The organism is Vibrio sp. 10N.261.55.A10 (assembly GCF_041470825.1).
Lineage (GTDB): Bacteria > Pseudomonadota > Gammaproteobacteria > Enterobacterales > Vibrionaceae > Vibrio > Vibrio crassostreae_C.
Genome location: NZ_JBFRNC010000011.1, coordinates 1 through 226038, shown reverse-complemented (window position 1 = coordinate 226038; position 226038 = coordinate 1). Strand labels below are relative to the sequence as shown.

Genomic DNA, 226038 nt, shown 5'->3' with positions numbered 1-226038 from the left:
AAGATCAACACGCCCTAGCATCTGCTGCATTAAAAGCAGCCAAGCTTAGATATTTCAAATGCACTAATTCACTTTGGGTTAGTGCATTTTTTATAACCTGTTTTAAGCGGTTCAAGCCTTCTTCCCCACTCCTGCTCTTAACTCTCTTCATCCCTTATTTCTACTCTTGTCCCCCTTCGAATCGCGGTAGCCGTATCCGCTCTTAAATCTCTTCGCATCCCGCCACTCGAATCCCATATCTGCTCTTAATCTCTTGAACCAAATAGCAGACAAAAAAATAGGCGCTCAATGAGCGCCTATTTCGTTTAGATTCGATAACTTGAATTAGATGTCAGCTACATCAAATTCAACAGCTGGGTTAACGTCAGCTTCGTAATCAACACCTTCAACACCGAAACCAAATAGCTTCAAGAACTCTTCTTTGTACTCTACGTAGTCAGTCAGTTCTTTTAGGTTCTCAGTTGTGATTTGAGGCCATAGGTTACGACAGTGATCTTGAATGTCTTCGCGAAGCTCAAGGTCATCTAGACGTAGACGGTTCACTTCATCCACTTCTGGCGCGCTGCCGTCTTCTTTGTATAGACGTTGGCTGAACATACGGAAGATCTGTTCCATACAACCTTCGTGAATACCTTCTTCACGCATCTTCTTGAACACCATAGCGATGTAAAGAGGCATTACAGGGATTGCAGAACTTGCTTGAGTCACTACAGACTTAAGAACAGCAACGTTTGCAGTACCGCCAGTTTGGCCTAGCTTCTCGTTCAGCGCTGTCGCTGCACGGTCTAGATCCATCTTAGCTTTACCTAGTGCGCCATCCCAGTAGATTGGCCACGTTAGTTCAGTACCGATGTAGCTGTAAGCAACCGTCTTACAACCGTCCGCTAGAACACCAGCTTCAGAAAGAGCATTGATCCAAAGTTCCCAATCTTCACCGCCCATTACAGTAACAGTGTCTTTGATCTCTTCTTCAGTTGCAGGCTCTACGCTTGCTTCGATGATTGTGTCTTTGTTCGTATCAACCGCAGTTGACGTGTACGTTTCACCGATAGGCTTTAGAGATGAACGAATTACTTCGCCAGTCTCTGGCATTTTACGCACTGGAGACGCCAGTGAGTATACAACCATATCGATTTGGCCTAGATCTTCTTTGATCAGGTCAATTGTTTTCTGTTTAGCCTCGTTAGAGAAAGCATCGCCGTTCAGGCTTTTTGAATATAGGCCTTCTTCTTTAGCAAACTTGTCGAACGCTGCTGAGTTGTAGAAACCAGCTGTGCCAGGCTTTTTCTCAGTACCGGCTTTCTCAAAGAAAACACCGATAGTTGAAGCGCCGCCACCAAATGCAGCCGCAATACGTGAAGACAAGCCGTAGCCACTTGAAGAGCCAACAACTAGTACACGTTTAGGTGCGTTTGCGATTGGGCCTTGAGCTTTTGTGTAAGCAATTTGTTCTTTTACATTAGCTTCACAACCGACTGGATGTGTTGTAGTACAGATGAATCCGCGAATTCGAGGTTTGATGATCATATTCAACTTCCTTAAAAAATCAGGTTAAGGATAAAAGTTTCGTACGCAAATGGCATCTAATTTCTGTAAAAATGTGGCGAAAATGCAAGTGGTTGGAGCACTCAGTGAATATTTGCTGACAAAGTCACCATTTGTTAACGCCTCTATTGCAACTTCTACGACAAAAACAAAAAAAGGCACCTAATAAGGTGCCTTTTGTCATTTATTTATCTAAGCAACGCTATTTAGCTTAGGTTTTAACTCTTTTCGCGTCAAAGTTTCACTGTAATCATGACTGAAGTGGTCAACTTGAATCGCTGCGTAGCGAAGTTTGTCTGCTGCAATGATTTGGTCAACTTCGTCTTGAGTAAGAACATCTGCCGCCAGTGCTTGAGCAAGTTTATCTTGCAATAGACCTTTACGAGCCACTTTGCCCTCTTTCACTGCTTTGAAGATCTTACGTTCGAGAGGCTTGATGCTGTACATCGCATTGAACGCATTCTCCATTAGGCCAACACTATCCTCTTCTTCCTTACCGATGTAGCAAAGGTGAGTCAGACGTTCACGGTGTGCGCCCGGAGTCATCAAGCTTTCTGCTAGTTGCACTGTTAGGTTGTCACTTGGTTTTTCGAAGTGGTTACCGACAGGGAAAACTAGACCTTTAAGTACTTTACCTACCATCTTGTTCGGGAAGTTTCTGTACGCTTCTTGTAGCGATTTAGCCGCGTTATGGAAACAGTGTTGAACCGCGTAGTGTACGTAGTCTAGGTCAGCTTGTTGACGACCTTCATCTTCATACTTCTTAAGCGCTGCAGACGCCATGTATAGGTAACTTAGACCATCACCTAGACGTGCAGAGATAAGCTCTTTACGTTTCAGTTCGCCACCTAGTGTAAGCATTGCGAAATCCGCACTCACTGCAAGCGCACGGCTCAAGCGAGTTAAGTCTTGGTAGTAAGGCTTCGTTGGACCGCTCATATCCGCTTTAATGAACTTAGAGCCTGTCAATGCCGCACCGAACGCACCAAACGTGTTCTTAGTTGCGTGAGAGATGTGCTTGAACAACAAGCTATCAAAGTCTTTTGCACCTTGCTTCTCGTCTGGGTTCGCTGCCGCTTCCATTTCGCTCAATACGTATGGGTGACAACGTGTCGCACCTTGACCGAAGATCATCAGGTTACGAGTTAGGATGTTCGCACCTTCTACTGTGATAGCAACTGGAATACCTAGGTAAGGCGCAGCTAAGTAGTTCATTGGACCATCTTGAATTGCACGACCAGAGTGGATATCCATTGAATCATTCAGGATAGTACGCGCCATTTCTGTCATGTGATATTTCGCGATAGCCGTAACGATACCCGGCTTCTCTTTCATATCGAGTGAAGTAGTTGTTAGTGTACGAGTCGCTTCTAGTAGATACGTTAAGCCACCAATACGACCTAAACTCTCTGCAACTCCTTCAAACTTACCAATCGACATACCGAACTGCTTACGAACATAAGCGTATGCGCCGGTCGTTTTCGCCGTTAGGTGGCCCATCGCCGTGCCAAGTGCGGGTAATGAGATACCACGACCTGCAGACAGACATTCCACCAGCATACGCCAGCCTTTACCTGCGTAATCGGCACCACCGATTAACCATTCCATAGGAATAAATACATCGTGACCGCGTGTTGGACCATTCATAAACGCAAGACCAAGTGGGTCATGACGCTCACCAATCACAACACCTTCGTGGTCAGCCGGGATTAGCGCACAAGTGATGCCAATGTCTTCTTTGTCACCCAGTAGCTTTTCTGGATCGTGCAGTTTGAAAGCCAGACCAAGTACCGTCGCCACTGGTGCTAGTGTAATGTAGCGTTTGTTCCAGTTAAGCTTGATACCTAGCGTCTCTTTACCTTCGTGCATGCCCATGCACACAGTACCGACATCAGGGATACCACCCGCATCAGAACCCGCTTCTGGGCCTGTTAGTGCGAAACATGGGATATCTGTACCGTCAGCAAGACGAGGTAGCCAGTAGTCTTTTTGGTCTTGAGTGCCGTAGTGAGACAGCAGCTCACCAGGACCAAGAGAGTTTGGAACCATTACTGAAACCGCAGTACTGATACTGCGAGTCGCAATCTTAGTTACGATAGTTGAGTTAGCGTGTGCTGAGAATTCACGACCGCCATACTCTTTCGCAATAATTAGCGAAAAGAAACGCTCTTTGCGTAAGAAGTTCCACACCTCTTCAGGAAGGTCTCGATCTTCTTTTACAATTTGGTGGTCATCAAGCATAGCGAGCAAGGTTTCAAGCTCATTATCCATGAACGATTGCTCTTCTGCTGTCAGCTGAGGTTTTGGGTATTGGTGCAGCTTAGTGAAATCTGGTTTACCAGAAAACAGCTCTCCGTCCCACCACACGCTACCCGCTTCCATCGCTTCTTTCTCGGTGCTAGATAGTGGTGGTAGTACTTTTTTAAAGAGTTTAAAAGCTGGGTCACTTACCCATTTTTGTCTTAGAGAGCTCATAGTTCAGATCCTTTTGTTCACTATATTGGTTGTGAATGTTTCGCTTTTTATTGTTTTATTCTTCTGCTGACATGCCAGCGGCTAAATATGGAATAAGAATATCGACCACTGCCTTAGCATCTATCTTTCTGTCATAGTCATTCTCTGCAATTTCTACCAGAGCCTGACTTGATGCCATGGTGAATACACAAGTCCCTAGGGTGAAGTGTAATCGCCAAAATAACTGTTCTTGAGTGAGGTTCGGATTCGCCTTCATTACAGATGTCGTAAACAAAGAAAGTACTTCGCTGTAGCGAGTAGTAATGAACCAACGCAAGTGTCCTTGCACATCCGTATAGCCTCTGCCGATAAGTAACATGAATCGGCTTGTACCATTTGGCCTAACATCATTAAGTGCTCTTAGTGGCTGTCTCAACGACTCAAACACGTCACTCATAGAATACGTTTCGTTCAAGTTTAAGTTCACTAATGCATCTTGCAGTGCTGGCATAAATGCTTCTAAGTAACGATTGAGTACCGCACGAACCAGAGTCTTCTTATCGCCAAAGTGATAGTTCACTGAAGCTAAGTTGACATTCGCTTTACTCGTAATCGTACGTAAAGAGGTGTCATTAAAACCGTGCTCAGCAAATAAGCCTTCAGCCACATCTAAGATTTTGTCTTTGGTTGTACTTCTTGGTGCCATTTCAATCACTCGTATTAAACAACTGTTTGAAATATACGCTTTGTACATTTATTTAACAAGCAAGCAACATCACATTTTCACAAATTGGTCGTACCAGTTAATGAAACTCAGCACTAACCGATTGAATCGCTGTGTGTTTATAAAAAAAGAAAAAAATAATGAATTTTCTTGGAACTGAAATGGAAATGGAGAGTCCTAAATTAGGTAGAAAACAGCGTATTTAGAAGTTTAACAGGCCGTCAAACTTGTTCTTCTCACTGCTTTCTTAATTACTGCATTTTCCTTATTAACTCCTATACTTGTATCCGCCCAAACCACGTTGGTTTGGGCTTTTTTTTTGTTTGTTGTTTGGGACGAGAGTGAGCCTTACTTACCCCTCTTCACAGCTACTAACTACAACCTGAACAGCGCGACCGCCTCTTTATATGCTGTCATTTCTTCCTAAGAGTCGAACTACCATGCTTGGCACATTGTTATCACTGGAACTCGTATTTCAAACAACCTACTAGCCAACGTTTACCTATCTGAGTCCAAACCTAATACTACGTTTCCTCTATTTACGGTGCATCCATTCGAAGCTTGCCACTTGCTACTATTGGTAAATTAATCAATAAGGATAGAGACTTACATTCGAAATAAAGCCAACAAACTTAGCAATTTCTTGCAGATGTCCTAAGCTTCGTTTAATACCCTTTTCAATTAAGTAGTTAAACGCTTGTTGGGAAGCGGCGGGAGCTTTTAAAAGTAGAAGGAGACCTACTTTGAGACTGTTGAAATTACCTATTATGTGTTGCTTAGTTATTGCAGCTCCACTCTCTGCTCAAACTTTAGAACAGGCCGTAGCCATTACCTTGGCTACAAACCCTGAGATAAAGAGTATCTTTAATGAGTTTGTGAGTGTACGGAAACGAAATGACGCCGCAGGTGGTGCTTATAGACCTAGTATCGACCTGGATGCTGGTATTGGTTACGAAGGCATAAACCCTGCACCAAATAACGGCCCCGATACCGATCTCACAAGAAAGGAAGCGACGATTTCCCTCACTCAGTTGCTGTGGGATGGTTCATCGACTCTCAATGATATTGATCGTACTGCCGCAGAAGCAGAATCGGTTCGTTTGCAATTGCTCGCGGATGCCGAAGACAAAGCGCTAGAGGTCACACAGATCTACTTAGACGCAGTCAAAGCAACTGAAGTTTTAGCCCTTTCGGAAAGTAACCTCGCTATCCACAAGAAAATCTATAAAGACATCAAAAAGCGTGCAGTCTCAGGCATAGGCTCAACCGCAGATGTATCTCAGGTAGAAGCAAGGATTGCAAAAGCTCACGGCAACTTATTAGCCGCACAGAACAACCTAATTGATACCCACACCCAATTTAGAAGAATAGTGGGTCAAGAACCGCTTGGCTTAGTCTACCCAAGAGCCGATATTTCTATGATTCCTCTGTCATTATCAGACGCGCTTGTTGATGCTCTGGACCAACACCCAGTCATCAAAGTCGCGACTGCAGATGTCGATTCAGCGCACTTCCAGTACAAACAATCAAAAGGGGTTGACTACCCGACGTTCTCTATCGAGGCATCTCAATCATGGCGAGATGATGCTGGAGGCGATGAAGGTTCGAGCCAAGAGACTTTGGCAATGTTGAGAATGCGATACAACCTCTACAACGGTGGTACCGATAGTGCTAATTCAGAAGCTGCAGCTTACCAACTCAATAAAGCAAAAGATCTAAGAGATCGTGCTTATCGACAAGTTGAAGAAGGCCTTCGCCTCTCTTGGAGTGCATTGGATCTGACGTTACAACAAAAGAACTTCTTGTCTGATCACGTGGATTCGGCGTCAGAAACCGTTATCGCTTATGAGAAACAATATCGAATCGGCAAACGTACGCTACTTGATCTGCTTAACACTGAAAACGAATTGTTTGAAGCCCGCAAAGATTACTTAGATGCGCATTACTCTGAACAGTACGCTAAATACCGTGTAATGAACGCGACAGGCTCTCTATTGAACGCTCTACTGGTCGACATTCCAGACGAGTGGACAACGGCAGTGGAGTATTAATGATGAAGAGACCTTATTTATTACTTTCCGCATTAACGATAACGCTATGTGCATGCTCTAGCCAAAATGAAGAGCCCTACATAGAAACGCCAGAAGCGGAGCAAATTTCTGACCTGCAAGACGATGATAACGATGGTGTGGTCAATGCACGAGATACCTGTCCTGGCACACCAGAGTCGTCTCTGGTAGACAACGAAGGCTGTGGAGAGACGGTTAGCTCGCAAGAAGTCAGACGGCTGAACATCCTTTTCGCCAATGACTCCTATGAAGTTAACCCTATCTTCTCAGATCAAATCACTACCATGGCTGAGTTCTTAGAAACCTACCAAAGTGCATCGATAGAAATTCAAGGTTACGCCAGTAAAGTCGGCGCGAGTGAATACAACTTAGAGTTATCAAAGAAGCGCGCTCACCACGTTGAAGATGAATTATTGTCGAATGGTATAGACCCGAGCCGAGTAAGAGTTGTCGGTTACGGTGAAAACCGCTTAGAGAGCGATGGCAACGATGCTACTTCTCATGCACTGAACCGTCGAGTAACAGCAACGGTTGTCGGGCTGAATGAGCAGATCGTCGAGGAGTGGACCATATTTACCACGCTAGAAAAATAACATGACACTGTCACTCTGGTCATCCAAAACGATCCGCAATTCATGCCGATCAAAATAATGAGTTGAATCTAGGAGTTTTAGATCATCAATAACTAACCAAACTAAAAATACTAGCAGTTAGGATCAATAAAGCCGAGATAGGAAACCCTATCACGGCTTTTTTGTTCTTTGCTGTCACATGAATCGGGGAGGATGATTCTGTGACTCGTCTTGCTACTCAGAAGTTAGCTTGTTAATCAGTGAATAGGCTCGCCGTTAAACGAGCCTACCGCTGATTATAGTTTTACTTCTTGTTGCTTTGCTGTTTTCGGTAAAGAAACGCTTAGCAGGAAGTAACCTAGAATTGCAGCTGTTGTAGATCCCATCAGGATGCCTAGTCGAGCTAGTGTGTCAAACTCTACATTCGTTGGGCCAAATGCTAGTGATGAAATAAAGATAGACATTGTAAAACCAATACCACACAGGACAGATACTGCGAAGATGTTCATAAAGTTCACACCTTCAGGGAGCTTAGCAACACCCAATTTCACCGCACCCCAGCTGAATGCAAAGATACCAAGAGGCTTACCAATCAATAGACCCATAGCGATACCAAGCGGTAGCATACCTGTTAGGCTTGAGATTGAGATACCTTCCAATGAAATACCTGCGTTTGCAAAAGCAAAGACTGGCAAGATTGCAAAAGCGACGTATGGGTGCAGAGCATGTTCTAGATGCTTCAGCGGAGAATGTTCACCTTTATTGCCTTTCAGTGGGATAGCAAAACCAATCACTACACCAGCCAGCGTTGCATGAACACCAGACTTCAATACTGCAAACCACAGAATTGCACCAACAATGAGATACACACTCAGCTTAGTTACATGCTTGTTGTTTAGCATGAACAGCACACCAGTTGCGATGAAACCAACCGTTAACGCAAGCGTTGATAGGTCGCCTGAGTAGAACAGTGCAATGATAACAACAACGCCAAGGTCATCGATAATTGCTAAAGCCAATAGGAACACCTTCAAGCTAACCGGTACACGGTTACCAAGAAGCGCCATGATACCTAATGCGAATGCAATATCAGTTGCCGCTGGGATAGCCCAACCTTGAAGCGCTTCTGGGTTACTTGAGTTAAATAGCACGTAAATAAGTGCCGGAGCTAGCATACCGCCAACGGCTGCGATAGCTGGGAAGATTGCTGTCTCTTTAGACTTTAATGCGCCTTCTAAAAGTTCGCGCTTAACTTCTAAGCCGATTAGAAGGAAGAAGACAGCCATTAAGCCATCGTTAATCCAGTGAGACACAGACATACCAAGAACGTAACTATGCAATACGCCTTGGTACATTTCGTTCAGTGGTGAGTTTGCTACAAACATTGCGATCGCCGCAGCGATGACTAGTATGATGCCGCCAGCAGATTCCATTTTAAAGAAGTCACGGATGACGTCGGTCATGATTTCGCCCTTATATTTATTATTTAAATAAACGAATAACAAAGAATAACCATGAGTTTATATCCAAGCGTAATCGATAGATAATCACTTCTTCGGATGTTTAACTTCGGTTTTTCCTACAAATACTAAACAATACGTCGTATATTCCATAATGTTGTTATGCACCATGAATTAAGTATAGATGAGATCATCGAACCTGTATGCACAATTCATTGGGGGACGCTAAAAGGCGCAGGCATAAAAAAAGGCTATCAAATTATAGCCTTAGGTGTTTTTTAGTAGCCAGTTAACTGCATAAAGCCTGTCGCTTCATGACTCCCGCTCGCCTTAATCGGCCCTTCCCAATATGGTATGACAAATGGAAGCCACATATCCCTGCGTATAATACGCGTTGTGAGGTTGATATCATGCTTAGGGACGTTAATGATCCACTGCAAAGGCATCCGTCTTCCATTCATCAACGTTGTATTTTGCAATGGTTGAATGGAAATGTCGGATTCCGTTAATTGGTAAACTTTGCCTGAGCGCGTTGCTAATGTCCCGAATATGTAAGGCAACTGTTGGTTATGACGATAGCGGTTAATGCTCAGCGCTGTGCCGTCAGCGAGGTTAAATACAAACCAATCCCAACCTTGTTGGCCCACTCCAAGTAAGCCACTGCCCCACTCTTTATGTACCCACGCAGTTCCTTCCACTTCCTTGGTAACGCCGTCTAGGTTCAACACACCACTCAACGATAAAAATGGAGCGCTGAAGTTATAAGACGCGACAGGTAATAAGTCGTGCTTTTTCTGATAACCGTTATCGCCGTTGAGCACATAGGGCCCTTTTGCAATGGTGTCGAGTTCAAGTCCAAACGTGTCTGTTTGCACTTGAAGGCGTCCTGGGAATGGGGTATTGCCGAGTGCACGCCAGTTCCAGTTATCAATCCAAAGTCTGAATGGACGATTAGTCATTCCCGCTTGGCCAATACCGCCACGAGCCATGCGCTGTTCTTTCCATACTTTGGACTTAGAAGAGACCACCACATTTGAGATATAGACTTGAGGGCTTTGCCACCCCGGTGTTTCACGTTCGTCCGTTGCGATACGAAAAAAACTCCACTGAACCGAATAGTCTTTACCATCATCACCTTTCAAAGACGCGAAGTAATGCCACCACTCGTGCTGAAACTCTGGGTGGAACTTAAAATCTTGTGGTAGCGAAACATTACGGTCTGGCAAAACAGGTTCGAACACATTGAAGTGTTCATTAACCAATATTGAGTTAACTTCATTCACGCCCTTTTCACCAGGATCGATGAAATAGGAGTAATAACCCCAAACACTTAAAAAGATGCCGAAGAAACTGATTAATAGCAGAGAAGACAGAATTCGTTGTCTTAACTTAGTTGAAGTATTCCGTAAAAACATACTAAAGCGCATCCCTCAGTGACTTCATCGGAGTGTTCCGAATCATTCTCATCACTGGTAAAGCACCAGCTAGCATCAATGCTGCCATGGCCCATGCAAATGTCTGCAAATAGTCCCAAGGAATCACTTGTAACTCAAGTGACCACCCAAAAGACTGCTTTATCACGATATCAACAATTAGGCTCGCTAGCGCTAATCCGAGCGGAATCGCAATTAAGGAGGAAATAAGCCCAAACACAAACAACTGCAAACTACCTGTCAGGATCAGTTCTTTCGCCGAGACACCCAAACAGCGCTGCAAGGAAATATGCCTTTGGCGAGACACTTCTCCCGCAACCGTCGCAAAGAAAATACCGAAGACGGCGATAACCAAGGTGATGTTACCTAATGTATCTGCAATCGCGAACGTCCTATCGAACACCCGCATCGCTTGACTGTGGATGTTGTTGTTATCGAAAACGCGCTCGGAGCCAAGCCTGAATACGCTTTCTAATCGGCTGCGAAGCCCTAATGAATTCACATCGTCTTTGAGTATTACCCCAAGGCCGACATTACCCCGCCCTGCAAAGCCATACAGCCAGTTTCGATGCGACATCATGACTTGATGGTAAGGATTACCGTAATCGTAATAAACACCGACAACCTGCCAACCAGAGCCGAGACTATCATAGAGGTCGATGTAGTCGCCAGGGCGAATCCCCAGCTTGAGAGACATCGATTCACTGATCAACACGCCTTTAGAGTGATGTAAGTGATACCAGTAATTCGGAATACCTAATTTGATCGTCAGCGCTTCTAGCTCACCTTCAGAAGGCCCCGTACTGACCACCTGAATACTACCGACTGGAGACGCCACATCTTTCTCCCAACGCCACCAAACCGAATCCACTTCAGGTTGGTCAGATAACCAATTACTCATACGAGCAGCGGCATTGTTGGTTGGGTAAATATACAGATCGGCAGCCAAACGCTGTGTTAGCCATTTATCAGTGGTATCTCTAAAGCTACCGACCATGGTTTCTACACCAATATTGGCTGTTAAGGCTAACATAAACGCCATCGTCGCCACGCCACGGTAGCTCATACTGGAAGCTGCATCAGCAAAGAACCAGCGAGCACGAACCCAGCGCAACGAATAAGAGAGGCTGTTAAATAACTTCCACATCAAAAACGGGGTAAATAGCGCCACACTGATCAGCATTAGCGCGATAATCGCAAAACCCGTTTCTTGAGTCTGAGGGGCTTGATACACAGCAACAGCAGCAACCAAGAAGCCACAGCCAATCAACGCTTGCCAAGTGAACTCGGTACCCGCAAAACGCATCAAAGACAAACGAGAAGACAGACGAATCGGTTGAGACTTAAGTAAACGAACCAATGGCCAAGCGCACGCTAAAAACGCACCAAGTAACGCCATCAATAAGCTGTAGCCGCTCCATCGCCAATTCCAGTCGATCGTTAAGCCAACGTTGGCGTCGTATAAGTCGCCTAAGCTTGAAGATACCGCTGGTAACAATTGGTTGGCTAACATGACACCGAATACATTACCGCAGATCCAGCTCAGTACGACCAATATCAACAATTCTAAGCAAAGCGCTTTAGCCAATTGCCAGCCCGATACACCTGTTTGTCTTAAGATTCCGACTAACGGTTGGCGCTGAATAAATGACAACGACATCGCTTGATAGAAAATAAATAAACCAACCACAAACGACAGCATACCCATCGCTTTTAGGTTTAAGTGGAACGCACTGGTCAGCGACTCAAGCTCTGCCTTAGAGCTACGAGAGATCGTCAAACCATTAGGTAACATATTTTTAAGACGTTCAAACTTCTCAGTGGGCATGTCTGAACAAGCAATCACTGAAAGCCCAGCACTGCGTTTAAGCATTCGGAGCAAGGAGATATCCGCAATCAACCTTGTACCATTAATCATATTATTTTGATCAACAACCACAGGACCAAGTTCAGAACCATCCATCAAAGGGATGTAATCACCGTTGTGCCATTCCATGTGTTCAGCAAGATCATCACTGACAAGGATTGGATATGGTGGCTTCATGAGGTTCAAAGCGGTGAGATCTTTTAACGCTATACCAGGTTGTAGCTGAAGCATAGAAACAGGATCTATACCGACAACCATGAAGTTTGCGCCATTTTCATCAGTGATACGATGGTGATCAAGAGGAGAACACTGTTGAAAACCTTCACGGCGAAGTTGGATATAAAAGCCTTGCGGGATTTTATTAGCGTTGTGTTTTGGTCGAATACGATAAGGAAGAGGATTCGAAAAGAGTTTTTCGCCATGCGCATAGCTTTGCTTGGCGTGTTGGTTGATAGCAGTAACACCAACCAAAAGTGATACGCCGAGGGTTAAACCAAGCCATACCAAAATAATCTGCAGTGGGTAACGTCGATAGTGACCGAGTAGTGCCTTAACTACGGGCCATAACATGCAGTTGCCCTCCTTGCAGACGGATCCTACCATCCATATGCAGAGCTACTTTTTCACTGTGTGTTACCAACAGCAACGTACATTCTAATTGACGAGCCAAAGAGGTCAGCAAACGCATTACCGCTTCTGCATTACGCTCATCTAAACTACCGGTCGGCTCATCGGCCAGCAATATTTTTGGTTCCATATACAGCGCACGCGCAATGGCCGCACGTTGTTGTTGGCCACCAGACGCTTCTTCAGGGTAACGGCCAAGTAAAGGCATAAGATCTAAAGCAGAGAGAATCTGTCTCCAGAGACCTTTGTCTTCAGGTAAGCCTTTTAACTGGCGGCAAAAACGGATGTTATCGGCAATATTTAACGTTGGCAGTAAGTTGAATTGCTGAAAAATATGGCCAATGTTGTTTCTGCGATAAGCGGTGCGGTCACGCTCGGTTGAGTCGTGCATATTGAAGTGAGGAAAAGCGATTTCACCTGAGTCCGCTAGGTCTAAGCCCGCGATAAGATTCAGTAAAGTACTTTTACCTGAACCGCTTTCTCCCATTAATGCCAGCTGGTCACCTTGGTTTAATGTTAATTCAGCACCTTGCAAAACAGGGTGAAACTCCCCCCCATCGACATAGCCTTTACATAGGTCTGACAGCTTTAACATTAAACAGCTCGCATTAGTTAGAATTTGGAAGGAGAATCTACACTAATTCCCTGTTAGGAGGAAGTATTTTGAAAGATAGATCACACGCCAACGATAAAGTGATACGATTGGTGCGCCCTACTTCAACTTCCTATCAAGTTTTTAATCCATTTTCTTGTTTTCATGCGATAGAGCGACCCGCCCCACTTGAGGACTTCTTCCGTTAAGAAAAGCAGATATACCCACTCAGGTGGAAACTTAAAATAGATAGCCGCGATGGCTGCCAATGGGATACCGATCACCCACTGAGCAATCAAATCTTGATAGAGGCAGAACTTCACATCACCACCCGCTCTCAACACCCCAACGATCACAGTCAATGGCACCGAGCGAATGACAATACCCACACAGAGGATCAGAATGAACTTCTCTGAGAGGGCTCTGGTTTCTTCCGTCAGTGCGCTAAAGGCATTAAGTATTGGCGTTTGAACGAAATAGAGAAAAACGGCTACAACAATACTAGTTAAGAAACACAAAATTGTTAAGCCAAGCGCTTGATAGTAAACCGCTTCATTGTTTTTCGCACCAAGTTGATTACCCACCAAAACAGCTGCCGCATTCGAAAGGCCAATCAATAAACTCAATGAGATAGATTCAACCGGCGTCATGACCGATAGCGCAGCCAGACCTTGAACGCCCGATTGCCCCATGATCGCGTGGTAAGCAAACAAACCACCCGCCCATGCTAAGAAGTTAAACGTGGTCGGCAGAGACAGCTTCAAGAAGCGAACCACCTTATCAATCGAAGCTGCCGCTTTAATATCGCAAAACTTAAATGCTAATAAATGCTTAGAGAAATAGAGATAACCAAACAAAGTCGCGACTTCAATCGCGCCACTCAGTACCGTCGCAATCGCCGCACCTTTGATTCCAAGCGCAGGAAAGCCTAAGTTACCGAAGATCAGCACCCAGTTTAAGAACACGTTAGACAGGATGCCGATACCGCTGAAAAATGTACTTAGCCCGGGTTTGTGCATCGCTCTCAAACCCACAGCCATACTGCTGACACACGATACCGCTAGCATGCTAAATGACGTAATTACGATGTATTCAACGCCTAAGTTGATGACCTCTTGAGAGTCGGTCGTCACGCCCATGATTTGTGCAGGAAATGAAACGAAAAACGCGATAGTCAGTAAAGCAAACAGTGTCGACACCAGCCACGTCAGCGCAGTGCTTTCTCTCACACCTTGTCTGTTACCCGCGCCCCAATATTGAGCAGTAAGAAGAGCACCGCCCGTGGTAACACCCACCAGCATAATGGTCGTCACGAACATCGCTCGGCTCGCCACCCCCACAGCTGCGATGTCTGCTTCGCCAAGTTGGCCCAACATCAATACATCCACCAAGCCTCGGCTTGAAAACATAATGCTCTGCAAGGTGATGGGCAGTGCAATCGCAATAAGCCTGCGAACAAAATCACCTCGTGTGTGATGAATAATTGAAGAGAGCAACATAGAGAGATACCTAAACGGAACGTATTGATGAATAAAGATAAATATCGCGCTATTATATCAATGTTCGGTTTTTAACCACAGATATAAATGGAGTAACAATGAAGAAAGTACTGGTTTTAGGCGCTTCTGGATATGTTGGTTCGCAACTCCTCCCTCTCCTGCTTGAGCAAGGCTATCAAGTCACGGCAGCAGCAAGGCATATCGACTATTTAAAGGCACGGACCGAGCCTCACGAAAGCTTATCGCTTGAGTATCTTGATCTGGCCGATCAAGCTGCGACACAAGCCTTAGTCCCCGACTTTGATCTTATCTTCTTTCTCGTCCATGGCATGGCGGAAGGCCACGACTTTATCGATTATGAGCTGAACTTAGCCCGTAACTTTGTTTCTGCTCTTGGGCCAAAGAATCAACACGTCATATACCTGAGTTCTTTACAGCCTCAGACTGGTGATTCAGAGCACCTTCAAGCGAGAAAGAAAACCGGCGAATTGCTTCGTAAAGGGCCTGTACCCGTTACCGAACTTCAAGCTGGCGTGATCATTGGCCCAGGATCTGCGGCATTCGAGATCATGCGAGATTTCGTGTACAACTTGCCGATTATGATTGCGCCAAAATGGGTTGACTCTAAAGCCAACCCGATTGCTTTGCAGAACCTGAACCACTATTTACTAAAACTCGCACAAGACACGCCTAGCGAAAGCCAAACCTTTGAGGTTGGCGGGCCGGATATTGTCTCTTACCGAAACCAATTTGCTCATATTGCTAAAACCGCCGATCGTCCACTCAAACTATGGGCGACATCGCTACTGACACCAAAGATTGCTTCATATTGGTTAGGTGTGGTGACTTCTGTACCGTCTAACATAGGTAGAGCACTACTTGCAGGCTTAAAGCACGACTTCATCGCCAGTTCGACCATCATTAGAGAAAAGTACCCTCAGAAGCTTATCTCGTTCGAAAATATGGTTGAACAAGCCATTCACGCTGAAGGAAACTTTGTCAAAAGCAATGTATGGGGCTTTGATAAAACCGCATTCAAACGCTGGCAAGCTGGGTATGGCTATTACCCGAAGAAAACAGGCGCAAGTATCACCTCAAGCGCTTCATTGGAATCGCTTTGGCATGTTGCTCAGCAAATCGGAAGCCCGAAGCAAGGTTACTTCTTTGCTAACACTTTATGGCGCACACGCGAATGGTTGGATGTTCTTTTCGGTGGCGGTGTACCGGTTCGACAAATGCCAGAAGGGCCCAACCTAAAAGTCGGTGACAAAATCGATTCATGGAAGGTCATTCGCTGTGAAGAGAATCAGTTTTTATCCCTGCTTTTCGGTATGAAAGGCCCCGGTTTAGGGCGACTCGAGATTACCGTCTCTGACCACGGTGACTCTCGCGAGCTGAACATTTCAGCGTGGTGGCACCCTAAAGGCTTTCTAGGGTTACTGTATTGGTTTGCTATGATGCCAGCCCACCTGTTTATTTTTAAAGGCATGGTGAAGGCAATTGAGAAGCAGGCTAAAGAACAGGATTAAAAGCAGATGCGAGATTCGGGTAACGGGATGCGAAAAGACTTAACAGCAAATTAGCGACACGCGCTATGAGAGACAAAAAAGAGCGGATAATTCCGCTCTTCGTATCTCTCATCTCGAATCCGCTATTAGCCGATAACGCTAATTGGGATCTCAGCCAGTTGGTTGCCTTGGTTAGCAGGGTAAACGATGTATTCACCGTGATACTTCACCGCAGACTTATAGTCCGTTACTTTGTGAAGCATGAAGCCCGCTTCCATCGCCGCTTGGATGAACTCAGCATGGTTGCCACGAACAAACCAGTTCATTGGCTTAACCATCAACTCCCCGTCGAAAGAGTCGTCACACTGTTTACCGCATAAAGCAAAAGAGTGCTCGCCATCGGTGAAGAATTGAATCTTGCCGCCAGTCGTTAGCTCGTCTTCACTCGATACGCTCCAACCCATCTCGTACATTTTGTCCATGAACGCTTCAACATCACTGTCTTTTAGCGTTTTAGGCTCTTCGCCTTCAGGGAAAAAACGTCCGTAAAACGCAGAAATACGTTTAAAGGTAAAAGTTAAATCAGAGTTGTTGCCTTTTGAGCGACCCTGTTTCTGCCAGCGAACTAAGTCAGGCACAATCACGCGATCATAAGCTTGAGATTTAATCGCTTTTGTTACCCAACGAACAAGATAAAGGTTGTTCGCGATAGGCGCGTCGATCGCTTTACCAGACTTATGCAGAGCATACAGCTCGCCCAGCGCATCGTTCACTAACTTCTGAATTTCAATATAGTATTTTGACATTATGCCTTCTTTCCTAATGTCCAATATAGTAATGCTGACAGTATTGCACATGCTGCCATCATCATAGCCATTGGCCCTGCAGTGTCACTTGGTAGCATAGCAACAATTGCCCCCACTACAGAACCAGTACCAAATCTTAATGTGCCTGCAAGCGAAGAAGCTGTGCCGGCCATATTCGGGTATCCGCTTAAAAGCAGTGCCATTGAGTTACTACCAATGGTAGACAGTGTGCCGATAAACAGCATCACGAATGGCACAATACCCCACAAACCGATATCTAACATCCAACCGACTAACAGACCTAAGCCTGCAAACAGTTGAATGGTTAAGCCGACTCTGAGCATAGCGTGAGAGCCCACTTTCTTAACGATTCGACCGTTGATGCTCGTCATCAAGATCATAGCAACAATATTCAAGCCGAACAGGTAGCCAAACAGATCAGGGCGAACGCCATAGATATCGATGTAAACGAATGAACCTGCCGTTAAGAACGCAAACATCCCTGAAAATGAGAATGCACCAGAGAAAATCAGGCCCATCGCCGTTGGGTTCTTACACAGTCGAGCATAGTTACGAATCGTTGTTTTAAAGCGCAATGGTTGTCGGTTTTCTGCAGGAAGCGTTTCTGGGATCTTCATCGATACCGCCAGAATCACGATCACCGCAAAAATAGCCAGAACCCAGAAAATTGAACGCCAACCGAACCACAACGCTAAGTAACCGCCAATCATCGGAGCAACCAATGGCGCAACTGTCATCACCAAAGTAACGAAAGACATGGTTCTTGCGAAATCTTCACGATCGAACATATCTCTTACCACCGCTTGGATGATAACGGCCGCCGCAGCACCAGCAAAACCTTGAGCGGTACGGATGTAAGTCAGCGCTTCAATGCCATGAGTTGTCGCACTCACCATAGAAGCGATAGCAAACAAGAACACACCAATAAGCAGTACAGGCTTGCGACCATAGCTATCCGCCAACGGGCCATGCAGCAACTGCCCCAGCGCGAAACCTGCGGTATAGGCTGTTAGCGTGATTTGTACCTCACCCGCCGTCACACCAAGATCTTTAGCAATGGTCGGCATCGCTGGCAGATACATATCAATGGCTAGCGGAGTAAGTGCACCAATCGCACCTAGAATCAAAAACAGCACTAAGCCTAATTGAGGTGTTTCTAGTTGGGAGCTTTGGCTCTGTGAGATCGATGTTTGCATGGTTCTCCGAATGTTCAACTGATAGAGCTAGGGACTAGCGTGAGTACGCGAGTCAAAGATTGGCTGAGACTTTCCTAGTACCAGTCAACATCATCAGCCGACGCTATCCATGGTCGGCTTTACAACGAAAGGGCTATTTCCAGCAAAAGTGGTCTCTTGTTAAGAACAATTTCTTGTTAAGAGCAACTTCTAGCTAAGGACTACTTCCAGATTGAATCGACTTCTTCTTGCGTTAGGTAACGGTATTCACCTAACTCTAAAGATTCGTCCATCTCAATTTCGCCAATACGTTCACGGTGTAGTGCTTCTACCTTGTTACCAAGAGCAGCAAACATACGTTTAACTTGGTGGTATTTGCCTTCGTGAATCGTTAGCAATACTTCACGCTCTGCACGAACTTCTAGGTGTGCAGGAAGTGTTAGGCCATCTTCGCTCTTAAGCTGGATGCCCTCTTTGAATTTTTCAACGTAATCGTCTTCAACAGGTTCAACCAACCAAACACGGTACGTCTTCTCGCACTTGTGCTTTGGCGAAGTGATACGGTGAGACCACTTACCATCGTCGGTAATCAATACAAGACCTGTTGTATCAATATCTAGACGGCCAGCAAAGTGCAGCTTGTCCATTTTGATTTCATCAAGTAATTCAAACGCGATACGATTTGCGCCATCTTCATGCGAACAAACAAAGCCTTCAGGCTTATAAAGCATGATGTAACGTGGGCCGTGAACATTCAGTTCATTGCCTTGCCATTCGACAACGCACTCTTCAGTTACCTTGAGTGAACCGCTTTTTTGAATGACATCATTTACTGTCACTGCCTTGGATTTTAATAAGTGTGTTGCTTCTCTTCGAGTGACGCCTAATGCATCGCACAGAAATTTATCTAAACGCATGAATACCTCAACTAATCTAAGTCGGGTATTATAGTCACCTTTGCTCAATTAGTTGAGCTATTTCACACTATTTGTTTTCCTTCTTACAAGACGCGATATGTATACACTCCGCCCGTACCAAGCTGATTCTGTAAAATCAGTGATTCATTACTTCAGAAAACACCAAACTCCGGCAGTGCTCGTGCTTCCGACAGGTGCAGGAAAAAGCCTTGTGATTGCAGAGTTAGCAAGGCTTGCGAAAGGTCGAGTGTTGGTGCTTGCTCACGTAAAAGAGTTGGTTGAACAGAACCATGAAAAGTATGAAGGTTACGGGCTGAAAGGCTCGATTTTCTCTGCGGGTTTAGGACGCAAAGAGACCGACCAACAAGTCGTGTTTGCTTCCGTGCAATCTGTGGTGCGAAATCTCGATTCATTCTCTAACCAATTTTCACTGTTGGTTATCGACGAATGCCACCGTGTTCCCGATGAAAAGACCAGTAGTTATCAGAAAGTCATCACTCACTTGCGCGAGAATAATTCTGGTATCAAGGTACTTGGATTAACGGCTACCCCATATCGTCTTGGGATGGGTTGGATTTATCAATACCATACTCGCGGTCAAGTGCGTTCAGATGAGCCTCGCTTCTTCCGCGACTGTATTTTTGAGCTGCCGATTCGTTACCTGCTCGACGAAGGCTTTCTCACACCAGCACGTATGATTGATGCACCCGTGTTGAGCTACGACTTCTCCCAGTTAAAGCCCGCGAGCACTGGTCGCTACAAAGAAGCAGAACTCGACATGGTGATCGAGCAATCGAAACGCGCGACCCCGCAGATTGTCGATCAGATTATTCACCTAGCCCAAGACAAGCTAGGTATCATGGTGTTCGCTGCGACCGTTCGACACGCACAAGAGATCCTCGGCTTATTGCCAGAAGGTGAAGCTTCAATTGTGATTGGTGATACACCAACTCTCGAACGTGACCAAATAATCAGCGACTTCAAAGAACGTAAAATCAAGTTCTTGGTTAACGTATCGGTATTAACCACAGGTTTTGATGCGCCACACGTCGATTTAATCGCGATTTTGCGCCCGACAGAATCCATCAGTTTGTATCAACAAATCGTTGGCCGTGGCTTACGCCTATCTCCGGGTAAAAAAGAGTGTTTGGTGCTCGACTATGCGGGCAACAGTTACGACCTTTACCAACCTGAGGTCGGCGACCCTAAACCCGATTCAGACAGTGAAATCATCACCATTCCTTGCCCGGCGTGCGGCTTCAATAACAACTTTTGGGGCAAGCTAGACAGCAATGGCTTCTTGCTGGAGCACTTTGGTCGTAAATGCCAAGGCTACTTTACCGATGAAGACACGGGCGAACGCGAACACTGCAACTATCGTTTCCGAGCGAAATATTGCGGTGAATGTGGTGCGGACAACGACATTGCCGCGCGCATTTGCCATGAGTGTGATGCAACCTTAGTCGACCCAGACAAAAAACTGAAAGAAGCACTGAATCTAAAAGATGCCTTGGTATTTGAATGTTTAGAAATGGACCTCAACGTGCTTAAAGACGAGAAAGGTAAATCACAACTTAAGGTCACCTATCGCGGTGAAAACCAAGCGCAAGTGCATGAGTTTTGGTCATTAACCACCAAAAAGCAGAAGCAGAACTTCAAAGACCAATTTGTTCGCCCTCACCTTGCAGACAGACATCGCCCTTTTGAAGAAGCCTCACCGACGAAAGTGGTTGCTCACCAACATAGATTCCGCCCACCTCAATTCGTGATTGCACGTAAAGTCGGACGCTTTTGGAAAATGAGAGACAAGATATTCGAAGACGAACTACAGCAGCGTTAAAGTTAAGAATAAAGGTAAGTCTTACGTTCTTAACACTCGGTAATTAATCTTATGTATTAAAGCCTGCGCCATTTAAGCGTTAAGTTTTTCGGTATCAAATTCTCATTATTAATCAGGTTCACTTTCTGTTCAGAATTACTTTTTTATACTGAACGCTATCAACCTTCTCTAGGATTCGCTATGTTTAGTAAAACTATGATTTCTTTGTTTTCTATAAGCTTAGGCTTATTTGTTTCTGCTGGTGCATGGGCTGACTCACACCATAACGGTCATGAATTAGTACAGGACGTTCACAAAGCAGGAACCAGCATCGAATTTGAAGAAGATCAAGACGAAGTCTACGAAGCCGTACGAGAAGGCTACATTCGCCCTTTCTCAGAAATGTATGCAGCGGTTGAAAACGATCTTCATGGCAGAATCATTAAAGTCGAACTAGAAGAAGATGACGACATTTGGGTGTATGAACTAAAAATCAATTACCAAAACAACATCATCAAAGTCGAATACAACGCTGAGACGTTAGAAATGCTTATGATTAAAGGCCGCAACTTTAAAGACGCAATTAAACACGGCGACTAGTTACGTACGACGAAGAGCTAAGCACGACGAACAGTCATTACAAGAATTAAGAAGAACAATTATGAAAATTTTAGTCGTTGAAGATGAGCCTCGTTTGGGCCAACAAATTATTGAAACACTTGAGGGGGCCGACTGGGTTCCAGAGCTCTCTCAAGATGGTATCGACGCACTCTACCGTGCAACGTCAGAAGAATGGGACGCGATTGTCCTCGATTTAGGTTTACCTAAGCTTGACGGCCTAACGGTATTAAAAGGCATTCGAGACGAAAACATCAACACGCCAGTGATTATCTTAAGTGCTCGTGACACGCTAACTCAACGTGTTGAGGGCTTGAACGCCGGTGCTGATGACTACCTAACTAAGCCATTTGAGATGGTCGAGCTGATTGCCCGTATCCGAGCTCAACTGCGCCGAGCATCAGGCAGTGCTGCTCCGATACTTCAAATCGGTGATCTAAGCCTAGACACACGCAGTTCTAAAGTGTTGTGGCAAGGTCAAGCAGTTAGCCTCACGGCGCTGGAATATAAAGTTGTCGCGTACTTCATGCATAACCAAAACAAGGTTATCTCGCGCACTGAGTTGGTTGAGCATATCTACAAGCAAGACTTCGACCGAGACTCAAACACGGTTGAAGTGTTCATCGGTCGTATTCGTAAGAAAATCGCACCAAAGATCATCAAAACCGTTCGTGGCCTTGGCTACCAACTGAATGCTGAATAGCTCAGTCGTCAATCACGCCAAGAGCAACTATTAATTAAGTGGACAGCCTGTTCTGATCATCGCAATACGATAAGTTACGATGAGCAAAGGCAGGTTGGAAATGCATGAATCTAAAGAAACGAACACTTAAAAACATCAGTTTAAAAAGCCGCTTGCTCCTTGCTGCGGCTTTTTGGCTAGGTGCGATGATATTAGCGGCTGGTGTCGGGATTCCGAAACTGGTTAACGACTACCTCGTCGATGACATGAAGCAGCAGCTTGGCTTAACCATGGATGAGTTAACCGCCAATATCGAAACCAATGACAGTGGTAACCTGATCATGGCAGAGCGTCTGTCTGATCCTAGGTTCAACCAGCCCTACAGTGGTATTTATTGGCGCGCCGCTACCCAAGAGCAGATCATTCGATCTCGCTCGCTATGGGATAAAGACCTCACCATCAAGCGTTTACCGATTCACACATCAGTCAAAGGGCCAGAGAAAGAAAAGCTGATTTACATCGAGCAAGATATCTACCTGCCTGAACTGAACGACCCTGTCACGATCACCATTGGTATTGATGAAGATCCATTAGAATCCACACTGACAGAGCTTACTGGTCAAGTCTGGTTGATCCTAATGTTGCTGTTTGTTGGCGTGCTGATGTTGATCGGTATTCAAGTCAGTTGGTCGTTATTACCGCTCAGCAAGATGCAACGCGAACTGGTAATGCTAAGAAACGGCGAGCAACAAGGGTTAAGCGATAACTACCCGAAAGAGGTTTCTCCATTAGTCTCTGACCTCAATGCCCTGCTCTTTCACTATCAAGAGTTATTAGAACGAGCTCGTAACCACGCGGGTAACTTATCTCATGCGTTGAAAACACCGCTTTCAGTTCTAAAAAATGAGATAGAGCGACTTCCAGAGGATGACAAGGCACTGCTGCAACAGCCCATTCATCAGATTCAAAGCCAAATTGATTATCACCTTGGCCGCGCTCGTATGGCAGGTGCAATGAACATTCTTTCGGTGAAGTCTTCACCTTGTGAGCGTGTTGAAGCTATCTCAATGGCGTTTGATAAAGTCTACGCAGCCAACGAAGTCACCATAATTAACGAGCTAGACTCTGAGATTGAAGTGGCGGTAGAAAAAACCGACCTTGATGAAATGGTCGGCAACCTACTCGAGAACAGTTACAAGTGGGCTGGCAGCATTATTCGCGTCCATGCAAATGAACTCGACGATGGCAACATAGAGTTGGTGATTGAAGATGATGGCCAAGGCATTCCTGAAGAGAAGCTTGAGCAAGTGACCAAACGTGGCGTCCGACTTGATGAAACCACACCAGGAACAGGCTTAGGGCTTAATATCGTAAATGAAATGGCACACAGTTACCGAGGCAGCCTAACGCTCAGCAAGAGCTCAATGGGCGGCTTAAAAGCTTCTCTGGTGCTTAAAGTAAGTAAAGGCTGAACAAGCTAAGTAAAAGTTAAACACAATAAGCCCTAACGTAATGCTAGGGCTTAATTCTATCGACCTTATATACAACTCTATATATCGTTCACAGCAACATCCAAAGTTTGTGAATTATCACTAAGGGTCGTTGCTCCAATCGTTAATACCCGGCCATCAGTGTAATAGTCATGATCGTCATTGATCACTTCCACCGTTGCTAATGGGTACTTGTCTAACTCGATGTCTGGTAGTAACGTTCGTATCTGATTAGCAAGCCGATCTCGCTCTTCATCAACATTAGGGTCAATGTTATGAAGCACGGTCACAATGCCTGAGTAAGGCGTGACTTTAAGGCCATCATCATAGCTAATTGCGCCTAACCACTGAGGCTGGTTAGTTTTAATATCAACACCTGCACGCCACCAACGAATATGGCTGCGCTTCATCAGGTTACCCGGCAATTGAAAAGCCATATCTTGCGGCTTGTCTCGCCAATATAAATCAGACACTGGCGGCGTTTTTTCTCTAAGCAATGCGAGATAACCAACCCATTCAATCTCATTTCGAGAGAAGGTTTGATTCTCTATCCAGCCTAATTGCTTCATTAAGTCTCTTGGGGTTGCTCCAACATAAATTACGTTGATCGCTTGCGCCGAGTAGAACGAAGATTTACCGGGGAACGCTTTATAGGTAACCGAGTTCCAGTCGACTTTGTTTATTTGAGCCGTCTCTGGTTGATTCTGAAAGTCATCCGCTTTCCAGAAAAAGTGAGCGTAGTTCGCAAACAATACCCACGCCAACAACAGCGCACTAGACTTAAGTACTAAGCATCGCCACTTCATTCGGTAACCGATAATGGTGAAGACTAATACCGCGAACACACCAACGATCAAGCTATTATGCTCCGAGATAAATATCTTAAGGCTATTAAGCCACGGGAAGTTTTCAACGCCGTGCGCCAGTAACATGCCCCAAGCAATGAACTGCCCTCCACCAAGGGCCAAACCGATAAACGCCAACACACTAAAATTACGCCACGGTACACGATGCGAGCCAGCTATAAATGGCACAACCCAAGCGATAGGCCCTAATAAACGAGCAAAAAGAATGATGTATGTGCCTTTGCGAGCAACCAGATAGCGGCAGCGCGCAATTAATCTTTTGGTTTTAGGGCGAAACTTAATGAGCCTTCGTTGCACCTTAACACCGTATTTATAACCAATGAAATAACTGAGTTGATCACCAAGCAAACCACCTAGCATCACCAAAACCAACGCCATCCATGCACCTGAATACAGTTGAAAGCCCGCTGCGATAAAGAACGGCTCTCCCGGTACAAATAGGTTTGGGCCAATGAGAGCATCACCCAATGCTCCCAGAAACAACCCTAGTCCATCAAACATAACAACCTCAACGCTTACTGTTCTTTGTAGTGACCAAACTTGTAGTTCATCTCGTTATTACGCATTTCTCCTTTAAAGAAGCGTCTTACATTGGCTTTAAGATAAGTAGAGCCTGTCTTCACAACGCCATCTTGGTCTAAGCGACGTGGGTCAAAACCAAAAGTCATATTTAGGAATCTAAATCGCCATGTTTTGCTCGCACGTTTTACGTAGTCACAATCTTCACACAGGACGATCTCTTCATCAAAACCGCCGATCTCATCATGCGCCCGTTTAGTCGAGAAAATACATGCGCCAATCGCCGTCGGGAAAAAGAACTGAGTAGTAAACAAGCCTGCGTTAAAAAGCCCGTAACCAAACTTGTGTACAAGCGGCAAACCTTTCGAGCTCATGTACACACCCGCCACTTCAAGCTTCTTCTCTTCTAGTTCATAAAGCGCTTTCGCAAGGAAGTTTCGAGGCAAGCTCACGTCAGCATCTAAGAAAAGGATTCGGTTGTATTGCGCCAAAGCAGCCCCGGTGTTTCGACCAAGGCTAACACCGCGTTCTTGCATATGGTGGACTGTCAGTTTTGGCAATGCACTTTCATAGGCTTGTGCGACTTCTCGGGTGTTATCTTCACTGTTCGAGTCGACAACAATCACTTCAAACTCTTGGTGGGTTTGCACGCTCAACTCTTCCATTAAGCGGCTAATGCGTTTCTCTTCGTTTAGCGTAATTACGACAATGCTTACCGGTTCCATATTTTCACCTATTCATTCTGCTGTTTAATTGACACTAAGATTAACGAACTAAGACTTAACCAAGTCTTAGGCAAACATTCATTTTCCGTTCATTAACTTGATGATTTAGCAGTGATATAAATAGATAAGGATTGCGATGTAAAAGGGAGTAAAATGCGCTAAACAAGCGTTAGCGAACGTTTTATCTCCAAACGAACCCATTATCGAAGGAAATTCACTTTGAGATGGGCTTCTGACTTGCTCATATTGGAATGTGATGTTAGTATCCGCGCTCGCTTAAGCATGAACTTTTATGTTTAAGCATTACCACACACTCAAGGTCGCATTGAGGTGTGAAGTTAATTTTTACTAATTTGAGAGTAAAACTATGAAATTTGAAGCAGTAGTACGTACTGAACTAGGTAAAGGTGCGAGCCGCCGCCTACGTCACGCTGGTAAATTCCCAGCTGTAATCTACGGTGGCGAAGCTGAAGCTGTAGCTATCGAACTTGTTCACGCTGAAGTGATCAACCAAATGGATAAGCCTGAATTCTACGAAGCAATCACTCTACTGATTGACGGCGCAGAAGTTAAGGTTAAGCCACAAGACGTTCAACGTCACGCGTTCAAGCCAAAAGTTGAGCACATGGACTTCATCCGTATCTAATTCCCTACCAAGGAATAAGATTGGATTAATCCAGCCTTCTGCATAGAAAAGATAATCGATCTTACCAGTCGAGAAATCTAGAAATTCGAAACCCCGATGCTACCAACATCGGGGTTTCACCGTTTTTGAGCCCTCAAAAACGTCGAAAACATGTTATCGAATCCAAACTAAAGATACCTACCCACGCGCTCTACTTCTTTCAAAGCAATACCATCGGCTGCTATACCAACAGGAGCTGAACCTAGTGAATACCACTTAACATCATCAGCCTCTTGAGCGGTGATATCTCCTTCCCAGTCACTCACGATAAAATAATGAATCAACTGAAGTTCCTTCGTAGGATGGTAAAGCGAACACAAGTATTGGTAATCAATCGGAACAACATTAAGCTCTTCATCGATCTCACGAAAGAGTGTCTGAACCTGGTTTTCACCGTGTTCAATATGGCCGCTAGGTATAGTGATTAAGCCGGGATCGGTCTCCTTAGACTCACTACGCTTTTCTAGTAATACCTGCGATTCCTTCAGCATGATAAAAGAAACACACTCGTGGACATCCATCTAATTTTCCTAAAGCCGTTACAAAGGTAGTTAAGTTTGTTGTTCTAGCTTGTGTTAATGCTTAATTTACAACAAGCTTTTTACTCAGCCTTTCATACAATTCAAAAGCTTCTGTTTTAGATATCAAATTTCCGAGAGCGTATTGATGAGCTAGCTCAATATCGTCGCTTTGATTGGAGTAATAGCGCTTGGCGACTGCAGCACACTGGCTCAGGTTGGTGTACCAGCTGCCGTCTTGCTCAGCCACAAAGTAATACGCAACTCGAACCAACTTCTTTCCAATCACCTTAGCGACATCCGCATCAGTCATTGTTTTGAAACTCGAGGGCATTTGCTCAAGAAAAGTAGACAAGTCACCATTGAGAGCTTGAGCGATTTCAATGCTTGGTTTGTATAGTGGGAACTCATTAGATAAATCATTCCCCCAAACACAACAGCAGCAATGCTTGATCCAAAAGTGCCAGTGATACTTTTCCGTGGGTTGCAGAACATCCCGCAGGAAGCCAGGATCGATATCAAGCTTGGTCACTTGCGGATAGGTTTGGGGTATGGTGTCGGAAAGTAGGTTAAATACTTCCTTTTCTCTCTGACCAACAGGCGTAGCAAGTACGATAGAAACATCCAAATCAGAGCGACCAACAATGGCTGTTCCTCTAGGCACGCTTCCATACAAGTAGATACCATCAACTTGACCTGGAAGTTCTCTTAGCAGCGAATCAACGACTGCTGACACCACTTCTTGAAATTCAGGCGCAATGTTCTTTGGCGAATAAAGATTTTGAATGAACCCTTCTCTATCGAGCCCTCTATCTAGCTTCTGCATACCACTTTCCATCACTAAGCCTTTTTCCAATCAGAACGTAGAACCGCCAACACAACTGTATCCCACCATTGACCTTTGAAGAATCGATGATCTTTAAAACACGCTTCTTGTTTCATTCCTAGTGACTTACATAATTTAATGGCAGCCAAGTTCTTGCTGATGGTTTCGGCGTAGATGCGGTGTATGCCTAACTCTGAGAAACCAAAATCAGCGAGGGCTTCAGAAGCTTCTATAGAAAGCCCTTTTCCCTGAGTTTCCCTCGATAAAGCACAGCCCATTGAAGCTTGTTTATCGCGTTCAAGACGTAAACAAACAGTTCCAATAAACTTCCCCGAGTCTTTGCTTTCAACCGCTAATTGAAAAGACTGGCGTGGGACTTCCAAAGCCTGCGCAACAAACAACTGAGTTAGCTCTCGATATTTGTTAGGTTCGCAATCACTTTCATCATAGAAACGCTGATACTTAGCGTCTTGAGACATCGCAACAAAGGCACACTCGTCTTCGAGACTCATATCTCGAAGAATCAACCTGTCAGTTTCCAGCTTAAACATCAAAATTCCTTTTTATCTTATAGCCTTGAAGGGAAAAGTCGCGGAGGTGTTTACTCGTATACTTTCCCGTTATGCTTCAACCAACCATGAGTGTGATGATTACGAGGGTCTTTGTGCGTCCAGTGCATTACGCCACCTTTATTGTTCCATTCATATTCACCATAAAATTCAACTCGATCGCCCTTTGCCAGTCCCTGAACACGAGGCGCTAAGTCAATATTATGTGCGACTAACAAGGTTTGTCCGCTATCGAGTCGCAAAATGAATTTCTGATGTCGAGAGCCTTTATTATCATCAGGAAGTACTCGATACACCGTACCCGATCCGCGCACCTGAACGTCGCTTTGGTGATCTTCGTAAGCTTGCTTAAGTCGCGTATCATTCGCTTGAACATGACTGATGCCGAAGCTAAGCAGCACCAAAAGTAGAGCGCAAAATTGTTTCATTCCTTTCATTTCCCATATCTGTGTGTTGATTTGGGATACTTGCTGGGCATCCCCTCTTTTAACGATGCTTGTACTGAGTCGGACAATAACCTCTCGAAACGTCCGAACTGCGCAGTTTTACATGCTTGGTCGAGCGCCCAGAAACACGTGAGCGCCACAGCTTAAAACTGCCAAGCTTGAGATGGCTACGCATAAAACGAATCACTTGCGATTCATTCAAACCAAATTGCTGTTCTATTGCTTCAAACGGCGTTCTGTCTTCCCACGCCATTTCAATAATTCTTGATTCATTCTCTTTGGATAACATCATACATACTCTTCCTTAATAAACTGGGAGAAATACGCTCGTTCCAAATTTAAAGATCACAGGACAAACACTTTGAATTGAACGCGTTATAACGTTCGATAAAACAACAGGCTACCAACTAGGCAATCATGGGATTAAATAAGCTTGTGCGAACTCTCTAAGCACTCTCGCATTATTGTGGTATTTGCTATCCCCGCACTTTGTGCCATCTACTCTGATGTCCGGGCTGGAATATGCAGGTATAACATCTCGCTCATAAGACATCACTGTGCCTCTGTCAGCACAAATTGTACCGAAGGAATATTGAGGAGCTCTTGGATACGTTCCAGAAATGTAACTTTCTATACTATCAAAATCTTTCAATAACGTTTTATAGTCATGATTAGCACCACTTAAATGGCCAATTTCATGCTCCATTAAGTAATCAGGGCAGTTTATCGCTAAAGAAAAAAAGTAGGATACCGAAGAAGACATACCACAATAATCAGACTCAAAGCTAAAATTATAATTAGAAAATACTATCCCAGTAAAAATGGGGACGCCGTCTTCTGTTGTTTCTGGAATCGGTTCTTCCATCGAGAGTTTTAATAACCTCTCTGCTGCGCCCAAATCTTGAAACCAAAGGCTGTCGATTTCAGACGTATAAGTCACCTTAGTGACTTTTCTCGTCATAGGGACGCAGGAGTTTTTTAACACCAGATTCGAATAGCTTTCCCATGTCGCTATTTTAGAGGCTATAAATGCTTTGGAATATTCATCTAACACCGATTCATCAACATAAAGGTGGACTTCTGTATTCAAAACCTCGCTCTGTACACAAGTAGGAAACTCGATGCTTTGAGCATTGGAGAGTCGACTATTGCTCAACACTATAATCAAAACACAACCAACTAACTGGATGAGCCTTTTAAAAGAACTCTCACTGACTCGTGTATTCATTTCCACCCTCTCCCTATATTCAAAACCACAAAGAGCATCAAAAACGCCGTGACTTAAGATTCATATCAACCCCCATTACACATATAAGCATTGGCCTCTCAAAGTAACCTGCACTACCTGTGTTTTTCAGAAAATAAAAAGCTCGCCATACAATGACGAGCCTTGTTGATTATGGGAGCTTAACGCTTATAAGACCTTAACCTTAACAGATCTAGCCACTAAGACAGCTGATCGCGTAAAGCCAATTCAACGTTTTTCAATACTTTGAACTCTTCTCGAGTACAACCGCGCGCCACGGAAACCCAATGGTCGCCAGTTTCATCGGCCCCTTTAAACTCTGCACGCAACTCATATCGTCGCCATGTAACAAACGCCAAAATAAAGGTCAGTGCAAGCATTGGTAAACCGAACTGAGGAACAAATGCCCAAGTCGCCGCCGAGAGGACTAAAGCCAACGAAACGATATTGATTGCGTTTTCTTTAAGACCCAATTGACGAATTTCTAACTGTTTGATTTTACGTAAGCTATACACATCTTTTTTAACTCGGAGTTCATCAGAACCCACCAGAAAGTCTGATGCTTTGTATGACCTACGAAGTCGCACTAAATTCGCTAACTTGTTGCGTGTTTGATTCTTTTTCATCGCCTTTCTCCATGTCATTAAAGGTTAGTAAAAACTAATACAATCATGAAGTTAATGAACGAACGCTTATTTTATAAATCAAACCAATATTAAAATCAAGCCTATGCAATTAATAACAATTATAACAACATCACTTAGCATACAAAATTTAGATAAAAGAAGGTTTATTGAGGAGTCGACTCATTGTAAATCGATGTACTTTAGTTAAGTTAGATATAGGCCGATAGTGATTCCGATAATCGACCGAACATACTAAACAGCGGGCATGGTTCACCCTGCTTTGTAACTACTTATTTCAACGAGATTTTTGCAATGAATCTCACGCTCTAGGAATGCTGAACCACGGTCACATAACACCCCATCTTCCATAATCAGAACATTCACCCTCCCTCTTGATTATCGATTTTTTGAATACCAAAATCATTCAATTGAACATATCAACATAGCTTATCGATTAAGCAATTGATCTCATAACAAAGAGACTGTACGCTTACATTATGCACACGGTTACCTAATGGAGATCACGATGAATGAACTACTGACATGCGCTATGGAACAGAAACAACGAACAACAGTGACGAGTTTATTCGCAAGAAATGGATTCAAGATCGCGGCTACTGACTTTGATGATGTGACTTTCGAACGAGAGAGTGTGTTGGTCAATGTTCGTTTTGATGCGTCTTCAAACGTTGAATCGATTTCAATTCTAAACAACTAACGAGCTCACAAGCAGGTCGCTAAAATAATTGAATGGCCAACATTCGAGTCATTTTAGCGTATCTTGCAACCTGCCATTTTCTACTTCATCCCCATCCTCTTCTTTTCAAAAGCCACCGAGTGACAATTAAATCAATAACTCGCAATTCCATGAGCTTGGCTTATATTTATTAATACCCTTTGAACAAAAATCCGAAATGATGCCTATGTTCCTAACTCGGTTAATTTATGTCAGTACGCTTTCCGAATGTTGTGATTCCAAAGCATTGGAGGAGATACTCGCTATCTCGCGAGATCATAATCGGCAAAGCCATTTAACGGGGCTTCTCAGCCATAATCAAAAGTACTTTCTTCAATGTATTGAAGGGTCTAGAGAGGCCGTTAACCACACATACAATCATATTCTTAACGACGAGAGACACAATCACGTCGCAATACTTTATTTTAAAGAGGTTGATAGCAGAGAATTTGGAGACTGGTCGATGGGAGACATTCCGCAGTCCAATTTAACCGAGCTGTTGAACTTACAGTTTTCAACATCTGATCAATTTAACCCGTACGAAATGTCTGGCGAAAGTGCTTATCGAATGCTTTTAGAGTTAAAGCAAAATTTGCCATCTGAATAGATCTTCGACCCGACTTAATCCGTAGAGCGAGCAACAAAAAGCCCCAACGTATGGGGCTTTTTGCGTTTTATTGTAAAGGCAACTATTCGTTATTCTTCGGTGAACTCTAATCGCTCTCGCTGCTCACCGCTTCTTGTTCACTGCCAGCAAGAGCTTGCTGTTCGGCGGTAATATCAGATTCTTTGAACACAATGAACGCGCGGCGGTTTAATGCATCGGCTTTTTCAGAGCGTTCATTAATCGCAGGCTGCAACTTACCAAATGACTTCACTTCCCAGATAAACTGCTTAGGATCGAGTTTGGTTTTGAGGTATTCAACCACCGTTTCTGCGCGGCGCTCTGCCAGCTTTTCATTGTAAGAAAGTGAACCCGATTGGTCGGTGTGCCCTGCCACCATTATGCTGCCTTGCAGGCCGCTCAACTTCGTTGTGAAGTCATCTAACTGAGTTAGATCTTCTTGCTTGAGTACTGACTTATCGAAATCGAAGTGTGGCGTCATTGCCATATAAACTTTACGTTCTGGTTTTGGTGGCTCACAGAAAGGCATCTCTTCGTACTTCTGAGCTTCTTCAAACACAATAAATGCACGGCGGTTCTCCGCTCGGTCTTTATCTGTCTTACCAAACAGAAGAGGTTGAGTCTCACCAAGATGTTTCACTTCCCAGTCATATTGCGTTGGGTCTAGTTGCCCTTTCAAATAATCTGCGACCGATTTAGCACGGCGCTGTGAAAGACGTTCGTTGTATTCCAGAGAACCTTTGTAATCAGTATGGCCGACAATCGTGATACGCCCTTCGAGGCCTCTGATCTCTTTAACAAAGGTATCCAAGTTGATCTTATCGAGGTCGCGTAATTGGTATTTATCAAACGCAAAATGCTCTGCGATGGCGATGTGCACCTCACGCTCTGGCGCCAAACACTCGCTGATTAAAAACTTAGACACATCGATGCCTGCGAACTTGTCTCGGTTCTCCTGGCTCACATAGGTGTCGGTTGCACAGCCGGACAGCAGCAAAGTACTCATCACTGCGCTTATTAGGAAAATAATTGTTTTCATCTTACTCTTTACTGTCACTTTGAATTCTCAACTCTTAACTTTCAACCCACTTTGGGGCATGCTTAGATCTTACCGACTAAGTTAATAAACACGCCGGATGCGTCGTAGTCGTCATCATTGGTTAAGTCACTATCAAACGCAGAGAAGTTATAACCAATCCCCATTTTGAAGTTCTCGCCGATGTGCTTGTTCACCGAAACTAACGCACCGTGTTCTAGCTCATCGTTGAGTGTGTCTGTTTTCCAGTGGTATTCACCCGTCACATCCCACTCTTTCATCACACGGTAAGAAGCGCTTAATCCGTATAGGTCGATATCGCTTTTAACCAGCTCATTCGAACCAGATGCTCGTTCAAAAGCTTGCTGTTTGTCTTTATGGGCGTACTTAGTACCGACATCCCAGTGTTGGTCAATCGAATAGATCGCCTCAACTTCAATGATCTGACTGGTTTCGTCTTGATAATCCACATCGCGATCCAGTTGATCGAAATCTGCAATATACGTGTAGCGGCTCAGTAAGTTGAGTCGATCGTTGTAGATCGGACGATACGCGAGGCCGCCAGTGGCTTCGGTAAATTGCGCCATGGTTTCGCCCGTGGTTTCGCTTTCGGTGATGGAGTAGTTGTACTTACCAAATAGCGTGTACTCTTCCGTTAAGTGATGCGTGTAACGGTTGGTCGTCACGATTTGTTGCAGTTCTCGCTGAGCGATGTCAGGGTCGTCTTCACTCTTATCCACTCGGTATTCAAATTTGTGGCTAAGGGTTATGTCATCTAGGTCAATTGAGGCATTGAAGCTGATAGATTCACGCTCTGTGGTAATGTTCTGGTCATCTTCAATTTCACCAAGCTGATAACCAATCCCCATCTCGACATCTTCCGTCACATCGTAGCCAAAGCCGTATGAGTCGATACGGCCATGACCATCATTTTCATCAACAAACTGGTTCTCTTGGTAAAAATCGACACTGCTGGTGAGATCTGCACGCTGACCAACAATCACGTTGCTTTGGCCTTCGTAGTTATCATCTACATAAGTTACGTAGGTTGAATGGTCATCGGATACATCGTAAGTCACAGTCGCTTCTGCTACTTGGCCTCGGTCGCCATCGGTGTATTCGCCACCAAGAGACAAGTCTTCCAACACTTGGAATTCAGCACCAATCGACGCGCTGTCGTTTTCATCATAGTCATCCGACTGGTCGACGGTCTTTTGCCCTTTGACGTAAACGCTGTTCTCACTGTCCCACATGTATTCCAAACGCACACCCGCTAAGGTGGCATCACTGTGCTCGTCGTTTTGGTTAAGCTCTTCAGTTTGTTGCCCTGCCGCCGAAACCTTAATGTGCTCGGTGATTTTAACTTGAGTCTCAATCTCAATCGTTTCAGTATCTGTTTCTAGATTACCATCGACATCGCGCTCTTCATTGGTCGAGAAGCGAGAGAGAACCGCCAAGCGATCGGTAGCTTGCAAACGAAGTTCAGCACCGTATGCCTCTTGCTCTAAATCATCGCTGCTGCTTGCGTAGCTGTATCCCGCGTCTTTGTCTCGATACCAAAGCTTCAGGTCATTACCAACAGCACCAAAAATGGTTGGAGCAAGATCATAAAGGCTGGTGACAGCTGTGATTTGGACACTATCACCCTCGCGGTCTTCCAACGTGTCGCCAATGGGCGTAAAGGTTAAACCACCATCAGTAGAGACGAAATTCGACTCGGTTTGCCTACCTTCACTATGCGCAAACTCAGCCTTAATGTAAGTCCCTTCAGTGGCACGTAGCGTTAAGTCCGTACCGTAAGACTCGTAGTCTTGGTTGTCCTTTTCTTGAGTCGCATACGTCACGCCAACACCAACGTAATCGTTGATCCAACCTTTAGCACGACCACCGTAAGACATCGCATCTAATGAATCTGAACCTTGTGGAACATACTCATAATCGACAACCAGAAAGTTTTCGTAATCATCGCCGTTTTCAATCACGCTACCAAAGCTATCGGATAGGATGTTGTCGAGCGGCTTAGTCAGAATGATTCGACCTTGGTACGGGTCAAAGTCATAGTCGACGCCAGGCTCAAGTGGGATTTCATTCTGCACTAGGCCAGATTCATCTTTTACTTTGACGTAAACTTTGTCACTTCCCGGTACCGCTTCACCATGACGAAGGAAGTACAGAGAACCACCTGTGCCCAAGAACTCATCGTGTGCATACAACGAATCTGCTTCTGCGGTAAAACCGACCACGTTCAAGCGATCTTCACCATATTGTGTAGTATCGCGAGTACGATAATCAGCTTTGAAACCATAGAGGCTACGGTTGTAATCGTTGTTCTCGGTGCCTGTTAAACCCGTGTTGTAGTTACCCCACAAGTATTGAGACTTATCGTATTCCACATTGAGGTAAACCTTGCCCTTGGTGTTGACCACTTTTTCGATGTTTGAGCTATCGCCATAGTTGCCGTAATAAAGCTCATCGTCGTCTTCGAGGATATCAAACACATCCGAATCGTCCGAGGCGAAGGGATGTTTGAACATGTCTTTGATTTCACTTTCTCGCGTATCAAAGTGAGTCGTTACACGAAGTTTGTCGCCAAATTTACCCTGACCAAAGTACGCTAAACGACCTTGGTTATAGATGTCATCTTGGTACTGGTCATCCACACTTAATGCATCGCTATTACCAGACACATTGTTCTTACCAACATAAAGATCAGCCAAACCGGTTTGTGCGTAGTACGTATCTGGAATACGAACGTAAAGCTTGTAACGACGTTCATCACCGTTATCAAACACAACCTTGGTAGGGAAAATGTAGGAGTCTGTAGGTAAGTACTGCTCTGCGTATAAGTTGCCGTCTTCGACATCAAATTCATCTTCACCGATGATAACTTTATCAACGCCTTTCAAACCGGTACCAATGAACTTGGCTAAACCCGCATTGGTCGGGATGTTATGACGCATCAACTTAGCTTGGCCGTAGCTTTTATCTTTACTCTCTTCATCGTCGTTATCGTTTCGATCGATCTCGACTTTAGAGTCCGGCTTGACTAAGTCAGTCACACCAACGGTGGTCACATCCATGTTGCCATCTTTGTCCCACGCTTTTAGGCGGAACATCAGCTGCTCACCGACCTCAAACTGATAATCAACATCAATTTGACCATCCCAATTGATGTCAGAGTCGTTCGCCAGTTTGTCGCCTTCAAGCACAGCGATTGGCTCAGACAAGCCAAAGTCACCCACTCGGTACACTTCCAACTGGTACCTTTTGATGTAGTAACCATAGTTAGTCGTGATGGTGAAACCGACACTGTCTCGCAGTGCGCCCTGCTCGACTTCCAACTCATCGCTGACACTGACATCTAATACTGGGTCAAAGCGAGTGATGTCACGGCTTGCCCAAATAGCGCCTTGTTCTAGGTAAATACGCGAACTATCTTGATCTTGGTTCGGCTTAGTGATTTCAATGCCAGTCGTCTCAGAACCGAGTTTTTCAAGCTTACCTGTGTCTTTCGCTACCGCCATCACAGGAATGGCCGTTAACACACACGTCGCTAAACGAGACTTACTAAATACTTTCATACAATTTCCAGATACGGTTCCAATGGCTTACTTCTGTTCACTTTGTTGGTCTTTACGATGAACGCTAAAGTTGAACTTGGTGAGCTTGTTCGGGGTAATTCGCAACACTTTCGGGTTTTCGCTTACTACTTCCATGGAGGTGGAGAGCGAATCAGTGTCCAACTTCACTAGGAAGTTCTTACCTTTCTTATTGAGTACCCATTGGTCGGGCACGTGGTAACGACCGTACTGGTCTGTGTAAATAACGATTCCCTCAACCGTCATCAACTTAACGCCCGGAATACCATCTTCGTAGATACCTTTGTTCTCGATAACGATTTCCCACAGGTAATCCTCGCCATCGCGATATAGGTTTCTGGTTACATTGAGGTTTTCCGCACTCAGTCCCTTTTTCTTGTCCGATTCATGCTTAAACTGAATCTGACCTTGTGCGTCGAACTCGATGCGAGAGCCCGCATCGGTCGTGACGTAGAAATCAAAGCTCTGCTGTGTGCGAGTTTTAAATTGAATAACCACTTTGCTGGTTTCTGGCAGCGTTCGGTTCACTGAATGTCCCCAAAGATCACCAAGATCCAAGCCTTGCTCAAGTGCAGTGGTTATCGCACCATCTTGAATAGCAACGTCTTGACCATCACGAATGATGTGCGTCGAATCAGCGATGTAGCCTTGCGTTGCTAAGTTCGCAGTTAGCTCAACATCAAACGCGGTTGCATCGGCTTGGAATCCATCTTTGTTGTGATCTTCAAAAACTTTACCGATGATCGATGAGGTATCGAACACCTTGTCCGGCTCTACGGTTACTTTGGCGGTGTCTTCATTAGAAACAGCCGTGCCATCAACCTTTGCTACTGCGGTGTTGATGTAATCACCAAACGTTGCTCCTACCGAGACACGCAATAAGTAACGAATACGCAGCTTCTCGCCCGGATCAAAGTTCAACGATGTGAACATTAACTTGCCCGTGTCTGATGGCTCTTGAGAGATAACCTGATCGTCTTCTGTACCAAACTCACCATCAATGCCGCTTAGCACAACTTCTGATGTATCCACGATGTATTTCAGACCACCTGGGTAACGGTCTTCCACCGTCACGTTCTTAAAGTAAGATTCATTGTTGTTCTCAACGATGATCTCGTACTCAACCGCATCGCCAACTTGCGCGGTATCTTGCAGCGCAGACTTGGTCAGCTCCAACTCCCCAGAGTTATCAGGAATCTTCTTGATGTGAGTAGTTACACTGTCGCTGGTTTCAGTACCGTCAGATTCAGTCGCCGTGAAGGTATTGGTAATGTCATCATCCAAGCCCTTACCTAGCGTGCCCACCACTTCAAACGCGTAAGCATTTCGTTTGTTGGATTTCAGGTTAACGGTGGTGTCTAAGTCTTTATTCGACGGGAAAGAATTACGCTGAATAACCGCGCCCGAGTCGTCGACTTCCACACCTTCAATTGTCCAATCGATAAAGACTTTATTACCTGTGCTGTTTTGTAGCTCACTGATCTCATCGGTTAGACGAACATTGGCCGCGTTACCTTGACCATTGTTAGTCACGGCTAAGTAATAAGTGACACTGTCGTCATCTTCGGTGTATTCAGGTTTATCTGAACGTTTTTCAACAACCAGATCAGCACCCACTGGCGGTAAATCCAAAGCCGATACTTGGTCTGCCACTGCCTGCATCGAGGTTTCAGACGCCAACATGCCCTTAGAACGAGCGCGCATCGCTGGGCTGCCAGTTAAGTCGAGGTAGTAACCAAGCACATCGATGTTAGTCAGCATGTCTTCATTGACCGTCAATGTGAACGTGTAATCAATCTTGCCGCCCGGCGCGATGTCGACCAAGGTGAACAGGTCTTTGTCGTCATCAAAGGTGCCAGGTTGAGTTTCAGCCCCTTCTGATGTTGCCGTTAGTGTCCATTCATCAAACGCATTACTAAAATTACCATCAATATGATCACCCATGGATTCAGAGAACTGGGTGTAAAGCGCGACATCTTTGGCTATACCTCGGCCTATGTTTTGCACCACTAAGTGATACTCAACCTGCTCTCCCGGCACGTAATACGGGGCATCGGTAAACAGCTCAGCTTGAACCACAGCCGCAACTGTTTGAACTGGAGGACTGATAACATCGCCGCCATCTACTTGCGCAGTATTAATGATGTGTCCGGTCGCGGTATCGACTACGGTGCCTTTTGAGCGGAACACAACTGTGCCGTGCGGTGCAATATCCACACTGTACTCAATCGGGCTAATTTGCTCCGTCGTCGTTCCTACCGTGGTTGACTCAACAACCAAAGAAGTGGTTCCAGCAACAAAAGCAGGCCCAGTGGTACCATCGTAATAGCCCACCTCTATCGTGCTCATGTCATCAACAACACTTAAGTCACTGATGTAGTTGTTCGAGGTGTTTTCTATGGTGATCAAGAACTCCAGCTCACCACCCGGTTCATACTCTGTTTGGACATTGGTTTTGGTCGCAACAAACTCAGAGTCTTTCGGTGTAATCGTAACGGTAGAGTCTTGTGGGGCACCGTTGTAAGTGATGGTTGCCGTATTGCTGATATCACCAATCGCTGTCGTGCGAATTAACGCCTTAACATGGAAAGTCACAGTGCTCTGTGGCGCAACATCCATACTCACATCGATGTCTTCACTCAAGTCGAACGTCTTGGGAGTGACAACAGAGCGATCATCCGAGGCGTCAAAGCTCACTTCCCATAGTAGGAATGCCGACTCTTGTTTATCCGCGGTCGTGTCGACTTGAATGTCACTGATGATGTCTTGAAGTTGAACACCAGATGCAAACGCATCAGAGCTGTTGGTTACGGTGATGTCGTAGTTAATCAGCTTGGTTACTTCATACGATGGCGTATCAACCGTCTTCTTGACCGAAACCGTCGCCAACACTGGTGTACTGGTAGCACTGTCATCAAATGTTGTGCCGTCAAAGGTCGCTGATGCGATGTTAGTAATATCGCCTGTCGCCAACGGATTAGTCGAAACTTGAATAGTGAAAACAATACTGTCTTGAGGCGCAATATCGAGCGTCTCATGAAGGTCTTCACCACGGGTTGCATCCGGTACTGGGGTTTCACCGGTTGTCGATACCGCCGATATTTGGATTGAAGCAGGGTCAAAAGCTTGTTCAGTCGTACCACCTGCAATCGTGGTTTCAACCGACTTCAGCGCATCTTCAATAGCAACATCTTCAGCCCAACCTAAGCCGTTATTCTTAACGGTCACGGTGTACTGAAGTGTTTCTCCCGGAAGGTACTCTGCTTTATCGACATCTTTAGTGATCTCAACTTGCGCATCTTCTGGAATGTAGGTCGCGTCTGCAGAGTGCTCACCGTCGTCGCTATCAACTTTAACGACGTTAGTGATCTCGCCTTTGGCCTTATCATTAACAGTGTTGGTCACGACAAATGAATAACTGTCACCCGGGTGAATGCTGTAAGTCGCACTATAACCCTGTGCGTTATTAACCACATCTTTGCGAGCGTTCAGGGCTGGATCGCCACTGCCATCAAGCTGTTCGTCGCTAATGATCCAATTACCTGTCAACGCTTGCTCTTGATCTGGGCTGTTAGCCACCTCTGTCATGATGGTATCGATGCGATCCGTCAGGACTTGATCGACAAGGTAACCTTCACCTGTGTTAGCCACGGTGATCTTGTATGAGATAGGTTGACCCGGTTGATACTTAGCATCAGGTTCTGCAATTGGCGTCGTTTCTTTGGTTAGAACCAATTGACCCGACTTCGGAGTGATAAAGCCTTCTCGTAAGCGAGCGATCTTCGAATCGTCCAAACCATGTCGTAGATAAGCCGTATTGGTAAAGCGCCCAATCGCATCATCACGAACCTTACCTTGAACGTGAATACGGACAGCTGTGTACTTATCACCACCACCCGTACCAGCATCGTCACGCCCAGCCATCTTGATCGATTCAACAGGTAAATCGATGTCTGGACTGTTTTGACCAACTAGCTTATCTAACTCTGAAAAATCATTAGCGTCAGGGTCTGATGGCGCCGAGTTATAAAGCACATTGTAATCGACGCTCCACTCCGTGAGTGCGGTTTGCATCGAACCATCGACAGTTTCGACTTCGAAGCCACTGATGATGTCGCGGATTGAAAACAGGCCAGAATCCACATCATCGTTGGTAATATCGATGTAGTAATTCACCGTTCCACCAGGTACGTACATAGGTGTATCTGTCCACTTATCAACTAGAATGTTCGAGCGGCCAGGGTTGAGGACAATATCGTTGGTGTTATCGCCATTCACTTGTGCTGTATTGGTGATGGTACCTGTCGCTGACGTAGAAACTCTGCCTTTCACGTCAAATACAATGTGCTCACCTGGGCGAAGGTCGACAGTTGCATTCAATGGTACACTGCCGTTGTAGTTACCTCGTACGTCATAAGAACCAACAGGTTCCACAGCAATCGCGGTGGTCCATTCAGAGAACGCATCATCACCATCTTCGGTTTTGATGGTATGAATAGCATCGATAACACTCACGTCATTCGCGATGCTATCACCCGTATTCTCTAGCGTAACTTGATACTCAACATCCCCGCGAGGTGCGTAGGTACAGCTACTGCCATCGTTTGAAGGAACTGAACAACCAACCGATTCACCATCGGTGTAAACCAAGGTTTTGAAATAGTCGAGCTCAGCTTCTTGAGGTGGGATAGTTTCTGACGTCGCAGACTCATTTTCTGCCGTCACTCGGTTGGCTTCGATAGTTCCCAAAGCGTCATCACGGATAACACCCGTTAAGTTAAACGTCAGTATTTCACCTGCGGCAATATCGGTTTCAATATCAAGGTTGCCGCTGGTGTTGTAGCTTGGTACATAAGTATCAGCGTTGGCATCAATACCATTGCTGACTTCATGGGTGATATCGCCAGAAACAAAAGCGGATTCCGTTTTACCGCCAATCACTTCGACTTGAATGTCTGTGATTGTGTCTTTGATCTGAACATCATTCGCCCAACCGTTTTCAGGGTTTGTGACTACAAATTCATACTCAACTTCGTCACCCGGAAGATAGGTATCACCATCACTGAACGGGTTGCCGTTGATCGACACCACACGTTTTTCAACACTGGTATTATTTTCAAGCGGCATTAAATTCGCTGTTCGAGCACTACCGTCGTACGTCGCTTTATTTTGAATGTCACCCAATGCATCTTCACGAATTTGAGCATGAATAGTGAACGTTAAGCTTTCTTGAGGCGCGATAACGATCTCGTTATCAATATCGATGTTATTGCCCGGTACAAAGTCAATCGCGTCGGTAATAGAGCCTGTCGCAGCCGTTTTATCTAGGCTAACTTCCCAGCCAGCCAGGAACGGTTGTCCAACAGGATCACCACCTGTTGTGGTGCTGTCTTCTGCAATACGAGTTTGAATTTCCGAAATCGCATCTTCTAGGCGAGAACCATATTCAATACCATCCCCCGTATTCTTAATCTCAACGCGGTAGTAAACCTCACTCTCGCCAAAAGCTTGAGAATATTCAGTTTTTTGCGAAGAGAAGCCTGCATCATAAAACGCTTTTTTAGAGAACGTGACTTCAGGATCCGCCATCGTTGATGGTGGCGATACCGCGATCAACTCATTGCCATTGTCTTCGTCGATGAAAGCTTTGTTGGTAAAAGAACCAACCGCTTTCGGACTGATCTTGGCTTTTATGACATAGCGGACAAACGCTGACGATGCAGCTCGGCCAAAGTTGTCTGCCGAGATATCGAAGTGAGTATCAATCGGCTTATTGTCTTGGATTGAGTTATCAACATCTGGGTTGGAAATACCTGAGCTATCAGTGAATGTTTCAATCGTCCAGCTATCAAAGGCAGGGCCACGCGTTCCATCAAAGTATTGAGTGTTAATTTGGTCGATGTCATCACGCAAGCTCATATCATCAACGTGGGCGCTCGCAATGTTCTCAATTAAAATTTCATACTCAACATAACCACCTGGCATGTAGTTAGTTGCGCCAACCAGTTCGTTTTCATCCGTGTCGTAATACGCCAGAATGTTCTTTTCAAAATCAACTTTTCGAGCTTCTTGACGAATATCATGAGATATCGTGTCACCATCAACGGTTAGAACGTTAACAACATCACCATTGGCTTTGTCATTGATGGTCGCGACAACTTGGTACTCAAGCTTAGCGCCCATCGGAATATCGGCTTCAACATTTAGGTTACTGTTGGTTGATGTGTAAACATTGCCAGCACCTGCGCCCGCATCCACATACTCAGAATCAGTTCCAGTTGCGATCGATGTGATGGTCCAATCTGAATACGCTGGTCCTGTATTACCATCCACTAAGCTGACCGTAATATCTTCGAGGTTATCGACGATTGGAATATCGTGAGCGTTACCTTTGCCGTCATTCTCAATCACTAAGTGATAGGTCACGGTTTGAGCGGGCTCGTACACCGCTTCATCAGTCGTTTTATCAAAATCTAAATGGTAGCCATCGGGAATCACGACGGTATCTCGATAATGAATATCACCGACCGCATCCGGTCTTACGGTACCTGTTACTGTGTAAGTCACGTCTTCGCCAGCATCGATATCAATCGAGGTTACGATGTCAGTGTCGTTCGCAACATCACCGTCTTTGGTACCATCTGTTGTACCCGCGTTCGCAGGATCGCTCTTAGCAACCGCCACCGTAAACTTGTTTGAACCTACCGAATCATCGAAAAATGGATTACCTGAATTGCCATCTTGTAGCTCCACTGATATGTCATTAATCAGTTCGTTAACGTCTACGTTGTTTCGATAACCATGTCCATCTTGAGAGTTGTACCTAATGGTATAAGTCAACTCATCTCCCGGAGAGTAGCGGTTAATGTTAGTAGTGCGAACAACGCCGCCGTTATTATGTACCTGATGGTTTTCAGCCACGGCACGTTTGGCATACTCACAATCGTCAGTACAACCGGCATTATCATCATGAATCAGCACGGCTTCGTTGCGGATTATGCCGCCGTCTCTGTCCGCTACACCGTTAGATACCGCATTGTCTTTGACATGCGCCTTAATACGCACCGTGACAAAGTCTTTGGCCGGAATTGAAACTGGGAACTCCACATCTTCAGTCGTTTGAGGGCCAAAACCAGAGCCAGTATCAACAGACCAATAGTCAAACGGGTTTTGATTAAGAACATCTTCTACTTCACCATCTTTATCATTCGCTAGCGTAGTAGTGATCTCACTCAGGCGATCCATGAAGATAAGATCAGTCTCATCAGTGTCGCTGTTATTGCCAATAACGATGGTATAGGTGAGATCTTCACCCGGTGTGTAACGGACAACATCGGTCGTTTTAGCTAGTGAAACATTGATGTCATAGGTACTGTGTGAGTTATCTATTTGAGCGGAAGAGCTGTGGTCACGGTCTGTAATAGGATCGTAAACATCAACACGGTTCGATACTTGTTCTTCTTCATAGTCAGACTTAACAATGCCGCTCACCTCATAGTGAACCCACCCTCCGGGAGTGATATCAACGTCGGTATCGATGTCAGTGTCGTTAGCAATGTCACCGTAACGAGAACCCGGTTTATCTGTGTTGGTCGAACCTACAATTGTCCAACTATTAAAGAAGTTAAGCGCTGAAATACTATCTTGTACCGTTGCGTCATTTGCATAGCCAACACCGCGGTTATAGATATAAATATCGAACGTAGCGCGCTCACCTACAACAAAGTCGGTATTTTGAGCGGTCTTAGCGACTACAAGATTCGGCTCGCTAGGATAGGTACGTACCGTATCCGATAGATTAGTATCTGGTCCTGTCACTGTTGCGGTATTGGTGAATGCTCCCCAAAGAATCTCACTGTCGACACTGCGATCGAGTGTCCCAACAATGGTATAAGTAATCGTCGCACCTGGCGGGATCTGAGCGGTGGCATCCAGATCATTGTTATCCGAGAACGATCCAGGGTCAGTCACAGCTTTCACCCACGGAGAGTCTGCCTCTCTTTCTGCACTGATCGTCCACGATGAGAACACGGGCTTGGTTTCACCCGGCTCGTGAAGGAGCTCAGCTTCTATGGTGCTGATTTCATCTTTGACATTGATGTTAGAGGCGAAACCGTTCCCTGCTGGGTTGGTAATGCTGATCGTATAAGTGACAGTATTGGTGGTGTCGGTATACGCGTTTTGTTCGTTATGACCATCAACACGCTTATCCAATACTAAGTAGTAATCTCGTGGGTATGAGCCTCTGTCGGAATAAAGCACGCTGTCGACCGTCACTTCATTACGGATTTCATCATCGGCAATGGGGTTTACGATCGCTGCAATGCTATAAACGATCTTATCGTGTGGGGCCAGCTTAGCCTTCTCGTCCAGGATAAGTTTATTGCTTTGATTACCTTCAATTTGACCAGTAAAGCCGGGATCACTGTTTGTCGAAATTGAGCCGTCAGAGGCATAAGATTTCGCAGTAATAATCCAGCTCAAATACGCTTTAGTCGGTGTATCATTAATAGACTGAGTCATGACAGAGACTAAATCATCATAAACCGGTATATCAATCGCGTAGCCGTCACCGTTATTCTCTACCGTGATGTCGTAGTTCAGGGTGCCGCCAGCTGAGTAGTAACGAGAATCAACTCCCTTTTGGACTTTTAGTTTCGAGTTTGGCATTTGAACGCCAGAGCCCGACTCGCCTAAGTTATCCCCTAAGCACAAGCCGGCATCGGTACCATCATCAACAATCTGACCCACACTGGTGTCTGCCACTTTTGCGGTCAGCTTATAATGAACGTAGCCCTCAGGTGCGAGGTCGACTTTCAAATTGATGTCGTTTGTTGTCCAAGTATTGTAATTAAATGAGCCATAGTTCGATCCGTCACCACTTCTATCGGCGACTTCAAGCTTCCACTCGGAAAATGCTGAAGCGTTAGAGCCATCCGCTTGCTCTGTCACGATACAAGCAAATTTATCGACAACTTCAATATCGTTGGCAAAAAACTCTGTGTCCTTGTTAGAAATAACAATGTCATAGACCACTTCGTTATCACCGGCTATCCCCGGAACATAAGTAGTATCTGTGGTGTTCTTATTACGTGTAATTTGACTTGATGACGTCGTCAGAACGCCTTTCGAATCAAGAATATTAGCCAAAGCATCGCCAGAATCTGCGAGGCCATCAGCATCAACTACTCGGGCAACAACTTGGGGGATTTGACCAATAGACACAGGGCTAACGTCCACCACAACGGAATAAACAATCTGCTCACCGGGATAGATAGACACTTTGTCTTCTAGTGACTTGTTGGACTCCTTTCCAGATGCATTGAGTTCTGAAAGGCTATTAGAACCGATTGAGCTCACTTCATTAGTCCAAAAATCGTAAGGGTTACCAACCGTGTCAGTTGCGTTCTTTTCGTTGCTGACATCGTTACCTAGATCGGTTTCAAGATCTGCAAGAAACTGCTGAACCGAATAATGGTAAGCAATACCGGAGTTTGCTTGGTTGGCAACCGTGACCGTATAGGAAAACTCATCGTCGACTAGGTAGTTATCCGATTGGTTCAAGGTATGTGTCAGGGTGATACTAGGCTCAGTGGGTGGAGTGATAACCTCATCAACTGTAACCAAGTCATCGCGTGTTTCAGCAGTTATGTCGTCATTAACAATGTCGCCGACTAAATTGTCGGCAACAGTTGCTTGAATTTCGTAAGTCACAGACCCGCCAATATCAATCGACGCAGCACTTACTGATAAGTCCCCTGATTCGGCGAAGGTGCCTGGATCGCTTTTGCTGCCTTCAACCTTGCTAACTGAATTAACGTTGTCAGTAAAGGCTTGTTGCAAAGCCCCTTCAATATTGAGTGCCTTTATATCTGAAAGGACATCTTGAACGTCGAGCGCCTGAATAAACGTATCGCCAGTGTTCGAAACCTTAATCTTATAGGTGAGCTTGTTATTGAGTTGATAGTTCGTCTTATCGACCGAAACAACAACATCATGTTGGTACACACCACGCTGAATGGATTCTGTATTTGATTCAACAGCATCCAACAGTCCAGTGCTCGCACTTGCGACGTTATCAATCGTACCGGCTGCGTCACCAGAAACGGTGGCGACCATGGTGTAGGTCACCGACCCACCAGCCGCAATACGCACACCTGATGCATCTAAGTTTCCGAAGCGACTGTAATCACCTGGAGATGAAAGGAAGGAGGATTGCGCTTGAGTCGAGACTTGCGAGAACGCGCTGACATTATTCCCTTGGTCATCTGTCGTTAAGATATTTAACAGCTCATCCTTAACGTCCAACTCAGCAATAGCTTTATCCGACTCATTCGTTAAAACAAGCGTATAAGCCACCTCTTGGTCGTTGTCGTAAGACGCGCTGTCAACAGACAGATCCATAACAAGACCCGTTGTGTCCGCATAGGAGGCAAATGGAATCAATAAAATAGATAAGAAAAAGGCAAGGTTGTATCTGAACATTAACGCGCACTTCACAGTAGATTGACAAGTGTCTAGGCAAAAAGCCATAGATTTGACGTCACTAATTTGGCACTTAGCCTATTAGGGACATGCGCAACATACAGTTCAAATAATCCGAACAATTAACATCTGTAAAAAACAAATTACTGAAGATGTTAAATAGAGAATCTGATGTCTAAATTAGAATCAAGACATTGAGTTAATTATCAGAAGGTTAATGTTTTAATGAGTGAGTTTTCACAGTTGTTACGTAACTTCAGAAAGGAACTTCAATTTACACAAACAGAGTTTGCAACCTACTTAAATCAGCTGGACGACGAGTTTAATGCGGTTGACGTCGTAACGATAAATCGTTGGGAAAACAGTAAGGTAAAGCCTAGTACATACAAAGCACTCAAGATATTACAGTACCTTGGCGGAGATTTGTTTGAGACAATAAGGAGCTTTAATTCCGAACAAAAAGACACGTTAATCGAACTGTTTTTAAACGAATCCTATGGCTCATTTCAAAGTAGAATTTCAGCTCTATCAGGCCTGAATCAACAACAAGGCAAACGCAACTTTAAGTCACTGCCTTTAATGTCAGAGCCGTGTGACACTGGCGTTATCGACAGAATCAAACTACTTTCTAAATTCACAAAAGTCGATATTTCGCCATTGGACCAAATTGATTTATATCTCTACTACTGTGAGAAAAAAGCACATGGTCACAAACTGATCAATGTAGATGGTGACATTGTGAGTCACAACGTAGGCTTTTTCTTTGAAGACCATCAATTTGAAACATTAAAAACTCAAGAGCTAGATCTAAGAATGGCCTGCTCTTTAAATTCAAGCAAAAGCATAAATTATTTTAATATAAGCTCACACTCAGAGACAAGAGATCATGTTATTGAGCATATAGTTTCAGATATACAGTTACTTTCTCAGAACAAAAACATTAAAAAATATTCTGTTTTAGTAAAAGACCCCAATATGATGAGACTCTTGAAGAGTGTGGGGTTTGAAGTATTTAAATTTTCAGAACCTTCTGCTAAAAAATGTAATATTACATTCAAAAATAAATATTATAGCTACTGTATATTAACGATTGATAAAATAGACTATCTGACTAATCGGAACGTAATGTCACTAATCAAAAATGAATATTCTACCATGATGAAATTTCCGCAATTACTGCGCGAAGCGCGCAAAAAATTGAAGTTAACGCAAAAGGATTTTGCGGCATACATTAATCACTTAGATGATGAATTCAGCTCTGTAGATGTCGTAACGATAAATCGATGGGAAAATAGCAAAGTAAAACCAAGTAATTACAAAGCCCTAAAGCTATTGGACTGCCTTGGTCTGGACTTGTATACAACGTTGAAATCCTTTGATTCAGAAGATAACGAAGACAGTGCATTACTTGAAGACTTCCTTCGTGAGAGGTTCTTTTCGTTTCAAAGCCGAATATCGTCTATCTCTAAAGGGGAAATAGAAGAAGGCTGCGACTGTCAGATCATGCCACTAATGACAGATCAGAATGACAAAGCAGTAATAGATAGAATAAAGCTGATTTCACAATATACAAAGATGGATCCTTCAGCCCTTGATACCATAGATCTGTTTCTCTATTGCAGTGAAAAAAAGGCGCATGGCAGAAAAATGGTCGATGTTAATGGCGATATTGTTAGTCATAGCCTAGGTTTTTTCTTCAACGAAGAGGTGTTCGAGCAATACCAAAATAAGCATCTACATATTAAGCAAGCTTGCTCTTTAGATTCTAACCAGAACTTAAATTACATTGTGGTTAGCGGTCACTCTGAGAAGCGCGAACAATCTATTGCGAACCTGATTTCCGATATGAAGCTTCTTGCAAGCAATACTAAGATCAAGAAATTCTCTATGATGATCAAAAACCCAAATGCATTGGAGCTGATGAAAAACCTTGGATTTGAAATATGGAAGTTTTCAGAACCAACAGAACAAAAGTCGAACATCACCTTCAAAAACAAAAACTACCGCTATTGCGTACTGACTATCGACAAGATCGAATTACTGAGTAATAAACATGTTATTTCTTTTATTAGTAAATATGGTTAAGCACCGGATTTTACCAACGATAGAAAGCTTATACTAAATTCTGCTTAAGCTTTTCTTCCAACGCTTGGATACACAGCTTAATGGCGATAGGCGTATTTGAAGCGAATGGATTTAGCGCATAAACCGTGTTGGTGGGTAATTCAAAGCTTGGCAGCACGTCGACAACATCACCAAATAACTGAGGAATGCAGAAATCTGGAATCACACCGATACCAACACCTGATTTAATCAGAGCAAGGCAACTGTGGAACGAATTGGTGACGCAACTAGCTTGCTGTTGGTAGACAAAGTCCTGCTCAGTTTGAGAACTAAAATGATGAGTCACCTGCTTTCCCTGCCATGAGTTAGCAATATAAGGAATTGATTCAAGTTCACGCTCTCGCATGCTTTCTACGCCGCACAACACGTCTTTAAACTCGCCTAACCGTTTCTGCTTAAGATTACTGTCGCGCGAGCTACCCACTCGTACCGCGAGATCAATATCGTGATCCATGAAATCCAAGTGTTGATCATCACTGATCAGCTCAGGCTTTAGTTTCGGGTATTGCTTCATTAAATCCGCAATAACAGGCGCAACCAACAAGTCCATCAGTGCATTTGGAGCAGTAATACGAATCCGACCTTGGGGTTCTTCCAACTCAGCTTTCGCCATATCCCATGCCGATTCGGCGATTACATTAATATCCTTACAGCTTAGATAGAAACGTTCCCCCATACTGGTCAAGGTTTGTCTTCGCGTTGTTCGTTTAAGAAGCGAAGCACCGAGCTCTTGCTCTAAAATTTTTAGATGCTGACTGACAACAGATTTAGACAACTCTAGTTTTTCAGCCGCGGCCGATACTGAGCCTTGTTCCACGATATGAGCGAAAATCGACATCTGCTTTAGCTTACTCATTTTATTGTTCTCTTTTTACAAACAGTATTTTCTATTATCTCTGTTTTTCAAGTTAATTACCAAAGCTAAACTGTATTCAACTTATCGAGATAACCCAATCAAAAACACAGTGTTTCAAAGAAGACTGTTATGGAGAAAACAATGTCAAACAATCAAGTATTAGAAGCGTGTAAGCAAGGCATTAACGCATGGCAAAAAGCATTCAACAGCCAAGACGCGAAAGGTTGTGCAGACCAATATACAGAGAACTGCGTAATGGAAGCGCGTCCATTTGGTACTTTTGAAGGTCATGAAGCGATTCAAGCATTTTGGCAAAACATCATCGACCAAGGTTTCAAAGACGTTGATTACACCGATGTAAAATGGGAAGAGCACCCAGACGGCGGTTACATTCTTACCGCGAGTTGGACAATGAACAAAGCGTTTGGCGTTGTACATCATGAACACTGGGCACTTGAAGCCGATGGCTGCGCTCGCTTAGTCAGCGACAACTTCGAAGTTCAAGGCGAACGCTAGAGCTGTAATTAACAGCTAGAAGCTCAAAAATAGAAACAGAAAACAAAAAGCCAGCAATCCAAATGGACTGCTGGCTTTATAATGTTCACTCTTGTCGCCCTTTCACTTGGTTTGAAGGTGATTGAGTGACTCTACACAATCACTCAACACGCTCATCATTTCAAATCAAAGTGTCTGGTAAGACAGAACAAATACAAGTCAAAGTTACAGTGCTGCTTTCTTCGCTTCTGTAATCCAACCATCGAACGTGCTTTGGTTCGCTTTGATCCAACCGTTTACGTGCGCTTCGATATCCGCAGAGCTGTTCTTACCTTTACTCATCATCATGTTCTGAGCGCTTACATCATTGATGTTAAGTTTGATGATTTCAAAAAGCTTCGCTGCTGATGGGTTGTTCTTAGCAAACTCTTTATTCGCAATAATGCGCATTGAGTTCATTTCGAAGCCGTAGTTTTTGCCGTTAGATAGCGTCGTATCCACGTTCGAACGCTCGCCAGGAAGTGCTGAGAAAGGAACTTCTAACCAAACTACATCTTCGTTAGGCACCAATACGCCACTTACCCAGTAAGGTGTCCACGTGTAGTAAAGGATTGATTCACCCTTTTGGTAACGAGAAATTGTATCTGCAATGATTGCAGCGTAGTTACCTTGGTTGTGAGTTACCGTATCGTCCAGTTTGAACGCTGAAAGTTGGTGTTCAATCACCATCTCACAACCCCAACCTGGGTTACAGCCTGTTAGGTCTGCTTTGCCATCACCGTCCGCATCAAACAGCTTCGCGATTTTTGGATCAGTTAATTGACCAATGTTGGTGATGTTGTACTTTTCAGCCGTTTTCTTATCAATTAGGTAACCTTGAGCAGCGCCGCTTACATATTGGCCTTCACGGTAGAATTTCTCATCACCACCTGCCATTGTGTATTTATCAGCATGAAGCGGGAACCAACCTACCGTTAGGAACGTTGCGTCACCCTTTGCAATCGAGGTGTAGCCTACGTTGTAGTCCACTTCTTGAGTTGATTTCACGTCATAACCCAGTTCTTCTAGAGCACGGTTAACGATCAATGTTTGGAATGTCTCTTCCGCTACAGACGATTGAACAGGCTGAACTGATACGCCATCACCCGGTAGGCTTGCTGCCCACACGTTAGTCGATACCGCTAATGTAGAAACGATGCTTACTGCGAGTTTACTCTTCCATGAATTATTCATTGGTGTTTTTCCTTAATTGAAGTTCTGATTTGTTACCGCGATTAAGTACATTCAGTACAAGGGAAACAGGTCCCATGCGATACCAGCGTAATTTTGTATTACCAGCATTGACACCCAGTACTTGGGTGATTCTGTCTAATAAGATGGCTAAGATAACGATGCCTAAACCACCAACAGCGGCCAGTCCCATATCCAAACGGCCAATACCTCTCAGTACCATTTGACCTAAACCACCTACCGCAATCATTGATGCGATAACCACCATCGATAACGACAACATCAGTGTTTGGTTCACGCCCGCCATGATAGTTGGTAATGCAAGTGGCAGTTGAATTCGGTAAAGCATCTGCTTTTTGCTTGCACCGAATGAGTGACCCGCTTCGATCAATTCTTCCGGAACTTGCTGAATACCCAAGATGGTCAAACGAACAACAGGAGGAAGTGCGAATATGATGGTCACCACGACACCCGGAACGTTACCGATACCAAACAACATGACGATCGGTACTAAATAAACGAAGGCTGGTGTGGTTTGCATAGCATCCAAAATTGGGCGCACGAATTTAGCCGCCGTGTTACTTCGAGCGAGCCATATCCCCATGGGTAAGCCAATCAATAGGCAGAAGAATACGGATGTCATGACCAGTGACAATGTGGTCATTGCTTCAGACCAAGCGCCAATCAAGCCAATGAAAGTCAAAGATACGGCCGTTGCAACGCCAAGCTTCAAGTTTGAAAACTGCCATGCCACTAGAAACAAGATGATCAACATGAATGGTGCTGGCGTAGACACCAACGCCGTTTCAAATGAACTTAGGATAAAATCGATAGGCACACGGATTGCCTGGAATAGTGGGCGTCCGTGCTCAACTAACCAATTCAGTCCAGACTCAACCCAAGTGTCAACAGGCAGCACAGCCTCTGCAAAAGGGTCAAGTGGATCAAAAGGTGTCGTTTCAACGGTTTCGCTGCTTAACCAATCCGCTGACGGTGAGGTATCAGCGGATTGACCCCAAGGATCACTTGCAGGTTGAGCTGGAGGAGCCGATTGAGACCATGGGTCATTATTTGTTTGTTCAGACGACATGATCTACCCCTTATCCAATGTTTGTAACAGTCGTGACTTAGTCACCACGCCAAAGTAATTACCTTGCTCATCCACAACAGGCACTGAGTAAGGCACACCACCAACTAGGCCAAGCACATCATTGATTGGTAAATCAGGGTTCAGCGTTAGTCCATCATCGAGCTGTGCGCTGATGAGTGATTTGTTCTCTTTGTGGGCTTTACGAAGCGAGTCGATAGAGACAATGCCGGAGTAACGGCTGCTCTTCTCAACTACGATGCCGTACTTGCGGTCGTTATCCATCAAAATTTGTAGAGCGGACGCTGGGCCATCGTGTTCTGATTTTTTAAATACCGCAGCTGGCTTCTTACGCGCAATGTCTTTCACAGTAAGTACGCTTGCTACGTTCACACCACGGAAGAAAGCTTCGACATAATCATTCGCTGGGTTACTAAGAATATCGTCTGGAGTACCGACTTGAACCACTTCGCCATTTTGCATAATCGCAATTCGGTCACCGATACGCATCGCTTCATCCAAATCATGCGAGATAAAAACAATGGTTCGTTTATCGTCATTTTGAAGGCGAATAAGCTCATCTTGCATTTCAGTACGAATCAAAGGATCGAGCGCCGAGAACGCTTCGTCCATCAACAAGATATCTGGGTCACATGCTAGTGCACGAGCCAAACCAACACGCTGCTTCATACCACCAGACAACTCATCTGGGTAAGATTCTGAATATGAGCCAAGGCCAACACGCTCAAGTGCTTCAAGTGCTGATTGCTTTCGTTGTTCAACTTCAACACCCGCAAGCTCTAGACCAAACGCGGCATTCTCGATAACCGTCATATGCGGCATCAAAGCGAAATTTTGGAAAACCATGGAGATGTTGTTGCGGCGAACTTCGCGGAGTTCATCTTCTGAGATGTGGGCAATGTCTTTGCCTCGAAGAAGCACATTGCCTTTGGTAGGTTCGATCAAGCGGTTAAGAAGGCGTACTAGGGTTGATTTGCCAGATCCTGACAGTCCCATTATGACGAAAATCTCGCCTTCTTGAATACTAAGAGAAACATCGTTAACGCCGATCGTTAGCCCTGTTTCTTCGAAAACTTTATCTTTATTTGCGCCTTCATTAATCATTGTAAAAGCACGGTCGGTGTCTTCACCAAACACCTTGTACAGTCCCTTAACTTCCAGTATGGGATCCATGTAATCTAATCCTTTATCAGTTATTTAAACTTAAATTGGTTATTTAAACCCGAAAAGCAATTAGTACTCTAAGTAATTGACACATGTAAATCAAGGTTCTTCGTTCGGTAAAACAAGGCAACAGACTGAAACCAGACCAGCAACAACAAGACCAAAAATAAGCAAAAACAAAGCAAGCTACTGATAATAAAAGGGATAAATTAGATAAGCGTACGGCCAATATTATGTATTACGTAGTCGTAGATTATTGAATATTAATTTTACATTAGAGTGATTAATAGGCTGAATGAACCAACAAAAGCCATAATTAGTTCGTGCACAAATAATTCGAGTACGAACTATTTATTAAGCTTTCATGATGTTTCCGAGGCGAAAGTTCGCTCGGTAAAAAATATAAGATCAACTCTCAATCTCTACCTAAAAACCAAAGGTCAACCGGCTAAAGTCAGCGAGTTGAAATCAACCTTTTCAACCAAGAATTTTAATACGTCACACCAACTGTGATACTTGCTGCAAACTGTCAATTGGTGATTATCTAAGCTGAACTTCAACTTGTAGAGTGCTCATTGCTGAGCCATTCTTTATAAAAGAAATAAGCATTTTCCCGTGACGAAATAGAGAAAAAGACAAGGAATTCGAATGATAAAAATGTTGGTGTGTGACTTTGACGGTACGCTTGATGGAGGCTCATCTCACGGTGTTAACCAGCTATTTGATTACCTCACAGAACAACCTGATATTCGCTTTATCATCGCGACAGGAAGAACATTACCTTCGATTCGAATGGGTTTAGAATCGGATAACTACCCGAAGCCACACAGTATTATTAGCGATGTGGGCACCAAAATTCATCATGTTCATTCCCAAAAACCAGACCATGTTTGGCATAACCAACTGGAAGCTTCTTGGAACAAATCAAGGGTAGAGACGGCTCTCGCCCCCCTTGATTTTATGGGTGAACGCATAGAAAACCATCAAGGCGATTACAAGATCACCTTTGAAGGAAAGCTTTCAGAGCCTCAACACGAACTGATTGAATCTAGCTTGGAGATGCACGGATTAGATGTTCACCTGACTTACTCTCATGATTGGTACTTAGATATCACACCAAAAGGCGTAAACAAGGCGACTGCGATTCACCACCTACTCGAACAACACGATTTGAGCGTTGCAGAAGTGTGCGTCGCAGGTGACTCAGCTAACGACACCTCAATGCTCACCATTGAAGGCGTAAACTCGATACTGGTTGCTCACCTATCGGATAGAGACAACGTATACACGAGTAGAGCAACACATGCTGAGGGTGTCTTAGAAGGCCTTAAATACTGGCAAGGGCGTGCAGCAGCGGGTAATTAGAAATAAGTAGAGGTGACCGACTGCTCCCTACTTGCTATCCTTATTTCCAACCGGGAAGCCAATGATCCTTGTCGGTGAGATCCCGCCAGTTGATGTCTTCCTCTCGTTTGGTCATCACCGCTTCTATTAAACAACGAATGACCTCCCCTTCTTCAAACTCGACCTCTGTGACCATGAAGTGTTTTTCTTTCTTTATTGGGCTAACGGCCGTCCATTTACTGCGAAGTAGTTTCTTTGGATTGATTCGATTCATGAGCTTACTTCTCGCTTAGATGTCATTGATTATTATGGGATGTCTAGCCGACATTGAGTAATAGTCTTCATCGCAAGAAAAGGATCAAAAAAAGCCAGCGATTAGGCTGGCTTCATTCAGTTAGCTATTACTTGTTAAAGATTAGCCGTTTTTAGGTGGATCAAATGCCGTGAGTTCTAATACTGGACCTGTGTATTTTTCAATCTTCACAAGCGCAGAGTTTGCAGCACAGCCATTCGCCAAACGAGAAGTCGGGATATCTAACGTAAGCACGTTACAGCCACCGTTTTTACATAGGCCTGTCTCTTTATCTAAATCAGGCCAACCGCCTTCATGGATACATACAGAGCCTTGTTTGATGCCGTCCGTCACTAATGCACCCACCAATACTTGTCCACGACCATTATGTGCACGAACCAAGTCACCCGTTTTAATGCCTCGAGCTTTCGCATCTTCAGGGTGAATTGAAATCGGTTCACGGTCTGCAATCGCATACTCTTCGCGGATCTTCGCGTAGTTGAACTGGCTATGCAGACGGTGCGCGGCGTGCGCTGTCATCAGTTGCAGTTCGCCATCTTTAGCGTTGCCTGTGTACTCTGTTGGTTCTAACCAAGTTGGGTGTGCAGGGCAATCATCTAGTTGGTAACCTTCAATGGTTCTTGAGAATATCTCGAACTTGCCACTTGGTGTACCTAGTGGGTTCATGATTGGGTTCTCACGAAAATCAGCGTAACGAACAAACTGTGCGTTCTTCTCGTTCCACTTCATCTCGATCAACTGATTATCTTCCCAGAACTTGCTGAAGTTAGGCATTACGATACGCTGACCACGACCACCTTGCTGTGCGGTTTTGTAGAAACCATACAGCCATTCCATCTCGGTCTTGCCTTCGGTGTACACATCACGACCACCCGGAGCAAGTAACTCAGACATGTCCGCAAATACATCGAAATCGTTACGAGCTTCACCTTGTGGCTCAACCACTTTCTTCATTGGCACTAAGTGTTGGTTACTGTAGTCACCCGTCATCGTCATATCATTACGTTCAAACGATGTAGTAATTGGCAGAACAATATCCGCGTGCTTAGCTGCTGCTGTCCAGTAAGGTTCTGAGATAACAATCAGCTCAGGCTTTTGCCAAGCTTTGATCAAGCGGTTGGTATCTTGGTGGTGAGTAAAGTTCGCACCGCCTGCCCACCAGATCATTTTGATCTCTGGGAACGTTAGGTTGTGACCATTGTGATGGTAGCTTGAACCCGGGTTTTCTAGCGCTTCAACAATACGCGCTACAGGGAATGCGTTCACAGATCCTGAAACAGCCCAATCGTTACCCGCCGAAGAACCACCGCCAAGTGACGCTGAAATCGCAGGAAGTACGCCTGCATCACGAGCAGGGTTACCACCGTTTGAGTAGTGGTAAGAAAGACCGAAACCACCACCAGGCAAGCCAACTTGACCTAGCATTGTCGCTAGCGTAACCAACATCCAGTGACGTTGTTCACCGTATTGTTGACGCTGCATACCCCAGCCAGACATCAGCATAGTACGGTTCTTACTGAAGATATCCGCAAGTAGCTCAAGCTGCTTCACTGGCACACCACAGATCTCAGACGCCCACTCAGCAGATTTTTCTACGCCGTCTTCCTTACCCATCAAGTAAGCTTCGAATACGTCGTAACCTGTTGTGTATTTACCCAAGAATTCTTTATCGTGCTTGCCCTGTTTCACTAACGTGTGTGCGATACCCATCATCATGGCTACGTCAGTCATTGGGTGAGGAGCAATCCACTCTGCGTTGTCACCAAAAAACTCGATAGTCTCAGAGCGCATTGGGTCAATCGCAATCACTGTCTTGCCCGACTTCTTCAACTGGTGGAAGAACTCAAGACCTGCACAGTCGGTTGAGCTCCAAGCGATCTTCAAGGTGTTAATTGGGTTTAGGCCCCAAAGTACCACCACATCACTGTGCTCAAGGATAACTGGGTAAGTCGTCTGCTGTTCATACACCTCAATCGAACCCACAACGTGCGGCATGATAACTTGCGCAGCACCTGTTGAGTAATCACCTAAGTGACCAGAGTAACCACCAGCCATGCTCATGTAACGTTGTAGAAGCGTTTGCGCTTTGTGCAGAACACCACTTGAACGCCAGCCATAAGAGCCTGCGAATACAGATTCCGCACCGTGCTCTTGACGAATACGTGAGTGTTGTTGGTGAATCAATTTGTACACTTCATCCCAAGAGATACGAACAAATTCATCACTACCACGTACGCCTTCAGGTGCAGATGGGTTAGCCAAGTAGCCTTTACGAACCATAGGGTACTTAACACGCGCTTTGGTGTGTACTTGATCAGGGCCTGTGGTCTGCAGGCTATTTGGAACCGTTTGTGCCAGTGCATTCGTCGTCGACACTAACTTGCCATCTTTCACTTCACACAGCATTGGTCCCATACGACCTGATGTTAGAACACCAGAACCACGTTTGTCCGAAGCAATTGCGCTCATCGGCGTCAAAGATGTGAATGCCAACGCACCAGCTGTAATACCTGTGCCTTTCATAAATCCACGACGTGTCATATTAGTCATAATTTTATCCTTCTAATTCTCTTTAGTGACCAACAACGTCTTTCGCGTGGTTTTGGAAGTACTTAGTCAGCAGCTCAAGGTTTTGCTCAGAAATGTCTGTACGGTCGCCCATACTTTTCGCAACAGGCCCCCAAGCATTCACAGTGAAGTGGTTTGAAGGAATTTTCGCGTGACACGTTGCACAGTAAACGTTGTCCAACTCTTCTGCGTAAGACCAGATTGGGTCTAGTTTATCGACAACTGGAGAAGTGATATCACCAGTTAGCGCAACTGAACGCCACTCGTTACCATAAGCATCTGCTTTATAGTCACCAGTAGTCAGTGCTTCTTGACCTTTGTCTGTCAATGTCGCAACGATTGCACGTTGGCCTTCACCGAAGTAAAGCACTTGCTCTGCACCTTTCATTTGGAATGCATTCAAAGTCACAGTACGGTTGTCGCCTTCAGCCTTAACCACTTGCAGTTCTGCTGTTGGGTTTACACTGCCGAAGTCACCCATTGCGATATCGGTTACTGGGTAAACCACTTTCGCATCTGCTGGCGTGTTTTTCGTAAATGCGATCAGGGTATCGAACGCTTTGCTATCTAGCTGAGCTTCAGGAGCAAAATGTGCAACGCCTTTGTGACAATCGATACACGTTTGGTTATTTTCACGACCATAAGCATGCATTTTTGCTGCATCACGAGATTGCTCGAACTCTTCCATTGCATCGAATTCGTGACAAGAGCGACAAGTCGCTGAGTCATTCTCGCGGAATTGAGCCCAAACTGTCTCAGCCATCTCTTCACGGTGTGCTTCATATTTCTCAGGCGTGTCTATCTTACCTGAAATAAATTCGTGGTAGATGTCTTTGGACGCTCTTACTTTGGTGATCACGTAGTCAATCGGATCAGTTGGAATGTGGCAATCGGCACATTCAGCTCGAATGCCTTTTGCGTTACTGAAGTGTACAGAACCTTGGTATTCTTTGTGGGGTGCTTCCATTGTGTGGCAAGAAACACAAAACTCAGTGCTCGATGTATAGTGCATAACGGCTGCAGTTCCCCCTAAGGTTAACCAGCCAATACCTATACCAACCGCCGCTATTAGTGCGATATAACGTTTTTTTATTGTCATAATTCTTAATCATCTTCAACAATTGGTTACAATTAAGATCAGAATAGTACTTTAGGGGTAGATCAGTTTGATTTGGATCATAAATCGCATTCTGAGGAACAAAAATTGAACCTTTATGAGAACCCAAGGTCACTTCACGAAATTATTCCCCACCAGATACAATCACCCACCAAATAAGAGGCAGCGGTTAAATATTCATTATTGATTAATCCAACATCAACGAGACAAAACGGCTTTCTAAGTCAAAGAAGTAAATTGTAAATCTATTACAATATTGGCTATCTATTTTTCATAAACTCCTCACTCAATGAGCCAAACAGAATTCCAACAAAAAATAGCGAGTTTCACTGCCATCGAACAAGCGCTTGATTACTTCGAAATTGGGTTTGATAGCAAGTTCATCAACCAAAATAGAGTCGAGCTTATGAAACGCTTTAATGGTTATCTGATCCTGTCAAAACCCGATGATTGGTTCTCAGGAAGAAGAGCGCTGAAAAACGCTTATTGTAAGGTTCAACGCAGCAAGTTAGATCGCCACACACGTTCAGCCTGTCGTGGGTGTACAACTTGTCAGCGTCGATAGATAGGAAGTACTGCTCAAAGTAGAGAACTAAAAAGTAGATAGTTGAAATAACATCTCATTACGATTTAGTTAGTGGTTTGCTCGAAAAAAAGTGTGCTAGTCTTACGGCAACTCAACTACGAGATAAAAACTACAATGAAAATTTTCAGCAATTTCGAAAGCGGCAACATTCACGTCGTTTCTGCAGATTCACCACAAAACATTCAACTGACGATCCCAGCAGACTACCAAACTGAAATCTCTCAGTGGTTTCACTTCCGCTTAGAAAGTGAAGCTCAACAATCTCACCACTTTGAAATCGGTCAATTGGCAACATCTGCCTACCCTGAAGGCTGGAAAGATTACGATGTAGTTGCATCGTATGACCGTGAAGAGTGGTTCCGTATCCCATCTCAGTTCGATGGCGATACATTAAGCTTCGATATCATCCCTGAACACGATTCAATGTACTTCGCGTACTTCGCGCCGTACTCATACGATCGTCACCAAGATCTTCTGCACAATGCTCAAACGCACCCTGCTTGTAAGCTTGAAACTCTAGGTCAGACGCTAGACAACAACGACATCACTTTGCTAACCATCGGCGAGCCAAGTGAAGAGAAGAAAAACATCTGGGTTATTGGTCGCCAACACCCTGGCGAGACGATGGCTGAATGGCTGATCGAAGGCCTGCTACAACGCCTACTTGATGAAACAGATACGGTTGGTCGCTCTCTTCTAGACAGCGTTGTGTTCAGAGTTGTACCAAACATGAATCCAGATGGCAGCATCCGCGGTCACCTGCGTACTAACGCGATTGGCGTAAACCTGAACCGCGAATGGCAATCACCTTCTATGGAACGCAGCCCAGAGGTATTCCTTGTTCGCGAGCGTATGCTGGAAACGGGCGTTGACCTGTGTCTAGATATTCACGGCGACGAAGCGATTCCATATAACTTTGTAGCAGGTAGCGAAGGCACACCTTCTTACAACGAGCGCATCGCGAAGCTAGAGAGCCACTTCAAGCAAGCACTGCTCACTATCACGCCAGAGTTCCAAGATGAATTTGGTTACGATAAAGACGAACCAGGCAAAGCAAACATGACAGTTGGCACAAACTGGATTGGTGAGCAATTCAAGTGTTTGGCTTACACCGTCGAGATGCCATTTAAAGATCACATCAGTCACGCTGACGAACTTTACGGCTGGTCTCCAGAACGAAGTGTCGCGTTTGGTCACGATATGCTAGCCGCAGTTTGGGCTACAGTAGACGAGCTATAAGGCGAACTAAGCTCATTAGCTTTACCTGTATCGCCTTTGGTTTATAAGAATCTGGGCTATAGATAGAACAAAGCCCAGCACTTGTGAAAGTGCTGGGCTTTTTAATATCGGCTTGGATGAGTGAATCTAACTTTAAAAGCTTTCTATGCCACTCTGAGGCTAGCAAAAAACACTGGGTATCTTTGCCTAATGTGGCGTTGTTCAGACACCATATCTTTGAAGCTCGGACCTTGTGATAACTGAACGATCACTTCGTCACCTTCTTGTCGCAATACAGCACCGCTAATATCGATACTGTTGTTGTCATGCAACCTCAAGGTGCCGGCCATTGAAAAGCCACGATAAACCGGAATGATGTTACGCATCATCAGGCGTACACCCTTTTCAGAAACTTCGCTGACATGAAAAAGCTCATCCTTAATTCGCATCACCGGACGAGCCTTTTGAGGGTACTTTAAGCGGTAATATTTGCGTTTCTGGGTGAATGAATCTTCACGCATTGGTGACTCCCTGTCTCTGTTATTTCGGTCAAGCAATAGGCTGTAGCTTCAATTGGTCTCAAATAAACACATTCACCAAATTGATAGCTAATAATTATATCGACTTCCCGAGCTAATGCTTTAGAGATTTATACAGAGAAACACTGATTGCTTAGCATTCAGTAAAAAATGAAAACTAAGATGGAAACGAGAACTAAGCCGGAAATGAACTGAACCAATAGCTAAAAACCCAATTCTTCGCATCGCACCCTAAAGCTGAAACAATGCCAACTGAATGCTGAAGCCCACGAATAGAATCCCACACACAATGTTCATCATTTGCGAGGTGCGCTTTTGAACTAACAAGCGCTTAAAGGTATCCGCCATTAAGATCACAACTAAGAACCACATCGACACCACTGACGCTTGAATTGCACCAAGTATCAAACTGTCTGTCACAATCGCATCTGTTGAAACAAATTGAGGGAATATAGAAAGATAAAACAGGACAATTTTAGGATTCAGTAGATTAGTGAGAAGCCCTTTGAAAAATTGCTTATAAAGCTTACTTCCCGATGCACTGACCACAGAGAGCACGCCCTCTTGAGCGCGCAGCGCCGCACGAAAATGGTTATACCCAAGCCAGACAAGATACAAAACCCCAGCCCACTTTAGCCCTTCAAAGGCCATGGGAGTGTTCGACAGTAATAAGCTTATGCCGTTAGCCGAGATAAAGGCATGAAAAAAGAAACCACATGACACGCCCAACACGTTCACAAATGCGAACAGCTTCCTTTGAGTTAAGGCTGTGCTTAATACCAACAGCGCATTTGGGCCCGGGATAATGGCAATAAAAAACACGATAACGATAAACAGCCAGATACTGTCCCAACTCATTTCGATCTCATTTCATGAACATTTTTAGGGCGGACATTGTACGTCCATTCAGTGCCATTACAATATGATAAACGCTTAATTATCGCGTATAGCTAACAGACATAATTCGCGCGTATAATGAATGTGTTTATCGTCTAACATACAAAACTGATTCTCTAACATTTGTAGCCCTGATAGACTCCACCTCCTTTTTGATACTTGGTTCATTTATGTCATTTGATAGCCTAACCCTTAACGCAAAAACCGTCTCCGCGCTCTCATCTCAATTCAATAAGCCGACAGAGATACAGCAAGCGGTAATTCCTACCATTATTGCGGGGAAAGACGTACTCGCATTGGCTCAAACGGGCAGCGGTAAAACATTGGCGTTCGGCTTACCTTTATTGAATAACATCAACCAAGATGTGAATGAACTGCAAGCACTGATCATTGTTCCAACCCGTGAGCTTGCATCTCAAGTGACCAAATCTTTAGAACCGATCGCGACAACGCTCAATATCAAATTGGTAACGCTAACGGGCGGCGTAAATACTGATGATCAACAGCAACAATTATCGACTAAACCACAATTAGCCATCGCCACACCGGGCCGCCTACTTGCTTTAATCAAAAGTGATGAACTGGATATAGCTCGGTGTTCATCATTGGTTCTTGATGAAGCCGACCGCCTGATCGACATGGGATTTTGGCCAGATATTCAAGCGATTACTGCAGCACTACCAAGTAAACGTCAGTCACTGTTGTTCTCTGCGACACTTCCGCCCGAATTAGTAGGGCAAGCTGAAGAGCTTCTTTTAAATCCAGTTAAAGTCACGACACATCAAGAAAACAGCGTGGTCGCGACTATTGAAGAAACCCTGTATTTAGTGAACAAAGGCAGTAAAGCTCAAGCGCTCATCGCACTACTCAATCAACACACATGGCCGCAAGTATTGGTATTTATTGGCGCAAAAGACAATGCCGATGCATTAACCAAACGATTGAATAAAGCCAAAATCAGTGTGAGTGCGTTACATGGAAATAAGAGCCAAGAAGAACGAGAGCAAGCATTAGAAAGTTTCAAAAATGGCGAGACTCGTGTGCTTATCGCGACAGACGTGATGGCTAGAGGCATTCATATTGATCAATTACCTGTCGTAATTAACTTCGAATTACCTTCTCACTCAGCAACTTACGTACACCGCGTTGGTCGTACAGCAAGAGCAGGAAGTACTGGCTGCGCGGTCTCTCTGGTTAGCCACAGCGAAACTGACTACCTCAATGCGATTCGCACCTTGACCAATAAGCCGTTAGTGCTGCAACCATTAGAGGGTTTCCCGGTTACCGACAAACCTGCATCTGAAACGACCGCTCGCAAGCGTCCACCTAAAGATAAAATGGCCAATCGAAGAACAGCTAAAAAGAAAAGCATTAAGCAATTTAAAAGCAAACCAAATAGCTCTAAGTAACCAGAAATAACTCTAAGTAACCAGAAATAGAATGGTCAGCTCAGTTTGTACTGGGCTTTTTTATATGCAACAAAATACAAATTCACACCCAAAAACTTCCCTAAAGTTGCCAACTTAAATGACACTTTTGTGAATTATGATGCCAACGTATTGATTCTTGGTTGCTCAAAAAAAATACTCTTAAATCACGTTGACGCCCCTATATCTAGCAACTAGATTTTTCTATTAGTGTCTACAACAGGAGGTCATTGAAATGAAACGTGCTAGCTCTACATATCGATTACAACTGATTAAGGAAGTGGCAACTCGCCGAGATCGTCAACGTTCCAATGACCCGATGGCAAACTACATACAAACCCTAATAGATAATAAAGATGATTGTGATACTTCGGTTGAACGCAACCAGAGGTTCAGTGGCAGTCATTTTGATGAGCACATAGGTGGTTGGGTAAGTGACCACTGGGGTAACAAGTAGGACAAAGAGAGTAATCCAACCAGCATAATCGCTGTAGAATTCGTCTCCGAATTAACCTATCATCTGCAACAATTCCCTATCCTAGAGTAAGCAGAAAGTGTCTGAGTTAAAAAGAGAAAAAGAAGTGATGGTTGCCTTCCAAGTGATACCTCGCGTTAAAGAAGGCAACAACTTCGAAGTGGTTGATAAAGCCATTGAAGTTGTGAAAGCTGCCGATGTGCCTTTCCAAGTCGGTGCGATGGAAACTACGATGAAAGGTGAACTCAACCAATTACTCGATATCGTTAAAAAAGCAGAACAAGCTTGCTACGATGCAGGGGCGGTAGAAGTGATCACAAACATTAAGATTCACAGTAAAACCACCGAGGCCGATGATACATTTTGCACGTACCATCGTGGTGTAACGAAAGCGAATCACATGTTTGTTTAATCACATTTTTGTTTCTGAAAACTGAGCTTTAAGAAAGGCTCTGAAGAACCAGTGGTGTTATTGGAAAGGCATGTCTGAGAGGTGAGAAAGGATTTCCATTCGTTCTTCTTCTGACATCGAATGCCAATCACGCGGAGTCTCTTCAGGGTCATCTTTTGCCCCGATCGGTTTTCGGTCAAGTGCTTTGACTGGCTCTTTTTTGATTTTTACGTTCTTTTTATTCATACCGACACCACTCCTTCAGGTACAAAGGTACCTACTTTAATATTACACCCCAACCATTATGTAAAGTAATAGTTACTTCGGAGTTAAATAAAATCTAAATACTTCCTCTTTAGCCAAAAAGATCTCTTTGGGGACTGGTATTTCCCTCTTCATCGACCTGCTTACCAATCAAGTTTTTTTGATTCATTATTTTTCTTCTATAGCGCTGACGACACAGCTTTATCACGTGCAATTGTTCTGACGGTGTCATCGACATCCAATTAAAGCGCTCTTCTCTCTTGCGCATACAACCGTTGCAATAGCCTTTGTCATCGCTTGAACAACCCCCAACGCAAGGGCTTGGAACTTGGAAAAACTCTAACTGCTCCACCATGCCTCCTTACACATTCAAAATTACGCTTACTCTCTCAAAAATAAGCGATTAATTTGTCGCCTGGCTCGTGAAATCCATACTAAACTATGACCTTATACTGACACATATAGTGTTTTGTAAACTATACTTTGAACCCATCAAGTTACACTTATCCGGTAACTTCGTTCTTTCCTTTGGAGCCTTATAATATGAAGTTTAGTTCAAAAAAATTACTAGCAGTAGCCGCTTTACCTATGATGCTAGCAGCATGCACAACAACAGGTGACAACGCGATGCAAGTAACACCAACCGATCTACAGCACCATAATTGGGAACTTGCGCAAATTGATGGCAAGGACATTGTGAAAAGCGAAGACCAAGCAGCTCCTCGTCTAGAGATCGGCGAAAAGATGACTGCAAACGGCATGGCTGGTTGTAACAACTTCTTCGGTCAAGGCGAGCTGAAAGACGGTCAATTCCGTATCAAGCAAATGGGCATGACAATGAAAATGTGTCACGGCTCTGCGATGGAAATCGAACAATCGGTTTCTGCTACTCTAAGCGAGTGGAGCGACGTAACGCTAACAAACGATACGCTAGTACTGAAAAACGATGTACACACGCTAACGTACACAATTCGTGACTGGGTAAACTAATCCGTCATCGAAACCAAATACTGATTAAAGGAGCCTGATGGCTCCTTTTTTATTGTCAGCTTGCCCTCACTACTTCTTCAAAATTGACGCTCATCGCCGACTTTTCGTACCAGCCTCCAATAAACCTCAAAAATCTCTCATTTAGATGCAATAAATTCAACGGTTCAGCGGTCTGTTGCTAGGATGGCAAAAGCCTAGAGTCTGTCGAGTTTTCGAGATGATTACGTATCGAACAAAACTCGACCGCGAACTCCCTGCTTATTCTCAAGTAATTGATTGAATTTACTGTTGAATTAGAATTTATTTCAGAAACAGATAGAATAACTATTAGGGCATGTTGATCTTTCGTTAACCACGAAGGGTCAATACGCACTAGGGAGTTCGAAAATACAATGCTCTTGCCCGTTCACTACCAAATGGAAAAGTTTATGAACAAGATAGTAAGTACGTTAGGAATCATGGCAACCGTTGCATACAGCGCAACCATTTATGCTGATGAAGCAACATCCACCGACAGCTGGAACCAAATAGAACAGCAGGCAGAGGGAGAAACTGTCTACTTTCACGCTTGGGGCGGAAGCCAAGAGATCAATCGTTACCTACAGTGGGCAGGCAAGAAATTACAAAGTGACTACGGTGTCACGTTAAAGCATGTGAAAGTGACCGATATTGCGGAAACCACCACTCGACTGCTTGCTGAAAAAGCAGCAGGAAAGAACAGTGAAGGCAGCGTCGATATCGTCTGGATTAATGGCGAGAACTTCCGCTCGATGAAAGACAACGCGCTATTGTTTGGGCCATTTACAGAGTCACTTCCAAATTGGCAGTATGTCGATAAGTCTCTGCCGATTGATGTTGATTTCTCAGAGCCGACAGAAGGCTTGGAAGCACCGTGGGGCGTGGGACAACTTGTGTTCATTCACGATCAAGAGACACTACACAACCCGCCACAATCGTTTTCAGAGATGTTGAGCTACGCTCAAGCTTTCCCAAATCGCTTAAGCTACCCTCGCCCACCAGAATTTCATGGCACGAGCTTCATTAAGTCTCTATTGATTGAACTAACAAACAATAACCCTGCACTGGCTCAGCCGGTTTCAGAAGACAACTTCCAAGAAGTGACGGCACCACTGTGGGCTTACTTAGATAAATTCCATAAAGTGGCGTGGCGCGGTGGCAAACAATTCCCAGCAGGCACATCGGAAAGCATCCAGCTTCTGGATGACGGACAGATCGACCTCGCGATTACGTTTAATCCAAACTCTGTATATTCAGCACAATCAAGTGGCCGCCTAGCGGAAACTACCAAGGCTTATGCGTTAGAAAGCGGCGCTCTGTCTAACATTCACTTCCTTGCGATTCCTTGGAATGCCAATGCAACCGCGGGTGCTCAAGTGACCATCAACTTCTTGTTGAGCCCAGAAGCACAATCTCGCAAGGGTGACCTCAATGTTTGGGGCGATCCTTCGGTTCTGAGCAGCAAATACCTGACTGGCAGCGCTAAAAACACCCAGCAATTTAAATCGGTTGATGAACCACACCCTAGCTGGCAAAACGCGCTCGAGAAAGAGTGGCTTAAGCGATACGGTAACTAGTCTTCATGCTACGCGCTCTATATTTTGTTGTTATAGCTGTATGCATTATCCCGACCATTCCTGGGGTAGCGGGAGTCGTGGCTTCGTCACTGAGTTTCATCCCGCCCCTTGGTTTAGAGGAGCCGACACTCAACGGTTTTAGCCAAGTCTTTCAATGGGAAGGGGCTTGGCACTCTATTGGCTTAAGCCTAGGTTCAGCAATTGCAAGCAGCTATATAGCCTGCTTCCTGACCTTTTGTATTCTTCAAGCCTCTTGGGGAAACAAGTTTTGGAGAAAGATTGAGTTTACGCTATCGCCAATGCTTGCCATTCCACATGTAGCTTTCGCTATCGGCTTTGCTTTTCTGTTTAGTCCAACGGGGCTTGGCGCAAGAGCGGTACATCACTTGCTCGGCGAATCGGCTACCAGCTCTGAATTGGCGTTATTGGTGAAAGACCCATACGCGTTCGGCTTAATTATTATGCTCGCACTCAAAGAAGTCCCCTTCTTATTGCTGATGAGCATTTCGATACTTCAGCAAATTGATGTAGAGCGTATCACCAAGGTCAGTGCATCGCTCGGTTACAGCCGCGCTCAGATCTGGTGGAAATGTATTTTCCCACAATGGTTTACCAAGCTTCGTTTCCCAATGCTGGCGGTACTCGCTTACAGTGTCTCGGTTGTCGATATTGCTTTGATCATAGGCCCAACCAACCCGCCGACCTTTGCCGTTTTGGTATGGCAATGGTTCAACGATCCGGATCTTAACCTACTTCCGCGAGCTGCTGCTGGTGCCATCGTTTTGTTTGGTTTAGCTTCGTTGATCATCGCCTTGGCGCGTTTAGTTGAATGGGCGGTTCTTAAGTACTTTCGAACTTGGCAGTATTCCGGAAGAACAGGGGCAAACCTTCCGGGGAAAACGGTATTCACTGTCCTTGCTAGCCTTTCACTGCTGATCATTCCTTTAATGGTAATTTGGAGCGTTGCTCAGCGTTGGCGCTTCCCTAATTTACTGCCGAGCCGCTACAGCATGCGCTTCTGGGAGTTCGAGTGGGATGCCATCATGAGTACTGTGGGTCAAAGCTTATGGATTGGTCTGATTGCCGCTTCAGTCGCTTTGTTGCTTGCGCTGGTGGCTCACGAATACAGAATCAAATACAAGTGGCAAGTTCCGGGCTTCATTATCGCTATTCCAATGCTAATACCACAGCTTTCAGTGTTGTTTGGTATGCAAGTCACGACCCTCTACATCGGCAGTAGTGCCTATGAGTTCTGGGTGATTTGGGCGCATGTTTTCTTTGCTTTCCCGTTCGTGTATCTGTCTTTGGATGGCCCGTGGAAAAGCTTCAATGATGGGTTGATTAAAGCCTCGCTGAGCCTAGGTAAATCGCCATTTCAGAGTTGGTATTCGATCAAACTACCAATCTTGCTTCCTGCGATTGCCTTTGCTTGGGCGGTCGGGATCAGCGTGAGTTTGGCCCAATACCTTCCAACATTAATGCTCGGCGCGGGCCGTATTAGCACGATCACCACAGAAGCCGTTGCACTTACCAGTGGTTTCGACCGCAGGGTGACAGCAATCTATGCCATTTGGCAGGCCCTATTGCCTCTGTTCTTTTTCTCTTTAGCGATATTAGTCAGCCGACTTCAACTGAGATATCGCCGTCTTACTTTTAAAGGTTTCCTAAGTAATGAGTCTGTACCTCAACGACCTCGCCATCCGTAAAACCGATGGAGATTCGCTGTTCTCAGCGCTAAACGTCACATTAGAATCTGGCCAAATACTGGCTTTGATGGGGCCGAGTGGCTGCGGAAAGTCGACCTTACTGGATGCGATTGCTGGTCACTTAAGTGAAGAGTTTTCGTACTCTGGCACCGTTGTGTTGAACAATATTCAGCTCGACGAGCTTCCATCACATCAGCGTGAAGTCGGTATTTTGTTTCAAGATGACTTGTTGTTTCCGCACCTCAAAGTATGGGAAAACTTGGCCTTTTCGTTACCGAACTCTGTTAAAGGTTCCGCTCGCCAAAAACAAGCAATGGCTGCACTAAAAGACATAGAGCTAACTCACTTAGCTGAATCTTTCCCGGATCAAATATCCGGCGGTCAACGCGCAAGAATAAGCTTGACTCGTATGTTGTTAGCCAAGCCTAAACTCGCCCTGCTTGACGAACCGTTCAGTAAGTTAGACCAAGAGCTCAGAGCACAATTTCGCGATTGGGTCTTCGAACAGCTGACCAAAGCGAATATCCCTACATTAATGGTCACGCACGACGAAGCCGATGTACCTCAAGGGGCAGAAGTACTGTCTTGGCCATGGAGAAGTAACCATGCTGGATAAGTACTCCATTAAGGTCATTAAGTGGCCATTAAATCAGTCTGCTAAGTTACTAAACCAATTGGGTATCACGGCCAATCAAACCACGTTATTCGGATTTCTGATTGGGTGTTTAGCGTTTCCAGCGTTGGCATTTCAACAATATGAGTGGGCGTTAGGCTTCATTGTGTTTAATAGAGTATGTGATGGGCTTGATGGAGCCTTGGCTCGAATCCAAGGCATTAGTGATGCGGGCGGTTTCCTCGACATCAGCCTAGATTTCCTATTCTACTCGCTGATCCCTTTTGGATTTGTCATTGCCAACCCAGAACACAACGCCATTGTCGGTGCATTTTTGATCTTCTCTTTTATCGGCACAGGCAGCAGCTTTTTAGCGTTTGCGGTTATGGCAGGCAAGCGAGGCATTGAAAACCCAGTCTATAAGCATAAGTCTCTGTACTACATGTCAGGGCTAACCGAAGGCACTGAAACCATCGCTTGTTTCATCGCGTTTTGTATTTGGCCTCAACACTTTGCGGTTATCGCTTACACCTTTGGTGCAGCTTGTTGGCTAACCACGTTCATGCGTATTTATTTTGGTTTTCAGACACTAAAAAACCAAGCTAGTTAATAAATGAGTTAGTTTCTTGCACCTATAAAAACGCCGCTCATTGTGAGCGGCGTTTTCTATATTAGTATGGATAATGCCCGCTAAATCATGACATCAAGCTTCAGCTGAAGCCGTGATTTTAAACCTCAATACCTTTAGGCTTGAATCAAGGTCGACATCGACAAACTCAGGCGGGTTGTCCAGACGCTCAATGAACTCAACGCTTGGTGCTTCTTCTGCCATCGTCTCAATCAGGAAGTTTGGTGATACTGCTGGTGAGTTCACACACGCAATCACTTCACCGCCTTCAGTTAGAAGTTCAGGCAAACGACGTAAGATTTTTTTGTAATCTTTGGTTAGAGCAAAGCTGCCTTTTTGGAACGAAGGTGGATCGATGATAACGAGCTCGTAAGAACCGCCCTTCTTGATTTTCCCCCACGACTTAAAGATATCGTAGCCAAGGAAGTTAACCGAGCGCATATCGTGTTCATTCAGACGGTGGTTATCGCGACCTTTGTTTAGCGAGCCACGTGACATGTCCACGTTCATGCATTGACGAGCGCCACCAGCGATAGCCGCGACAGAGAAACCACAAGTGTATGCAAACAGGTTAAGAACGTTCTTATCCTTGGCATTATCTTGTACCCACTGACGACCATTACGCATGTCTAGGAACAAACCGAAGTTCTGATTACGGCCAATGTCTAATTGGTACTTAAGGCCATGCTCAACCACAACCGGAGAGTCATTCAACTCACCCCATAGAACCTCTGAAGGCGCACCATCGGCATAACGGTGTTGCAGAACAATGCTTGTGCCCTGCTTTGATTGCCAGATATCTTTGTTGGTGAGTTGAACCAATCCAGCTTTAAGAGATGACAAGAATTCGTCGTCTACTTCTTTGAACACGTTAACCAGTAGCTGTCCATCAACCCAATCACATGTCAGTTGTTCCAGACCAGGCCAAAACTTACCGCGACCGTGGAAAATACGGCGTAGTTCGTTTGGTACTTCATTAAGTTGCTGTTCAATATGACTAAAAAACAGAGGTAAAGCTGATGCTTCCATTATTTCACTCACTTAGTGTTTAGCTTTGGCCAAGTTAATGACCAAGGTTCAAGCCAACTGTCCAAACCGTTCGACACGGTTTCTTGATGCCACTTCTCACCCAAAGAGTTTAAGCTCCTTGGGTCGCAGACATATTCGTAGGCTTGTGATTGATAGGCAAATCGAATCGCGAAGGCATGTAGATAACCTCTGTCAGCCTCACTCGATGGATTATAAATAGGGTCACCAACAATGGCTGAGCCGATCGACTTCATCGCGACACGGATCTGGTGAGTTCGCCCTGTATAGGGTTTGCATAACAGCAGACGCTCACCGGGTTCAGCCGTTGCTGATAAAAACTGAGTAATCGCAGGGTTCTCTTTGGATGTCAGAAGTTTCCAACTTGAGCGTCGTGAACGCTCCATGTCTCCTGAGATCAAACCTTGCTTTTTCTTTGGCTTCTTAGAACCGATCGCAAGGTAGTATTTCTCTACTTCACGCTTTGCAAATAGCTGTGAAAGCTCGCTCGCCGCCGACGCATTTTTTGCCAGCAGCAGAATGCCCGAAGTCATTTTATCTAGTCGATGAACGAGATACAGCTTAGGCTCATTAATTGCCTTAGCAACTTCTTGAAGCAACATGGTATCGCCATCGTCTTTGTGGACGCTGACTCCAGGGTGCTTATTGATAAGTAAAAAATCAGAGTGGTTCAGAAGAATATCGAACATTAAAGGCTAGCTCCATTGTAGAACGTGGAGTATACCGCGTCTGAACCCAGATTCCAGCTACGAAAAAGCCCAACTCACTCAATAAATATTGAATCGTTGGGCTTCTTTTCAGCAACTAGCGATCAGTGCGTGGTCTTTACTCGATTACCAATAGGTAAATAGAACCAAGCTACCGCTTTACCCCAGTTTAAACTTACCAACTAATGCTTCTAGCTCAGCAACCTTAGCGTTCAAGCCTGATGTATTTTCGGAGCTACGAGTTGCTAGCTGCAGAGATTGCTCAGAGATATCGCTAATCGCGGTAATGTCCGCTGCAATTTCTTTGGTCACAGCCGTCTGTTCTTCTGCCGCAGTCGCAATAGAGTTAACCATGCTTTGTACATTGCCCGCACCGCTCACAATCGCTTCTAGAGCCGAAACAGCACCTGAGCTTTGCTCAACACCAATCTCAACTAAACGACAGTTATCTTGAGTGTAAGTCACCGCTTCTTGAGTGCCCGATTGAATCGATTGAATGATGCCCGAGACTTCTCGTGTCGCTTTGGTTGTTCTTTCTGCTAGCGCTCGCACTTCATCGGCTACCACAGCAAAACCACGACCAAACTCGCCTGCACGTGCCGCTTCAATTGCAGCGTTAAGAGCTAACAGGTTAGTTTGCTCAGCAATGTCTTCGATTACCTTGATAACGCTACCAATCTGCTCACCGTGAGAACCTAGAGTATTCATTTGCAACGACATATCGCTCATTTGAGTCGACACTTGTTGAATACTCGCTACCATCTCAACAATCACGTTGCGGCCATCTTCTGCAGAGGTTTCTGAGCGACGTGCTTCTTCATAAGTTGAAGTACCTTGCTGCGCCACTTCAGAAATGGTCAAGCTTAGCTCTTCAGCAGCCGTTGCAATCAAGTTAGCTTTGTCTGCTTGAGCTGATGCACCAGTAACGATGTCTTGGCTAATAGAAGAGAGCTCCCCTGTCACCGATTGGACTTGGTGAGTCACAGACGAGATTGAACCTAATAGGTCTACTAGTGATTTCTGCATCTGGTTAAACGACTTAGCCAGTTCAGCCAATTCATCACCAGAATCATCAATAATGTCGCCTGCCGTTAGGTCACCATTTGCTACACGTCGTGCTACTTGTTCTACACGAGTAAGACGATTGGTAATAGAGCTAGACAATAGATACGCAATCACACAACCAAAGACAATCGCAATAGCAGACAACACCATGATGGTGCGCTCGATGGTAGTAAACGTGTCGGTTAGTGTCAGTAGTGACTGTTCTGTATCTGCGCGCTCACTTGCTGACGCTTAATCCAGTAAGTTCTCAATAGGGATAAGATTGCTCTCATACAAAGATCGTAGCTGTTGAATATTGGCTAGTAGCGCAGCTTCATCATTGATCTTCGGCACAAGCTTTGATTCAAACTCTTGAGTGAAACGCCCCATCAGGTCTTCAATTCGCTGAATACGGCGGTGGTCTTCCGAACCTCTACTCTCCAAACACTTAGCCTGCTCGATAGCTTGAGCAAATTCGTTCTTGTTGGTTCGATAATCATTGAGTGCATTATCGACCAGAGTGATTGCACCCAGAGCATCTCGATAGACATCTCCAGCTTCATCGATCAAAACAAGGTAGGTAACGGTACCCGGTACATCATCTAATCTAATCTCATCGGCGCTCTTATGAGCGCCAATAACTTCCATCCATACAATACCGACTAACGTGACAAGCACCGCCAATATAGAGCCAAAACCGGCATACAGTTTCTTTCTCACTGACAATTTCAAACAACACCTACCTAAATCAAAATATAGCTCTAACAGCTATTCGTTCCATTTATATCGGCTATCAGACGGATACCTTTAATGGTTATTTTTCTTAGATAATTAAGTTCCAGACATAAAAAAACGGGAGCTAATGAGCTCCCGTTTATCAAATTACTTTATCTTGCGATTAGAACTTCTTAGAAATCAGCGCAAAACCAGCAATGATACCAATACCTAGTAGCATGATTGCACCTTTACCGCTATCGAAGCCAGAAGAGATACCCATGAACGCAACGATTGCGATAGCTACAGGGATGATGTACTTAACTAGTGTGTACCATAGACCAAATAGTGGGAAAGAGACTTCACCGTCGTTAGTGATTTCTTTCTCTAGGTCTGCACGGTTTAGTCTCCAACCAGCGAAGATACATACCAACATACCGCCAACCGCTAGGAAAATCTTATCCGTTAGTAGGTCGAAAATGTCGAACGCGCCAGTATCAAACAGTGTTGGACCGAAGCCGCCAAGTGATAGAGAAGCGAAGATACATAGAATCGCCATTACAACACTTGCAGACAGTACCGCTGTTACACGCTTCATGCCTTTCTCATCGATTAGGTAAGAAACCACAACTTCAAGTAGAGATACTGAAGATGTTAGTGCCGCAACACTCAAACCAACGAAGAACATAAGAGCAAATAGAAGACCGATTACGCCGCCCATTTCAGCGAATAGCTGAGGAACAACAACGAATACTAAACCAGGGCCCGCTGCAGGTTCCATACCGAACGCGAACATTGCAGGGAACATTGCAACACCAGCTAGAATAGCAACACCAGTATCCATTGCGGTTACCATTGCTGTTGTCTGAACTAGGTTCTCTTTCTTCTTAAGGTAAGAACCGTATGTCATCATACAACCCATACCAAGACTTAGAGAGAAGAATGCTTGACCTAGAGCGGCTAGGATTACATTGCTGTCTACTTTAGAGAAGTCAGGACTGAATAGGAACTCAAGACCAGCCATCGCGCCCGGAAGCATAATTCCTTTGATTGATACTACAATAAGGATAATGAAAAGAAGCGGCATCAGAATCTTACCTGCTTTCTCAATACCACCAGAGATACCTTTCATAACGATAACAACGTTAAGTAGTAGGTATAAGCCCATCCACATTAGTGGTTGAACTGGGTTTGAGATAAAGCCACCAAAGCTATCACCAATTGCTTCTGGTGCGTCTAGAAGACCACCTGCAATTTTACCGATGTATGCGATTGACCAACCGCCTACTACTGGGTAGAAACCCATGATAAGTAGACCACTGAATACGCCGATAACGCCAGCGAACGTCCAACGACGGTCAGTTGTTTTAAATGCACCTACTGCTGATTTTTGCGTATGACGGCCAATCGCAAATTCAGTCAGCATGACACTGAAACCAATAAAAATTACAAAAAACAGGTAAATGGCAACGAATGCACCACCGCCACTTTCGCCTGCTGTGTATGGGAATTTCCAAATGTTACCTAAGCCAACAGCAGAACCTGCTGCAGCCATTACGAATCCTAACTTCGAACCCCAGGTATCGCGGGGTGTTGTGGTTGTATTACTAGTAGCCACGTGTACTCCAAACTTTTGTGTTATGTGATGTTGTGTTTTGCTTTGGGTGGCGTCTTTAAAAGGAAGGTGTATAAATAAATTTACACACCTAAAAGATTTGATTGACGCTCGTTGTCTAGCAAGTAAACCAGTTTAAGAATAAAATTGGAAGAGCATACCGTACAAATTTCGTTAAAGATGTAAATTTTTATGGTTAAATGCCGACTTTTCATACAAAACAATCGTTTTCTTCTTAAGTTGACCAAAACTTAACAACTTTAACCTATTTACATCTTTTGCTCTATTTTGTAAATAGTTGAATCCTTAAATTCCCATATCCGTTAAATAGCATTACTATCTAAGTGTCTCTTTTTTCGAGTATTCAATGTGGATAAGCTTTATCATTTTTTAACTTTGGCCTCTGTTGTTTTGTACTGGGTACTGGTTGCCGGTGTGACGTTTCGTGTTGTACTAAAACGACGCTCTGTCAGCGTTTCTCTTGCTTGGCTAATGGTTATCTACATTATCCCGATTGTTGGTGTAGCTTGTTACTTCCTTTTTGGTGAGCTAAACCTAGGCAGAAAAAGGGCTGAACGCGCTCATCGTATGTTTACCCCTTTCGGCGACTGGTTCCGTCAATTGAATGATTGCCAACTTCACCAACCAGGGAAAGTCGGCTCCCCTATCCATAAGATTGACGAACTTTGTAACAATCGAATGGGCATCCCTGCACTCAGTGGAAACACTCTATCGCTGCAATCTTCACCAAACGAGATCCTACACGCAATTATCGAAGATATAGAAAATGCACAAACCAGTATCAAGATGGTTTTCTATATTTGGCATCCAGGTGGCCTGACCGATTCGGTTGCCTCTGCGCTGATTCGCGCTGCAAAACGTGGCGTAGATGTTAAAGTTTTGCTCGATTCAGCCGGTAGCCCTCGCTTTTTCAAAAGCCACTGGCAGTCAATGATGAAGGACGCAGGCGTTCAAGTCGTACAAGCACTAGAAGTGAGCCCATGGCGTATTTTTTTACGTCGCCTAGATTTAAGACAACACCGCAAAATCATTGTGATTGACGAGACTATCGCCTATACGGGTTCAATGAACATGGTTGACCCGGCTCACTTCAAACAAAGTTCCGGCGTTGGTCAGTGGATTGATGTAATGGTCAGAGTGACTGGGCCAACCGTTAATGTGTTATCCGCTATTCATGGCTGGGATTGGGAAGTTGAGACTGGTGAACGCATTCTCCCTGATATACCTGAATGCCCAGTTGAAGAAATCATGACACATCATCCGGTTCAAGTCGTGCCGTCTGGCCCTGGCATGCCGGAATATTTGATCTTACAAGTACTGACCATCGCCATCAATCAAGCGAATCATTCTGTACGTATTACTACACCTTATTTTGTGCCAAGTGCTGACTTACTCGAAACACTTAAGATGACAGCTCAACGCGGCGTAACTGTAGAACTGATCATTCCACACAATAACGATTCACTAATGGTTAAATGGGCTTCTCGTGCGTTTTATACCGAGTTGCTTGAAGCTGGCGTGAAGATCTATGAATTTTACGGTGGCCTTCTTCATACCAAATCGGTAGTGATCGATGAAGAGTTTTGCTTGATCGGAACCGTCAATATCGACATGCGCAGTTTGTGGCTCAACTTTGAAGTGACTCTGGCTGTGGATGATGTGCATTTCACGCAAAAACTGTCTGAGCTGCAGAAATCTTATATCGCTTCATCCCACTCTGTAGAGTTAGAACAGTGGGAGCAAAGAAACCTTAGTAATCGCTTCTTTGAGAGGCTGTTCTACTTGTTCAACCCACTCCTATAATTCCAGCAATGAGTCGATTATGGCTCGTTGTTTCCCCATCGATCATTTTTAACCTTTCACTGTTAACTGAGTGAAAGGTTAAAAATCGTAAGAAAAGCGCAAAAATCCCCGCTCCGCTCTTGCTTTGAACACTCTTGGCATGTTTTAAATAGGACATAACCGATTGATAAGGAATTCACAGCATGTCCGAGAACAAAACCACTAAACTTATCACTGCCGGTCGTGATAAGAAGTGGACCAATGGTGTTGTTAACCCACCAGTACAACGCGCTTCAACTGTCGTATTTAACTCAGTAGAAGAGAAGCGTAAAGCTACGATTAACCGCGCTAACAAGACCCTTTTTTACGGACGTCGTGGAACCAACACTCATTTTGCCTTCCAAGATGCGATGGTTGAAGTAGAAGGCGGCGCGGGTTGTGCACTGTACCCGTGTGGTACAGCAGCAATTTCGAATGCCATTCTCTCTTTTGTAGAAACAGGTGATCATATTTTAATGGTTGACACCTGCTACGAACCTACTCGTGATTTCTGTGACACCATCATGAAAAAGATGGGGGTAGAGACAACTTACTACGAGCCAACGATTGGTGAAGGTATCCAAGACCTTATCAAGCCAAACACTAAGGTGCTGTTTACTGAGTCTCCAGGCTCTGTCACCATGGAAGTGCAGGATATTCCAACACTAGCGCGTATCGCTCATGAACATGACATCATCGTTATGCTAGACAATACTTGGGCGGCTGGCGTGAACTTCTCACCGTTTGATTTTGGTGTTGATATCTCGATTCAAGCAGCGACCAAATACATCGTGGGTCACTCTGATGTGATGCTAGGTACGGCAGTCGCCAATGAGAAATGCTGGGATCAACTAAGAGAGCAAAGTTACTTGATGGGGCAATGTGTCTCACCTGATGATGCTTATTTAGGGCTTCGCGGCATTCGTACTCTTGATGTGCGTCTACGCCAACACGCAGAAAGCAGCTTGAAGGTCGCAAAATGGTTAGAGACTCGTCCTGAAGTTAACCACGTTCGTCACCCTGCTCTTGAGTCTTGCCCAGGCCATGAATTCTTCAAACGAGATTTTACTGGCGGTAATGGCTTGTTCTCTTTTGTACTAAACAACTCTAATATCAAAGCGACGACAGCGTTACTTGATGGAATGACACATTTTAGTATGGGTTACTCTTGGGGTGGATTTGAAAGTTTGATTCTAGCTAACGAACCAAGCAGTTTTGACAGCTTGAGAACTGTTGCCAATCCTAATTTCGAAGGTACCTTGATACGTGTTCATATTGGGTTAGAAGATGTTGATGACCTGATTGCTGATCTAGAGGCGGGATTAGAACGTTATAGCGCTCTGATTTAATCTGAGACGATAGGTCTAATATGCAAAAAAGGCAGGATATTCCTGCCTTTTTCTGTTTAAAGCATAACTCAAAATACTCATATTCAGATACTTCAGCTCATAATACAAACCGCTCATAGTCCAGAAGCTTTCAAAGCCAATATTGAACCTTAAAGCACATCCACTTAAAGATCTCAGAGCGATGAAAAAATGGCTATGAATTTTTCAATTTCTAAGTGATTGTTCCGCTGAAATAAATAACACTTTATTTGTGTGGGCAACCGACTAAATGATCATTGACCATACCTGTTGCTTGCATAAATGCGTAACAGATTGTTTCTCCTACAAACTTAAAGCCTCTCTTCTTCAAAAACTTACTCATCGCTTTAGATTGCTCGGTAGAAGCGGGAACTTGAGACATCTCAGTCCATTGATTCACGATCACTTCATTATCAACAAATTGCCATAAGGCATTAGAAAGAGAGCCGAACTCTTTCTGTAATTCAAGCGTTGCTCGTGCATTGTTGTATACCGAAGCAATCTTACCCCTGTGTTTAACCACATCGAAGTTTTCAATGATGTGCGGCACGTTGTCTTCATTCAGCTCAGCTAGCTTGTTTAGATCGTAATCATCGAACGCGGCACGATAGCCTTCACGCTTTTTAAGGATCGTAATCCAACTCAGACCGGCTTGAGCACCTTCTAAAGTAATGAACTCAAACAGAACTTGGTCATCATAAACAGGCACGCCCCACTCTGCATCGTGGTACTCCCTTTCAAGCTCATGTTTAAGCGCCCATGCACACGTTCTATCCACTGTATTCGCTTCCATTTCGATAGTCTCTTTTAGTAATCGTACATAAAAATAATGCCCCAATTAGGGGCATTATTTCAAAGGTTAGTTGACGTTAAGCCACTTCAATTTTATGGAATAAACGATACAGCACAGGTACTACGATTAGCGTGAGTACAGTCGCAAAGCCTAAACCAAACATGATGGTTACTGCCATTGGTTTAAAGAAGATGTCCGGTAGTAGAGGGATCATACCAAGAATGGTGGTGATCGCAGCCATACATACCGGACGAACACGACTCAGTGCCGCATCAACAACCGCTACATATGGATCTTTACCGGACTTCATCTCAATCTCAATTTGGTCAAGCAGTACGATACCGTTCTTAAGTAGCATCCCGGATAAACTCAAGAAGCCTAGCAATGCCATGAAGCCAAATGGTGTATTCAAGGCTAATAAGCCTGTCGTTACCCCGATTAGCGCTAATGGAACCGTTAGCCAAACAATTAGCGGTTCTTTGACCGAGTTGAACAAGAACACGGTAATCAAGAACATGAACAGGTAACCCATCGGCATAGTGGTAAACAGAGACGCTTGTGCATCAGCAGATGACTCATATTCACCACCCCACTCCAACGAATAACCCGGTGGCATCTCAATCGCTTCAATTTGTGGCTGTAAGCGTTTCTGTAACGTCGAAGCCGTTTCTTCACCCAATAGGTCGTTGTCGGCCATTACCGTCAGCATACGCTTACGGTTCTTACGGATGATAAGTGGATCTTCCCATTCCAATTCGTAGCCAAGCGTCACTTGCTGCAACGGAATATATTCGCTTAATGCCGGGCTCCAAATCTTCATACCTTCGATGTTGCGAATATCAACTCGCTCATCTTCAGGTAAACGAGCCACAATAGGCATCAACGTAGTACCATCACGATACACACCAATCGACTTACCAGAGAAAGACATCGCTAGGAAATCATCAACGTCAGACTTGGTAATACCATAACGACGCGCTTGGCTTTCATTGAACTGAGGCTCTAATACCTTAGTTCTTTCACGCCAATCATGACGAACGTTAAATGCTCCGTCATCAGCACGCATGATGTCCATAACTTGAGCTGCGATTGAACGTAGCACGGTTGGGTCTGAACCGACGATTCGAGCCTCAATTTTCGCACCGCCACTAGGGCCTAATTCAATTTGCTTAAGTTTGTAATCAATTTCAGGGAACTGACTGTCAACGTGTTCACGGAAGCGACGCATCAGCCCTTCAAGTACCTGATAATCTGTCACACGAACCGTGATTTCGCCATACGCGCTATAACTCTTCTCGGGTGAGTAGGTCAACATGAAACGCTGCAGACCTTTACCGGCCGTGGTCGTGATATGTTCAACTTCACTTTGTTCCGACAACCAACTCTCAAGCACTCTCAACTTGGTATTAGTTGCTCGAATATCCGTACCTTCTGGCATCCAAACATCCACTTGGAACATCGGAGTAGTTGAAGATGGGAAGAATGCTTGTTTCACAAAGCCAAAACCGTACACACTCGCACCTAAACCAATCACCAGAACGATCATGGTTAGCCACGCGCGTTTCATACAGAACTCAAGGAAGTTTTTATAGATAACAAAAACCATCCCGTTGTATGGGTCTTTGCCTTCGTTATCGGGATCAACCTTCTGTCCTCTGAAGAAGATATCGGCAAAAAACGGCGTGATCGAGATAGCAGTAAACCAACTCAGCATCAATGAAATCAATAGTACCGTGAACAAGGTGCCACAGTATTCGCCCGTTGAATCTTCAGACAAACCAATTGGAGCAAACGCAGTCACCGCAATCACCGTTGCACCGAGCAGTGGCCATTTGGTTTGGGTCACGATATCAGTGGCGGCCTGCATCCGGGTTCGCCCCTTCTGCGTGCCGATCAATATCCCCTCCACCACCACAATGGCATTATCCACCAGCATCCCCAAGGCAATAACCAACGCGCCCAGTGAAATACGTTGAAGGTCGATTTTGAAGTACTGCATGAAAATAAAGGTGCCGAATACGGTCAATAGCAGTATCAAACCAATCAACAGACCCGATCGTACTCCCATGAAGAACAGTAACACCACGATTACGATCGCAACCGCCTGCCCTAAACTCACCACAAATCCGCTTACCGACTTGTTCACCTCTTTAGGTTGGTTATAAACCTCGGAGATGTCGATACCGACGGGTTGTTGATATTTAAGCTCGGCGAGTCTTCGATCAAAGTCTTCACCCACTGCGACCACGTTCACGCCTTGCGCAAAAGAGACACCCAGGTTAAGCGCGAGTTCGCCGTTATAACCAATGATGTTACTCGGTACCTCAACGTAACCACGAGTTACATTCGCCACATCTTTTAGATAGATAAGCCCTTGAGCGCCACCTTCCGTAAGAATCAAATCTCCAAGCTGTTCAACGTTCTGGAACTCACCCGTTGGATGGATTCGAATATATTCATCACCAATCCTTACTGCTCCTGCACTTGATACAATATTTTGAGTCGATAAAAGGTTAAATACCGTGCTTGGAGACAGACCCAGAGAGCTTATCCGCTTCATCGATATCTCAATGAATACTTGCTCTTGTTGTTGACCAGAAACAGAGACCTTACTGACCCCATCAACCAACTCCAGCTCTCGCCTTAGATAATCAATGTAATCCAGCAGCTCTTTGTAGCTATAACCATCACCCGTCACCGCAAGCAAGATCCCGTAAACGTCACCGAAGTCATCAATGACTTGAGGATCATTGACCCCAGGTGGCAGTTCAACCTTAAGATCATTCACTTTTCGGCGAAGTTCATCCCAAATTTGCGGAAGATCGTCCGGACCATAGTTATTCTTCATCGTTACCGTTACCTGAGACAGGCCACGGCTTGAAATAGAGTTCACTTCGTCGACATAGGTAAGCTGTTGAATCGCTTTCTCTAGTGGGTAGGTAACTTCTTCTTCCACCTGCTGAGGCGTTGCCCCCGGGTATGAAGTCACGACCATTGCATCTTTGATGGTAAAGGCAGGATCTTCTAAACGCCCCAAACCGAAGAATGCTGAAACACCACCAATAAGAAAGATCAGAGATAGCATCCAGCTAATGACTTTGTTACGTATAAAGTAAGAAGCAACACCTGTGATCTGATCATCACCCTGTTGATCGTCATTTTGGGGCTTGTTATTTACTTCACTCATTGTTCGTCTCCTGAGACAATACTTCCACTGTCATCCCATCTCGCAATCGCGATACGCCTGCAACAACGACATGCTGCCCCATTTCCAATCCTTTCACTACCTGCAATGTTTCCTGGTTTGCTTTGCCTAATACCACTTGTTGTTTCGAGACTGTCTTGTCGTCGTTAAGAACCCACACATAAGAGTTTTTACGATCCAGTTCATCACCGTCTGCATTGAATACCGCTTCGATCGGAATAAGTACACCAGCTTTTAGCTCCAAACCGATATCCCGCCCGTTTGAAGTCACATCAACGGCCATACCATCAAGAATCAAATCGTCTTCTGGCATCGGCAAAGCTAATGTAACCGTGAAGGTACCCGTACTTGGATCGGGTTCAGTGGTGAACTCTTTAATACCTGCGGTGTATTCATTACCGCTTGGCACTCTCACCACAGCTTCCACGTTCGAGAGGAGCGTTTCATTGGGTTGATTCACATAAATTTGGTCAGGGAGCTGAATCACAACTTCGACATCCTCAACACTGTGAATGTTCACAATCTGTTGGCCTACCTGAATATTTTCATATTGGTCGACACTGACTCGAGAAATAATCCCATCAACAGGCGCACGAAGCATAGTGAACGATAAGCGCAGTTTCGCCAGTTCCAACTCGGCATAAGCAATCTGGCGTTGAGCGGCAATTTCATCGAATTGCGACTTAGCCAATAAGCCTTTCTTCACTAGCGGACTCGAACGTCGGTATTGACTATTGATTACCGTGTAACGAGCTTGAGCATTGTCCACATCCAATTGATAATCGGTTGGGTCAAGCTCGGCAATGATGTCCCCTTTGGCAACTCGTTCACCTTCCTTCACATCTAGCTTGAAGATTTCACCCGCAACTCGGAAACTGAGGTGAGCCTTCTCAGCAGCGTTTGCTACCGCAGGGAAATAGAGTTTGTCGCTAAAATCGATGACTGAAATCTCGATAGCTTTAACCAAGGGCGTGTTATTCACTTCTACAGCTTGCTTATCTTCACAAGCCGTCAGTAAGGCTAAACACGACAGGCCAGCAGCCACTTTAAGTGTTTTCATGTTATAGCCCCCTTTCCTTGATCCACTCTCGAACTTTAATGCCCGACTCAAGACCATTGACGCCAGAAGTCACAATGCGATCGCCATCGTTCAATCCAGAGACGATATGGCGTTTTTCATCGATGACAATGGCAACATTTTCAACAATGCCGTCGCTATTCACACGCCATACAGAGACATCATCCCCATCGGTCATCATTGCTGACGTTGGTATTTTGGTGGCCGCCGCTAACGATGAAACGAGATTTACCGAGCCAGACATACCGGGCAAAATACCCACATCGGTTGGTCTTTCCATTACCATGGTGACTTTGTACGAACCTGTTTTCGGGTCAGCTTCGGTATCCACTTCTTGGAAGGTTAAAACGTAAGAGTTTTCAGGAAACGCATCAAAAACCATGGTTGCATCAATCTCGACCCCTGATGAAAAGCGCGTAATAAGTTGGTCGGGTAATAAGAAGACGACTTTAAGAATTTGATTGGTTTGAATATTCATCACGCCTTGTTTAGCCGCAATGTATTCATGGTTTTCAGCAGGAATGATGGAAATGGTTCCGTCATAAGGCGCAACCAAAGTGGTGTAGCGAAGATTCGCGTTAGCTTGATTAAGCACCGCGCGAGCTGAATTGTGGTTCGCTTTCGCTTGGTCGAAATCTTGCTCTGATACCACACGATCTTTACGAAGTTTGATCGCACGTTGATATTGAACATCGGCTAGCTGAAAATTCGCTTTTGCTTGCTTCTCGAGTAGTTGATATTCATCGGGATTTAACTTAGCAAGCTCGTCGCCTTTAGACACGTGCTGCCCAGCGGTCACATCGATGCTCTGCAATAACCCAGGAACACGGAATGCGAGTACCGCTCTGTCACCAGCTTCTGTGGTAGCAGGGAAATTACGCTCAAAGGCATTATTACCGACGGAGACAGTGAAGAGTTTGGCGGGTCTGGACTCAGGTTCAGGCACGGGAGGAAGCTCCTTACCACACCCAGACAACCCAGCTAAGGCAGTCAATAGGACAAGGGAGGCTCTATACATTGGTGATCATCCATATCTATAAATATTTTTATAACATAGATTAATCACATGTAACTTACCAGTCAGCGTAAGATTTATTTAGAGAAAATTATTAAAAAAAATAACGGCTTGGAATAAATTTTCCTAAACCGTTATCTAATCCTTTTTAGGTTTTACCACTACATGTTCTTAAATTCACGATTCACTTTAAACGTATCTGAGGTGACATAAGCTTCCATGTTGCGGACACTGGTCTCTAACTTCTGGAAATCACCCTCTAAAGTGTTCAATAGCGACTCTGCAGTTTGCCCTTTTTCCCAAGGCTTTTGCTTCAGCGTATGCTCTTGTTTCGCCTTCATTTGGTCGACATACTGAGGTGGTTGTTTTTCAAGCATAAATGTCAAAGCTAAATACGCTAATAACACCAGAAAACTACCACCAAGCAGTGCTGCTGAGATAACTAAGATGCGAACCAACCACACTTCAAGGCCAAAATAGTTCGCTAACCCTGCACACACACCAGACAATTTGCCGTTAATCGTGTCGCGATACAGTTCTCTACTCATAGTTTCGTCTCCAGTTAGGCGACTCCGCATCCAGTATTTTTTCTAGCGTTTTCACTCGGTCTTGCATGGATTCGGCTTGCGCAGAAAGCTTATGCAGACGTTGAAGATCCGTTTCAGAAAGACCATTGCTGGATTTCTTCTTGCTGCGGTAATGTAAGAATAACCATAGCGGTGCCACGAAGATTAAAAAGACAATCAGTGGACCTGCAATTAGAAATGTTGACATAGACAACTCCTAGATTATTTATCGCGGTTTTCAACTTGTTGCTTCAGTTTCGCTAGCTCTTTTTCGATTTCATCTTGAGCTTGTAGCTCGGCAAACTCTTGGTCTAAAGATTTTGCGTTGCCAGTCTTAGCGTAAACGTCCGCTTCAGCTTCTAATTCATCCACTTTACGCGAGAATTGCTCAAACTTCGCCATTGCTTCGTTGGTTTTGCTTGAGTGCAGGTGTTTTTGAACATCACGACGGTTGCTTGCCGCATTGTTACGAATCATTAATGCTTGTTGCTTTGCACGAGTTTCTGCGATCTTTGTTTCAAGTTTACCAATTTCACTCGTCAATTTTTCGATGGTTTCATGAACCAAGGTTTGTTCGGTGTGAAGGCTCTTGATGATGTCTTCCAGTTTTTGCTTTTCGATTAGCGCCGCTCTCGCCAAATCTTCGCGTTGTTTGGTCAGGGCAAGTGTCGCTTTATTTTGCCAATCTAGAATCTGTGTTTCGATAGCTTCTACTTTACGCGCTAGCTCTTTCTTGTCAGCAATTGCTTTTGCTGAGTTGGTACGAACTTCAACTAAGGTGTCTTCCATTTCTTGGATAATAAGACGAATCATCTTTTCTGGATCTTCAGCCTTATCTAATAGTGCACTGATGTTTGAATTTACAATGTCTGCAAAGCGAGAAAAAATACCCATGAGGAACTCCTTAATTACAATGATGGCAAATGCGTTTCAAATCGTTGTGCGACTTTATCAATCCACTTGCTCAAAAATTTACGTTTGTTGTTAAACCTACCATAAATAATCCAAGTAGCGTGCCAACTTTTAAGCCATTTATTATCAGTTACTTACAATAAAATGGTGATTAACTCGAACCATGCTATGATGAATTTAGCCAAGTATTGGTATTTTTCACCACTATGGCTCTTACATGACCTCTCCAGCGATTAATTCATACAAGGACCCGCTATGCAGCAGAACCTCATTGGTGAATCACCTAGCTTTCTCTCTGTGTTAGATAAAGTTTCCCAACTCGCACCAATAGAAAGACCCATTCTGATCATTGGCGAACGTGGCACAGGTAAAGAGTTGATCGCACAAAGACTGCATTACCTTTCAAGACGTTGGGATCAACCTTTGATCTCATTGAACTGCTCAACCTTAAGTGAAGGTTTGATTGATTCAGAACTGTTTGGTCATGAATCGGGATCCTTTACGGGTTCGAAAGGGCGTCATCAAGGTCGTTTTGAAAGAGCAGAAGGCGGAACGCTGTTTCTGGATGAGCTGGCGACCACTCCCCTTGCGGTTCAAGAGAAACTACTGCGCGTTATTGAATACGGGCAATATGAACGTGTCGGTGGGCAAAAGGCGCTAAGTGCCAATGTCAGACTGGTGTGTGCAACCAATGCCGACTTACCAGACATGGCATTAAAGGGCGAATTCCGAGCAGACCTATTAGATAGACTGGCGTTTGACGTCATTACTATCCCTCCTTTGCGTGAGCGAAAAGAAGACATCATGCTACTGGCAGAATATTACGCCATTAAGATGTGTCGTGAATTGGAATTGGAGTTGTTTGTTGGCTTTGCCCCCTCTGCCGTTGAATCGCTTTTGGATTATTCTTGGCCAGGGAATGTACGAGAACTCAAAAACGTCATTGAGCGAGCTATCTATCAGCACGGAAAAGATCCATATCCTATTGAATATTTGGTGTTTAACCCATTTAAACCCGCATGGAAAACAGAGCAAGATTCCTCTCCGGAAACTGGCAATGAGCCGTCTAACAGCCATACTTCATCAGAGAGCTTGTTTTCTTTGCCGCTTGATTACAAAGCATGGCAAGAACAACAAGACATCAAGCTACTCAACCAAGCCCTCAAACAGAGCAAATATAACCAGAAACAAGCCGCAGAATTACTTGGGTTAACCTACAACCAATTACGTGGAATGGTGAGGAAGTACGCGATTGTCGGACAAGCTAACGATAAATAGCTGTCCACGCTTGATTATTATTTGGAGCCGAATAAATAAAATGTTAAATTGTCCGGATCTTGAGGCTCCTCTAACGCCTCGTTTCGAAAAGTATTTCTTTTTATGAAAGCACTAATAAGACTATCACTGAGCATCTGTACGCTGAGCTTTCTCGCTGGATGTGGTGAGAGTGTGAATCACGAGCAAATCCGTGAAAAAGGCTTCATTTATTGCGGCCAAGGTAATCCTAGTACCTTCAACCCACAGCTGGTTGATAGTGGCATTACCGCAGAATCGCTGAGTCCTCAAATTTTCGATACACTGCTCACTCTTGATCCGATGACGTACCGACCAAAACAGAACTTGGCGACAAGTTGGTCTGTTGATAAATCAGGTACAGAGTACACGTTCAAACTGCGCCCAAATGTTGCGTTCCAAACGACAGACTGGTTCACCCCTACTCGTAGCATGAATGCACAAGATGTGGTGTTTAGCTTTGAACGTGTCATTGATAGTTCAAACCCATTTCATTATGTGGGTGGCGGCCTATACCCGTGGTTTGCCGGAATCGACTTCAAGACCCTAATTGTCGATATCACCGCGGTTGACGACCTAACAGTGAAATTCCAATTAAGTCGCCCAGACAATTCATTTCTCAATAACATCGCCACCAGCTATGCGGTCATTCACTCTAAAGAGTATGCCAATCAGCTCATTGCAGCGGATGAGAAAAATCGAATCGATTCCAATCCAGTCGGCACTGGCCCTTTCTACTTGGATGAATACCAAATCAACGACCTAGTGCGCTTGAAAAAGAACAAGCACTACTGGAAGGGTGAAGTACAAATGGACCAAGTTGTGTTCGATACTTCGCAACGTGGAACAGGCACACTTGCCAAGCTTCTGCGTAGTGAGTGTGACGTGCTCAACTCACCAATTTCTAGCCAAATCCCTATTATTCAGGCTCATGAAGAGTTGAAGATTTCTGCTACTCCGGCGGTTAATGTCTCTTTCATCGCGCTGAATACTGAGCACCCTGCACTGCGTGACTCTCGAGTTCGTAAAGCGCTCAACTTAGCCATCAATCGTCAGAACATTCTTGATTCTGTGTATTACGGTACAGGAACCAAAGCCTACACCTTGCTTCCTCCGACTTCTTGGGCTCACCAAAAAGACAGCGTTCAAGTTCGCTACGACCGAAACTATGCGGTTGCGCTTCTCAAAGAAGCTGGCGTTGAACCTGGGTTAGAGCTTTCAATGTGGGTACCACTAGAGCCACGCGCATACAATCCAAGTCCAAGAAAAACGGCAGAACTTATCCAAGCAAACTTAGCCGATATTGGTATTGAATTGAAACTCTATACCGACGACCGATTTGACCGCACACAGTTGTCCTCTATTTCCTCAACAGACTTGTTGCTTACAGGCTGGATAGGCAATACCGGTGACCCGGACAACTTCTTACGTCCGCTGCTCTCATGCAGCTCTGAGCGTGCAGGGTTAAACGTCTCGATGTGGTGTAATTCAGACTTTGATTTCCTTCTCGACTTAGCATTAGAGATCAATCAACAAAGGCACCGTGTGAACTTGTACCGACAAGCCCAAAACATTCTCAATGAAGAAGTTCCTGTGATTCCTTTAGCTCATGGCGTGCAATTTCGCGTGCACGATCGTTCGCTAACAGGCTTTAAAGCAAGTCCTTTCAATGCCCAACCTTTTGATCAAGTCAGAAGAGAGGTGCAGTAATGTTTTGGTATACATTAAGACGTGTAAACTTATTCGTTATTACGCTAGGAATTCTGACCTTGGTAGGTTTTTCCCTGCTTCGATTAGACCAAACCTCACCTTGGGCAATTCAAGATTTTTGGCCCGGTTGGATTAGCTATATCACTGAATTATCGACGCTAAACTTTGGCCTAAGCAAACACGGTGTGCCTATCATCGATGAGTTGGTCCTGGTGTTCCCTGCAACGCTAGAGCTGTGCTTCTTTGCCTTTGTGTTGGCACTCATCATCGGTATCCCTTTCGGCACCATTGCTGGTATGAGACAAGGTAAATTTGTTGATACCACCATATCGTTCACCTCAATGGCCGGTTACTCTGCGCCTATATTTTGGGTCGCGTTGCTGATGATCATGGTGTTTTCACTGCACTTTGAAATGTTCCCAGTTGGTGGCCGATACGACCTACTTTACGAGATTGAACACGTGACTGGATTCGCGATGATTGACGCCTTTTTTGCCGAGGGTCGCTACCGTGCGCACGCACTACAAAGTGTTATCGAGCACATGGCGTTGCCTTGTCTTGTTTTAGCACTGGCGCCAACGACTCAGGTCATCCGATTGATGAGAGCGTCAGTGGCTGAAGTAATGACGCAAAACTACATCCGCGCTGCGCGAATTAAAGGTCTTTCCACTAGAGAGATCATCACGCAGCACGTGCTAAGAAACGCGATACCTCCGATTATTCCTAAGGTCGGTGTTCAGCTATCGAGTATGTTAACGCTTGCTATTGTTACCGAGTCTATCTTTAACTGGCCGGGCATTGGCCGCTGGTTATTGGATGCCTTATCGAATCAAGATTACGTTTCAATTCAAGCTGGTGTAATTGTGGTGGCTACCTTAGTTTTGACCGCTAATATTCTGTCCGATCTACTGGGCGCGATGATCAATCCACTGGTAAGGAAGGAATGGTATGCTAACAAATAACGTCTACCAAGAAGAACAGATTCCAACCCAGTTCGAACGTTTCTGGCGCAGCTTCCGCAGCAATAATCTAGCTATGTTTGGCTTGTGGTGTTTGGTGCTTATCATTCTGGTCACCGTCACTTCACCGTGGCTAGCCCCGCATGATGCACAAGAACAAACCGGTCACCTATTAACGCCGCCCTCTTGGGATCCTGCGGGAACGGTAGAATACTTTTTGGGTACGGATGACTTAGGCAGAGATATTCTCTCTCGCCTAATAATTGGCTCTCAGTTAACCTTCGGCGCCGCGGTGGTGATTACCTTTATCGCAGCCGTCATTGGTTGTCTGATTGGCGTACTTGCTGGTATGACGCGCGGTTTACTATCAAGCACGCTAAACCACCTGCTTGATACTGTTATGTCGATTCCATCTCTTCTGCTGGCGATTATCTTCGTGGCATTCCTTGGCTTTGGGGAGTTTAATATCTTGCTCGCCTTGTGCTTGGCACTGATCCCGCGCTTTATACGCTCGGTGTACATTGCCGTGCATGCTGAAGTAGAAAAAGACTATATTCTGGCTTCTCGCCTTGATGGTGCGAACGATTTTTACCTGCTATGGAACTCAATCCTTCCGAACATCCTTACCGTGATCGCTCTTGAAGTTACGCTGGCACTGTCAGTCGCAATTCTTGATATCACGGCTTTAGGTTTCCTAGGGCTTGGCGCTCAAGCACCGAGTACCGAATGGGGCTCCATCTTGGGTGATTCGGTCGAGTTGATTTACCTTGCGCCATGGACAGTTACCCTACCCGGCTTAGCTATTATGTTTACAGTTATCGTGATTAACCTCGTCGGTGAAGGTGTTCGCCAAGCGCTAAATGCAGGAATCGAATAATGCCTTTACTTGATATTCGACATCTAACCATCGAGATTGAGACCCCTCAAGGGATGGTTAAAGCCGTTGATAGAATGAGTTTTACCCTCAATGAAGGGGAAATTCGCGGCTTAGTAGGTGAATCAGGCTCAGGCAAGAGCTTGGTTGCAAAAGCGATCGTTGGGGTTTGTAAAGAAAACTGGAAAGTATCTGCCGACCGAATGCGCCTTGGCAATATCGACCTCCTGCAACTGACACCCAAAGAACGACGCCGAGTCATTGCTCGTGATATCGCGATGATCTTCCAAGAGCCATCAACGTGTCTTGACCCTTCTGAAAAAGTAGGTAACCAGCTCGTTGAAGCGATCCCTTCCCATTCGTTTGAAGGTCGTTGGTGGCAACGATTTAAGTGGCGTAAGAAGCAAGCGATCGCATTACTACACAAAGTCGGTATTAAAGATCACTCTCGTCTTATGGACAGTTACTCTTATGAGTTGACTGATGGTGAGTGTCAAAAAGTCATGATCGCCATGGCTATCGCAGCCAAACCAAAAGTCTTGATCGCTGATGAACCAACCAACGATCTAGATCCGATTACACAGTCTCAAATATTGCGTCTGTTGAGTCGTATGAATCAGATCAATAACACGACCATCGTGCTGATCGGCCATGACTTAACCACCATTACCCAATGGGCAACTCGCATTACCGTTATGTACTGTGGTCAGTCTGTAGAATCAGCGGATACGCAGAAGCTGTTGGATGCACCTAAACACCCATATACCGTCGCTCTACTGAAAGCGATGCCAGACTTTAACGACTGGATTCCTCATAAAGAGAAGCTACAGTCTTTGCCAGGTTCAATCCCTCCGTTGCAGCACCTTCCTATTGGTTGTCGACTAGGACCACGTTGCCCGTATGCGCAAAGGCAATGTGTTGAGATTCCTTATACCAAACGAATCAAAAACCATAAGTTCAATTGTCACTTCCCTCTTAATATGGAGAAGAAAAAGAAATCATGAGTGCATTATTAGAAGTCATTGATTTATCTAAAGACTTTACGACTCGCTCTGGTCTTTTCCGTAAAAAGATTCATCAGGCAGTGAAACCAGTAAGCTTTTCGCTTGAAGCAGGCCAGACAATTGGTTTTATCGGCCAGAATGGTTCTGGCAAATCAACATTAGCCAGAATGCTCGCAGGCATGGTGGAGCCAACCGCAGGCGAGATCCGCGTGAATGGCGAAAAGCTAGAGCACAAAGACTACTCGACTCGTTGTAAGCTGATTCGAATGATCTTCCAAGATCCGAATACGTCACTTAACCCGCGCATTCAGATCGGTCGAATTCTTGAAGGTCCATTAAAGCGAAACACCAACATGCCTCCAGAAGCTCGTATGCGTCGTGTGAAAGACACACTACTGCGCGTAGGCCTTCTACCGGAACATGCGTATTTCTACCCTCAGATGCTTGCTGCAGGCCAGAAACAAAGGGTTTGTTTGGCTCGTGCCTTAATACTTCAGCCATCCATCATTGTTGCTGATGAAGCTTTAAATGGTTTGGACATGGCAATGCGCTCGCAAATCATCAATCTGTTCTTAGAGTTACAAGAAGAGATGGGCGTATCGTTCGTTTATGTATCTCAACACCTCGGTATTGTTAAGCACATTACCGACAAGATTATTGTCATGCATGAAGGCAATGTGGTTGAGAGTGGGGAAACGGATCAAGTGTTAACCAATCCAACTCACCAAATCACCCAAAGATTGGTTGAGAGCCATTTCTCCAAAGCGCCGAACCACTAATCTCGAATCACGCTACGTTCAACAAAGGGGAAAGGTATGTTATTAAGAGCTTCAATGCTTCCCCTTTTGTTGGCGCTGTTTTCCTTTAACGCAACAAGCACACCCCTCATCTGGCTAGATAGAAGCTTCGTCGAAACTGCCTTTTATAACGTCGCACTTCAACACGAATATTCCCAAGGCAACAAACCACTCGCCAAGTGGAAACAACCGATCAAGATTTGGATCGATCATCGAGTGGGCGATGAAGAACTGCATCAAGAGCTCACAGAGCTTCATATCCGACACTTATCCGAAGTCACTCAGCACCCGATAACAATCGTCAGTAAAGAGTCCGAAGCGAACGTTAAATGGATATACACAAGGCAGAGCCAGTGGGTATCTGAGGCGAAATCGGTGCTCAAGCTCAAATCAACTCAACATTTAAATAGCGCCATCTGCACGGCGGGCTATAGAACCAATTCTAAAGGCGAGATTGTATACGCTGGGATTGTAATCCCGGTTGATCAGGCAAGATCGCGAGGTAAGCTGGTCGCCTGTATCGTGGAAGAGATCACACAAGTTCTAGGCCTGCCGAATGATTCAGATAAAGCCTACCCTTCTATTTTCAACGACCACACGCCAGAAGACTTATTATCGCCGTTAGACGTAGTGCTACTGCAATTGCTGTATGAACCAGAATTGAAAGCTGGAATGACAAAATCTGAAGTAAAACCTATCGTTCGAAAGATACTCAAGAGATACAGCAAAACAGGTGTGCTTCAGCAAGCTTCTAAAGCCGCACAGCAAGCGCCTTTGTATCAGTTGATTGGGTATTGACGAATATACGTTGGAAGTAACTTAGATGGGATAATTGAATGATAGCGCTGCCTAAGAAAGGCAACGCTGACTTACGATGTTACTGTATTACGAAAGAACTAGCGCTTAGCTGCCTGCTTTTTCAATTCGAAGTCGAACTCATCCGGGAACAAGATAACGCCTTCTTCTTGCTCGTTCGGGAATACTACAACAGCAAGTTCGTCGTCTTCTAGACCGTTCGTCCAGCGACTGTGCCATTTGTTCAACGAAATAGACTCAGCTTTACACTCAGACCAATCACCCGTTGCCCATGATTCTGCGAACTCTTGGTTTGGCCATACTGGAACACAATCTTCATCTTCTGTGTTCAGCATTACACAACCGTGTTCATCGGTTAAGATCCATACTTCACGGTTTGCTACGATTTCTTTCACACAGTATTTCAGGCGTTGCTCGCCCGTATACTTGTTGATTTCAGCGATTTTTTTATCGTCTAGCTGTGTAGTCATCTTAATTTCCTACTTTAGTCAGTAACTTTGCTCTTAAAGCTATTTTATGCCGAGTGTTGTTAACTTCAAACATTATCGATGAAGAAGAAAGTCTACTTCAAAGAAAAACGCCTGCTAAATAAGCAGGCGTTTAATATTAAGCGACTTGATTAAACAAGCTCACCTTGTAGCCAAGGCCAGCCTTGCTTCTTACGGCTTAGTGTATTTTCCATCATTAATACGCCGCCTTTCTCGTGCTTAACCAATTTCTCAGCCCACTCACCTTTGTATAGAAGACGAGTTTGAGCAGTAGTGATATCTGTTAGCATTACCGCAGCGAACGCTAGACCGTCTTTCTCACAACGCTCTTCAAGATCAGCTTCTAGCGCTTCGATCATGCCGTCTACTTGCTCAAGAGTCGCAAGTTCAACTTGACCAACAACAACATCACGACCGTTGAATGGGTAGCCTTTAAGGTCTTTTTCTACTAGCTGTGCAGCAGATAGGCCTTCGATGTTTGTTTTTGCGATTAGAAGCGCTTTGATGAATGCATCAACGTCAGTTACGCCAGCAATTTCAGCAAGCTCAGCAACCGCGTCTTTGTCTTTTTGAGTACATGTTGGAGAAGCGAAACCAACTGTGTCTGAAAGAATTGCAGACATCATTAGTTTAGCGATTTGTTGAGAGATTGCGTGACCTTCAATCTTGAACATGTTGAAAAGTACAGTGTTTGTACAACCAACAGGCCAGATCCAAGCTTCCATTGGGTTTACTGTCATCACGTCGCCTAGACGGTGGTGATCAACAATACCTACGATCTCTGCATCAGCAACATCATCTGGTGCTTGTGCTAGATCTGAGTAGTCTACTAGCCAGATTTTCTCACCAGCAACAGAAGTACGAAGCTCTGGCTTTTCAGCACCAGCGACTTCTAGAATGTGTTGAGTTTCGCGGTTGATCTCGCCTTGGCGAATTGGTGTCGCTTCCTCGCCACGAGCCTTAAGAAGCTCAGTTGCAACTAACGCACTACAAATACTGTCACTATCAGGGTTTTTGTGACCAACAACTAAAATCATGTTTCTTCCTATTACACTAACAATTATGACTCTACCTTTAGAGCCTCTCTTTATTAGCCATACTTTACCTCATTTTTTTAGATTGGTCATGTTTCGTGGGTTTAGCCAATAGTAACAATAGATAAAAAAACAACAAATGCAATTGATAATTATTATCATTCGTATATATTTATCTTAAGCCACTAATTTTGAGTAACACCTATGGATCGACTAATCTCTTTTTTGCCAAGCAGTAGTGCTGCGAAAACAACTCAGTTTTCACTGTCATTTAAGCGCCTGCTGTTGCCTGTCTCACTTGCAGCTTTGGTTGCAGCCCCAGCTACACGAGAGCTGACGGTGACTACTTTGTCAGACGCGTTTTGGGCAGTGTCTTGTTATGTTGCTTTAACCTTGGCTATTTACCACTGGTTAAGTCTGTACATAAACAAAGATAACGTCTTCAATAAGCTCGTCCATCAATCTCGTTCAAACCAAGTGGTATTCGCGGCTCTCATGGGCGCGTTGCCCGGCTGTGGCGGTGCGATAGTGGTAACCACACAATTTATCTCGGGAAAACTCGGATTTGGTGCGGTAGTTGCGGTGCTCGTCTCAACCATGGGTGACGCGGCGTTCCTGCTCATAGCGAGCGAGCCTAAGACAGGTTTAGCCATGATGGCGATGGGCGTGATTGTGGGTACTGCTTCAGGTCGAATCATTAACCTATTCCATGCCGATGACTTCTTACGTCCAAAACAGGCTGAGCAAAATGAAGCCGTTCGCAGTTGCTCATCTCAATCCCAAGACAAAGAATCGGTCTCTAAAAAGGCGATCAACCTGCAAGGCTACCTATGGTCTGTGCTGATTATTCCCGGTGCTGCGGTGGCTCTACTTGGCTCTTTTCAAGTCGATGTTAACAAGTTGCTCGCGTTGCCTGAAATGTCGATGGAATGGGCGGGAACAATCTTACTGATTAGCTCAATGTTTCTATGGGGTCTGACCCGTGAAATTGAGGATTACAAATCAGCTGTGAGTGAGGACGAAAAGTGTATGGGCTCTCATCCACTGCAAAAGACCGCTCAAGATACAAACTTTGTTACCGCTTGGGTGGTGGTTGCCTTTCTTTTCTTTGAGTTCGGCTCTGTCATTGCAAATGTCGATTTTGCGACTCTATTCTCAAGCTGGGGCATCATGCTCCCCCTGGCTGGCGTGTTGATGGGTTTGCTACCGGGCTGTGGACCACAATTATTGGTCACTAACTTATACCTTTCAGGCGCACTACCACTTTCGGCTCAGGTAGGTAACGCAATTTCAAATGATGGTGATGCACTATTTCCTGCGATTGCGATGGCACCGAAAGCAGCACTGGTCGCAACCTTGTATTCAAGTGTGCCCGCTTTAATCTGTGCTTATGGCTATTGGTTTATGTTTGAGATCTAACTTGATCAGAGTTAACTCCATAGGCTTCTGTAAGGTCGGTACTTTGTATCGGCCTTTTTGTTTCCGCGTCATTGCTTCTGTCACCTATCTCAAACAGCACGTTACAACCTATCTCAAAAATGCCCTCTATTCGCCTTGTCACAAGGCTTATTAGAAACAGCAACACAGACATCTAAAATACAAAAAGCCCCCGTAAGAGTGCTTACAGGGGCTTTAATTCAAGCTTTAATCTTAGCTTTTAAGCGAGATGCTTAAGAAACTTCGATTGGACCACCGAATGAAGTTACTGGAGGCAGTTTGCCTTGGAACTTCTCGAAGTCTACCAAACATGTGTTTGCTGACGTTGCTTGAGCAAGTTCAGACGTACCGATATCTTGAGTCAGTGTGTTTGGATCGCCGTATGTATCTAGCGCGCCCACTTTCTCGTTGATCGGACCGTACCAAGCACCTTCTTCGATACGAACAACACCAGGAGCGTAGCTATCCATTAGAACAGCACCTGCTAGTAGTTGACCACGGTCGTTAAACACACGTACTACATCGCCATCTTTGATGCCTTTCTTCTTAGCATCTACTGGGTTGATGTAGATTGGCTCACGGCCTTGTACCGCGTAAGTCGCACGCCACTCTTCAGATTCACACATCTGAGAGTGAAGACGCTTGTCTGGGTGACAAGATTGTAGCCAGTACGGGTGCTTGTCAGAGCCTGGACCACCGTGTGAACGTTCAGATTTCTCGAACCACATTGGGTGTTCTTGACAGTGCTCGTAACCCATGTTGCCAACAGTACGGCTTGTGATTTCGATGAAACCAGAAGGCGTGCCTAGTGCGTTGATCTCTGGATCTTCACGGAATGAAGCGTGACGAGTCCATGGCTTACCTTTGCCGAAGTCTAGGAAACCTTTCTCCCAGAACTCATCAAACTCAGGCATTTCGAAGCTACCTTCGTTTGATGCGCGACATTCGTCGTACAGAGATTTAACCCACTGCATTTCGTCCATACCACGCGTGTAATCGTCGTAACGACCCCAACGCTTAGTTAGGCTAGACATGATCTCGAAGTCAGTCTTAGACTGGAACAGAGGATCCACTAGCTTGTGCATTGCGATCAAACCACGGCCAGAGTATGCGCCGTAACCATCGATATCGTTACGTTCCCACTGAGTACAAGCTGGAAGCACGATGTCAGAGTGACGACAAGTTGCAGTCCAAGCAAAATCAACAGCCACTACAGTTTGTAGGCTCTTGAATGCTTTACGCATCTTGTTGCGATCTTGGTGGTGGTGCCACGGGTTGTTACCACTGAATACCATCATCTTGATGTCAGGCAGTGTCACTGTTGCGCCGTTTGCTTTGATCTTCTTACCTGGTTCTAGCAGGCTATCTACCCAACGCGCAACAGGGATTACGCGGCTGTAGCCGTTGTAATCAGTGTTAGTGTGCTTAGGCGATTGACCTTGGTCGATGTTCAGCGGGAATGAACCCGGAGCAGCGAAGCCAGTTGAAGATACACCGATACCAGAGTAGTGGTGACCGTAAGAGATACCACCGCCTGGAAGACCAATTTGGCCAACCATTGCTGCGATAACTGCACACATCCAGTAAGGCTGTTCACCGTGCTCCTGACGTTGGATACTCCAACCAACAAGAATCTGTGTACGACCGTTAACCAGCATCTTAGCGAATTCACGGATTGAGTCAGCGCTTGCGCCACAGATAGCAGAAGCCCATTCTGGCGTCTTCTCAACTCTGTCTTTCGTTTCACCTTGAACGTACTTGATGAAATCTTCAAAACCTAGACAGTAAGTTTCGATGAACTTCTTGTCGTATAGGCCTTCGTTGTAAAGAACGTGAGCAACACCAAGCATGAACGCCACATCAGTTTGTGGGTTGATGTACATTTGCTCGTTTTCTAGGTAACGACCTGTTTTGTTTTTAACAGGGTCAACAGAAACAACGTTGATCTCTTTCTTAGCAACTTTTTCTTTCAGCTGTTCTAGGTATGCGAACGACTCGTGAGTCTCACATGTCCAACCTACTTGAAGGTTTTTAACTGGATCGTTACCCCAAAGAACAATGTTGTCACTGTTTTCTAGGATAAGTTCCCAAGATGTACCTTGTGCGTAAACTTCAGTAGAACCTAGCACGTAAGGCATGATCGTTTGACCAGCACCTGTTGAGTAGTCACCGATTTTCTTCACAGAGTAACCGTGAAGTGCCATTGCACGTTGCATGTGGTTAGTACAGCTATGGAACTGACCTGTTTGTCTCCAACCAGTTTGACCTGTGTGAAGCGCCCATGGACCGTAATCTTTCTGTACGCGCTCTAGCTCGCGGTAAACAAGGTCTAGTGCCTCATCCCAAGTCACACGAATAAAGCGGTTGTTACCACGCGTGTCTGCGCTGTACTTATGCTTCTTCAACCAATCTAGGCGAACCATTGGGTAACGCACACGTGATGGGCTGTAGATAATACCTTTAATACCTTTCAGCATCTCTGTTGGGTGCTGATCGATTTCTAGAGGTTTAATTTCTTGTACTTTACCCGCGTAAACGCGAGCTCGGAATGCACCCCAGTGAGAACCAGAGACTTTCCACGCGCCGTCTGTTTCTGCAGCAGATGCTGAAGCCGACGCCAATAAGCTTGGACCGATAACCGATGCCGCACTTGTCGTCGCGACACCTTTCAGAAAACTTCTTCTTGTAATTGCCATTGTGTTACTCCAATTGACGTCTTATTAGTGATGGCCTTCAGAAAAATCTGATGAGTGCTTCTGTAGATACTTAAGAACCAATGCTTCTGTATCTGTATCGAAGTTAACGAATGCAATCATACCATCTAGCATGCCTACCCAACCGTTAGCGCTGAAGTGAGCTTCATCTGGCTGTGAGTGACACGTTGAACAGTTAGATTGGTACGCTTGACTAGCTGCGTTCCAGATTGGATCGAAGTTATCAACCATAGACTCTTTCTTCATCCAAAGTGCTAGGTTAACTTCTTCCCAAGGAAGGCCAGTTAGCTCATCTTCTTTCTTCTCACCAACAGTGATTACGTCACTTTGAGATACTTCTTTCGTCAAGATTGCAGTCGAGATGTTCATACCGAAGTCTTCTTGGATTACACGTCCGAAGCCTTTCGCTTTACGCCAACCGTCGATTTGAATCTTGACCATGTCGCCTTTTTCGTCGATCACAGCAACTTTACTTGCAGGGCTTAATAGACCCGCTTCAACTTCAGCTGTTTCATCTGTGTACATTGGTAGGTGACGAATAGAGATCACGTCTGAACCATTTGCGTAAGATGTGCTGCTTGCTACGTTTTCTAGCTCGCCAACAATACCGCTCGCTGATGCCATATCTAATGGAAGGTTGTGAGCAATACCTTTGTGACAGTCAACACAGCTTTGATCACGCTCTGCCGCGTTCTTCATCTGGATACGCGCTGTTGGGCGCATGTTTTCGAAATCCATTGAATCGTAGTTGTGGCAGTTTTTACACTCTAGAGATTTGTTCGAAGAGAAGCGATCCCATTCGTGTTTAGCCAGTTCGATACGACGAGCTTCGAATTTCTCAGGCGTATCTAGGTCACCAAATACTTGAGCGAATACTTCTTTAGAAGCTTGCATCTTACGAGCGATTTTTGCTGTCCATTCATGTGGAACGTGACAGTCAGGACAAGTAGCACGTACACCAGAAGTGTTTTTCCAGTGAACCGTTTCTTGTAGTTCTACGTATACGTTGTCACGCATGGTGTGACAGCTTACACAGAATTCTTCTGTATTTGTGTGCTCTAGAGCTGTGTTAAAACCGCCCCAGAAAATAACACCGGCGATAAAGCCACCCATAGTTAGTACACCAAGACTGATGTGTACTGCTGGGCGAGTCATTGTGCGCCATAATTTAACTAAAAATGATTTCATGTTTAGCTCTCTTAAATATTGATTTTAAAAAATGTTGTTACTTAGAGGGCATTACATGCCGCCGTGAGCACCAGGAGGTCCGAATACAAACACTTGCAGTGCCCAAACTAGGAAGCCGTAACCGCCTACAAAAGCCACACTTAATATTGGGAAGAGAACCACCGCGATGAAGAGGAAAGACTTCCACTCCAGCGAATGTTTTTCGCTAGTTTCAATTTTATTAACATCACTCATACATTTTGCCTATTTTGTATTTAGTAATTTCGAGTAACCCATTCTATGGGGCTAAAGTTCTTAAGTATCTAACGACAAATTTTAGACCATACTCAAAGTAGGGTTCAATCAAATCTCCCGTTATAACCCTTGCTAATCAATACTTTTTTGAGCTCATCCAAACTTGTTTTTAGTTAAACAAAGTTATTAAAAAGTATTAACAAATGTGAAGAATTAAGTATATTTCACAAATGTTAATTTCTAACACTTACACAACCGCATTGTAACAAATTTTAACGTTTTACCTACTAAGTAGTAGCCAAAAATGCCTCAAAAAACCAATATTCTGTGGTTTGATTGTTAAATTATTGAGTATTTTTTAAAGCAACGGCTGAGAAGCTGAAATGCATCATTTGGCACTTTCAGATATGATGGGGACCTACTTAAAAGGAAACATTATGCAAGACGTTATTGATATATCTTGGTGGCAGTTATTGTTCTTCAGCTCACTTCTCTTGCTACCCATTACCATCAACCACAAGTTAAAACTCGGCCTTGGCAAAGAGGCTTCTATCAGCATCATTCGTATGGTTATTCAGCTATTTCTGGTGGGACTTTACCTAGAATACTTGTTCACTTTGAATAGTTTGTGGGTCAATTTGCTGTGGTTATTTACTATGATTATCGTCGGTGCAAGCTCGATTGTTGAAAAATCTAGACTGCCAAGAAACCTACTTTTGGCTCCTGTCGCCGTTAGCCTTGCGGTAACTTGTGTACCTATTGTCTTGTTCATCTGCTTTTTCATCATTAAGCCGACACCGGTTTTTAACGCGCAGTACCTTATCCCAATCGCAGGGATGTTATTGGGTAATAGCTTAAGCAGTAATATCGTGGCATTGCAGAACCTGTTTGGTGCCTTTGAAACACAGAAATCAGAATATGAAGCAGCAATCGCGTTAGGCGCGTCTCCTACTTATGCTGCTGCGCCTTTTGTACGTAATGCAATACAGAAAGCGATGTCCCCTATCATGGCCTCTATGGCAACCACAGGCTTAGTAACGCTGCCGGGAATGATGACTGGACAGATCTTAGGTGGTGCTTCACCGATGATCGCGATTAAGTATCAACTGATGATCATGCTGGCGATTTTCGTGATGATGAGCTGCTCTCTAGCCCTTGTACTTCACCTCTCATTGAAGACATCTCTGACCAAAGAAGGGCGAGTTCTCGCTCAAATACAGCCTTCGAAATAACCTCCCTACTCCACTTAGATCTGGTTACTCACTGAATTTGAGACAGGTTATCCACAGAAACTGTGGATAACCAAATCAATATAGATCCTTTTTTGTCCATTTCGACCCAAGGAAAGATCATCGCCTTCGATCTTTGGGTGATTTCAAAGACATATACACACATGGTAATCAGCGCTGTTGAATTTTCAGATGATCATTAGAGAGATGAAGAAGTAGGTTTTCCACAAATAAAAAACGGCCTGCAATGCAGGCCGTCTTGTAAATGTCATAAGTCAGTTCAGTGTTTCCACAGAGCGTTAACTCATCTCGTCAACTGAGTTAGTCACGCCATCTTTGTCGATAGCGCCACCTTTATTAGTCACGTAGGTAGATCAACCAGTACCACATACCAACAAAGATACCGCCGCCAATGATGTTACCGATGGTAACGGGCAGCAAGTTGTTCATCAAAAAGTCCGCCATGTTCAGATCAACATAGTCCGCAGGATTAGCGCCCGTCATTGTCCAAAATTCAGCTGGAGCAAATGTTTTGATGCCGATAGCTAAAGGCACTTGGAACATATTTGCAATACAGTGCTCAAAACCAGCCGATACGAACATCGCTACAGGTAAAATCATTACCGCAATTTTGTCAGTCAGAGTACGTCCACTAAACGTCATCCATACCGCGATACAAACTAATACATTACACATGATGCCGAGCGCGATAGCTTGGATAAAATCATGGTGCATCTTATGTTGAGAGATCGCCATTGCATTCAAACCCACTTGGCCGTGGTCGAACATGTACTGTTTGGTCAGTAACATACAAGCCACCAGCAGCAATGCGCCAATCAAGTTACCTACATAAACCGTAGCCCAGTTCTTAACGAGCGTGCGCCAAGTAATCTTGCCACTTGCACGAGCAACCAGAGTCAGCACCGAACTGGTAAATAGCTCACCACCGGTAACAACAACGAGAATTAAGCCCAAGCTAAATGCAAGGCCACCTAGGACGCGAGTAATACCCCAAGGTAAATCACCAGCTCCAGTGGTTACAATTGTGTAGAACACAAACGCAATACCGATATGTATGCCAGCTGAAATCGCTAGGAGAAAAGATTTGGTTGGATCTTTGGTTGCTTTACCTACGCCAATATCTGCAGCGCGCTCAGCCATTTGTGGCGGTAATAATGAGTCAAATTGGTTCAGATTCATGATGATTTACATTTTGAAACATGTTGTCGGGAGCGAGATAATCCTCTCTTTCATTTCTGAATTCAAGAGCTATTTGGGACTCAAAATACCTCCCACAACCTTGTGGAAAGCAAATAGCCCAAGTTATTCAAAATTCATACAACTTTAGTAGTAAAAAGAAAAACTATGCTGAATGAAAGGTTATCAACTTAAAAAATGGCACACTTATAAATATCAATAAGTTACGAAAGAAAGCAAAGGAATAACGTACACTATAATGACTCACAGATCGCTGTTACCTCTAGATTTTGATATAGATCAACAGAACGTAAAAAAGCGCCCTTAGGCGCTTTTAACTCAATCACAAATACAGAAATTAGTGATGCTAAACCGAAGGTTCAATCACTTCTTCTGATGATTGTTCTAAAGCAGAGCCCTCTAGATTCGACTCTGGACTCAAAGGGATTACATCAGAATCACTTTCATTGGCAACTTTACCACCTAGGTTTCTCAAGCTGTCCACTAGCTCTTCTAAACTCTTAATATGCGCATCACTCTTGGTAATCTGCTCATCTAGAAGATTGCTATGCTTAGTCGCCTCAGACAATTGTTGCGCCTGCTTCTGATTATCACTCTCTAGCTTAGCGAGTTGTTCAGTCAAAGTTTCAATTTCTGACTTTAATGACGCCGTCATATCTAAGCTTTTTAACGCTTTCACACTCGCTATAATCTTCTGAGATTGCTGACGCAACCCAACATCTCGGTAATCTTCATCATTAACCACTTGTGAAATGCTCAGCAACTGATTCTCTGCATTCAAAACCGACTGTTCGAACTGGTCGCCTTTTACGCTCGCCAGCACTTTGACTTCATGAGCAACACTGCGTACGTGGTTTAATTCGAACTCCGCAGCGTGAACTGCGTCTTCAATGATAGACTTTTCACGGGGACTGGCTTTCACTTGGCTTTCTGCCAAAGCAATTTGAGATGCCGCTTTAGCAAACGTCAGTGGAACAACGTCATCGAAATCTTCATCTTCCAAGAACTCTAATTCGTTCTTCAAAGGTTCGATGTATTTCTTATGCGCCACTTTAACTTCTAGTAAGCGAGCATTGTTAAGAAATTCCACCTGCGCTTCTTGAGCGTCTTCAAGCTCATCGACCAGCACATACTCGAACAACTCGCTGTATTCTGAATACAAACGTTTGTAGCTCGAGGTAAACATGGTATCTGCGCCAAGAAACTTCAGGTAATCCATTTGGACAATCGAATCCGCGAGTACTCGATCAGCCTTCTTCTTTAACACTAAGATCGAGTCATAGTTTGATTTGATCAAAGCGATTTTTTCATCGAAGGCTTCAGCGTAAGTTAGGCTCGAAAAAATGGAGTAACTCTTGGTTATCCGAGTTTCGTCTTTAAGTAAGTCCGCATAAATGCTTTCAGCATCATCCCATGCGTCTAATAGTTCATTGTAATTCTCTGGTGCATAGAGAGACAATTGAGCATGGTCTTCAAGCTTAACTTCCCATTCGGAGTAAACGCTTTGGACAGACTGAAATGAACGGACCTCTATTGTCGATTCATTATTGTTGTTTGTGGTTTGGTTCGCGTCTGTCTGCTCTGAGGGTGTACTTTGACAACCTGAGATAGCAAATAGCATACTGATCGTTAATGCTACTTTGTTCGCTCTCACTTATGCATATCCTTTTTATACAATATTCGCTCAATGCAAATTATTTCTAGTCACAATATATTACAACCACTTAGCAATAAACATCACTGATGATTTAAGTGGGTGCAAATCACCCAATATAACCAAAATAAACTCATCACTCGATGATTAATCAATCAATTTGGTATCACTTATCAATTCTCTTTATTTGCTATTGCCTGAGCCGAGAATGCGCACTAAGGTGAAGGTAGAGAACGTTATGAATATATAGGTCAATTATGAAGTACAACGCTGAACATATTGCTGATTTAAACCTCCTTCTTCAATTTGATGTAAGTAGTGCAGCTACTGGAATTAAAGTCCATCAAGAGGCAGCTCAAGAAACTCAAGACGCTGTTAAGCGCCTATTCGAAAAAAACCTCTGTACTCAGCCAGACGGCGGTTACCTAACAGATGAAGGTATCGAGATGGCAGAGCGCGCAGACAAGCTTCTTCGCGTACTAAACTAAAGCTCCATTGTTCTAGTAAAAACTCCACTTGCTTCGGCCGTGGAGTTTTTTCATTTTTGGGCAAAGCTTTGTTAGGCTTATTGTAAATTCGTCATTTGCAGTTGTGAGGAACACATGGCTTCTATATTTATTGTCGGTGCAGGATGGGTAGGTGCACCTTTATCTGAACATTTAGAAAAACATGGTAACCGAGTAGTGGTCACGAAAACGACCCAAGCGGGAGCAGATGCCATTGGTAGCGAACAAATTCCATGTGAAGTGTTTAGCTTTGATTCATCCGATCCACAACAGACTATCGGGCGACTCTATTCATTGTTACTCGAAAACAACACTGAAATTGTGATTGGCAGCTTCCCTCCTGGCTTTAGAAAAGGAGCAGGACAAGAGTATGCCGACTACTGGCAGCAACTCACCAATGCATGCCAAAAGGCCAACATTAAAAAGCTCATTATGGTTAGTTCAACTACGGTATACCCAACTAAGCCGGGTGTGCTGAACGAGCTGGATGCATCACTCCCTCTTTCGACCTCAGATAACGAGCACGCGTCTTTATTTTCCGATAACGCACGAATCATGCTGCAAGCTGAACAGTCAGTGATTGATTCCGGTATCGACTACACCATTCTTCGCTTTAGTGGCTTAATCGGCCCAAGCCGTCACCCATCACGCTTCGCAAGCAAGTTAAAACAAGTCAGCACTCAAGCTCCAGCCAACATGCTGCACCTTGATGATGCAATTGGTGCTGTCGATTTCGCTATCAGTCAACTGCACAATGAAATAGTTAACGTGACCACACCAAATACAGTCAGTAAGGCGGAGTTTTATGCCGCGGCACTGAAAAGCGCCAACAGCAGTGAGCCTCTGCCCGCTGTTGTTGATACCCCAGACAAGTTAATCTCTTCGAAGAAGATTCTCGACTTAGGTTATTCATTTAAATTCGAATCCACACTGGACGCACTTCATGACTGAACAATCTATTGCTAACAAAAATCCCAACATAAAACTGCATCGCTCAGTCGACACCCTTTGGAACTTTATGTCGATGGGTCACAAGGTTACGCCTTCCGACTGTATCTTTGTATTGTGTAGCAACGATACTCGCGTAGCTGAATATGCAGCCGAGCTTTATCACCAACAGATCGCGCCTTACATCGTTTTTTCTGGCGGTGTGGGACGCTTTACCGAAAGAAGCTTTGAACGCTCAGAAGCAGAAACATTCGCTTCTATCGCACGAGATTGTGGCGTGCCTGACTCTGACATTATCATAGAGAAACACGCAACAAATACTGGGGAAAATGTACGATTCACTCATGAGTTGCTGACAGAAAAAGGGTTATCGCCGAAGAGGCTAACCTTAGTTCAGAAGCCCTTCATGGAGAAACGTACCTACGCAACCTTCAGTAAACAATGGCCTGACGAAACTTCCGAGATTACCGTGACGTCGCGATGGCAAACTTGGGATGATTACTTTAACGAAGAGTTGCCGTTAGATATGGTGTTAGGCGCATTAATTGCTGATTACGAGCGAATCAAATCCTACCCAGAGAAAGGCTTTCAGATTGAGATGCCGATCCCCGACGACGTTGACCACGCCTATCAAGCATTGAAGAAGCTCGGTTTCGAATAAGCAAAAGTTAGACTTTGAACAAAGTAAAAGCTCGGCAGGAAATAAAACAAAAGCTCGGCTTGGAAGAAAGCAAAACACAGGCCCAATAAACAAAAACGGTGACACTTGGTCACCGTTTTTCGTTCTTTCGCGTTAGCAAATAGAGCTGCTTATTTACCTAACGCTTCTTTGTAGTGCAGACGGCAAACAGAAACGTATTTGTCGTTACCGCCAATAGCCACTTGGTCGCCCTCAGCAATCGCCACACCGTGCTCGTCGGTACGAATTACCATGTTCGCTTTACGGCCACAGTGACAAATTGTTTTAAGCTCAACAAGTTTATCTGCCCAAGACAGTAAGTAACGGCTACCTTCAAACAGTTCACCCAGGAAATCGGTACGTAGGCCGTAACAAAGTACAGGGATGTGCAGCTTATCAACCACTTCTGTTAATTGGTACACCTGCTCCTTCGATAAAAATTGGCACTCATCGATCAAAACACAATGACGCTTTTCTTCCTCATTGAGCTTTTTGATCGCATCAAACATGTTGGTGTCATTTTTAAACAGCTGAGCTTCAGATTGCAGACCAATTCGTGAGCTCACTTTACCGATACCATAGCGATCGTCCAAAGCTGCCGTAAAGATCACTGGCGTCATGCCACGTTCTTGGTAGTTGAATGAAGATTGAAGAAGCGTTGTTGATTTACCCGCATTCATTGCCGAGTAATAAAAATACATCTGAGCCACAGAAATATTCCTGTTAATTAAAAGTTGAAGATAGAAAAGGTGAAAATAGAGAATTCGTGCTAGAAAAAAGGGCTGAAAATCAGCCCTTTTTATAAGATTTACTTACGACGCCAAGTCGTGCCTTCTGGGCCATCTTCCAGAACAATACCCAACTCATTTAGCTTATCACGTGCAAGATCGGCGTTTGCCCAATCCTTTGAAGCACGAGAGTCGTTACGCAGTTTGATCAACGCTTCGATTTCAGCCACTTCGTCGTCGTTACCTGCCGCATCACCTTGTAGGAAGGCTTCTGGCTCTTGATGAAGAATACCGATGATGTCTGCTAGTTCACGCATCAATGCACCCAGTCCGCTTGCTTTTTCAATGCTTTCAGGCTTGATACGGTTGATTTCACGAGCCATTTCAAACAGTACTGAATAAGCTTCAGGTGTGTTGAAATCATCGTTCATCGCTGTAGAGAATCGAGTCACGTACTCTTCGCCACCGGCAGGAGCGGCTGTAAGGTCTAGGCCACGAAGTGACGTGTATAGACGCTCTAGTGATGCGCGAGCTTGGTTTAGGTTATCTTCGCTGTAGTTTAGCTGGCTACGGTAGTGACCAGACATTAGGAAGTAACGTACCGTTTCAGCATCGTAATGTGCTAGCACGTCACGGATAGTGAAGAAGTTACCTAGTGACTTAGACATCTTCTCTTTGTCTACCATCACCATACCACTGTGCATCCAAGTATTTACATACTGAGTGCCGTGCGCGCAGCAAGACTGTGCGATTTCGTTTTCGTGGTGAGGGAACTGCAGATCTGAACCACCACCGTGGATATCGAAGTGGTTACCAAGAATAGACGAGTTCATTGCTGAACATTCGATGTGCCAACCTGGACGACCCGGGCCCCATGGCGATTCCCATGTAGGTTCACCTGGCTTAGACATCTTCCAAAGAACGAAGTCTAGTGGGCTGCGTTTTGCAGATTCAACATCAACGCGAGCACCCGCTTGAAGCTGATCAAGGTCTTGCTTTGAAAGCTTACCGTATTCGTCGAATTTCTTTACTTCAAACATCACGTCGCCGTTGCTTGCAACGTATGCGAAACCACGTTCAATCAGCTTTTCAACAAGCTCGATGATTTCAGTGATGTATTCTGTCGCACGAGGCTCAACATCTGGACGCTTCATGTTCAATGCATCAAAGTCAGCGTGCATCTCACCGATTAAACGCTCAGTCAGAGAGTCACAAGACTCACCGTTTTCGTTAGCGCGTTTGATGATTTTGTCATCGATATCTGTGATGTTACGAACGAAATTCAAATCGTAACCAAGGTAACGAAGGTAACGAGTTACTACGTCGAAAGAAACGAACGTACGACCATGACCAATATGACAGAGATCGTATATGGTTACCCCACAGACATACATGCCGACTTTGCCAGCTGTAATTGGTTTGAATTCCTCTTTCTGTCTTGTGAGCGTGTTATATATCTTCAGCATGATCTCTATCTATTTTATGGATTAATCAAAATAAGCTCGCAGTATAACAAGTCATACCTTAATAGGTAATCCCCAAAAGCAGGAATTACCTCAAACATCCGAGTTAAGTTAATGATTTGGTGATTTGAAAGTCTGCCAACATGCGCTAGAATTCGAACTTCATATTAAAAAGACAGTAAGGTAACAATCATGATCATCCTTCACACAAATTTTGGTGATATCAAAGTTCAACTTAACGAAGAAAAAGCACCAGAAACAAGCGCAAACTTTCTACAGTATTGCCGTGACGGTTTCTACGACAACACACTATTCCACCGTGTTATCGATGGTTTCATGATTCAAGGCGGCGGCATGACTTCTGGCCTTAAAGAAAAGGCAACTCGTGCAACGATCAAGAACGAAGCAAACAACGGTCTAGCGAACAAAGTTGGTACGCTAGCAATGGCTCGTACTATGGAACCGCATTCAGCGAGCTCTCAGTTCTTCATCAACGTTAACGACAACTCTTTCCTAAACTTCCGTAGCGAAAGCCTAGACGGTTGGGGCTACTGTGTATTCGCAGAAGTTGTTGAAGGCATGGACATCGTAAACAAGATTAAAGGTGTTAGCACTGGTTCTATGGGTATGCACCAAGATGTACCTCTAGAAGAAGTGATCATCACTGGTACTACAATCGAAGCTTAATTCATCGCTTTCGGTTAGTATTGATGAGCCGATAAAATCAGGATATAGGGAGCGAATCGCTCCCTTTTTTTAGACCTATGAAAACATATTTTATATCAGATCTGCACCTTTCTCCGTCACGAGAAGACATCACAGACTGCTTCTTAACCTTTATGAAGAAAGAAGCCGTAGAAGCGGATGCACTTTACGTATTAGGTGACCTTTTCGAATTCTGGATTGGTGACGATGATAAGAGTGAATTCGCGACTTCTATCCGCCAAGCGTTTATCGACTTAGTGAAAACAGGCGTGCCTTGTTACTTTACTCAAGGGAACCGCGACTTCTTAGTCGGCAAAAAATTTGCTAAGCAAACGGGCGTACAACTTCTCGACGAAGTTTCTACGATCGATATCTACGGGCAAAAAGCGGTAGTATTGCATGGAGATACCCTATGTACTGAAGATGTAAAGTACCTCGCCTTTCGCGAAAAAGTGCATCAGCCATGGTTACAATGGGTCTTCAACCGAATTCCATTTTTCATCAAGAAGAAAATTGTTTCAAAGGTTCAATCAGATATCAAAGATGACAAGCAGACCAAGTCTCTCGACATCATGGATGTGACACAGCAAGAAGTCGAAGATGTGATGGAACGAAACAATGTCGATCTGATGATCCACGGCCATACTCACCGCCCAGACATCCATACATTTAATGCTAACAATTGCACTAAAACCCGTATCGTACTTGGCGATTGGTATACGCAAGGCTCAGTGCTGGTGTTCACGCCGCAAAGTTTTGAACTACAGAATCGAGCGTTTAGCAATAGCTTTTAACATCACGCTTAAACTTTCACTTTGATTATTATTGTCGGTCAGACTTTCTTAGAAAGTGTATGGTAATTTCTAGTGAATTAGCTATTATCTCTCTACCAGAAATAAACCGAACACAGTACCAAGTTGAAATATTCATACGTAGCGCGTCAACCAATACTCGACACAGGCAAGAAAACCATAGGTTACGAGTTGCTATTCAGGGATGGTCCTAAGAACACTTTCCCTGAAGTAGAGCCGGAGCTCGCTACTAGCCGTTTGCTTTCCGATCACTTCTTATCGACCCACTATAATACGTTGGGTGATAAGCTTGGGTTCGTGAACTTCCCATATGCAAGCCTAATCAACTTAGTCCCTACTCTGTTCCCCAAAGAAAGCCTCGTTGTTGAGGTTCTTGAAGACTGCGAACCAACAGACGAATTACTTGAAGCAATCAAAACCATCTTTGACGCGGGTTATACCATTGCGCTAGACGACTTTGTGCCAAGTAAAGCTTGGAAGCGCTTCTTACCCTACGTTTCAATTATCAAGTTCGATATCCGTTTGACGCCAATTGCCAAAGCAGCGATGTTTATGAACTCTCTCAAAGGGCTAGATATCAAGTTCCTTGCTGAGAAAGTAGAAACGTACGAAGAATACCAAGAAGCGAAAAAAGCAGGCTTCACCTACTTTCAAGGTTATTTCTTTAGCAAGCCAGAGATGATCCAAACGCGTGCTCTCAACCCGGCATTCCTGACGACCGTTCAGCTGTTAAAAGAGATTGCGCACGACCCTATCGACTTTGGTGAAGTAGAGCGTTTGATTACGCTCGATGTGACCATGTCGTATAAGCTACTTACCTACGTAAACTCCGCTGGCGGTTCACCAACAACGATTCGTTCATTCCGCCAAGCGCTTATTTACCTTGGTGAACAGAAACTGCGTAAGTTCGTTTCACTGGTGGCGATCGCATCAGCGAAAGAAGACAAGCCGGACTCACTCTACGGTTTAGCGGTATTACGCGCGCGTCAATGTGAACTCTTGGTTGAGAAGATGAATGTTAAGGTTGAGCCTGGACAAGCCTTTTTGACCGGTATGTTCTCTCTGTTGGACTCACTCTTTGACCAACCATTGAAACAAGTACTCGATTCAGTGCCGATCGACATCGAGATCAAACAAGCCTTGATTCAACGTAAAGGCGTGTTAGGTGCTGTATTGGCGATGGTGGTTGCGTATGAGCAAGCTCGTTGGGAAGAAGCGACTCGTATTCGCCAGCTTCTCAAACTGAGTGAAGCTCAACTTGGTCAAGCTTATGACGAAGCGACGACTTGGGCTCAAGAGCTATTGTCTCCAGCCTTGAAATAGTAAACTTCGCGCTAACACTTTGATAATTTCAATAACTTCAACAGAAACTAAACTTTGGTGAGCGATCGTTTCTTGGTAAACTCCCACGCATTCACTTATGGCCTCTTAATAGAGGCCATTTTTACAGGATCTGACTATGTCTTTATGCCCATGCGGTAGCAAAAATACTTACCAACAGTGCTGTGAATCAGCGCACCTTCACCACAGTGCTGTTGAAACGCCTGAACAGTTGATGCGCTCTCGTTATTCAGCGCACGTGTTGGGTTTAGTTGACTATGTTGTTGCGACTTACCACCCTAGCTGCAACGCAGAAGCGCAAAGAGAAGGTATTGCCGAATCTATCAACAGTGATTGGGCAGGACTAGAAGTCATCGATACTGCGGTAGGCTCGCACCAAGACGAAGGCTTTGTTGAGTTTAAAGCTTACTTCAATGAAGAAGGCGCACAATACTGCATGCAAGAACGCTCTCGCTTTATACGTGAAGACGGTCTTTGGTACTACATTGATGGTACCTTCCCAGAGCAGGAACAAACTACACAACCAGAAATTGACCCACGCTTAAATCAAACCGTTGAGAGCTTTAAAATCGGCCGTAATGATCCGTGTATTTGTGGCAGTGGTAAGAAATACAAGAAGTGCTGCGGGTAACTCGTTCGACTAAGAAGTCAGATTAAGAGAAGAGATTCCTGATGTCGCTTAGGCTCCTCGGAATGACGCAAAGTCAGAGGTTAGAAAAGTGACGTAGGGCTTAGAAATCTTGAAACCTTGAAATCTTGAAATCTTGAAATCTTGAAATCTTGAAAATTAAAAAACTAAAAAGCCCCGTAAACATGTTTGTTTGCGGGGCTTTTGTCTGTCTTTTACGCGGTTCTATTAATCTAAAGAGAGCTTACTTATGACGCTCTTTCAGCTTGTTTACCACATCATCCATCGATAAGCCTTGGTCTTGAAGAAGAACCATTAGGTGGTAAATCAAATCTGCTGATTCACACACTAACTCCGCCTTATCGCCCGACGTCGCCGCAAGCGCGACTTCAACGCCTTCTTCGCCCACTTTTTGCGAAATACGCTTGGTGCCACGGGCATATAGACTGGCAGTATAAGAAGATTCAGGATCGGCGTCCTTGCGGGCAGCCAATAGCTGCTCAAGCTGATGAAGCCACACCATCTGAGACTCTTCTTGCTTGTCTCCATCCCAACACGTTGTTGTACCTGTGTGGCACGTTGGACCAATGGGATTAACTTTAACCAGTAAGGTGTCGCTGTCACAGTCCAAGGCGATGTTTTGCAGTTGCAATACATTGCCCGACGTTTCACCTTTCGTCCAAAGACGCTCTTTTGTGCGAGAGAAAAACGTCACATTGCCAGTTTCACCCGTTTTCTCAAGTGCGGCTGGGTTCATGTATCCCATCATTAGCACTTGGCTTGACTGGTAATCTTGAACAATCGCTGGCACTAAGCCATCTACTTTTTCCCAGTTAATACGCTCTGACAATGCGCCTACTTCTGTTTTTGATAAGCTTACGGGTTCAAAACTCATAGTCGCACCTCTACATCTTGTTGTTTTAAATACTGTTTAAGTTCACCAATATTGATGACTTGTTTGTGGAATACCGAAGCCGCAAGTGCTCCATCCACGTTGGTCTTTTTATAAGCTTCAGCAAAGTGCTCCATTGCACCAGCGCCACCAGAGGCAATCAATGGCACATTACACACTTCACGCACCATGTTTAACTGATCGATATCATAGCCGTTACGAACGCCATCTTGGTTCATCATGTTTAACACAATCTCACCTGCGCCACGCTTCTGTACTTCCTGCACCCAATCTTTGGTTTCCCATTTGGTTGCTTTAGTACGCGCTTCATCGCCTGTAAATTGGTAAACCTGATATTTACCGGTTTCTTTGTCGAAGTATGAATCGATACCGACAACGATACACTGAACGCCAAACTTATCAGCAAGGTCAGTAATCAGCTGTGGATTAGCCAATGCAGGTGAGTTGATTGACACTTTATCCGCACCAAACTCAAGGATGCGCGCTGCATCTTCTGCTGATTTAATACCACCAGCGACACAGAAAGGGATATCGATCACTTCAGCTACGCGTTTCACCCAGCTTTTATCGACCACACGGCCATCACTTGATGCGGTGATGTCATAAAATACCAATTCATCGGCGCCCTCTTCTGCATAGCGTTGTGCTAGCGGAACGATGTCACCAATAATTTCGTGGTTACGGAACTGAACGCCCTTAACCACTTGTCCGTCACGGACATCCAAACAAGGGATTATGCGCTTTGCCAACATGCAAATGCCTCCTCTGCGGTAAACTTGCCATCAAGTAGTGCACGACCCACAATCACACCCGCAACACCGCTGCCTTTTAGCGCTTCGATATCAGCTAGGCTGCCAATGCCGCCCGATGATTGGAATTGCACTTGTGGGTACTGCTTACAAAGATCAACATAGAGCTCTACGTTTGATCCTTCTAGCGTGCCATCGCGTGAAATATCGGTACACAGCACGTGTTTAAGGCCAACCGTGAGGTAGTCTTCAATCAGCGCTTCAATGGTCACACCTGAATCTTCTTGCCAACCTGAAATCGCCACTTTACGTTTGCCGCTTTCATCAATGTTGATGTCTAGAGCCAGCACGATTTTTTCCGCGCCATACTTCTCCATCCAACCTTTCACCAACTCAGGTTGCTTAACGGCTGTAGAACCAACCACAACGCGCTGTGCGCCAGCTTCTAGCAGATCAACGACATCTTGTTCGTTACGCACGCCACCACCAATCTGGATGTTCGCAGGCGTGCTAGCAAGGAGCTTAGCAATCAAGTCTAACTGACGAGCCGTTGTGTCTTTTGCGCCCGTTAAGTCAACAAGGTGCAGCCAGCCAGCGCCAGCTTGGTGGTACAGATTAAACTGCTCTGCTGGGTCTACTTTGTATTCTGTTACTTGCCCGTAGTCTCCTTGGAATAAGCGAACTACTTGGCCTTCAATTAAATCTAACGCGGGAATAATCATTTACATTCCTTATATGGCAACGTTAGCCGCTGCCTAATCCTTATTACAATTCCAAGAAGTTCTGAATCAGCTTAGAGCCAGCTTTCGAAGATCGCTCTGGGTGGAACTGAACACCATAATAATTGCCACTTTGAACCGCCGCAGTGAACGGATTACCGTAATCACATTGTGCGATTGTGTAGTCGCCCACTGGCATTGCGAAGCTATGAACAAAGTAGAAGTATTCGCCTTCTTCAATGTCTTTAAATAGCGGGTGATTAGGCGTTGCTGTTACTGTGTTCCAACCCATGTGTGGTAATGGTAAGTCGCCCGTTTCAAGTAAACGAACTTCGCCATCACACAAACCTAGGCATTCAACTAACTCATCAGCCTTTTGACCTTTCTCTTGAGACAGTTTGCCTAACAGCTGCATACCTAAACAGATACCCAGCAGAGGCTTCTCAACTTGCTTGACAAGGGTAACAAGGTCACGCTCTTGCAGGTTCTTCATTGCCTCACTTGCTGTACCTACACCGGGTAGGAATAGCTTGTCGGCAGCAAGAACCACTTCTGGTTCTTTTGAAATTTCAACTGCGTAGCCCAAACGTTCAATCGCAAACTTCACCGATGAAACGTTGGCACAACCAGTATCAATAATAACGACTTTTTGCTCTTTCATACCGAACCCTTACAGAACGCCTTTGCTGCTTGGTAACTCGTTACCTTCAACTTTGATTGCTTGGCGAAGAGTACGGCCAAACGCTTTGAACAGGCTCTCAATGATGTGGTGATCATTATTGCCATCAGAAGAAAGGTGTAGCGTACAAGCCAATGTATCAGTTAGAGAACGGAAGAAGTGAACCACCATCTCGGTTGAAAGATCACCCACTTGCTCACGGCTGAACTTAGCATCGAACTTCAGGTATGGACGACCAGAAAGGTCTAACGCACACTGAGCCAAACACTCATCCATTGGTAGGCTGAAACCAAAACGGCCAATACCACGTTTGTCGCCTAGTGCATCTTTCAATGCTTGGCCTAAAGCAAGAGCGGTATCTTCTACTGTGTGGTGATCATCGATGTGCAGATCGCCTTTCACAGTCAGGTTCATTTGGAAACCACCGTGTGTCGCGATTTGATCAAGCATGTGGTCGAAGAAACCCATGCCGGTATCGATCTTGTTGCCACCGGTTTCATCAAGGTTTACTGCAACCTTGATATCGGTTTCTTTAGTGGTACGAACTACTTCAGCAATACGCGCATTAACCGTCAGATCTTTAACGATTTGTGGCCAGTTAAGCGTGCCTTCAGTTTCCGCATCCGGGCTATATTGAATACCGCGGATTGCCATGTTCTCTGCCAGTTGAAGATCCGTCATTCGGTCGCCAATCACAACAGAGTGTTGGAAATCGACTTTACCGCCTTGTAGGTACTCTTTAACCATACCCAGTTTAGGCTTACGGCAAGAGCAGTTGTCTTCGTCAAAGTGAGGGCAAATAAGCACGTCGTCAAACTTAACGCCTTGAGATTCGAAGAACTCCATCATCATATTGTGTGGTGCATCGAAATCTTCTTGTGGGTAGCTATCGGTACCTAGACCATCTTGGTTAGTCACCATCACTAGACGGTAACCAGCGTCTTGCAGTGCAAGTAGGCTAGGAATTACTCGCGGTTCGAATTTTAGCTTGTCTAAACGATCTACTTGAAAGTCAACTGGCGGCTCTACAATTAAGGTGCCGTCACGGTCTATAAAAAGTATTTTCTGTTGTTTACTCACTTGAACTTCCTTTTAATTTTAAATCTGGTGGCCTAGCTAAAATCAAACGCTAACCCAAAATATTGGTTTCACTTGCCAATCTGCGATTAATCAACTCAAACTGGCAAATGTTATTACTGGTAAGCCTTTCGTTACTGATAAAAGTTACGAATGAATCCAAGTGTCTTTTCGCACTCTTCGCGGTTACCAATACTAATACGAACACAGTCTTCAATAGGTGAATTACGCAAAATAATGCCCGTATCCCAAGCCGCTTTAAATAACTCATCGCCGTTCGGGAATTTCACCAGTAAGTAGTTACCCCAGCCATCAAAAACCGTCACTTGAGGCATACCTAATAGACCCGCCTGCAAATACGCTCGGTTAGCACTTAAATCTAGAACTTGGAACTTAGCTCGCGCTAGCCCTTGCTCTGAGAGAGCTTGAACGGCAATGTCAGCAACAGGGATTGGCACAGGATAAGGAGCGATCACTTTCAACAGTACATCGATAAGCTCTTTATTCGCTAGCGTAAAGCCACAACGTAAGCCCGCCAAAGCAAAGGCCTTCGACAAGGTGCGCAGAATCGCTAGGTTTGGATATTGCTCAAGTAAATCAACGGTTGACGCTTCTGGGCAGAAGTCGATGTACGCTTCATCCATCACCACAATTGCTTTATCTTGAGTCATCTCAAGTAACTTGATGATGTCTTTGCGTTCAACCAAATTACCAGTCGGGTTATTTGGGCTACAAACAAACACCACTTTCACGTTGTCTAACTGAGCTTCAATCGCTGGAAGATCGAGTTGCCATTCAGCAGTTAGAGGTACAACTTTGCGCTCAACACCAATCGTCTCAGCGCTAATCGCGTACATACCATAGGTTGGTGGGCAGTAAAGAATAGCGTCTTCGTTCGGCTCACAAAAAGCACGAATCAGCAGTTCAATACCTTCATCGGCACCACGTGTTGTCAGAGTTTGATCTGATTTCACACCTGCATATTGAGCATAAGCATCAATCAACTCTTTAGGCTGACATTCGCTGTAGCGATTAAGACGAGACAAGCTTACGTTGTACTCGTTATCGAATGGGGATTCGTTGGCGTTTAACCAAACGTCACCCGTGCCGCCAATGCGTCTTGCAGACAAGTAAGGTGTAAGAGCCTGAACTTGTTTTCTCGCTAACTTTTCCATGCCCTGCCCTTATTTTGCTTGGTTTAACTTTTCAACTCGGATGGTCACAGCGCGTTTGTGTGCATCCAAGCCTTCGGCTTCCGCCATTGTTACTACAGTCGGAGCTAGACCTTTTAAGCCATCGGCTGTCAGTTCTTGCACCGTCATACGTTTAGAGAAATCGGCTAAACCAAGGCTAGAATACGTCTTTGTGTAACCGTAGGTCGGCAATACGTGGTTTGTACCAGAGGCATAATCACCTGCAGATTCTGGAGACCAGTCACCAAGGAAAATAGAGCCTGCATTATCTAGCAATGGCAGCAATTCTCGTGGATTCTTGGTTTGAACGATCAAGTGTTCAGGACCGTAGAAATTCGAAATCGCAATCGCTTGAGTGATCGATTCAGCAATGATGATTAAGCTTGAAGCCAATGCTTGCTGAGCGATGTTCGCACGAGACAGTTCTTTCAGTTGCTTTTGAACCGCTTCTGTTACTTGGTCTGCAACCACTGGAGATGGAGTTACCAATACTACTTGAGAGTCAGGCCCGTGTTCCGCTTGGCTCAACAAATCCGCTGCAATGAAGTCTGCATCAGCCGTTTCATCAGCAATCACTAACACTTCAGATGGGCCAGCTGGCATATCAATAGCTGCTCCGCGGAAGTCATTACTCACTTGGCGCTTTGCTTCCGTAACGTAGGCATTACCTGGGCCGAAGATCTTATCGACTTTAGCCACACTCTCGGTACCGTAAGCCATTGCTGCAACCGCTTGACCACCACCAACGTTGTAAACTTCGTCGATCTTACAAAGCTTAGCGACATACAAGATTTCATCAGCGATTGGCGGAGGTGAACAAAGCACAACCTTACGACAACCTGCGATTTGAGCAGGAACACCTAACATAAGAACCGTTGACGGTAGTGGCGCACTGCCACCGGGAATATAAAGGCCAACAGTATTAATCGCGCGCGTCACTTGCTCACACACAACACCAGGCTGTGTCTCAACCTTAATTGGCTGCGGCTTTTGAGCTTCGTGAAACTTAGCAATGTTGCTATAAGCTTGCTCTAACGCTTGCTTCATCTCTGGTGTTAGACGAGCACACGCCTCTTCAATCTCACCCGAACTGACTCGGATAGATTCTGGAGTTACACCATCAAACTTTGCAGTCAGCTTTTTAAGCGCGGCATCGCCTTCATTTCGTACTTTTGCAATAACATCAGAAACAGTCGCTGTGATGTTTGCACCTTCAGTAATAGCTGGACGCTCTAATACCGAGTCTTGCTGTGATTCACTTAAAGATTGCCAAACAACGGTTCTCATCGTCACTACCCCATCATTTTTTCGATTGGTAATACTAGAATCGAGCTTGCACCCAACTCTTTCAGCTGTTCCATTGTTTCCCAGAACAAGTTCTCTGTACTTACTAGGTGCACGGCAACTTTGTCTTTGTCTGTAGATAGAGGAAGAACCGTTGGATCTTCAGCACCAGGCAGTAATGCTTTGATTTGCTCTAGTTGAGAGGTTGGCGCGTGAAGCATGATGTACTTCGACTCTTTCGCTTGTTGAACACCCTGCATACGAGTCAGTAGTTTTTCAATCAGTGCGGTCTTGTCTGCGTCGAAGTCGCCAACACGTTGAATCAGTGTTGCTTTCGATTGGAAGATAGCTTCTGCTTCTTTTAGGCCGTTCGCTTCAAGCGTTGCACCTGTAGAAACTAAATCAGCGATAGCGTCTGCAAGGCCAGCGCGAGGCGCGACTTCAACCGAACCTGTTAGCATACAAGTGCTGAACTCAACACCCTGCTCGTCCATGTAGGCTTTAAGTAGTTGTGGGTAGGTTGTCGCAATACGTTTGCCCGCTAAGTCTTGTGGGCCGTTGTATTCTTCGTCTTTATTAATAGCGATTGAAAGGCGGCAACCACCGAAGTCTAAACGACGTAGTGTGCGGAACTCTGAAGGCTCTTTAAGAGCAACACGATCTAGACGAACTTCTTCTAGTTCATTTTCACCGATGAAACCAAGGTCAACTACACCATCCATGATAAGACCTGGGATGTCGTCATCACGAACGAGTAACAAGTCGATTGGCATATTTAGTGAGTGAACCACTAGGCGCTCACCCATGATATTAAATTTAACACCACATTTTTTAAGTAGGTCTTGGCACTCTTTACTTAAGCGACCTTTCTTTTGAATTGCGATTCTTAGGCGTTGTGTCTGCATTGCTGTATCCCTGTGCAAATATTTGAATTTATTGATTATTTAAAAGCGCTAAAACTAAAAAACCCTCGGGGACTTTATCATCCCGAGGGTTTAAATCTAAATTCTTTTGACTTAACCTCCGGGAGTAATCTTGCTCCCGGGTATACGTAAATCTCCCCGAAAGACTAGATAGGGTGATGATGGTGATGAATGTTCATTACTAATTTACGCATACTTATCAGCTCTTAGGTTGTTTGCTGTCTTGTCTCCACACTAACTAAGCTGACATCCTTTTTCAACCATTTATTCGAACTTTTTTCACGAAACTTAAAATTAAATTAACAGGCACAAAAAAGGGAGGCAAACGCCTCCCTGATAGTTTACTGATTAACTTTCAATTTTAGCTTTTGCACGTCGCCATTTTGCAGCGAGAGAAGTAAGCCAATGCAAAACATACAGCAACAAACGTTAGAGACGCTGCGCCAAATGCGATGCCAATTGAAGATGTCATACCCAGAGTGATGAAACCAATGCACGATACGAACGCTACAGACAACGCGTATGGAAGCTGAGTCGAGACGTGGTCGATGTGGTTACAACGAGCACCAGTAGAAGACAGAATCGTCGTATCTGAGATTGGAGAACAGTGGTCACCAAATACTGCACCCGCTAGAACCGCACTTAGCATTGGAAGAATCAGTGCGATATCCGATGCTGCAGCCATATCACCCGCGATTGGTAGCATGATACCGAACGTACCCCAAGATGTACCTGTAGAGAACGCCATAACGCCCGCTAGAAGGAACAACATAACCGGTAACCAGTGGTAATCAATGCTGCCTGTTACTAGAGACGATAGGTAAGAACCCGTTTTCATGTCGCCGATAACAGAACCGATAGTCCATGCAAACACAAGAATCAGAATCGCGCCAAACATAGAGCTAGCACCGATCCACATTGTTCTTGCGATATCAGTCATAGATAGCTTTTGCTTGAATACTGTCGCTAGTGCTACTAGTAAGCCAATAACACCACCGTAAACAAGAGACTTACCTACATCCGTGTTTTCGAATGCGCCTAGAAGGTTGAATGCTTGGCCATCAGCAGCCAGCGCTTGGCCGCCTGTGTAAAGCATTGCAGCCACTGTCGCTACAATTAGCGATACGATTGGCATAACAAGATCAGAAACTGAACCGTTTTCGCTCTCTTCGATATCTAACTCTTCGTTTAGATCGTGAGCTTGCTTTTGATCGTTGTCACCTTCAAAGCCACGGCCTTGAGATGCTTCGATCTCATGCTCACGCATCTTACCAACGTCTAGACCGAACCATGCTACTGCGAACACCATTAGTAGTGCGAATACAGCGTAGAAGTTCATTGGAATAAGACGAACGTAAGCACCCAGTGCAGAATACTCTGTCACACCGTGTGTCACTAAGATGCCACCAATGATCGTGATGATGTAAGCACCCCAGCTAGAAGCAGGCATGATCACACACATAGGAGCAGCAGTTGAATCTAGGATATAAGCAAGCTTAGCGCGAGATACATAGAAGCGGTCTGTTACAGGACGAGAGATAGCACCAACCGCTAGGCTGTTAAAGTAGTCATCAACAAAGATGAATACACCTAAGAAAGCAGCAAGTAGTTTTGAACCACGTTTGCTCTTAACGCGAGACTGTGCCCACTCCGCGAATGCGCGAGTACCGCCAGACAGTGTTAATAATGCCGTTGTCATTCCAAGAATAATTAGGAATGCAATGATGCTCATGTTCCAAGTGTTGATGCCACCATCTTCGATGAAAACACCAGATGCTTTAGTAAACACGTAGCTAGCTGCGTTACCTACTGAGTAATCAGCAAGTAGAATCGCACCCATGATGATACCAACACCCAAAGAAACCAATACACGGCGGGTAACAATAGCAAGGCTCAAAGCCACAAGGGGCGGAAGCAAAGATAAAGGTGATGTTGCAAAATCTATTAAATTCATGATCTTCAAAAACCAGTTTTTTATTTGGCTAGAGATCTACTGCAGACAAACTTGATACGGCTGACCAAGCTCATGTTGAACTAAGCGAAAGGGAAGTGAACACTTCACCCAACCCTACAGTAGCGCTCCATAGTTTAAAATTAAGACTATGGCAGTGTTGTACCTATTGAGCACAACCCCAGCAAATTGCTTAGATATACAATTTACTTCGGCAATTACACCTTTCATTCCCGTTCATTGGCATCACCCCAACGGAAGTTACTTTTTATAATTGCACCTCTACGTGCGATAACATTATTAACCGTGTAAACCAGAGTTTAACAACAAATTAACCAACACCTCGCATCAGGTAGCCGCAATTGTACTCATCAAGAGCAACAATGCAACATATCATTCCGAGAAAAATAGCTTTTTGTTAATGAACTAATCAATAGAAGAATAGTCTACATAAGTTGACTACTCCACCTGTCACATATCATTTTTTAAGATATTCTTAATAATTATTATAAATTCAATAGAAATACTGCTCTGAATTTTCAACTATTCATCTCACTTTTATATTTAAATATGTAATAGAAGAAATACTATTTGTTTTATTCCTAGGCTCTGTTTATTATTAGGAAGATTATTTAGTTTACCTTGATGGAAAATATCATGTCTGAATTAACAAAAACTCTATTAAATATCCGCAGCCTTCGTGCGTTCTCACGTGAATTAACTCTTGAGCAACTTGAAGAAGCGCTAGACAAGCTGACTATTGTTGTACAAGAGCGTCAAGAGTCTGAAGCTGAAGAGCGTGCTGCTAAAGCAGAGCAAGAAGCTAAGCTTTCTGCTATTGCTGAACAAATTGCAAAAGACGGAATTGATGTTGCCGATCTTATTGCTGCACTTTCTGGTGAAGCAAAATCTAAAACAACAAAAGCTAAACGCGCTCCTCGCCCAGCGAAATACAAATACGTAGACGCAAACGGCGACGAGAAGACTTGGACAGGTCAAGGCCGTACGCCTTCAGCTATCCAAGAACAGCTAGATGCTGGTAAATCTCTAGAAGAGTTTGCTATCTAAACATTTAGTTTACTTAGTGAGTAATCAATTACACGCTAAGCGATAGAATTAATATTTAAGTCGACCAAAGTATTATTTACGACTTCAATATATTCAGAAACAAAAAAGGCTCCTTTCGGAGCCTTTTTTATATTTGTACTATCAGTATTAGAAACCAACTGATACTGATAGTACTACTGATTAAAGAAAGTAATTTATCTTTCCCAGTACGCTTCTTCTAGGCTATCTTCTCTTTCAGGAAGGCCACGAGATAAACGTGGAGAGTGTTGAACCAACACTTCATAGCTAGCACGGTTAGAATATTTACAAACTTGTGAGAACGAAGAGTACGTCAAGAATGAATGTTGGTGTTTACTTGAGTTTGGCACGTTTTCTTTGTGGTACTTATTAGCAGCCATATCATGTAATAAAGCTGATAACGCAGCATCACCTGCACCATTGGTATTTTTGATCTTTTCTGGTCCACCCATGTATGGCGCAATGTGCGAATACACTTTAGTTGGGTTTTCACATAAATCTTTATGCGCAGGACGGCTAAATTCAAAACGGTTGAATTCCGCAATTGAACCTGGAAGTAAAGGCAGTGACGTTTCACGCTTAGCTGCATCTTCTGTATAACCAGCCATAAATAGGCCAACAGGTCCCGCAGTACATAGAACAAGGTCTACCCAGTCTAGCGCTTTATCTGATGCAGCCAGTGGATCGCTTTCACCCGTTAACGCTTCAGCTTCGTCTTCATTCATTGCAACAACCGTTACGTGTTGCTCAAGGAAATCTTTCCAGAATTCTGGATCATCTTGAATAACGAACTTAGTACCTAGTGTAAGAACGACTGGCACATCGTATTTCTTCGCGTATTCGATCGCTTTCATTGTTGCTTCAGGCATCGGGTCGCCTGGCTTACAGCGAACTAAATAAGCCGTTAAAACTAAAGCAGAAGCACTTTTGAAGATTTTTTCAGGAATGCTTTCTGGTTTTAATTGGTTCATTTGTCCTTCGCTAATTGCGAAAGTACGTTCACCGTCTTCTGTAATTAATGCAAAGCAGCGACCAATTGCGCCATCTACCCCTTGTAAATGGTTCAGATCCATTCTGCTTGATGTATTACATAAATAGCGATAACCGTAACTACCAATCTTAATATCTTGGCTCATTACACCTAACAGTGTAGAACGGTCATCCGCTAGCACTGAATAGTTGTGTAATGTGTTACCAATTGTGCCACCAGCGTATTCATTGGTAATCAGGCACTGCTCTTTTAATTCTTGATACAAAGATTCAGCGGCTGCGTCGCCAATAACCAGTGAATGTCCCTTGCTCAAACCATACTTCTCAATAAGTTCAGAACTCACCTTTGCTTCAATATCCACCAATGTTTGGTCAATACCGATAATATGAGTGCGTGACATTCTTTTACTGCTTTGAGCTTGGCTCACTAGAGGATCACGAGCGTGAACCGGAAAGTAGTGCTTTGATTTACGTTGTCCAGGGAATTTCATAAGGCTAGTCTAAGTCAAGGGGAAATAGGTGGCGGATTCTACCGCGCTATATTTAACGCGGCAATCTTTCAAACTATAGCAAACGTTTGCTGAAGGTTTTTTTTATTCGCCTTCCATAAAGCTTAAATCAGGCAGCATGCCCAAATGCTCCGCGTAACGTTTTTGATTAAACTCCGCGCCGTTTTTCATAACGTCAAATACTTCAATTGCCAGTGCACATGCCATAGCCGCAATTGCTTCTTCACGTGGAGTGCCTGTCATCATTAAACGCATCAACGTCTCTTTCACTTTCACTGGTTCGCCATCTTCAAGCTGGTTCTCGATGATCTCAATCAGCTCTTCTTCTTGCATAAATTCATTTTGTTCAGACATTTTTTTATCTCAGGTCTTGGATTTCGAGCGACTATGCCACATATACTTCTGACATCCTAGCGACTCACCTCGCTCTCATGCGATTCTCTAACAAAGTCAGCGCACTATTTGTGCAAATGAAACTGTGATTCCGGTCTCGGATCTGTCACGGCGTTTCTCTTTCTGTTAGAATCTGCGACCAAGTAATAGTAACGGTGTTTAGACATGTCAGATATCAGCTCTGGAAACAGCGAAAAGAAAGTAATTGTCGGTATGTCCGGCGGTGTAGATTCGTCAGTATCGGCGTATCTTCTTCAGCAACAAGGCTATCAGGTAGAAGGCCTTTTCATGAAAAACTGGGAAGAAGACGATAACGAAGAATACTGCACGGCAGCTGAAGATCTTGCTGATGCTCAAGCGGTATGTGACAAACTAGGTATCCACCTTCACACTATCAACTTTGCTGCCGAATACTGGGACAACGTATTCGAATACTTCCTTGAAGAGTACAAAGCAGGTCGTACACCTAACCCAGATATTCTTTGTAACAAAGAAATCAAATTTAAAGCATTCTTAGAGTTTGCGGATGAAGTGCTAGACGCAGACTACATTGCGATGGGTCACTACGTTCGTCGTACTTTCCCAACTCAAGAAGAGCTTGATGCTGGCGTAAAACCAGAAATGCTACGCGGTCTAGACAGCAACAAAGACCAAAGTTATTTCCTATACACGCTAAGCTCAGATCAAGTGGCACGCAGCCTATTCCCTGTCGGTGAATTAGAGAAGCCAGAAGTGCGACGTATTGCTGAAGAGCAAGACTTGATCACAGCTAAGAAGAAAGATTCAACAGGCATCTGCTTTATCGGTGAGCGCAAGTTCACTGAGTTCCTAGGCAAATACCTACCAGCACAACCGGGTAACATCGAAACACCGGAAGGCCAAGTGATTGGTCAACACCAAGGTTTGATGTACCACACGCTAGGTCAGCGCAAAGGCCTTCATATCGGTGGCACTAAAGGTGGCGGCGGTAATGAAGAGCCATGGTTTGTTGGTGAAAAAGATCTCAAGCGTAATGTTTTGATCGCAGTACAAGGTAAAGACCACCCTCTTTTGAAATCAGAAGGTTTGATCGCTTCTCAGCTTCATTGGGTAAATCGCACACCAATTACTGAAGTTATGACATGCACGGTAAAAACACGTTACCGTCAGACTGATATTCCTTGTACAATCATCCCAATTGATGATGAGAACATTAAGGTTATTTTTGATGAACCACAGATTGCTGTGACCCCAGGTCAATCGGCAGTGTTCTACCTAGACGAAGTATGTCTTGGTGGCGGTATCATCGAAAAACGCATCTAACTAATCGAACGACAAACGATAGAAGACAACTAGGAGTTACTACGTGGCTAATACACTTTATGACCGTACTATTGCTTTCGCCGGAATTTGCCAAGCTGTGGCTTTGGTTCAACAAGTAGCGAAAGACGGCCATTGTGATAAAGATGCCTTCGAAGCTTCACTCAGTGCTATTTTAAATACCAACCCAGCGAATACAGTTGGCGTATTTGGACGTGAAGCGAACCTAAAGCTTGGCCTTGAGTGCTTAGTAAAAGGTATCGATAGTACTCCAGCTGGTAGCGACATTACTCGCTACATTATCAGCTTGATGGCTCTTGAGCGTAAGCTATCTTCTCGCAACGACTCTATGTCTCAGCTTGGTGATCGCATTCAAACTGCAGAGCGCCAAACTGAACACTTTGATCTGTTCGACGAGCAAATGATCAGCAACCTTGCGAGCATCTACCTTGATGTTGTGAGCCCAATAGGCCCTCGTATTCAGGTTTCTGGCACACCAGCTGTACTTCAACAAACCTCGAGCCAACATAAGGTTCGCGCACTGCTTCTATCAGGGATTCGAAGCGCTGTGTTATGGCGCCAGGTTGGTGGTAAACGCCGCCACCTTATCTTCGGTCGCAAGAAGATGATCGAGCAGGCTCAAATCCTACTAGCTCGAATGTGATTTATTAGCTCGCGCCTTGTCGCGAGCTTGTTTTTTGTATCAACACAACTCTCACGCAAACGATTGCGCAATGTGCGTGACAATTGAGATTGTTACTGGTATAAACCTCTCAAAATTTAGAAAACTCAATTCAGGAGAACACCATGGAACTGTCAGCATTGACTGCTGTTTCACCAGTAGACGGCCGTTACGGAAGTAAGACTATTGCATTACGCAGCATCTTTAGTGAGTTTGGACTACTAAAGTACCGCTCTATCGTTGAAATTCGTTGGTTACAAAAGCTTGCAGCTACTGATGCAATCAAGGAAGTACCAGCGTTCAGTGCAGAAGCTAACCAGTTTCTTGATGAACTAGCCGCTAACTTCAGCGAAGAAGACGCTCTGCGTATCAAAGAGATCGAGCGCACGACAAACCACGACGTAAAAGCGGTTGAGTACTTCTTGAAAGAGAAAGTTGCGGGCGTTCCTGAGCTTCACGCAGTTAACGAATTCATTCACTTTGCATGTACTTCTGAAGACATCAACAACACCTCTCACGCGCTTATGCTTAAAGAAGCTCGTGACACAGTGATTCTTCCAGAAATTCGTAACGTAATTGATGCTATCAAAGCACTTGCGAACGAGTACCGTGACATTCCTCTTCTTTCTCGTACACACGGTCAGCCAGCTTCTCCTTCTACTATGGGTAAAGAGATGGCTAACGTTGCGTACCGTATGGAACGTCAATACAAGCAAATCGAAAGCGTTGAGATCCTAGCGAAAATCAACGGCGCGGTAGGTAACTACAACGCACACCTTTCTGCATACCCAGAAGTTGAATGGCACCAGTTCTCTGAAGAGTTCATCACTGAATCTCTTGGCGTAACTTGGAACCCGTACACAACTCAAATCGAACCTCACGATTACATCGCTGAGCTATTCGACGCTGTTGCTCGTTTCAACACGATCCTTCTAGACTTCGACCGTGACGTTTGGGGCTACATCGCTCTTGGTCACTTCAAGCAGAAGACTATTGCTGGCGAAATCGGTTCTTCTACAATGCCGCATAAAGTTAACCCAATTGACTTCGAAAACTCTGAAGGCAACCTTGGTCTAGCTAACGCAGTATTTAGCCACCTTGCACAAAAACTTCCAGTTTCTCGCTGGCAACGTGACCTAACTGACTCTACGGTTCTTCGTAACCTAGGTGTTGGTGTTGGCTACGCAATCATTGCATACACTTCAACTCTGAAAGGTATTAGCAAGCTAGAAGTTAACCGTGAAGCGCTACTTGCTGAACTGGACAAGAACTGGGAAGTACTGGCTGAACCAGTACAAACAGTAATGCGTCGTTACGGTATCGAGAAGCCATACGAGAAGCTAAAAGAGCTAACTCGTGGTAAGCGTGTAGATGGCGAGGGCATGCGTGTATTCATCGACGGTCTTGAAATCCCTGCAGACGAGAAAGTTCGCCTGAAAGAGATGACACCAGCGAACTACATCGGTCAAGCAATCGAGCTGACTGACAAGCTGTAAGGTTCGAATTTCGAATCACAGAATAGACTAAGGCTTCCCATGTGGAAGCCTTTTTGTTGAGCGGAACAAAGTGTATTGAGCACAAGAGACGTCAGCAAAATAATACAAAGCAACCCAGTATCATTACCCTACTCATCTCAATCCGTGCGATATCAACCAATCAATATCGTAATGCTTCATCACCAGTAACCCTCTATCGCCAGACACCTATTCCTCGAATACTTACTGTCTTAGATGCCAAGATCAAAAAAGACCTCCCGAAGGAAGCCTTTCAAATGTATCTTGTCGATTAGCGACTGAAGAATACGTAGCGATTACATGTTACGTAGAGAAGCAATACGCTTGTCTAGCGGCGGGTGGCTCATTAGAAGCTCTGTTAGAGACTTCTTACCGTTGATACCAAATGCCATCATAGAACCTTCTAGTTGTGGCTCATGGCTCACCTTTAGGCGCTCTAGCGCTGCAATCATCTTCTCTTTACCTACTAGGTTCGCTGCACCTGCATCGGCATGGAATTCACGATGACGGCTGTACCACATCGTAATGAAGCTTGCTAAGAAACCAAATACCAATTCCAACACCATAGACACACCGAAGTACACCATCATGTTGCTGCCACCCTCTTCTTCGTTGTCATTCGACGCAACAATGTTGGCGATAAAACGAGATAGGAAGATAACGAACGTGTTCACTACACCTTGCATTAACGTCATGGTCACCATATCACCGTTCGCGATGTGGCTAACTTCATGCGCTAATACCGCTTCAGCTTCGTCACGTGTCATGTTGTGCAGAAGGCCTGTTGATACCGCTACCAATGAATCGTCACGCTTAGCACCTGTTGCGAATGCGTTGATGTCTGGCGAATCGTAGATCGCCACTGTTGGCATACCAATACCAACTTGTTGAGCTTGACGGCTTACCGTCTCCATCAACCAATGTTCTGTTTCGTTACGTGGGCTTTCAATGACCATGCCGCCTACCGAGCGTAGCGCCATTTTCTTCGACATCATTAATGAAATGAATGAGCCGCCAAAACCAAATACCGCAGCCATCACCAATAAACCTGAGAGGCTACCGGGTTGCATACCTGTAACTGCGTATACAACATTAAGAACAACACTTAGTACCAATACAACCGCTAGGTTAGTTGCAAGGAACAACATTACTCGCTTCATTACTTATCTCCGCATGAAAGCTGTTTTTATAAAACTTATTGTTATAGACAAGGCAGACAGCAATAGTTTCAACCTTGAAGACTTATACTTACTTATACATATAGTCTTAGATTAAGAAAACAAGGTTAAGCATTAAATTGCAACATTTGATTACGAGACCATATCCGAATTAAATCCACTCTATTAGACCTAAGTCGTATGGTGTCGATATAACAATCCGTTTACAGTGACTTCAGATGATTTATTGGCTAGTCCATGTACAAAAAGGAAAGGATCATGGTTGAAGGTACTAACACTCAAATGGCTATCGATTTACTGTGCTGTCACCTAGGGATTACTGAAGAAGAAGCGAAAAAGCAGGTTGGAATCCTAACACCGCAAACGGCACAGACAAAAATCACAGAAACTCAGCAAGCTTTAATGGGACTGACTAAAGAACATTAGTTCTAAGCTTGTTTATTAAAAGACCGGTTGTTTATCAACTCAAGGTCTAAAGGCTTAAAATAGCAAAAGGGCTGCAATCGCAGCCCTTTTCTTATTTAGTACATAACGTGGTAATTAAAGCGCAAGCAAAGGCTGCACATCAATGTACTTACCAATGTTTTTAGACTTCGCTTTTGGGACGTAAGGGATTTCACCTAACTTAGGTGCACCTAACTTATCTTCAAGCATCGCAATAATATCTGCGTAGTGCTCAGTACCTGGATTGATACGGTTTGCGACCCAACCTACTAGGTTTAGGCCATCAGCACGAATCGCTTCTGCCGTTAATAGAGCGTGGCTCAAACAACCAAGTTTAATACCCACAGTCAGTACCACTGGCAGTTGCTCTTTTTTAACCCAGCTAGAAAGATATTCATCGTCTGAAACCGGGACTCGCCAACCACCAGCACCTTCAACTAACACGATGTCAGAGTTTTTCTTATGCTCTTCTAGCTTCGCTGATAATACCGCCTCATCAATTACAACACCATCATGCTTAGCAGCGATGTGAGGCGATGATGGTAGCAACAACGCGTATGGATTGACGTCTTCGTAAGCAATATCTTGCGTCGCCGCTTCTTGAAGATGCAGTGCATCACTATTACGTAGTCCTTCAGGGGATTTTTCACTCCCTGCAGCAACTGGCTTGTAACCAATTGTTGATAAATCTTGTGCGGCCAAAGCTTGAAGAATCGCTTTTGAAACCACAGTTTTTCCCACTTCGGTATCCGTACCTGCAATGAATAATGCATCAATCATAATTGAATAACCCCTAAACAAACTTGATATGTTGCTGGTAAGAAACCTTGATGGTTCTTAAACTCTCGATATTCCCGATCAACAAGCTGCAACATGCGACGACTTGTTAAACCTTGTGAGCGACCACTTACGTGATTAGCGCCGATACCTTTAAGGTCGCGCATCAGTTCAAACGCAGTGTCGTACCAAACGGTGATGGTGGGCAAGTCTAGTTGATGAACGGTACAGCTAGATTGCGCTAACGCAATTTTTACCTTATTGATTGTAATAAAATGGTTAACGTGTTGATGTGCGTCAATTTTTGACCACGACTTTTTCAGTTCAAACAGCGACCCATCAAGCAAAGTTGAGAAAATAACACGCCCACCAGCCGCTGTAACACGCTTCATCTCTCTCAAAGGCGACGACAAATCGTCACACCATTGCAACGCAAGGCTAGAGAAAACGATGTCAAAGCACCCATCTTCAAACGGCAATTGTTCGGCATCGGCTTGTTGATATAAAGATACAGATGCACCACACCGCTTCTCTGCTGTTGCTAGCATTCCAACAGAAAGATCAGCGCAAACCACTTCGGCGCCTCGTTTTACAAGTTGCTCGGAGAAATAGCCAGTACCACAACCTAGATCCAGCACCTTAAAGCCTGACAGATCGCTGGGTAATTTATCCAGTAATCGGTGGCCAACATCGCGTTGAAATTCAGCGTGTTTGTCATAGGTTGTTGCCGCTTTGCCGAAAGCTTCGGCAATCGCATTCTTATCTTGGCCTACGTAATTATGCACGACTGCTTCTTGTGACATTTACTGAGCCTCATTATTTATTTCGATGTGAGTTTCACTATTCGATTCAAAGCTTGATTCAAGATTTGTTTCCACTGCTTGACGTAACGAACGGGTTAACTGAAGAATCTGCTTCTGACTATGGTTAGCTGTTAACGTGATTCGTAATCGAGCAGTTCCAGCAGGTATGGCTGGCGGCCTTATTGCGGTCACCCAAACTTGGTTTTGCTTTAACTCTTCAGCTATTGATAATGCCGCTTGTGCTTCACCTATCACAAATGGCTTAATCGGAGTCTGAGTATCCACAAAGCCTTTCAAGCCGCTCACCTGCTCTGCATAGAGAGACCCTAACTCAGTCAGCTTTTCTCGGCGCCACTCTTGAGTTTGAGTCATCTTACAGGCATGAGATAAAGCCACCGCTTGTGAAGGTGGCATCGCCGTCGAGTACACATGATGACGAGCAAACTGAGTTAAGTAATCACCCACTTCTGACGAACAAAGAATCGCAGCACCAGAAACGCCAAATGCTTTGCCAAAGGTCACCACCAAAATATCGGGGGAGATTTGTGCTGCACTGCAACTCCCAGCTCCTTTATCACCTAATACGCCGATACCGTGGGCATCATCAACCGCCAACCAACTGTCGTATTGATGAGTCAGGTTAGATATCTGGCTGAGAGGCGCTTGATCGCCGTCCATGCTGAATACGCCCTCAGTGACGACCAAGGATTGTAGAGATCGGCTTAATAGAGACTCTAGATGCTGCGTGTCGTTGTGTTTAAAGCGTTTCATGGTTGCATGAGAAAGCATCCCCGCTTCCATCAAAGAGGCGTGATTAAGCTTGTCTTGCAGCAGAGAGTCGTCTTTTTCGAGCAGAGAAAACAACAAGGCTTGGTTCGCACTGAAACCAGAACTAAAGAGAATCGCACGTTCAAAGCCCAACCATTCACACAGCTGAGCTTCTAAATTTCTATGAGCAGGACTAAAACCCGTGACCAATGGCGATGCCGCACTGCCAGCACCATAAAGGGAAAGCCCAGCTTGCCACGCCTCCACCAATTCAGGGTCGTTCGCCAAGCCTAGGTAATCATTACTCGAAAAATTAATAAAGCGAGAACCTTCGCAATTAAGCAAAGGACCATTACTGTTTTCGAGCACTTTAAGTTGACGAGTTAGCCCCTGCTCACGGCGTTGAACAAGGGCATCTTTGATACGGGATTTAAACAGTGGCATCGTAGAACATGTCATCTTTCGTTGGACGAGCAGCAACGCGCTCCACTACTTGATCTAACAGTTCGTTTTCTTGAATTTCATCAGGCTTCTGAGCCACTTGTTGGCTGTTGATGCCTAACTTCTTAAACAGCTGCATGTCCGTGTCTTCATCTGGGTTTGGCGTAGTCAGTAGCTTACAACCGTAGAAGATAGAGTTCGCGCCAGCCATGAAGCACATCGCCTGCATCTGTTCATTCATATTCTCGCGACCTGCAGATAGACGAACCGCTGACATTGGCATCATGATACGAGCAATCGCAATCAACTTAATGAAGTCAAAAGATTCAACATCATCGACGTTTTCCATCGGTGTGCCTTTCACTTTCACGAGCATGTTGATTGGCACACTCTCAGGGTGTACCGGAAGGTTCGCTAGCTCTACCAGCAGGCCTGCACGGTCATTGGTACTTTCGCCCATACCAATAATGCCACCAGAACAGATCTTCATACCGGCATCACGTACGTGAGATAGCGTATCTAAACGATCTTGGTAAGTACGAGTGGTGATGATGCTGCCGTAAAATTCTGGAGACGTATCAAGGTTATGGTTGTAGTAGTCCAAACCTGCGTCGGCTAGCTCGCCTGCTTGATCCGGCGTTAACATGCCCAATGTCATACAGGTTTCTAGACCCATGCCTTTCACACCTTTGATCATATCAGTTAGGTGAGGCATATCGCGCTCTTTCGGGTTTTTCCATGCCGCGCCCATACAGAAGCGAGTTGAGCCCGCATTCTTGGCTTTTTGCGCCGCATCCAAAACACGCTCAACTTCCATTAAGCGTTCTTTGTCGACATCCGTTCGGTAGTGAGCACTTTGAGGGCAATACTTACAATCTTCAGGACAAGCACCTGTCTTTATCGATAAAAGCGTACTCACTTGCACGTGGTTGTGCTCTTGGTACTGTCTATGAACCACTTGAGCTTCAAACATTAAATCCATAAACGGTTTTTCAAGCAGCGCTGTTACTTCAGCAACTGTCCAGTCATGACGAACTTCCACGTGTCGATCCTTTTTTATTATTTGATGTTTCATCTCTATCAATAGAGATTGCATTTATGCTTGGCTAGTCTACCGACAAGCTTTAGACTGTCAACACATTGATAATATCAAAAGTTTACATCTGGTTATTTTTTAACCACACCAAGAATGGAAGTTACTATGGATCTCGCCTTTGATCGCCAGCATATCTGGCATCCCTACACATCAACGTTAACACCTCTGACCTGCTACCCAGTCACCAACGCAGACGGTGTTTACCTAGAATTAGAAGGCGGAAAACGAATTATTGATGGTATGTCATCTTGGTGGTCAACCATCCACGGCTACAATCATCCAGAGCTAAACGCTGCAGCTCATAGTCAAATCGATAAGGTTTCACACGTTATGTTTGGTGGCATCACCCACCAGCCCGCTATCGATCTATGTAAGAAGCTTTTGAATCTCGCGCCAAGTAATCTTGAGCATGTATTTTTGGCCGATTCAGGTTCAGTTGCCGTAGAGGTTAGCCTCAAGATGGCATTGCAATATTGGCACGCTAAAGGACAACCTCGTTCAAAGTTCCTCACACTAAGAGATGGCTACCACGGTGATACCTTTGCGGCGATGTCAGTGACCGACCCTGACAATTCGATGCACAGCCTCTACAAAGGCTTTTTGCCGGAACATATTTTCGCTGATTCGCCAAAAACAGGCTTTTGGGATGAGTGGAACTCAAGTGACATCGATAGTTTTCGAGAAAAGCTGGCAGCACACCATCAAGAAGTCGCAGCGGTGATCTTAGAGCCTATCGTTCAAGGGGCTGGCGGCATGCGCATCTACCACCCTGAGTTCCTAAAACAAGTTCGCTTGCTGTGTGATGAATTCAACGTATTGCTGATCTTGGATGAGATTGCGACCGGATTTGGCCGCACAGGGGAACTGTTCGCTTGTGAGCATGCCGATGTTCAACCGGACATATTATGCGTAGGCAAAGCTTTAACTGGTGGCTATATGACATTGTCAGCGACGCTTGCGAGTAAGGAAGTAGCTGACACGGTATGTGGCGGTGAAGCGGGCTGCTTTATGCACGGGCCAACATTCATGGGTAACCCATTAGCTTGCGCAGTCGGTGCGGCAAGTTTATCCATCATCGAGCAAGGTCATTGGAAAAATCAAACTCAACAGATCGAACAGCTTTTCTCTGAGTTGCTACCACCATTGCGAGAGCATGATCTTGTCAAAGACGTTCGCTGGTTGGGCGCGATTGGCGTCGTTGAAACCCACACACCTGTCGATATGGAAACCATCCAAGCTCACTTTGTAGAGCAAGGCGTTTGGGTCCGTCCGTTTGGTAAGCTAATTTATATGATGCCTCCGTTTATTATCAAACCACAACATATTGAGCAATTGGTCGCTGCTATCGACACTGCATTACAAAATACTCATTGCTTTAAATAAGGCGTTTATTGCTCTAAACAAGAGCGACGATTATTTCTATATATCTTCATTAATAAATCATTTAATTAAACTAAAAGGCCTTACATAAAAGTAAGGCCTTAACTGCTTGAAGGTAACCGTCAGTTTAACGTAATTGGCTATCTTTACTTGCTCGACGGTTAAACAATGAATGTCGATGTGCGTCATGCTCTAATATTGACTGACATTCTATACACAAACGAACGCCTTTGATCGCGCGTCGTCTTTGTTCCGGAATCTCATCACCACACTCATCACAATAACGCAAACCCTCACCACCTCGAAGGTTTCCTCTTACACGAGAGATCTCATCATCAATGGTATTTTGTATTTGCTGGCTGACACTATCGTCACCAGCCCATCCTACGGCCATAAGCCCTCCTCAGTATTTGAACGAGAAAATCTATACCTACCGCGGTAAGAGCATATTATAGCCACATTTAAGGATTGTAATAATTATCAAAATCAATAAAACACTATTACACATAGGTAACAAAAATTATTTATTTCTCGCCACTGCACTATTCTATAGGCAATAAAAAACCCAGCCTGTTGGCTGGGTTTTATAAGTAACCTAATGCTTAATCAATCTAATTAACCGATGTGCGTTACGCCGCCCATGTATGGCTGAAGTACTGTTGGGATAGCAATACGGCCATCTGCTTCTTGGTTGTTCTCAAGAATAGCAACCATAGTACGACCAACAGCAAGACCAGAACCGTTTAGTGTGTGTACAAGTTCAGGTTTCTTCTCGCCTTTACGACGGAAACGAGCTTGCATACGACGCGCTTGGAAATCCCACATGTTTGAACAAGAAGAAATCTCACGGTAAGTCTCTTGTGCTGGAACCCATACTTCTAAGTCGTAAGTTTTCGCAGAACCGAAGCCCATGTCACCTGTACATAGAATCACTTTACGGTAAGGAAGCTCTAGAAGTTGAAGTACTTTCTCAGCGTGGCCAGTTAGCTCTTCAAGCGCTGCCATTGAGTCTTCTGGCTTAGTGATTTGTACTAATTCAACTTTGTCGAATTGGTGCATACGGATAAGACCACGAGTGTCACGACCGTAAGAACCCGCTTCAGAACGGAAACATGGCGTGTGAGCTGTCATCTTAAGTGGCAGTTCAGCTTCATCAGTAATCGTGTCACGAACCATGTTCGTTACCGGTACTTCCGCAGTAGGGATAAGCGATAGAGTCTTAAGAGGCACGTCACTTACTTGCTCAGTTAGCGGGCTTGTGTGGAACAAGTCTTCGCCGAACTTAGGAAGTTGACCAGTACCGTAAAGGCTATCGTGGTTCACTAGGTACGGTACGTACATTTCTGTGTAGCCGTGCTCATCAGTGTGAAGGTCCAGCATGAACTGAGCAATAGCACGGTGTAGACGTGCAAATTTGCCTTTCATCACGATGAAACGAGAACCCGAGATTTTAACTGCGCTAGCAAAATCAAGACCGCCAGACATTTCGCCAAGATCTACGTGATCTTTCACTTCAAAGTCGTAAGTCTTAGGTTGACCCCAACGAGAAACTTCTACGTTATCATCTTCATCTTTACCATCTGGCACTTCTGCATCAGGTAGGTTAGGAATAGACATTGTGATCGTTTCTAGCTCAGATTGAAGATCAGCCAATGCTACTTTAGCTTGGTCTAGTTCTGCGCCTAAGTTGCCTACTTCTGCAAGGATACGCTCAGCTTCTTCATGGTCGCCTTTTGCTTTCGCTTGACCAATGGACTTCGATCGAGAGTTACGTAACGCTTGTAGCTCTTCAGTTTTCATCTGAAGGGACTTACGTTTTTCTTCAAGTTCACGAATTGTCTCTACATCAAGGGTGAAGCCTCGACGTGCTAATTTTGCCGCTGTTTCATCCAGCTCAGCTCGAAGTAATTTAGAATCCAGCATTGCTAATCCTATGCTTTAGTTATTTGAATATTCAGTAGTTTGCTACTGAATCACTGCTAAACCCCTAAAACTGGTGCTATTTCGACCAATTTATAACGATTTAATTGAAATTTTATGACTAGGTAACGATATCCAAAAAAGACTACTTTTCATAGCGTTTTTGTGGGCTTTTTGCGTCCAAATCCGCCAGATAATCTAGCTTCTCGCCAATTTTGCTCTCTAAGCCTCGTTTTGTTGGGAAATAGTATTGTTTCTCTCCCATTTCAGGAGGCAGATATTTTTCACCCGCCGCGTAGGCTCCTGGTTCGTCATGAGCATAACGGTATTCTTGCCCGTAGCCCATGTTCTTCATCAAAGTTGTCGGTGCATTTCGCAAATGATGCGGCACTTCATATTCAGGAAGATTGTGAGCATCTGTTAACGCTTGCTTCCACGCGGTGTAAACGGCGTTACTCTTTGGTGCACATGCGAGATAAACAACCGCCTGCGCAATCGCACGCTCGCCTTCAGCAGGGCCAATGCGCGTGAAGCAATCCCAAGCCGACATCGCTACCTGCATGGCACGAGGATCAGCGTTACCGATATCTTCAGAAGCAATCGCCAGCAAGCGTCTAACGATATACAAAGGATCACAACCCGCAGCAATCATTCGCGCAGACCAGTACAAGGCCGCATCAGGGTTTGATCCACGAATTGACTTATGAACCGCGGAGATTAGGTCGTACCAAATATCACCCTTGTTATCGAAACGAGCGACTTTCTCACCAGCCACTTCAGCCAACAACTGCAAGGTTATCGCTTTCTCGCCTTTATCGTTGTCTTCTGCCATGTCATACAGCAGTTCAAGGTAGTTAAGCGACATACGCGCGTCGCCGTTAACCAGTTCTGCAAGGCGATCTAAAACATTATCAGCAAAATCAGCAGGCACATCACCTAACCCACGTTGCTTATCTTCAATCGCTTGGCGAATAACGAGAGAAATATCATCTGTATTCAGGGAAGTCAGTTTGTAGACACGCGCACGTGACAACAAAGCGTTGTTCAATTCAAAAGAAGGGTTTTCTGTTGTCGCACCAATAAAGGTTACGGTGCCATCTTCGATATGAGGCAGAAAAGCATCTTGCTGACTTTTGTTAAAGCGATGGACTTCGTCCACAAACAGGATGGTTCTGCGCCCTGCTTGCTTGTTCTCGCGCGCTTTTTCAATTGCAATACGAATGTCTTTTACGCCCGAGGTTACCGCCGATACGCGTTCCACTTCAGCATTCGCATAGTTTGCTGCTACTTCGGCTAACGTCGTTTTACCGGTGCCCGGAGGCCCCCACAAAATCATCGAGTGGATATGGCCCGCTTCCAACGCTCTGCGAAGTGGTTTACCTGGGCCTAATATATGCTGCTGACCGATGTACTGTTCGACAGTTTCCGGTCTCATACGAGCAGCAAGGGGACGAAAATCTTCGTCCCCCGCAAAATCTAAGCTGTAATTACTCAATTGCAATCTCTTGATTCGTTGATGGCATTAATGCCTATCGACGTACTACCAAACGATCTGCTTGTTTAGATCAGTTTCTTTGGTCGTCGACCTCGACACCTTCCGGTGCCACAAAAGTAAAGCGGTCTGCTGCAGGTTTACCCAAGTCAACATTGCTAAAGGTAAACTCACCTTTTTGACCATCTTGTTCAATCACATTAAAGCCCTGAACAATGCCCTTTTCGGTGATGTTAATCTGGAAGTCGCCCTGATTAGAATCGACAGCGGTTGGCGTTAGCGTAAATTGGTTACCCGTTTGCGCCACGTTGTAGTTGTCCCAATCGCTTTCTTGGTTGCGTGTAAGCAGGACAAAAGGTGTTTGTGATGTCGCTTGCTCTTGCCAGTAAATGCTCACTTGCTCAATGAACGGGCTGTAGTACCACAAGCTTTGGCCATCAGATACCAACAAGTTTTCATCAGGAAACGTAGTCTCCCAGCGGAACAAGCTTGGGCGTGCAATCTCTACCATGCCCTCACCTTCCATCACCACATCACCATCAGGGCTAGTCACGACTTGTTTAAAGTCAGCGCTGAAGCCTGCGTTTAATGCCAAACGGCTACTCAACTCTTCTTTCGGAGAAGCAAACACTGAGAAGCTCATAAATAAAAGTGCGAATACTTTTTTCATCAATAATCCTGTTAGAACATAAGTCGGTCATATTTTCGATTTGACCGACTGAATAGTTATGAGTTCCTACCGGAACTAATCTTTTGGTGGCGCTGGTGCTAAGACTTCTCGGTTACCGTTATGACCTGGAGCACTTACTATACCTTGAGCTTCAAGTTGCTCGACAATACGTGCAGCACGGTTGTAGCCAATCTTGAATCGACGCTGTACGCCTGAAACTGAGCCACGACGTGAATGAACAACGTGTTCTACCACTTGATCAAACAGAGGGTCGACCTCTTCATCACCTTCCATCTTCTCACCCGGAAGCAAGGTTTCTGGGGTTTGTTCGCCGTTGGTGATTTCATCAATATAGTTTGGCTTACCACGCGCTTTCCAGTTATTCACGACTGCGTGTACATCGTCATCAGATGCAAAGGCACCGTGAACACGAGTTGTATGGCTAGAACCCGGTGGCAAGTAAAGCATATCACCCATGCCCAATAGTGATTCCGCACCACCTTGGTCAAGGATAGTTCGTGAATCCGTTTTAGTTGATACCGTAAAGGCCACACGGGTTGGAATGTTCGCTTTGATAAGGCCGGTAATAACATCCACAGATGGACGCTGCGTCGCTAGAATCAAGTGAACACCCGCCGCACGTGCTTTTTGTGCCAAACGTGCAATCAGTTCTTCAACCTTCTTACCAACCACCATGATTAAGTCGGCAAATTCATCAACGATAACCACAATGTAAGGCAGCTTCTCAAGCAATGGCGCTTCAGGATCCATACTGTCGCCCGGCTTCCACAGTGGATCGTGAATTGGGTGACCCGCTTCCGCTGCCATCTTAAGCTTATCGTTGTAACCTTTAATATTACGAACGCCTAGCGCTGACATCAGCTTATAACGGCGTTCCATCTCGCCAACACACCAACGAAGGGCGTTCGACGCATCTTTCATGTCGGTTACCACTTCAGACAATAGATGAGGAATACCCTCATAAACCGATAGCTCAAGCATTTTCGGGTCGATCATGATGAATCTAACATCTTCCGGTGATGCTTTGTAAAGCATACTCAGAATCATTACGTTCACACCTACCGACTTACCAGAACCGGTTGTACCCGCAACCAGAACGTGAGGCATTTTCGATAAATCAGCAATGACCGCTTCACCAGCGATGTCTTGTCCGAGAACCACTGTCGTTGGCGATTTCGCTTCTTGGAACTGAGGGCTAGCAACCACATCTGAGAAGAATACCGTTTGGCGACTCATGTTCGGCAGTTCTAAGCCAACATAAGGCTTACCCGGAATCACTTCTACGACACGTACAGCCAATGCAGAGAGCGAACGAGCCAAGTCCATAGAAAGGCCCGAAATACGGCTCACTTTCACGCCTGGAGCCAGATCAAGTTCGAATCGAGTGATTACTGGACCTGGGAAAATATCAACCACATCAGCTTTGATCTTATAGTCCGCTAGCTTAGATTCAACAAGGCGAGCAATCGCCTCTAATGCATCACGGTCAATAAAGGTTTCACGCTTTTCAGGGTGGAATAACAATTCAAGCGTTGGTAATGGCTCAGCAGGTTTCGGTAAATTAACATCTTGTTGAACCAAGAACGGGTTCTGCGCCGCTGCCATATTCGCTTGGGCTTCAGAAACAATGCTTTGGAATGCGGCGACATCTTGATCTTGATGCGAAGGTTCTTCTTCCGTTACCTCTTCCCAAGGAAGATCAACAGCTGGTTCTAGGTTTTGTGCTGTTGGCTGTTCAGGTTCTGAATGTTCTTCTTGATAAGGGAAAGGTTCAAACTGTTCTTCGATTAATGCTGCGTCAGCTAATTCAGCTTCAGCCTGTTCTGATTCAAGCTCTGAGCCCTGTTGGTAGCTTTGCTCTTCCGTAACATCAAACGGTGAAGGTTGTGCAGAGAAATCGTCTTCCACGGTTGCTTCTGGCTCGCCCATAGGTGAAGCGTATAAAGATTCAGGTTGAACATCTTCAGAACCAAATTCGCCATTTACTTGTGGTGAGCTATCTAATTCTGGTTCAGCACTTCTAAGGTCAGCATGAGCAGGGCCAACTTCTGGTTGTTCGTTCTGCATGTATTGTTGGTAAGCAACCTGAGAATCATGCGCGTCAACCTGATCTTGTTCTGCTAGGTCATCTTCATACATGGCCGCATTTTCTAGCTGCTCTATCGTTGCATTCAACTGTTTAGAGCGCTCAATACCTTCTTCTAGCGGTTCTTCTGGCGCTTGGTAAACAGCTGCTGCAGGGATCGTTTGCTCTGACTCAATTACCGCTTGAGGCTGAACCTGAGGTTCTTCATGAACAGGAGCTTCTTGTTTCGCAGGAGCATCGACAGGCATATGAATATTGTAATGACGCTTCGGCGATGCAGCATTGTCTCGCGCATTTGTCGCCACGTCTGCCGACTCATTGGTCGCAGAAAAACTCATCGCAGGATCTAGCGGATCATGCTCTGTTGATTCTTTGTTGCCTTCTATAGCAGGAACATCGCGGTAAGTTGGCGCTTGATGCTGCTGATGACGTTCTTCGATTAAATCGCGGTCTGCTGATTCTCTTAATTGAGGCTCAAGCAGCTCTTGGTCTTGGCCACGAGCCTTATTAACAGTAGACGTGAAAAATTTGATGGCACATTCACCCAACCATTCCACAATGCTTAGCCAAGAGATACCGGTTAATAGAGTGAAACCAGCACCCCATAAGAAAAGAAGAACCAGCGTACTACCAAGAACATTCAACGTTGGAAGTGCAAGGCTTGTTAAAACGTCACCTACCACGCCACCGGATGAAAAGTACCAGATGTCGTCAAAGTTGATATCCGCTAAACCACAACTCGTAAGAATTAGGATAGTCAGGCCAAGTAAGCGAGTGCCCCACAGCATGAAGTCGATCTGCTCGTCTTCATTACGTTTGCGGAATAAAACCCACGCAGCAACCGTCACTAAGATAGGCAGAGGGTAAGCCAAAGAGCCAAATACGAAGAAAAGCGTATCCGCCAACCAAGCACCTAGGTAGCCACCCGCATTTTGAATGTCACCACCCCACGCCGTTTGCGACCATGATGGGTCTGCAGGACTAAAAGTTAATAACGCAACGGCAAGTAGAATAGAGAAGAGAACACCGAGAATCAGACTGCACTCTTTGAGACGTTGAGAACCACTCAAACGAGGAGACTGAGGCTCTTCACTCGTTTTAATGATTGTTTCTACTTTATTACTGCTCTGCTTGAACATAAACCAACTTAATAATTAAACGGGATAAAAACATCTCGAGCGGCCAAAGCCGCTCGTTTCAATGAAACTACTGTTGATTTAACCATATCAAACAGAAAAACCCAATTCCAGAAAGCAAGAAAGCGGAACAAATGTCCGCTTTCTTTCATTTCACCAATTGTGACTAACGAGTTTTAATCACAAGTTGATTGGTTTGTTTCACTTCTTCCATTACTACGTAAGTTCGAGTGTCGTTTACGCCCGGTAGACGAAGTAACGTATCACCCAGTAGCTTACGGTAAGCACCCATATCAGATACACGTGTTTTTAGAAGATAGTCAAAATCACCCGACACTAAATGACACTCTTGGATGTCATCCAGTTTCTGCACAGCGGTGTTGAATTGTTCGAACACATCTGGCGCACCACGGTTCAACGTAATTTCAACAAACACTAAAAGTGAAGCATCAAGGTACTGTGGGTTCAGCAACGCTGTGTACCCAGTAATGTAACCTTGACGTTCTAAACGACGAACACGTTCAAGACATGGAGTTGGAGAAAGTCCTACTCGTTTTGAGAGTTCAACGTTTGAGATACGACCGTCTTTTTGCAACTCATTAAGAATGTTGCGGTCAATACGATCTAGTTCCTTGGACGGCTTCTTATAATTGTCTGCCATTTTTTATTCCACCTTATTACTTCCTTGCAAAAAAATATACTACAACTTTTTAATATTCAGTATCAAATTTTATCTAAACCTATCTATACTAGATATTAATTCGACAGAATTACCCTACATATAGATAAAACAACCAAAATAAAATGAGGAGTCAGGATGATCATTGGCGTACCTAAGGAAATCAAGAACCACGAATACCGCGTTGGTATGACCCCAGCTAGCGTGAGAGAACTAATCTCACACGGCCACCAAGTTTTTGTAGAAACCAATGCCGGTACTGGTATCGGTTTTTCAGACGATGATTACATCGCTGTAGGCGCATCCATTCTTCCTACTGCTGCTGACGTTTTCGCGAAAGCAGAGATGATTGTAAAGGTTAAAGAACCTCAAGCTGTCGAGCGAGCTATGCTTCGCGAAGGGCAAATATTATTTACCTATTTACACCTTGCACCAGATTTTCCACAAACTGAAGAGCTTATCAAGAGCAAAGCTGTCTGCGTAGCCTATGAGACTGTAACAGATAATATGGGTCGCTTGCCACTATTAGCACCAATGTCTGAAGTAGCTGGTCGTATGTCTATTCAAGCAGGTGCACAAACATTAGAGAAATCTAACGGTGGTTGTGGTCTTCTTCTTGGTGGCGTTCCAGGTGTTGAACCAGCAAAAGTTGTTGTTGTTGGTGGCGGTGTTGTAGGTGCTAACGCAGCACGTATGGCTGTAGGCCTTCGCGCTGATGTTACAATTCTTGACCGTAACGTAGATACACTGCGTCGACTTGATGAAGAATTCCAAGGTCGCGCAAAAGTGGTTTATTCTACTGAAGACGCCATTGAGAAGCATGTTCTAGAAGCAGACCTAGTAATTGGTGCAGTACTAATTCCTGGCGCAGCAGCTCCAAAATTGGTTACAAAAGAGCACATCGCTAAGATGAAGCCAGGTTCAGCAGTTGTTGATGTTGCAATCGACCAAGGCGGTTGTTTCGAGACTTCTCACGCAACCACTCACGCAGACCCAACTTACATTGTTGATGACGTAGTTCACTACTGTGTTGCAAACATGCCTGGCGCTGTTGCTCGTACTTCAACTTACGCACTAAACAATGCAACACTTCCTTACATTGTTAAGCTAGCGAACAAAGGCTACCGCGAAGCACTTCTATCTGATGAAGGCTTCCTAGAAGGTCTAAACGTTATTCACGGTAAAGTAACTTGTAAAGAAGTTGCAGAAAGCTTTGACCTTGAATACGTAGACCCAGCAGAAGCAATCGCAATGTTTAACTAATGATGTAATGACTAACTGAACGCAATAATCTTCTCGTTGAAGCGTTCAGTTAACTCATACACATTAAACAAAAAGCCAGTACGACATTATGTCGCGCTGGCTTTTTTGCATTAATGGATTTAGTTCGTAAAAACACGTAACAGTACGATTTACCACTAGCGCTCGATTTTAACCCCATGAATCAATAGATTTCTTGGCGTAATACTGCGTTCACAGAACTCTTCAATCGTAGCTTCATAACCTTGCTCTTGCAGATAGATAGCGCGATCTAAAGCCAGCCATATCTCTAATGGTCGTCTAAAGACTTGTTGAACCAAACTCAGCTTTTCCATTTCCCAGAAAAGCGCTTCGCCTTGAATCAAATAAGAGTCAAAATCAATATCTGAGCCCAGCGATAGCTCTTTCACTTCAGATGCCCAACGGCAGAAAGATTCAAAACCCTCAGCTAACTCTGATTTTTTGATGCTCGGTACAGGAATGTATTCGTCAATGTTAAGTTCAGCCTTAAGCAACTGGCTGAAGCCTAGACGATAGCTCATCTCTAGTTGACGATGTCTTTTTACTCTTTCACCACCAGTAACGGTTTCTTGAAGCGGGATTCTCAAGTCGCTCTTACTTAACGTTAATGCTGAGCTTTTCGCGATAGAAGACATCGCTTGATAGTTTTCGTCTCGAATAAGATGATAACAACAAGGAGAAATAGTGACCGCTGGTAGCCCATGTGACACTGACTTTTTAACTAGCTCAACATGAAGATCACCACAAGCATGAAGGGCCACGGCATGTTGGTACGAATTAAACACGTCATCGGCCTTGTCTGAAAACGCATCTCCTTGAACAAAATCCATCGCTAACTTCTGGTCATCCGCAATCTTTTGTCCGCTTTCGCATAACGATTGCTGCCATTCAAAGCTAGTGACTTTTTGATCCGATTGCTGAGATAGGATTCGACCAAGAAAGCCTTTACCAGAACACCATTCCAACCACTCTTTTCCATAATGGTTCTCAAGCACAGCTTCTCCCATCGAAACAATTTGTTGCAACTTTCTTCCAGGAATACCATCTCCAGTACCGCGAGCAAGCTTTAACCCGGCAAGTGTCGCTCTTTCAAACTGGATATTTTGGTTAACGGCATATAATTGAGGGAGGAAAAGAGTCAATTCATCGGCCAATAGCTGAGGCTGCTCTTTCAACGTTTGAATGCGCTGAATACTCAAGCCTTCTAACCAATCAACAAGAGGACGATTCACATTGCGCCATGGTGTTTGGTGAGTTCGACATAGATGGAAGGGCTCTGAACGCCAGTAAATCTGGTGCTCTAGCAAAAATGAATCGAGTATTTTAAATCGTGAATGCATGCTTCCCCCTATGATGCGTGGATTGTAGGGGTAAGAGGTCGAAATGGAAAGGCCCGATAAAGAAAACGAAAACTAAAAGCCCAAAAGAAAAACGGCCTGCAAATACAGGCCGAATAAGAATCAAAATTTACACGATGAGATTAACGAACTGGCAGTTCGATATCTTTAAACATCTCTTCGATCTCTTCGTTCGATTTTAAAGAGATAGCTTGTTCAACAACAGGTCGAGTTAAATGCGGGGCGAAACGCTCCATGAAATCAAACATGTACGAACGCAGGAAAGTGCCTTTTCTAAAGCCAATGCTTGTGGTGCTTGCACCAAATAAATGACTAGCATCAATAGCGACCAGGTCAGTATCTTGTTCTTGGTCGATGGCCATACTTGCAATGACACCAACACCAATGCCCATACGAACGTAGGTTTTGATTACGTCTGCATCGGTCGCAGTAAACACAACACGCGGTGTTAAACCTACTTTGTTAAACGCGGTATCAAGCTCAGAACGGCCAGTGAAACCAAATACATAAGTCACGAGAGAGTAAGCCGCAAGATCTTCGATCGTGATATTACGCTTCTGTGCCAGGGGATGATCTTTGGTCACGACGATCGAACGGTTCCAGTGGTAACAAGGCAGCATAATCGCATCTTGGTAAAGGTGTAGCGCTTCCGTTGCAATCGCAAAATTCGCTGTACCTTTAGCGACGGCTTCTGACATTTGGCTTGGCGTACCTTGGTGCATGTGAAGCGATACTTTTGGATAGCGCGCCGTGAAACCTTTAATCACATCAGGCAGTGCATAACGAGCTTGAGTATGAGTCGTTGAAATATTCAATGTACCCATCTCTGGATGTGTGTGTTCACCCGCTACCGCTTTAATGCTTTCAACGCGCGCCAAAATCTCTTGAGAGATACGAATGATATCCTCACCCGCTTGGGTAACCTGCGTTAGATGCTTGCCGCTACGCTCAAAAATCTGAATGCCTAGTTCGTCTTCAAGTAATCTAACTTGCTTACTAATGCCAGGCTGAGATGTGTACAAACTCTCTGCTGTAGCTGAAACATTTAGGTTATGGTTTACAACCTCAACAATGTACTTCAGTTGCTGTAACTTCATATCTAACCTCGTAATCCTTTACTCATTTCTGTGCTAACTTATTTGCAAAGAGAGCGTTATAGTCGCGTGTAATATAATTAATAGTTATAACGCTTCGAACACAAAAATGACAGGAAAATTGAGTTTTTCTAGCTTAACAAACAAAAACATCACTAACGCTTTGCAACCCAACCCTCATTCTCATACATTAGTTGGTAAGTTTTGATTGCCGATTTCGCTCAACAAGAGATAATCAGAAATTGCAATTTACGAGTGCCGATACACAATGGAATCGTGTATCCTCTCCAGTTAGCTATAGAAAATAATAAGCAGACTCAAATATATGAATATTGGTTTAATAATCGTCTTAGTAGCCGTTCTTTTGGTGTTAGTTTTAGGCTACAACATCATGCTTCAATATAAAGTTAAGGTAGAAACAGCGAAGAAACAGGAAGCTTCTCGTTATCTAACCATTATTGACGGTACAGAAGAACTGATTGGCAACGCTCATCACATGCCGTTTAGCCAAGATCTTCTTGTATGCTTAAACAATCGAATTCTTGATGCATTAGAAAACATGTATCAACTCGATCCAAAAAATAAGCAGCTTGCCCAACGCATTGAAAGCGTAAAACAACAAATCACTCAGCTAAAAGAGAACTACAAAGGTGGCGAGAGTACCGCTTTCCGCGTACCAAGTAGTGACAAGCAAGCGATCATGATGCTTAAGTTAGTTAAACGCCTGCGTGATACGGTGCGCAACGAGCACAATAAAGGCCGTTTCGAGACTCAAGCTTATGTGGTTGAAAATGCTCGCCTAGAAACAATTCAAATCCGTATTAACATTGAAAATGTTATCAAACGTGCAAACGATTCGATTTCTCGCGGACAACCGGGAACAGCGATTCAGCTATTACGCAAAGGTATTGATGCTTTGGCGACTAAGAACGACTCGTACTCTAATCAAGCCAAAGAAAAGCTTCAACAGATGCTTAACGAGCTTGACCAGAAACGCCAAGACAAAAACGCTCAAGATTTGCAGCAGATGGAATCTAAAGAACGAGAAGACGATATGGATGCCCTCTTCGGTCAGAAGAAGAAATGGTAACAGTCTAACTCAACACTTAAAGGCCGCCTTATTTACATTAAATAGGCGGCCTTTTTTGTAGCTGTTGAATTTCCTTTCTCTGTATAGGGAGATCTCTTGAGCTGTGATAAAATCCCCGCATTATCAACAAACTTTCCCTGACCATGTATCAAGAATTACTCGCTCCAATCCACTCTTTTCTTAAAGCCGAAACGCCAGATTCATGGATAGATGAAGCCAAAAAGCCAGAAAATCTTCACATCATTCTACGCGATCACATGCTGTGTGAACTTAAGGCGGCACAGAGTGCTTTATTCCTTATTCGCAAGTACGCCGTCGATAAAGAAAGCGCGAAGCAACTGAATGAATGGATTTTGCCATACGAGCAATTTGCTTACCGTCGTATCGGAGACTTAGAGTCTCTGCGTGGTAAAAGCAACGTATCCAAGCAAATCACAGCGAAAGAAGGCTGTAATTACGGTGCTGACCTAATCGATAAGATGGTTTTACTGATCAAAGAAGAGCTGCATCACTTCTACCAAGTCATGGAGTTGATGGAGAAGAAAGGCGTGACTTACCAGCCAATCGAGGCGGGTCGTTACGCTAAGGGCTTGATCAAACAAGTTAAGACTTACGAGCCTGATGCTCTGGTTGATAAGCTTATCATCGGTGCGTTTATTGAAGCTCGCTCTTGTGAGCGCTTCGCTAAATTGGCTCCTTTCTTGGAAGAAGACATGGAGAAGTTTTACGTGTCTCTACTTCGCTCAGAAGCTCGCCACTACCAAGACTACCTTGAGCTAGCAGAGCAGATCGCAGGGAAAGATATTTCAGAGCGTATTGCGCATTTTGCTCAAGTAGAAGCTGATCTTATCACTTCAGATGACAACGACTTCAAATTCCATAGTGGCGCTCCGGTTTAAGCTCCACACAGAACATTCAGTCCAGTTTAGACTAATCCAGACTAAAAAATTAAGGCCAGCAATTTGCTGGCCTTCTTTATTTATATCTCAATCCAAATATAGACTTAAGCAAGCGTACCGTTGATCTCTGCAAGTACAGCAGCAGGGTCTATCGCTTGCGTAATCGGACGACCAATAACAAGGTAGTCTGAACCTGATTCAATCGCTTTAGAAGGCGTCATGATGCGCTTCTGGTCACCCACATCTGCGCCGACAGGACGAATACCTGGAGTAACTAGCTTGAACTCTTGACCAAGTGCACCTTTAAGCAAAGAAGCCTCTTGTGCAGAACATACAACACCGTCTAAGCCAGAGTTTTTCGTTAGAGAAGCCAAGCGCATCACTTGTTGTTGTGGTTCAAGATCCAGACCGATACCCGCTAAGTCAGATTGCTCCATACTGGTGAGTACCGTTACACCGATTAACAGTGGACGATCTTTGCCATAAGGTTCTAAGATTTCGCGAGAAGCCGTCATCATACGCTCACCGCCACTTGCGTGTACGTTCACCATCCAAACACCCAGTTCAGCGGCAGCACGGACTGCTTTTGAACATGTGTTCGGGATGTCGTGGAATTTAAGGTCTAAAAATACTGAGAAACCACGCTTATGTAATTCACGAACAAATTCAGGGCCAAACAGGGTAAACATCTCTTTGCCCACTTTTAGGCGGCAAGATGCTGGGTCAATTCGATCGACAAAGGCTAACGCATCCGCTTGATTATCATAATCCAAGGCTACAATGATTTTTTGGTCGTTCATTTCATCTCCTAACGCAGTTAACTTTCTAAAAATTTCTAATCACCTAAGCAGGTGATAAATAACAGTCATAAAAATGCAGCCCGAAAGCTGCAATTAATAATTTGGTCTTAAAGTGACCACAAATCTATTCACCATCAAGTCCACGAATAGGCTTGATCGTCCCCCACCCTTTACATGAAGGGCAGTGCCAATACAAAGAGTGTGTCGAGAAACCACACTGACGACAACGGTAATGAGGCTTAACCTTAAGCTGTTCACCAACCATAGATTGAAGTGTGGTTAAGCTGTCTTTTGCTCGGCCTTCTTCTGCTTCCGCTAGGTGGTAATCGATTAATCGATAAAAACCTTTCATGGTTGGATTTTTAACAAGCTGCTTTGTCAGTAACTCTTGAGCAGAGCCTACATCTTCATGGTGAGCAACCAATTGCGCCAGCATCAGTTCGGCAGATACACCGGCTTTCTTCTGAATACACGCTTTGAGGAACTCGACCAATTGAGCTTCTTGTCCAAGCTTGTGGTAACACTCAGCAAGGGTTGGCAACACCTCACTGATAAAATCGATATCTTGTTCAAGTACCGATTCAAGACAATCAATTGTCTTTTGGTAATCTTCGTTCGCTAAGTGGAACTTCCCTAGTGCGATACTTGCGCGAACACATTTAGGGTCTTCAGAAAGCGCCTTCTTAAAATGCTGAAGCGCTTTAGAACGATTACCATCGGCTTGTTCTTGCATTGCAAGCTCACACCAGAAATGCGCGACTGTGGCACGCATCTTCATTTTTTTCTTGCCGAGCTTAACTAAGATATTTCCGTAATGGATAGCCTTGTTCCACTCACGGGTCTGCTGATAAATAGCCACCAACTGCTGTAAAGCGCCCTCTTTATGGTCAGGTTCTTCTACAAGTTGTTCAAAGATTTTTTCAGCGCGATCAAGGAAGCCAGAGACCATGTAGTCTTTAGCTAATTGTTGCAGTGCGAGATTTTTCTGATCGAGGGTAAGCCCCGAACGAGAGATGAGATTTTGGTGAATACGAATAGCGCGGTCGACTTCGCCTCTTGAGCGGAACAAGTTGCCCAAAGCCAAGTGAGTATCGATGGTTTCATTGTCTACTTGAAGCAGCTCAATGAAGTGATCAACCGCTTTGTCAGATTGGTCTGACAGTAATAGGTTCAAACCCGTCACGTATTGACGGGAGATCTGGTGTGATTGCTTTTGTTTTTCTTGCTGAGCATTACGATTACCCATATACCAGCCATAAGCGGCTGCGATGGGCAAAAGTAAGAACAGTAACTCTAACATCAAATATAGCCTTTAAGCTTTAGTATCAGCAGCGACCTGCTTTGATTGCTTATTGAGTTGCTTCTTCAAGCGATGAATTTTTAGCTGAGACCGCATGTGCATATTACCAAAGACTAACCAAGCAAGGGCGAAGCCTGAAACGAATACAACACCTAATAAACTTGATAGGTGGAAGTCACCTTGCGCTAGCAGATAGTTGAAATTCACAGTTGTTTGGTTTTGAGAGCCTAAAGCCAGTGCAATTAGGAAAAGTGCGATAACGGCGACTATTTTTATAATTTTCATAGTTCATCACTCATTGGTTGGTTAGCTGTACGATTATGCAGGAAAATTACTAATCAGACCACCATATTATGGTCATAAAAAAGCGGCATACATTATAGTATGCCGCTTTTCTTAATTCCGATAAGTAGGCTACATTCCTGAGTTTACTCGTTCACGCAGCTCTTTACCTGGTTTGAAGTGAGGAACGTATTTACCTTCTAACTCAACCTTGTCACCAGTCTTTGGGTTACGTCCAACACGAGGCTCACGATAATGCAGAGAAAAGCTGCCAAAACCGCGAATTTCGATTCGATCACCACTTTCTAGTGTTGAAGCCATATGCTCTAAAATGTCTTTTACAGCGTCTTCAATTTCTTTTGCAGAAAGATGCGTTTGCTCAGCGCACAGTCTCTCAATCAATTCAGACTTAGTCATAGTTACCCTCGTTGGTTTTCTTTTTAGAAATTATAGACCTATCGGAAAAATAAGCAAAAAAAAAGGAGCCTTACGGCTCCTTTCTTGGCTAGATAGCTATAATTCTCTTAATGAGAAGCTATTATTCGCCTTTAGCAGCTTTGAATGCGTCTGCCATTGCGTTACCGAACGCGCCTTCTTCAGACTTGTTCAGTGAAGCCATTGCTTCTTGCTCATCAGCTTCATCTTTAGCTTTGATAGATAGGTTGATTACGCGGTTCTTACGGTCTACACCAGTGAACTTCGCTTCAACGCTGTCGCCAACGCTTAGGATTAGAGATGCATCTTCGATACGGTCGCGAGAAACTTCAGAAGCGCGGATGTAACCTTCAACGCCTTCGATTAGCTCGATAGTAGCGCCTTTCGCGTCAACTGCAGTAACAGTACCGTTTACAAGAACACCTTTCTTGTTGTCAGCAACGTATGCGTTGAACGGGTCGTTTTCCATTTGCTTAACGCCAAGAGAAATACGCTCACGCTCTGCATCTACTGCTAGAACAACAGCAGAGATTTCGTCGCCTTTCTTGTATTCACGTACAGCTTCTTCGCCGGCAGCGTTCCAAGAAATGTCAGATAGGTGTACAAGACCGTCGATACCGCCTTCTAGACCGATGAAGATACCAAAGTCAGTGATAGACTTGATCTTACCAGTAACTTTGTCGCCCTTAGCTTGCATTTCTGCAAATGACTGCCATGGGTTAGCTTTACACTGTTTCAGACCTAGAGAGATACGACGACGTTCTTCGTCGATATCAAGAACCATAACCTCAACTTCGTCGCCAACATTAACAACTTTAGAAGGGTGGATGTTCTTGTTAGTCCAATCCATTTCAGAAACGTGTACTAGACCTTCAACGCCTTCTTCGATTTCAACGAAGCAGCCGTAGTCAGTTAGGTTTGTAACACGACCAGAAAGCTTGTGACCTTCTGGGTAACGCTTAGCGATTGCTACCCATGGATCTTCGCCTAGTTGCTTAAGACCTAGTGAAACACGAGTGCGCTCACGATCGAACTTAAGAACTTTAACTAGGATTTCGTCACCAACGTTAACGATCTCTGATGGGTGCTTAACGCGCTTCCAAGCCATATCTGTGATATGTAGAAGACCATCAACACCGCCAAGGTCAACGAATGCACCGTAGTCAGTAAGGTTCTTAACGATACCTTTAACTTCAGTACCTTCTTGTAGAGTTTCAAGAAGTTCGTCACGCTCAACACTGTTTTCAGATTCGATAACAGCACGACGAGAAACAACAACGTTGTTACGCTTCTGGTCTAGCTTGATTACTTTGAACTCTAGCTCTTTGTTTTCTAGGTGAGCAGTGTCACGGATAGGACGTACGTCTACTAGAGAACCAGGAAGGAAAGCACGGATACCGTTAAGTTCAACAGTGAAACCGCCTTTAACTTTACCGTTGATGATACCAACAACAGTTTCAGCTTCTTCGCAAGCTTTCTCAAGTACGATCCAAGCTTCGTGACGCTTAGCTTTCTCACGAGAAAGTTGAGTTTCACCGAAACCATCTTCAACAGCGTCTAGAGCTACGTCTACTTCAGCACCAACTTCAACTTCAAGTTCGCCAGCAGCGTTCTTGAATTGTTCAGCAGGGATAGCAGATTCAGACTTAAGACCAGCGTCTACAAGAACGAAACCGTTCTCGATAGCTACTACAGTACCTTTAACGATGCTGCCTTGTTGGAATTCAGTTTCAGATAGAAACTCTTCAAAGAGTTGAGCAAAAGATTCAGTCATTATTTAATCTTCAATAATTAAACGTCCATGGGTATCCTACCGCATGGGGTTGATAAATTCGCCGGTCATCATCCTTGCGACCAACGTTCGTACTAGCTCGGCGAAATTACCCAGCCAGTTTCGATTCAATATAGTGTAGTGCTTTTTCTACTACCTGCTCAATATTCATTGAGGTGGAATCAAGCACTAGAGCATCCTCTGCAGGGCGAAGTGGCGCCACTGGGCGATTACGATCTCGGTCGTCTCGCTCTTGGATCTCGCTCAAAAGGTCGTCAAATTTAACATCTAACCCCTTCTGTTGCAACTGTTTAAGGCGGCGACTCGCACGCTCTTCAGCACTTGCATCTAAAAATATTTTCGCTTCAGCTTCAGGAAACACAACCGTTCCCATGTCACGGCCATCTGCAACCAAACCAGGCGCAGCGCTGAATGCACGTTGACGACGAAGCAGTGCTTCGCGAACGCGAGGTAAAGCAGCAACTTTTGAAGCCGCCATGCCAGTCTCTTCTTTACGAAGTTCACCAGACACATCTTCACCTTCTAGGATAACCTTAACTAAGTCGCCTTCAGCAATAAACTGCACGTCTAAGTGTGTAGCAAGCGGTACTAAAGCATCCTCTGATTCAGTATCCACACCATGGTGAATTGCCGCTAAAGCCAATACGCGATAGATCGCGCCTGAGTCTAGAAGATGAAAGCCTAGCTTATCTGCTAGCAACATACACAGGGTACCTTTACCTGCACCACTTGGTCCATCAACCGTAATCACTGGGCTTTGAGAAGGCATCTTTTACTCCACGTTTTGTCGTAAGTTTTATTCTGTACTAGCGATTCGCCACTACTTTATAGGCGGCATATTATAGAGAAAAATTGGAACTCGAGCGAGGTAAATCTCAGATAATTCCGTGTTGATGATGCATAAACCAATGCAACTATCTCAATATCCGTTTGCTTAGGTTAATAAGACACGCACGCGCTTTTCGATAGCGCACTTTTCGATAGATAGAAAAAAGCCTCGCAATAGGCAAGGCTCATGATTTTTCATTTTGTAGAGCAAACAAGAATTCGCTCAAAGAAGCTTAACCAATAATAGCTCGAACCGCTTCTAGGTCTTCAGGCGTATCAACACCAGCCGCAGGTGCTTCCGCCGCAACGTCTACGTGGATTTTTTCACCGTACCAAAGTACTCGTAATTGCTCTAGGCACTCAATACGTTCAAGAGTGCTTGGTTCCCAGTTAATGTAGGTATTGATAAAACCCGCTCGGTAAGCATAGATACCAATATGACGAAGTAAAGGAGATTCCGCTGCAGTACCGTTGTTCGCGTAAGCATCGCGATCCCAAGGGATGGTTGCTCGGCTAAAATACAAGGCATAACCGTCTTTATCGGTTACAACTTTAACGGCATTAGGGTTAAACACTTCATCAGCATGAGTGATTTCCACACCTAACGTTGCCATCGGAGCTGTACTGTTAGCAAGATTGTTGGCAACCTGATTAATGATCGAAGGTGGGATAAGTGGCTCATCACCTTGAACATTAACGATAATATGATCATCAGGAATATTCATAACTTCAATCACTTCAGCTAGGCGTTCAGTGCCCGATTCGTGATTCGGTGATGTCATACAAACGGTCGCGCCAAATGCTTTAGCCGCTTTTTCAACTCGAGCGTCGTCGGTAGCGATAATAACGTTATCGGCACCCGCTTTCATTGACTGTTCGTATACCCATTGAATCATCGGCTTTCCACCAATGTCAGCAAGTGGCTTCCCTGGTAAACGGCTCGATTGGTATCTTGCAGGTATAACAACCGTATAAGACATTACTTACCCTCATCCATAGAAACGGTGCGAGCTTCAGGTTCTAAAAGAACAGGAATACCCTCTTTAATTGGGTAAGCAAGGCGATCAATTTTACAAACAAGCTCTTGCTTATCCTTGTCAAAAGTTAGTTTACCTTTACATACAGGGCAAGCAACGATCTCAAGTAGACGGTGATCCATAGTATTCCATAACCTCTTTTATTCTTTTTAAAATTTGCTGTTGCGAATCTTCATCGAACTGCGCAGAAACTGGAAGATACCACCAGTTATCTTGAGCATATTCTTCGCATTTTACAGCGTCTTTTTCTGTCATAATCAGATTCATACCTTTCTTAGCTAAGGCATGAAGTTCATCTTTATCAAAATCTTGATGATCGGCGAAACCCTGTGTGAATACCACATCACCATCAAGATCTTCCAATGTTTTAAAAAAGCGCGGTGGGTGGCCAATACCGGCAAAAGCAACCAGCTTCTGTAATTTTGCCACAGACCTTTTCTGACCAGTCTTTAGGTTAACTGCTTGGCTTGGAAGCAAAGACATCGAGAACTCTCGACCGTGCGCTTTACCGCCATTGTTTACCAAAAAGTCGACTTCATCTAAACGAGAAACCGGCTCTCGTAATGGACCTAAAGGAATCAAACTCTCACTACCAAAGCGTCTTGCGCCGTCGATAACTGCAAATTCAATGTCGCGTTCAAGCGCGTAATGCTGAAGGCCATCGTCAGTGATAATCACATCAACGCCTTTGCTCAGCAATGCTTTCACTGCGTTAGCTCGCACAGGGTCGACCGCGACTGGCGCACCAGTTCGCTTACGAATCAAGCGAGGTTCATCACCCGAATGCTCAGCTGGGGTATTTTCATCCAACACCAACGGATAGCTTGGTGCTTTTGCACCGTAGCCACGAGATACGACTCCGGGTTTAAAGCCGTGAGCCTGAAGCATCTCAACTAACCAAATCACAACCGGTGTTTTACCATTTCCACCAGCAGTAATATTGCCCACAACAATAACAGGTAAAGGCGGGCGGTAGGTCTCTTTATTCCCTGAGAGATAAGCGTCACGACGCCGACTACTGATCATTTTGAACAGCAGACTCAGTGGCCACAAAAGCGGCCAGAGAAGATATTTCAACGGGTGATTGTTAAACCAAATCTTTTCGATCACAACAAGACCTAATTTATCCGCTGAACTGAATTCGGTGTAATTGTGCATAAGCACCATCATGCGCGATTAGCTCAGCATGTGCGCCCCTTTCTACAATATGACCATCATCAACCACTAGAATCTCATCAGCTTGCTCGATGGTAGAGAGTCTGTGTGCGATAACTAATACTGTTTTGTCTTTCTGCAGTTCTTCTAGTGCAGATTGAATCGCTCTCTCTGACTCAGTATCCAGTGCAGACGTCGCCTCATCAAGAATCAGCACAGGCGCATCTCTTAATAAAGCACGTGCAATCGCAATACGTTGTCTTTGACCACCAGAAAGGCTTGCGCCATTTTCACCAACAACGGTATCGATGCCATTTTCCATGCCTTCGATAAACTCACTTGCATGAGCAAGCTTAGCCGCGTATTCGATCTGTTCACGTGAATACTGTTCTTCTGCTGCGTAAGCGATGTTGTTAGCCACCGTATCGTTAAACAGATGTACATTTTGAGAAACGAGCGCAAAGTGCTCACGCAGATTTCTCAATTCGTAATCACGAATGTCGTGGCCATCAAGCTCAATTGAACCAGAGTCTACGTCATAAAAACGAGTGAATAGGTTAGCAATGGTACTCTTACCCGAGCCAGATCGCCCAACAAGCGCAACCGTTTTACCTTTCGGTATATTGAAGCTGATCTTATCAAGTGCTGGTTTCTCTGCACCGTCATAAGTAAACGTGACATCTTTAACAGCCACTTCACCCATTACAGTTTCAGGTTTCAACGTCCCTTTGTTTTGCTCGGTATCTAGATCCATCAAGCCAAATAGAGTCGTACTCGCAGCCATACCACGTTGGAATTCAGACGTTACGTTAGTTAACGCCTTTAGCGGACGTAATAGACCAAACATTGCAGAGAAGACAACGGTAAACGTACCAGCAGTAAGCTCGGCTTTAATAGAATCGACACTAGCAAGGAATAGAACAACAACAATCGCAACTGATGCGATCATTTGAATAATCGGGTTAGCGGCCGCTTGAGCAGTGATTAACTTCATGCTTTGTTGGCGCATTTGGTTACTAACTTTATCAAAGCGGTGTTTTTCTAGATCTTGACCACCGTAAGTTAGAACCACTTTATGCCCTTTCAGCATTTGTTCAGCTGAAGAAGCAACGTGACCCATGCTAGTTTGCATGTTCTTAGAGATCTTTCTGAATCGCTTCGATACGATACTGATCGCCCACGCAACCAAAGGCGCTACAGCAAATAACACCAAAGATAACTGCCAACTATTCCAGAACATCAGCGTCAACAAGCCTATAATACTTGCACCTTCACGGACAATACTGACTAACGCTTTACTGGTTGCTGCAGACACTTGCTCTGAATCGTAAGTAATTCGAGATAGCAATGCGCCTGTCTGTTCTTTATCGAAGAAAGAAACAGGCATGTGCATGAAATGGCTGAAAATCTTACGACGAATTTCCATCACCACATTGCCAGAGACCCAACTCAAGCAATAGGTTGAAACAAAGCCACTGACGCCACGAACGAACATCATGGCAAAGATAATAAGTGGAAGTGTACGTAAAAAGTCAGATTCAGCATTACCAAAGCCTTCATCAAGTAACGGCTTTAGTAAGGAAATCATATAGGTATCAGAAACGGCATTTATAATAAGCGCAATTACCGCAACACCTAGGCCGGCCTTATATAATCGAATATAAGTCCAAAGTCTTTTAAATGTGACCCAGGTAGTTTCATCTGTTTGTGTTGACATAGAATCGCTTAATTTTCTCACAATAATCTATCTATTCTACTCCCTTACGGAGCATCTGCCTATACCACTGCCCGCCTTGTTGTTCTCTAATCGCATGATATTGCCAACCTTCTTTGCTAAGAGTGATGGTTATTTGTCCGCTTTCTCCAGTATCTAGCCAAGTACTCCCCGCTTCCTGATAACGTTCAATAACAAACTCACTCGGCATTCCCCACTGGTTGCCTTTGGCAAGAGAAGCTATCGCCAGCTGAGGAGACACCGCCTCAATAAACGACTTAATCGATGACGAATCGCTGCCATGATGCGGAACCAACATAACATCACTCCTTAGCTGTTCTCCTTCACGAGCAAGTAACCACTCACTTACCAGTTCAATATCACCAGTGAGCAACATTGAGAAATCAGCACTATGATCTGAGATCTTGACCACACACGAATGTGGGTTATACGCCCTCTTTACTTGCTTAGGCGGCCACAACACCTCAAAAACAACATCTTGCCAGTTCCAAACCTCTCCAATAGTACATGTTTGAATATTAGACGGGGCTTGAGTGATAGATTGGCGTTCTTGAATAATGTTCTGACTGGTTCTTATCCACTTTGGCGTATAGTTCTCAAGTAATGCCGGATAACCACCAGCATGGTCAGAATCGAAATGACTCACAATCACGCCTTCTAATTCATAAATCCCCCGCTGATTCAAAGTAGGAATCAACAAAGACTCAACAACCGAGCCTCCTGGCCACGCATTGCCAAGATCATAAACAACAATCTGATTGTTCTTTTCCAAGACCAAAGACAACCCATGCCCAACATCCAAGATATCAATAGTTAGTTTGTCTTGCTGGGGTTTGCTGAACTCCCACCACAGCACAAACACTGCAGTTACCAATATCGATAATGTTCGCTTGAAATACCGACTAACAAAGCTCAAAAACAAGATAAGGAATACTGATAATGCAATCGTCTGATTATCGACTTGGATCCAAAATCGCTCAGAGAAAGGAAGACTAAATACGAGAGGCTCAAGCGATAAGTCGACTAACTTCCACAGCTGACTGGCCAAATCATTGTCTAGCGCTGTTATACCAACCACGCCAGACACTGACTCCGATATTAAGCTTAGAAACATTGCCAGAAACAACAGCGGGATCGTCACCATCGATACCCAAGGCAAAAGGAACAAGTTGTAGAAAACAGAGACTAAACTGACTCCTTTGAAAAACAACATCGAGGAAGGCGCGATAAGGAATGTCAGCATCAGTTGAAGCTTAATAAGTTGGAGTGCGTAGTCGATAAATGTAAAGCTTGAAGCTGAGCGCTGAGTATTACAGGCGATATAGAAAACAGCGCCCAATGCACCAAAGGACAACCAAAAACTGCTCGACAAAGCTGAAAACGGCCAAATCAGCAGAACCACGCACACACTTAAAGTAACATACCGAAGCAAACTGATATTTTGCCCACGCCACAAGAAATAACTCGCGATAACGCACATCACCAAAGCTCTCAAAGTTGGCAGCGTGAATCCAGCAAACCAACTATAGAAATACGCCAAGCCGAGCCCGAATATTGTAGGTAACCAAAGAAATGAAGGGGAAAGTAACCTTAATATCTTGCCAATCTGATAGCCGATACCAAAGGCAATCCCAATATGCAGCCCCGAAATAGCCATCAAGTGAATCAGGCCACTGCTTTTAAGCATATCCCACCGCTGAGGCGGAATAAGGTCTCGATATCCAAAACTCAAAGCGATAATGAGATCTTGATTTGCCAGCAGACTTAACCTTTCAAGGCTGGCTTCAAACCATTGGGCGCGTAAGTTGGTGCTAGAATGAATTCGGTACTTGGTATCTGCTCTGTAAGTTGCATTGGCAACCACGCCAGCACTAAACAAGTACTTTTCTCGGTCAAAGCCGGCTTCGTTGAGTTTGCCCCATATCGGCTTTATTGAGGCCGATAAATAGACATCATCTCCAAGCGTTAGCTTGAAAGGAGTAAACAAACGCAATTTTATCAATTGAGGAAAGATTAATTTTTCGCCGCCAATTGATCTGACTACTATTACGCTTTCAAAACCGTGGCTATTTTCACTAAAAAGGCTAACAACCGACGCATTTATGGTAGTATTCTGCCCTGATTGGAATAAGCGACTCGTTTGTATTTCAATCGCATTCCCTAGGCAGATAACTAGTATCAATGCTGTTACTGGACCTCTTGCACTCCGGAAAACGCTATACTTTGTTGGTGCTAGCAGTAACAACAGCATCAATGGTGCCCAAACCCAATGTGGCATCACAGGCCAGAAGCTGGCAGACACAACTGTCGCAGCAAATGAAATCAAGAACCAAGTGTTAAACAAGAGAGTAGCTTCCTCCTATGCCAAGAAAGTTTATCAAACGATTTATGCCTGACCATGATCTAATCAAGCGTCAGAAAGCATTGAAAGTTTTTGGCAATGTTTTGTACAACCCCAACTTATGGTGCCTTAATCGTCGCTCTGCGGCTGGCGCGTTTGCTGTTGGGTTATTCATGGCGTTTGTCCCTCTACCAAGTCAAATGATTATGTCTGCAGGCCTTGCTGTTGCATGTGGCGTTAACCTGCCTTTAGCTGTCGCACTTGTTTGGATCAGTAACCCGGTTACCATGCCTGTTCTCTTCTACTTTGCTTATAAAGTCGGGGCGTTTGTTATGCATGTGCCACCGCAAGCCTTCCATTTCGAATTGTCTTGGGACTTCATCTTGGCGCAAATGAGCACTATAGGGCCTCCGTTCTTATTGGGTTGTCTGATTTGTGGCGTGGTTTCAGCAATGATTGGCTACTTTGGTATTCGCGGTTTATGGCGCTACTCAGTAGTAAGAAGTTGGAAGAAGCGACAAGCAAGGCACTGAACGCCATTTCTTGTTATTCAATTTAACCTTGTATGCGCTTCACTTAAAACGTACACAAGTTAAAATCGGATGAGCTACTTACCTCTGCAAGATTGGCATGTAACGAAAGTCGTAAAGAACACGAATTGAATTCAATAAAAAAGGATCCCACTGGGATCCTTTTTTGTATCGACTGAAAACTGACGGCCTGTTATTTAGGCGAATGCTATTTAGAACTCAGCACTGAGGCTGGATTCAACTTCGCCGCGCGTGATGCTGGGTACCATGTCGCCAGTAAACTCAGCACAATCGCAGTGCCGGAAACCACAACAACATCCGTCATATCAAGTTGTGATGGCAAGAAGTCGACAAAATAGATATCACCGGACAAGAACTGGTGATCGACCAACTTTTCAAGTCCTTTGATTAGTGTCGTGAGATTAAGAGCGACTAGCACACCTATTGCACTGCCCACTAAACTGCCTAACACGCCTGAGAATACGCCCTGCCAAACAAAGATGCGCTTCACAAGGCCGTCTGATGCACCCATGGTTCTTAAAATCGCGATCTCTGATGCTCTGTCTTTTACTGCCATCATTAGCGTCGAGACAATATTGAAACAAGCCACACCAATAACCAGTACCATCACCAGATACATGATGGTACGAACGAGTTGGATATCTCGATACAAGAAACCAAACTTCTGCTGCCAGCTTCGTAGATACACATACACATCAAGCTGATTGCCCACTTCACGCACAATAGAGTTCGCGTTCAGCACATCGGTCACTTTCAAAGAAACCCCAGTTACCGCCTCACCTAAGTTGGCGTAGACCTGAGCATCACCAATCGGGATTAGCGCCAAACTGTGATCTATCTGACCATTAAGCGTCAGCAAGCCAACCACTTTCACTCGAACACGTTTTGGTGCCTGAACCTTCACAGAACCGTTTACCGTCGGAATCATCAAAGTCAGATAATCACCGACTTTCGCACCCAGCACATTCGCTACACCAGAACCCAAAATGATCTGTTGTTGCCCTGCCTTAAACTCGCTCCAAGCTTGCTTATCGATAAAACTCGATAGGCTTGATACCTGTTGTTCTAGCTGCGGATCAACGCCGCGAACTTCAATTGCTTTGAGTTCTTTGCCCTTTTCAGCAAGCGCAGTAATTTTTACATAAGGCGCAGCAGCAACGACTTTATCGTGCTTAACCGACTCCTCAATCACGTGCTCCCAACGAGTCACAGGCTCATTCACGCCTTCAAATTCACCATGAGGAATGACAGAAAGTACTCGTGATTGAAGCTCTCGCTCAAAGCCATTCATCGCAGATAAGCCGATAATGATCACCGCGACACCAACCGCAATACCAATCGTCGAAGACAATGAGATGAACGACACCATCTTGTCTCGTTGTTTCGCACGGCTAAATCGGCCGCCTATCAATAGAGATAAAGAGGAAAACACTTAACTCTCCTCTTTTTCTACGTTGACCAGTAAACCATCTTGCATGTGAAGTTGGCGATCCATCTTACCGGCAAGTTCACCATCGTGAGTCACGACCAAAAAGGCAGTATCGTATTCACGGTTCAGTTCACGCATTAAGTCGTAAATAGACAGTGCGGTGTTATGGTCAAGGTTACCGGTTGGTTCATCCGCCAACACTAGCGCAGGCTTATTCACCAATGCACGAGCAATCGCCACACGTTGCCTCTCGCCACCAGAAAGCTCTGAAGGTCGGTGGTCCACGCGGTGACTCAATCCAACTTTGTCCAACAAACGTTGTGCTTCTTGCTTTGCTTTAGCGGGCTTTTCGCCGCCAATCAATAACGGCATCGCCACGTTTTCTAAAGCTGAAAAGTCAGATAGAAGATGATGGAACTGATACACAAAGCCAAGATGCTGGTTGCGAAGCTTCGCCTGCTTATTCGAACTCAAAGATGCTAAATCTTGACCAAGAAAACTCACACTGCCCGCAGAAGCATCGTCTAATGCGCCTAAGATATGCAGTAAGGTACTTTTGCCCGAGCCAGAGGTACCGATGATTGCTACTAGCTCACCCTTTTCGATGTCAAAGCTGACTCCCTTGAGCACCTCAGTATCTAACGAGCCTTCACGGTACGTTTTACGGATATCATTACATTGAAGAAAATTACTCATAACGAAGGGCCTCAGCAGGTTTCACAGACGATGCACGATAAGAAGGGAATACAGTGGCAATCAGGCTAAGTGCAATAGCCAGAACCACAACAACAGCGATTTGAATTGGGTTAATCAAAATAGGTAACTGACCACCAAACGAGAATAGAGCAACACCCATCGCTTCTAAAATCGGGTTAAGGTTCATTGCCAGAACAACACCTAGTGCGCCGCCGGATAGTGCGCCAATCACGCCACTACTCGCGCCCTGAACCATAAAGATGCCCATCACTTGGCCGTCAGTCATGCCCTGAGTTTTAAGTATCGCGACCTCAGATTGTTTCTCCATCACCACCATAATCAGCGCAGAGATAATATTAAATGCAGCAACCCCGATGATCAGACCAAGCATTAGGCCCATCATGTTTTTCTCCATACGAACCGCTTGGAACAGCTCGCCACGTTGGTCACGCCAATCGCTCCACAACCATCCATCAGGTAAGGGTTGGTTCGATAGTTCCGCGACTTCAAATGGGTCTTCAAAAAACAGTCGCCAACCTGAAATGGTGTCTGACTTATAACGCATCAAACGCCCAGCATCTTGGATATCCGTCACCATAAGTTGGGCATCAATATCCGAGCCCGTATTAAAGATACCAGCTACGGTGAAATTACGTTGGCTAGGAATACGCCCCAATGGTGTGTATTGACTCGCGCTGGTCACCATTAGACGAACTTTGTCGCCCATCGATACTTTTAGGTTTCTCGCCAGAGTATGACCAAGAAACAGCTGATATTGCCCAGCTTGAAGTGAAGACAAGCGACCCGCGATTAAGTGGTCTTGAAGTGGATCATCAGAATTGGGTTGGATGCCAATCAAAAGGCCAGCAGAAAGCTGAGCAGGGCTCTGAATCACTGCCTCACTGCGAACAATCGGTTCAACATGACCATTAAGCGAAATTTGTTCTGCGAAGCTTGGGGCTTTTTCAGAAAGTGAGGTCGTGCCTCCTTGTTCATAAACCACAGCCTGAGGAAGAACGCCGAGAATTCGGTCTTTTAATTGCGCTTCGAATCCATTCATTACCGATAAAACAGTAATCAAAGACAGCACACCAATGGTGATACCTGCCGTCGACATGTAAGAAACAAAACGGCTAAAGCGATCACCTGAACGGCCTTTCAAATAACGCAGGCCAACAAACATTGAAATAGGATGAAACATACTTTGAACCATCAAAAAGGGATGCGGGTTAATGTAACGGGTATTGCTGTTACTGTGTAGGGGGTAATTGAAAATATAGAGTGAATTAACTCAATTAGTTAGGCCTGAAAAACAGAACCCTGTCAAAACACCAAATTTCAAACAACTATTTGATAGTTTCAATTAACTGACCTTGATTACTGCGGCCACATAGCGATAATCAATAGATCACTTCAAGGAACTAACGCATGACAGAACAAGAGTTTTTCACCGTTCACCATAGCCTTACCGCTAATATTGAACCAATGGACAGCGGCTTCACTTTACCTTCTCAAATTCAATTCGAATCTGAGATCCCAGCACCATTTGTGGTGGCAAGTGAATTTAGCCAATTGGATCTGTTAGCTGACAGCGCTCGAGCGGAACTGAAAAACAGCGACTTGAAGAATGTCACCAGTTTATTGGATGCACAAAACTCAAAATTAAACCTCTTGTTGAGCTTTATGTTATCGCAGCAAGATGATGAGAAATTTCGCACTCACACCTATTCATTTGGTGCGAGTCAGTTTTCCTGCTTTTCAAAAGCAGACATCGAACCGGGTCGCTTAGTAAAAGCCAAACTTTTTCTAGAGCACCCAGCTGCAGCCATTTATTGCTACGCAGAAGTATTTGCTAGCGAGGCGAAAGACTCAGGTTTCGAAATCAAATTTAAATACGCTCATCTTCGCGATACCGACCAAGACCTGCTAATTAAAGCGGCACTTTATCAACAACAGAAACTCTTGCGTCAACGCTCTCTAGACCGAGATAACAAGTAAATTAACATGACCAAAAAATCCATATTTACACTACCTAAACTTAAAGGTGCCGGTGACAAAAAGCACATCGGTAACCTAGTCGGTTCGTCTCTCGCTCTTGCCATTGCCAAACTCGCAGAGCAACACAACAGCCATACCGTCTTGGCTGTACCCGACCCACAAGTGGCGCTTAAGCTTCAATCTGAAATTGAACAGTTTACGGCACATGAAGTCGCATTATTCCCTGACTGGGAAACGCTGCCATACGATAGCTTCTCGCCGCACCAAGAGATCATCTCAGATCGTATCGCACGCCTTTACGCACTGCCAACACTAAAAGATGGCATCACGATCGTTCCGATCAGCACGTTATTGCAACGCCAGTCACCGCGTGACTTTTTGCTACAACACACGTTAATGGTGAAAACGGGCGATCTCTACTCTTTAGAGAAACTGCGTCTACAGCTTGAAAAGTCAGGCTATCGTTACGTTGACCAAGTGTTTGGCCCCGGTGAATACGCAAGCCGTGGCTCTATTCTCGATCTGTTCCCAATGGGCAGTAAAGACCCGTATCGAATCGATTTTTTCGATGACGAAATCGACACTATTCGTACTTTCGATCCTGAAAACCAGCGTTCTATCGAAGACATCTCTGAGATCCGCCTGCTGCCTGCTCACGAATTCCCGACCTCGGAAACAGCGATTGAAGATTTCCGTATTCGTTGGCGCCAACAGTTTGATGCGCGCCGCGAACCAGAATCGGTTTATATGCAGGTTTCTAAGGGTACTTGGCCTGCTGGTATCGAGTACTGGCAACCGCTGTTCTTCGATCACACAGAAACCTTGTTTGATTACGTTGCCGATGAAGCGCAACTGCTGATTCTAGGTGATGTCGAGACTGCAGTAGACTCATTCCTAACGGACGTTGCTCATCGATACGAACAGCGCGGTGTTGACCCATTACGGCCACTTCTCACGCCTGAACAACTGTGGTTGAAGAAAGACGAGCTGTTCGCTCACTTCAAACAGAAGCCACAAGTTAACCTGAGTCTAGATTCGATTGAAGAGAAAGCAGGCCGCACCAACTTGCCTGTCGTGTCATTACCTGACCTCAGCGTTCAGCATCAAAATAAAGAACCTTTAGCTAACCTAAGAAAGTTCACAGAAGCCTTCGACGGCAAAGTAGTATTTTCGGTTGAATCAGAAGGTCGTCGTGAAGCGCTGAGTGAACTGCTTCGTGGTATTAAAGTACGACCAAGCGAAGTTGAAAACCTCGATGCCTCAATTAAAGGCAAAGACAAGTTCAGCCTCATCCTTGGCTCTGCTGAACACGGTTTTATCCATGAAGAGCAAAACATCGCCCTTATCTGTGAAAGCGACCTGTTGGGTGATCGCGTTGTTCAGCGCCGTAAGAAAGACAAAAAAAGTGTTAACAGCGACACTGTCATTCGTCACTTAGCCGAACTTAAACCAGGTCAACCTGTAGTGCACATTGACCACGGTATTGGTCGCTACATCGGCTTGCAGACACTCGAAGCCGGTGGCATGAAAACCGAATACGTGACACTTGAGTACCAAAACGATGCCAAGCTGTACGTGCCCGTTGCGTCTTTGAACCTTATTGGACGTTACTCTGGTGGCGCCGAAGATTCTGCACCGCTACACAAACTAGGTGGTGAGGCGTGGCAAAAAGCGCGTAAGCGTGCCGCTGAAAAAGTACGTGACGTTGCTGCAGAGCTGCTGGATGTTTACGCCAAGCGTGAGCTTAAACCTGGCTATAAATTTGTTTTAGATCGCGGGCAATACGCAACCTTCAAATCTGGCTTCCCGTTTGAAGAAACCGATGACCAAGCGATGGCCATCAATGCGGTTATGTCTGATATGTGCCAAGCCAAAGCCATGGACCGTTTGGTGTGTGGTGATGTTGGCTTTGGTAAAACCGAAGTCGCGATGCGTGCAGCATTCGTTTGTACCGACAACAGCAAACAAGTAGCGGTTTTAGTTCCTACTACTCTACTTGCTCAGCAACACTTCGAAAACTTCCGTGACCGTTTCGCCAACTTGCCGATTCGTGTTGAGGTTCTATCCCGATTCAAATCAGCTAAAGAGCAAAAACTAATCATGCAAGATGTCGCCGACGGTAAGGTCGATATCTTAGTGGGTACTCACAAGCTACTTTCGAGTGATATTAAGTTTAAAGACCTTGGCTTGCTGGTTGTCGATGAAGAACACCGATTTGGTGTGCGTCAGAAAGAGAAAGTGAAAGCGATGCGTGCGGATGTCGATATTCTAACGCTTACTGCGACACCGATCCCGCGAACGCTGAACATGGCAATGAGTGGCATGCGTGACCTTTCGATCATCGCTACACCACCCGCACGACGCTTGGCAATTAAAACCTTCGTTCGCGAGAGTGATGATGCCATCGTCAGAGAAGCGGTGCTGCGTGAAATCATGCGTGGTGGCCAGGTTTACTTCCTACACAACCAAGTCGACACGATTGAGAAAACAGCAGAGTCATTGCAAAAGCTGATTCCAGAGGCGCGCGTGACTGTAGCTCATGGCCAGATGCGAGAGCGCGAACTGGAACGCATCATGAATGACTTCTACCACCAGCGCTTCAACTTACTGGTGTGTACAACCATCATTGAAACCGGTATCGACGTACCAACGGCAAATACCATCTTGATGGACAGAGCCGATAACCTTGGTTTAGCACAGCTGCACCAATTACGTGGTCGTGTAGGTCGTTCGCACCACCAAGCTTATGCTTACTTGTTAACGCCACACCCTAAAGCAATGACCAAAGATGCGATCAAGCGATTGGATGCGATTGCTTCGCTCGAAGACTTGGGCGCAGGCTTTACCTTAGCAACTCACGATTTAGAGATTCGTGGTGCGGGTGAGCTGTTAGGTGATGAACAGAGTGGTCAAATCCAGTCAGTTGGTTTCACCTTGTACATGGAGATGCTTGAACAAGCGGTTGAAGCATTGAAGGAAGGTCGAGAGCCATCGCTTGATGACCTACTGCGTGAACAAACTGAAATTGAGATGCGTTTGCCAGCACTATTACCAGATGACTACATCCCAGACATCAATACACGTTTGTCTACCTATAAGCGTATTGCGAGTGTGAGTGACTCCGACGAATTGGCAGAGTTGAAAGTCGAGCTGATTGATCGCTTCGGCCTTCTGCCTGATGCAACCAAGAACTTGTTATCAGTTTCTGAGCTAAAATTAGCCGCAGCGTCTATCAAAGCGAAGAAAATTGAAGCCCACGATAAGGGTGGATTCTTAGAATTCTACCCGGATGCTGACATAAACCCGACCTACCTTGTTAAACTGTTGCAATCTCAACCGCAAAAGTTTTCAATGGAAGGACCAACAAAGTTCAAGTTTACGATACCATTGGTCGACAGACGGAAACGAATTCAATTTGTTAGTGATTTATTGGGCGAATTCAGACAAAACTTGCTGCCTTCAGCATAAGACCCAATCCACTTGCACATATAAATTATCCAGCCGGTAGTTCGGCTGGAAGACGGAGTAAAAATGAAAAGACTGATCCCACTGCTACTATTGTTCGTCTCACTGCCAAGTTTGGCGCAGAGACAATTTGATATAGAAGTGATCATTTTTAAGCGCGCTGTTGATGCAGAGAAGGTGAACGAATCTTGGCCAAATACACAGCCTAAGATTTCACTTGAACGCGTTGGTTCATTTCAAGATACCCAATACCGAGCAAAGAAAGGCGTTCAAATGCTACCTTACTCGGAATACAAGTTAACGCCTCAGAAAGACAAGCTACGTAAACACGCTGGCTTTGAAGTTCTGATGCATACCGCTTGGCGTCAAGGCGACCAAGGTAAGAGCTCGGCACCTGTTTTCCATATTCAAGCAGGTAAAGATTTCTCTAAACAGTTTAATGCTGATGGCTCTGAAAAAGGCGCAATCACTGCAGGCAGCGCTGATGGGTTCCAAGAAGAGACCATTGATAAGCCACTCTACGAATTAGACGGCAAGCTGCAAATCTACGTTCAGCACTACCTATACGCTGAAACGACATTAGATTTAAAAGCGCCAAGCGTTCGTGAAGTGACTCTACAAGAGCAACAAATCGAGCTAGATTCACCAGTAAGTGGCGCAGAAAGCAACGTCCAAGTGGGCAACCTAACTGAGATTTCTCCGAAGGTTGAAGTCCAAGAGTTCCTTAAGAGCTACCGCATGGACCAAAAACGTCGTATGCGCAGTACAGAAACTCACTACCTTGACCACCCACTTCTTGGAATGGTGATTCAAGTTAGACGTGTAGCGCAGTAAATTACTTGCCGATTCGGCTATAATTATATAAATAATTCAATCCGCCCTCCTAGTGAGGGCGTTTTATTAAGTGCTATCTATCTTTATTCTGTACTGACTTTCTTTGCTCAGTACTTACACGTTACTTGGTACGCTCTATGACCCCTGAATTTCAGATCAACACACAAAATCTTAGCCTTAAAATCATTGAGGCCTCAGATGCTCAAGAATTTTCTCAGCTGGTTAAGTCCTCCCCTAGCTTGCTGCCATGGGTCGACTGGTGTCATAAAGAGTTTTCTATCGTCGAGGCCGAGAAATTTATTCTGGCAACTCGCCTGAACTGGGTGAAAGCCGATGCGTTTGGCTTTGGCATCTTTGAACGAAAAAGCGATAAGCTAGTCGGTATGGTTGCCATTAATGAGCTTTACCACACCTTTAATATGGCGAGTTTAGGTTATTGGGTCGGTGATGACTTTCAAAGGAGAGGGATCGCCAAAGAAGCGATGTTCGCCCTATTTGAATTTTGTTTCGCGCAACTCAAGTTAACGCGTTTGGAGATTGTCTGCGATACCGAGAACCTACCCAGCCAAAAGTTGATCGAGAAGTGTGGCGCTGAGCGAGAAACCATTGCCCAGAATCGATTTCTGTTTAACGGTAAGCCGAAAGATGGCGTGGTTTATTCTGTGCTACCTCCAACGTCTTAACAGCAGAAATGAGTTCAACACCTGCGATAATCCATAATCGACACGATCAAAAAAGAGCTCCGAAGAGCTCTTTTTTATTATCAGCGTAATGCTCTGAGAAGGCTTACCTGATTAGTGAAGCTTTAGGTTTGGACGAAGTACACGGTTAATACGACCAACCAGCATCATCAGTGATGTTTTGATTAAGCCGTGAAGCGCCATCTGGTGCATGCGGTACAAAGAGATGTAAACCACACGAGCAATACGACCTTCGACCATCATCGAGCCTTTCGTCAGGTTACCCATCAAGCTACCTACCGTAGAGAAACGGCTAAGTGAAACTAGCGAGCCTTTGTCTTTGTAGATGTAGTCTTTCAGGTCACGACCGTTCAACTTAGCAATGATGTTGCTGAATGCACAGCTTGCCATTTGGTGAGCCGCTTGTGCACGTGGCGGAACGAATGAACCGTCTGCTTGTGTACATTGCGCCAAGTCACCGATTGCAAAGATGTTGTCATCCAGTGTTGTTTGCAGCGTGTTCTTCACAACCAACTGGTTGATACGGTTGGTTTCAAGACCACCGATATCTTTCATGAAATCTGGTGCTTTGATACCTGCTGCCCATACCATGATTTGAGCTGGGATCTTGTCACCATCTTTGGTTGTTAGGCCGTCAGAATCCGCCTGAGTCACCATCGTATTCGTACGAACGTTCACACCAAGCTTGGTTAGCTCAGAGTGTGCTGCACTTGAAATACGAGGAGGTAGAGCTGGAAGAATACGCTCACCCGCTTCAACTAGGTTTACGTTCAGCTTGCTTGAATCTAGGTCGCCGAAGCCGTAAGTACGAAGTTCTTTAACGGCGTTGTGTAGCTCTGCAGAAAGCTCTACACCAGTTGCACCAGCACCAACAATCGCGATGTCTACCGTGCCTTGACCGTTCTTAGCGTGAAGCTTTAAGAACTGATTGTTCATTTCTGTACGGAAACGGTGTGCTTGCTCTGGGCTATCAAGGAAAATACAGTTGTCACGAACGCCTGGAGTGTTGAAGTCGTTTGACGTTGAGCCTAGCGCCATCACTAGAATATCGTATTCAAGTTCACGGCTTGGCATCAGCAGTTCACCGTGCTCGTCTGTAAGCTCGCTTAGTGCAATCACTTTACGCTCACGATCGATGTCGTTCAGGCTGCCCATTTGGAAATCGAAGTAATGGTTTTTTGCGTGCGCACGGTAGCTTAATGCATCAACACCTTCATCCAGTGAGCCCGTTGCTACTTCATGAAGTAATGGTTTCCATAGGTGGCTTGCTTTACGGTCTACCAGAGTAATCTGGGCACGTTTCTTACGACCTAAAGTGCGGCCTAGCTTAGTGGCTAGTTCTAAACCACCAGCACCGCCGCCTACTACGATAATTTTTGTCACAATGACAATCCTCTACAAAATGAATAAATGGGGTTCGGCTCGATTACTCCAACCGATAAATTCTATGTATCTACTCGGCCTTGAATGCGAAGGCTGTTACAAATTGGGTTACCGCGAAAAAGAATAACGACAGCTCACCGAGTAGTTAGAGGGGTTACAAACAACAAATAATGGTTTGTTGCTTTGCTCACGTGGATATAAAAGGTGACTACCTGAGAGGCAGAACACAAATTATGGGCAAGTTTTTTCACTCGCTCTCAATTTTTTTTGATATTTGTCAAAATATTTTGCTTGGGAACATTATATATAGCAAAAAGATGACCGCAACAAAAAAATCCTTACCCTCAATGAGGATTCGCGACTAATTAGTTAACGTTTGAGCAAACTGATCTATAAATGCACAAACCGACCGATAAAACATATACAACTACTTTATCAATACCAATCTCTAAGATTCAGATGTGAAAAAGCAGCACTCATTGAGCACTGCTTTTATAAAACATCTGGATTGATTAAGCGTTTTTGAACGCTTTCATTGCTTGAAGATGTTGAGAGATCTTTTTGAATTTATGACTCTCTTTCTCATCCCAGATTACATCGTAGTAATCTTCTAGCGCGGCAGCTGTTTTGGTATTGTCGTGAATTTCATCTTCACGAGAAAGCACCACTAAACAGCGTCCTTTGTTTTTCATACGGTACTGAGCAACACATTTAGTTGCGATGTCTTCGTACTCTTCTGGACGGTCAATTCGACCTACCATGTTGTTCTCAGGGTGCAGATTAGGGTTGAACACCACCTGCTTAATCCCACATAAGAAACCAATACGCTCAGACCAAAAACCACCTAAACCTACACCACAAATAATGGGATGCGGATCATCGGATTGCTCTATCACCTTATGCACTTCTTTTAGCAGATGCTGCATATCGTGTTTTGGATGCAAAGTACTGTAGTTGATGAAACGAACGTCATCATCAATGAATTGCAACTGCAGTATTTTTTCGTGATTGCCCGGGCTTGTTGAGTCGAAGCCATGTAGATAGATAATCATTGTACCTCCCCCGTTGAATATTGGTACGTTTTGATCAATCTAACACGAAAAACAAGGTTTTAAAGGTAACAGCTGAGAAATTATATTTTTCACTTCCTAAACGTGATCCTAGCTACATAAAGTGTGACTCAGAGCCTCCGCTTCACGCAGATAACTTTCATCGCCCCAAAGCTGATGAGCAAGTAAATACCATAGCATCGCCATCATCTGGCTTCTTGGTAACCATGCTTCTACACCATCAAGCCAAGGCTGAACATCATGGATTCCTCGCAGCTGACAGTACTTCTCAACCGCTTCTGTGACTGGCGCGCCAGCAACCGCAATGGTTAATGTCAAATCGAGCCTAGGGTCTGCGAGCGCAGCGTATTCCCAATCAATAATCTTAATGCAGTCACTGTTTCTCACTAGGTTATAACCACCTAAGTCAAAATGGCACAAAGACAGGTCAACATTGGTAATACTCGGAGCCACGCGCCACTCTTGATAAATCTTAGTGCAGGCTTCGGTCTTATGAATCGCATCAAGCTGCAGCCAGTAATGGTCGACTCGCGCCGTGAAACTGAATGGTTGCAGTGGTAATCGCGCAGTATTAACCAGATGAACAGAGATCAGCGTTTTCAACAGGTCATCGAGTTCTAGATCTTCGTAAAGTGTCTCACCCGCAATCCACTCAACCAGTAACCCCTGCTCATTCACTACCATTGGGCTTGGCCCGATACCGAGTCGCTCAATGGCAGACAGCACTTGGTACTCTTCATGGCGAGAAATGAAGAACGCTTTGGTGATAGGTGTGGTTGGCCGCCAAACATACGCAGTACCATCGGCATCGACCAACTTCCAACATCGATTGGTCAAACCGCCTGTTAATGTCTGTGCTCTAACTGGAGGCTCAGAAAAGTAACCGTCAAGCGAACTCAAACTGGTATCAAGAAGCTTAGCCTCAGACCAAGAAAAAATTGCCATATTTACTCCCTATAAACGTCTTCATTCCCTACAAAAAAGACACTGACCAAAAGCCAGTGTCTCTTCATAAACAGCACATCATGCACTGCATTGGCGTGTGACCAAGCTATACGCTGTCAAGATTAAGCGCTGCCAATACTAGACATTGTCAAATCCGGCTGCGCATAGTTAGCAAGTAAGCGAAATTAAAGGCCTAGTAGGCTCTTAGATTGTTGCTTACGGATTTCAGTCTCGTCAGCCCATTCAATCAAGCCAGACTCAAGATCCATTAGACGCATCGTCATTTTGTAGTATACGTCTTCATCGCTACCCGCTTTCTTAACGATGCTTGATAGGTTGCCGTACAGCATGTACTGAGCACCAACCATTTTACCGAATTGAATCGCTGAACTTTGGTTTACAAGCTCATCGTTGTTTTGGAAGTTCAATTGGTCACGAACAGACTCTACACGGTCCATATCAACGAAACGGAACTTACCAGAGTTCAGCATCTTAGTACTGATAGTGTCAGTGATTGACTCAGTATCGATGTGCTCACTTGTTTTGTTCTTGATTCGCTCTACAAACACGATTGGACGCTGTTCACGAGTAATGTAAGACACAGAACCAGACGCCATCATGCTATCGACCATTTCACCCGCAATCGTTTGAAGGTCAGTTGAACCGAAATCGATTGTCGTGGTTTCTACTGCTTGTGCATCACCGTAGCTTACCTTGTTTGAACAACCGCCTAAAATAACCGCTAAACCTAGTAGCGCAATGACACTCTTTTTCATTTTGTTTCCTCAACTTATCACTGAGCGGGGTTACCCACACTCTTAAATTCTTGTATTTACGAATCATGAGACCCGTTTAATCTAACTTACTGCTCTCGGAACTGGACTCTGAACTGAGTCGCTTTCGGGTTTACCGACACTTCCGACAACGAAATACTTTCAAAACCACGAACAATCGCTTGCTTCCAAGGACCTTGTTTAAGGTTGACCTCAAGCCCGGCATCGTCGTACCAGTAAAAACGATAAAGAATATGTTGATCGCCTTTATAGTTACTGTTTAAACGAACGATTCCTCGCGTATGACCGTCGACCAGATCGGTGCGAATATCTTCAACCTGTAAACGGCTGCCCAATACCTTGTCACCAAAGAAAACGTTCTGAGTCAGACTATCGACCCTTACGCCAGCTGTATTATCAGCACAACCAGCCAGAGCCATAACCGCTGCTAAGCTCACTAACCACTTTTTCATTACAGCCTCCCTAGCTGTTTATGCCACATTGTTGCATTGTTTCCTTGTCGAGAAATCCACACCAAGGTGGTCTGCCCTTCTCGAATATCAAAGTCGTACGTTTTAGCGCCCGCTTCCAACGTATATTGACCGCTATTTGCTACAAACGTACTGCTCTTAATCTCTGCAGGTAATGATTGCCAACTGCGAGTGTCTGGTTGCTCTGTCAGTGTGTTCCACACGTTGAACAGAATATTACCGACATCATCGCCTTTGGTTGCTTCTTTTCGAATGCGATCTTTCGCGACTACACGTAGCGCTTGGCGAATAACAATGCTTGTCATACGTTCCGATAGATCGTTCTGCGCCATCGCGTTTACATCAGTGATCAAATGTTCTTGTAGCGGCTGTCCGCTGATTCGCAAGGCAGAAAAACGCTCTACGTTTTGACTTGGGTAATATGGCAGCGCAAGAGAGTATATTGCCCCCTGATCGCGACTGTCATAAACAGGCAAATCCAGTCGCCAACTGTCCATAGCTTGCACAGCGCTCTGCTCTTGAAGAACAATCACTCGCCCTTCACCTGCACTAAGTTTAGAAGATTGCTTATAGCGTTTTTCTAATGTTGCTAAATCTTGTCGCATCCCTAAACGAGCGGCTGTTGCCATGGTTCTATCGATGATTTCTTGGTTATCTGGCATCACAGCCAAAGCACGACGATAGTCAACGTAGGCGCTGTTTAAATCATTTGACGCTTCATAAAGCAGACCAGACAAGAACATCAGATACGCATTCTGTACTGACTGCAGTTTCTTACCCGCATCAGGGTAATTGGCAAGGATGCTACCCACATTGGCAGACAAGCCTTGCTTCTTCGCATCGCTGGCTGCTTTGTCTAACTCAGCCTCGCGTTGCTTCTTCGCTTGTTCTTGAACTTGGTTGGCGCGACGCATTTCAATCACCGCACCTTCTAAATCGTTTTTCTTGAGGTAATTTAAACCGAGATACAGATGAAGAAAGCCCAACTCGTAATCGGCTGGCACATACTCGGTAATATTGTCATTCACAGCCAACGCACCCACACTGGTTGCACTGTCTGAGATTGAGATCACGGCTTTGCGTTGCTGCTCAGTAACCGCCTGATCAGCCACTTCAAACGAAGCCTTACTCTCAGGGTATTTTTGATCCAGCAGATTAATTCTGCCTCTTTCAAAGTTATCAAGGATGTCGCCTGCCGCGTAATCTGGTAGCTCTTGCTGAGCCTCTGAATAATCTCCAGATTTAACGGCTTGGTAGATCGCTTTGTTTTGTGCGCTGTAATGACTGAACAGGCTTCCTGCAGACATACTCGCACAACCTACGGTCAACGCCGATAACAGGGCAATGGAAGCGAATCTAAACTGTTGCTTCACTTATCGTCTCCGTGCATGTTTAAAATGCCAACTTTATTAGGGTCTGCTGACCTTTAATGGTCTCATTATCAAAACGAAACGCGTTGTAAAAAGGATCTCAAGCCAGTTGAAACCCTACTTATTTAGCCTCTGCCTAAGCGATGCCGACATTCAGACAACAGATAGAACTTAAAGTTGGCATACAAACTACAAATTTTCCAACTAACTACTTGTGTTAACCCACTAATGAGCGCGTTTAAACTAGCTCATTAGCTTTCATTAACTCGTTAGCTTTTCATTAGCTCATTAACTTTTTATTAGCTCATTAATAGGGGGCCAAGTGGACGGCCGCCAACCAAGTGCATGTGAATATGATAAACCTCTTGGCCACCGTGAGAGTTACAGTTCACGATAAGACGATAGCCATCTTCTGCAATGCCCTCTTCTTTTGCTAACTTGCGAGCAACAGTAAACATGCGCCCCATCATCGCTTCATCTTCGACTTCAACATCGTTAGTTGTCGGAATCAGCTTGTTTGGGATGATTAGGATATGGCTTGGCGCGCGAGGGTTAATATCGCGAAATGCGGTTACTAAATCGTCTTGGTATAGTAGATCTGCTGGGATTTCTTTGTTGATGATCTTAGTAAAAATGGTTTCTTCAGCCATGTTTCTCTCCGATAAAACATTTATTTTTTAATGCTTTGAGTATGCGCTATGCCGCATCAAACCACAATAAATCTGCTTTAAAGCATAATAAAAAACACCGTTCAAATCAAAGAAAACGAGCCTTAGCTCTCAAGAATGGCATGTTGGTTATAACTGAGCGCTATTTTTGACGTGTGCGTCATAAAATGCGTAAGCCGAGCTCAATAGAATGCTGATAATTTTGTTAGTTTTACTTTGACCTGACATTAGGTCTGCATTTTTATTTAGGGAGAAAGCCATGAAGGGATCTGTGATCAAGCGTATGTACGCTGGTTTCGCACTGATCATCATCATGTTCGCAGTCACGATAACCATCATGATGAACAGCATGAATCAGATACACAGCAATTTTGAGAGTGTCTCAGAAACCTCATTACCACTTGTCGCGCTTTCAAATCAAACGAGTGTTCAATTGCTTTCTGCTGATAAGTCATTCAAAGATTTCTTAACCACACAAAACGCTGAACGCATGTCTGCAATGCGTACAGAATTTGCTGCATCACAAAACTCGTTTTCAGAAGTTCTCGGTAGTTTAGAAGCGGCAAGCCAAAACAATGCTTCACTTGTTGAACGTATCGCGCAATTAAGAGCAATGGAAGAACGCTACTTCGCCGAAGCTGACGAAGCGATGAACAACTACGTCGCGATGTTCGAAGCACAAGAACAAGTACAAAAAGCGTCTCGTGACTTCCAACGCTTACATTCAGAATTAACCGTTGGTATGAAAGAGTACGTTGCCGACCAAAAAAGCATCTCTGTAAAAGTGATGGCAAAGAGCTACTTCATCAAACTGCAAGACGCAGAAGTTATTACCTCTGATGCACTTGCTAGCTCTGATGTTGCCTTCGTTCAAAAAGCCGTTAACCAAAACAAAAAGGCCGTTACTCATCTTAACTACGCTTATCGAGGTCTATCAACACAACTACCAGCACTTAAAAATGTCTTCGATGAGTCGGTTCAGAAGTTCACCAAAGACGTTGGTCAGAAAGGTGGCGTACTAGACAAACACAACAACTACCTACAAGCCAAACAAGCGTTGTACGTGAACATCGCTAACCTAGCTCTAGAAGTTGACCAAGCGATGGCTGTTTTGGACTCATTCAACGTGACCGCTGAAGAGCAACTTAACTCATCACTTGCTGACGCAAGCAGCATCTACGACAAAGGCCTATTCAACGCGATTGCCATTGGCATTGTTGTGACTGTGTTCGCTGCTGCGATTGGTTACCACATTGCACACAGCGTACGAGAGCCATTAACTCGCATCCTCGGTACATTAGAAGGCCTGACTCAAGGCGATATGACTCAACGTATCGATATTCGCTACGACAACGAATTCAGCCGTGTGAGTCGCCACATCAACACCTTGGCGGACAACTTGCACAATATCCTTGTGAAGCTGAATGATGCTTCAGATGACTTAACCAAGACAGCAAGCGTCAACCAGAAGACTTCTTCTGAAACGCAAGCTCAGCTGAACAGTCAACGTGAACAAACGGCAACTGTCGCGACCGCAATGACAGAGATGTCTCATTCTGTACAAGAAGTGGCAAACAGCGCGCAAAGCTCACTCACCATGGTTCAACAAGTAGAATCGGCTTCTGAGTCTGGTCGTCAGATCATGAACACCAACATTAGCACTATCAATCAGCTTGAGGTTCGCCTTACTGAGTCTGTGGGTGCTGTGGGCGAGCTACAACAAATGAGTAGTCAGATTGGTTCAATCCTTGACGTTATTCGTGGCATTGCTGAACAGACCAACCTACTTGCACTTAATGCGGCAATCGAAGCAGCGCGTGCTGGCGAACAAGGTCGTGGTTTTGCAGTTGTTGCCGATGAAGTACGAGTGCTAGCGCAAAAGACCACTCAATCAACGTCAGAAATCGAAACCATGATCAGCAACCTGCAATCAAGCTCGAAAACAGCAAGTAACGTGATTGAAAGTTGTATGAGCGACATGGATATGTCAGTCCAACAAGCTTCAAGTGCAAACAGTGCGATGGAAGAGATCCAAGCCTTGATTCTAGAGATTAGCCACATGAGCACACATATCTCTCAAGCAGCCGCAGAGCAGAGTGAAACGTCTGGCGATATCGCGCGTAATATCGAAGACATCAACCACATCGCAGATAAGAGTTACCAAGCGATGTCTTCAATTGCGGAGGCAAGCCAAAACCTAACAATTTTGGCGAATCAGCAAGGTGATTTAGTACATCAATTCAAACTATAGATAAATGAAGAATCGATAGATATTTAGTGAGATTGTTGAGACTTCTTACCCAATAGTGGTGACTAATTGAGCTAGGGCAACTTTTATCAAGGGTTGCCCTTGTTTTTTATGAGCTTTGTCATTATATGATTATTAAGGCTTGCTGCTTCCCGTTTTTTCTTTCACCTTTATGAGCGAGCCGCTATTAAGGAATTTATATGGCTGTTCATGTTGGCATTATCGATCAAGACCCCATTCGCTTGCTCACCCCATTACTTGATAACCGAACGGTCAGCACTCACATCGTGTTTATCGGTGACAAAAATCAAGTCAGTATGTACAAACGTTTAGACAGCGTTTTGCACAAGCGCGACATTACGAGTGAGTTTTTCGAAATTCCGACCATCGTAAATACATCTGTCATTAAAGAATCTATCCAAACCCTTGCCGAAGACCTCAAAGCACGCGGTCAAGAAGTGAAGCTCAACGCAAGTTGTGGCCTCCGTCACCGCCTACTTTCTGTGTACGAAGTATTCCGTACTTACCACTGGCCAATCTTCGTGGTTGAACCAAATAGCGACAAGCTTTGCTGGTTGTACCCTAATGGTAAAGAAGACGCACAAGTTCAAGACCGCATCACTATCGACGACTACCTAACTGTGTTCGGTGCTCGCGGTGAATTCAGCGATGTTCAGCTGTCTCCGCAACTGGATCAGAAACTTTATGAACTGGGTGAACGTTGGGCAAGTAACGCACTCGAACTAGGCCCTGGCCTTGCGACATTGAACTACCTAGCAACGACCTGCCGTAAAGAACAAAAACTTGATGTAGGCCTATCTGAGAAGCAACAAGGCTATCGCGAGCTCAACATGCTGTTGAGCGATTTGGTTGAAGCTAAAATTGCGACTTACGACAATGGTATTTTGACCTTTGCCAACGAAGACGCGCGCCGCTTCTCAAACGGTGAATGGCTTGAAACATTGGTTCACAGCACAGTTAAGCAGATCCAAGATGACATGCCGACCATTCAAGACCGTTCTTTGAATGTTCAGGTATACCGTCAACTGGGTGAACGTGAGGTTCGTAACGAGCTTGATGTTGCCTCTGTGGTGAACAATAAGCTGCACATCATCGAATGTAAGACCAAAGGCATGCGTGATGATGGTGATGACACCTTGTACAAACTGGAATCGCTTAGAGACCTGCTAGGTGGCCTACAAGCACGTGCAATGTTAGTGAGCTTCCGCCCTCTTCGCCATAACGACATCACACGAGCTGAAGATCTTGGCCTTGCATTGATTGGCCCTGACGAATTGAAAGATCTTAAAACACACCTAACGGCATGGTTTACAGCTGCGGGTGGCAGTGAAGATCTAGAGTGCTAAAAACCAATAAGCTCATGAGAGCTCAATGCTCTTAAGCAGATTGTTAAAAAGGCGAATGACGATTAAATCACTCGCCTTTTTTGTTGTCTGTTTTCTCTATTGATTACTTTCAGACGGCACAAAAAAATGGCCGCATCATACGATGCGGCCATTTTCAAAATTTAATGTCACTTGAAGACTTAATGCTCTCTAAAACTCAGAGCACTTTAAGACTTAAAGCATTTTACGAGCGGCTTCTACAACCACTTTGATTGAACGTGCTTCTGTTACTTTTAGAGTGTCGTGATCAGGCGTCTCTTTTTGAGTACGGTTGATGATTACACCAGCAACACAACCTGCTTTCAGACCAGAACTTGCACACATAGTTAGCAGTGTTGCAGATTCCATCTCGAAGTTTAGAACGCCCATGTCTTGCCATTCTTGCATAGAGCCTTGGAAGCGCTTAACAACGCGACCAGAGAACGTGTCGTAACGCTCTTGACCTGGGTAGAACGTATCGCTTGATGCCGTTACGCCCATGTGAACTGTTGCACCTGATTCATCAACTGCCGCTTTCATTGCTGTTGCAACTTCAAAGTCAGCCACTGCTGGGAACTCCATAGGAGCAAAGTGTAGGCTAGCGCCGTCTAGACGAACAGAACCTGTAGAAACAATCATGTCACCCACGTTTACGTGAGGTTGGATAGCACCAGTCGTACCAACACGTAGGAAAGTGCGAACACCAAGTTGAGCAAGCTCTTCAACTGCGATAGAAGTCGATGGACCACCAATACCTGTTGAACATACAACAACTGGTTTGCCGTCTAGCTCTGCGCGGTAAAGCGTGTATTCACGGTGACTAGCAAGGAATACTGGGTTCTCCATCTCTTCTGCAATTTTTTGCACACGAGCAGGATCACCAGGGATGATCGCAAGAGTAGCACCGTTAAGATCTGCTTCAGTAACACCTAAGTGGAAAACAGCTTGAGACATAGTTCGCTCCTTTTGGCTTATTGGGCTTTTTACCCTTATTTAAGCTCATAGTAAATTCGTGGGGTACGAACACACTCTAACCAAGCTCATTACAAAATGAAGTGACACATGTCACATGAATGATCGCAACAATAATTCAAGTTTCACAAAAAACCGATTGGCATCACAAAAATAAGCAATCCGCACGCCTATGTTGCATACTAATGAGACAAAAAGCGCCTTTAACGTATTACCGCTAAAGGCGCTTTTATATTAAGAATGCTCTATGTCGGTGAGCTCGATTTAGTCCGCTTTAGATTTAAATCGAAGCAGACGCAATGCGTTCAATGTCACCAATGCAGTTGCACCACTATCCGCTAAAACTGCCACCCACAAACCGGTAATACCTAACAAGCTTGTCACCAAGAATACGACCTTCAAACCAAGCGCAAGGGCTACGTTTTGACGGATGTTGTTCATGGTCGCTTGCGACAGTTCAATCATCGCTGGCAGCTCAGTTAAACGGTTATGAGTCAGTGCTGAATCCGCCGTTTCCAAAGCGACATCCGTACCACCACCCATTGCGATGCCGACATTCGCCGTTTTCATTGCTGGTGCATCATTAATGCCATCACCGACCATCGCCACGTGCGACTGTTGAGATAACTCCTCAACGTAAGATACCTTGTCGCTTGGCAATAGGCTTGCCTTGTACTGCATACCAATCTTGCTACTGATCGCTGCTGCACTGCGCGGATTATCGCCGGTCAACATGATAGATTGAATACCTAATTCATTAAGTCGTTCAATCGCAAGCTTAGCGTCACTGCGTAACGTATCTTGCCAAGCAATCAGACCAATCACCGTCGTAGCTTGCTCTGTTGATTCTTCTTGATCTTTAACCTCAAGAGCAACCACAACCGTCTTGCCCTCACCTTCTAATGCTTCTACCTGAGAAACCACATCGGCACCAAGTTCGAACGTGACTTTAGACGGTGACAGAACCTGATACTTAACACCATCAACATCCCCTTCAACACCACTACCAATCAACGCTTTCTTGTTGTGTGATTCAGGAATCTCAATATTCAGGTCTTTTACTTTAGCGACAAGTGACTGCGCCAACGGGTGAGTAGAGCCAACTTCAATCGCCCCAACCACACGCAGCATCGCGTCTTGTTGCCACCCCGATAGAGGTTGAATATCCGTAACCTGAGGCTTACCTTCGGTCAGTGTGCCTGTCTTATCGAAGGCGATGGTTTGGATTTTACCAAGCTGCTCTAGCGCTGCGCCGCCTTTAATGAGCGCGCCACGTTTCGCTGCTGCTGCTAAGCCAGAGGTAATCGCTGCAGGAGTCGAGATAACCAAGGCACACGGACAAGCAATCAACAATAGCGCTAGGCCACGGTAAACCCATGTTTCCCATGGCTGCGCAAACAACAATGGTGGTGTGATGATGACCAACAGAGCCACTACCATCATTAACGGTGTGTACCAACGGCTGAACTTATCGAGGAATCGCTCTAGTGGTGCTTTACGAGACTCTGCTTCTTCAATCAGATGAAGAATGCGATCGATCGCGTTCTCACCCTGTTTTGAAGTGATGGTGATACGAACCACTTTATCGACCACCACAGCGCCAGCCATGATGCTATTGCCTTCGATGTGTTCAACAGGAACAGATTCACCGGTTAACGCACTTTCATCAAAGCTTGCCGCGTCTGTAATCAATTGGCCGTCAGCAGGTAAACGAGAGCCCGCGGCCACTTCAATCACATCACCTGGAACCAGTTCACTGACTGCTACTTCTACACGCTCGCCGTTGATGATCTTAGTCGAGTTTTCTGGTACCAATGCCATTAGCGCTTGAACGCCACTTCTTGCTCTTGATGAAGCAAACGCTTCTAAGCGCTCACCAATCAAGAACAACAATAGAACCATCGCTGCTTCCGCAGTTTCGCCAAGGTACAAAGCACCCAGCGCGGCAACACTCATTAAGGTTTCAATAGCAAACGGTGTACCTGAACGCGCCAGCTGAATCGCTTTCTTCGCCACCGGATATAAACCAAGCAGACAAGTTACCGTAAACAAGCCTTCACTTAATTGAGGTGAGGTGATTTTTACAAGCGCCGCAAACAGCATTGCCGCTGCAATCGCGATAATCTGTAAATTAGGTTGGATATAAGCTTGCCAAAAAGTCTCAGGTTGTTGTTTTTCTTTCTTTGAACCGACTTCCGTAAGAGGGAAACCCGTTTTGATAGAGACCTGTTCAATGGTGTCAGCAAGGCTTTCATTATCGAATTTCACAACCAGCTTTTCGGTAGCAAAGAGAACCTTCGCTTGAATAACACCGTCAATATTGCTGATCGCGTTTTCTATTTTTCTTGCACAAGCTGGGCAGTCCATTCCGGCAACCAGCCAACTTTTCGAAAATTTGGCATCGAGAGATAAAGTTGAGGACTGACTGTCTTCTTCTCCACTATCCGACGAACTACAACAATCATCTCCAGACGATGACGAAGCAGCAGAAGAGCTACAACAACCAGATGAAGTACCTGCTGCTGTGATGCTTGAAATTTTAGGGCTAGAGCAACTTGCTCCTGCCGCTTGAGGTTGAACGTCCACTTTTGCTGAGCGGCACGCTGCATGTTTTGCGCACATAATGTATCTCCTTAATACTCAAAAGCCTTGAGGTTGTTGCTAACTTACGAGCAACAGAACCTTAAGTTCATCAAAAGTATAAACCTTGGAGGCTACTCCAAGGTCAAGAAGAAGTTTTCAAGAAAACAAAAATATTATGCCAGCGCCGATGGCTTACTGAGATTTAAGCTCCGCACACTCTTCACGGTTAGCGGATACATCATCAATAAGAACCGCATCGTGTGAACAGAATGGCTGAGTGTTCAAGCTGACAATCGACACATCATCTTCCACTGGATCAACTTGAGATCCTTGCATCAGTTCAGCGATATGATGTCGAAGCACCAAGATACCTAAAATTCCGAACAAAACATTACCCAAAGCTTGACCATAGAGAACACCCAAAGCGCCATACCATTGCGAACCTAGATATACGAACGGCAGAGTACCTAACGTCGCTTTACCCAAATTCAATGCTGTCGAGTAAAGCGGTTTACCTAGGTTGTTGAAAGACGTGTTGGCAACAAATAGTGCACCGTTAAAGGTGAAGGTTAACGCCACATAGGTACAGAAAGCCGCCACAATGATTGCTGCATCACCTTGTAAGCTAAAGCCTTGAATGACATAACCTTGAACGAAGTACAACAGAATACAAACAGCGATGGTGTATGCCGTAGTAACCAGCAATGAGTTATTGAGTGTTTCTTTTACTCGGTCCATGCGTTCAGCACCAAAGTTCTGACCAATGATTGGCCCCACAGCGCCAGACAAGGCAAAGATAACCGCAAAACAAACTGGCGTCAGACGACCTATCACGGCAAAACCCGCGACAAAATCCTCACCATATTGTGCGATACCCGTTGTTACAATCGCATTACCGATAGGCGTTGCGGTATTGGTGATAATCGCAGGCAGCGCAATCGCCAATATTGGTCGAATATTAATGCGCCATTGCACAAAAGAAGGCGGAGCTACCAGCTGATGGCTGCGAATAAGAGGATAAAGCGAAAAGAATAGCACCGAGAAACGAGCGACAACCGAAGCGATAGCCGCCCCTTCGATGTTCCAACCAAAACCAAAAATAAACAGAGGATCGAGAATCGCGTTAACAATGCCGCCAGACAAAGTTGCCCACATCGAACGCTTAGCATCACCTGCCGCTCTTAAGCCCGCACCCGCTGCCATCGCTAACGCCAAAAATGGACCACTAGGTAGCAAAATCTGTAGGTAAGCTTGAGCGCGTTCGGCTGCAATGCCTTTGGCGCCTATCGCGGCTAGCAGCTCTGGAATATAAGCGAACATGATTGCAGTTATGGTTGAACTGATAACAAACGCAGTCAGCATGATACTGGTGCTTAGGTTTCGAGCGTGCTCTTGATTCTTGGAGCCGATGGCTTTGGACACTAATGCGCCCATGGCAATGGAAGTACCGATAGAAACGGAGGTAGAAAAGAAAGTCAGCGTACCTGCAAAGCCTACCGCAGCAGCCAATTCAACCTGTCCGAGCATACTGATAAACAGCATGTCGAGCAGATCGACCACAAATAACGCCATCAAACCGACAGAGCCAGCCCCCGACATCACCAATATGTGGCGCATCGTTGAACCTTCAACAAACTTTGCCGTTTGATTTGACATGAAACCTCCAAAAGTTGGAATACCCAAGAGCTAAAGCCTAATCAGCTGTTCAACTGTTCAACTGGCTAGGGATCCAAAAAGAAAGGATCGACCAAGAAAAGCGCTATACAGAAAAAAGGCGCTAGTGCGCCTTTTTTCAATTGAGAGTATTGAGAAAAATAATCGTTCTTAACACGCTACTATACCTGATGTTTGAAGCATTCTTCCAAGTTCTTGCCAATTGCTCTCAAAACATCAGTTCTGGTGATAATACCCACCAGTTTTCGATTATCGATCACAGGGTATGCTTTAGGTTTTCCAACCTGCATCATGTCCGCCAATTCAATAATGGATAAGTCAGGTGACACCGACAGCACTTCTTGGTACATACAGTCACCCACAAGGTGTGTGTCTTGGCAGAAGTAACTGACCTTCACAAGTTTCTCGAGTAAATCCTGCTCTGAAAGGAAGCCAATCACTTGTTCGTTATCATCGATTACGGGCCCACCCATATGGTGGCTACGCATCACTTTGTCTAACGCTAGACTTAACGGCATATCAGGAGTAAATGTCACAACCTGCTGCGTCATGTAATCTTTCACTTTAATAGAATGCATTGCGTTCTCCCTAAATACTTTGCGTCATATATTTTCTATCTTGTTAAGTTAATTGTTGTCTAAAATCTTGATTTTACTAAATGGATTTCAACAATTTTATTGATAGGCAAAACCTAACAAGACAAAAAAGTGAGACAAACAAAGGGTTGAGCACGTTTTCGAACGCCAGAAAAAAGAAAAAAAAGAGCCCTTACAAAGCCTTACTTTCCCTTGCTTAACCTTACTTAGCCGAGCTAGCCTGCGTAAATAAACCCTGTAATCTTCACCTCACTAATAATTAGAAATCCCGTTTTAGGAAGTTTATGCAACACGACAACAACATGTACGCGTATATTTACGCAGGTAACGACGGCACAGAAAACACACTCATCGCCACTATCGATAATCAAGAAAAACCGCTGATATCAAGCTGCGTTGATGAGATAAAACGCATGTCATGCTTAGCCATTGATTTAGCAGCAAAACACGACCTAAAAGTGAAGCTGGTGAAATATCAAAGAGAACAAGAGATCGACTTCGGCCTATTCGTTAAATAGTGAATCCGACACTGATTTGGTTAATCTCTAACTGGCAGCCATAGTAGCATTAGCAAGCGCAATAGCCGTGAATGGCTGCCGAATTCGACCTGACAAGCCTAACGGGTAAAGGCTATAATGATCAGACGGCGCCCTTGCCGATTTTCATTGTCCAAATACGGTTTACTATGTCTTCCCAAACCCCACCTAAAACGTATCTAACGAATTCCTTATCTAAGTTAAAAAGCTACTTTAGTGAGTTATTGGATTTCCAATCACGCATTTGGGTGGTTCATATCTTTGAAGACTCTATTACCGATCAGTCGTTTGTGATTAATGAAGATGGCTTTAAAGAACCGCTAGAGTGGATGAAAAAACGTGATTACCAAGCGAGAATGCTTGATCGTGTTGATAAGATGAAAATCTCACAGGTGATTGAGATTCAGTTCGAAGACAAAATGCATCGCTTGATGCGAGTGAAGTAGCTTTATTGTTTGGGCGTTCACGAAAAGCCCTTGCTAGAAATCAAGTATAAAAAGGCCAGCGCTCGCTGACCTTCTCTCATTGATTACAAACCACCATCTAACGCGCACAATACTCATGCCACAGGCGCACCGCTTTCTGGTATGCCTCAGTTTTATCGTGCGTTTCTGCAAAGAGAATGGCTGTCATGCTGTCGACAACGGTATTCGCCATTAGCGCCATATCTTCAGCCGATGTGCCAAGTACACATTGACTAGGAAGTGGCAGCTCTAGGTTCATCATCTCTTCCCAGTAGAACGATTCGACTTTGTCAGGAGAGCTCATCCATACCGTTTGGCTAACTTTAGGATTATATTCCGACTCACCGTTCATCCCTTTGAATGAAATCACCGAGTGGGATTTATTTCCGATAACATGCTCAACTTCCGCATGAAGTTGTGGAAAGCCAGGATGGAAACTGCCACGCAGACCTAAACGGCCACCACCAGGATTCAATGCTCGAACTACCGTGTTAATTGGTGTTCTCAAACCGTAGCGGTGTTTCCAACCAATCATGGTTTGTGCTTCGGGCGCAAAGTTAGCTAGCGGTAAATAAGCAATGCCGTCTTGTTCAAGAATCGACTTAGCATGTTCAGGGCTCTCAGCACTTTGCACACCGACATCTTGCAAATGGCTTTCAACGTGCGTCCTACCGCTCGGCTTATCCATATAGCCATGCATTAACACTTTATAGCCATTGTCAGCTAAGATTTTTGCCGCCAACAAGTTCCAAGGCTTGCCACTGGCGTTATCGTTACGCTTACCTGCATAACACGGCCAATCAATATCAGCGCCTAAATCTGGCACTCGAGATTGAAACGCTTTTACAAAGCCAGCGATCTCTTCATTGGTTTCATTCTGCACACGAATCAACATCAGTAGCATAGCCATTTGGTCGTCACCGACTTCTCCGCTTAAATACTCATCCATGATGCGGTAGGCTTGTTCGAACGATAAAGGCTTACGCCCTCTTTCTCCTCGTCCAACTGTACGAATACACTCTAAAATACTACTCATTGATTGTTTATTCTCTTCCGTTGATATCAATAAAATTCGAATACACTTTCGATTCTATGATACCCACCGTGCATTGCAAAGCGATTCAGTTGCTCTCGACCGAATTACCAATACGCGGATTGGTGTTCTAAAAGTAAACTTACTGGTGTAAAATTAGCGTATGTAATGCTAACCGCGACATATTGAGTAGTATCCCGATGACTGTAAAAAAAACGCTGAGCCAAAGAAAACGTGAATCGATCGTTGCCGCTGCTATCGCAGAGTTTACTGAGCATGGCTACAAGGCCACCAGCATGGATAAAATATCGAGTCGCGCAGAAGTATCAAAGCGCACCGTATACAATCACTTTGCCAGCAAAGAACTGCTTTTAGATGAGATTCTAGACAGCATTTGGAGCAAAACTCTGGCCGCAACGCATTTCCCATATCAAGCAGAACTGCCACTTGAAGAACAGCTTTCCTCGATAGCCAATCAAGAGCTTGAGTTACTTGAGTCTGAAGGCTTCATCGACCTGTCACGCGTTTTGTTCTCAGAGTATTTCCATAACGCAGAACTGGCGCATCAAGCGATGGAAAAATATTCCCAAGCAGAAAGTGGACTTACAACCTGGATTAAAGCCGCGTTGGCAGACGGTCGTTTAGTAGAACTAGACCCACAATTCGCCTCCACGCAGTTCATTGGTCTGCTTAAGTCTTTTGCGTTTTGGCCGCAAATCATTGGTCATGTGCCGTCACCGGATGCTGCACACAAGCAAGTGCTCATTACTTCAAGTGTCGAGATGTTCCTTAAACAATATCAGGCGTGATTTTGGTGGTTGACGAGAATTCAACCACAATAAAACCATCACTGGTATCCGCTGTTATTTTCCCTATACTGCAACCCACTTTCGTCATTACGACTCAGTAAAACTTCAACTTTAGGTAGCCCTATGATTACTTTCACCACCAACTTTGGCGATATCGAGATTGAACTGAACCTTGAAAAAGCGCCAGTAACGTCGAAAAACTTCCTTAAATACTGCCAAGACGGTTTCTACGAAGGCACGACATTTCACCGTGTTATTGAAGGTTTCATGATTCAAGGTGGTGGTCACACTATCGACATGACAGAAAAACCAACTCGCGCCCCAATCGTCAACGAAGCAAACCGTGGTTTGAAGAATGTGATTGGTTCTGTGGCAATGGCTCGGACTGATGCACCACATTCTGCAACGGCGCAGTTCTTCATCAACCTTGATGACAACGATTTCCTAGATCACACCTCAACAACCAATGCTGGCTGGGGTTACGCGGTATTCGGTAAGGTTTCAGCAGGTATGGATGTGGTAAACAAAATTGCGAAAGCACCAACAACCATTCGCTGGGGACACGAAGATGTGCCTTGCGAAGATATTGTGATTACAAAAGTCACTATTCGCGACTAATTCATTCACGTCCTTTCCCGCCCCTAGTGCATTCGAATTGATGGCATAAAGAAAAGAAGGCTGTGCGATAGGACTATGGTGGTAAGGGTTCGACTTTACCACCTGTATTTAAAGCTCGTTGTTAGAATAGTTACCAGCGAGAACGATAAGTACGGTGACACCCTTTGCACGTCTTATTCGCAGAATTTAACCCTTGCTCTGCACTCGACAAGTCTTGTTCAACACTCGCCTGATAAGGCTCAGAAAAGCACTTGAAGAACAACTCGTTCCTATCCCCGTTCGTTTAAACAAAGAGTTGATGAACGAGTTAGATGCTGAAGAGCAACAACAAATGCTCAAGCTACTTCAGAAAGTAGTCGCGGCAATCTGATCTTACCGCGTTCACTGCTTAGCAAGCTTAGTGCTTAGAAATTATTACACTCTGAACGTGTATTGAAAAACAACCCACACTCGGCCTTGCGCCGAGTGTTTTATTTTCGTCTCGACCATTTGATATAGCAAAATAGTGAAGCAATGATCACCGCCCCACCGAGCAGCTTCTGCATCTCTACACTTTCGCCAAGCACACTCACACTTAACAGCAGCGTCCACACAGGCTCAAGAATCATGATCAATGCCGCCACTTCCATGTTCACGGAGTGCTGACCGACCGTTTGTAGCAAGTAACGAATAGACGTTGCGATCACCGCAGAGACAATAAACCAGAAGACTAAGGTTTTGGTGATTTCGAACTCCGGCTGAGCTGTCATAGAAGCAAAGGCTAAACCACTCACACCCACCACAAACAGTTGCACACAGATTGATGCGATAGGCTTGATATTGGTAATCACACGCTTGTTCATCACAAAGTGAACAGACAACAACATCGATGCTAGTAAGAAATAAATCTGACTCTGCTCAACATGCCAGCCGTTACCCAAAGTCAGCAACAGCATGCCAATAATCGCGATCGGGAAAGACATCCAAAACGCGCGATTAGGCTTAACTCGAAACAAAATCCAAGACACAAACGGTGCAATGATCATGGCTAAGCTCATGATGAATGCCCCTTCCGACAAGCTTTCAGTCACCGAAACTGCAAACACCCATACCTGCAATGAGGCAGACAACAACAAACCCACGCCGCAAAGAGACAGAATCTGCTTAAACGAAAGCTTACGAATATGGTGAATACAAAATGGCAGAAGAATAAGACTCGCGACGAGGAATCGCACACCAATGAACACTGGCCCAGGCATTTCTAATACCACCAGCTTAGATGCAATCCATCCCACCCCAGCTAGCAGGGTGGCAAATAGAAGGTAAAGCTCTCCGCGCATCGCTTTCACGTTCATCATTTTACTTAGTCCAATAACAAAAAAAGCAACCCGACTCTGCAAGGTTGCTTTTTATAAACATTCAACAGGATCGAGATACTATCTCAATACTCTGCTTCAGGCAGCTGTTTTTAGCCTGCGTATTCTGGGTAATCCGTTAAACCTTTTTCAGCACCACCGAACAATGTGTTTGGATCGTGCGCTGCAAGTGGGTAACCATTTTGAATACGAGCTGGTAAATCTGGGTTCGCAACGAATGGACGACCAAAACCAACCATGTCAGTTACGCCTTCAGCAACGGCTTTTTCGCCACGCTCGCTATCGTATTTACCCGCATAAATAAGGACACCCTCGTAGGCTTCACGAACTGCTGCTTTAAATGCTTTTGGCGTTTCAGGTGCATCGTCCCAATCAACTTCTGCAATGTGTAGGTAAACAATTTTGTATAGGTTAAGTAGTGCTGCCGCCGCTGTGTAAGTCTCTACTGGTGTAGCGTCAACCGTACCATTCAACGATGTGAACGGAGCAAGGCGTACACCAACACGGTCAGCACCAATCGCTTCAACCATAGCTTCAACCACTTCGCCTAGGAAACGTAAACGGTTTTCAATTGAACCACCGTATTCGTCAGTGCGGTTGTTTGCTTCAGAATCGATGAATTGGTTGATTAAGTAACCATTCGCTGCGTGAAGTTCGATACCATCAAAGCCTGCTTCAACCGCATTCAAAGCCGCTTGGCGATACTGTTCAACCACCTCTTTGATGTCTTGTTTCGTCATTTCACGAGGTTCAACCACATCAACAAAGCCCGGTTCATCAGTACCGTTATCGATGAATACCTTTACGTTTTGTGCTTTAAGTGCAGAAGACGAGATTGGCTGTTCACCACCAATGTTGTCTGGGTGTGTTACACGACCTACATGCCAAAGTTGAGCGAAGATAACGCCCTCTTTTTCATGTACGGCATCAGTCACTTTTTTCCAACCAGCGATCTGCTCATCAGAATAGATACCCGGAGTCCAAGCATAGCCTTGACCCATAGGTGAAATTTGTGTGCCTTCAGCAATAATCAAACCTGCAGAAGCACGCTGAGCGTAGTAAGCCGCCATCATATCGTTTGCTGAATTACCAGGTTGCGTTGCGCGAGAACGCGTCATCGGTGGCATAACAATACGGTTTTTAAGCTCGATATTACCAAGTTGAATTGGTTGAAATAGTGCGTTTGTCATTGTTATATCCTCGATTAACCTAGTTGAATCAGTTCGATTTGGTAGCCGTCTGGGTCAGTAATAAAAGCGATATGAGTTGAGCCGCCTTTCACTGGACCCGCTTCGCGAGTGACGTTGCCACCTAGCGATTTGATTTTGTCACATGCTGCGTAAATATCTTCTACACCCAATGCCAGATGACCAAACGCGCTGCCCATCTCGTACTCATTCGTATCCCAGTTGTACGTTAGCTCGATAGTCGTGCCGCCTTGCTCATAGCCAACAAAAACCAATGTGTAGCGGTACTCTTTGTTTTCGTGGCGTTCAAGTTCCTTCATTCCCAATACCTTGGTGTAGAACTCGATAGACTTGTCTAAATCAGTAACTCGGATCATTGTGTGTAGGAATTTCATATTTCGCCCTTGATACTTTAATCTCAGCCTCGTTCAGAAGCTAAGTAATGTTCGTTTAGGTTGACCTTGAGGCCACCTACTTCTCTGTTGCTAGGTATATTACTGAACACACACAAATCAGTGAAATTATTAAATATTCTCATTTTAATAATTTTTTGTTATTAACATATTGTCTAGTACCAACTAAGCGACACAAAAAAGGGAAGCCAATACTCCCCTTAGATTTAGACTCTCAATTAAAATCGCAACCGCCTATCTTTAAGCGCCTTCGACATTGAATCTGATGTATTGATGACTTGTTCTCTGAACCATTTATGAGCGGGGTCGCTGTTCTGCTTCTTCAACCAAATCAGGTAATGAGATATCGGCTGATATTCAAAGGGCGGCTTGAACAGCTGCAAACTTAACTTTTCTTGGAACTGCACGGCCATAGATAAAGGCACGACAGTGATGTAATCGGATTGGCTACACAGCAAAATATTACTGAACAGCGAGCGCCCGTGAAACACGATTTTACGCTGGGACAGATCCAAAGAAGTGTAGTGATTCAAACTGCGAACTTTACGTCGTGTTCTGTCTAATACAGCATGCTTTTCACTTAGGAACTGAGCTTCGCTGATTTCACCTTGAATCCGTGGATGATCAGCTCGACACACGATCACAAACTCGCCTTCATAAAGTGTTTCACTGACGATACTTGGGTGTTCAGGCACCACAATATCGATCATCGCATCGAACTCTTGAGTCAAAAGATCTTCATAAATGCGCTCATCACTGTCTGGTTGATCAAAGACTTCCAGCGACAAGTTTTGATTAGGAAGCGCCGCGAAACTATTGAGAAGTACCCACTGTAAGTGCTCAGGTGCAGAAATAACAAACTTACGCTCAGAGGATTGCTCATCAAAATTAGCCATCGACTGAAACACGCCATTGAGTTCATTGATCGGCGCTTTAATTTGTTCATACAAGCTTTGCGCATAAGACGTAGGCGCAACACCTCTTCCTTTGCGAACAAAAAGCTCTTGGCCAATCTCTTTCTTTAGACGAGTTAACGCGGTGCTGATGGTCGATTGATTAGTACTGAGTTGATCCGCAGCTTTACTCAAACTGCCCTGCTCCATCACCGCTGAAAACACAGCCAATAAGTTAAAATTCGGAATGTCATTACTCATGATTCAGTGCTCATTTGGCGATAGATTTAATTATCTTATCGTAAAAGCGATAGAATGAAACAACGGATGCTCATTGAGAAAACAAAACTGAGAAGGAAGCATCATATGGTAAAGAGCAAAAATGTCAGAACAACTCACTCTTTCGAATAGCTGCCACATTCGCCAGATTGGAATCTAAATCTCTTCGCTGTGCCAGTAACGCTTAATCCACCCAAACTCACCCTAGACTGGTCGGAGTATTCAATATTTCCGTCCTGCCTTATTGATACTTTTATAGCCACTTCTATGATCCAGGCTAATTAAATAGACATATTTTATAAGCCGAGTTTGAGCCTGTTCAAATAAACCCACCTCACGTTTAAGCAACCACTCAATTCATCGTAATTACGATAATTCAATATCGCAATAATGCGTAGATAGCACCAGTTACACTTCCTATTATTTCGCCAACAAATCAATTCTTAACCTAAACAGAAAACCTAAAAATGTGTAGATGATGGTGTTGCACACATCACGGAAGACGGCCTTAAAACCCAATGCAGCAAACGAACCTATCAATGGTAGACGTTACTTAAGAATGATTTCGCCAGGTGTTTTTAACACTCTATTCGCGAGAATGCGTTGTCTACGTGGTCAAAGCGATTTTTAATTGTCATCTAGTACTTTTGACTCAGTAGGTCTATACGGTTACGTGAGTTCAACACCTCTTTCAGATGTCTTCTAAAAGTCTTGTACCAAGGCTGCACTTTCTCTCTCCTTATTTAGGTTGAGATATGAACTTTATAAAAATCGTTTTCCAGAAAATCTGGGCCGTTGTGATGGTCTTGATTAAATTCTGCCTGTTTATGGCAGTGATGTTTGCTGGTGCATGGGCTCTTGCACCGTTAGGCACTATCCATTCTAAAGACATCGACATGTCTCAATTCAACAATCATCCCAATGAAATGATGATGAACTTCTTCCAGATGGAGTACTTCTCTGGTTACTTGTTCTCGGTGACCATTGCTGTGGTATTAGCCGGTGTTTACGGCATGTGGCAATTGCATGAACTGGGAGTGCATAAGGCAAAAGAGCACAAAAGCGCTCACGTACAGATCGTGTTTGCACTGTCACTTTGCGGGCTCTTCATCAGCAAAACATTCTGGGTTATCGCGTTGGTTATCGCGCTAGCGAACTGGAAACATATTGGTCAATCACTGAGTGATGTGATTCGCCGTGGTGTACAACCTAAACGAGACGCGACTAATACAGAGGCCTCCGTAGTCCACGTATCACCTGAAGAACCAGTAACGGAGCCGTCTCAAACCAAACAATCTCCAGTAGAACAGTCTCCAGAAGCTCAGCCTTCAAAAGAAAAGACTCCAACAAATAAAGAGGTCGCATAATGAAAGAGATGATGATTCCATATATCCTAATTGTATGGTCACTGTTTGCGACAGGTGCACTGAAGAAGAACTTCAAAAACTACACCTGGGCTGCCATTGGCGGCGTAACAATCCTTGCCGTATTAGCGGTTATCTCTCGCTTATGGGCACCGGTTGATTTAACCAACTCAACCACAGTGAAAGCACCACACGCGGTAATGTCACCTATCTTTGGTCAGCAGATCGACAAAGTGCTTGTTGAGCACAACCAAATGGTTAAAGAAGGCGACGTAATTTACACACTCGTCGACATCGATTCTGCCGCAGACAAAGCAAAGATCGAATCTTCAATTGTTCAGAAAGAAGAAGAAATCAAGCAAATGACTCGCGACTTAGAGCGCGCTGAAACGTCACCTGAAATCTTCAATATGCGTGACGTAGAAAAGTACGACTCAGACCTTCGAGTGCTGCACGCTCAACTTGTGTCGTTAAAAGCCGATCTACAAAAAGTAAATTGGGCGCAAGAGAAGAAAACCATTAGAGCTGAATTTGATGGTCAGGTATCGATAGTGAATATTGCTGAAGGTTCTGTCATGGGTAACATGCACCTCTACAACACCAGCAAAAAATTCCTTGAGATGCGTATTTCAGACCAAACTTACGGCTATGTTCAAGTAGGAGACTTCGCAGAGTTCTTCGTTGATGCCTACCCAGGGCATGTGTTCCGAGCAAAAGTACACAGCTTTAATGCAGGTACGGGGGAGTCAAGTATTTCTCCACTTCAGGGGCCACAAAGCGTCGGTCAACACGTGGTAAGAAACGGTAACGGTTTAGGTCGTACCATCGTACTTGAGATCATCGAACCAGAAGGTTTCAATATCCCAATTGGTTCAGCTGGCGCAGCTTGGATTTCTGCTGAGAAGCCACATCCATTCTGGGGCTTTATTGATGTAATCGGTGCGGCAACGGTTCGCCTACAATCTTACAAGTCTTACTTAGGTGCTTGGTAAGTACTGAGGTTCTCGGTAAGAACTTATATAACAGCCATTAATTCCAAATTAAATGCCCTGAATTTCAGGGCATTTTTGTATCTGTCACAAGCTCATCTGGCTAATTGATTCAGATCAAATAAAAATCGCTAATACAATCATTAATAAAATAAAACATCGTAATAACGATAGGTTGAAATCCTATTAGCGCGTAGATAGCGCCCCCTCTCCTGTCTATTATTTGGCTCAAGAAATCCAATTCCTGTATCCAAATATAAGGTCACTATCATGACTAACACATTCAAAAAAATGGCACTTCCAGTTGCAATCGCAAGTGCACTATTTGCTTCTGGTTTTGCATCTGCAACGCCAACTGTAGAAGCGACATCGAAAGTCGGCCAAGAACTTCAGACGGCAAATGCTGCGCAATACCAAAACATTGATCTTGATGCTCGCTACAAGAGCGAGGTTCTATTCGAACACAAATCAAACATGTTCTGGGGAAAAGGCGAACGTATTCAAGTTGTTTCTAAAACAGGCGATTCTCTAGCTTACACTGCTGAGTCTGACCATGTTCACCCAATCCTCACCAAGCATGGTCGTAAAATGGACCAAGCAATCATCAAAGTAGATGACAACGTATATCTTGGTTACGGTTTCGGTCTAGATACACCCGTCATGATTGAAGGTACGGACGGCATCATCATTGTTGATCCAGGCGAGTCGGTAGAAATGGCTCAATCGGTTAAAGAACAGTTCCGTCAAATCACCGACAAGCCGGTTAAAGCAATCATTTATTCTCACAACCACATCGACCACATCTCTGGTGTGCGTGCGTGGGTGACTGGCGAAGAAGTGGCATCAGGTGAAGTAAAAATCATCGCTGAAGAAGGCCTAACCGCTGCAGTGGCTAACTGGTCTTCAAACCTAGGTACTCTATTTGGTCACCGTACTTCTTACACAGGTGCTAAGCACGTAGAAGAAGGCGAGCACGGCACAGTAAACGACGGCCTTGGTCCGCGCTTCATGCAAGGTGCTATCTCGTTCATCGAACCAAACCTGCTTGTACCAAGCCAAAGCCACATCGAAATCGAAATTTCTGGCGTGAAAATGCACATCGAGAACGTGCCATCTGAAACTAAAGATGAGTTAGTGGTTTACTTCCCAGACCAGAAAATCCTGCACGCGGCTGAAGTACTTCAAGGTGAGAACTTCCCTAACCTTCACACCATCCGTGGTACTAAATTCCGTGACCCATCAATGTGGTTCAAGGGCATCGACGTAATGCGTAAGTTCGACACTGAGATCATGATTAACTCTCACGGTCGTCCTGTTGAAGGTAAAGAAGCAGTAGCTGACGTACTAACGGCTTACCGTGATGCGATTCAATACACTCATGATCAAACTATCCGTTACATGAACAAAGGTATGACGCCAGACGAGCTAGTTGAAGTAGTTAAACTTCCTAAGCACCTTGCAGAACACCCTTGGTTAGGTGAACACTACGGTACTGTTGCACACGCCGTGCGTCAGATTTACGTAGGTTACAACGGTTTCTTCGAAGCGGATCCATGGCAGCTAGAGCCAATGGCTTACGAGCAACGCGCTAAAGCATTCGTAGAGATCATGGGCGGTCGTGACAACATCCTTACTACTGCACAAGCAGCAATTAAGGCTGAGAACTACACATTTGCAGCAGAAATTCTTTCTTACCCAATCACGGTAAACAAGCAAGATATGGAAGCTCGTGAGATGAAAGCACAAGCTTACAAAGCATGGGCTGCAGACCAAGTGAACATCAACTGGCGTAACTGGGCGCTCAACGCGGCGGCTGAACTAGAGAACAAACGTGACTTCTCTAACATGATCAGCTTCGCTTCTGTTGACGTTCTTACTGCACTACCAAGCAAGCAGATCTTCGACATGATGACTTCAACGCTTATCGCAGAAAACTCGTTAGACGTGAACATGATGCTAACGTACAACTTCTCTGATACGAACGAAGCATTCACTATCGAAATTCGCAACGGTATTGCTCAGTTACACGAAGAAGCAGTGAAAGGCGCAGACGTTCAAATCGACACCACTCGTGCAGTATTGAACCAAATCTTGATTGCAGGTCCAAACGCTCAACAAGTGATTGGTACCAACCTACAGTCTGGTGCATTCACGTTCTCGAATGGCGACATCAAAGGCTTCGGTCAATTCATGAGCTACTTCGATAAGGCAATGACTCCAGAAGAGATCATGCTCATCGTTCGCTAATAATCAAAGGCTGCTAAGGATGGCGAGTCGATAACTTAGGGACCCATTGTGGTCCCTTTATCGTTTATTTATTGGTACAGTTCGCAACCTTAACTCAACGATCTAGGTCTATTGTTGGAGTAAGGAAACTGCCCCGCTTCTTTTAAGGTTCACACATGCTAAAACGTTTTGTTCTTTTGCTTTCACTCAGTTCTTCTCTGGTATTAGCTTGCGGATTACACCAAGAAACCGGATTTAGTTTAGTGACAGAGCCCGGTTCACTGGAGGTATTTGGCAATGTCATCACAGCAAGGCAAGATGACGAGTTCGGAAACCTAGATAAACCGGATCATTTCAAACTGTTTTCGATAAAGTCAGCACTCGCAAAGGCGCATCCGAGTAAGATTGAATTCAACTTATTTGAAGCGATTAAAGGTCACTACAGCCAAATCAGCATTGAAAAAGGCGTGAACATTTCAGGAAGAGACACTTTGCCGACAGAGAACGATTTATTGCTTATTACAGAGCTCGACGTGTTCGATGCATTAGCGAACGGAACGATCTCTTGGGATCAAGCGACACTGAATGGATTAGTGGTAATCAATGGCCCTCAAGACAAACGAGAGCAGCTTGAAGATTGGCTTAGTGATATTTTTGAAGGGTAATAGCTTAAAGCGGGACAGATAAAAAGTCGTCAAACCCTCGGACTTCAGAACATTGAGGGTTCAACGACAAACTTAAATCAAAAAAGCGTAGGCAACGGAATCAACTCCAGTCCCAGCACACCACTGATACTCATCACCACCAGCAGAGACACTTTAAAGACAGTCTTTGACCACTGGATGTAGTTGAGGCAATCAACCTTACGAAACGTCACTTTAGTCCACATAAAACAGACTGCCGCCGACACCGCTAGGTATTCATAGCCCGCATCTCCGAGTAGGAACAGCGCCAACGAGACTGCGCCAAACGCTACCACATAGGCTTTCATGTGCTGATGCGCTTTGTCGACGCCCTCTTTCACCGGTAACACAGGAATGCCTGCATCTCGATAATCTTGAAGGCGGAACATCGCGATCGCGTGCGAGTGCGGCATTTGCCATAAACAGAACATCGCGAACAACAAAACCGCTTCAAGGCTGATGTAATTCGTCACCGCCAAGTAACCCACTAACGGCGGAACGGCTCCCGAAATACTGCCGACTAAAGTGCCGTAAACCGATGTACGCTTGTACCACATGGTGTAGAAAAAGACGTAAAACACATAGCCAAGCAACACCATGACCGCAGAGATCGGATTAGCGAACTGAAACAGCAGCGCTGTGCCTGCTAGCAGTAAAACCAAGGCATAGACGAACGCTACATCTGTATTGATGTTTCCTTGAACCAATTCTCGATTTTGTGTGCGCTTCATCTTTTGGTCGATGTCTCGATCAAAGATGTTGTTCACAACACAACCTGATGCAATCACAAGCCCTACACCCGCTAAAGTCGTCAGTAACAACATCGCACTGGCTGGTTCTGTTTTTGCGGCGAGGAAGAACCCCGCCGCAACAGAAATCAGGTTGCCGAAAATGATGCCCGGTTTGGTAATAGACAAATATTTTTTCAGCATACCTTGGCCTACAACTTCATGTTGACGTTCATGTTGTAGATGATCCATACCGAGCCAGCGATAAGAATCAATACAACAATGGCAGTAAACATCAGTGACACTAAGTTCCAACGCCCATCGGAAGATTTCGCTTCCATATGTAAGAAGTACTTAAAGTGCACAAAGATTTGCACCAGCGCACAACCGAACAAGATCACGTAAGTTTCCGTGTTTGGTAGCGCATGTGCCCACACAATGTAGAACGGAATAATGGTGAGAATTAGTGAAGCAATAAAGCCTTTCACGTAATCCGTTGCACCGCTGTCTAGATGCTGTTCCATTACATCACCCCCATTAAGTACACGATGGTAAATACACAAATCCAAACGATATCAAGGAAATGCCAGAACAAACTTAAGCACTGGAAACGCATCGACATGTTGTCGTTCAAGCCTTTGGTTGAAAGTTGGTGATACGCCACCGCCATCCAGATAAGACCGAACGTTACGTGCAAACCGTGTGTACCAACCAAGGTAAAGAACGCTGAAAGGAACGCACTCTCTTGAGGACCATAACCTTCTGCAATCAAGTGGTGGAACTCATACACTTCCATACAGATAAAGGCTAAGCCCAATACGAAAGTCACTTTGATCCATCGCTTCAGTCCGGTCACGTCTTTGCGCTTCATCGCAATCATGCCAAAGCCGAAGGTGATACTACTGAACAGCAGCATCATGGTTTCGACAAACACGAACGGCAGTTCAAAGATGTCTTTACCTGTCGGCCCAGCGATTGAGCCACTCTCAAGCACGGCATAAGTCGCGAAAAGCGTGGCAAACAGGACACAGTCACTCATCAAGTAAACCCAGAAACCAAACAACTTGTTGCCCGCGGCTTCGTGGTGATGATCATGCGAGTGTGCAAGATCATAAGTGTGTGACGGAGTATTAGCTTGCATACGTCGTCTCCAAATCATCTTTATTTTCGTTGTTATCACTGTCACCGTCAGCGCTGTTACCACGACTAGAATTGTCGCTTTTCACTGACTGTTTCTTCGCTTCTTCAAGCTGTGCACGTCGAGCCGCTTCAATCGCTTTGATCTCTTCAACTTCCACGTAGTAGTCCACATCGTCGTTGTAGCTGTGTTGAATACACGTCACCACGATGCCCACTAGGCTTGCAGCTGCTAACCACCAGATGTACCAGATCATTGCGAAGCCAAATGCCAACGCCCATGCAGACACATAAATGCCTGTCGGTGTGTTCTTCGGCATGTGAATACGTTCGTATTCTTCTTCCTGAGTTGGGTCAAACTCGCCACTTTGCTTTTGATACCAGAACGAATCGATCTCATCGCCCTTAGGCAGTTTTGCAAAGTTGTAGAACGGTGGTGGTGACGATGTTGCCCATTCGAAGGTACGTCCGCCCCATGGGTCACCAGTTAGATCTCGGTTTTGGTCGCGATCACGAACACTCACGTAAATCTGAACAAACTGACACACCACACCCATCGCAATCACGCCCGTACCTGCAGCCGCAACCGCCAGTAGAGGGAAAAACTCAGGGTTAATGTCTTGGCTCAAACGACGCGTCATGCCCATAAAACCAAGAGCGTAAAGCGGCAAGAACGCCATCAAGAAACCGATGATCCAGCAATAGAATGCGCGTTTGCCCCAAAGCTCGTTCAGAGTGAAGCCGGTCGCTTTCGGGAACCAGTAACCAATCGCTGCAAAACAACCGAAGACAACGCCGCCGATGATCACGTTGTGGAAGTGAGCAATCAGGAATACAGAGTTATGCAGGATGAAATCCGCACCCGGAACCGCCATCAATACGCCCGTCATACCACCTACAGTAAAGGTAATTAGGAAACCGACCGTCCACATCATTGGTGTAGTAAAGCGGATACGACCTTTGTACATGGTGAATAGCCAGTTGAAGATCTTAACCCCGGTTGGGATAGAGATAATCATGGTCGCGATGCCGAAGAAGGCATTCACATTGGCGCCAGAACCCATGGTGAAGAAGTGATGCAACCAAACCACAAACGCTAAAATAGTGATAGCCACCGTCGCCCATACCAGTGAGGTATAACCAAACAGTTTTTTGCGAGAGAAGGTTGCAGTCACTTCAGAGAACACACCGAAGATAGGCAAGATTAGGATGTACACCTCAGGGTGTCCCCATGCCCAAATCAAGTTCACATACATCATCACGTTGCCACCAAGGTCATTGGTGAAGAAGTGCGTGCCGATGTATCTATCCAAAGTCAGTAACGCGATGGTGACCGTTAGGATTGGGAAAGAGATGATGATCAGGATGTTGGCACACAGAGATGCCCAAGTGAACACTGGCATCTTCATCATTGGCATAGATGGAGTACGCATGCGCAAAATAGTCGCGAAGAAGTTCACACCCGTTAACGTGGTACCCACACCGGATATTTGCAGTGCCCATATCCAATAATCGACCCCGACTCCCGGGCTCGCCTCAATGCCAGACAACGGCGGATACGCCAACCAACCCGTACGGCCAAACTCACCCAAGCCAAGCGACATGTTGGTTAGGATAATACCCACCACAAACAGCCAGAAGCTCAAGTTATTCAGATAAGGGAATGCAACATCACGAGCGCCAATTTGCAGCGGCACGATGATGTTCATCAAGCCGATAACCAGAGGCATCGCGACGAAGAAAATCATGATCACGCCGTGAGCCGTGAAGATTTGGTCGTAGTGATGTGGCGGTAAATAGCCAGTCTCACCAGCTGCAGAAAGCAATTGCTGACTGCGCATCATGACCGCATCGGCAAAGCCACGAACTAACATCACCATCGCGACCGCAATGTACATGAAGCCTAGTTTTTTGTGGTCTACAGACGTAAACCATTCATTCCATAGGTATTGCCACTTACCGGCTTTTGTTACCGCATACACCACTAAACTACCCACTAAAGCGATCATGGTTAAGGTGATCAAAATAATGGGTTCGTGGTAGGGAATTGAGTCTAGAGTTAATCTTCCAAACATGACGATTATCCTTGGGTTTCCGGCAAACAGTTCATTGAACCAGGGTGCTGGGTCACGACATCAGTGAATAAAAATGGTGGGATACTAGAAAACAGAGTCACAGGTTCAGCCACACTTGGCGCGGCCAATGAACGGAACTGCTCCCAATCTTCAATACGATCAGGACTTGCTTTCACTTTCTCCACCCAGTTTAAAAACGCCACTTGATCAGGCATGGCTGATGCGGTGAATTTCATCTGTGAGAACCCTTTGCCACTGTAGTTCGATGCAAGGCCTTTGAAGTCACCTTCGTGGTTTGCAATTAAATTCAACTTAGTCACCATTCCCGGCATCGCGTAGATCTGCGAACCAAGACGCGGGATAAAGAATGCGTTCATGATGTTGTCTGAAGTTAGCTTAAACGTCACCGGTACATCTTTCGGGAACGCAACATAGTTAACCGTCGCAATGTTTTGCTCCGGATAGATGAACAGCCACTTCCAGTCCAGAGAGACCACTTCGATCACCATAGGCTTAACGTCACTCACCAGAGGCTTTGATGGCTCTAATTCGTGTGTTGTTCGCCAAGTGATGGTGGCTAGAATCGCGATGATGATGATTGGAATTGTCCATACCACTATTTCAATTTTGGTTGAGTGCGCCCAGTCTGGTGCATACTCTTCCGTGGTATTGCTTTCGCGGTATCGGTAAGCAAAGTAGATGGTCATCAGAATTACTGGGATGACGACAATCAACATCAGCAACAGAGCCGTGATAATCAGCTCTTTTTCCTGAACGCCAACGCTACCTTTTGGGTCGAGCAATGCGGAGTTACACCCTTCGAGCATAAGAATGGTTCCCAGCAAACCAATCTTCGACAAACTTGTCCTCGATAAAATGCGTTTATATCTTGAAACTTCCATTAACTTTCTCGATGGTTATCCAGCCTCAGAACGAACGCCTAAGTACTGGTTGTCATGATCATTAGAATATTTATGTGTTGAGCATGTGAAACGCCGCATCTCAAAAAGCAATGCAATAGAGCCCGTTACCGCTGGGTTAAAACCACACAGGAAACATGACTTAATTGTTACACTTTGAAATACATTGTTACATTCGGCGCATTATGAAGAGTTGAATTTGAAAGCTCACCAAACAAACTTGGAAACTAACCTTCCATTTATGAAAGTGAAACATGGAAAACAGAGAAGGAATTAGCTACACGACATAGGCGTGCTACACATGCAAAACCAACACTGATAAGGGATGAGTAAGAATCGGGAGAGTCGGCGACCAACAATGATGAAGCGAAGTGATGTTTGGGTACATTAGAAAGCGTGAATTAAACAAAGCGTGATGAACATCAAATTTATGAATTCACATAGGATTTTAATGGTATTTAGAAAAGATATTGCTCCAATCAGAAACCCATTAGATATTCGAATAACACACTACTTTTCATTCGCAATAATGTCAGTGAGGTGCCGAAAAATAGTGTCAAAGATCGACCTGAAAAGCCGATTTGATGAGTATTTTTATCTGTTTTAAGTGGGTATTACTCCCCTCAAAGGAGAGGAGTAATCGTCCTTAAGAAAGGGATTATGCTGATGCTATGACGACTTTCTTACGCTGGTTTTTAGTCATTAAATAATAAACCACAGGCACAAAGTAGAAAGAAATAAGCGTGGTTAATACCGTTCCGCCCACAATCGCGACCGCAAATGGAGGCCAGAAGCCACCACCAGCAATGATCAGTGGCATAAAGCCGCCAACAGTCGTTATCGTGGTTGAGCTGATATGGCGAGTACACGACATCACAGCTTCAACGACTGCATCTACATTCCCGGAGGAAGCCTCTTTATCGAGTTTCAATTCGGTCAAAATCACAATGGCCGCGTTAATCGCTAAGCCCGCAATCCCAAGCATCGCGATAATCACCGTAAAGCCGAACGGATAACCGAAGAACCATACCGACAGCAGCCCTAGTCCACCAGCCAACCCTGCTACCATGAAGATGATGCTGCTCATTCGGAACGAGTTGAATGACATCACCACCACCAGCACCATCAATACCACCACGACTGCGACATTCGAGATGAGGCTGTTGACTGAATTGTCTCGCTCCGCTGATTCACCACCAAAACCAATCGTATAACCCGATGGCATCTGATAGCTTGCTAAGCGTTTCTGGAATTCATTAAGGACGGTTTGAGGTAAAACACCCGCTTCAATGTAACCTTCAATGGTGTTCACTCGTTGCCCGTTACGACGAGTAATCGCGCCGCGGCTGGTCGTCAATTCCAGTTCTGCCAGAGTCGAAACATTAATTCCCGTTGAGTACACCTCAGAGCTAATTGGCAAACGAATATTGCTTAAATGCGCTAGGTTTTCACGCGCTTCATCCGCGACACGAACACGGATTGGTACCGACTCACTGCCTTCAATCACAGAGCCACTTTCACGACCTGTCAGCGTAGTTTGCAGCATACCTGCGAACTGGTTCAATGAAATACCGTTCAGCTTTGCGGTGTCTTCATCGACCTTCAACCACACCTTAGGTGTACCCGGTTGCAGCGTTTCCCTTGTGTGCGTCACATGAGGAACACCCGCCAAAATCAATCGCACATCCTCACCAATCGCTTTCAACGTATCGAGGTTTTCACCATACACTCGCAGTTCAACGGGCGCGGTAAATGGAGGCCCTTGGTTAAGCTTACGTACCAAGATTTGTGCTTCCGGCACCTCTTCATCCAACACCTTTTGCAACTGTGGAATTAGCGCATTGGCTTGGTCAAAGTTCTCTGTTTTCACCATGGCTTGCGAGAAGTACGGCGCGTTATTTTGCCTTGCTTGCAGGTTGTAATAGAAGGATGGGAAGTTTGCGCCCACTAGCCAATCAATGCGTTCCACTTCAGGGTAACGATGAATGATATCGTCGATTTTTTCAGAGGTGTTTTTGGTGGCGTAAATGCTCGCTTGCGGCGGCATGTAAACCTGAATCTCAAACATGTCTCGGTCTGATGGCGGGAAGAATTGCTCAGTCAGCTGAGACATACTCCAGTAACCGGTAAACGGTACCAATAACACCAAAGCAATCGTGATGGTTGGATGCGTGACGCCAAAGCGAACAGAAGACGAAAACCAACGCGTCAAAGCCGGGATTCTCAAACCCGTCATGTACCAATGGTGCCGCCCTTTCTTATCAACGTCGCTGAGTTGTTTCGGTAATAACTTGGTCGCTAAGCCTGCGATTAAGGTGTGCGAGATGATGTAAGAGCCGATCAATGAGAAAGAAACGGTAATCGCAATACCACCGACAAATTCACCCGATGCACCCGGCATCAAGATAATCGGAGCAAACGCCAACACGGTAGTTAAGGTTGAGCCTAATAACGGCACCCATAAATGCTTCAATGCATTCATGGTCGCTTCAGCGCGCTGTTGCCCTTTCAAGCGATAAGCTTGAATGGTATCGACCATCACCACCGCGTTATCCACCATGATCCCGAGCGCCACAATTAGGCCTGTCACCGACATTTGGTTAATCGGTACACCGGTCATTTTCATGATCGACAAGGTCAATAATGAGGTTAACGGCAGAGAAATGGCGACTAAGATCGCGGCACGCACGCCTAAAGTGACAAACAGCACAATCAAAATCAGACCGAAACCGATCATCAAGCTTTTGCCTAAATCGTCTAAGCGAGTCTCGGTATAACCTTGCTGATTAAAGAGCACGGTCACCTTAACGTTACTTGGTAACTCTTGCTCAAATTTACCAATCAGAGCATTAGCTCGCGACGTCCAGTTATCAACTCGCAGATCAGGGTGCATTCTTGCCGCGACAATCACACCCGGCTCACCATCTACAATAGCAATCTGGTCTTGTGGGGTTTTCTCACCACGTTTCACCGAAGCAATGTCTTCCATACGGATGATGTGACCTTTGCTATCAGTGGCTATTGGCACTTGCTTAATGCGTTCAATGGAATCCAGTTCAGATTTAATTTCTAAGCCAAAGCGAGAATAAGCACTGACCAGTTCACCCGCCGAGTTCTTGGCGTCTGCCCCTTCGAGCGATTCAGCGATATTGGCGCTTGAACGCCCTAGAGCAGCGGCATCGGCCGTACGTAAACTGATTTGAATCTCTTCTTGCGGCATCCCGTATTCATCAACGAATTCAGTACCCGACAAAGTTCTTAGTCGCTTGGCGAGCTCTTTGGCATAACGGCCCAGCGTTAACCTATCAGGCTCGCCTGCACCAGACCAAGTTAGAGATGCGATGGTCGTGAAAGCATAGGTATGGTCGCTATCGAGATCAGGCGATTGAGCACCCGCAGGCAAAATGGATTCGATATCAGATAACTTGTCGCGAGCTTGGGACCAGACGGGTTCTGGCTCGGTGATGGTGTCATTCAATTCTAGCGTGACAATCGATACGCTCGGCCTAGAGGTTGAACTCACCAATTTAACTTCACTCAGCTCACGCAGCTTGTTCTCGATTACCTCAGTAACCAAGGTTTCAACACGCTCGGCACTGGCGCCGGGGAAGCTGGTTGTGATGTTCGCGTAACGGTTGATGATTACTGGGTCTTCTGCACGTGGCAACGTCATGAACGCCGAAATACCACTCACCATCAGCAGCGCGGTCATCAAGATAAGCAGTCGAGTGTTGGAAATAGTCTCTATTATTTTCATACTATTACCTACTCAGCCGCACTGACTGGTTTCACGATTTGGCCCGGAACTAAGCGATGTAAACCACTGGCGATGACCTGTTCACCGTCTTCAATCGCCCCACTCACATACGCTTGTTGATTGTTGGCAAACAACACCTGAACACTTCTACGTTCAACCTTATTGTCTTCACCAATCACAAAGATGTTCCACACACCGCGCAATCCATCAATCAAACCCGTTAATGGCACCCAGTAACCTGAGTCATCAATCTGCTCATCAAATTTAAGGTAGGCAAGTTGCCCTTCCAATACCGATGATTGTTCAGGGAATAGGTAACGCAAACCGACACTGCGAGATTGGGTGTCGACCATTGCGCCGGGATTCAATAGCTCCACGGCATAATCTGTTCTCCCAACTCGGATGTTAGGCGAAGAAAGTGAGGTGACTTTTTGCATTTGGTGAGCAGGAATACCGATGAAGGCCTCTTTGCCCTCAGAAGCGAGCAGTGTAAGAGTTGGATTACCCACATTCACCACATCTCCGAGCGAAACAAAGCGCGTCGCGATGGTTCCAGAATAAGGCGCAAGCACTGTCGACTTCACCAATTTCAGTTCGTTGCCTTTTACCGATGCATCGATGCGCAACAAGTTCGCCTGCAATACGCGTTGCTCACTGGTGAGAGAATCAATCTCCGCTTCGGCACTGAAGCCTTTCGCTTTCAATGAACGTTGACGTTTAAGGTTCGCTGCCACCAAACTCAATTGAGCTTTGACTTCTTCAGCCTGCGCTTTCAGTTGGCTAGACTCGGTTTCCAAAAGTTGGGTATCCAATCGGATCAACGGCTGACCTGTTGTGACTGTGTCACCGACATCCACCAGAATCTCATTGACCTTACCCGCCAATTCAAAACCCAAATTCGCCTGCTGCCCGGCCTTTACCACACCGACATATTCACGCTGTACCGCATACGATGGAGAGCGTTCCAAAGCGACAGTTTCTACTGTTAAGACTGTCGACGCTGCACTACTCGATTCCACTGCAGCATTATCTGCATCGGATGCTGTCTCGGCTTGTGTATTTTCACCACACCCGACAAGAAGAGTCGACAACGCCACTGCTACTGCGCTTCCCTTCATCAATTTATACATACTTCCTGTTCCTATGCGGTACTCAATTATGTTCTTTTTTTAGACTAACCAAACCAAACTAGACTGTCTAGTTTGATTATGTTAAAAATAAGTTTCATGGTTAATGTTTGATAAAACCATCACAAAAAGCATAATGCTTAGCGCCAAATGAGACACCTATAGCGGAGTATCAATAGGCACTAAGCAAAGAGACAAGCTAGGTAACGACCCAACACCAAGTAACGAGAAGCAAGCACGTGACAAAAATCATCAAGAGTGAACAGAAGAGATCGCAGATCTTAACCGCAGCAAGTAAACTTTTCTCTGAACATGGCTTCAAGATCAATATGGATCAGATAGCCAAAGCAGCGAACGTTTCCAAGCAAACGGTCTACTCTCACTTTAAAAACAAAGACGATCTTTTCGAAACCTGCATGCAAACTAAGTGTGCCGAGCGTGAACTCAGCCCTTCTGCTTTTGATATGAATGCCACTTTGGAAGACGAGTTGGTGAAATTTGGTGTGAAGTTTCAAGATTTGTTACTTGATGAGCAATCCAGACAGACCTTTCAAAATGCGGTGAGCCAATCCAACACACACCCAGAGATCGCTTCGATCTACCTAGAAACAGGACCGCAAAAAACTACCCTTTTGCTCGCCGATTATCTACAAAGCAAAGTGGACTCGGGTGATTTGATCTTATCAACGTCAAGCTCGCCGATCATTGCAGCAAGACAACTCCTGCTGATGTTCCATGGTAAGTCAGCGTATTGGGGATTCTTCGGACACGAAAGCGGTGAGTCAGAGCAAGAGAGGCTTCTCTACACCAAAGAGTGTGTCGCGCTGTTCTTAAACGGCAACCAGCCTCGTTAATTGTAGCTCTATCTTTGAATAAAAAAGGCACAGAGAAATTCATCCTCTGTGCCTTATCAATCATCAGTCACTCTCAGCAATAACAGCGATCGGTTTATTGGGTATGTTCCACAACGATCAGCTCATCGGTATTGAAGCCACGCTCTTTCGACATGGCTTTAAACTTCTCCATCACTTCTGGTGCGACTTCAGGCGTTCTTGCGAGTAGCCATAAGTAATCAGTGTCGGGCCCAGAAACAAACGCGTATTGGTAGCCCTCTTTGTCTAATTCAAACACGACATAAGCGCCGTAGAAAGGGCCAAAGAAAGACACTTTCAAATAGCCTTGTTCAGAGCCCTCAACGAAGTACGCTTTTCCTTCCGCTTCGTTCCACTCACCTTCTTCCGCCGAATAACCACGGTTAATCACCTTCACGCCGCCATCATCACGAAGGCTGTATTCAGCGCTGATGTTGTCTAAGCCACGCTCAAACGAGTGATCCAAACGAGCCACTTCGTACCATTTCCCTAGGTATCGTTCCAACTCAAACTGTTGAACAGGCTTTACCGTTTCGGGCATGCCAACACAACCACCCAATAAGATCACGCTAAGCAGCAATAATATTTTTTTCATCCTAACCTCGACTTGTTTTTATTAGTAATGCGAGTAAGTCTCTTGAAAACATAAACTTACATCCTTGGTAATACGTTAAATCCATTTTTATAGCTCACTTAACTGTAATTTATTCAGAACCTTATGTGAATTGTTTAGTCTGCGAATGGATTCGCAATCCTTTATTGACGAGCTGTATTCCCACAACCACCTCAAAAGGCACTGGAATTACATTCAAACAAGAGAGCAACCAAGGACACTTTATTATTAAAAATTCACGATATGATTCTCGCCACTCGCTTTCTATACTTACTAAACCGTGGAACATGGAAGACATAATAATGAATAACAAGCTCACTCTGCCACGTACTGCATGGATAGCATTACTCACAAGCTTATCGGCCGTAGCGCCGGTGCTTGCACAAGCCAACACTATTGTTCAAACACAAACACCAGTTCAAGCGCAAACATCTGTTCATAACCAAAGTGCTGACCAGATCTTTATCAATGCTGATATATACGGGCATCGTGAGTCGGACTCGATCGTTACCCACAAAGGCAAGATCATCTTCATTGGTAACCAATCACAGGCGCAAACTTTTCAAGGGCAAAGCACTGATGTCATTGATTTAGACAATGCCTTTGTCCTTCCGGGATTTATTGATAACCATAACCATGTGTTTGAAGCCGCCTCAGAGCTGGGTGGCAATTGTGAACTCGACTCTGAAGCAACGTTAGAAGAGCAAATCCCCTACTTAGAAGCGTGTAAGATCAATGCTGATACCGATGGCAGAGGTTGGCTTATGGGCTATGGTTTTTCTTTGGAAGCGACGCTCGATAGCGACTCTGACTACACGCCACTAGAGATCATCGACAGTGTCTTCCCTAATCGCCCCGTGGTGCTTATGGAGCAGACTTCACACTCGATGTGGGTCAACTCAAAAGCACTAAAAATCGCTCGAATCAGCCAACAATCTCCAGACCCACAAGGCGGTGTTTATTTAAAAGACCAAGACAGCAGCAAGCTCAATGGCATCTTGCTAGACAATGCTGGCGATCAAGTGATGGAGATGGCTTGGAATAGCCAAAGTGAACTGTTTGAGCAAAGCTACCAAGGCTTAATGTTCGGGCTTGAGGAAGCGGCAACCCACGGCATCACCACCATTGGCGACGGTCGCATGTATTGGAAACGAGGTTGGTATGACGTTTGGCTAGAGGCCGAGCAAAATCAAGACTTAACGGCGCGAGTATCGCTACGCCCTTGGGTGTACCCATCGATGGTGATGTCTTCTCAATTAGAAGTCTTTGAGAAAATGCATTCCGACGATAAAAGCCATCTGTTACTTGTCGATCAGGTGAAAATGTACAGTGATGGCATCTTTATCAATGGCACCGCCAAAACACTCGCGCCCTACTTAGATACTTATCTACCCCAGTCTCCTAATGGCTTGAACTATATTCCGCCAGAACAAATGAAAGAATGGTTAACTGCGCTCGAGAAAATCGGCTTTAGCGCCCACATTCATGCGATTGGTGATGGAGCGGTTCGTGAATCTCTTGATGCGATAGAAAGTATTCGCAAACAAGGTTCAACCAAACCCTACACCCTAACCCATGTCGAATTAATCAATGATGAAGATGTGCCACGCTTTCGCCAGTTAGATGTAACTGCAGATTTCCAAGTTGGCTCTGATTACGTTGCAAGGCATCAACACCAATGGGCCGAAGCTTTCCTTGGTGCTCGCCGTGCCAAAGCCATGATGAACCTCGATGCAATACTCAAGACCGACGCCAATATCACCTTAAGCAGTGATTGGAACGTACACGACATCAACCCATTGGTCGGCATCGCGAACAGCTTAATCATGGGCAAAACCGGCCTAACCGATATCTATACCGCCATCGACGCTTACACGCTCAATGCCGCCAAAAGTCTTGGGATTGAAGACGTAACAGGTTCTATTGAGGTAGGAAAATCCGCTGACTTCGCCATTCTCGACCGCGACATCACCACAGTGTCAGCAATACAAATCGCCAAAACTCAGGTGTTGATGACGGTGTTACGCGGGAACGTGGTTTACGAAAAATAGAGCCAATTCGCGTATCGAATTGGTTATCGCAACTCAAACGAAAACGAGCCAGCTTATTCAACTGGCTCGTCTGTTATTCACATCTGTATTTTAGTTCTGTTACGCGTTGGTCTCTTTAAGCGCTTTCACATGTGAATCTTGTTTGTCATCCAGAGCAAAGTAGATCTTCGATACAATCACTTCAGCAACCAGAATCGTAAATACCACAGCGAAGAAAGCAACCACGCCGCCCCAAGGTCCTGTAAAACTCACCTTATCTCCGAACAGAAGGTTAATCGCTTCTAGCATCACGAATTTTGAGCCCACCAAGATAATGTAAGTGGTGATTGCTCGGTACACCTTAGGTGCAGTGCCCGGCTTGCTTTTGAAGTGCTCAGCAATTTTATGTTCTAAACCAATAGAGAGCTTCAATAATAGCTGCAACAACAACGCCGCAATCAAAGATATAGTGAAAGACTCAATGTTGACGAAGTCCCAGTACTCATCGAAGAAGTTAAGTACGACCAAGTCCACCAGCACGGCTAATGTGTAACCTACGAATAGACGTTGTGGTGTGTTGAACCCGTAAACTTTGTCTGATTTAGTCATTCTGTCTCTCTCTAATCTAATTTGATAAGTCGCCTTGATTTGAAATACATCTTAGCGTTCGAATCGAAGCAAAACTTACCATTTCATGACATCGCCAACATTCATTCCTCAAATTAATGATTCGACAAAAATCCCCTTTGCCTCTCTTATAGCAATAGCAAAAACACGCCCAATTCACCACTGTCACCAAATGGCCATTCTTCAAATGCTGCGCCCCATAAGATGACTCCATCAGCGACACACACTCATTTCCAAAAGGTGCAGATTATGAAAAAACTAATCACTAACGCGAACGTATTTAACGGTGTTGATAACAACTTAATCGAGAACGTATCAATCCTCATCGAAGATAACTTGATCACTCAGATTGGAGAGATTGACCCAACGATTGCCGATGAAACGATTGATGCTCAAGGTGGCACGGTCATGTCAGGCCTGATTGATGCGCACGTTCATATCACTTTATCTGCACCATTCAATGTCATTGATACCATGACGCGTGAAGAAGTGGCGATTCGCTCAGCAAAGATTTCTGAAGAGATGTTAATGCGTGGCTTTACCACCATTCGTGATGTAGCAGGTAACACGCTTGGCCTTAAAAACCAGTATCGACAACGGCTATGCCACTGGCCCACGTATTCTGCCTTCAATGGCAGCTATCTCACAAACCTGTGGTCACTCCGATTACCGTCAAAACCAAGCACAAGAGCGTTTAGCAAACGGCCATGAAGACTCACCTATGAGGAAGCTTGGCGCAATGAAAGTGGCAGATGGTCGTTCAGAAGTCTTAAAAGCGGTTCGCGAACAGCTATTTATGGGCGCATCCCAAATCAAGATCATGGCGGGTGGTGGCGCATCTTCAACGTTTGATCCGCTAGACACATTGCAGTTCACATCTGAAGAGATGAAAGCTGCGGTTGATGCCGCTTCAGATTACGGCACTTATGTCGCTGCGCCGAGCCGCTGAAGCGGGCGTGATGTCATTCGAACATGCGACTATCATGGACGACGACATTGCCGAGATAATTAAAGAGAAAGATATCTGGGTGATCCCGTCTTACTTTACCTCTTCATTGATTGCAGAGCGTAAGATCCCACTGCCAAACGAAGAGACATATCGCAAAACAGAGCGCGTGGGTAAAGCCATGTTCAAGTCGGCAGAATTGATTAAGAAATACGACATCCAGAGCATCGATTTTGGCACTGACTGTGTGGGTGAAACCAACGTTCACGCGACACAATTGAATGAACTTGGTGCGATTGAGCAAGTATTCGATACCATCACCGCGCTTCGCATGGCGACATCAAACTGTGGTCGCTTGTTCGAAATGTCGACCTACCAACACCCATACCAAGAAGGCAAGTTAGGTCAGATCGTTGAAGGCGTGTATGCCGACTTATTGATCATCGATGGCAACCCACTGGAAAGTGTTGCTTGTGTGGCAAACACAGAGACACAAAAACTGATCATGAAAGACGGCAAGGTATATAAAAACACGCTTTAGTGTTCAATATACTCACTAAGTAATGAAACCTCTCAGGCAAGCAAGCGAACTTTATAGTCGTTTGCTTGCCTTTTTATTAAGCGCTGTTTTATTGCTACTATTAAACTCAGGTTATTGATTTATGGATAAATCGGGGTGGGATAAGGATGAAATTAGAATGAAGCTATTACTTACTGCACGCTTAATCAGCACAGTGCTATTACTCAGTTCACTGCTGTCAGGTGCGGTAACTTTAGAAATCTATCTAATGAGATACAAGCCATCGACTCCATAACCAATCAATACATGGTTACCTTGAATCAACATGCCTCCGGTTCTGCCGTGGTGATTGAACAAATCAAAGACATTAACAAAGGCGAGGTTGATGGCTACGATGGCATCATAGACAGTGACAGTATTCACTTACATGTATCGAATAACATCCACTACCTACTTATCTTTGAAGATAAGAATCAAGACCTTACCCTACAAGCCGATGAAGCTTTCAGTGTAATCAACCTACGTGATCACCAAGACAGATCAACAATAGAAGTCTCACTAACGGTTAATGAGAGTGAAGCCCCAAGAGCGTTTGTTGATCGTTCACTACCTTCACTGTTAAAAATCGAATTGGATTTGATCGACATAGGCACAGTCGTGAGCTTGGAAGCTCCACCTTTTGACAGAAAAAATGGCAAACTCGGCATGTGGCAGCCGCTGACCTTTTTGCTCGAAGATAACGCTGGGCTCTACTTTCTGTCAGAGTTCGACCCAAACAAAATCCCGATCTTGTTTGTGCATGGCATCAACGCCACTGCGTTAGATTTTGCCCCACTGATTGAAAAAGTCGACCAATCTAAATATCAGATCTGGGTCTTTAACTATCCTTCAGGCTTGTCTCTGGCTTTGAACTCCAAAGGCCTGAATAACCTCATGCACACGGTGTTAACGGAATACAAAATCCAACAATTACATGTTGTGGCACATAGTATGGGCGGGCTTGTCGCCACCAACAGTCTTCGCCAGTGCCGTATTGGGCAGCTATGCGATTTTGTAAGCAGCGTAGCCACCATATCTTCGCCGTTTGGTGGTGTCGAGTCTGCTAAACAAGGGGTCGAGTACTCTCCCGTAGTAATGCCGGCATGGGTTGATTTAAATCCAGACGGGAAATTTATCGCTGACTTATTAATTGACAGCAGTAAGATTCACATTCCCCACTTTTTAGCCTTTGGTTATAACTCGGGCGACCTATTTAATACCAACAGCAACGATGGTGTGATCAATTTATCAAGCCAATTGTCGCGCCCAGCCCAACTCCACGCGTCACAAATCCTCGGCTACAACGAAACCCATTTGAGCATCTTAGATAACGATGACCTTTTTGAAGACCTGTCCGAGTTTTGGTTAAGAGCTGAAGAAGCACATTGATTTATGATTCGGTGCACTAGGCGGCGTAGGTAAATCAGATATTAAAATTGGAACGCTTAGGCATTCCAATCTTTTGGGTGAAGCGTAATGTTTTTCTGAATTGAGAGCATTGATATCCTGTGCGTTCAGGCTGATTTCGAACACCCACCCCCTCTAACTCCCCCTCCAATTAAGTTTATCCCCCCTCTAGATTGACGACCGAGGGGGAGAACCTTCTTTAGCGCTGAATGTGTAACTGCACATGTAACGATCTGTATTCAGTTCCTCCCCTTTCTACGAACCACAATGGATTGTAGATACTGATTAAGGGGAGGCTAGGAGGGGATTTTTAGTAGGACTAACACGGATTTGCCCCTTTTCTAGTTAGACGCTCATTTCGCAGTGTGCGAATCGCAACCTGCGGAATGAACTTCTCTTCCCCTTAAAGTATTTATAAACCATACATTTACGTGGTAAATCTAAAGGGTTCTAGCTTAGCTTGTCTAAAACACAGACACGACCATAACTACAAAAAGTAGCTCTATTACGCGCGACCAGCGGTCAATAGTAGCTGGTATTGACCGCCTTCAGTTCGGAATGCGTTTTCTAAAAAAAACGACAACTTTTGCACCTGCAATTAATTATTACAAAACATACGCTTAGGTTGCTTTTTATTGTCGGATTTCACGGTGAAATTGACAGGTAACCAACAGGGTTGGAAGCTTTACTAAGCGGCTTTCCGACAGCAAACATTATTCTCAATTTTCTATTTTACGTGATAACTGTAGCTTCAAGCTTGTCTGACTCGTTTGTGCCCCAAAGCTTGTCTTAAAACAGCTCATACCTTACAGCCGGTAACTCACTATGCTATAAATCATCTAATGTTACTTTCAATCGAGGAGCGAGCCATGAGCCGTAAACCACTTTCAGAAAAAGAACTGCTTGAGGGTATTACACCCAAAACAGCACACGCTGATGAACTCGCGACTACAAATGAAAAAGATTGGGGATCTTATTCTGAAGATACGGATAAAGCAGAAAGCGATTTTCTTGTTCAAAGATACGATGCTCTTAACGACACCCGAATGGAAAAAATGCTAAAAATGGCTGAACGCTTTAACAAAAGCGGGAGTGTCGATAGGGAAACTCTCATGAAAGTTAAAGGACTTACTGAATCGGAAATACCGTCAGAAAACGAGTACAGGATGGTTTTAAAGAGGATTGAAACCATATTCGATGCTGAACCAGGCACACCCGAAGGTGACGAACTTGAAATGCTAGTGACATGGGTGGAAGCGTATGAAGAAGAGCACTACCCATTTTAAGCTAGTTAGCCATCTGCTGACTCATCTTTGCCCCATTGTCAGCTAGAGTAAATACTCATTCACACCCTGTTCGTGGGCTTTTTCCCTACTAAAAGTTATCCATTCATCTAATGGCGTTCGTCGTAAACCCCGTTCTGTATCACGGGGGAAAATTCAACGTAACTTCGGAGTGTGCGGACTATCGGTCAAGGCGTCTACATTAGTTCATAAGCCAATTTGGTTATTGATTCTGTTCTTCTCTTAGTCTGCTCTTCGTTCCAATTGTTCAAATCAAAATAACCTTTATACATTCAATGTTAACAAGAGAGGCGGACGCTACCCTATAGCTACCTAGCGAAATTCCTATGCTCAAATGGGCATACGAAGCCATTTCCAAACTAGGTGAACGGACACGCATTGCCAGTTGGGGAACCATGTGGCTTGGCTGGGACAAACTACAGGATATACTTAGTGGATACTATCTGAGCAAGGAAACGACTGGATTTATGGGTTTTTAGACTGATTTCTGATCAAGAGACAGGTATGAGACTGCATGGGTAGAAACTTTGGATAGAGCTGTTAAAAGGACTTTGATTCAATGACCACTACCAAAATCGTTGGTACGGAAGATGAACAGTATTCAACATGGCCTAGAACAATGTTCGGCAAAATTAAAATATGATACATTGTGTACATAATTTGGGTTGTTGTTATGAGAACCCCATCATCCATATTTGGGAAGTATTATGTCTGAGTCTATTAATTCATATTTTAAATCTTTAGTTGAACTTGCTTCCGAGTCTTGGCGTTTTGCCAAGGCAAATGAGCGTGTTTTAGCCAAATTGGCTATGAAAGATCAAACTCGCTTTCAAAGTCAGTTGAAGTGGTTTGTTAAAAAGATTTCTGATGAGCTGGAGAGTAGCGGTTTGAAAATTATTGATTTAGAAGGTCAAGATTATGATGCTGGCATGGCTGTATCTGCGATAAATATTGATGATTTTGACGAAAGTGAAGAGTTATATATTGACCAAGTACTATCTCCTTTGATTATGAGTGAGAAGGGTATTGAACAGATGGGTACAGTTATTCTTGGGAGTAAAAAATGAAAAACTTTGTTGGCATAGATCTGGGTACTACGAACAGTGCAATAGCATCATTTGATGGTCAAAAAACAAAAATTTGGAAAAGCCCTGAACAAAATGACATTACTCCATCTGCGATATATCTCGATAGACGAGGCAATAAGTTAGTTGGACAACGAGCTTATGAACAAGCTGCTCGCAGTCCAAGTAATTCAGCTGTACTTTTTAAAAGGTTGATGGGAACGAGTACTCCAATAGAATTTAAAGCCGTTCATGAAGTAAAGACACCAGAGCAGTGCTCTGCTGAAGTTTTGAAAACGCTCTATGGATACTTGAATGAAGAGCTTCGACTAGACCCAGAAACCGGTGTTGTTATTACCGTTCCAGCTGCATTTAATCAAATGCAAAAAGACGCAACTGTTGATGCAGCCAACTTGGCCGGTATAAATAACGTTGCTTTGATGCAAGAGCCGGTTGCCGCTGTAATGAGTGTTATGAAAGAAGGGGCACTGGATGGTACCTTTCTTGTTTACGATTTAGGTGGTGGCACCCTTGATATTGCGATTGCAGAAAGCCACAGAGGTAAAGTAAATCTTCTATCTCATGGTGGCATTGCTATGTGTGGAGGTCGTGATTTTGACCGACTCCTTATGGATAAAATTGTTAAACCATGGTTAAGAAGTAACTTCAATTTGCCTGATAACTTTCTCGTCGATCCTAAGTATTCAACCATGGTGAGAATGGCAAACTATGCGGCCGAGAGGGCTAAGATTGAGTTATCATCTAAAGAGGCAGCAGTCATTTCATTGTCAGAAACAGAGATCAGAGAGTTTGATCTCGACGGTGAAGAGATGTATTTAGATATCGAGATTTCTAGAGATGAGTTTGACCATCTAATTAATAACTTAGTTCTAGAGTCTGTTGAGGCCGCACGAGAGGCTTTATCAAAAGCACATCTTACCCCTGATTATATTGAGAGAGTTGTATTTGTTGGCGGACCAACTAATTACAAGCCGCTTCGTGACAAGGTCTGTTTTGAATTGGGGATTAAGGGGTCAACCGAAGTAAACCCTATGACAGCTGTAGCTGAAGGCGCAAGTATTTTTGCAGAGTCAATAGATTGGACTACACAAAATCGTGAAAGAAAGTCATCTCGAGGGGTAATTGAGTCTAAGGGGGCACTATCTTTGGTATTCAAATTTCAAGCTAGAACTCCTAACAAAGCATCGAAGATAGCAATTAAATTTGATGACTATGCAGAGGGTTATGAATATCAAGTCGATAGTATCAGCACTGGTTGGACGTCGGGTAGAGTTGCTCTTGAGGCTATGTCAACGATCACCGTCCCACTGGGAATTATGGGGGAAAACCTATTCAAAGTGTTCGTATTTGACCCTTTAGGTAATACGGTAGCAATAAATGATAGTCAAATCTCTATTACAAAAACATCTGCAACAGTAGAGGCTATACCAGCATCCCACTCGATTTCGATCGAAGCACTGAGTAGTTTAGGTGGTAAATCTAGTTTGTCGTACTTGGTCAAATCAGGCGACTCGTTACCGGTTAAAGGTACAAAGATGTTTAAGGCTGCAGAAACTCTTAGAGCAGGCACGGACAATAGTATAAATATAAAGCTTTGGGAAGGTGACATAGAGGATCCTGTAACAGACAACAGACCAGTGGGTGTGCTGAAAGTTTCTGGCCATGATTTTGAAGTTGGAGTCGTACCAGCGGGGGCTGACATTGAGTGTATTTATGAAATTTTTGATTCCGGAGCAATCAATTTAGAGGTATCAATACCATGTATTGGCGGTGTATTTAACGCAGGTAAGAACTTCTACTCTCGACAAGAAAACCAAATCAACCATGCTGATTCAAAAGCAATTATTTCTATGGAAGCCGATAGCTTAAAAGAGCGAGTTAGCGAGATACGAGATATTCTAGATAATGATGAAATTAATCGAGTATTCGAAAATGTGGCTTTGGCAGAAGAAAAGAATCAGAGGGCAGTTACCCCTGAAGAATCTCAGGAAGCAATGGAAAAGCTACTTGAAGCCAAGCGTCAGTTGTCAAAAGTTAGAAGTCAGAACTTATCAACTATCAGAACATTAGAGTTCGATAAAATGAAAAATACTTATAGTGAATATATTGAACAGTATGCTGAAGAATCAGATCACGCAGTGGTTATAAAGCTTATGAATACTGCCCAAAATGCAATTGCAAGTAAGTCACATGACTTTGAGGTGGCAATGGATGAACTACGCTCAAAGAATTTTGAAATTCTGTATAAGCAAGACTGGTTTGTCGTTGAGCAGTTTAAGGTTTTGTGTTCTGAAGAGGCTGCGTTTATTGATAAAGCTAAGTTTAATGAATGTGTGCAGCAAGGTATACATTGTATCGAGAATCACAATATAGATGAGTTAAGAACAGTAAACTTCCATTTGTTCCAAAACCGAGTGGGCGGTGCTCCTGATCTAGATTCTACAGTCTTTGCTAATATAGTAGAAAGCTAAGATGAACAGCGTGTTATTGCCAATGCGGTACAGGTTACCTTCTGGTGAAGCGATTATTGAACGGTTACTTTTAGTAGACTCAGCTGCAATATATAAACTTGATAATAAGACAAATATTATCGTCGCAACTCAGGAGCTATGCAGCTTCTGGGTTAACAACGATTATTTACCCAGAAATTTGTTTAGTTCTATCGATGTGGGGAGTGAAGAATTTCATTATTTTGAAATAGAAGATTGTTTTTCGGTATCTAGTTTTGATATTGGTCTCGGTTTAGTTAATTTTTCGCAGGCTCTATCATTCACTCATGCCTATTTAAATTCGAAAGAAAAACTAGGTAGTACTAAAAATAGTCTCTATGTAGAAAAGTACTCAGTGCTTCTGCCTTTAGATTTAGGTAATGATCTTGACAATGAGCTGTCTTATAAGTTGTGGTTAACAAATGGTGTGAGCCTTAAGGACAGTTCTTTCAAGGCAGTAACAAAATTAACTCCGTTGAATGATGCTGAGCTTGAACAGTGCTTTGAGTTAGCTGGTGTGGACTATGTGTTAGAACCGTCAGACTCTACTGTGAATGAGTCTTTGTGCGAGTTTGAACTGTTTGGCAGGGAGTCACTGGAAGAGTTTGTCAATGAGTACATAATCGATGTGATAAACCACCGTGACTCTTATAGGAAAGTGGGTATCGAAGGACCGTCATCTTTTATCCTATATGGTCCTCCCGGATGCGGGAAAACTTATGCTGCGGAAAAGCTCGTGAATCACTTGGGCTGGCCAGTTTTTAAAGTGGACTCTGCATCAGTAGCAAGTCCCTACATTCATGAAACAAGCAAAAAGATTTCTGAAGTATTTGAAGAAGCAATTAGGTGCGCACCTAGCGTTATTCTCATCGATGAAATGGAATCCTATACATCAAATAGAAGTACAGCCAAAGATCATAAGCTGGAAGAGGTTAATGAGTTTCTAAGACGGATACCAGAAGCTATAAATACTGGTGTGCTGATTATAGGAATGACGAACTTCATCGAAGATATTGACCCAGCGCTAAAGCGTAAAGGTCGTTTTAACCATCTGATAGAAATCGGAATTCCAAATGAAAGTGAGATCCGGGCTTCATTAAATTTTTTGACGCAAGGGTTACCACTTGAAAGTAAAGCAATTAAAGATGAAGTCATAGATAGTTTGATAGGGCGCACGTTGGCAGATATTGACTTCGTAGTTAAAGAGGCCGCTAGAAAAGCAGCTAAAGACAGAATAAGTAAACTTGGTCACAATGAGTTAATGTCTGCGATTGAATTGTTACCGATGATACCTTCAATTAATAAAAATAAAATCGGATTTCTGTGATTATGAACATTAAAGAAAACCCATTCTTTCTCTTAAACGCAACATTACGTAATACTAGAGCTGAACTTTCAGAGTTAGAAGAAGAGTTTAGTTTGTTTAATGACTCAGACCGAGACCTTTTAAGTGAAGTAGTTTCTCCTCGCTTGAGAGTTCAGTCAGAGTTAGGTTGGTTGATTGGAGTTATAGAGCCAACTGTTCTCCGAGAACTTACCATTAAATCACTGAATGATCTTATCGATCTTAGACATTTACATGCACTAGATCAGTTGAATTTAATTTCGTCATCATTGAGTCTTTACAAAGGTGAAAGTCACAAACTTGTCAAAGATTCAATTTTGAGGTTAGCGGACCTTTTTGAAGGTTTACACCTCCGTTTAGATGAAGTCATGATTCTGCTTAATCAAGAGAGAAAGTACTCTGGTTTCCCATTATTAAGTGATACTTCACAGCTAGAGGACGGAGTTAATCTGCGAAAGGACTACTTCAATCAGTCTATTAAAGACTCATTGGATAGGTTGGATAGTCAGATGCTGGTATCTTTAGTAACTGATATTGTTGATAAAAATTCAATGAGTGGTGTTAGGCAGTGCTATACACTTGTTCAAGATCTAGTTGATTATTATGAGGTGGCCACAAAGCATGCTCTTGCTGAAGAAACTGCATCTATTGAGTCGTTGATTGAAAATATCATGACAATGACCACTAGTCAGTACTCGAATGACCATTTGGACCAACTTATATCGAAACTAATAACTAGCCTAAGAGGCTGGGATACAATAGCTCAACCTATTCAAGTTAGTTTCCAAGGGAAAGGGTTAGAGCATGAAGAGAGCAAAGAATTGGCGTACAAAGTTCGCGATCTTAGTTTGTATATGTTCAATGAAATGCTTCAAGATGACATAACAAAAAAACTAAGCGAGATTAGCCTTGAGCTTTTTGGAGAAGTAACCAGCTTTTCAGAGCGTGTGGAAAAAGACATTGCCGACATTAAAGATATTGAGTTTGAAAGACAGCAAAGAGCCGAAAATGAAGCTAGGGAACAAGTAAAACATGAGCTTGAGATGGCTTATAGCGCTGAGATAGGTCTTGCTTTCAAAGACGAATTGAAGATTAGCGCATCAGGTATTTCTTGGAAAGGGGCTTTTGTTAGGTTTGAAGATATTACTTTCTATAGCTATCAAGTAATAAGCAGAAGCCTAACGACAGATTATATATTTGAATATGGTGGCACTAATCGTACTTACAAAATAACCACAAAGAAACAGGAGCATTTTAGCGCCTTGTTAGATAGGTTTTGGAAAGGTACTGGTTATAAGCTGATGATAAATTTTGCAATTGATATTGTGTGCAAAGCAAAGGATCATTTTTCTGGTATTGGTGTTCGAGACGATGGGCTCGTTCTACACAGGAAAAAGTTTCTTCGAGCGAGTGAGCCAGTTTTGGTGCCATGGAGTCGTTTGTCTTCCAACGTATACAATGGCCAATGTACATACAGTCTTGTTGGAGATAGTAAAGTTAATGCAAGCTTAGATGTCAGTGCTACGAACTACCATATGTTTAGCACACTGGTTAGCGTTATGATGGATAAGAGAGCTTCTCGATTAAGTGAAGTCTTTGGGGTGAATTAGTTTAATGAGTAATAAGAATCCCAAAGGGTTTAGTGGTTTATCACAGCTGCACTCAAAGAGTGAAGACAAAGCTGATTCAGTCGAATCTGATTTTCAGTCTGACCCCTCTACAGACACCATAACAACGCCCCAATCTAAGACTCAGTCTGGTTCACAGCGTGATAACACTGTAGATGTAGGCTCAGAATCAGAAGTTACGGATGGAACATTACAAGATGAACAACAGGAAGGTAACAAATCGGGTATAAGTTGGGGGTATATATTTGGTTTTTTACTCATTGTCGGTATTTTCATGGCAATAAGTCAGGGTAATGATAGTCCTAGTTCCGTACCTAAGGCTGCTACCGGTAGTAGTTTAGCCAATCCAACAGCAAAGACTCCAACAGCTTCTCAATTAGGAAGTTCGTCTGTCGTAGGTAAAACCAACAAGCCAAGAAATGAGACTCCTAAGCTTCAGTATAATAAACCGCCTGTCGGTTCAAATAATATACTTTCAGTGTCGCAGATTCGTTGGTGTACTCGTGAAATCATGCGTATTGATGCGATGAGAAATATCTTCGATACAAACGGAGGTATAGATGAGTTCAATCGAATTGTTAATGACTATAATAGTAGGTGTAGTAATTATCGCTATCGACAACGAGATCTCTCTAAAGCTGAGCGAGAAGTAGAAACACACAAGTCTACAATTACTACAGAAGCGATACGAGAGGCAAAACTAATTGATCAACGCTTTAAGAAAACATCGAATGTGTCAACTAAGAGCGCTTCAAATAAACCGAACGCCCAGTTAACACGAGAAGTACAACAACTTTTAACCGTCCTAGGATATAAGCCTGGTCCAATTGATGGTGATTACGGACCGGGAACAGCGAGTGCGATAAAGGTTTTCCAGCGTGACTCGGGTTTAGCTCAAACAGGAAGAGTAGATAGAGAACTACTTTCTTCGCTTCGGAGCAAAGAGCGATCTAAATCTTCACTTAATGTTGGAGTCAAAACTAACAACCATCAGAGTAATGATAATGGAATCCCTGCGAATGCCAAAATTGA

Annotated in this window: 190 protein-coding genes, 4 pseudogenes, 1 riboswitch and 1 other annotated feature; of the genes and pseudogenes, 76 read left to right on the top strand and 118 right to left on the bottom strand. The window is 44.6% G+C overall.

Annotation, left to right across the window (positions count from 1 at the left end; all coding sequences use genetic code 11):
- Positions 1-324: 324 nt before the first annotated feature.
- The 3 genes from fabV to AB4274_RS04015 form a co-directional block, all read right to left on the bottom strand.
- Positions 325-1527 (bottom strand): enoyl-ACP reductase FabV, encoded by a 1203-nt coding sequence (fabV, locus tag AB4274_RS04025; RefSeq protein ID WP_017065406.1) that lies wholly within the window; start codon positions 1525-1527, stop codon positions 325-327.
- Positions 1528-1737: 210 nt separating this feature from the next.
- The gene (locus tag AB4274_RS04020; protein ID WP_136978080.1) at positions 1738-4020 is read right to left on the bottom strand and encodes an acyl-CoA dehydrogenase; all 2283 of its coding nucleotides are present in this window, start codon (positions 4018-4020) and stop codon (positions 1738-1740) included.
- 55 nt (positions 4021-4075) lie between these two features.
- The gene (locus AB4274_RS04015; protein ID WP_017065403.1) at positions 4076-4705 is read right to left on the bottom strand and encodes a TetR/AcrR family transcriptional regulator; all 630 of its coding nucleotides are present in this window, start codon (positions 4703-4705) and stop codon (positions 4076-4078) included.
- Between the two features lie 761 nt (positions 4706-5466).
- Between AB4274_RS04015 and AB4274_RS04010 the strand changes: the two genes are divergently transcribed.
- Together AB4274_RS04010 and AB4274_RS04005 are read left to right on the top strand one after the other, a co-directional pair.
- Positions 5467-6774, top strand: a complete 1308-nt coding sequence (locus AB4274_RS04010; protein WP_136978081.1) for a TolC family outer membrane protein — start codon at positions 5467-5469, stop codon at positions 6772-6774.
- A complete protein-coding gene (locus AB4274_RS04005; protein ID WP_136978082.1) occupies positions 6774-7385 on the top strand; it encodes an OmpA family protein in 612 nt (203 codons plus the stop codon). Before AB4274_RS04010 ends, AB4274_RS04005 begins: the two co-directional genes overlap by 1 nt.
- A 275-nt stretch (positions 7386-7660) precedes the next feature.
- Here the strand turns inward: AB4274_RS04005 and nhaA are convergent, their stop codons facing one another.
- The 5 genes from nhaA to AB4274_RS03980 all read right to left on the bottom strand — a co-directional run bounded on the left by nhaA (position 7661) and on the right by AB4274_RS03980 (position 14842).
- Positions 7661-8827, bottom strand: coding sequence for a Na+/H+ antiporter NhaA (gene nhaA, locus AB4274_RS04000; RefSeq protein WP_010441484.1), 1167 nt, complete (start codon positions 8825-8827; stop codon positions 7661-7663).
- A gap of 275 nt (positions 8828-9102) precedes the next feature.
- On the bottom strand, positions 9103-10251 hold the full coding sequence (locus AB4274_RS03995) for a lipocalin-like domain-containing protein (protein ID WP_372111073.1): 1149 nt from the start codon (positions 10249-10251) through the stop codon (positions 9103-9105).
- A complete protein-coding gene (locus tag AB4274_RS03990; protein ID WP_372111070.1) occupies positions 10241-12694 on the bottom strand; it encodes an ABC transporter permease in 2454 nt (817 codons plus the stop codon). The genes AB4274_RS03995 and AB4274_RS03990 overlap by 11 nt, the downstream gene beginning before the upstream one ends.
- Positions 12675-13346 carry an ABC transporter ATP-binding protein gene (locus AB4274_RS03985; protein WP_017060385.1) on the bottom strand — a complete coding sequence of 224 codons (672 nt, stop codon included), beginning with the start codon at positions 13344-13346 and terminating at the stop codon, positions 12675-12677. The genes AB4274_RS03990 and AB4274_RS03985 overlap by 20 nt, the downstream gene beginning before the upstream one ends.
- 122 nt (positions 13347-13468) lie before the next feature.
- Positions 13469-14842 (bottom strand): MATE family efflux transporter, encoded by a 1374-nt coding sequence (locus AB4274_RS03980; RefSeq protein WP_017060384.1) that lies wholly within the window; start codon positions 14840-14842, stop codon positions 13469-13471.
- Between the two features lie 98 nt (positions 14843-14940).
- Between AB4274_RS03980 and AB4274_RS03975 the strand changes: the two genes are divergently transcribed.
- On the top strand, positions 14941-16371 hold the full coding sequence (locus AB4274_RS03975) for a DUF2867 domain-containing protein (protein ID WP_017065397.1): 1431 nt from the start codon (positions 14941-14943) through the stop codon (positions 16369-16371).
- A 125-nt stretch (positions 16372-16496) separates the two neighbouring features.
- On the opposite strand, the gene AB4274_RS03970 is transcribed toward AB4274_RS03975, so the two are convergent.
- The 3 genes from AB4274_RS03970 to rsuA all read right to left on the bottom strand — a co-directional run bounded on the left by AB4274_RS03970 (position 16497) and on the right by rsuA (position 19269).
- A complete protein-coding gene (locus tag AB4274_RS03970) occupies positions 16497-17156 on the bottom strand; it encodes a DUF2913 family protein (RefSeq protein WP_017060382.1) in 660 nt (219 codons plus the stop codon).
- Entirely contained in the window at positions 17156-18373 is a 1218-nt protein-coding gene (locus tag AB4274_RS03965; RefSeq protein WP_372111067.1) for a Bcr/CflA family multidrug efflux MFS transporter, read from the bottom strand. Before AB4274_RS03965 ends, AB4274_RS03970 begins: the two co-directional genes overlap by 1 nt.
- 200 nt (positions 18374-18573) lie before the next feature.
- Positions 18574-19269, bottom strand: a complete 696-nt coding sequence (gene rsuA, locus AB4274_RS03960; protein ID WP_017060380.1) for a 16S rRNA pseudouridine(516) synthase RsuA — start codon at positions 19267-19269, stop codon at positions 18574-18576.
- 97 nt (positions 19270-19366) lie between these two features.
- Between rsuA and AB4274_RS03955 the strand changes: the two genes are divergently transcribed.
- From AB4274_RS03955 to AB4274_RS03940, 4 genes are all read left to right on the top strand, one after another.
- Entirely contained in the window at positions 19367-21109 is a 1743-nt protein-coding gene (locus tag AB4274_RS03955) for a DEAD/DEAH box helicase (RefSeq protein ID WP_019821311.1), read from the top strand.
- Between the two features lie 180 nt (positions 21110-21289).
- Positions 21290-21688: a PepSY domain-containing protein gene (locus AB4274_RS03950; protein WP_050052988.1), complete on the top strand. Its 399-nt coding sequence runs from the start codon at positions 21290-21292 to the stop codon at positions 21686-21688.
- 61 nt (positions 21689-21749) lie between these two features.
- The gene (locus AB4274_RS03945; protein ID WP_017060377.1) at positions 21750-22409 is read left to right on the top strand and encodes a response regulator transcription factor; all 660 of its coding nucleotides are present in this window, start codon (positions 21750-21752) and stop codon (positions 22407-22409) included.
- Between the two features lie 104 nt (positions 22410-22513).
- On the top strand, positions 22514-23860 hold the full coding sequence (locus AB4274_RS03940) for an ATP-binding protein (protein WP_372111063.1): 1347 nt from the start codon (positions 22514-22516) through the stop codon (positions 23858-23860).
- A gap of 77 nt (positions 23861-23937) precedes the next feature.
- Here the strand turns inward: AB4274_RS03940 and AB4274_RS03935 are convergent, their stop codons facing one another.
- Entirely contained in the window at positions 23938-25245 is a 1308-nt protein-coding gene (locus AB4274_RS03935; protein WP_017070602.1) for an LssY C-terminal domain-containing protein, read from the bottom strand.
- A 14-nt stretch (positions 25246-25259) separates the two neighbouring features.
- Positions 25260-25988 carry a glycosyltransferase gene (locus AB4274_RS03930; RefSeq protein WP_017060374.1) on the bottom strand — a complete coding sequence of 243 codons (729 nt, stop codon included), beginning with the start codon at positions 25986-25988 and terminating at the stop codon, positions 25260-25262.
- Between the two features lie 367 nt (positions 25989-26355).
- Between AB4274_RS03930 and rplY the strand changes: the two genes are divergently transcribed.
- Positions 26356-26634, top strand: a complete 279-nt coding sequence (gene rplY, locus AB4274_RS03925; protein WP_048658383.1) for a 50S ribosomal protein L25 — start codon at positions 26356-26358, stop codon at positions 26632-26634.
- A 167-nt stretch (positions 26635-26801) separates the two neighbouring features.
- Here rplY and AB4274_RS03920 read toward each other — a convergent pair whose 3' ends face one another.
- The 7 genes from AB4274_RS03920 to AB4274_RS03890 all read right to left on the bottom strand — a co-directional run bounded on the left by AB4274_RS03920 (position 26802) and on the right by AB4274_RS03890 (position 30904).
- A complete protein-coding gene (locus tag AB4274_RS03920; protein ID WP_372111059.1) occupies positions 26802-27194 on the bottom strand; it encodes an NUDIX hydrolase in 393 nt (130 codons plus the stop codon).
- Between the two features lie 61 nt (positions 27195-27255).
- Positions 27256-28017, bottom strand: coding sequence for a nucleotidyltransferase domain-containing protein (locus AB4274_RS03915; protein ID WP_372074192.1), 762 nt, complete (start codon positions 28015-28017; stop codon positions 27256-27258).
- Positions 28018-28031: 14 nt separating this feature from the next.
- Positions 28032-28568: a GNAT family N-acetyltransferase gene (locus AB4274_RS03910; RefSeq protein ID WP_372074190.1), complete on the bottom strand. Its 537-nt coding sequence runs from the start codon at positions 28566-28568 to the stop codon at positions 28032-28034.
- Positions 28569-28618: 50 nt separating this feature from the next.
- On the bottom strand, positions 28619-29014 hold the full coding sequence (locus AB4274_RS03905) for a DUF3465 domain-containing protein (protein WP_372074188.1): 396 nt from the start codon (positions 29012-29014) through the stop codon (positions 28619-28621).
- 58 nt (positions 29015-29072) lie between these two features.
- Entirely contained in the window at positions 29073-29324 is a 252-nt protein-coding gene (locus AB4274_RS03900; RefSeq protein WP_065583896.1) for a TIGR03643 family protein, read from the bottom strand.
- Between the two features lie 123 nt (positions 29325-29447).
- Positions 29448-30260, bottom strand: a complete 813-nt coding sequence (locus AB4274_RS03895; RefSeq protein WP_372111057.1) for a hypothetical protein — start codon at positions 30258-30260, stop codon at positions 29448-29450.
- A gap of 218 nt (positions 30261-30478) precedes the next feature.
- Positions 30479-30904: a hypothetical protein gene (locus AB4274_RS03890; RefSeq protein ID WP_372111055.1), complete on the bottom strand. Its 426-nt coding sequence runs from the start codon at positions 30902-30904 to the stop codon at positions 30479-30481.
- A 526-nt stretch (positions 30905-31430) separates the two neighbouring features.
- Between AB4274_RS03890 and AB4274_RS03885 the strand changes: the two genes are divergently transcribed.
- Positions 31431-31622: a hypothetical protein gene (locus tag AB4274_RS03885; protein WP_004734640.1), complete on the top strand. Its 192-nt coding sequence runs from the start codon at positions 31431-31433 to the stop codon at positions 31620-31622.
- Between the two features lie 205 nt (positions 31623-31827).
- Positions 31828-32247 carry a BLUF domain-containing protein gene (locus AB4274_RS03880; RefSeq protein ID WP_017065379.1) on the top strand — a complete coding sequence of 140 codons (420 nt, stop codon included), beginning with the start codon at positions 31828-31830 and terminating at the stop codon, positions 32245-32247.
- A gap of 106 nt (positions 32248-32353) precedes the next feature.
- Here the strand turns inward: AB4274_RS03880 and AB4274_RS03875 are convergent, their stop codons facing one another.
- The 3 genes from AB4274_RS03875 to AB4274_RS03865 all read right to left on the bottom strand — a co-directional run bounded on the left by AB4274_RS03875 (position 32354) and on the right by AB4274_RS03865 (position 47304).
- Positions 32354-33304, bottom strand: coding sequence for an OmpA family protein (locus tag AB4274_RS03875; protein ID WP_017067279.1), 951 nt, complete (start codon positions 33302-33304; stop codon positions 32354-32356).
- A 62-nt stretch (positions 33305-33366) separates the two neighbouring features.
- A complete protein-coding gene (locus tag AB4274_RS03870; RefSeq protein ID WP_372111052.1) occupies positions 33367-36882 on the bottom strand; it encodes a hypothetical protein in 3516 nt (1171 codons plus the stop codon).
- Between the two features lie 27 nt (positions 36883-36909).
- Positions 36910-47304 (bottom strand): hypothetical protein, encoded by a 10395-nt coding sequence (locus AB4274_RS03865; protein WP_372111081.1) that lies wholly within the window; start codon positions 47302-47304, stop codon positions 36910-36912.
- Positions 47305-47610: 306 nt separating this feature from the next.
- Here AB4274_RS03865 and AB4274_RS03860 point away from each other — a divergent pair, with 306 nt between their 5' ends.
- Positions 47611-49470: a helix-turn-helix domain-containing protein gene (locus AB4274_RS03860; protein WP_372111051.1), complete on the top strand. Its 1860-nt coding sequence runs from the start codon at positions 47611-47613 to the stop codon at positions 49468-49470.
- Positions 49471-49498: 28 nt separating this feature from the next.
- Here the strand turns inward: AB4274_RS03860 and AB4274_RS03855 are convergent, their stop codons facing one another.
- The gene (locus AB4274_RS03855) at positions 49499-50365 is read right to left on the bottom strand and encodes a LysR family transcriptional regulator (protein WP_372111049.1); all 867 of its coding nucleotides are present in this window, start codon (positions 50363-50365) and stop codon (positions 49499-49501) included.
- A 141-nt stretch (positions 50366-50506) separates the two neighbouring features.
- Between AB4274_RS03855 and AB4274_RS03850 the strand changes: the two genes are divergently transcribed.
- Positions 50507-50881, top strand: a complete 375-nt coding sequence (locus AB4274_RS03850; protein ID WP_372111046.1) for a nuclear transport factor 2 family protein — start codon at positions 50507-50509, stop codon at positions 50879-50881.
- Positions 50882-51085: 204 nt separating this feature from the next.
- Here AB4274_RS03850 and proX read toward each other — a convergent pair whose 3' ends face one another.
- From proX to proV, 3 genes are read right to left on the bottom strand one after another with little or no spacing between them, the layout of a single operon-like run.
- The gene (gene proX, locus AB4274_RS03845) at positions 51086-52093 is read right to left on the bottom strand and encodes a glycine betaine/L-proline ABC transporter substrate-binding protein ProX (RefSeq protein ID WP_017065955.1); all 1008 of its coding nucleotides are present in this window, start codon (positions 52091-52093) and stop codon (positions 51086-51088) included.
- Positions 52086-53180 (bottom strand): glycine betaine/L-proline ABC transporter permease ProW, encoded by a 1095-nt coding sequence (gene proW, locus AB4274_RS03840; RefSeq protein ID WP_102333175.1) that lies wholly within the window; start codon positions 53178-53180, stop codon positions 52086-52088. The genes proX and proW overlap by 8 nt, the downstream gene beginning before the upstream one ends.
- A gap of 3 nt (positions 53181-53183) precedes the next feature.
- On the bottom strand, positions 53184-54371 hold the full coding sequence (proV, locus tag AB4274_RS03835) for a glycine betaine/L-proline ABC transporter ATP-binding protein ProV (protein WP_372111044.1): 1188 nt from the start codon (positions 54369-54371) through the stop codon (positions 53184-53186).
- 639 nt (positions 54372-55010) lie between these two features.
- Between proV and AB4274_RS03830 the strand changes: the two genes are divergently transcribed.
- Positions 55011-55727, top strand: a complete 717-nt coding sequence (locus tag AB4274_RS03830) for an HAD-IIB family hydrolase (RefSeq protein WP_372111042.1) — start codon at positions 55011-55013, stop codon at positions 55725-55727.
- A 40-nt stretch (positions 55728-55767) separates the two neighbouring features.
- Here the strand turns inward: AB4274_RS03830 and AB4274_RS03825 are convergent, their stop codons facing one another.
- From AB4274_RS03825 to AB4274_RS03815, 3 genes are all read right to left on the bottom strand, one after another.
- Positions 55768-55980, bottom strand: a complete 213-nt coding sequence (locus tag AB4274_RS03825; RefSeq protein ID WP_017071930.1) for a TIGR02450 family Trp-rich protein — start codon at positions 55978-55980, stop codon at positions 55768-55770.
- Positions 55981-56121: 141 nt separating this feature from the next.
- Complete coding sequence (locus AB4274_RS03820; RefSeq protein WP_017071931.1) at positions 56122-58569, bottom strand: molybdopterin guanine dinucleotide-containing S/N-oxide reductase; 2448 nt, start codon at positions 58567-58569, stop codon at positions 56122-56124.
- Positions 58570-58591: 22 nt separating this feature from the next.
- Positions 58592-59686 carry a NapC/NirT family cytochrome c gene (locus tag AB4274_RS03815; RefSeq protein ID WP_017060332.1) on the bottom strand — a complete coding sequence of 365 codons (1095 nt, stop codon included), beginning with the start codon at positions 59684-59686 and terminating at the stop codon, positions 58592-58594.
- A 307-nt stretch (positions 59687-59993) separates the two neighbouring features.
- On the opposite strand from AB4274_RS03815, the gene AB4274_RS03810 reads away from it, so the two are divergent.
- Both AB4274_RS03810 and AB4274_RS03805 read left to right on the top strand, forming a co-directional pair.
- The gene (locus AB4274_RS03810) at positions 59994-60269 is read left to right on the top strand and encodes a nitrogenase-stabilizing/protective protein NifW (RefSeq protein WP_372111040.1); all 276 of its coding nucleotides are present in this window, start codon (positions 59994-59996) and stop codon (positions 60267-60269) included.
- Between the two features lie 135 nt (positions 60270-60404).
- Positions 60405-61529: a M14-type cytosolic carboxypeptidase gene (locus tag AB4274_RS03805; RefSeq protein WP_017060330.1), complete on the top strand. Its 1125-nt coding sequence runs from the start codon at positions 60405-60407 to the stop codon at positions 61527-61529.
- A 143-nt stretch (positions 61530-61672) separates the two neighbouring features.
- On the opposite strand, the gene AB4274_RS03800 is transcribed toward AB4274_RS03805, so the two are convergent.
- Together AB4274_RS03800 and AB4274_RS03795 are read right to left on the bottom strand one after the other, a co-directional pair.
- Positions 61673-62029, bottom strand: coding sequence for a hypothetical protein (locus AB4274_RS03800; protein WP_017060329.1), 357 nt, complete (start codon positions 62027-62029; stop codon positions 61673-61675).
- Positions 62030-62278: 249 nt separating this feature from the next.
- Positions 62279-62905, bottom strand: a complete 627-nt coding sequence (locus AB4274_RS03795; RefSeq protein ID WP_017060328.1) for a LysE family translocator — start codon at positions 62903-62905, stop codon at positions 62279-62281.
- A gap of 209 nt (positions 62906-63114) precedes the next feature.
- Between AB4274_RS03795 and AB4274_RS03790 the strand changes: the two genes are divergently transcribed.
- From AB4274_RS03790 to AB4274_RS03780, 3 genes are all read left to right on the top strand, one after another.
- A complete protein-coding gene (locus tag AB4274_RS03790; protein ID WP_136982399.1) occupies positions 63115-64353 on the top strand; it encodes a DEAD/DEAH box helicase in 1239 nt (412 codons plus the stop codon).
- 253 nt (positions 64354-64606) lie between these two features.
- Positions 64607-64828, top strand: coding sequence for a hypothetical protein (locus AB4274_RS03785; RefSeq protein WP_017057116.1), 222 nt, complete (start codon positions 64607-64609; stop codon positions 64826-64828).
- 127 nt (positions 64829-64955) lie between these two features.
- Entirely contained in the window at positions 64956-65258 is a 303-nt protein-coding gene (locus tag AB4274_RS03780; RefSeq protein WP_017065764.1) for a thiamine-binding protein, read from the top strand.
- A 57-nt stretch (positions 65259-65315) separates the two neighbouring features.
- Here AB4274_RS03780 and AB4274_RS03775 read toward each other — a convergent pair whose 3' ends face one another.
- A complete protein-coding gene (locus tag AB4274_RS03775; RefSeq protein WP_017060325.1) occupies positions 65316-65483 on the bottom strand; it encodes a hypothetical protein in 168 nt (55 codons plus the stop codon).
- Positions 65484-65592: 109 nt separating this feature from the next.
- Positions 65593-65856 (bottom strand): DUF1289 domain-containing protein, encoded by a 264-nt coding sequence (locus AB4274_RS03770; RefSeq protein WP_372111037.1) that lies wholly within the window; start codon positions 65854-65856, stop codon positions 65593-65595.
- Positions 65857-66044: 188 nt separating this feature from the next.
- Between AB4274_RS03770 and AB4274_RS03765 the strand changes: the two genes are divergently transcribed.
- The 5 genes from AB4274_RS03765 to AB4274_RS03745 all read left to right on the top strand — a co-directional run bounded on the left by AB4274_RS03765 (position 66045) and on the right by AB4274_RS03745 (position 71015).
- Positions 66045-66491 (top strand): META domain-containing protein, encoded by a 447-nt coding sequence (locus AB4274_RS03765; protein ID WP_004734625.1) that lies wholly within the window; start codon positions 66045-66047, stop codon positions 66489-66491.
- 428 nt (positions 66492-66919) lie between these two features.
- Positions 66920-68086, top strand: a complete 1167-nt coding sequence (locus AB4274_RS03760; protein WP_372111035.1) for an ABC transporter substrate-binding protein — start codon at positions 66920-66922, stop codon at positions 68084-68086.
- 5 nt (positions 68087-68091) lie between these two features.
- A complete protein-coding gene (locus AB4274_RS03755) occupies positions 68092-69792 on the top strand; it encodes an ABC transporter permease (RefSeq protein WP_372111032.1) in 1701 nt (566 codons plus the stop codon).
- The gene (locus AB4274_RS03750) at positions 69758-70408 is read left to right on the top strand and encodes an ATP-binding cassette domain-containing protein (RefSeq protein WP_017065359.1); all 651 of its coding nucleotides are present in this window, start codon (positions 69758-69760) and stop codon (positions 70406-70408) included. The genes AB4274_RS03755 and AB4274_RS03750 overlap by 35 nt, the downstream gene beginning before the upstream one ends.
- On the top strand, positions 70398-71015 hold the full coding sequence (locus AB4274_RS03745; RefSeq protein ID WP_372111031.1) for a CDP-alcohol phosphatidyltransferase family protein: 618 nt from the start codon (positions 70398-70400) through the stop codon (positions 71013-71015). The genes AB4274_RS03750 and AB4274_RS03745 overlap by 11 nt, the downstream gene beginning before the upstream one ends.
- Before the next feature lie 93 nt (positions 71016-71108).
- On the opposite strand, the gene AB4274_RS03740 is transcribed toward AB4274_RS03745, so the two are convergent.
- The 4 genes and pseudogenes from AB4274_RS03740 to AB4274_RS03725 form a co-directional block, all read right to left on the bottom strand.
- Complete coding sequence (locus AB4274_RS03740) at positions 71109-72062, bottom strand: class I SAM-dependent methyltransferase (protein ID WP_372111028.1); 954 nt, start codon at positions 72060-72062, stop codon at positions 71109-71111.
- Positions 72063-72070: 8 nt separating this feature from the next.
- Positions 72071-72769 (bottom strand): TIGR01621 family pseudouridine synthase, encoded by a 699-nt coding sequence (locus tag AB4274_RS03735; RefSeq protein ID WP_017060318.1) that lies wholly within the window; start codon positions 72767-72769, stop codon positions 72071-72073.
- A gap of 177 nt (positions 72770-72946) precedes the next feature.
- A pseudogene (locus AB4274_RS03730) lies at positions 72947-74563 on the bottom strand (methyl-accepting chemotaxis protein).
- Positions 74564-74729: 166 nt separating this feature from the next.
- Positions 74730-76163, bottom strand: coding sequence for a sodium-dependent transporter (locus tag AB4274_RS03725; RefSeq protein ID WP_050543975.1), 1434 nt, complete (start codon positions 76161-76163; stop codon positions 74730-74732).
- Positions 76164-76529: 366 nt separating this feature from the next.
- On the opposite strand from AB4274_RS03725, the gene cls reads away from it, so the two are divergent.
- Positions 76530-77984: a cardiolipin synthase gene (gene cls / locus AB4274_RS03720; RefSeq protein WP_017065339.1), complete on the top strand. Its 1455-nt coding sequence runs from the start codon at positions 76530-76532 to the stop codon at positions 77982-77984.
- 182 nt (positions 77985-78166) lie between these two features.
- Positions 78167-79351 carry a cystathionine beta-lyase gene (locus AB4274_RS03715; protein WP_017065338.1) on the top strand — a complete coding sequence of 395 codons (1185 nt, stop codon included), beginning with the start codon at positions 78167-78169 and terminating at the stop codon, positions 79349-79351.
- A gap of 244 nt (positions 79352-79595) precedes the next feature.
- Here AB4274_RS03715 and AB4274_RS03710 read toward each other — a convergent pair whose 3' ends face one another.
- The 7 genes from AB4274_RS03710 to pspA form a co-directional block, all read right to left on the bottom strand.
- Positions 79596-80162 (bottom strand): DNA-3-methyladenine glycosylase I, encoded by a 567-nt coding sequence (locus AB4274_RS03710; RefSeq protein WP_102320255.1) that lies wholly within the window; start codon positions 80160-80162, stop codon positions 79596-79598.
- Positions 80163-80238: 76 nt separating this feature from the next.
- Positions 80239-83349 (bottom strand): efflux RND transporter permease subunit, encoded by a 3111-nt coding sequence (locus AB4274_RS03705; protein ID WP_108208853.1) that lies wholly within the window; start codon positions 83347-83349, stop codon positions 80239-80241.
- Positions 83342-84427, bottom strand: coding sequence for an efflux RND transporter periplasmic adaptor subunit (locus AB4274_RS03700; protein WP_017060312.1), 1086 nt, complete (start codon positions 84425-84427; stop codon positions 83342-83344). The genes AB4274_RS03705 and AB4274_RS03700 overlap by 8 nt, the downstream gene beginning before the upstream one ends.
- A 1-nt stretch (position 84428) precedes the next feature.
- Complete coding sequence (locus AB4274_RS03695) at positions 84429-85463, bottom strand: efflux RND transporter periplasmic adaptor subunit (RefSeq protein ID WP_029235302.1); 1035 nt, start codon at positions 85461-85463, stop codon at positions 84429-84431.
- 158 nt (positions 85464-85621) lie between these two features.
- A complete protein-coding gene (pspC, locus tag AB4274_RS03690) occupies positions 85622-86008 on the bottom strand; it encodes an envelope stress response membrane protein PspC (RefSeq protein WP_017065334.1) in 387 nt (128 codons plus the stop codon).
- On the bottom strand, positions 86001-86234 hold the full coding sequence (gene pspB, locus AB4274_RS03685) for an envelope stress response membrane protein PspB (RefSeq protein ID WP_004734605.1): 234 nt from the start codon (positions 86232-86234) through the stop codon (positions 86001-86003). Before pspB ends, pspC begins: the two co-directional genes overlap by 8 nt.
- A gap of 14 nt (positions 86235-86248) precedes the next feature.
- Positions 86249-86920 carry a phage shock protein PspA gene (gene pspA / locus AB4274_RS03680; RefSeq protein ID WP_010440091.1) on the bottom strand — a complete coding sequence of 224 codons (672 nt, stop codon included), beginning with the start codon at positions 86918-86920 and terminating at the stop codon, positions 86249-86251.
- A gap of 273 nt (positions 86921-87193) precedes the next feature.
- Between pspA and pspF the strand changes: the two genes are divergently transcribed.
- The 7 genes from pspF to AB4274_RS03645 all read left to right on the top strand — a co-directional run bounded on the left by pspF (position 87194) and on the right by AB4274_RS03645 (position 94373).
- Positions 87194-88216, top strand: coding sequence for a phage shock protein operon transcriptional activator (gene pspF, locus AB4274_RS03675; RefSeq protein WP_017060309.1), 1023 nt, complete (start codon positions 87194-87196; stop codon positions 88214-88216).
- Between the two features lie 102 nt (positions 88217-88318).
- A complete protein-coding gene (gene sapA / locus AB4274_RS03670) occupies positions 88319-89941 on the top strand; it encodes an ABC transporter substrate-binding protein SapA (RefSeq protein ID WP_017060308.1) in 1623 nt (540 codons plus the stop codon).
- Complete coding sequence (locus AB4274_RS03665; protein ID WP_017060307.1) at positions 89941-90903, top strand: ABC transporter permease subunit; 963 nt, start codon at positions 89941-89943, stop codon at positions 90901-90903. The genes sapA and AB4274_RS03665 overlap by 1 nt, the downstream gene beginning before the upstream one ends.
- Positions 90890-91777 carry a putrescine export ABC transporter permease SapC gene (sapC, locus tag AB4274_RS03660; protein WP_017065331.1) on the top strand — a complete coding sequence of 296 codons (888 nt, stop codon included), beginning with the start codon at positions 90890-90892 and terminating at the stop codon, positions 91775-91777. The genes AB4274_RS03665 and sapC overlap by 14 nt, the downstream gene beginning before the upstream one ends.
- Entirely contained in the window at positions 91777-92778 is a 1002-nt protein-coding gene (locus AB4274_RS03655) for an oligopeptide/dipeptide ABC transporter ATP-binding protein (RefSeq protein ID WP_372111025.1), read from the top strand. The genes sapC and AB4274_RS03655 overlap by 1 nt, the downstream gene beginning before the upstream one ends.
- A complete protein-coding gene (locus AB4274_RS03650) occupies positions 92775-93557 on the top strand; it encodes an ATP-binding cassette domain-containing protein (RefSeq protein WP_004734598.1) in 783 nt (260 codons plus the stop codon). Before AB4274_RS03655 ends, AB4274_RS03650 begins: the two co-directional genes overlap by 4 nt.
- 36 nt (positions 93558-93593) lie before the next feature.
- Positions 93594-94373: a DUF2927 domain-containing protein gene (locus AB4274_RS03645; RefSeq protein WP_372111022.1), complete on the top strand. Its 780-nt coding sequence runs from the start codon at positions 93594-93596 to the stop codon at positions 94371-94373.
- Positions 94374-94471: 98 nt separating this feature from the next.
- On the opposite strand, the gene AB4274_RS03640 is transcribed toward AB4274_RS03645, so the two are convergent.
- On the bottom strand, positions 94472-94861 hold the full coding sequence (locus tag AB4274_RS03640; protein WP_004734596.1) for a DUF2750 domain-containing protein: 390 nt from the start codon (positions 94859-94861) through the stop codon (positions 94472-94474).
- A 149-nt stretch (positions 94862-95010) separates the two neighbouring features.
- Complete coding sequence (locus tag AB4274_RS03635) at positions 95011-95916, bottom strand: manganese-dependent inorganic pyrophosphatase (protein WP_017065328.1); 906 nt, start codon at positions 95914-95916, stop codon at positions 95011-95013.
- A gap of 201 nt (positions 95917-96117) precedes the next feature.
- On the opposite strand from AB4274_RS03635, the gene AB4274_RS03630 reads away from it, so the two are divergent.
- Positions 96118-97332 carry a putative manganese transporter gene (locus tag AB4274_RS03630; RefSeq protein WP_372111020.1) on the top strand — a complete coding sequence of 405 codons (1215 nt, stop codon included), beginning with the start codon at positions 96118-96120 and terminating at the stop codon, positions 97330-97332.
- A 251-nt stretch (positions 97333-97583) separates the two neighbouring features.
- On the opposite strand, the gene torA is transcribed toward AB4274_RS03630, so the two are convergent.
- From torA to torE, 3 genes are read right to left on the bottom strand one after another with little or no spacing between them, the layout of a single operon-like run.
- A complete protein-coding gene (torA, locus tag AB4274_RS03625; RefSeq protein WP_372089811.1) occupies positions 97584-100046 on the bottom strand; it encodes a trimethylamine-N-oxide reductase TorA in 2463 nt (820 codons plus the stop codon).
- A gap of 24 nt (positions 100047-100070) precedes the next feature.
- Positions 100071-101252 carry a pentaheme c-type cytochrome TorC gene (torC, locus tag AB4274_RS03620; protein WP_372111019.1) on the bottom strand — a complete coding sequence of 394 codons (1182 nt, stop codon included), beginning with the start codon at positions 101250-101252 and terminating at the stop codon, positions 100071-100073.
- Between the two features lie 51 nt (positions 101253-101303).
- A complete protein-coding gene (gene torE, locus AB4274_RS03615; protein WP_017060298.1) occupies positions 101304-101486 on the bottom strand; it encodes a trimethylamine N-oxide reductase system protein TorE in 183 nt (60 codons plus the stop codon).
- A 437-nt stretch (positions 101487-101923) separates the two neighbouring features.
- On the opposite strand from torE, the gene AB4274_RS03610 reads away from it, so the two are divergent.
- Positions 101924-102718, top strand: a complete 795-nt coding sequence (locus AB4274_RS03610; RefSeq protein ID WP_017067668.1) for an ABC transporter permease — start codon at positions 101924-101926, stop codon at positions 102716-102718.
- Between the two features lie 354 nt (positions 102719-103072).
- Here AB4274_RS03610 and focA read toward each other — a convergent pair whose 3' ends face one another.
- Positions 103073-103915 (bottom strand): formate transporter FocA, encoded by an 843-nt coding sequence (gene focA, locus AB4274_RS03605; protein ID WP_372111017.1) that lies wholly within the window; start codon positions 103913-103915, stop codon positions 103073-103075.
- A 364-nt stretch (positions 103916-104279) separates the two neighbouring features.
- Positions 104280-105587 (bottom strand): ATPase, encoded by a 1308-nt coding sequence (locus tag AB4274_RS03600; protein WP_372111016.1) that lies wholly within the window; start codon positions 105585-105587, stop codon positions 104280-104282.
- 257 nt (positions 105588-105844) lie between these two features.
- Between AB4274_RS03600 and AB4274_RS03595 the strand changes: the two genes are divergently transcribed.
- The 3 genes from AB4274_RS03595 (at position 105845) to AB4274_RS03585 (ending at position 107702) form a co-directional block, all read left to right on the top strand.
- Positions 105845-106075: a TIGR02647 family protein gene (locus AB4274_RS03595; RefSeq protein WP_017060280.1), complete on the top strand. Its 231-nt coding sequence runs from the start codon at positions 105845-105847 to the stop codon at positions 106073-106075.
- Positions 106076-106189: 114 nt separating this feature from the next.
- Positions 106190-107044 (top strand): NAD(P)H-binding protein, encoded by an 855-nt coding sequence (locus AB4274_RS03590; RefSeq protein WP_017060279.1) that lies wholly within the window; start codon positions 106190-106192, stop codon positions 107042-107044.
- Positions 107037-107702, top strand: a complete 666-nt coding sequence (locus AB4274_RS03585) for a YdcF family protein (RefSeq protein WP_032545711.1) — start codon at positions 107037-107039, stop codon at positions 107700-107702. The genes AB4274_RS03590 and AB4274_RS03585 overlap by 8 nt, the downstream gene beginning before the upstream one ends.
- Positions 107703-107851: 149 nt before the next feature.
- Here AB4274_RS03585 and AB4274_RS03580 read toward each other — a convergent pair whose 3' ends face one another.
- Entirely contained in the window at positions 107852-108430 is a 579-nt protein-coding gene (locus tag AB4274_RS03580) for a thymidine kinase (protein ID WP_017060277.1), read from the bottom strand.
- Positions 108431-108528: 98 nt separating this feature from the next.
- Positions 108529-109914: a cysteine--tRNA ligase gene (cysS, locus tag AB4274_RS03575; protein WP_017060276.1), complete on the bottom strand. Its 1386-nt coding sequence runs from the start codon at positions 109912-109914 to the stop codon at positions 108529-108531.
- Positions 109915-110103: 189 nt separating this feature from the next.
- Between cysS and AB4274_RS03570 the strand changes: the two genes are divergently transcribed.
- The 4 genes from AB4274_RS03570 (at position 110104) to AB4274_RS03555 (ending at position 113400) form a co-directional block, all read left to right on the top strand.
- Positions 110104-110598, top strand: coding sequence for a peptidylprolyl isomerase (locus tag AB4274_RS03570; RefSeq protein WP_017060275.1), 495 nt, complete (start codon positions 110104-110106; stop codon positions 110596-110598).
- 77 nt (positions 110599-110675) lie between these two features.
- Complete coding sequence (lpxH, locus tag AB4274_RS03565; protein ID WP_017060274.1) at positions 110676-111410, top strand: UDP-2,3-diacylglucosamine diphosphatase; 735 nt, start codon at positions 110676-110678, stop codon at positions 111408-111410.
- A 123-nt stretch (positions 111411-111533) separates the two neighbouring features.
- Entirely contained in the window at positions 111534-112751 is a 1218-nt protein-coding gene (locus AB4274_RS03560) for an EAL and HDOD domain-containing protein (protein WP_029235889.1), read from the top strand.
- A gap of 136 nt (positions 112752-112887) precedes the next feature.
- Positions 112888-113400, top strand: coding sequence for a YchJ family protein (locus AB4274_RS03555; protein ID WP_017060272.1), 513 nt, complete (start codon positions 112888-112890; stop codon positions 113398-113400).
- A 241-nt stretch (positions 113401-113641) separates the two neighbouring features.
- Here AB4274_RS03555 and hisIE read toward each other — a convergent pair whose 3' ends face one another.
- The 9 genes from hisIE to AB4274_RS03510 form a co-directional block, all read right to left on the bottom strand.
- Entirely contained in the window at positions 113642-114292 is a 651-nt protein-coding gene (gene hisIE, locus AB4274_RS03550; protein ID WP_017060271.1) for a bifunctional phosphoribosyl-AMP cyclohydrolase/phosphoribosyl-ATP diphosphatase HisIE, read from the bottom strand.
- Positions 114289-115062, bottom strand: coding sequence for an imidazole glycerol phosphate synthase subunit HisF (gene hisF, locus AB4274_RS03545; protein ID WP_017060270.1), 774 nt, complete (start codon positions 115060-115062; stop codon positions 114289-114291). The genes hisIE and hisF overlap by 4 nt, the downstream gene beginning before the upstream one ends.
- Entirely contained in the window at positions 115044-115781 is a 738-nt protein-coding gene (gene hisA / locus AB4274_RS03540) for a 1-(5-phosphoribosyl)-5-[(5-phosphoribosylamino)methylideneamino]imidazole-4-carboxamide isomerase (RefSeq protein ID WP_372111014.1), read from the bottom strand. The genes hisF and hisA overlap by 19 nt, the downstream gene beginning before the upstream one ends.
- A gap of 43 nt (positions 115782-115824) precedes the next feature.
- The gene (hisH, locus tag AB4274_RS03535) at positions 115825-116439 is read right to left on the bottom strand and encodes an imidazole glycerol phosphate synthase subunit HisH (protein WP_017060268.1); all 615 of its coding nucleotides are present in this window, start codon (positions 116437-116439) and stop codon (positions 115825-115827) included.
- 9 nt (positions 116440-116448) lie between these two features.
- Positions 116449-117537: a bifunctional histidinol-phosphatase/imidazoleglycerol-phosphate dehydratase HisB gene (hisB, locus tag AB4274_RS03530; protein WP_017067390.1), complete on the bottom strand. Its 1089-nt coding sequence runs from the start codon at positions 117535-117537 to the stop codon at positions 116449-116451.
- A 131-nt stretch (positions 117538-117668) separates the two neighbouring features.
- On the bottom strand, positions 117669-118709 hold the full coding sequence (gene hisC / locus AB4274_RS03525; RefSeq protein WP_372111011.1) for a histidinol-phosphate transaminase: 1041 nt from the start codon (positions 118707-118709) through the stop codon (positions 117669-117671).
- Positions 118710-118718: 9 nt separating this feature from the next.
- Entirely contained in the window at positions 118719-120020 is a 1302-nt protein-coding gene (gene hisD / locus AB4274_RS03520; protein WP_372111010.1) for a histidinol dehydrogenase, read from the bottom strand.
- Entirely contained in the window at positions 120020-120916 is an 897-nt protein-coding gene (gene hisG / locus AB4274_RS03515) for an ATP phosphoribosyltransferase (RefSeq protein WP_017060264.1), read from the bottom strand. The genes hisD and hisG overlap by 1 nt, the downstream gene beginning before the upstream one ends.
- A 53-nt stretch (positions 120917-120969) precedes the next feature.
- Positions 120970-121105 (bottom strand) — a sequence feature (His leader region).
- 190 nt (positions 121106-121295) lie between these two features.
- Positions 121296-122888: a Na+/H+ antiporter NhaC family protein gene (locus tag AB4274_RS03510; RefSeq protein WP_017060263.1), complete on the bottom strand. Its 1593-nt coding sequence runs from the start codon at positions 122886-122888 to the stop codon at positions 121296-121298.
- Between the two features lie 112 nt (positions 122889-123000).
- Positions 123001-123178: riboswitch (Lysine riboswitch) on the bottom strand.
- A 364-nt stretch (positions 123179-123542) separates the two neighbouring features.
- On the opposite strand from AB4274_RS03510, the gene AB4274_RS03505 reads away from it, so the two are divergent.
- Positions 123543-123953, top strand: a complete 411-nt coding sequence (locus tag AB4274_RS03505; RefSeq protein ID WP_017060262.1) for an H-NS family nucleoid-associated regulatory protein — start codon at positions 123543-123545, stop codon at positions 123951-123953.
- A gap of 194 nt (positions 123954-124147) precedes the next feature.
- Here AB4274_RS03505 and AB4274_RS03500 read toward each other — a convergent pair whose 3' ends face one another.
- Positions 124148-125452, bottom strand: coding sequence for an inosine/guanosine kinase (locus AB4274_RS03500; protein WP_017060261.1), 1305 nt, complete (start codon positions 125450-125452; stop codon positions 124148-124150).
- 102 nt (positions 125453-125554) lie between these two features.
- The gene (locus tag AB4274_RS03495; RefSeq protein ID WP_010439986.1) at positions 125555-125824 is read right to left on the bottom strand and encodes a hypothetical protein; all 270 of its coding nucleotides are present in this window, start codon (positions 125822-125824) and stop codon (positions 125555-125557) included.
- A gap of 204 nt (positions 125825-126028) precedes the next feature.
- Here AB4274_RS03495 and mnmA point away from each other — a divergent pair, with 204 nt between their 5' ends.
- The 3 genes from mnmA (at position 126029) to purB (ending at position 129340) form a co-directional block, all read left to right on the top strand.
- The gene (mnmA, locus tag AB4274_RS03490; protein WP_017068076.1) at positions 126029-127165 is read left to right on the top strand and encodes a tRNA 2-thiouridine(34) synthase MnmA; all 1137 of its coding nucleotides are present in this window, start codon (positions 126029-126031) and stop codon (positions 127163-127165) included.
- A 43-nt stretch (positions 127166-127208) separates the two neighbouring features.
- Complete coding sequence (gene hflD, locus AB4274_RS03485) at positions 127209-127826, top strand: high frequency lysogenization protein HflD (protein WP_009848813.1); 618 nt, start codon at positions 127209-127211, stop codon at positions 127824-127826.
- Positions 127827-127969: 143 nt separating this feature from the next.
- Positions 127970-129340 (top strand): adenylosuccinate lyase, encoded by a 1371-nt coding sequence (purB, locus tag AB4274_RS03480; RefSeq protein ID WP_372111007.1) that lies wholly within the window; start codon positions 127970-127972, stop codon positions 129338-129340.
- A 314-nt stretch (positions 129341-129654) separates the two neighbouring features.
- On the opposite strand, the gene htpX is transcribed toward purB, so the two are convergent.
- A complete protein-coding gene (gene htpX / locus AB4274_RS03475; RefSeq protein ID WP_372055086.1) occupies positions 129655-130518 on the bottom strand; it encodes a protease HtpX in 864 nt (287 codons plus the stop codon).
- 276 nt (positions 130519-130794) lie between these two features.
- On the opposite strand from htpX, the gene AB4274_RS03470 reads away from it, so the two are divergent.
- Complete coding sequence (locus AB4274_RS03470; RefSeq protein WP_017060256.1) at positions 130795-130962, top strand: hypothetical protein; 168 nt, start codon at positions 130795-130797, stop codon at positions 130960-130962.
- A gap of 114 nt (positions 130963-131076) precedes the next feature.
- On the opposite strand, the gene bioD is transcribed toward AB4274_RS03470, so the two are convergent.
- From bioD to bioB, 4 genes are read right to left on the bottom strand one after another with little or no spacing between them, the layout of a single operon-like run.
- The gene (bioD, locus tag AB4274_RS03465; protein WP_017060255.1) at positions 131077-131760 is read right to left on the bottom strand and encodes a dethiobiotin synthase; all 684 of its coding nucleotides are present in this window, start codon (positions 131758-131760) and stop codon (positions 131077-131079) included.
- The gene (gene bioC / locus AB4274_RS03460; protein WP_372051731.1) at positions 131757-132560 is read right to left on the bottom strand and encodes a malonyl-ACP O-methyltransferase BioC; all 804 of its coding nucleotides are present in this window, start codon (positions 132558-132560) and stop codon (positions 131757-131759) included. The genes bioD and bioC overlap by 4 nt, the downstream gene beginning before the upstream one ends.
- A complete protein-coding gene (bioF, locus tag AB4274_RS03455) occupies positions 132561-133772 on the bottom strand; it encodes an 8-amino-7-oxononanoate synthase (RefSeq protein WP_372111078.1) in 1212 nt (403 codons plus the stop codon).
- Entirely contained in the window at positions 133759-134811 is a 1053-nt protein-coding gene (bioB, locus tag AB4274_RS03450) for a biotin synthase BioB (RefSeq protein ID WP_016792500.1), read from the bottom strand. Before bioB ends, bioF begins: the two co-directional genes overlap by 14 nt.
- A gap of 159 nt (positions 134812-134970) precedes the next feature.
- Here bioB and bioA point away from each other — a divergent pair, with 159 nt between their 5' ends.
- Positions 134971-136248: an adenosylmethionine--8-amino-7-oxononanoate transaminase gene (bioA, locus tag AB4274_RS03445; protein ID WP_372111004.1), complete on the top strand. Its 1278-nt coding sequence runs from the start codon at positions 134971-134973 to the stop codon at positions 136246-136248.
- A 124-nt stretch (positions 136249-136372) separates the two neighbouring features.
- On the opposite strand, the gene AB4274_RS03440 is transcribed toward bioA, so the two are convergent.
- From AB4274_RS03440 to lrp, 6 genes are all read right to left on the bottom strand, one after another.
- On the bottom strand, positions 136373-136639 hold the full coding sequence (locus AB4274_RS03440) for a DksA/TraR family C4-type zinc finger protein (protein WP_017060251.1): 267 nt from the start codon (positions 136637-136639) through the stop codon (positions 136373-136375).
- Positions 136640-136860: 221 nt separating this feature from the next.
- Positions 136861-138168, bottom strand: coding sequence for a serine--tRNA ligase (gene serS, locus AB4274_RS03435; RefSeq protein WP_017107656.1), 1308 nt, complete (start codon positions 138166-138168; stop codon positions 136861-136863).
- A 142-nt stretch (positions 138169-138310) separates the two neighbouring features.
- The gene (locus tag AB4274_RS03430; protein ID WP_372111002.1) at positions 138311-139666 is read right to left on the bottom strand and encodes a replication-associated recombination protein A; all 1356 of its coding nucleotides are present in this window, start codon (positions 139664-139666) and stop codon (positions 138311-138313) included.
- 64 nt (positions 139667-139730) lie between these two features.
- Entirely contained in the window at positions 139731-140327 is a 597-nt protein-coding gene (lolA, locus tag AB4274_RS03425; protein ID WP_372111000.1) for an outer membrane lipoprotein chaperone LolA, read from the bottom strand.
- 75 nt (positions 140328-140402) lie between these two features.
- The gene (locus tag AB4274_RS03420) at positions 140403-143573 is read right to left on the bottom strand and encodes a DNA translocase FtsK 4TM domain-containing protein (protein ID WP_372110997.1); all 3171 of its coding nucleotides are present in this window, start codon (positions 143571-143573) and stop codon (positions 140403-140405) included.
- 163 nt (positions 143574-143736) lie between these two features.
- Positions 143737-144231 (bottom strand): leucine-responsive transcriptional regulator Lrp, encoded by a 495-nt coding sequence (gene lrp / locus AB4274_RS03415; protein ID WP_004734558.1) that lies wholly within the window; start codon positions 144229-144231, stop codon positions 143737-143739.
- 156 nt (positions 144232-144387) lie between these two features.
- Between lrp and ald the strand changes: the two genes are divergently transcribed.
- A complete protein-coding gene (gene ald, locus AB4274_RS03410) occupies positions 144388-145512 on the top strand; it encodes an alanine dehydrogenase (RefSeq protein WP_017060246.1) in 1125 nt (374 codons plus the stop codon).
- A 155-nt stretch (positions 145513-145667) separates the two neighbouring features.
- Here the strand turns inward: ald and AB4274_RS03405 are convergent, their stop codons facing one another.
- Both AB4274_RS03405 and cysB read right to left on the bottom strand, forming a co-directional pair.
- Entirely contained in the window at positions 145668-146870 is a 1203-nt protein-coding gene (locus tag AB4274_RS03405; RefSeq protein ID WP_372105243.1) for a methyltransferase, read from the bottom strand.
- 140 nt (positions 146871-147010) lie between these two features.
- On the bottom strand, positions 147011-147985 hold the full coding sequence (cysB, locus tag AB4274_RS03400; protein ID WP_017068083.1) for an HTH-type transcriptional regulator CysB: 975 nt from the start codon (positions 147983-147985) through the stop codon (positions 147011-147013).
- A 322-nt stretch (positions 147986-148307) separates the two neighbouring features.
- Here cysB and AB4274_RS03395 point away from each other — a divergent pair, with 322 nt between their 5' ends.
- Positions 148308-149072, top strand: a complete 765-nt coding sequence (locus AB4274_RS03395) for a hypothetical protein (RefSeq protein WP_017060243.1) — start codon at positions 148308-148310, stop codon at positions 149070-149072.
- A gap of 143 nt (positions 149073-149215) precedes the next feature.
- Positions 149216-149971: a tRNA isopentenyl-2-thiomethyl-A-37 hydroxylase MiaE gene (gene miaE / locus AB4274_RS03390; protein ID WP_050644556.1), complete on the top strand. Its 756-nt coding sequence runs from the start codon at positions 149216-149218 to the stop codon at positions 149969-149971.
- Positions 149972-150075: 104 nt separating this feature from the next.
- Here miaE and pyrF read toward each other — a convergent pair whose 3' ends face one another.
- The 11 genes from pyrF to AB4274_RS03335 form a co-directional block, all read right to left on the bottom strand.
- On the bottom strand, positions 150076-150771 hold the full coding sequence (gene pyrF / locus AB4274_RS03385; RefSeq protein WP_017078954.1) for an orotidine-5'-phosphate decarboxylase: 696 nt from the start codon (positions 150769-150771) through the stop codon (positions 150076-150078).
- 124 nt (positions 150772-150895) lie between these two features.
- Positions 150896-152071: a lipopolysaccharide assembly protein LapB gene (lapB, locus tag AB4274_RS03380; protein WP_017060240.1), complete on the bottom strand. Its 1176-nt coding sequence runs from the start codon at positions 152069-152071 to the stop codon at positions 150896-150898.
- A gap of 12 nt (positions 152072-152083) precedes the next feature.
- Positions 152084-152356, bottom strand: a complete 273-nt coding sequence (locus tag AB4274_RS03375; protein WP_017066774.1) for a LapA family protein — start codon at positions 152354-152356, stop codon at positions 152084-152086.
- 129 nt (positions 152357-152485) lie between these two features.
- Positions 152486-152770, bottom strand: coding sequence for an integration host factor subunit beta (gene ihfB, locus AB4274_RS03370; RefSeq protein ID WP_017060238.1), 285 nt, complete (start codon positions 152768-152770; stop codon positions 152486-152488).
- 121 nt (positions 152771-152891) lie between these two features.
- Complete coding sequence (gene rpsA / locus AB4274_RS03365) at positions 152892-154562, bottom strand: 30S ribosomal protein S1 (RefSeq protein WP_010439921.1); 1671 nt, start codon at positions 154560-154562, stop codon at positions 152892-152894.
- Positions 154563-154668: 106 nt separating this feature from the next.
- Positions 154669-155349, bottom strand: coding sequence for a (d)CMP kinase (gene cmk / locus AB4274_RS03360; RefSeq protein WP_017060237.1), 681 nt, complete (start codon positions 155347-155349; stop codon positions 154669-154671).
- Positions 155350-155641: 292 nt separating this feature from the next.
- On the bottom strand, positions 155642-156388 hold the full coding sequence (gene kdsB / locus AB4274_RS03355; protein WP_017060236.1) for a 3-deoxy-manno-octulosonate cytidylyltransferase: 747 nt from the start codon (positions 156386-156388) through the stop codon (positions 155642-155644).
- Positions 156388-156567 (bottom strand): Trm112 family protein, encoded by a 180-nt coding sequence (locus AB4274_RS03350; protein ID WP_004736429.1) that lies wholly within the window; start codon positions 156565-156567, stop codon positions 156388-156390. Before AB4274_RS03350 ends, kdsB begins: the two co-directional genes overlap by 1 nt.
- Complete coding sequence (gene lpxK, locus AB4274_RS03345; RefSeq protein ID WP_372111076.1) at positions 156548-157555, bottom strand: tetraacyldisaccharide 4'-kinase; 1008 nt, start codon at positions 157553-157555, stop codon at positions 156548-156550. The genes AB4274_RS03350 and lpxK overlap by 20 nt, the downstream gene beginning before the upstream one ends.
- Before the next feature lie 13 nt (positions 157556-157568).
- Entirely contained in the window at positions 157569-159317 is a 1749-nt protein-coding gene (gene msbA / locus AB4274_RS03340) for a lipid A ABC transporter ATP-binding protein/permease MsbA (protein WP_017060234.1), read from the bottom strand.
- A gap of 31 nt (positions 159318-159348) precedes the next feature.
- Positions 159349-161679, bottom strand: a complete 2331-nt coding sequence (locus AB4274_RS03335; RefSeq protein WP_372110993.1) for a DNA internalization-related competence protein ComEC/Rec2 — start codon at positions 161677-161679, stop codon at positions 159349-159351.
- Between the two features lie 17 nt (positions 161680-161696).
- Between AB4274_RS03335 and AB4274_RS03330 the strand changes: the two genes are divergently transcribed.
- Positions 161697-162209: a DUF2062 domain-containing protein gene (locus AB4274_RS03330; protein ID WP_017060232.1), complete on the top strand. Its 513-nt coding sequence runs from the start codon at positions 161697-161699 to the stop codon at positions 162207-162209.
- Between the two features lie 205 nt (positions 162210-162414).
- Here the strand turns inward: AB4274_RS03330 and lolE are convergent, their stop codons facing one another.
- The 3 genes from lolE to lolC are packed head-to-tail and all read right to left on the bottom strand — an operon-like array spanning position 162415 to position 165553.
- A complete protein-coding gene (gene lolE / locus AB4274_RS03325) occupies positions 162415-163659 on the bottom strand; it encodes a lipoprotein-releasing ABC transporter permease subunit LolE (protein ID WP_017072111.1) in 1245 nt (414 codons plus the stop codon).
- Positions 163660-164352: a lipoprotein-releasing ABC transporter ATP-binding protein LolD gene (lolD, locus tag AB4274_RS03320; protein WP_017060230.1), complete on the bottom strand. Its 693-nt coding sequence runs from the start codon at positions 164350-164352 to the stop codon at positions 163660-163662.
- A complete protein-coding gene (gene lolC / locus AB4274_RS03315; RefSeq protein ID WP_372110990.1) occupies positions 164345-165553 on the bottom strand; it encodes a lipoprotein-releasing ABC transporter permease subunit LolC in 1209 nt (402 codons plus the stop codon). Before lolC ends, lolD begins: the two co-directional genes overlap by 8 nt.
- A 227-nt stretch (positions 165554-165780) precedes the next feature.
- On the opposite strand from lolC, the gene AB4274_RS03310 reads away from it, so the two are divergent.
- The 4 genes from AB4274_RS03310 (at position 165781) to AB4274_RS03295 (ending at position 171332) form a co-directional block, all read left to right on the top strand.
- Positions 165781-166350 (top strand): hypothetical protein, encoded by a 570-nt coding sequence (locus tag AB4274_RS03310; RefSeq protein ID WP_017065300.1) that lies wholly within the window; start codon positions 165781-165783, stop codon positions 166348-166350.
- Positions 166351-166356: 6 nt separating this feature from the next.
- Positions 166357-169818 carry a transcription-repair coupling factor gene (gene mfd / locus AB4274_RS03305; protein ID WP_372110988.1) on the top strand — a complete coding sequence of 1154 codons (3462 nt, stop codon included), beginning with the start codon at positions 166357-166359 and terminating at the stop codon, positions 169816-169818.
- A 63-nt stretch (positions 169819-169881) separates the two neighbouring features.
- Entirely contained in the window at positions 169882-170649 is a 768-nt protein-coding gene (locus AB4274_RS03300; RefSeq protein WP_371720822.1) for a peptidoglycan binding protein CsiV, read from the top strand.
- Positions 170650-170786: 137 nt separating this feature from the next.
- Positions 170787-171332 (top strand): GNAT family N-acetyltransferase, encoded by a 546-nt coding sequence (locus AB4274_RS03295; protein ID WP_372110985.1) that lies wholly within the window; start codon positions 170787-170789, stop codon positions 171330-171332.
- A gap of 111 nt (positions 171333-171443) precedes the next feature.
- Here AB4274_RS03295 and AB4274_RS03290 read toward each other — a convergent pair whose 3' ends face one another.
- The 7 genes from AB4274_RS03290 to hinT all read right to left on the bottom strand — a co-directional run bounded on the left by AB4274_RS03290 (position 171444) and on the right by hinT (position 178032).
- Entirely contained in the window at positions 171444-172733 is a 1290-nt protein-coding gene (locus tag AB4274_RS03290; protein WP_009847154.1) for an NAD(P)/FAD-dependent oxidoreductase, read from the bottom strand.
- 512 nt (positions 172734-173245) lie between these two features.
- Positions 173246-173785 carry an alpha/beta hydrolase YcfP gene (gene ycfP / locus AB4274_RS03285; RefSeq protein WP_009847155.1) on the bottom strand — a complete coding sequence of 180 codons (540 nt, stop codon included), beginning with the start codon at positions 173783-173785 and terminating at the stop codon, positions 173246-173248.
- A 108-nt stretch (positions 173786-173893) separates the two neighbouring features.
- Positions 173894-174748, bottom strand: a complete 855-nt coding sequence (locus AB4274_RS03280; RefSeq protein ID WP_017060224.1) for a phosphotransferase — start codon at positions 174746-174748, stop codon at positions 173894-173896.
- A 185-nt stretch (positions 174749-174933) separates the two neighbouring features.
- The gene (gene lpoB / locus AB4274_RS03275) at positions 174934-175524 is read right to left on the bottom strand and encodes a penicillin-binding protein activator LpoB (RefSeq protein ID WP_017060223.1); all 591 of its coding nucleotides are present in this window, start codon (positions 175522-175524) and stop codon (positions 174934-174936) included.
- 86 nt (positions 175525-175610) lie between these two features.
- The gene (locus AB4274_RS03270; protein ID WP_017060222.1) at positions 175611-175994 is read right to left on the bottom strand and encodes a YcfL family protein; all 384 of its coding nucleotides are present in this window, start codon (positions 175992-175994) and stop codon (positions 175611-175613) included.
- Positions 175994-177385: a COG3014 family protein gene (locus AB4274_RS03265; protein ID WP_017065296.1), complete on the bottom strand. Its 1392-nt coding sequence runs from the start codon at positions 177383-177385 to the stop codon at positions 175994-175996. Before AB4274_RS03265 ends, AB4274_RS03270 begins: the two co-directional genes overlap by 1 nt.
- A 296-nt stretch (positions 177386-177681) precedes the next feature.
- Positions 177682-178032 carry a purine nucleoside phosphoramidase gene (gene hinT, locus AB4274_RS03260; RefSeq protein WP_017065295.1) on the bottom strand — a complete coding sequence of 117 codons (351 nt, stop codon included), beginning with the start codon at positions 178030-178032 and terminating at the stop codon, positions 177682-177684.
- Between the two features lie 277 nt (positions 178033-178309).
- On the opposite strand from hinT, the gene AB4274_RS03255 reads away from it, so the two are divergent.
- Together AB4274_RS03255 and AB4274_RS03250 are read left to right on the top strand one after the other, a co-directional pair.
- Positions 178310-180301, top strand: a complete 1992-nt coding sequence (locus tag AB4274_RS03255) for a methyl-accepting chemotaxis protein (protein ID WP_372110982.1) — start codon at positions 178310-178312, stop codon at positions 180299-180301.
- 197 nt (positions 180302-180498) lie between these two features.
- The gene (locus tag AB4274_RS03250) at positions 180499-181665 is read left to right on the top strand and encodes a DUF1887 family protein (RefSeq protein ID WP_017060218.1); all 1167 of its coding nucleotides are present in this window, start codon (positions 180499-180501) and stop codon (positions 181663-181665) included.
- A 213-nt stretch (positions 181666-181878) separates the two neighbouring features.
- Here AB4274_RS03250 and udp read toward each other — a convergent pair whose 3' ends face one another.
- The 4 genes from udp to AB4274_RS03230 all read right to left on the bottom strand — a co-directional run bounded on the left by udp (position 181879) and on the right by AB4274_RS03230 (position 187490).
- Positions 181879-182637 (bottom strand): uridine phosphorylase, encoded by a 759-nt coding sequence (gene udp, locus AB4274_RS03245; RefSeq protein WP_017065292.1) that lies wholly within the window; start codon positions 182635-182637, stop codon positions 181879-181881.
- A 282-nt stretch (positions 182638-182919) separates the two neighbouring features.
- Complete coding sequence (locus AB4274_RS03240) at positions 182920-185277, bottom strand: zinc/cadmium/mercury/lead-transporting ATPase (RefSeq protein ID WP_372110979.1); 2358 nt, start codon at positions 185275-185277, stop codon at positions 182920-182922.
- A 153-nt stretch (positions 185278-185430) separates the two neighbouring features.
- The gene (locus tag AB4274_RS03235; RefSeq protein ID WP_017065289.1) at positions 185431-186894 is read right to left on the bottom strand and encodes an MATE family efflux transporter; all 1464 of its coding nucleotides are present in this window, start codon (positions 186892-186894) and stop codon (positions 185431-185433) included.
- 179 nt (positions 186895-187073) lie between these two features.
- Positions 187074-187490 (bottom strand): CBS domain-containing protein, encoded by a 417-nt coding sequence (locus tag AB4274_RS03230; protein ID WP_017060213.1) that lies wholly within the window; start codon positions 187488-187490, stop codon positions 187074-187076.
- 302 nt (positions 187491-187792) lie between these two features.
- Between AB4274_RS03230 and AB4274_RS03225 the strand changes: the two genes are divergently transcribed.
- On the top strand, positions 187793-188026 hold the full coding sequence (locus AB4274_RS03225; protein WP_017060212.1) for a hypothetical protein: 234 nt from the start codon (positions 187793-187795) through the stop codon (positions 188024-188026).
- A gap of 167 nt (positions 188027-188193) precedes the next feature.
- A complete protein-coding gene (locus AB4274_RS03220; RefSeq protein WP_029235295.1) occupies positions 188194-188490 on the top strand; it encodes a hypothetical protein in 297 nt (98 codons plus the stop codon).
- 97 nt (positions 188491-188587) lie between these two features.
- Here AB4274_RS03220 and AB4274_RS03215 read toward each other — a convergent pair whose 3' ends face one another.
- Positions 188588-189574: a glycosyl transferase family protein gene (locus AB4274_RS03215; protein WP_081324522.1), complete on the bottom strand. Its 987-nt coding sequence runs from the start codon at positions 189572-189574 to the stop codon at positions 188588-188590.
- A 167-nt stretch (positions 189575-189741) separates the two neighbouring features.
- On the opposite strand from AB4274_RS03215, the gene AB4274_RS03210 reads away from it, so the two are divergent.
- Together AB4274_RS03210 and AB4274_RS03205 are read left to right on the top strand one after the other, a co-directional pair.
- Positions 189742-190350 carry a TetR/AcrR family transcriptional regulator gene (locus AB4274_RS03210; protein WP_017066785.1) on the top strand — a complete coding sequence of 203 codons (609 nt, stop codon included), beginning with the start codon at positions 189742-189744 and terminating at the stop codon, positions 190348-190350.
- 123 nt (positions 190351-190473) lie between these two features.
- The gene (locus tag AB4274_RS03205) at positions 190474-190968 is read left to right on the top strand and encodes a peptidylprolyl isomerase (RefSeq protein WP_017060208.1); all 495 of its coding nucleotides are present in this window, start codon (positions 190474-190476) and stop codon (positions 190966-190968) included.
- 130 nt (positions 190969-191098) lie between these two features.
- Here the strand turns inward: AB4274_RS03205 and AB4274_RS03200 are convergent.
- Positions 191099-191215 (bottom strand): annotated as a pseudogene (locus AB4274_RS03200) (cytochrome c); the annotation flags it as partial.
- On the opposite strand from AB4274_RS03200, the pseudogene AB4274_RS03195 reads away from it, so the two are divergent.
- Positions 191213-191338, top strand: a pseudogene (locus AB4274_RS03195) (MarR family transcriptional regulator); the annotation flags it as partial. The pseudogenes AB4274_RS03200 and AB4274_RS03195 sit on opposite strands and share 3 nt — an antisense overlap.
- A 100-nt stretch (positions 191339-191438) precedes the next feature.
- Here AB4274_RS03195 and AB4274_RS03190 read toward each other — a convergent pair.
- The 4 genes from AB4274_RS03190 to AB4274_RS03175 all read right to left on the bottom strand — a co-directional run bounded on the left by AB4274_RS03190 (position 191439) and on the right by AB4274_RS03175 (position 195077).
- Positions 191439-192305 (bottom strand): DMT family transporter, encoded by an 867-nt coding sequence (locus tag AB4274_RS03190; RefSeq protein ID WP_017060207.1) that lies wholly within the window; start codon positions 192303-192305, stop codon positions 191439-191441.
- A 110-nt stretch (positions 192306-192415) separates the two neighbouring features.
- Complete coding sequence (locus AB4274_RS03185; protein ID WP_017065285.1) at positions 192416-193513, bottom strand: alkene reductase; 1098 nt, start codon at positions 193511-193513, stop codon at positions 192416-192418.
- Between the two features lie 14 nt (positions 193514-193527).
- Positions 193528-193905 carry a lactoylglutathione lyase gene (gloA, locus tag AB4274_RS03180; protein WP_017066787.1) on the bottom strand — a complete coding sequence of 126 codons (378 nt, stop codon included), beginning with the start codon at positions 193903-193905 and terminating at the stop codon, positions 193528-193530.
- Between the two features lie 236 nt (positions 193906-194141).
- Positions 194142-195077: a LysR family transcriptional regulator gene (locus AB4274_RS03175; RefSeq protein WP_017070445.1), complete on the bottom strand. Its 936-nt coding sequence runs from the start codon at positions 195075-195077 to the stop codon at positions 194142-194144.
- 773 nt (positions 195078-195850) lie between these two features.
- Between AB4274_RS03175 and AB4274_RS03170 the strand changes: the two genes are divergently transcribed.
- The 4 genes from AB4274_RS03170 to AB4274_RS03155 all read left to right on the top strand — a co-directional run bounded on the left by AB4274_RS03170 (position 195851) and on the right by AB4274_RS03155 (position 200339).
- Positions 195851-196462, top strand: a complete 612-nt coding sequence (locus AB4274_RS03170; protein WP_372110976.1) for a magnesium transporter — start codon at positions 195851-195853, stop codon at positions 196460-196462.
- The gene (locus AB4274_RS03165) at positions 196462-197451 is read left to right on the top strand and encodes an efflux RND transporter periplasmic adaptor subunit (RefSeq protein WP_017107610.1); all 990 of its coding nucleotides are present in this window, start codon (positions 196462-196464) and stop codon (positions 197449-197451) included. Before AB4274_RS03170 ends, AB4274_RS03165 begins: the two co-directional genes overlap by 1 nt.
- A gap of 267 nt (positions 197452-197718) precedes the next feature.
- On the top strand, positions 197719-199695 hold the full coding sequence (locus AB4274_RS03160; protein ID WP_372110973.1) for an alkyl sulfatase dimerization domain-containing protein: 1977 nt from the start codon (positions 197719-197721) through the stop codon (positions 199693-199695).
- Positions 199696-199850: 155 nt separating this feature from the next.
- Entirely contained in the window at positions 199851-200339 is a 489-nt protein-coding gene (locus AB4274_RS03155) for a hypothetical protein (protein ID WP_017060200.1), read from the top strand.
- A gap of 77 nt (positions 200340-200416) precedes the next feature.
- On the opposite strand, the gene cyoE is transcribed toward AB4274_RS03155, so the two are convergent.
- From cyoE to AB4274_RS03120, 7 genes are all read right to left on the bottom strand, one after another.
- Positions 200417-201337: a heme o synthase gene (gene cyoE, locus AB4274_RS03150; protein ID WP_372103794.1), complete on the bottom strand. Its 921-nt coding sequence runs from the start codon at positions 201335-201337 to the stop codon at positions 200417-200419.
- On the bottom strand, positions 201298-201609 hold the full coding sequence (gene cyoD, locus AB4274_RS03145) for a cytochrome o ubiquinol oxidase subunit IV (protein ID WP_372103797.1): 312 nt from the start codon (positions 201607-201609) through the stop codon (positions 201298-201300). Before cyoD ends, cyoE begins: the two co-directional genes overlap by 40 nt.
- Entirely contained in the window at positions 201609-202226 is a 618-nt protein-coding gene (gene cyoC, locus AB4274_RS03140) for a cytochrome o ubiquinol oxidase subunit III (protein ID WP_010439790.1), read from the bottom strand. The genes cyoD and cyoC overlap by 1 nt, the downstream gene beginning before the upstream one ends.
- On the bottom strand, positions 202216-204297 hold the full coding sequence (cyoB, locus tag AB4274_RS03135) for a cytochrome o ubiquinol oxidase subunit I (protein WP_372110970.1): 2082 nt from the start codon (positions 204295-204297) through the stop codon (positions 202216-202218). The genes cyoC and cyoB overlap by 11 nt, the downstream gene beginning before the upstream one ends.
- Positions 204298-204302: 5 nt before the next feature.
- Positions 204303-205199 carry a ubiquinol oxidase subunit II gene (cyoA, locus tag AB4274_RS03130; protein ID WP_372110967.1) on the bottom strand — a complete coding sequence of 299 codons (897 nt, stop codon included), beginning with the start codon at positions 205197-205199 and terminating at the stop codon, positions 204303-204305.
- A 676-nt stretch (positions 205200-205875) separates the two neighbouring features.
- Positions 205876-208974, bottom strand: coding sequence for an efflux RND transporter permease subunit (locus AB4274_RS03125; protein WP_372110964.1), 3099 nt, complete (start codon positions 208972-208974; stop codon positions 205876-205878).
- Positions 208975-208982: 8 nt separating this feature from the next.
- Positions 208983-210104 carry an efflux RND transporter periplasmic adaptor subunit gene (locus AB4274_RS03120; RefSeq protein WP_372110962.1) on the bottom strand — a complete coding sequence of 374 codons (1122 nt, stop codon included), beginning with the start codon at positions 210102-210104 and terminating at the stop codon, positions 208983-208985.
- A 236-nt stretch (positions 210105-210340) separates the two neighbouring features.
- On the opposite strand from AB4274_RS03120, the gene AB4274_RS03115 reads away from it, so the two are divergent.
- Positions 210341-210955 (top strand): TetR/AcrR family transcriptional regulator, encoded by a 615-nt coding sequence (locus AB4274_RS03115; RefSeq protein WP_372110961.1) that lies wholly within the window; start codon positions 210341-210343, stop codon positions 210953-210955.
- 94 nt (positions 210956-211049) lie between these two features.
- On the opposite strand, the gene AB4274_RS03110 is transcribed toward AB4274_RS03115, so the two are convergent.
- Positions 211050-211568 (bottom strand): lipocalin family protein, encoded by a 519-nt coding sequence (locus AB4274_RS03110; protein ID WP_017060193.1) that lies wholly within the window; start codon positions 211566-211568, stop codon positions 211050-211052.
- A 320-nt stretch (positions 211569-211888) separates the two neighbouring features.
- Here AB4274_RS03110 and AB4274_RS03105 point away from each other — a divergent pair, with 320 nt between their 5' ends.
- Positions 211889-213637, top strand: a complete 1749-nt coding sequence (locus tag AB4274_RS03105) for an amidohydrolase (RefSeq protein WP_372110959.1) — start codon at positions 211889-211891, stop codon at positions 213635-213637.
- A gap of 99 nt (positions 213638-213736) precedes the next feature.
- Here AB4274_RS03105 and AB4274_RS03100 read toward each other — a convergent pair whose 3' ends face one another.
- Positions 213737-214225, bottom strand: a complete 489-nt coding sequence (locus AB4274_RS03100; RefSeq protein WP_017068109.1) for a hypothetical protein — start codon at positions 214223-214225, stop codon at positions 213737-213739.
- A 267-nt stretch (positions 214226-214492) separates the two neighbouring features.
- On the opposite strand from AB4274_RS03100, the pseudogene AB4274_RS03095 reads away from it, so the two are divergent.
- From AB4274_RS03095 to AB4274_RS03060, 8 genes and pseudogenes are all read left to right on the top strand, one after another.
- Positions 214493-215730 (top strand): annotated as a pseudogene (locus AB4274_RS03095) (amidohydrolase family protein).
- 285 nt (positions 215731-216015) lie between these two features.
- On the top strand, positions 216016-217137 hold the full coding sequence (locus AB4274_RS03090) for an alpha/beta fold hydrolase (RefSeq protein WP_017068111.1): 1122 nt from the start codon (positions 216016-216018) through the stop codon (positions 217135-217137).
- Between the two features lie 887 nt (positions 217138-218024).
- Positions 218025-218441 carry a hypothetical protein gene (locus AB4274_RS03085; protein WP_065585211.1) on the top strand — a complete coding sequence of 139 codons (417 nt, stop codon included), beginning with the start codon at positions 218025-218027 and terminating at the stop codon, positions 218439-218441.
- A 725-nt stretch (positions 218442-219166) separates the two neighbouring features.
- Positions 219167-219526 (top strand): hypothetical protein, encoded by a 360-nt coding sequence (locus AB4274_RS03080; RefSeq protein WP_372110957.1) that lies wholly within the window; start codon positions 219167-219169, stop codon positions 219524-219526.
- Entirely contained in the window at positions 219523-222015 is a 2493-nt protein-coding gene (locus AB4274_RS03075) for an Hsp70 family protein (RefSeq protein ID WP_372110955.1), read from the top strand. The genes AB4274_RS03080 and AB4274_RS03075 overlap by 4 nt, the downstream gene beginning before the upstream one ends.
- A gap of 1 nt (position 222016) precedes the next feature.
- A complete protein-coding gene (locus tag AB4274_RS03070; RefSeq protein ID WP_372110953.1) occupies positions 222017-223360 on the top strand; it encodes an AAA family ATPase in 1344 nt (447 codons plus the stop codon).
- A gap of 2 nt (positions 223361-223362) precedes the next feature.
- A complete protein-coding gene (locus tag AB4274_RS03065; RefSeq protein WP_372110951.1) occupies positions 223363-224988 on the top strand; it encodes a hypothetical protein in 1626 nt (541 codons plus the stop codon).
- A 4-nt stretch (positions 224989-224992) separates the two neighbouring features.
- On the top strand, positions 224993-226038 hold a 1046-nt coding region (locus AB4274_RS03060; protein ID WP_198593722.1), incomplete at its 3' end, for a peptidoglycan-binding protein.

Excerpts from the sequence above, each read along its gene's own strand:
- fabV (WP_017065406.1), bottom strand. The coding sequence starts at position 1,527 with ATGATCATCAAACCTCGAATTCGCGGATTCATCTGTACTACAACACAT.
- AB4274_RS04020 (WP_136978080.1), bottom strand. The coding sequence starts at position 4,020 with ATGAGCTCTCTAAGACAAAAATGGGTAAGTGACCCAGCTTTTAAACTC.
- AB4274_RS04015 (WP_017065403.1), bottom strand. The coding sequence starts at position 4,705 with ATGGCACCAAGAAGTACAACCAAAGACAAAATCTTAGATGTGGCTGAA.
- AB4274_RS04005 (WP_136978082.1), top strand. The coding sequence starts at position 6,774 with ATGATGAAGAGACCTTATTTATTACTTTCCGCATTAACGATAACGCTA.
- nhaA (WP_010441484.1), bottom strand. The coding sequence starts at position 8,827 with ATGACCGACGTCATCCGTGACTTCTTTAAAATGGAATCTGCTGGCGGC.
- AB4274_RS03995 (WP_372111073.1), bottom strand. The coding sequence starts at position 10,251 with ATGCGCTTTAGTATGTTTTTACGGAATACTTCAACTAAGTTAAGACAA.
- AB4274_RS03990 (WP_372111070.1), bottom strand. The coding sequence starts at position 12,694 with ATGTTATGGCCCGTAGTTAAGGCACTACTCGGTCACTATCGACGTTAC.
- AB4274_RS03985 (WP_017060385.1), bottom strand. The coding sequence starts at position 13,346 with ATGTTAAAGCTGTCAGACCTATGTAAAGGCTATGTCGATGGGGGGGAG.
- AB4274_RS03980 (WP_017060384.1), bottom strand. The coding sequence starts at position 14,842 with ATGTTGCTCTCTTCAATTATTCATCACACACGAGGTGATTTTGTTCGC.
- AB4274_RS03975 (WP_017065397.1), top strand. The coding sequence starts at position 14,941 with ATGAAGAAAGTACTGGTTTTAGGCGCTTCTGGATATGTTGGTTCGCAA.
- AB4274_RS03970 (WP_017060382.1), bottom strand. The coding sequence starts at position 17,156 with ATGTCAAAATACTATATTGAAATTCAGAAGTTAGTGAACGATGCGCTG.
- AB4274_RS03965 (WP_372111067.1), bottom strand. The coding sequence starts at position 18,373 with ATGCAAACATCGATCTCACAGAGCCAAAGCTCCCAACTAGAAACACCT.
- rsuA (WP_017060380.1), bottom strand. The coding sequence starts at position 19,269 with ATGCGTTTAGATAAATTTCTGTGCGATGCATTAGGCGTCACTCGAAGA.
- AB4274_RS03955 (WP_019821311.1), top strand. The coding sequence starts at position 19,367 with ATGTATACACTCCGCCCGTACCAAGCTGATTCTGTAAAATCAGTGATT.
- AB4274_RS03950 (WP_050052988.1), top strand. The coding sequence starts at position 21,290 with ATGTTTAGTAAAACTATGATTTCTTTGTTTTCTATAAGCTTAGGCTTA.
- AB4274_RS03945 (WP_017060377.1), top strand. The coding sequence starts at position 21,750 with ATGAAAATTTTAGTCGTTGAAGATGAGCCTCGTTTGGGCCAACAAATT.
- AB4274_RS03940 (WP_372111063.1), top strand. The coding sequence starts at position 22,514 with ATGAATCTAAAGAAACGAACACTTAAAAACATCAGTTTAAAAAGCCGC.
- AB4274_RS03935 (WP_017070602.1), bottom strand. The coding sequence starts at position 25,245 with ATGTTTGATGGACTAGGGTTGTTTCTGGGAGCATTGGGTGATGCTCTC.
- AB4274_RS03930 (WP_017060374.1), bottom strand. The coding sequence starts at position 25,988 with ATGGAACCGGTAAGCATTGTCGTAATTACGCTAAACGAAGAGAAACGC.
- rplY (WP_048658383.1), top strand. The coding sequence starts at position 26,356 with ATGAAATTTGAAGCAGTAGTACGTACTGAACTAGGTAAAGGTGCGAGC.
- AB4274_RS03920 (WP_372111059.1), bottom strand. The coding sequence starts at position 27,194 with ATGGATGTCCACGAGTGTGTTTCTTTTATCATGCTGAAGGAATCGCAG.
- AB4274_RS03915 (WP_372074192.1), bottom strand. The coding sequence starts at position 28,017 with ATGCAGAAGCTAGATAGAGGGCTCGATAGAGAAGGGTTCATTCAAAAT.
- AB4274_RS03910 (WP_372074190.1), bottom strand. The coding sequence starts at position 28,568 with ATGTTTAAGCTGGAAACTGACAGGTTGATTCTTCGAGATATGAGTCTC.
- AB4274_RS03905 (WP_372074188.1), bottom strand. The coding sequence starts at position 29,014 with ATGAAACAATTTTGCGCTCTACTTTTGGTGCTGCTTAGCTTCGGCATC.
- AB4274_RS03900 (WP_065583896.1), bottom strand. The coding sequence starts at position 29,324 with ATGATGTTATCCAAAGAGAATGAATCAAGAATTATTGAAATGGCGTGG.
- AB4274_RS03895 (WP_372111057.1), bottom strand. The coding sequence starts at position 30,260 with ATGAATACACGAGTCAGTGAGAGTTCTTTTAAAAGGCTCATCCAGTTA.
- AB4274_RS03890 (WP_372111055.1), bottom strand. The coding sequence starts at position 30,904 with ATGAAAAAGAATCAAACACGCAACAAGTTAGCGAATTTAGTGCGACTT.
- AB4274_RS03885 (WP_004734640.1), top strand. The coding sequence starts at position 31,431 with ATGAATGAACTACTGACATGCGCTATGGAACAGAAACAACGAACAACA.
- AB4274_RS03880 (WP_017065379.1), top strand. The coding sequence starts at position 31,828 with ATGTTCCTAACTCGGTTAATTTATGTCAGTACGCTTTCCGAATGTTGT.
- AB4274_RS03875 (WP_017067279.1), bottom strand. The coding sequence starts at position 33,304 with ATGAAAACAATTATTTTCCTAATAAGCGCAGTGATGAGTACTTTGCTG.
- AB4274_RS03870 (WP_372111052.1), bottom strand. The coding sequence starts at position 36,882 with ATGAAAGTATTTAGTAAGTCTCGTTTAGCGACGTGTGTGTTAACGGCC.
- AB4274_RS03865 (WP_372111081.1), bottom strand. The coding sequence starts at position 47,304 with ATGGATCTGTCTGTTGACAGCGCGTCTTACGACAACGACCAAGAGGTG.
- AB4274_RS03860 (WP_372111051.1), top strand. The coding sequence starts at position 47,611 with ATGAGTGAGTTTTCACAGTTGTTACGTAACTTCAGAAAGGAACTTCAA.
- AB4274_RS03855 (WP_372111049.1), bottom strand. The coding sequence starts at position 50,365 with ATGAGTAAGCTAAAGCAGATGTCGATTTTCGCTCATATCGTGGAACAA.
- AB4274_RS03850 (WP_372111046.1), top strand. The coding sequence starts at position 50,507 with ATGTCAAACAATCAAGTATTAGAAGCGTGTAAGCAAGGCATTAACGCA.
- proX (WP_017065955.1), bottom strand. The coding sequence starts at position 52,093 with ATGAATAATTCATGGAAGAGTAAACTCGCAGTAAGCATCGTTTCTACA.
- proW (WP_102333175.1), bottom strand. The coding sequence starts at position 53,180 with ATGTCGTCTGAACAAACAAATAATGACCCATGGTCTCAATCGGCTCCT.
- proV (WP_372111044.1), bottom strand. The coding sequence starts at position 54,371 with ATGGATCCCATACTGGAAGTTAAGGGACTGTACAAGGTGTTTGGTGAA.
- AB4274_RS03830 (WP_372111042.1), top strand. The coding sequence starts at position 55,011 with ATGATAAAAATGTTGGTGTGTGACTTTGACGGTACGCTTGATGGAGGC.
- AB4274_RS03825 (WP_017071930.1), bottom strand. The coding sequence starts at position 55,980 with ATGAATCGAATCAATCCAAAGAAACTACTTCGCAGTAAATGGACGGCC.
- AB4274_RS03820 (WP_017071931.1), bottom strand. The coding sequence starts at position 58,569 with ATGACTAATATGACACGTCGTGGATTTATGAAAGGCACAGGTATTACA.
- AB4274_RS03815 (WP_017060332.1), bottom strand. The coding sequence starts at position 59,686 with ATGACAATAAAAAAACGTTATATCGCACTAATAGCGGCGGTTGGTATA.
- AB4274_RS03810 (WP_372111040.1), top strand. The coding sequence starts at position 59,994 with ATGAGCCAAACAGAATTCCAACAAAAAATAGCGAGTTTCACTGCCATC.
- AB4274_RS03805 (WP_017060330.1), top strand. The coding sequence starts at position 60,405 with ATGAAAATTTTCAGCAATTTCGAAAGCGGCAACATTCACGTCGTTTCT.
- AB4274_RS03800 (WP_017060329.1), bottom strand. The coding sequence starts at position 62,029 with ATGCGTGAAGATTCATTCACCCAGAAACGCAAATATTACCGCTTAAAG.
- AB4274_RS03795 (WP_017060328.1), bottom strand. The coding sequence starts at position 62,905 with ATGAGTTGGGACAGTATCTGGCTGTTTATCGTTATCGTGTTTTTTATT.
- AB4274_RS03790 (WP_136982399.1), top strand. The coding sequence starts at position 63,115 with ATGTCATTTGATAGCCTAACCCTTAACGCAAAAACCGTCTCCGCGCTC.
- AB4274_RS03785 (WP_017057116.1), top strand. The coding sequence starts at position 64,607 with ATGAAACGTGCTAGCTCTACATATCGATTACAACTGATTAAGGAAGTG.
- AB4274_RS03780 (WP_017065764.1), top strand. The coding sequence starts at position 64,956 with ATGGTTGCCTTCCAAGTGATACCTCGCGTTAAAGAAGGCAACAACTTC.
- AB4274_RS03775 (WP_017060325.1), bottom strand. The coding sequence starts at position 65,483 with ATGAATAAAAAGAACGTAAAAATCAAAAAAGAGCCAGTCAAAGCACTT.
- AB4274_RS03770 (WP_372111037.1), bottom strand. The coding sequence starts at position 65,856 with ATGGTGGAGCAGTTAGAGTTTTTCCAAGTTCCAAGCCCTTGCGTTGGG.
- AB4274_RS03765 (WP_004734625.1), top strand. The coding sequence starts at position 66,045 with ATGAAGTTTAGTTCAAAAAAATTACTAGCAGTAGCCGCTTTACCTATG.
- AB4274_RS03760 (WP_372111035.1), top strand. The coding sequence starts at position 66,920 with ATGAACAAGATAGTAAGTACGTTAGGAATCATGGCAACCGTTGCATAC.
- AB4274_RS03755 (WP_372111032.1), top strand. The coding sequence starts at position 68,092 with ATGCTACGCGCTCTATATTTTGTTGTTATAGCTGTATGCATTATCCCG.
- AB4274_RS03750 (WP_017065359.1), top strand. The coding sequence starts at position 69,758 with ATGAGTCTGTACCTCAACGACCTCGCCATCCGTAAAACCGATGGAGAT.
- AB4274_RS03745 (WP_372111031.1), top strand. The coding sequence starts at position 70,398 with ATGCTGGATAAGTACTCCATTAAGGTCATTAAGTGGCCATTAAATCAG.
- AB4274_RS03740 (WP_372111028.1), bottom strand. The coding sequence starts at position 72,062 with ATGGAAGCATCAGCTTTACCTCTGTTTTTTAGTCATATTGAACAGCAA.
- AB4274_RS03735 (WP_017060318.1), bottom strand. The coding sequence starts at position 72,769 with ATGTTCGATATTCTTCTGAACCACTCTGATTTTTTACTTATCAATAAG.
- AB4274_RS03715 (WP_017065338.1), top strand. The coding sequence starts at position 78,167 with ATGTCCGAGAACAAAACCACTAAACTTATCACTGCCGGTCGTGATAAG.
- AB4274_RS03710 (WP_102320255.1), bottom strand. The coding sequence starts at position 80,162 with ATGGAAGCGAATACAGTGGATAGAACGTGTGCATGGGCGCTTAAACAT.
- AB4274_RS03705 (WP_108208853.1), bottom strand. The coding sequence starts at position 83,349 with ATGAGTGAAGTAAATAACAAGCCCCAAAATGACGATCAACAGGGTGAT.
- AB4274_RS03700 (WP_017060312.1), bottom strand. The coding sequence starts at position 84,427 with ATGAAAACACTTAAAGTGGCTGCTGGCCTGTCGTGTTTAGCCTTACTG.
- AB4274_RS03695 (WP_029235302.1), bottom strand. The coding sequence starts at position 85,463 with ATGTATAGAGCCTCCCTTGTCCTATTGACTGCCTTAGCTGGGTTGTCT.
- pspC (WP_017065334.1), bottom strand. The coding sequence starts at position 86,008 with ATGAGTAGAGAACTGTATCGCGACACGATTAACGGCAAATTGTCTGGT.
- pspB (WP_004734605.1), bottom strand. The coding sequence starts at position 86,234 with ATGTCAACATTTCTAATTGCAGGTCCACTGATTGTCTTTTTAATCTTC.
- pspA (WP_010440091.1), bottom strand. The coding sequence starts at position 86,920 with ATGGGTATTTTTTCTCGCTTTGCAGACATTGTAAATTCAAACATCAGT.
- pspF (WP_017060309.1), top strand. The coding sequence starts at position 87,194 with ATGCAGCAGAACCTCATTGGTGAATCACCTAGCTTTCTCTCTGTGTTA.
- sapA (WP_017060308.1), top strand. The coding sequence starts at position 88,319 with ATGAAAGCACTAATAAGACTATCACTGAGCATCTGTACGCTGAGCTTT.
- AB4274_RS03665 (WP_017060307.1), top strand. The coding sequence starts at position 89,941 with ATGTTTTGGTATACATTAAGACGTGTAAACTTATTCGTTATTACGCTA.
- sapC (WP_017065331.1), top strand. The coding sequence starts at position 90,890 with ATGCTAACAAATAACGTCTACCAAGAAGAACAGATTCCAACCCAGTTC.
- AB4274_RS03655 (WP_372111025.1), top strand. The coding sequence starts at position 91,777 with ATGCCTTTACTTGATATTCGACATCTAACCATCGAGATTGAGACCCCT.
- AB4274_RS03650 (WP_004734598.1), top strand. The coding sequence starts at position 92,775 with ATGAGTGCATTATTAGAAGTCATTGATTTATCTAAAGACTTTACGACT.
- AB4274_RS03645 (WP_372111022.1), top strand. The coding sequence starts at position 93,594 with ATGTTATTAAGAGCTTCAATGCTTCCCCTTTTGTTGGCGCTGTTTTCC.
- AB4274_RS03640 (WP_004734596.1), bottom strand. The coding sequence starts at position 94,861 with ATGACTACACAGCTAGACGATAAAAAAATCGCTGAAATCAACAAGTAT.
- AB4274_RS03635 (WP_017065328.1), bottom strand. The coding sequence starts at position 95,916 with ATGATTTTAGTTGTTGGTCACAAAAACCCTGATAGTGACAGTATTTGT.
- AB4274_RS03630 (WP_372111020.1), top strand. The coding sequence starts at position 96,118 with ATGGATCGACTAATCTCTTTTTTGCCAAGCAGTAGTGCTGCGAAAACA.
- torA (WP_372089811.1), bottom strand. The coding sequence starts at position 100,046 with ATGGCAATTACAAGAAGAAGTTTTCTGAAAGGTGTCGCGACGACAAGT.
- torC (WP_372111019.1), bottom strand. The coding sequence starts at position 101,252 with ATGAAATCATTTTTAGTTAAATTATGGCGCACAATGACTCGCCCAGCA.
- torE (WP_017060298.1), bottom strand. The coding sequence starts at position 101,486 with ATGAGTGATGTTAATAAAATTGAAACTAGCGAAAAACATTCGCTGGAG.
- AB4274_RS03610 (WP_017067668.1), top strand. The coding sequence starts at position 101,924 with ATGCAAGACGTTATTGATATATCTTGGTGGCAGTTATTGTTCTTCAGC.
- focA (WP_372111017.1), bottom strand. The coding sequence starts at position 103,915 with ATGAATCTGAACCAATTTGACTCATTATTACCGCCACAAATGGCTGAG.
- AB4274_RS03595 (WP_017060280.1), top strand. The coding sequence starts at position 105,845 with ATGAAGTACAACGCTGAACATATTGCTGATTTAAACCTCCTTCTTCAA.
- AB4274_RS03590 (WP_017060279.1), top strand. The coding sequence starts at position 106,190 with ATGGCTTCTATATTTATTGTCGGTGCAGGATGGGTAGGTGCACCTTTA.
- AB4274_RS03585 (WP_032545711.1), top strand. The coding sequence starts at position 107,037 with ATGACTGAACAATCTATTGCTAACAAAAATCCCAACATAAAACTGCAT.
- cysS (WP_017060276.1), bottom strand. The coding sequence starts at position 109,914 with ATGCTGAAGATATATAACACGCTCACAAGACAGAAAGAGGAATTCAAA.
- AB4274_RS03570 (WP_017060275.1), top strand. The coding sequence starts at position 110,104 with ATGATCATCCTTCACACAAATTTTGGTGATATCAAAGTTCAACTTAAC.
- lpxH (WP_017060274.1), top strand. The coding sequence starts at position 110,676 with ATGAAAACATATTTTATATCAGATCTGCACCTTTCTCCGTCACGAGAA.
- AB4274_RS03555 (WP_017060272.1), top strand. The coding sequence starts at position 112,888 with ATGTCTTTATGCCCATGCGGTAGCAAAAATACTTACCAACAGTGCTGT.
- hisIE (WP_017060271.1), bottom strand. The coding sequence starts at position 114,292 with ATGAGTTTTGAACCCGTAAGCTTATCAAAAACAGAAGTAGGCGCATTG.
- hisF (WP_017060270.1), bottom strand. The coding sequence starts at position 115,062 with ATGTTGGCAAAGCGCATAATCCCTTGTTTGGATGTCCGTGACGGACAA.
- hisA (WP_372111014.1), bottom strand. The coding sequence starts at position 115,781 with ATGATTATTCCCGCGTTAGATTTAATTGAAGGCCAAGTAGTTCGCTTA.
- hisH (WP_017060268.1), bottom strand. The coding sequence starts at position 116,439 with ATGAAAGAGCAAAAAGTCGTTATTATTGATACTGGTTGTGCCAACGTT.
- hisC (WP_372111011.1), bottom strand. The coding sequence starts at position 118,709 with ATGGAAAAGTTAGCGAGAAAACAAGTTCAGGCTCTTACACCTTACTTG.
- hisG (WP_017060264.1), bottom strand. The coding sequence starts at position 120,916 with ATGCAGACACAACGCCTAAGAATCGCAATTCAAAAGAAAGGTCGCTTA.
- AB4274_RS03510 (WP_017060263.1), bottom strand. The coding sequence starts at position 122,888 with ATGAATTTAATAGATTTTGCAACATCACCTTTATCTTTGCTTCCGCCC.
- AB4274_RS03505 (WP_017060262.1), top strand. The coding sequence starts at position 123,543 with ATGTCTGAATTAACAAAAACTCTATTAAATATCCGCAGCCTTCGTGCG.
- AB4274_RS03500 (WP_017060261.1), bottom strand. The coding sequence starts at position 125,452 with ATGAAATTCCCTGGACAACGTAAATCAAAGCACTACTTTCCGGTTCAC.
- AB4274_RS03495 (WP_010439986.1), bottom strand. The coding sequence starts at position 125,824 with ATGTCTGAACAAAATGAATTTATGCAAGAAGAAGAGCTGATTGAGATC.
- mnmA (WP_017068076.1), top strand. The coding sequence starts at position 126,029 with ATGTCAGATATCAGCTCTGGAAACAGCGAAAAGAAAGTAATTGTCGGT.
- purB (WP_372111007.1), top strand. The coding sequence starts at position 127,970 with ATGGAACTGTCAGCATTGACTGCTGTTTCACCAGTAGACGGCCGTTAC.
- htpX (WP_372055086.1), bottom strand. The coding sequence starts at position 130,518 with ATGAAGCGAGTAATGTTGTTCCTTGCAACTAACCTAGCGGTTGTATTG.
- AB4274_RS03470 (WP_017060256.1), top strand. The coding sequence starts at position 130,795 with ATGGTTGAAGGTACTAACACTCAAATGGCTATCGATTTACTGTGCTGT.
- bioD (WP_017060255.1), bottom strand. The coding sequence starts at position 131,760 with ATGATTGATGCATTATTCATTGCAGGTACGGATACCGAAGTGGGAAAA.
- bioC (WP_372051731.1), bottom strand. The coding sequence starts at position 132,560 with ATGTCACAAGAAGCAGTCGTGCATAATTACGTAGGCCAAGATAAGAAT.
- bioF (WP_372111078.1), bottom strand. The coding sequence starts at position 133,772 with ATGCCACTGTTTAAATCCCGTATCAAAGATGCCCTTGTTCAACGCCGT.
- bioA (WP_372111004.1), top strand. The coding sequence starts at position 134,971 with ATGGATCTCGCCTTTGATCGCCAGCATATCTGGCATCCCTACACATCA.
- AB4274_RS03440 (WP_017060251.1), bottom strand. The coding sequence starts at position 136,639 with ATGGCCGTAGGATGGGCTGGTGACGATAGTGTCAGCCAGCAAATACAA.
- serS (WP_017107656.1), bottom strand. The coding sequence starts at position 138,168 with ATGCTGGATTCTAAATTACTTCGAGCTGAGCTGGATGAAACAGCGGCA.
- lolA (WP_372111000.1), bottom strand. The coding sequence starts at position 140,327 with ATGAAAAAAGTATTCGCACTTTTATTTATGAGCTTCTCAGTGTTTGCT.
- AB4274_RS03420 (WP_372110997.1), bottom strand. The coding sequence starts at position 143,573 with ATGTTCAAGCAGAGCAGTAATAAAGTAGAAACAATCATTAAAACGAGT.
- lrp (WP_004734558.1), bottom strand. The coding sequence starts at position 144,231 with ATGGCAGACAATTATAAGAAGCCGTCCAAGGAACTAGATCGTATTGAC.
- ald (WP_017060246.1), top strand. The coding sequence starts at position 144,388 with ATGATCATTGGCGTACCTAAGGAAATCAAGAACCACGAATACCGCGTT.
- AB4274_RS03405 (WP_372105243.1), bottom strand. The coding sequence starts at position 146,870 with ATGCATTCACGATTTAAAATACTCGATTCATTTTTGCTAGAGCACCAG.
- cysB (WP_017068083.1), bottom strand. The coding sequence starts at position 147,985 with ATGAAGTTACAGCAACTGAAGTACATTGTTGAGGTTGTAAACCATAAC.
- AB4274_RS03395 (WP_017060243.1), top strand. The coding sequence starts at position 148,308 with ATGAATATTGGTTTAATAATCGTCTTAGTAGCCGTTCTTTTGGTGTTA.
- miaE (WP_050644556.1), top strand. The coding sequence starts at position 149,216 with ATGTATCAAGAATTACTCGCTCCAATCCACTCTTTTCTTAAAGCCGAA.
- pyrF (WP_017078954.1), bottom strand. The coding sequence starts at position 150,771 with ATGAACGACCAAAAAATCATTGTAGCCTTGGATTATGATAATCAAGCG.
- lapB (WP_017060240.1), bottom strand. The coding sequence starts at position 152,071 with ATGTTAGAGTTACTGTTCTTACTTTTGCCCATCGCAGCCGCTTATGGC.
- AB4274_RS03375 (WP_017066774.1), bottom strand. The coding sequence starts at position 152,356 with ATGAAAATTATAAAAATAGTCGCCGTTATCGCACTTTTCCTAATTGCA.
- ihfB (WP_017060238.1), bottom strand. The coding sequence starts at position 152,770 with ATGACTAAGTCTGAATTGATTGAGAGACTGTGCGCTGAGCAAACGCAT.
- rpsA (WP_010439921.1), bottom strand. The coding sequence starts at position 154,562 with ATGACTGAATCTTTTGCTCAACTCTTTGAAGAGTTTCTATCTGAAACT.
- cmk (WP_017060237.1), bottom strand. The coding sequence starts at position 155,349 with ATGCCTTCTCAAAGCCCAGTGATTACGGTTGATGGACCAAGTGGTGCA.
- kdsB (WP_017060236.1), bottom strand. The coding sequence starts at position 156,388 with ATGTCTTATACGGTTGTTATACCTGCAAGATACCAATCGAGCCGTTTA.
- AB4274_RS03350 (WP_004736429.1), bottom strand. The coding sequence starts at position 156,567 with ATGGATCACCGTCTACTTGAGATCGTTGCTTGCCCTGTATGTAAAGGT.
- msbA (WP_017060234.1), bottom strand. The coding sequence starts at position 159,317 with ATGTCAACACAAACAGATGAAACTACCTGGGTCACATTTAAAAGACTT.
- AB4274_RS03330 (WP_017060232.1), top strand. The coding sequence starts at position 161,697 with ATGCCAAGAAAGTTTATCAAACGATTTATGCCTGACCATGATCTAATC.
- lolD (WP_017060230.1), bottom strand. The coding sequence starts at position 164,352 with ATGAGTAATTTTCTTCAATGTAATGATATCCGTAAAACGTACCGTGAA.
- lolC (WP_372110990.1), bottom strand. The coding sequence starts at position 165,553 with ATGTTTCATCCTATTTCAATGTTTGTTGGCCTGCGTTATTTGAAAGGC.
- AB4274_RS03310 (WP_017065300.1), top strand. The coding sequence starts at position 165,781 with ATGACAGAACAAGAGTTTTTCACCGTTCACCATAGCCTTACCGCTAAT.
- mfd (WP_372110988.1), top strand. The coding sequence starts at position 166,357 with ATGACCAAAAAATCCATATTTACACTACCTAAACTTAAAGGTGCCGGT.
- AB4274_RS03300 (WP_371720822.1), top strand. The coding sequence starts at position 169,882 with ATGAAAAGACTGATCCCACTGCTACTATTGTTCGTCTCACTGCCAAGT.
- AB4274_RS03295 (WP_372110985.1), top strand. The coding sequence starts at position 170,787 with ATGACCCCTGAATTTCAGATCAACACACAAAATCTTAGCCTTAAAATC.
- ycfP (WP_009847155.1), bottom strand. The coding sequence starts at position 173,785 with ATGATTATCTATCTACATGGCTTCGACTCAACAAGCCCGGGCAATCAC.
- AB4274_RS03280 (WP_017060224.1), bottom strand. The coding sequence starts at position 174,748 with ATGGCAATTTTTTCTTGGTCTGAGGCTAAGCTTCTTGATACCAGTTTG.
- lpoB (WP_017060223.1), bottom strand. The coding sequence starts at position 175,524 with ATGAAAAAGAGTGTCATTGCGCTACTAGGTTTAGCGGTTATTTTAGGC.
- AB4274_RS03270 (WP_017060222.1), bottom strand. The coding sequence starts at position 175,994 with ATGAAAAAGTGGTTAGTGAGCTTAGCAGCGGTTATGGCTCTGGCTGGT.
- hinT (WP_017065295.1), bottom strand. The coding sequence starts at position 178,032 with ATGGCTGAAGAAACCATTTTTACTAAGATCATCAACAAAGAAATCCCA.
- AB4274_RS03255 (WP_372110982.1), top strand. The coding sequence starts at position 178,310 with ATGAAGGGATCTGTGATCAAGCGTATGTACGCTGGTTTCGCACTGATC.
- AB4274_RS03250 (WP_017060218.1), top strand. The coding sequence starts at position 180,499 with ATGGCTGTTCATGTTGGCATTATCGATCAAGACCCCATTCGCTTGCTC.
- udp (WP_017065292.1), bottom strand. The coding sequence starts at position 182,637 with ATGTCTCAAGCTGTTTTCCACTTAGGTGTTACTGAAGCAGATCTTAAC.
- AB4274_RS03240 (WP_372110979.1), bottom strand. The coding sequence starts at position 185,277 with ATGTGCGCAAAACATGCAGCGTGCCGCTCAGCAAAAGTGGACGTTCAA.
- AB4274_RS03235 (WP_017065289.1), bottom strand. The coding sequence starts at position 186,894 with ATGTCAAATCAAACGGCAAAGTTTGTTGAAGGTTCAACGATGCGCCAC.
- AB4274_RS03230 (WP_017060213.1), bottom strand. The coding sequence starts at position 187,490 with ATGCATTCTATTAAAGTGAAAGATTACATGACGCAGCAGGTTGTGACA.
- AB4274_RS03225 (WP_017060212.1), top strand. The coding sequence starts at position 187,793 with ATGCAACACGACAACAACATGTACGCGTATATTTACGCAGGTAACGAC.
- AB4274_RS03220 (WP_029235295.1), top strand. The coding sequence starts at position 188,194 with ATGTCTTCCCAAACCCCACCTAAAACGTATCTAACGAATTCCTTATCT.
- AB4274_RS03210 (WP_017066785.1), top strand. The coding sequence starts at position 189,742 with ATGACTGTAAAAAAAACGCTGAGCCAAAGAAAACGTGAATCGATCGTT.
- AB4274_RS03205 (WP_017060208.1), top strand. The coding sequence starts at position 190,474 with ATGATTACTTTCACCACCAACTTTGGCGATATCGAGATTGAACTGAAC.
- AB4274_RS03190 (WP_017060207.1), bottom strand. The coding sequence starts at position 192,305 with ATGATGAACGTGAAAGCGATGCGCGGAGAGCTTTACCTTCTATTTGCC.
- AB4274_RS03185 (WP_017065285.1), bottom strand. The coding sequence starts at position 193,513 with ATGACAAACGCACTATTTCAACCAATTCAACTTGGTAATATCGAGCTT.
- gloA (WP_017066787.1), bottom strand. The coding sequence starts at position 193,905 with ATGAAATTCCTACACACAATGATCCGAGTTACTGATTTAGACAAGTCT.
- AB4274_RS03175 (WP_017070445.1), bottom strand. The coding sequence starts at position 195,077 with ATGAGTAATGACATTCCGAATTTTAACTTATTGGCTGTGTTTTCAGCG.
- AB4274_RS03170 (WP_372110976.1), top strand. The coding sequence starts at position 195,851 with ATGAACTTTATAAAAATCGTTTTCCAGAAAATCTGGGCCGTTGTGATG.
- AB4274_RS03165 (WP_017107610.1), top strand. The coding sequence starts at position 196,462 with ATGAAAGAGATGATGATTCCATATATCCTAATTGTATGGTCACTGTTT.
- AB4274_RS03160 (WP_372110973.1), top strand. The coding sequence starts at position 197,719 with ATGACTAACACATTCAAAAAAATGGCACTTCCAGTTGCAATCGCAAGT.
- AB4274_RS03155 (WP_017060200.1), top strand. The coding sequence starts at position 199,851 with ATGCTAAAACGTTTTGTTCTTTTGCTTTCACTCAGTTCTTCTCTGGTA.
- cyoE (WP_372103794.1), bottom strand. The coding sequence starts at position 201,337 with ATGGATCATCTACAACATGAACGTCAACATGAAGTTGTAGGCCAAGGT.
- cyoD (WP_372103797.1), bottom strand. The coding sequence starts at position 201,609 with ATGGAACAGCATCTAGACAGCGGTGCAACGGATTACGTGAAAGGCTTT.
- cyoC (WP_010439790.1), bottom strand. The coding sequence starts at position 202,226 with ATGCAAGCTAATACTCCGTCACACACTTATGATCTTGCACACTCGCAT.
- cyoB (WP_372110970.1), bottom strand. The coding sequence starts at position 204,297 with ATGTTTGGAAGATTAACTCTAGACTCAATTCCCTACCACGAACCCATT.
- cyoA (WP_372110967.1), bottom strand. The coding sequence starts at position 205,199 with ATGGAAGTTTCAAGATATAAACGCATTTTATCGAGGACAAGTTTGTCG.
- AB4274_RS03125 (WP_372110964.1), bottom strand. The coding sequence starts at position 208,974 with ATGAAAATAATAGAGACTATTTCCAACACTCGACTGCTTATCTTGATG.
- AB4274_RS03120 (WP_372110962.1), bottom strand. The coding sequence starts at position 210,104 with ATGTATAAATTGATGAAGGGAAGCGCAGTAGCAGTGGCGTTGTCGACT.
- AB4274_RS03110 (WP_017060193.1), bottom strand. The coding sequence starts at position 211,568 with ATGAAAAAAATATTATTGCTGCTTAGCGTGATCTTATTGGGTGGTTGT.
- AB4274_RS03105 (WP_372110959.1), top strand. The coding sequence starts at position 211,889 with ATGAATAACAAGCTCACTCTGCCACGTACTGCATGGATAGCATTACTC.
- AB4274_RS03100 (WP_017068109.1), bottom strand. The coding sequence starts at position 214,225 with ATGACTAAATCAGACAAAGTTTACGGGTTCAACACACCACAACGTCTA.
- AB4274_RS03090 (WP_017068111.1), top strand. The coding sequence starts at position 216,016 with ATGGTTACCTTGAATCAACATGCCTCCGGTTCTGCCGTGGTGATTGAA.
- AB4274_RS03085 (WP_065585211.1), top strand. The coding sequence starts at position 218,025 with ATGAGCCGTAAACCACTTTCAGAAAAAGAACTGCTTGAGGGTATTACA.
- AB4274_RS03080 (WP_372110957.1), top strand. The coding sequence starts at position 219,167 with ATGTCTGAGTCTATTAATTCATATTTTAAATCTTTAGTTGAACTTGCT.
- AB4274_RS03075 (WP_372110955.1), top strand. The coding sequence starts at position 219,523 with ATGAAAAACTTTGTTGGCATAGATCTGGGTACTACGAACAGTGCAATA.
- AB4274_RS03070 (WP_372110953.1), top strand. The coding sequence starts at position 222,017 with ATGAACAGCGTGTTATTGCCAATGCGGTACAGGTTACCTTCTGGTGAA.
- AB4274_RS03065 (WP_372110951.1), top strand. The coding sequence starts at position 223,363 with ATGAACATTAAAGAAAACCCATTCTTTCTCTTAAACGCAACATTACGT.